Source organism: Cellulosimicrobium protaetiae (assembly GCF_009708005.2).
Taxonomy (GTDB): domain Bacteria; phylum Actinomycetota; class Actinomycetes; order Actinomycetales; family Cellulomonadaceae; genus Cellulosimicrobium; species Cellulosimicrobium protaetiae.
In genome coordinates, this window is sequence record NZ_CP052757.1 from 519,045 (window position 1) to 749,730 (window position 230,686).

Below are 230,686 nucleotides of genomic sequence, written 5' to 3' on the forward strand. Positions count from 1 at the left end.
CAAGCCCGCCGCCCAGACCGTCGACGGCGTCGCGGACTCCGCCGACCAGGCGCTCGCGGGCAACTTCCACCAGCTGAAGAAGCTCAAGGAGGCCAACCCCGGCCTCAAGATCCTCATCTCGCTCGGCGGCTGGACCTGGTCCGACAACTTCTCCGACGCCGTCTCCACCCCCGAGAACCGGCAGCGCCTCGTCGAGTCCTGCCTCGACGTGTACTTCCACGGCAACCTCCCCGTCGTCGAGGACGCGGAGAACGGCAGCAAGGGCGGTGCGGGCGTCGCCGCCGGCATCTTCGACGGCGTCGACCTCGACTGGGAGTGGCCCGGCGCGACCGGCGAGCACCCCACGCCGCGCCCCGAGGAGGACGCCGAGAACTTCGTCCAGTTCGCGCAGCTCCTGCGTGCCGAGCTCGACGAGCTCGGCACCGAGACCGGCGAGGAGTACCTGATCACCGGCTTCGCCCCGGCCAGCTGGGCCGCGCGCACCAACGGCGGCTGGCTCGACCCGCGCTTCGTCGACGCGCTCGACTTCATCAACGTGCAGGGCTACGACTACCACGGCCCCTGGAACACGACCAGCACCGGGCACCAGGGCAACCTGCACGTCTACGACGACCCGACCACGGGTCAGCCCGCCAACTGGGGCCTCGCCGCCGACGGCGTCCTCGGCGCCTACCACTCGGCCGGCTGGCCCAAGGACAAGCTCGTCCTCGGGCTCGCGGCGTACGGGTACGGCTGGACGAACGTCACCGACCCGACGCCCGGTGCCGCGGCGAACGGCTCCCTCCCGTTCACCTACTACTCCGACATCAAGGCCAAGGGCCTCACGGAGTACTACGACGAGGTCGCCGGGCAGGGCTACTTCTACGGCGACGGCGAGTGGTGGACCGCGGACACGCCGCGCTCCGTGACCGCCAAGGCCGAGTACCTCGCCACCAACGGCTACGGCGGCGGGTACTTCTGGGACCTCGCCGGCGACGACGACAACGAGCTCCTCGGCACCCTCAAGGGCACGTTCGAGACCGCCACGCCCGGACCGCTCGTGCCCGCCGACGCCGCGGCGCCCTGGTTCGCGACCGGCGTCTACACGAAGGGTGACGTCGTCTACCACGACGGCGTCGAGTACCGCGCCGCCTGGTGGACGCGCAACCAGGAGCCCGGGAACCCGAACGGCCCGTGGAAGGCCATCGGGGGCGCCGGCACCGCGCCCGCCGTCGAGGCACCGGCCTGCGGCGACGCCTGGGACGCCGATCGCGCGTACGGCGCCGGCGCCGTCGTCACCCGCGCGGGCGTGAGCTACACCGCGCAGTGGTGGACCCACGGATCCCGGCCCGGCACCGACGTCAACGGTGCCTGGGACGCAGGCCGGCCCTGCGTCTGACGCACCCCGCACGCACGTGAGGCCCCTGCCGGACGGCAGGGGCCTCACGCGTCACCGCTCGTCAGGAGAGCGCCGATCCTCGGCCCTCACCCTGCACTGCGCTCCAGGTCAGCGCTCGTCAGCGCTCGACCTCACCGGCGATGAAGGCCTCCAGCTGCGCACGCCCCTTCGTGTCCTCCATCTGGACCGGCGGGGACTTCATGAAGTACGTCGAGGCCGAGAGGATCGGGCCGCCGACGCCGCGGTCCTTCGCGATCTTCGCGGCGCGCACGGCGTCGATGATGATGCCGGCGGAGTTGGGGGAGTCCCAGACCTCGAGCTTGTACTCCAGGTTCAGCGGGACCTCGCCGAACGCGCGGCCCTCGAGGCGCACGTACGCCCACTTGCGGTCGTCGAGCCATGCGACGTAGTCCGACGGGCCGATGTGGACGTTGCGGTCCTCCTTCTTGCCGCCGAGCGGGCCCTCGAGGTTCGAGGTCACGGCCTGCGTCTTGGAGATCTTCTTGGACTCCAGACGCTCGCGCTCGAGCATGTTCTTGAAGTCCATGTTGCCGCCGACGTTGAGCTGGTACGTGCGGTCCAGCACGACGCCGCGGTCCTCGAAGAGCTTGGCGAGCACGCGGTGCGTGATCGTCGCGCCGACCTGCGACTTGATGTCGTCGCCCACGATCGGCACGCCGGCCTCCTCGAACTTCGCGGCCCACTCCGGGTCGGACGCGATGAAGACGGGCAGGGCGTTGACGAAGGCGACGCCCGCGTCGATCGCGGCCTGCGCGTAGAACTTCGCGGCAGCCTCGGAGCCGACGGGGAGGTAGCAGACGAGCACGTCGACCTGCGCCTCACGCAGCGCGGCGACGACGTCGACCGGCTCCGCGTCCGACTCCTCGATCGTCTGCGCGTAGTACTTGCCGATGCCGTCGAGCGTCGGGCCGCGCTGCACGGTCACGCCGAGCGGCGGGACGTCCGCGATCTTGATCGTGTTGTTCTCCGAGGCGTTGATGGCCTCCGAGAGGTCGAAGCCGACCTTCTTCGCGTCGACGTCGAACGCCGCCACGAACTCCAGGCTCGACACGTGGTAGTCGCCGAACTGCACGTGCATGAGGCCCGGGACGGTGGCGCTCGGGTCGGCGTCACGGTAGAAGTGCACGCCCTGGACGAGGGACGATGCGCAGTTGCCTACGCCGACGATGGCGACGCGGATGGAGGTCATCCTCGCTCCTTGGTGTTCGTTGTTCCAGGGTCCTCGGGACGCCTCGCGCCGTCGGGCTCCTGCTCGGATGGTTCCGCAGGATGCGGGGTGCTGCTGGTCCGCGCACGGGTGGTGCTCCGGGAGTGCCCGGAGCTCCGGTCGCGCTCGGTGGTGATGAGACCGTCGAGCCAGCGCACCTCGCGCTCGACCTGCTCGAGTCCGTGGCGCTGCAGCTCGAGCGTGTACTCGTCGAGCCGCTCGCGGGTGCGAGCCGCGGACTCCCTGACCGCCTCCAGCCTCTCGGTGAGCCGGGTGCGCCGGCCCTCGAGGATGCGGATGCGGGTCTCGGCGTCGGTCTGCGCGAAGAACGCGAACCGGACGTCGAAGCTCTCGTCCTCCCACGCGGCCGGCCCCGACGAGGCCAGCACGCTCTGGAGGTGCTCCTTGCCCTCGGCCGTCAGCTCGTAGACGATCCGCGCGCGCTTGCCCGAGAGGGCGGGCGCGAGCGTCGACTGCGCCGCGGACTGCTCCGTGCCGGTGATGAGCCCGCGGGCCACCAGCGACTTGAGGGCGGGGTACAGCGAGCCGTAGGACAGCACGCGGAACGACCCGAGCATGATGTTGAGCCGCTTGCGCAGCTCGTACCCGTGCAGGGGCGACTCCTTGAGGAGGCCGAGGATCGCGGTCTCGAGCACGGGCGTCTTGCTGCGCACGATCCCACCTCCTGACGCTCCTGCGGCGGTCCCGGGCGGGCTCGCTGTGGCTGATGGTCGACTCGATGTATCGAGTCGATACATCGACAGGTTAGGTCGTCTCGATGTGTCGTGCAATCTTCGGGGAGTGTCGCGCATCCCGCGACAGATGTGAAGGACCCGCGGAGGCGGCGGGACGCCGCGGCGAATCAATGGCGCACGATCGCGCTGTCACTGCGGCAGGCCCTTGTCCCGACAGGGCGACGCCCTATTGTTCAGGGTGGTCCGGCGTGTGCCGACCCCCAGCCCGACGACGTCCCGCACCCGAGGCGGCGACCCTCGGTCGGGCGGGCGGTCCGCTCGTGGCGGGCCACGAGCAGGTCCGCGGACGACGCGGTGCCGGCTTCCCGTAGCCCCCCAGAGGAAGGTAGACCGTGGCGCGATCCACGAGGACGAACGGACGGACGACCCCCCGCGGGCGCCGTCGGTTCTTCAACTACCCGCGCTCGCACGTCACGAGCTTCCGTCGCTGGCTGCCCTCGTGGCGCGTCGTCGTCGGGACCATGCTGACCGGCGTCGCGCTCGTCGCGGGCGTGCTCGTCGCCGCGTGGTACACGACCGACGTCCCGAGCTCGCTCCCCGGCGTCGACAAGCAGACCTCGACGGTCTACTGGGGCGACGGCGCGACGGAGATGGGCACGTTCGCCTCGGAGGACCGCACCCTCGTCGACTTCGCGACGCTGCCCGACTACGTGGGCAACGCCGTCGTGGCCTCGGAGGACCGCACGTTCTGGACGAACTCCGGGGTCGACGTCAAGGGCATCGGCCGAGCGCTGCTCAACAACCTTCAGGGTGGGGACCGCCAGGGGGCCTCGACGCTCACGCAGCAGTACGTCGAGCGCTACTACACGGACACGGTCACCGACTACGCCGGGAAATTCCGCGAGGTCATCCTCGCGCTCAAGATCACCCAGGCGCAGAAGAAGGAAGTCATCCTCGGCAACTACCTGAACACCATCTACTTCGGCCGCGGCGCCAACGGCATCCAGGCCGCCGCGCAGAAGTACTACGGGGTGAACGCCGCCGACCTCACGGTCTCGCAGTCCGCGATGATCGCGGGCATCATCCCGAACCCGACCTACTGGGACCCGGCCAACGACCTGGCCCAGGCGACGCACCGCTGGGACCGCACGCTCGACAACATGCTCGAGGACGGGCACATCGACAAGGCGCAGTTCGACGAGGCGATCGCCGCGGGCTTCCCGATGCCGGTCGAGTACGTGAAGTCCGACAAGCTCGCCGGCCCGACGGGCTACCTCCTCACGGAGGCGCGCGACGAGCTCGCCAGGCTCGGGATCGACGAGGAGGACCTCTTCACGGGCGGCTACCAGGTGACGACGACGATCGACCCGGCGATGCAGCAGGCGGCCGTCGCCACCGCCGACTCCTTGCCCCAGGAGGCCCGCGGGGACGACAACCCGGTCTCACCCAACCTCCGCGCCGCCATCGTGTCGATCGATCCCAACGACGGCTCGATCCGAGCCCTCTACGGCGGCGCCGACTATCTCAGCAAGCCGTTCAACGACGCGACCCAGGGCTCGGCCCAGGGCGGCTCGACGTTCAAGCCGTTCACGCTCGTCGCGGCGCTCGAGAACGGCCACACACTCGACGAGCGGTACGACGGCAACTCCCCGATGACGTTCGACGGTGCGAACGACGGCGGCGACTGGAAGGTCCGCAACTTCAGCGACCACAGCTGGGGCAACATCGACCTCGTCGAGGCGACCGCCCAGTCGGTCAACACCGTGTACGCCGAGCTCAACATCGAGACCGGCCCGGAGAAGACGGCCGAGGTCGCGACCCGGCTGGGCATCGAGGACGGCAAGGTCGCCCCCAACGCGTCCAACGTGCTCGGCACCGCGACGGTGACCCCGCTCGAGCTCACCAACGCGTACGCGACGATCGCGGCCGGCGGGCAGAAGGCGACCCCGCACATCATCGCGAAGGTCGTCGACTCGCGCGGCAACCTCAAGTACGAGGCTCCCGGTGCAGAAGACCGGACGCCGGAGTTCAGCACCGAGACCATGGCGGCGACGCAGTACGCGCTGTCCCAGGTCGTGGAGCAGGGATCGGGCGAGCCCGCCCAGGCGATCGGGCGACCCGCGGCCGGCAAGACCGGCACGTCGAACGAGAACAAGTCGGCCTGGTTCGCCGGCTTCACGCCGGGTCTCGCGACCGTCGTCGGCCTGTACCAGACCGGGCCGAACAACGAGCAGGAGCAGATCACGCCGTTCGGCAAGTGGGCCGACATGCGCAACCCCGAGATCACCGGTGGTTCGTGGCCCGTCGAGGCGTGGACGTCGTACATGCAGGCCGCCACGGCGAACCTGCCGGTCGGCGAGTTCCTGCAGTACACGCCCCCCAAGCCGCAGCCGACCGAGACCCCCACGGAGACCCCGTCGGAGACGCCGACGGAGGAGACGCCGACCGAGGAGCCCGTGGAGCCGGAGCAGCCGGAGAACGTCACGGTGCCGAGCGTCGTCGGGATGGAGAGCAGGGCCGCCCGCGCCCAGCTCGAGGCGGCGGGGCTCAAGGTGCAGATCACCGAGGAGTTCTCCGACCAGCAGCCGCGAGGTTTCGTCCTCAGCCAGTCGTCGATGGCCCAGGTGCCGCCGGGGTCGACGATCTCCCTCGTGGTCTCGAAGGGGCCGGACCCGGGCCAGCAGCCGACCGAAGAGCCCACCGACGAGCCGACCGACGGCCAGGATCCGGGTGGTGGCAACAATGGTGGCGGGGGGAACCCCGGTGGCGGGGGGAACCCCGGCGGGGGCTGATCCGCCGTCCGGCCGCAGATTTCCAGGGGCCCGCGCGAAGCGGGTACCCTGGGGAGCTGCCGTCCGCTCGTCGGGCGGCAGCAGCACGAATGCATGAACCCTCCTGTCACGGAGAGACCGTGACCGCGAAGACCAGAGGAGGTGGGTTATCCGCATGCGTCAGTACGAACTGATGATCATCCTCGACCCCGAGATCGAGGAGCGCACCGTCGCCCCGTCGCTCGACAAGTACCTGTCGGTCATCAAGACCGACGGCGGCTCCGTCGACAAGGTGGACATCTGGGGCCGTCGCCGCCTGGCGTACGACATCAACAAGAAGTCCGAGGGCATCTACGCGGTCGTCGACTTCACGTCGACCTCCGACACCGCCAAGGAGCTGGACCGTCAGCTCGGCCTCAACGAGGTCGTCCTGCGGACCAAGATCCTGCGCACGGACGCTCGCTGATCCTCCCCGCGTCCCCCGTTCGTCCGTCCCGCACCGGGATGCTGCACGCCGTAGCGCGTGTGGGCGCCGCGTGATGGGATGAGCGACGCGAGACCGTTACGAGCACGAACGCGACGATGCTGACGACACACGAAGGAGCTGGCCATGGCAGGTGACACCGTCATCACGGTGATCGGGAACCTCACGGGAGACCCGGAGCTGCGTTTCACCCCCTCGGGTGCGGCGGTGGCCAACTTCACGGTGGCGTCGACGCCGCGGACCTTCGACCGCCAGTCGAACGAGTGGAAGGACGGGGACACCCTGTTCATGCGCTGCTCGATCTGGCGCGAGGCCGCGGAGAACGTCGCGGAGTCGCTGACGAAGGGCATGCGCGTCATCGCGCAGGGCCGCCTCGTCCAGCGCTCGTACGAGACTCGCGAGGGGGAGAAGCGCACCGTCGTCGAGCTGCAGGTGGACGAGATCGGTCCTTCCCTGCGCTACGCCTCCGCGAAGGTCACCCGGGCCCAGCGCTCGGGTGGCGGTGGCGGCGGCTTCGGCGGCGGTGGCGGCTACGGAGGTGGCGCCAACTCCGGCGGTGCCTCCGGCGGCGGATTCAGCTCCGGCGGCGGTCAGCAGCAGAGCGACGACCCGTGGGCCTCGGCTGGTCCCGCGTCGTCCGGTGGTTCGTTCTCCGACGAGCCCCCGTTCTGATCGCCCGCCACTCCCAGAACACACACCCGTCCCCGCGGGTGCCGCGCCGCTCGTCGGCGCGGACCGCGCGCGGGGATCGCACCTTGTAGAGGAGCAACACCATGGCGAAGCCTGTGGTGCGCAAGCCCAAGAAGAAGTCCAACCCGCTGAAGTCGGCCAAGATCGAGTCGGTCGACTACAAGGACACCGCGCTGCTGCGCAAGTTCATCTCCGACCGCGGCAAGATCCGCGCGCGTCGCGTGACCGGCGTCTCCGTCCAGGAGCAGCGTCAGATCGCCCGTGCGGTGAAGAACGCGCGCGAGATGGCGCTGCTGCCGTACACGTCGACGGCTCGCTGAGCGGGAAGGGAGAGAACTCATGGCCAAGCTGATCCTGACCCACGAGGTCACCGGTCTCGGTGAGCCCGGCGACGTCGTCGAGGTGAAGGACGGGTACGCCCGTAACTTCCTCGTCCCGCGCAAGCTCGCCACGCCGTGGTCCAAGGGCGCCGAGTCCGAGATCACCGCGATCCGCAAGGCGCGCAAGGCTCGCGAGATCGCGTCGCTCGACGACGCGAAGGCGATCCGCGACTCGCTGCAGTCGAAGCCGGTCGTCGTCGAGGCGAAGGCCGGCGCTGCCGGTCGCCTCTTCGGTGCGGTGACGACGGCGGACATCGCGTCCGCCGTGACCGCTGCGGGCGCGTCGGTCGACAAGCGCAAGATCGAGATCGGTCAGCCGATCAAGGCGACGGGGGACTACACGGTCTCCGTCCGCCTCCACCCGGAGGTCTCCGCGACCCTCGCGGTGAAGGTCGTCGCTGCCTGATCTGCTGCTGAGCAGTCCTCGAAGGCCCGGTCCCTCCTCGGAGGGGCCGGGCCTTCGTGCTGGTCACGCCGTGCCGGTGACCATCCAGGCGCTGCCGCGGGCACGCAGGCCGGTGGTGACGGCGCGGGCCGCCATGAAGACCCCCGCGAACGCGAGCCACAGCCACGCGAGGCCCGCTGCGCCGTCGGGCGCCCAGTGCCGGACGGCGAGGGCGAACGGCACGTAGACGACGAGCGTGAGCATGCCCGCCCAGGCGAGGAAGCGACCGTCGCCGGCGCCGATGAGGACGCCGTCGAGCACGAACACCCACCCCGCCATGGGCATCAGGAGCCCGCACACGGCCATGCCGACGGCGACGGCGGCGCGCACGTCCGGGTCGGACGTGAAGAGCGGCGCGAACCACCAGCCGCCCGCGGCCATGACGAGGCCGATCGCCGCGCCCGCTGCGACCCCCCATTGGAGGGTGCGGCGCAGGACGGCGCGGACGCGCGGGACGTCGTCGGCCCCGAGCCCGTACCCGACGAGCGCCTGCGCGGCGATGGCGAGCGCGTCGAGCGCGAACGCGGCGAGGCCCCAGACGGAGTTCACGACCTGGTAGCCGGCCAGCGTGACCTCGCCGAGCCCGGTCGCGACGAACACGGTGAGGAGGATCGCGAGGCGCAGCGAGAGCGTGCGGACGAAGAGCGGGGCGCCCGCGCGCGCGTTCGACCAGATGCCGCCGGCGGCGGGGCGCAGGGACGCGCCGTGGCGGCGTGCGCCGCGCACGACCACGACGACGAGCACCGCGCCCATGGTGAGCTGGGCGACGGCCGTGCCGATGCCCGAACCGGCGATCCCCAGACCCGCGCCGTAGACGAGGACGACGTTGAGGACGGCGTTGAACGTCGCGCCGCCCGCAGCGACCCACAGGGGCGTCTTCGTGTCCTGCATGCCGCGCAGCACGCCTGTGGACGCGAGCACGAGGAGCATCCCGGGGAGGCCGAGGGCGGACCAGCGCAGGTAGACGACGGCGTGCTCGGCCACCTCGCCGGTCCCGCCCATCGCGCCGACGGCCCAGGGCGCGGTCGCCCACAGAGCGGCGGCGAGCAGGACGCCGAGCCCGACCGCGAGCCACAGCCCGTCGACGCCGGACTGGAGCGCCTCGCGCGTGTGCCCGGCGCCGATGCGGCGGGCGACCGCAGCCGTCGTCGCGTAGGCGAGGAAGACGCACAGCCCGACGAGCGTGACGAGGAGCGTCGAGGCGAGCGAGAGTCCCGCGAGCTGGGCGGTGCCGAGGTGGCCGACCACCGCGCTGTCCACGAGCACGAAGAGGGGCTCTGCGACGAGCGCGCCGAGGGCGGGGACGGCGAGCGCGAGGATCTCGCGGTCGAGCCGGGAGCGGGTGCGGCGACCTGTGGACGACGGCGCGGGGTCGGGTGGCGTCCGGGTGTCGCCGGAGTGGCCGGGCGGTGTCCGGCGTGTCGTCGGCGTGTCGTCGGACTTTCTTTCATCCACACCCCTGAGGGTAGTGACGAGGCTGGTCAGGGGCCGCTCACGCTGATGTACACAGGGAGATCGTGAGGTTGTCCACACCGTTTTCCACCGGGTGTGCACAGTGTGGGGGACTGTGTCCACAGGTTCGGGGGTGCCTGTCCACCGGGCGTGCACAGGGTCGTTTGCGGGGTGCGGGACCGCGATCTAGTGTCGCGGGGTCGTGCCTGTCGGAGGCGGGAGGCGCGGTCACCGGGACAGTCGTGTGGGTGGCCCGCTGTAGAACACGTGTACGACGAAGGTTTGTCCCGGTCGCGCGGCCCTCGGCGGGTCGTGACGGGCTCGGGGGAGCGAGGGGCGCATGTCGATCGAGGAGCTCGAGGAGAGCTACGGGGGACCGGGGCCGTCAGGTTTCGACCGGACGCCACCCCAGGACGTCGCGGCGGAGATGAGCGTGCTCGGCGGCATGCTGCTGTCCAAGGACGCCATCGCCGACGTCATCGAGCAGATCCGCGGCTCCGACTTCTACCGCCCCGCGCACGAGGTCGTCTACGAGTCGATCATCGACCTCTACGGCCGCGGCGAGCCCGCCGACGCCATCACCGTCGTCGCCGAGCTGACCAAGCGCGGCGAGCTGCAGCGCATCGGCGGCGCCCCGTACATCCACGACCTCATGGCCGGCGTCCCGACCGCCGCCAACGCCGGGTACTACGCGCGCATCGTGCGCGAGCGCGCCGTGCTCCGGCGCCTCGTCGAGGCCGGCACGCGCATCGTGCAGCTCGGCTACGCGACCGACGGCGGCGACGTCGACGAGATCGTCAACAACGCCCAGGCCGAGGTCTACGCCGTCACCGAGCGGCGCACGACCGAGGACTACCTCCCGCTCTCGGAGATCCTCGGCCCGACGTTCGACGAGATCGAGGCCGCGCAGGGCCGCGGCGAGGGCATGACCGGCGTCCCGACCGGCTACTCCGACTTCGACCGGCTCACCAACGGTCTGCACCCCGGCCAGATGATCGTCGTCGCGGCGCGACCGGCCATCGGCAAGGCCCTCGCGCTCGACACGCCGCTTCCCACGCCGTCGGGCTGGACGACGATGGGCGACGTCGCGGTCGGCGACCTGCTCGTCTCCGCGGACGGGACGCCCACACGCGTCGTCGGGGCGACCGAGGTCATGGTCGACCGCCCGTGCTACGAGGTCGAGCTCGACGACGGCACGGTGATCGTCGCGGACGCGCAGCACCAGTGGGTGACGTCGACCCGCTCGCAGCGACGCGCGGTGCGCGCCGGCGAGACGCCCGAGTCGTCCGTGCGCACGACCGAGGAGCTCGCCGCCACGGTCCGGACCGCGACGGCCGACCGGCGCGCGAACCACTCGATCGCCACCGCAGCGCCGCTCGACCTTCCGGATGCCGACCTCCCGATCCACCCGTACGCACTCGGCGTCTGGCTGGGCGACGGCAGCTCCCGACGCGCCGAGTTCACCTCGGCCGACCCTGAGATCGCGATGCGGATCGAAGGCCTCGGGTACGTCGCACAGCCGAAGGGGAGCGCGAAGGGTCGTGCGCGGGCGTACAACATGCTTCTCCCTGGGGCCGAGGCCCTGGGTCGAGCGTGCATCGTCTGCGGCACCGAGTTCGCGCCCAAGAGGGCGACGCTCTTGGCGTGCGGAAAGGTGTGCGCAGCGCGTTCGCGCGGTATGGAGCGGCCGGCGCCACCGACGTGCCCCGACTGCGGCAAGCCCGGCTGGGGCTTCCGCCGGTGCCAGGAGTGCCACACCGCGAACGGCACCATGAGCGGTCGGCTCCGGACGCTCGGTGTGCTGTCGAACAAGCACATCCCTGCGTCCTACCTGCGCGCGAGCGAGGCCCAGCGTCGAGACCTTCTGGCGGGTCTGCTCGACACCGACGGCACCGTCATGCCGCAGGGCAGCGTTCAGATCAGCCTGACGAGCGAGCGCCTCGCGCGCGAGACGCGTGAGCTCGTCCTGTCGCTCGGGTACCGCACGGGGTGGTCGACGAAGACCGTGAAGGGGCGGACCGAGGCGTCGTCGACGGCGTACACGATCACCTTCACGACCGAGGACGACGTCTTCTGGCTGGAGCGCAAGCGCCTCGTCCACAAGGAGCGTCGTCGCCCGGGCACCGCGCGGCTCACGTCACGGTTCGTCGTCGACGTCCGCCGGGTCGAGTCGGTGCCGGTGCGCTGCGTCGAGGTCGACCATCCCTCGCACCTGTATCTGGCGGGTCGCTCGATGGTGCCCACGCACAACTCCGTGCTCGGCATCAACGTGGCGACCCATGCCGCGGTGCATCACCAGATGGCGTCCGTCATCTTCTCCCTGGAGATGAGCCGTAACGAGATCACCATGCGTCTTCTTGCCGCCGAGGCACGGGTGCCGCTGACGCGGATGCGGTCCGGGAAGATGGACGAGCAGGACTGGCAGAAGCTCGCGTCGACGATGGGCAAGGTCGCGGAGGCACCGTTGTTCATCGACGACTCGCCCAACATGTCGCTCATGGAGATCCGGGCGAAGTGCCGCCGCCTCAAGCAGCGGCACGACCTCAAGCTCGTCGTGATCGACTACCTCCAGCTCATGAGCTCCGGGAAGCGCGTCGAGTCGCGCCAGCAGGAGGTCTCCGAGTTTTCGCGTGCGCTCAAGCTCCTCGCGAAGGAGCTCGAGGTCCCGGTCATCGCGATCTCACAGCTGAACCGTGGTCCGGAGCAGCGCGGGGACAAGAAACCACAAATGAGCGATCTTCGTGAAAGTGGATCTATCGAACAAGATGCTGACGTTGTGATTCTTTTGCATCGCGAGGATGCATACGAAAAAGAATCGCCGCGGGCGGGCGAGGCCGACCTCATTGTTGCGAAGCATAGAAATGGTCCGACCGACACGATCACCGTAGCGTTCCAGGGCCATTATCAGCGGTTCGCCGACATGCAGATGTAGCGAGTATTTGTTGCGCACCTTTAACGACTGTCGAACCGGTGCCGCTGCGACGCATGTGTCTGAGCAGTTCGCGTCGTGACGCCCGGTGCCGTTGGAACGCGCGACGGCGGCGTGAAGTGGCCGGTCTTCTGACTCGCTCAGCCGCACCCACAAAAGCGCTGGTGCGGCTTCGTAGGCTGAGGCGCTCAGAGACACGTTCTGGGGATGAGGGGCTCATGACCGACATCGTCGCGATCTCCGCACAGGTGGAGGCGGCCGTTCGTGCCGCCCTGGCGGAGGCGCTTCCTGCCGAGCTGGCGGGCGCCGACCCGGTGGTCCGCAGGTCCGCGCGGGCGGACTTCCAGGCGGACGGTGCGCTCGCCGTCGCGTCGAGGGTGGGTCGCCCGTCGCGTGACGTGGCCACGGAGGTTGTCCGCCAGATCAGTCGGCAGGCCGACGCGTTTCCTGTCGAGGTGTCGGGGCCGGGTTTCGTCAACGTCACGGTGCCGGACGGTGTGGTGTGGGCCGCGGTGGCCGCGCGCCTCGCGGACGCGCGGCTCGGCGTCGGGGCGTCGCGCCGGGGCGAGCGGGTGGTCGTGGACTACTCGGGCCCGAACGTGGCCAAGGAGATGCACGTCGGTCACCTGCGGTCGACGGTCATCGGCGACGCGCTCGTGCGGGTGCTGGGCCACCTGGGCGCGGAGGTGGTGCGGCAGAACCACGTCGGCGACTGGGGCACGCAGTTCGGCATGCTCATCCAGTACCTCGACGAGCATCCCGAGGCAGCGTGGCAGGGCCGGGGCGTCGGGACGATGTCGGCGCTCGACGCCCTGTACCGGGCGGCCCGCGCGGCGTTCGAGGCCGAACCCGGCTTCGCCGACCGGTCGCGCGCCCGCGTCGTCGCGCTCCAGGCGGGCGACGAGTCCACGGTGGCCGTCTGGAGTGCGCTGGTCCAGGAGTCGGAGGAGGCGTTCGCGCGGGTCTACGACCGCCTCGGCGTCCTGCTGGACGCCGGGGACCTCGACGGTGAGTCCCGGTACAACGCCGCGCTCCCCGGGATCGTGGCCGAGCTGTTCGCCGCGGGCATCGCGGTCCAGTCCGAGGGCGCTGTCGTCACCTTCACCGACGGTGTGAACGACCCCGACGGCGACCCGGTCCCGTTGATCGTGCGCAAGAAGGACGGCGGCTACGGCTACGCGGCGACGGATCTCGCGACGCTGCGCCTGCGCGTCGAGCACTACCGTGCCGACCGCATCCTCTACGTCGTGGACGCGCGCCAGGCGCTGCACTTCCGGATGGTGTTCGACACCGCCCGGCGTACCGGCTGGCTCCCCGACGGGGTGTCCGCCGAGCACGTCCCGTTCGGCACGGTCCTCGGTGCGGACGGGAAGCCGTTCAAGACCCGGTCTGGCGCGACCGTCCGCCTCGCCGACCTGCTCGACGACGCCGAGGCGGCCGCCCGCGCCGTGCTCCGGGAGAAGGGGGACGACTTCACCCCGGCCGAGCGGGACGCCGTCGTGCACGCGGCCGCGACGGCGGCGGTCAAGTACGCCGACCTGTCCACCACCCGGACCCGGGACTACGTGTTCGACGTCGACCGGATGGTCGCCTCGTCGGGGAACACGGGCGTGTATCTCCAGTACGCGCACGCGCGCGTGCGGTCCATCCTGCGCAAGGCGGGGTCACAGGGCGTCGACGACGCCGCACCCGCGCACCCCGCGGAGAAGGACCTGGTCCTGACGCTCGACGCGTTCGACGCGACCCTGCGCGACGTCGCGGCGACCCTGGAGCCGCACCGGCTCTGCGGGTACCTCTACGACGTCGCCACCGCGTTCACGCGGTTCTACGACCTCTGCCCCGTCCTCAAGGCCGAGGGCGCCGCGCGCGGCAACCGCCTCGCGCTGTGCGAGCTCACGAGCCGCACCCTGGCGACGGGCCTCGACCTCCTCGGGATCGCCGCGCCCGAGCGCCTCTGACCGCCCCGGCACGACGCCGTCGCGCGCCCCGCCGCGCGTCGTCCCGGTGCGTCGTCCCACTGGCCGCGAGCCTCGATGCCCGTGCCGTGACCCGTTGACCTGCTCCGGCACCGGGGCTACCCTCTGCGCCCCCGTTCGGAAAGTGCGCCCGAAATTTCGGGGATCACGACACGAAGGAGTGCCTGATGGATGCATCGACCACGCCCCACCGGAGCGATCCGCCCCGCCGCCGGGGAGCCGCGCTCGTCGCCGGCGGACTCGTCGGCGGGCTGGCGCTCGCGGCCGGTCTGGCCGCCCCCGCCGCGGCGGAGGGCGTCCCGGCGGCGAGCGTCCCCGCGAAGGCGACGCCCGGCGTCGGGCCGTCCGGCCTGACCGGCGCGCAGCGCGCGACGCTGGAGACGTACCTGGAGGACACGTACACCTCGCTGGCCGCCATGACGGACGAGGGGACCGGCCTACCCGCGGACAACATCGAGGGCGACCTGGACCCGGCGTCGAGCAGCGCGTACACGTCGCCGACGAACATCGGCGGCTGGCTCTGGTCCACCGTCGTGGCGCGCGACCTCGGCCTGGTGGACGACGCCGAGGCGCACGACCGCCTCGCGACGACGCTCGACACCGTCGCGTCGCTCGACCGGCACGACGCGAGCGGCATGTTCTACAACTGGTACGACCCCGCGACCGGCGACCGGGTCGAGACGTGGCCGGACGACGGGAACACGGTCCACCAGTTCCTCAGCTCGGTGGACAACGGCTGGCTGGCCGCGGGCCTGCGCGTCGTCGCGGAGGCCGAACCGAGCCTCGCCGAGGAGGCGCGCGCGATCTACGACGACATGCACTTCGGCGCGTTCTACAACCCGGAGGCGCGTCCGGACCTGGGCGTCGGGCTGCTGCGCGGCGGGTTCTGGGACGAGGAGCCGCCCGGCTGCTCGGTCGCGGGCGACTACCTCGGCACGGGGACCGACGTCTACTACACGTGCCACCACTACGACACGACCGTCTCCGAGACGCGCATCGCGACCTACCTCGGCATCGCCGAGGGCGAGGTGCCGCCGGAGGCCTACTACGCGAGCCACCGGACCTTCCCGGACACGTGCGACTGGTCGTGGCAGGAGCAGAAGCCGATCGGCGAGACGCGTGAGTACCTGGGCGTCCCGGTGTTCGAGGGCGCGTACCGGTACCGCGACCTCGCGGTCGTGCCGGGCTGGGGCGGCTCGATGTTCGAGGCGCTCATGCCGGACATGCTGGTGCCCGAGGCCGAGTGGGGCCCGACGTCGTGGGGTGTCAACCACCCGCTCGTCGTACGCGCGCACAAGGAGCACGGCCTCGACGAGGCGGGCTACGGGGCCTGGGGCTTCTCGCCCGCGAGCAACCCCTTCGGTGGGTACGCGGAGTACGGCGTCGACGCGATCGGGCTGCGCTCGGACGGCTACCTGTCCGACGGCGAGACCGACGTCGACCTCGGGATCGAGGGCTGCCGCGAGGCGACCAACCCCGCGCCGGAGTTCGGCGACGGCGTCGTGACGCCGCACGCGACGTTCCTCGGGCTCGCGTACGACACCGACGGCGTGCTCGACAACCTGGCCCACCTCGCCGACGACCTCGGCGCCTACGGGCCGGGCGGGTTCTACGACTCCGTCGCGGTGCGGTCGGGCACGGTCGCCGAGCGCTACCTGTCGCTCGACCAGGCGATGATCGTCGCCGCGATCGGCAACGTCCTCGACGACTCGCGCCTCAAGGACTACTTCGTCGACGACGAGCTCGAGCAGCGCCTGCGCCCCCTCATGGAGGCGGAGACCTTCTCGGCCACGGCCGACCTCACGCCCGGCGTCGGGGCCGACGTCCAGGTCCAGGCGCGCTGCCTGGGCCACCGGGCGGCCGTCGCGGTGCGGGCGACGAGCACGGGTGACGGACGCGCGGACGTCACGCTCGCCACGCCCTACGGGACGCGGTCGTTCGACGACGTCGCCCCGCACCGCAGCACCTACCAGTCGTTCGCGGCGCGCACGGCGGAGATCCCGTCCGGCACCGCGACGGTGACGGTCACGGCCGACGACGGGTCGACGACCCAGGAGCTGTCCTACCGCTACGCGGCTGTCTCCTGCGGCTGACCGGCCGACCGGTTGACCGGCTGTCTTCTCGCCGGTCGACCGGCACACGATGACGGGAGGGGCGCGGACCGCCTCCCTCCCGTCCGTCGTGGTCCGAGCGTGCGCCCGGTACGTGCGTCAGGACCGTGCGTCAGGGCCCGCGACCGCGCCGGGACCGCCTCACGAGCGCGGGGGAGCGGTGGACTCGCGGACGACGAGGCTCGTCGCGAGCTCGGTGCGCAGCGTGTGCCCGCTCGCGGTGCGGGCGCGGTGCACGAGCCCGACGGCCGAGGCACCCATCTCGACGAGCGGCTGGCGGACTGTGGTGAGCGGCGGGTCGGTCCACGCCGCGACGGGGAGGTCGTCGAACCCGACGAGCGAGACGTCGTCCGGCACCGACAGTCCGGCCTCGCGCAGCGCCCGCAGCGCGCCGAGCGCCGTGTCGTCGCTGCACGCGAAGATCGCGGTCGGTGGCTCGTCGAGGGTGAGGAGTCGCTGCGTCCCCTCGTAGCCCGCGGGGACGCCGTACGTGCTCAGGCAGACGAGGTCGTCGTCGACGGGGACGCCCGCCCGGATCATCGCGGCGCGGTAGCCGGCGAGCCGCGCGATCGCGTTGTCCTGCTCCGGGACGCCGGTGATCGTCGCGATGCGCCTGTGCCCGAGCGCCAGCAGGTGCGCCGTCGCCTCGAGCGCGCCCTGGAAGTTGGCGGCCCCCACGCTGAGCACGTCCTCCGGCGGGCGACGGCGCGGGTCGACGACGACGAGCGGCACCCCGGCGTCGGCGAGCGCGGCGCGCGCCTCGACGTCGGGCACGGCGACGACGCTCACGAGCCCGTCCGTACCCCGCGCCAGCGCGTGGCGGACCCACGCGCCGCAGTCGTCGGGGTCGAGCTCCACCGACAGCACGACGTCCAGGCCCAGGCGCCGCGCCTCGGCGACCGCGCCGCGCACGACCGCCTCGGACCACGGCCCCTCGAAGTCGACGATCCGGACGTCGACGAGCCCCGTCCGCTTCGCGGTGGGGGGCCGGATCGTGTAGCCGTGGCTCCGCAAGACCCCGGCGACGCGCTCGCGGGTCGTCGCCGCGACGTCGGGCCGTGCGTTGAGCACCTTCGACACGGTCGGCACGGACACCCCGGCCTCGGCCGCGACGACGGCGAGCGGGACGGTTCGTCCGCCGGGTGACGAGATGGTCATCCCCTCCTTCGTGACGTCCGGGCCGAGGCGGACGTCGACTGGCCGGGGCGGTCAGTCCACGTAAGCCGAGACTCTGGCCCGGACGGCGTCGGAGACCACGCCGGAGCCGCCGAGGACGACGACCCGGGCGGGGGTCAGCCGGTCGAGCTCCGCCGCGACGGACGCGGGGACGTCGTTCGGTGCGGTGAGCAGCACGGGTCCACCGCCCACTCCGGCCGCCGGCGCGCCGGCCAGGCTGTCGGGGAAGTTGAGCCCGTTCGCCACGTACACGACCGGCACGCCGGGGGTGAACGTCGCTCGTGAGACGGCGGCGGAGGTCGCGTACCGGTCGGGTCCGGACGCTCGGTCCACCCCACCCGACGTGAACCGACCCAGCTCCTGCTCGACGGCGGCAGAGACGGAGCCCTTGCCTCCCAGGATCACGATGCGTCCGGGCCGGAGGCGGTCGAGCTCCGTCGCGACCGTCGCGGGGACCGCGGCGGGGCTCACGAGGAGGACCGGTGCGCCGTCGGCTCCTGCCGCGGGTGCGCCGGCGAGCGCGTCGGGGAACGTCAGCCCGTTGGCGACGTACGCGACAGGCACGCCGGGGTCGAACGTCTCGTGGGAGATCGCGGCGGACGTCGCGAACCGGTCGGGTCCGGCGAGCCGGGTCACGCTCCCCGCCGTCAGCCCCCGGAGCTGGGCCAGCACCGTCTCGGGCACGACGCCGCCACCGCCGAGGGCGACGATCCGTGCCGGGCGCAGCCGCCGGAGCTCGTCGGCGACGGACGCGGGGACCGCGGTGGGCGAGACGAGCAGGACGGGTGCGGCGGACGCGACGGCTGCGGGTGCTCCGGACAGCGCGTCGGGGAAGGACAGCCCGTTCGCGACGTAGGCGACGGGGACGCCAGGGTCGAACGTCGCCGCCGAGATCGCGGCGGACGTCGCGTACCGGTCGGTGCCGGAGATCCGTTCGGCCCGGAGGGCGAAGCGGTGGTAGTGCTGCGAGGCGACCTCTTGGACGTGCGCGAGCCTGCGGTACGCGAGATCCCCGGGGCACTCGGTCTGGTGGGTGTCGCGATGGCCGAAGACACGGGGTAGCACGACCGACTGCCCCTGCTCGAACCGGCCCCCGGCGGTCTTGCTCGCCGCGGTGAACGTCCCGGTCCCGGCCGGGTCCACGCCGTACTGGGCGAGGCGGTAGCCGATGATCTTCGCGACGCCGTCGAGCTGCGCCGCCGGCGGGGTGACGTCCGTGAAGGTGCCGACCATCGCGACGCCGACCGTCCCGGTGTTGAACCCGCCGGTGTGCGCCCCGATGAGGGCCTTCTCGATGCTGCCGTCGGCGCCCTCGTAGATGTTCCCCCAGGTGTCGACGAGGAAGTTGTAGCCGATGTCGCACCAGCCGTTCCCGTCCTGGTGGTACGCCTGGTCGTTGCGGATGGCCTGCATCGCCTGCTCGATGCTGGAGTATCCGTTCGCGTTCACCGTGTGGTGGACGACGCCGCCCTTGAGCGTCGGTGCGGCGTCCCAGGTGCACCTCGCGGGCGCGGCGCCCCACTCCTCGCGCGTGATGATCACGGGACCTGCCGCGGCCGCGGCGCTCCGAGCGCGCGGCACGGCTCCGGCGGTGTCGGCGGTCGGCGAGGGTGCCGGTTCCGACGAGATCGTGGTGACCCGGACCCCGTCCGGGAGGGGCTCGGTCGTGCCGACGGCCGCGACCTGCACCGTGTCGGACTGGCCCAGGTAGACGACGGTCGTGGACTCGTCCCCGGTGGCGTCGCCACCGGTGTCCGGTCCGTCGGTCGCCCTGTGGACGTGCGTCCAGGGACCCCAGTTCCCGTCGGCGACCCGGGCCCGCACCTGGAGCTCCGGAACGTCCTGGTCCAGGTCCGCGGGCCAGGTCACGGCGGCGGACTGGAAGCCGCCCGCGACGGTCACCGTCCCGGTGGCGCCGATGTCGTCGGTCCGGAGGGTGGCGGGCGCCGTGCCGGCGTCCGGCAGGGCGGACGCCGCCGCGGGGAGCGGTGCCGACGGCCCGGACGCCTCGGGAGAGGGCGCGACGGACGAGGCGTGCGCGGCGGTGGGGCCGAGGGCGGCCGAGAGTGCGAGGAGCGGCACGACGCCGTACCCGAGGATCCTGCGGGGACGTGCCCGCCCTGTCCGGTGCTCCGTATCGGTCCTGGTCGGGGTCGTTGCACCAGACTGACGCACCACGGGCCGCCTCCTCGGGTTCGGGGTGTCGGGTCCACGCGGACGCCGGACGATGGCCGAACCTAGCCCAGATCCTTGCCCAGGGAAAGCACCGATTCGCGAGGTTCGCGAGTCGTCATGGGCGATGCGGTGCCGGGCACTCCTCGCGTGGTCGCGTGCCCGGCACCGCCTGTGTCGTCGGGGGCCTCCCGATCAGTCGTCGAGCGAGACGGTGCCGCGCGCGACGCCGCCGAGCCAGCCGAGGCTGGGCTTGGGCGTGCGCTCGAACGTCTCCGGGTCCCACGCGACGAGCCCGAAGGTCGGGGCGAACGAGCCCCACTCGTAGTTGTCGAGCAGCGACCAGTGGAGGTAGCCGAACAGCGGCAGCCCCGCCTCCATCTCGGCGTGCAGCGCGCGCAGGGCGTCGCGCGTGTAGTCGATGCGCCGCGCGTCGTCGGCCGTCGCGATGCCGTTCTCGGAGACCAGGACGGGCAGGCCGGTGATCTCGTACCCGAGGCGGGCGGCCTCCGCGATGGCGGCCGGGTAGTACTCCCACCCGGTGAGCGTCTTCTCGGAGTCCTCCGGGGCGGGCAGCGGGCCGTCCACCGTGATGCGCGTGCGCGTGTAGGCCTGGACGGCGATGAAGTCGTCGCCCTTCGCGGCTTCGAGGAAGACGGTCTCGCGCGGGTAGGCGTACTCGCGCAGGACCTCCTCGGCGCCGGGGTCGGCGAAGAACTGCTGCGGCGCGACGGGCCACCCGACGGGCACCCCGACGGTCCGGACGAGCTCGACGGCACGGCGGTGCGCGGCGATGAGGTGCTCGGTCGCGACGGGGTCGGGCGCGTGCATGGTGCCCGCCTGGAGCTGCTCGGCGCCCTTGGCGGCCGTGATCATCATCGCGAGGATGTTCGGCTCGTTGATGGTGAACACGTGCGACGCGCGGTCGAGCAGCGGCAGCACGTGCTCGACGTACCGCGCGAACCGCTCGACGGACCGCGGGTCGGTCCAGCCGCCGTCCTCCGCGAACCACCGCGGCGACGTGAAGTGGTGCAGCGTGATGAGCGGCGTGACGCCGTGCTCGAGGCAGCAGTCGACCATGCGGCGGTAGTGGTCGAGCTCGGCGCCCGAGAACCTGCCCTCGGAGGGCTCGATGCGCGCCCACTCGATCGAGAACCGGTACGAGGTGAGCCCGGACTCGGCCAGCAGCCGGATGTCCTCGGCGTACCGGTGGTAGGAGTCGGCGGCGTCGCCCGACGGCTCGGCGAGGGTCGAGGCCGGGTCGACCTCGCGCGCCCACCAGTCGCTGTTGACGTTGTTGCCCTCGATCTGGTGGGCCGCCGTCGAGGCGCCCCAGACGAAGGACTCGGGGAAGGTGATCGACACAGGCTCTCCTCGTCGGTCGCCGGTCACTTGATGCCGGTCATGGCGATGCCCTGCACGAAGTAGCGCTGCAGGAACAGGAACAGGATGAGGATCGGCGTCACGACGAGCACGGACCCGGCCATGAGCAGGCCGTAGTAGGTGCCGTTCGAGCCGACCGAGTACAGCGAGAGCGCGACCGGGAGGGTGTACATGTTCTCGGTCTGCGCGACGACCAGGGGCCACAGGAAGTTGTTCCACGACCCGAGGAACGTGAGGATGCTCAGCGTCGCGAGCGGCGGCCCGCACTGGGGCAGCACGATCCGGAAGAAGACCCGGAACTCGCCCGCGCCGTCGATCCGGGCGGCCTCGATGAGCGCGTCGGGGATGCCGAGCATGAACTGCCGCATGAGGAACACGCCCAGCGGTCCGGCCAGGAAGGGCAGGATGAGCGCGGGGTAGGTGTTGACGAGCCCCATGTTGGACACGAGCACGAACATCGGCACGAGCGTGACGACGCCCGGGACCATGAGCGTGAGCATGACCAGGGCGAACAGCACGCGCTTGCCGGGGAAGCTCATCTTCGCGAGGGCGTAGCCGACCATCGAGCAGAAGACGATGTTGCCGAGCACGACGGCGACGGCGACGACGATCGAGTTGGTGAAGTACTGCCCGTAGTTGAGCTGGGAGAGCCACCGCTCGTAGTTGTCGAGCGTGGGGTTCTGCGGCCACCACGTGATGGGGCGCTGGAGCAGCTCGCCCTGCGTCTTGAAGCTGCCGAGCGCCATCCAGATGAACGGCATGAGGGTCAGGAGCAGCCCGACGACGAGCGCCGTGTACGTGGCGCCGCGCGACCAGCGGATCGGGCGCCGCGCCCGACGGCGGGGCGCGCCCTCCGGCGTCGACGTCGCGGGGGTGGTCCGCGAGGACGTGACGGTCATGTCAATCCTCCTTCGACCGCAGCAGGCGGAACTGGACGGCGGCCAGCGCGGCGATCAGCGCGAACAGGACGTACGCGGCCGCGGAGGCGAACGCGTAGTTGCCGTACCCGAACTGGTTGTAGACGTAGTAGCTGATGGTCAGCGTGGAGTTGACCGGGCCGCCCTTGGTCATGACGAACGGCTCCTCGAACACCTGGAGGAAGCCGACGGACAGCAGCACCGCACCGAGCAGCAGCGTGGGGCGCATGAGCGGGACCGTGATGGAGCGGAACCGGCGCCACGAGCCGGCGCCGTCGACCTCGGCCGCCTCGTAGACGTCGCGCGGGATCGCCTGGAGGCCGGCCAGGAAGATGATCATGAGCGTGCCCATGTTGCGCCACGCCGCCATGACGATGATCGACGGCATCGCCGTCGCGCTGTCGTTGAGCCAGTCCGGGCCGTCGATGCCGACCCAGCCGAGCACGGTGTTGACGAGGCCGGAGTCCTGGAGGATGAAGCGCCACACGACGGCCACCGCGACGATCGACGTCACGACGGGCGTGTAGAAGCCGACGCGGAAGACGCTGCGGAACTTCTCGATGCCCGAGTTGAGCGCGACGGCGAGTGCGAGCCCGAGCACCATCGTCAGCGGGATGCCGACGAGGACGAAGTAGAAGGTGTTGAGCAGCGCCTTGCGGAACAGCTCGTCCTGGAAGACGCCGGTGAAGTTCTCGAGCCCGACGAAGTTCACCGCGAACGGCGTCTTGATGTCACGGATCGTGAGGTCCGAGAACGACATCCCGAACGACGCGAGCAGCGGCCCCAGCATGAAGACCGCGAAGACTGCGACGAACGGGAGAGCGAACAGCCAGGCGACGAGCGCTTGCCGTCGCCGGTGGACGGCGCCGGCCGTACGCCGGCGCCGTCCCTCGGTGGTGGTGGTCATGACTGACGGGCCCTGTTACCAGCCGAGCCCGAGCGTGTCGGCCTTGGCCTGGATCGCCTTGGCGGCGTCCTCGGACGTGACCTGACCGTTCGCGACCTTCTCGGCCTCGGTCTCGATCGTCGCGGAGAGCTCGTCCCAGCTCGGCACGGTCGGCGGGGCGATCGTGTTCTCGAGCTGCTCCTGGAGCACCTGGGTGCGCGGGTTGGACGTCAGGGGCTCGTAGTCCCACGCGGTGGTGAGGGCGGGCAGGTCGCTCGTCGCGTCGAACCAGGCCTGCTGCGTCTCGGGCTGGGCGAGCCAGCGCACGAGCTTCCAGGCGCCGTCGGCGTTCTTGGCCTCGGCGAAGACGCCGAGGTGGGCGCCGCCGATGTACGAGTCGTTGTTCGCGGAGCCCGCGGGCACCGGGACGGTGGCGACGTTCTGCTCGACCCAGTCCTCGCCCTGGAGGTCGGCGAGCACGTTGACCATCCACGGGCCGGAGATGAAGGCCGGGTCGGAGCCGTCGACGAACGCGCTGTTCTGCGAGTCGCCGTAGCCGGACAGCGGCGACAGCCCGTCGGTGAAGAAGGACGCGTAGTAGTCGAGCGCGTCGACCATCGCCTGGTTGTCGAGGTCGAACGCGTCGCCCGCCTCGTTGAGGACCGAGCCGCCGGCCTGCGAGTAGAACGGCAGGATGACCTGCGTGGAGTCCTCCGCGTCGCCCATCGGGAGCTGGAGGCCGTAGGTCGAGCCGTTCGCCTGCATCGCCTGCGCGAAGGAGGTGAGCTCCTCCCACGACGTGGGCGCCTCGACCCCGGCCGCCGTGGCCAGGTCGGAGCGGTAGTACAGGACGCGGGTCTCGACGTACCACGGCACGCCGTAGTCGACGCCGTCGGCGACGGTCGAGGCCGCGGCGCCCTCGACGAAGTCGGCGCTGTCGACGAGGCCGTCCGGGACGGGCGCGAGGCCGCCGGTGGCGACCATCGTCGGCATGAAGGACGAGCCGATCATGATCGCGTCGGGCACGGTGCCTGCCGCGACTGCGGTCTGGAACTTCGTCATGACGTCGGCCCACGGGATGGTGGTGACCTCGACGTTCGCGTCGGGGTTCTCCTCCGTGAAGCCCTGGACGAAGTCGGGCAGCTTCTCGCCCTCCTCACCCATCGCCCAGATCGTGATGTCACCCTCCGCGGGCGCGTCGTCCACCGTCGTGGTGGACCCGGCATCGGCCTCACCACCCGTGGACTCGTCGTCCGCGCGACCGCACGCGGTCAGGGCCAGGAGTCCGACGACGCCGATGGCGACCGCCTTGCGTCCGAGCTTCATGAGCATTCCTCTCCTCATCGAGCAGTCGGCTCGTCGTGCGAGCCACTGGTGAAACTACCTTAGCGTGCGCTCGGTTAGTATTTTCAAGCGGGGCGCCCAGGCCGTACCGTTGGCGCCGACAGACCTGGCGAAGGAGACGGTGATGAACGAGAGCGACTCCGCTGGTGGCGCCGCCACGACGGGGACGGCAGGGGGCTCGGGGAGCCGTGGGACGACGACCGCGGCCCGCGGCACGACGGCGGCCGGCCTGCCCGACCGGCGCATCGTCCGGGGCGAGCAGCGCCGCCGCGAGATCCTGCGCACCGCCGTCGAGGTGTTCGGCGAGCAGGGCTTCCGCGGCAGCTCGCTGCGCGAGATCGCGGCGCGCGTCGGCATCTCCGAGGCCGGGCTCCTGCACCACTTCGGCAGCAAGGCGGGCCTCCTGACCGCGACGCTCGAGGAGCGCGACCGGCGCGACCTCGTGCGGCGCACCGAGGACGAGGCCGCGGGCGCGGACCTCCTCACGACCATCCGCGACCAGGTCCGGCGCAACGCCGAGACGCCCGGGCTCGTGTCCCTGCATGTCGTCGTCGCGGCCGAGGCGACGGACGCCGCCCACCCGGCCCACGACGTCGTGCGCGACCGCTACCGCGCGCTGCGCCACCAGGACGACACGCGCTTCCAGGACGCCGTCGCGCGCGGCGAGCTGCGCCCGGAGGTCGACCCCCAGGCGATCGGCCAGCTCTTCTCCGCCGTCATGGACGGCCTCCAGCTCCAGTGGCTGCTGGACCCCGACAACGTCGACATGGTCGCCCTCTTCGACCAGTTCCTCGCGCTGCTGCGCCCCGAGGGCTCGACCCCCGCAGCGCCCGCGCACCGCACCACCGAGCAGGAGACCGCGTGACCCTCACCGCCAGCCCCGCAGGCACGACCACCCTCGCGGGCGCGACGCTCGCCTCGGGCGAGCTGACCGTCGAGCTCACGGGCGGCGGCGACGTACGCGCCGTCAGCACGGGCGGCCTGCTCGTCAACCAGTACCTGCCGGGCGAGCACGACCGCATGCCCGGTGGCGTCCTGCTGCGCGCGACCCGCGCGGACGGCGCGGTCGAGGTCGCGCGACTGACCGGGTCGGCGCCCGCGGTGACGTCGGTCGAGGTCGGCACCGACCGCGTCGTGTGGTCGGGCGAGGCGCTCGGGCTCGCCACGCGCGTCGCGCTGACGCTCGACGGGCGCACGCTCGTCTGGCGCGTCGACCTCACGGCGGGCGCGAGCACGCCGGCGGACACGCGCTACGACGTCGTGCACGCGCAGGACCTCGCGCTCGCGCCGCCCGCCGCCGCGCTGTCGAGCGAGCCGTACGTGTGCCAGTACCTCCTGCACCGCGCGATGGAGCACCCCGACGCGGGCACCGTGCTCGTCAGCCGGCAGACCATGTCGGCGCAGCCGCGCCTCCCGCTCGCCGTCGCGTTCCTCGTCGAGGGCGCGGTCGCGCACCTCACGGACTCGCTCCAGGTCTTCACGGCGCGGTCGCGGCGCGACGGCGTCCCGCACGGCCTGCTCGGGACCGTCGACTCCGCGGTGCTCCAGTACGAGTACGCGATGCCGACCCTCGTGTCCCGCCCCCTCGACCTGTCGGGCGGCGCGGCCCGCGTGCACGCGGTCACCGTCGTCGACCCCGACGCGCCCGGACCGCTCGCCGCGCACCTCGACGAGGTGGCCGGCTGGGCGGCGGCCGCGGTCGCCGCCGCCGCCGACGAGCGCTCGACCACCCCGCTGCCGCGGACCGCGTCCGTGCTGCGTGACGCCGAGCTCCTCGCGGGCGACGAGCTCGGCGAGGCCGACCTGCTCGCGGCCGTCGGGCTCGGCGCCGACGACGTGCTGCTGCCCGAGCGTGACGCCGACGGCACGCTGCTGTCGTTCTTCACCGCGACCGGGACGCACGTCGTCGACGCGCGCAAGGACACCGTCACCGAGCGCTCGCACGGGCACGTGCTCAAGGCGGGCGACGACGTGCTGCCCACGGACCACGTGCTCTCCACGACGGCGTTCGCGCCGGGTGTCTTCGCGTCGCACGTCGTCCTCGGCAACACCACGGCGAACCGGCTCGCGACGGTGCACCGGCACCACCTCAACCTGCTGCGGAGCAGCGGCCTGCGGGTGCTCGTCGACGACGGCCGCGGACCCCGGCTCCTCGGGCTGCCCTCCGCGCTCGTCCTCGACGTCGGCGGCGTCCGCTGGGTCTACGAGACGCCGCTCGGCCGCGTCGACGTGCGGACCGTCGCGCACGACCGCGAGAACCGCATCGACGTCGACGTGCGCTGCGAGCAGCCCCTCCACGTCACCGCGACGCTCGAGCTCGACGACGAGGCCGGCGGCTGGGTCGTCGAGCACGTCGCCCCGACGTCGGACGCCGGCGAGGCCGTCGTCGTGCACCCCGTCCCGGGCGGCGACGTCGACGCGCACTACCCCGACCTGCGGTACGTCGTGTCGTCGAGCGCGCCCGTCGTGCTCGACCCCGAGAGCTCCGCGGGCGCCCCCGCCGGGACCGCGCACCGCCTCACGAGCGCGACCGACACCGGCGCGCTCCGGCTCGCGATCACCGGCTCGCTGGACGGGGCCGACGCCGCGCTCGCGCTCGCCGGGTCGACCCACGACCCGCTCGCCGACCTCGACGCGACGCTCGCGGGCCACCTCGCGACCGTCCGCGGGGTCGTGCGCGGCCTGCGGTTCGCGCCCCACGCGGAGCTCGAGACGCAGGAGCTCGACCTCCTCGTGCCCTGGTACGCCCACGACGCCCTGATCCACTTCCTCGTCCCGCACGGGCTCGAGCAGTACTCGGGCGCGGCGTGGGGCACGCGCGACGTGTGCCAGGGACCGTTCGAGCTCGCGCTCGCGGGCGGTCGGTACGAGGTCGCGCGGGCGATCGTGCTGCGCGTCCTCGCGCACCAGCACACGTGGGGCGAGTTCCCGCAGTGGTTCATGTTCGACGCGTACGGCGAGCGCTACAACGACTCCTCGCACGGCGACGTCGTGGTCTGGCCGCTGTTCGCGCTCGCCCAGTACCTCGACGCGAGCGGCGACCTCGCGATGCTCGACGAGCCGGTCCCGTTCTGGGACCACGCGCACCGGCGCCCGGCCGCGTCCGGGCCCGACGCCGCGGCGACCGTGCGCGACCACGTCGCGCGGCTGCTCGACCACCTCGACCGCGACCGCCTGCCCGGTACGGCGCTGCCCGCGTACGGCGAGGGCGACTGGGACGACACGCTCCAGCCGGCCGACCCGCGGATGCGCACGGACCTCGCGTCGACCTGGACGTCCGCGCTGCTCGTGCAGGCCGCCGCGCTGCTCGCGCGCACCACGTCCGGCGGCGACCCCGCGCTCTCGGAGCGCGCCGGGGCCCTGGCCGCCGAGGTGCGTGCGGACCTGCGCGAGCGCGCGCTCGTCGACGGCGTCCTGGCCGGGTACGTGCGCCACGGGGCCGACGGCGACGAGCTCGTCATCCACCCGTCCGACACCGTGTCCGGGATGCGCTACCGCCTCATCCCCATGACGCAGTCGATCATCGCGGGCATCCTCACGCCGCAGGAGGCGGAGGACCACGAGCGCCTCGTGGTCGAGCACCTCCACTTCCCCGACGGCGTGCGCCTCATGGACCACCCCGCCGCGTTCGACGAGGGCGTCCCGCACACGTTCCTGCGGGCCGAGCAGGCGGCGAACGTCGGCCGCGAGATCGGCCTCATGTACGTGCACGCGCACATCCGCTACGTCGAGGCGCTCGCGGCCCTGGGCCGCGGCCGCGCGCTCGACGAGCTCCTGCGCATCAGCCCGGTCGACCTCGGCCGCCGCCTCGCGCACGCCGCGCCCCGGCAGCGCAACGCGTACTTCTCGTCGAGCGACGCCGACTTCCCGGACCGCCAGAGCTTCGCCCGCGACTTCGACCGGCTGCGCGACGGGAGCGTGGGAGTGCGCGGCGGGTGGCGCGTGTACTCGAGCGGCCCCGGGATCTACCTGCGCCAGCTGGTCCAGGGCGTGCTCGGGCTCACGGAGCAGCCCGGGACCCTCGTCGTCGACCCCGTGCTGCCCGCGACGGCCGACGGGCTCGCCGTCGACCTCGAGCTCGCCGGGCGGACGCGCCGCGTCGTCTACCGGGTCGCCGAGCCAGGCCAGGGCGTCCGGGTGCGCGCGGGGGCCGACCTCGGCGCCCTCGTCGAACTCTCCACGACTCCGCGGGTGGGCGACTACCGCGAGCGCGGCGTCGTCGTCGCGACGCGCGACCTCGGCGACGCAGGGCTCGTCGAGATCTCCGTGCCCGCAGGGTCGTAGGGCCCCGGACCCCGCCGTCCCGTACGGCTCCTCCCGCTGCTCCTGACCTCTCGTGGAGCTGCGCGAGGCGCCGCGCCGGGTCACGAGGCGCTAGCCTTCGGACCACGCCGCCGTCGGGACGGCGCCACCCGCGACGAAGGAACATGCCGTGAGCCAGCCTCCGTACCAGCAGCACCCGGGCGGCGACGCCCAGCAGCCCCCGCAGACCCCCGGGCCGTACGAGCAGGGCCAGCCGGCCTACGGGCAGCCGGCCGCCTCCGGGCACTACGGGGCGCAGGCGCCGTACGGGCAGGGCCAGCCCGCGTACGGCCAGCCCGCGCAGCCCGAGCAGCACCAGCCGGCCTACGGGCAGATGGCGCCGCAGGCTCCTCCCGTGGCGCCGTACCCGCCGCAGGGCCAGCAGCCCTACGGGGCGCCGAACCTGCCGCAGGGCCAGCAGCCGTACGGCGCGCCGTACGGGCAGCCCGGCTACGGCGGGCAGCCGGGCTACGGCGGGCAGCCGGGCTACGGCGCGTACGCCCCCGTCGGTCCGCAGCCGATGACCTGGCGCACGATCCTCGCGTACGTGTTCAGCCCGATCGCGGTGTTCTTCCTGCCGATCGTGTTCGGCGTGCTCGCGATCGTCTTCTCCGCGATCGCGGCCCGCCGGAACGAGAAGACGGCGAAGATCGCGCTCGCGGTCGCGATCGCGTGCACCGCCGTGGGCTTCATCCTGGGCGCGATCAGCGGCTACCAGGCGGCGAGCCAGTTCCTCTGACGGTCACCGGGCGGGCCGACCAGGACGCGCGCCCGGGTCAGCCCGCCTGGCGCGCCACGACCAGGTGGCGGGTCGAGCGCGCCACGAACGGGGTGGACGTCGTCCCGTCGTCGCGCGCGCCGGCCCGCAGCCGCGCGTCGAGGTCCTCGAGGACGCCGCGGTAGCGGTCGACCGAGAAGTCCGGGACCCACCACACGCACTTGCGCAGGAGCCAGACGACGGCCCCGACGTCGTGCAGCTCCATGCGGCACGTGGCCGTGCGGAGTTCGACGACGTCGAGGCCGGCGGCGTGCGCCTGCGCCGCCTCGTCCTCCGGGTCTCGGCCGGTGCGGGCCTCGGGCTGCGGCCCGAGGAACGCCTCGATGAGCTCGAACGCCGAGCCGGGGCCCACGTGCTGGGCGAGGTACGTGCCGCCCGGGCGCAGCACGCGGTGGATCTCGGACCATGCCGGCGCGACGGGATGCCGTGCGGTGACCAGGACGAACGACGCGTCGGCGACCGGGAGCGCGCCGTCGACCGGGACGACGACGCGCCCTCCCCACGGGGCCAGGCGCTCGCGCGCGCGAGCGGCGTTGGGCGCCCACGCCTCGGAGGCCACGAGCGTCGCGGGGGTGGGATCGCCCCGGTCCGCTGCGGCCCCGAGCGCCTCCGCCAGGACCTCTCCGCCACCGGTGTCGAGGTCGAGCGCGGCGTCCGCCTGCCCGAGGTGCTGCGACAGGAGGGACACGAAGCGCCACGGCGGGCGCTCCTCGGTGGCGCGGCCGTCGAGCCAGCCGAACCCCCAGCCGGTGACGTCCGCCTGCCCTGCCTCGGTGATCAGCTCGTCGAAGGGTCGCACGCGCTCCACTCTCACAGGCGTGACCGGCCGGCGTCGCGGCTCTTCAGGCGCAGTCGACGCCCGCGTACGGGGTCTCGACGACGGCGGGGCCGTGGCCGGTCGCTACGGTCAGCGTGGCCGTGCCCGGCTCGACGGACGCGGACCGCGTGCTGAACGACTGGTAGGCGTTGCGGCCTGCCGGGACGCCGGTGAACGAGCGCTCGCCCGCGGGCGTGCCGAGGGTGAGGTCGACGGGCTCCTCCCCGACGTTCAGCGCGCGCACCGCGACGTGAGCCGTCCCGGCCAGGCACCGCGCATCGACCTCGACGTGGACGGGCGGGAGCTCCCGGACCCGGACGTCGCGGTACGACACGACGTCCGGTGCCGAGCCGTGGGCCTGGAGCCCGACGTACCCGACGAGGCCGCGGGTGCTCGAGTCCGGGTCGAGCGGGCGGCCGGGGAACGGGACGCCGGGCAGGTTCTCGTACTCGTTGATGACGACCCCGTCGCGGATCACCGTGTAGTGCTGCCCGACGACGCGGACCTCCAGCTCGTTCCACGTGCCCTTCGCGGTGGGCATCGCACGGTCGAGGCCGATGTCCGCGAAGCCGTAGACCGACCCGGTCTTGCGGGGGTCGTTCGACCCGCCCTCGGGGGAGTCGTTGACCTGGATCTCGTGCCCGCAGTTGACCGCGATCCACGAGAGGTTGCCCGTCTCGTTGCCGTTGAACGTCGTCGGGCACCCCTCGACGGGTCCGGACAGGTCGGGGAAGCGCACCTGCACGCCGCTGTTGGCGCGCGCGTCCCCGGGCGCGTCGTCGCGGAACTGCACGACGAGCGAGAAGTCGCCGTACTGGCGCACCGGGTACCAGAGCGTGCCGAACCCGCCGCCCGCGCCCGCCCGGGAGCGGATCGTCCCGTCGTCGAGCAGGTCGAACCCGCCGTCGCCCGCGTACTCCCAGGCCTCGAACGACTCCGCGGTCCCGTCGAAGATCACGTCGTAGGTGTCGTCGGAGGCCGCGGTGGCGGCGGCCTCGGGCCCGGCGGCCTTCGGTGCGACGGACTCCGGTGCGACGGTCTCCGATACCGACGGCACGACGGCCGCGGCCGGCGCCGCCAGCACGACCCCGACGACGAGCGCGGTCGCCCCGGCGAGACGGGCGCGGTGCGCCCGGCGGCGGGCGGACGGACGGGTCGTGCTCGACATCGGAACTCCCTCGTTCGACGCTTGTCCCTCCACCTTCGCACGGATGCCCGGGGCTCTCCACGGCACGACCGCGCGCACGACCGCGCGCCCGCCTCGCGGCCGACTTCGGCGTGAGCCGCACCCCGCGCGTCAGACCGGTCCGGCCGTCCCGTCGTGCGAGGTGGCGGAGCGGGCAGGGATCTCGGCCGCCTTCTCCCACGAGCCGACGGTGCGCCCGTCGCTCGTCTCGAGCCGGAACGGTGCGAGCGGGAGGTTCCCGGCGCGGCGGCGGGCCCGGAGCACGTCCATCGCGTCGTCGTCGCTGCCCGCGCCGAACGGTTCGCCACGCCGGGCCCCGGTCGCCGTGACGACGCGGTAGCTGGTCAGGAGGTCGTCGTCGTGATGCACCTCGTCGGCGACCGCGGCGACCTCCTGGGCGACCTCGAGGTTCGGCAGCGCGACCCAGGTGCGTCCGGGCCCGTCGAGCGTCCAGGTGTCGGAACCCTCGCGGCGGATCACGTACTCGCGCGAGGCGTTGCGGGCGCGCCAGGTCCCGTCGTCTACGGCAGTCCAGGTGAGCATGTTCATGAGCTGGTGCGGGTCGGACGGCGTCCAGTCTCTCGTCGGTCGAGCAGTTCCCCCTGCCGTCGTCCTACGACCCACCCGCAGCGTACGCGCACCGCCCGCGGCGCGGGTCCACCTCGAGGAGGAGATCACGCATCGCGCGCGTCACACGGAGTCGGCCGTGCGACGGACCCCGCGCTACGCGCAGGGGACTCAGGTGGGCGGGGAGCGGTGAGGTCTCTCCCTCGGGTCAGCTCCCGGTTCTCTCCCGCGGGATCGGGGTCTGCCTCCGCGAGCCCTTGCTCTCGCGGCCGGGGTGAGCGCCGGGCATGCTCGAAGGTGACGGTTCGGTGACGGAATCTGCTCGACTCTGGACGCCCTCCCGCGTAACATGCTTCTATGTGACGGTAACGAGCAGGAAACGATCGTGATCTATCAATGGTGATGACAGATCCGGTCGTTCCTCCCGGGCCGTGTGCCTCACGCGGACCGGACCGATCGACCTCATGGCAACGAAGCGGAGGACAAGGACATGAAGGACGCGAACACGCGGCGCACGGCCTCGACGGCGAGCCGGCCGCTGCGCCTGGTGGCGCTCACGGCGGTCGCGGGGCTGGCGCTCTCGGCGTGCGGATTCGGCGGGCAGGGCGGCGGTGGCGGTGACGAGGGCGACGGCACGACCATCGACCTGCTCGTCCCGACGTACTCCGACCAGACGAAGTCGCTGTGGGAGACGGTCATCGCGGGCTTCGAGGAGGAGAACCCGGACGTCACGGTCAACCTCGAGGTCCAGTCCTGGGACAACATCAACGACGTGGTGCGCACCAAGGTGCAGTCGGACCAGGCGCCGGACATCCTCAACATCGACGCGTTCGCGGGCTTCGTCGAGGACGACCTGCTCTACCCGGCGGACGAGGTGCTCTCGCCCGACACGATCGCGGACTTCCAGGAGTCCTTCGTCGAGAACGCGTCGATGGACGGCACGCAGTACGGCCTGCCGCTCATCGCGTCGGCGCGCACCATGTTCTACAACAAGGACCTGTTCACGCAGGCCGGCCTCGACCCCGAGGCTCCGCCCGCCACGTGGGACGAGCTCAAGGACGCCGCGACGAAGATCTCGGCGCTCGGCGGGGGCACGTACGGCTACGGACTGCCCCTCGGCTCCGAGGAGGCGCAGGCCGAGACGGCGATCTGGTTCTTCGGCAACGGCGGCGGCTACGGCGACGCGTCCGAGATCACGGTCGACACCCCGGAGAACCTCGAGGCCACGCAGTTCTTCCAGAGCCTCGCCGTGGACGGCGTGACCCAGCCCGACGCGGGGGCGACCGACCGCACGCCGCTCATCGACGTGTTCATCCAGGGCAAGATCGGCATGATCGTGGGCCTTCCCCCGACGATCGGCCAGATCGCGGACAAGAACCCCGACCTGAACTACGGCACGGCGCCCGTCGCGACGAAGGACGGCTCGCCCGTGACGCTCGGCGTCGCCGACCACCTCATGGCGTTCAAGAACGACGGCGACAAGCAGGACGCGATCACGGCGTTCCTCGACTACTACTACTCGCCCGAGGTCTACGTGCCGTGGGTCGACGCCGAGGGCTTCATCCCGGTGACGAAGTCGGGCGGCGAGGAGCTCGCGACGAAGGAGTCGATCGCGCCGTTCCTCGAGCTGCTGCCCGACGCGCAGTTCTACCCGTCCACGAACCCGCAGTGGTCGGCCACGCAGGGGGCGATCCAGTCCCTCGTCGGGCAGGTCGCCCAGGGCAAGGACGCGCAGTCGGTCCTCACCGAGATCCAGGGCAAGGCCGACGAGTGACGCGTCGGTGACGACCGCCGGGCGGCGGGATCCCCACCCCGCCGCCCGGCGCGCCGTCGCCCTCGCACCGTCCACGACCTCACCCCGGCACCCTGAGGACCACACGATGACCACCGACACGACAGGCACCCAGGCCGGTGCCACGACGGCGAGCCCCGCGCCGCCGTCGGACCACCACGCCGCGCCACCGGGCGCGGACGACCGCTCCCGCCGCACCTGGCGCGGCACGCTCTCCGCCCTCCCGTGGATCGGGCCGAGCATCGCCCTCATCGCCCTGATCGTGCTGTTCCCCGCGGGCGTCATGATCTTCAACTCGACGCGCGACATCTCGCAGTCCGGGGTGGACCGGGGGAGCGCGGGTCTCGAGAACTACGCCGACGTCTTCGCGATCGACGCCCTGCCGCGCGTGCTGCTCAACACCGTCGTGTGGGTCGTCGTGGTCGTCGGGCTGACCGTCGTCATCTCGCTCGCGCTCGCGAACTTCCTCGACAAGCAGTTCCCGGGCCGCCAGCTCGTGCGCCTGGCCGTGATCGTGCCGTGGGCGGCGAGCGTCGTCATGACGACGACGGTCGTCTACTACGGCCTGCAGCCCAACTACGGGATCTTCAACCAGTTCCTCGCCGACATCGGCATCCTCGAGGTGGCCGACTACGGCTTCACGAAGAACGCGACGTCCGCCTTCCTCGTGGCGATCGTCGTCGCGGTGTTCGTGTCCCTCCCGTTCACGACGTACACGATCCTCGCCGGCCTCCAGGCCGTCCCGCACGAGGTCGTCGAGGCCGCGCGCATGGACGGCGCGTCGAGGTCGCGCACGTACTTCTCGGTGATCCTGCCGCAGCTCAAGCCCGCGCTGTCGGTGGCGGCGCTCATCAACATCATCAACGTCTTCAACTCGCTGCCGATCCTGCGGATCATGACCGGCTCCATCCCCGGCTACGACGCGGACACGACGACGACGCTCATCTTCAAGCTCATCCAGTCGGACCGTCGTGTCGACCTCGCGTCCGCGCTGTCCGTCGTGAACTTCGCGATCGTCATCCTCGTGATCGTCGCGTACATGCGGATCGTCAAGCCCATGAAGGGAGTGGACGAGTGAGCACCACGACGCAGCACGGTCCCGCCCCGGCGTCGACCCCGTCCGGCGCGCGCACCCCGCAGCCCCGCCGCAAGGCCTCGAAGTACCGCACGGGCGGCCCCGGCGCGCACGGCTCGATCACGGGCCGCGTGATCGCGGGGTTCCTGGTCGCGGCGATCTTCCTCGTCCCGTACCTCGTCATGCTGTTCGGCTCGCTGAAGAGCCGGCCCGAGATCCTCCAGATCCCGCCGACGTACCTGCCGAACGAGTGGCACTTCGACAACTACGTGTCGATGTGGTCGACGCCGGAGACGCCGCTGCCGCAGAACCTCGTCTCGACGATCGTCATCTCGGTCTTTGCGACGGTCCTCGTGCTCGTGGTCGCCGTCCCGGCGGCCTACTACACGGCCCGGTTCCGGTTCCCCGGCAGGCTCGCGTTCCTGTTCCTCGTGCTCGTCACGCAGATGCTCCAGCCGGCGGTGCTCGTCGCGGGTCTGTTCCGGCAGTTCCTCGCCTTCGGCATCGTCGACACGTGGCTCGCGATGATCCTCGTCAACGCGGCGTTCAACCTCGCGTTCGCGGTGTGGATCATGCACAGCTTCTTCGCGAGCGTGCCGAAGGAGGTCGACGAGGCCGCGCAGATCGACGGCGCGGGCCGGTGGACCGTCCTGTTCCGCATCAACCTGCCGCTCGTGTGGCCCGGCATCGTCACCGCGATCATCTTCACGTTCGTCGCGGCGTGGAACGAGTTCGCCGCGTCCCTCGTCATCCTCTCGACGGCAGGCAACCAGCCACTGTCGGTCGCTCTGACGAAGTTCATCGGGCAGTACGACTCCGCGTGGCAGTACGTGTTCGGGGTCTCGATCGTGGCGATCGTCCCCGTCATCATCCTCTTTGCGATCATCGAGAAGCGCCTCGTCGGAGGCCTGACCGCAGGGAGTATCAAATGACCACACACCTCACGGGCGACCTCGCGGACCAGCCCGGCCTCGCCGGTCTGAGCAAGTCCGTCCGCTGGGAGCGCATGCTCGCCCTCCTCGCCGACCGTCGCCGCCTGTCCGTGACGGAGGTGGCCGACGAGTTCGGCATCTCCGAGTCGACGGTGCGCCGCGACTTCGACCAGATGGCCGCGCGGCAGCTCGCGCACCGCACGCACGGCGGCGTCGTCGCGGCGTCCGTCGCGTACGGGCTGCCGCGCCGGTACAGCAAGCAGGTCGAGGACAAGCAGCGCGTCGCGGCGGCGGCGGCCGCCCTCGTCCTCGAGCGGTACACCGCGCCCGTCGTCGGCCTCAACGGCGGCACGACGACGACGCTGGTCGCCAAGGCGCTGGGTGAGCAGACGGAGGAGACGTCGGAGGACGCGCTCCAGCAGAGCGGCCACGCGCTGACGGTCGTGACGAGCGCGCTGAACATCGCGACGGAGCTCGTCCTGCGCCCGCAGGTCCGCACCGTCTGCCTCGGCGGCACGGCGCGCGCGCAGTCCTACGAGCTCACGGGCCCGGCCGCGATCCAGATGGCGCGCACGCTGTGGCTCGACGTCCTCGTCCTCGGGATGCTCGGCATCGACGCCGCCGCGGGCCTGACGTGCGGCGACCCCGACGAGGCCGGAGTGACGACGGCGCTCGTCGAGCGGTCCCGGTCGGTCGTCGCGGTCGGCACGTCGGACAAGGTCGGCACCCGCTCCTTCGCCCAGATCTGCGAGATCTCGCAGGTCACCACCCTCGTCACCGACAGCGGCGCCACCACCGACGTCCTCGACCCCCTCCGTGAGGCGGGCGTCGAGGTCGTCGTCGTGTAGCGGCGTCGGTCACGCGCGCCCGGCGCCCGCCGGACGCTGCATCGCAGAAAGGTACTGAGCACCATGACCACGACCCACGTCAGCGCGGAGATCGCGAGCCAGCCCGAGGTGTGGCGCCGGGCGGCCGAGCTCGCCGCCCGGAGCACCGACGTCCTCCCGCAGGCGGGTGAGCGCGTCGCCGTCGTGGGGTGCGGGACCTCGTGGTTCGTGGCGCAGGCGTACGCGGCCCGCCGCGAGGAGCTCGGGCTGGGCGAGACCGACGCGTTCGCGGGCAGCGAGTTCCCGACCGCGCGCCGCTACGACCGCGTCGTGGCCATCACGCGGTCGGGCACGACGACGGAGATCCTCCAGCTCCTCGAGACGTTCCGCGGCGAGCTGCGCACCCTCGTGCTCGTCGGCGACCCGACCTCCCCGGGCGCGACCGCCGCGGACGACGCGGTCGTCATGGAGTTCGCCGACGAGCAGTCGGTCGTGCAGACCCGGTTCGCGACCGCGGCCCTGAGCCTGCTGCGCGCCTCGCTCGGGGACGACGTCGAGAAGCTCGCGCTCGCCGCCGAGGAGGCCGTGACGTGGGAGGTTCCCGCCGAGCACCTCGACCGCTCGCAGTTCACCTTCCTCGGGCGGGGGTTCTCCGTCGGGCTCGCGAACGAGGCCGCGCTGAAGATGCGCGAGGCGTCGCTCGCGTGGGCCGAGTCGTACCCGGCCATGGACTACCGCCACGGCCCGATCAGCATCTCCGACGCCACGAGCGTCGTGTACCTCCTGGGCGCGGAGGTCCCCGGCCTCGTGGACGACGTCGAGCGCACCGGGGCGCTGGCCGTGCGGTTCGACGAGGACCCGCAGGTCACGCTCGTGCGGCTGCAGCGGCTCGCGGTCGCGAACGCGGAGCGCAAGGGCCTCGACCCGGACGCGCCGCGCAACCTCACGCGGTCGATCATCCTCGACGCACCGGCGTCGTGAGCGCGCGCACGACCCCGCCGGCCCCGTCCGCCGAGACGGTCGGCGGGCAGGGCGCGGGCCGCCCCGACGGCCCCGTCGTCGTCGCGCTCGACGTCGGCGGAACGGACATCAAGGCGGCGCTCGTCGACGCGGGCGGCGTGCTCCTCGAGCAGGTCACGCCGACGCGCGCCCAGGAGGGGCCCGAGGCGTCGTTCGCCGCGGTCCTCGCGGCGATCGCCGCCGTCCGGGAGCGCGTCCCCGCGGGCCGCGAGGTGGCCGCCGTCGGGCTCGCCGTGCCGGGGACCGTCGACGAGGAGCACGGGGTCGTGGTCAACGCCGAGAACCTCGACTGGGTCGACCTGCCGGTGCGGGCGCACGCGGAGGAGGCGACGGGGCTGCCCGTCGGGTTCGGGCACGACGTGCGGGCGGGCGGACTCGCCGAGTGGCGCCTCGGAGCGGGGCGCGGGGCGCACAACCACGCGTACGTGTCCGTCGGCACCGGCATCGCGGCGGCCGTCATCCTGCGCGGCGAGCCGTACGCGGCGCACGGCTGGGCCGGCGAGATCGGGCACGGGGGAGCGCGCGAGGGTGAGCCGTGCCCCTGCGGCGGGCGCGGTTGCGCCGAGACCTTCGCGTCGGCCGCGGGGATGGCGCGCGACTACCGCCGCCTCACCGGGGCGTCGGCGGACGACGTCCCGGGCGCGCGCGAGGTGCTCGCGCGGGCCGAGGCCGGGGACGACGTCGCGCGCGCCGTCTGGGAGCGCGGCGTCGACCGGCTCGGCGAGCTGGTCGCGGAGCTCGTGCGGTCGCTCGCGCTGCCCGTCGTCGTGGTGGGCGGCGGGCTCGTGCGCGCGGGCGACGCGCTGCTGCGGCCGCTCGACGCCGCCGTCCGCTCGTACCTCACCATCCACCCCGTGCCGCGCCTCGTCCCGGCGGAGCTGGGTTCCGCGGCGGGCGTCCACGGCGCCGCCCTGCTGGGCTGGGACGCCGCGCGCGCCGCCGGTCACGACGTGCCGCGGCAGCACGCGGTGTCGGCACCCGCCGTCGCCCCGGCCGCTCGCGCGCTCGTCACCGCGGACGGGGTCACCCCGTGACGGCCCGCGTCGTCGCGCTCACCCCGAACCCCGCGTGGGACGTCACGTACGGCGTCGACCGCCTCGTGCCCGGCGAGTCCCTGCGCGTGCGGACGGTCGTCGGCCGCGCGGGCGGCAAGGGCGTCAACGTCGCGCGCGTCGCCCGCGTGCTCGGGGCACCGAGCGTCGCGGTGTGCCCGCTCGGCGGCCCGCTCGCCGCACCCTTCGCCGCGGACCTCGACGCCGACGGTCAGCCGGCAGCCGTCGTGCCCGTGGCCGGCGCCGTGCGCCAGTCCGTCGCCGTGGTCCCCGCCCAGGCGGGGCCCGAGGACCGCGGGCACCCCACCGTGCTCAACGAGCCGGGGCCCGCGCTCGACGACGCGGAGTGGGCGGCGCTCGTCGCCGCGTGCGTCGCGCAGGTCCGGCCGCCCGCAGGCGTCGGGGTGCCCGACGTCGGCCCGGAGGCTCCGCCCGGAGCCGCGGCGTCGGCCGTGGTCGCCACGGTCTCGGGGTCGCTGCCGCCCGGCACGACGCGCGAGCGCGTCCTCGGGCTCGTCGGGGCGCTGCACGGCGCGGGCGCGCGCGTCCACGTCGACGTCTCGGGCCCCGGCCTGCTGTGGGCCGCCGACGCCGGGGCCGACCTGCTCAAGCCCAACCGGTCCGAGCTCGCGGAGGCGACCGGCGCGGACGACCTGGTCGACGGTGTCGCCGAGCTGTTCCGGCGCGGCGCGCGGGCCGTCGTCGTGACCGACGGCGAGCGCGGGCTCACCGCGTACGCGCCCGGCGCCGACACCGCGCGGCCCGTCGTGGTCGGCCGGGCACGCCTGGCCGAGCCCGTCGCCGGCAACCCCACCGGGGCCGGCGACGCGGCGATGGCCGCGCTCGCCGTCGACCCCGACCAGCCCTGGGCGCGACGCCTCGCGCTCGCCGCCGCGACGTCCGCCGCGGCCGTCCTGCAGCCCGTCGCGGGCGCCGTCGACCGCGCCGACGTCGACCGGCTGCACACCCACGTCCACACCGAACCGGAGACCTGAATGCCCCTCGTCACCACCGACCGCCTGCTCGACCCCGCCCGCGCCGAAGGGCGCGGCGTCGGCGCGTTCAACGTCATCCAGGTCGAGCACGCGGAGGCGTTCGTCGCGGCCGCGACCCGCGTCGGGTCCGGGGTCGTGCTGCAGATCAGCCAGAACGCCGCGCGCTGGCACGGCGCGCTCGAGCCGATCGCCGCCGCGACCCTCGCGATCGCGCGCGCCGCCGACGTGCCGGTCGTCGTGCACCTCGACCACGCGGAGGACCGCGACCTCGTCACCGAGGCGATCGGGCTCGGCTTCACGTCCGTCATGTACGACGGCTCCGCGCTCGACTACGACGACAACGTCGCCGCGACCGCCGCGGTCGTGGCCGAGGCGCACGCGCGTGGCGTGTTCGTCGAGGCCGAGCTCGGCAAGGTCGGGGGCAAGGACGGCGTGCACGCACCCGGCGTGCGCACCGACCCCGCCGAGGCCGTCGCGTTCGTCGAGGCGACGGGCGTCGACGCGCTCGCCGTCGCCGTCGGGTCCTCGCACGCCATGACCGACCGGACCGCCTCGCTCGACTTCGCGCGCATCGCCGAGCTGCGCGCCGCCGTGCCCGTGCCGCTCGTGCTGCACGGGTCGTCCGGCGTGCCCGACGCGGACCTCACGCGCGCCGTCGAGACCGGCATGACCAAGATCAACGTCTCGACCCATCTCAACAACACGCTCACGACGGCGCTGCGCGCCTACCTCGACGCGAACCCCACCGTCGTCGACCCGCGCAAGTACCTCGGCGCCGGCCGTGACGCGATGCGCGACGAGGTCGTGCGCCTCCTGGGAGTGCTCCGCGCACCCTGACCCGCCGAAACGGAACCCTGGTCCCCCGACGTAGAACCCCGGTCGGTCGAGGTAGAACCGTGGTTCTTGTGCCCGACGGCGTGTGGCTGGGTTGGGTGGGCGGGGTGGGTGGTGGTGCCGCGTCTACCATCCGCCGCTCGTTCCTCGCGGCTCCCGCCAGGCCCGCCACGACGCGGCACCACCACCCACCCCGCCCGGCGTCGTCTCGCCCTGGTCTGTGCGCACCACTGGTGACTGCCCGCGTCGTGGGGTTCGTCTCGTGTCTCGTGTCTCGTGTCTCGTGTCTCGTGTCTCGTTCTCGTTCTCGTTCTCGTTCTCCCTGTCGTTGTCGTGGTCCGGCAGGGCGTCGCAGCGGCAGTGCCCCGTTCGTGCGTCACCGTCGCGGGGTGAGCCTCGTGCAGGGCTGGGCTTGTGGTTGTCGCTCGTCCCGGCGGTCTGACGGGCCGTGACCGCATGCTCGGCGGGCGGCAGCCGCATGGTCGGGCGTGCGGCCCGTCCCGTACGGGCTGGGGTGTCTGGCGGTGAACTGGGTGGCCTGCCGGGTCGCAGGGCCGACCGCGGTGCTTCGGAGGCCTGCGCGGCCTGGGTGGCCAGATGGCTTCTTGGCGACCTGGCCGCGGCGGGTGAGCGAACGCCGTCGGGCACGGCCATGGTTCGACCTTGGCCGACCATGGTTCTACGTCGGCCGACCACGGTTCTATCTCGGGGGACCGGGGTTTTATCTCGGCCGACCACGGTTCTACTTCGGCGGACCAGGGTCCTCTCTCGGACGACCGGGGTTCCTCCCTCGCGCGACCAGGGTCCCTCGGGGCGGCAGGGGTGGTGGGCCCGCGCGCTGCCAGGTGGAAGAGAGCGCTGCGGGGGTGGGCGACCACGAGCTCAGGTGCGACGACGGCCGAGCGGTGGGGGTGGACTCGGATGCGAAGGGGCGTCAGAGCGGCGCTCCAAGAACCCACGGCCGAACGACCACGGTGACGGCGCCGCAGCCCCGAGCACCGAGACCACCCCCACCGCGGACCCGACCCCGCGGGCCTGAAGCCCGACCACGGTTCTATCTCGCGCGACCAGGGTTCTACCTCGGCCGACCACAGTTCTATCTCGGGCGACCGGGGTTCAATTTCGGCGAGACCTCTTGTGCTCCGGCGATCTGTGCGTGATGCTTGGTGCGTGATTCGACGAGGAATCACGCAGAATAATGCAGAGTCTGCCGGATCACTGACCAACGACCGCTCGTGCGCCGAACCCTCTGCGTCGAGCGACCCCGGGCGAGGGAGCTCTATGAAGCCAGTACGTCAGCGACACCCCGCGAGCCGCGCTCGCGGTCTGCACCCACGGGCCGCGGCGGCCGCGCTCGCCGCCGTCGCGCTCGTGGCCACCGGTCTCGTCGCGGTCCCCGCGGGCGCGGCGCCGACCGCCACCGAGACCACCGCCGCCACGACGGACGGGCCCACCCCGATCACGCCGAAGCCCGTCACGCCGGAGGTCCCGGTCGCGGCGAACGGCACGCCGATCGGGGCGATCACCGCCGTCGAGCAGGACGGGAACGTCGTCACGCTGCGCGCCGCGAACGGTGCGGCCCGCGTGACGTTTCTCGACGACGCGACGCTGCGCGTCGAGGCGGACCCGAGCGGGTCGTTCACCGACCCGGCGAACACGCCGCAGGGCGACCCGGCCCGGACGTCGAACATCGTCGTCGGGACGGACGAGTTCACCGGCGCGACGCCGACCGTCGAGGACGGCGACACGATCACGCTCGCGACGGACGCCGTGACGCTCACGGTCGACCGCGCGACGAGCCGCATGACGCTGACGCGCGCGGACGGCTCGGTCGTGTGGGAGGAGTCGGCGCCGATCACGTTCGGGTCGAACAGCGCGACCCAGCACCTCACGCCGAGCGCGGGGGAGCAGTTCCTCGGCGGCGGCATGCAGAACGGCCGCTCGATCCACACGGGCGCGACGATCAACATCGCGCGCTCGTACGACTGGGACGACGACGGCTACCCCAACGCCGTGCCGTACTACATGACGAGCGCGGGCTACGGCGTCCTGCGCAACACGTTCGCGCGCGGCACGTACGCCTTCACGCAGGACGCGACGACGACGCACGAGGAGCGTCGCTTCGACGCCTACTACTTCGTCGGGGACTACAAGCAGTCGCTCGACGGCTACACGCAGCTCACGGGCCGGCCGCACATGCCGCCGGTCTACGCGCTCGAGTACGGCGACGCGGACTGCTACAACCGCTCGTCCGAGACCTACAAGGCGCGCAACCCCAACTCGTGGAACGTCCCGGGCAAGCTCCGCACGCCGGACGCGCTCGAGGTCGCGCGCGACTTCGTCGAGCACGACATGCCGGGCGGCTGGATGCTCGTCAACGACGGCTACGGCTGCGAGTACGTCGAGCTCCCGGAGACGGTCGCCCAGATCGAGGCCGAGACCGGGATCAAGACCGGCCTGTGGACCGAGCGGTCCCTGACCAACCAGGCGTTCGAGGTCGGCGAGGCGGGCATCCGCCTGCGCAAGCTCGACGTCGCGTGGGTCGGCTCCGGCTACCGCATGGCGCTCACGGGCTGCGAGGCCGCGCACGACGGCATCGAGGCGAACTCGGACGCACGCGGCACCGCGCTCATGGTCGAGGGCTGGGCCGGCTCGCAGCGTTGCGGCATGCAGTGGACGGGCGACCACTCGGGCAACCTCGACGCGGTCCGCTGGCAGGTCCCCGCGCTCCTCAGCTCGGGCAACTCCGGCCAGGCGTTCACGACCGGTGACGTGGACGGCATCTTCGGGGGGTCTGCGGAGTCCTACGTCCGCGACCTGCAGTGGAAGGCGTTCGCGCCCGCGCTGTACTCGATGAGCGGCTGGGCGTCGGTCGACAAGCGCCCGTGGCTCTACGGCGAGGAGGCCACGGAGATCAACCGGAAGTACCTCCAGCTCCGCCAGAAGCTCATGCCGTACGTCTACACGCTGGCCGCGGAGTCGCACGCGTCGGGTACCCCGATGATGCGCTCGCTCGCGCTCGAGTACCCCGACGACCCGTACGCGTACGGCGCCGAGGCGAACTCCGAGTTCCTGCTCGGCGAGGACTTCCTCGTCGCGCCGGTGTACACCGACTCCGACGTGCGTGACGGGATCTACCTCCCCGAGGGCCAGTGGGTCGACTACTGGTCCGGCGCCCTGTACGACGGCGGTCGCGTCGTCGACGGCTACGCCGCGCCGCTCGACACGCTCCCGCTCTTCGTCCGCGCCGGGGCCGTCGTCCCGCAGGGCGAGGTCGCACGCAACGCGTCGCTCGTCGCCGAGGACTCGGCGATCACGCTCGACGTCTACCCGCAGGGCGAGAGCAGCTTCGAGCTCTACGAGGACGACGAGGTCACGCGGGCGTATGCCGACGGCGCGGCCTCGCGCCAGACGTTCTCGGTCACCGCTCCCGAGCAGGACGGCGGCGACGTCGTCGTGACGATCGGCGAGCGCGAGGGCGACTACGCGGGCAAGGCCGCCGCGCGGCCCTACGCCCTCGACGTCCACACCGGGTCGGCCCCTGACGCGGTGAGCGTCGGCGGCGCCGAGCTCGGCGAGGTCGCGGACGCGGCCGCGCTGGAGGCCGCCGAGAGCGGCTGGTTCTACGACGCCGACGCCCAGGGCGGCGTGGTGCGGGTCAAGATCGCCGCCGTCGGGTCCGATGCGACGGCGACGATCACGCTGACGGGCACGAGCGCCGTCGGCGGCGAGGACTCGGACGCGCAGCGCGCGCACGTGTCCGTCGCGGTCGACGACCAGGTGTTCCAGGGCGAGGAGACGACGGCGCGCGTCACGTTCCACAACACCGGCACGAAGGCGAAGGACGGCGTCGAGATCACGCCAGTCGTCCCCGAGGGTTGGACGGTCGTGAGCTCCGAGGGCACGACGGCGGCGTCGGTCGAGCCGGGCGGCTCGCTCACGGCGACGTTCGTCGTCTCCCCGGGCTCGGGGTCGGCGGCGGGCGCGCAGAGCGTCGGCGGCACGGCGACCTACCTCGACGCCGCGGGCGGCGAGCGCTCGATCACGGGCACGAGCCAGATCGACGTCGCGTACGGCAGCCTCGCGGCGGCGTTCAACCACGTGTCCATCACGTCGGTCGCGACCAAGGGCGCCGGCAACTTCGACGGCGGCGGTGCCTCCTTCTCGGAGGACGCGCTCGCGGCCGCCGGGGCGACGTGGGGCGAGCCGCTCACCGTCCAGCGCGGCGAGGACACGATCGAGTTCCGGTGGCCCGACTCCGAGCCGGGCGTGCCCAACTCGATGGCGCTCGACGGCCAGACCGTGGCGCTCGGCGGGAAGGGGACGCACCTCGCGTTCCTCGGCTCGTCGGCCACGGGCGCGGGCGTCACGCCCGAGGTGACGATCACGTACGCGGACGGGACGACGTCGAAGCAGACGTTCTACTTCCCGAACTGGCTCATCCAGGCGTCGGGCCCGCTCAAGGACTCGGTCGTCGCGGTGGCCAGCAAGGGCCGCAACAACGCCAACAACCCGGACGGGTACGAGTACCCGACGTACAGCTACCAGGTGTACGCGAACGTCGCGCCGCTCAACCCGACCAAGGAGCTGCGGTCCGTGACGTTCCCGACCGGGACAACCGCCAAGCTGTTCGACGTGCGGCCCGTGACGCTCGGTCTGCCCGACGCGCCGTCGGGCGACGTGTGGGTGTCCGACCTCGAGTGGACCTCCGCGACGAACGGCTACGGCGTCATCGGTATCGACGTGGCGAACAAGGACTCCGCGTCGTCGCCCGACCTGCCGCTCGTCATCAACACCACGCCCGAGCTGAAGAAGACGTACGACAAGGGCCTGGGCGTGCACGCGGCGTCGAAGATCACGTACTACCTGGGCGGCCAGTGCACGCGGTTCACCGCGGACACCGGTCTCGAGGACGGCTTCAACGGGTCGGTGATCTTCAAGGTGAACCTCGACGACGTGAACCGCTACCAGGGCTCGACGTTCCAGGCCGGATTCCCGACCGAGACCGTCGACCTCGACCTCACGGGGGCGCACTACATCGACCTCGTCGTCGACGCGCCCGGGTCGATCAACGGCGCCCACGGCGTCTGGGGCGACGCGCGGTTCGAGTGCGGCGGCGAGGAGCCGCAGGTCGCGTTCTCGGTCGAGGCGCAGCCGCGCACCATGGCCGGGAAGATCTACCTCGCGGTCCGCGTCGTCAACGACGAGGACGTGCCCGTCGACGTCACGGTCTCCACGCCGTACGGCGAGAAGACGTTCGCCGACGTGGCACCGGGCGCCAACGCCTACCAGTCCTTCGCGACCCGCCAGGTCGCGATCGACGCGGGCGAGGTCACCGTCTCGGTGACCAAGACCGTCGACGGCGAGGACGTCACGTCCGCGCAGACCGTCGGCTACGACGCGGCCGGGTAGCCGGCCGTCGCACCCGGGTTCGGCCGGGAGCACAACGCGGGGCGGGTCGTTGCCGGACGACCCGCCCCGCGCCGTGCCCGGCCGCACCGGTCCTGCCCGCGGCGGTCGAGGCCGGCCCGTCACCGGACTCCGCTACCCTGCACGAGCCGACCGCGACGAGAGGACCCGCCCGATGTCCCACCCCACCGAGCCGTACGAGCCGGTCGACGACCACACCGTCATGCGGCCGCCGCGTCGGTACGGGGAGGACGGCGGGTCGGGCTTCGGCGGGTCGGGCTCCCCGGGCTACGCGAGCCCGCACGCGCAGGCTCCGTACGACACCGACCCCTACGGCCGGGCGGCGGCCGCCCCCCAGGGGCCTGGCTACCCGGGCTCCGGCCGCCCCGGTCGGGACCCGCACGCGACGCTCCCGCCGACGGACACCGGCGCGACCTGGCCTCCTGCCGGCACGGCCCCCGGGTACCCGCCGCCCCCGCTGCCCGCGCCCTACGCGGGCGCGCAGGGCGCGCGGGGCCCGCACGCTCCGTACGGCACCCCGACGGCCCCGTACGCGACGCCGTCCGGCCCGCCGTCTGGCCCGCAGTACGGCGCACCGGACGACGCGACGGTCGTGCCGGGGCCGCCCGTACCGCCGTCGGACCCGTACGGCTTCTCCCCGTACGCGACGCCGCCCGGACGCGGCTCGCGCAAGTGGCTCGTGCCCGTCCTCGCGGGCGTCGGCGCGTTCGTCGTCGTCGCGGGCGGCCTCGGCGTGTGGCTCGCCGTGCGCGACGACGCCCCGCCCGCACCCGCGCCGACCACCGCGGAGCCCGCCCCCGCGACGGACGCGCCGGACGATCCGGTCGCGACCGACGAGCCGGAGGCGACCGAGGAGCCCGTCGACACGGACGTCACCGACGACGAGCCGTGGCTCGAGCAGCAGTACCGCGCGGGCGCGGAAATGGACCCGGAGTCGGGCCCCGCGCTCGCGCCGATGTCGTGGGACTACTTCTCCGACAACGACTACCTGGTCAACGAGGACCGCATCGCGCTCACGGCCCGCCGCGACTTCGCGTGCGACGACCTGCCCGCGATCCCCGCGATCGAGGCGCTCGCGGGGTCGTGCCAGGCCGGGTTCGAGGCCCGCGTCGTGTCCGACGACGGCCCGACCCTCGCGCTCGACGTCGTCCTGGTCGACGTCGGGTCGAAGGAGGAGGCGGAGCGCCTGGCGGCCGCCTTCAACGACGCACCGGAGGGCGATCCGCTCACCGACACCACGGGACCTGCCCACCCGACCCTCGCCGCCGCGGTGCCCCAGCCGGGGTTCGAGGGCACGTACGCGCTGCTCGACGACGGCGACTCGCCCGCGGTCATGGTCAGTACCGGGACCGTCGTCCTGATGTACCGGCTCGGGATCGACGACGGGCTGGAGCGTGACCAGATCCTGCCCGTCGCGCAGGCCGTCGGGTTCGTCGTCACGGACCACGAGCTCGCGAAGTCGTTCGGCGACAAGAAGTGGCTGGACACGAAGGCAGGCTGAGCGCGCCTCGACGATCAGGTCACGCACGGTCCGACGTGCGGCCTGCCCCGTCCTGACCGGTCGGGTGCAGGCCGTCGACGAGCACCGAGAGGAAGTAGGGCCAGCGCAGGGGGTCGCCGGTCGCGCAGGCGCCCTGGTAGGCGGCCGTCATGAGCCCGACGACGTCGCGGCCGGTGAGGTCCGCGCGGACCGCCCCGGCGTCCTGGGCGCGCCGGACGAGCAGGTCGGCGATCTGCTCCAGCCGCAGGCGGCGGTCGGTCAGTCCCGGGACCTGCTGCTCCGCGGCGGCCGCGACCTGGCAGAACGCGAGATCCCGCGCCTGGAGCTCGACTCCCGCGGCCACGAACTCGCGCAGCGCGGTGAGCGGGTCCGGCTCGGCGAGGAGGGTCTCCGCGCGGGCGGCGAGGTCGTCGATCAGCCCGGCGACGACGGTCACGACGAGCTCGTCCTTGGACGCGAAGTGCCGGAAGACGGTGCCCTTGGCCACGCCGGCGCGGTCGGCGATCGCGGCGACCGGGACGTCGAGCCCTGACTCGGCCAGCACGCTCCCCGCGGCACGGACCAGCGACTCGCGGTTGCGCACGGCGTCTGCCCGCACGTGGACCACCTCCTCGCCGACGACGGTACCACGCAACATGACCAGGTGGTCATCTTGCGTGGTACCGTCGAAGGTGACCACCTGGTCATCTTATTTCGACACGGAGGAGCGGGACATGGACATGACGGGAAGCAGGGCTCTGGTCGTCGGGGCGTCGTCCGGCATCGGGGCCGCGGTCGCGCGGACCCTCGCGGCCGCGGGGGCCGAGGTCGTCGCGGCGGGCCGCCGCCTCGACAGGCTCGAGCAGGTCGCGGCCGACGCGGCGCACCTGCGCGGAAGCGTCGGGGCGCTCGTCCTCGACGTCGCGGACGAGGCCTCCGCGCGTGCCGGGGTCGCCGAGGCGGCGGAACGGCTCGGCGGGCTCGACGTCGTGGTCAACAACGCCGGGGTCATGCTGAGCAGCCCGGTGCAGACAGCCGACCCCGCCGAGTGGGAGCGGATGACCCGCACCAACCTCCTCGGCACGCTCCACGTCTCGCACGCAGCGCTGCCGCACCTGCTCGCGAGCCGGGGCACCCTGGTGCAGACCTCGTCGACGTCGGGGCGGACGGCGTCCGCGGGCTCGGGGGTCTACGCCGCGACGAAGCACGGCGTCAACGCGTTCTCCGAGGCGCTGCGCCAGGAGGTCGCCGCCCAGGGCGTCCGGGTCGTCGTCGTCGAGCCCGGCATGGTGGACACCGAGCTCGCGAGCCACCTGACCGACCCCGCGATGCGCACCCTGGCCGCGCAGATCGCCGGAGAGATCCGGGTCCTGGACCCCCAGGACGTCGCCGACGCCGTGCTCTTCGCGGTGAGCCGTCCGGCGCACGTCTCCGTGAACGAGATCCTGCTGCGTCCCACGGCCCAGGTGCGCTGACGGCCCGGTCCGCGGGTGCTGGGTACGCTGAGGGCGGTGAGCGATCCCCGCGGGAAGAGGTCCGCATGAGAGCCAGGCCCGTGCCCCAGCCCGCGCTCGACCGCATGGTCCCGTTCGGCGGGCACCCCGTCGTGGTGGGCGTCGTCCCGGGCGGCGACCCGCTCGTGGTCCGGACGGCCGCGGCCTGGGCGAGCGCCGTCGGCTCCCGCGTCGTCGCCGCCTACGCCGACACCTCCCGCCACGTCGTGGCGGAGCACGCCGACGGCTCGGTGACGCACGCGTCGCTCGACCCCGACTCCGCCGACGACTCCTGGCAGGACGTCGAGGCGCGGCTCCGGGCCGAGATCGAGGAGACTCTGCGGGGTGCGGGCGTGGCGTGGGACCTGCGCTACCTCGCGGGACGCCCCGACCGGGCGCTGACGCACCTGGCGCGGGCCGTCGAGGCGGCGGTGATCGTCGTCGGGACGCGCGCGCCGGGGTCGACCGCCCACCTGCGCGAGCTCGTCGAGGGGTCCGTCGCCGCGCACCTCGCCCACCACCAGCACCGGCCTGTGCTCACGGTGCCGCTCGCGGTCGTCGACTGGAAGGAGCTCCGGACGCCGTGGGAGACGTGAGGCGCAGGACCCCCGTCCTCGCGCTCGCGGGCCTCGTCGCGCTCGGTGGAGCGGTCGGCACGACGGCGCGGGCGCTCCTCGAGCAGGCGTTCGTGCTCGTGCCCGGGTCGTGGCCGTGGACGACGTTCTGGATCAACCTCGCCGGGTCGTTCGTGCTCGGTGCGCTGCTGGAGACGTTGCTGCGCTCGGGCCCGGACGCCGGGTGGCGTCGCGGCGTCCGGCTCGGCTGCGGGACGGGTGTGCTCGGCGGGTTCACGACGTACTCGACGTTCGTCGTCGAGGTCGAGCGCCTGGCGAGCGGGGGGAGCGCGGCGCTCGGCGTGGCCTACGCCCTGGTGAGCGTCGCGCTCGGCGTCGCGGCGGCGGTGGCCGGGATCGCGCTCGCCGCGGCGGTCCGACGGCGGCTGGTCGCCCGGGGCGGCGGTGCCCGGTGACCGGGGTCCCGGAGCTGGCGCTCGTCGCGGTCGCGGGAGGGCTCGGCGCGGCGTCCCGGTTCCTGCTCGACACCCTCGTGGCGCGGCACAACCGCTGGTCGACGCCGCTCGGGACGGTCGTCGTCAACGTCACCGCGTGCTTCCTGCTGGGGCTGCTCACGGGCTGGGGCGTGACGCACCCGGGCCACGGGGACGTCGCGGCGGTGCTCGGCATCGGGTTCCTCGGGGGCTACTCGACGTTCTCGACCGCGTCGGTCGAGGGTGCGCGCCTCCTGCTCGCGGGCCGCGGCGCCGTCGCCCTGCTGCACGCGCTCGGGATGCTCGTCGTGTGCGTGGCGGCTGCGGTGACGGGGATCGCGCTCGGGAGCGCGTGACCGGCCCGTCGAACTGTGCAACCCCAGGGTTGCGCCCATCCGGAACTTGTGCAACTCTAAGGTTGCATCAACGTCGACCTTCCCCACGGAGAGGAAGCACCATGACCACCACCAACGAGCCGGCCGTCGTCGACCGCGAGTCGTACACCGTGTCCCGGACGGTGACCATCGACGCCCCGGCGGCACGCGTCTGGGCCGCGCTCACCCAGGAGGACCTCATCAGCGGCTGGTTCGGCCAGCGGACCGAGCTGCCCGACCTGCGCGTCGGCGGCGAGGGCGTGTTCAGCTGGCCGGACGAGCCCGACGTCCAGGTGCGGATCGAGGAGTACGACCCCACGACGACGTTCGCCTTCCGGTGGGGGACGCCGGTGGGGCAGGTCATGGACGAGTCCACCTCGACCGTCGCCCGCTTCACGCTCGAACCCCAGGGGTCGACGACCGTCCTGCGCGTCGTCGAGACCGGCTTCGACCTCGTCGCGGACCCCGACGGGCTCCTCGAGAGCCACCAGCAGGGCTGGACGGACGAGCTCGACGAGCTCGTCGCGCTCCTCGAGGGTGCGCTCGCGGTCGAGGGCGGTCGCGCGTGACCGCACCCGTGACGGAGCTCGCTCCCGTGTTCTCGGCCCTCGCGGACGACACCCGGTGGCGGATCCTCCAGGAGCTCGGCAGCGCGGACCTCTCGGCGTCCGCGCTCGCCGAGCGGCTGCCCGTGAGCCGTCAGGCCATCGCGAAGCACCTGCGCGTGCTCGCGGAGGTGGGCCTCGTCGAGTCCGTCCGGGTGGGCCGGGAGGTCCGCTACCGCGCCGTCGGCGCCCGGCTGGAGGAGACCGCGCGGGCGATCGAGGCCATCGGCGCGGCGTGGGACCGCCGTCTCGCGGCGATCAAGCGCATCGCGGAGTCGTAGCCGCGGTCGTCACGATCCCGGCGCGGGGCAGGCCTGGCTCGAGCGCGGTCGCGACGAGCCTCGGCGGAGCGCCGGGCCTGGCGGCGCGCTCTCACCGGGCGCCGAGGCCCGCCTCGTGCGCGAGGATCGCGGTCTGCGTCCGGTTCACGGTGCCCAGCTTCGTCATGGCGTGCGCCAGGTAGGCCTTGACCGTCGACTCGGCGAGATACAGCCGTCGGGCGATCTCGGCGTTGGAGAGCCCGTCCGCGAGCGCCCCGACCACCTCCCGCTCCTGGGGTGCGAGCGCGCCGAGGCGGCGCTGCGCGTCGGCGCGCCGGGCGGTTGCGTCGCCGCCCGCGGCGGCGAGCAGGTGCCGCGCGACGGCGGGGGAGAGGATCGCGTCGCCCGCGACCGCGGCGCGGATGCCGTGGTGCAGCTCTTCGGGCGTCGAGTCCTTGAGCAGGTAGCCGACGGCGCCGGCGCGCAGGGCGGGCAGCACGTACTCGTCGCTGAGGAAGCTCGTCAGCACGACGACGGCGGTCTCCGGGTGCTCGCGGTGGACCGCCACGAGCGCGTCCAGCCCGTCCATCACGGGCATCTGCATGTCGAGCAGGAGGGCGTCGGGGCGCAGCTCGCGGACGAGCTCGACCGCGCGGGCGCCGTCACCTCCCTCACCGACCACCTCGAGGTCCGGGGCGGTCCCGATCAGGCGCACGACCCCGGCGCGCAGGAGCGCCTCGTCGTCGACGACGACCACGCGGATCATGCCGTCCTCCTCGGGAGCGTCGCCCGCAGCCGGTAGCCGCCGGGGGGCGTGGGTCCGGACTCCAGGGTGCCGCCCAGGAGCTCGACCCGCTCGCGCAGGCCGACGAGGCCGAAGCCTCCGGTCGTGAGCCCGGTCGGCGGGGAGGTCGGCGGTGCGTTGTCGACCGTGACGCGCACGCCGCCCTCGACCGGCGACACCTCCACGGTGGTGGACGCCCCCGGGGCGTGCCGCACGGCGTTCGTCAGACCCTCGCTGACGACGCGTTCCACCGTCCGGTCCACGAGGTCCGGCGGAGACGACGACTGCGCCGAGATCTCGACCCGGACGGGCTGGCCGGCGGTGCGCGCCTCCTCGGCGAGGGCCGCGATCGCGGCGGGACCGGCCGAGCCGGTGCCGCGCGCGGACCCGCCCGTGCCCGGGGCAGGCTCGGGTGCGTCCGCCGTGAGCGCCGTGAGGACCTGCCGCATCTCGGCGAGCGCCGCACGGCCGCTCGTGCCGATCTCGTCCGCGAGACGACGGACGTCGGCGTCCTCCGTCGTCGTCGCGAGCACCTCCGCCTCGACGACGGCGTAGCTCACCCGGTGGGAGACGACGTCGTGCAGCTCGCGGGCGAGCCGGGCTCGCTCGGCCGCCCGCGCCGTCACCTCGGCGCTCGCCGCGGCCCGGCGGTCCGCCTCGGCGCGCGAGCGCTCGGCGCGACCCGCGACGTACGCGAACAGGATCATGAGCGTCGCCGCCCAGAGGGCCGACGGTCCCGAGCGCTCGGCCGTGAGCCGCCACGCCGGCCACGTCACGGCGACGACGCCGAGCACCGCGGCCCCGCTGGTGCGGGAGGACCGGACCTCGGTCCCCACGGTGTAGAGCGCGGCGAGGGTCGCGACAGCCGGGGAGACGAACGACAGCACGACGCACGCGCCCAGGACGGCGAGGGGGTACCGCCGCCGGGCGAGGAGCAGGGCCGACGCCGCGAGCTGGGCGGCGATCTCCGGCCCCGCCGACGCCCATCCCAGCCCGGACGACGCGCGCAGCATGACGAGGAGCGCCCCGGCGGCCCCGCTGGAGACCGCGACGAGGACGTCGGCCCGCGAGACCTGGACCCCCACGCCGCTCAGGCTAGCCACGGGAGGGCGACCGGGCCCGTCGGGCGGGCCGTGCGGAGTCGACTTTCGGAGGTACTCGTCGCCCCCGTTCGGGCGTGCCGGACGAGTGCCCCCGGGGCGGAACGTGGAGTCATCGGGAGACACCCGCCACGACAGCCAGAGGAGCTCCACCATGAAGGTTCTTCGTACCGCCACCACGACCGCCGTCTCCGCCGCCCTCGTGCTGGGGGCTCCGCTGGCCGCGTTCGCGAACGACGGCGAGTCCCCGGCCCCCGAGGCGACCGCCCCGGAGGCCGCCGCCACCGACGCCCCTGCCGAGGAGGCGGCCCCGGAGGCGACCTCCGAGGCGGCCCCGGCCCCCGAGGCGCCTGCCGCGCCGACGACGACCGAGACCCCGGAACCGGTCGACCCGGTCGTCGCCCCCGCTCCGGAGGAGCCGGCCCCCGAGGCCGTGGCGGAGCCCACCGCGCCCGCTCCCGAGACGGGCGACGTGAGCGACGAGCCCGTCGCGGAGCCCACGACCGACGTCGTGACCGCGGGCACCACCGCGGGCAGCGCAGAGGACGAGAACGCCGAGGCCGGCGAGCCGGCCGACGGCACGGCGGCCACGGACGTCCCGACCACCCTCGCCGCGGCGTCCGCCGCCGGTCTGCTCGGCGCGACGCAGGCCGCCTACCCCGACGCCGAGTACGAGCCGCACTGGCACGACGGCTACTACGAGGGGTTCCCCTGCGACTACTGGTACTTCCAGGAGCCGGCCGAGGGCGGCTCCGGCAAGGACTGGTCCGGGTGGTCCGGCCAGCCGCAGCTGCACATCCTGCACCACGAGCTCGTGGACGAGGACGGCACGACGCACATGGTCTACGACCGCGACATCGCCGGGTCGTGGTGGCACGCCTGGAACGGCGAGGTCGCCAAGGCGGACCCCGAGGGCATGCACTGGGGCGACACCGACGCCCAGCAGACGATCCTCGTCAACGGGTTCACGGGCGGCTCCGACATGACGGCCCGCGCCGCGAACGCCCGCGACCTGCTCGACCGCGCCGGGGTGCGGTCCGACGCCTCGGCCGTCGACGACACGACGGCGGAGTACACGGCGTACGAGGCGACGCAGTTCGCCGTCTGGTACTTCTCGACCGGGCACGACGTCATGGGGCTGTTCTTCGACGTCGACGACGCCGGGCACGTGACGCTGAGCGACTTCGCCCAGCAGCAGCTGGACGGCAGCTGGTCCTGGGGGCAGAGCGACCGTCGGGCGACCATGCAGACGGCGGCCTGGCTCATCGAGAAGGCGCTGACGGAGAACGTCGTCATGCCGCAGCCCGGGTTCGTCTCGAACGGGTTCGTCCGCAACGCCGACGGCTCGACCGACTACGGTTTCACCGCGTCGCTCGTCGGCGGCACCGGTGACGTGCACGTCGAGCTGCGCACGGCCGACGGGTCGGCGATGCCCGCCGGGGTCGTCCTCGTCGACGCGCAGGGCAGGGTCGTGAGCTCGGTGACCCCCGGCCAGAAGGTCTACGTCCGGGTCCCCGCGGGGACCGACGTGGCGAGCCTGCCCGCATTCCAGGTGTGGGGCTCGGCCGAGGGCACCACGAAGGGCAGCCCGAACTTCTACACCGGCCAGGACATGAACAGCTCGGTCTGGGACGACGCCAGCCAGTCGTGGATCCGTACGGGCCAGCAGCACTGGCTCATCGGCCTCGGGGGGCTCGACAGCGCGTCGGTGGCCTGGGACTGGATCGGCGTGACCCTCGCCGACGAGCCGGAGGACCCGACGGACCCGACGGACCCGACGGACCCGACGGACCCGACCGACCCGACCGACCCGACCGACCCGACGGATCCGGTCGAGCCGACCGACCCGAGGGACCCGGTCGAGCCGACCGACCCGACGGACCCGGTCGAGCCCATCGCTCCTGTCTACGTCGACGCAACGGGCAACGTCGCGACGACCGCGGCGTCGTCGTCCGACCCGGCGAACCTGGGCCTGACGGACGCGCAGCCGGTCGCCGAGGTCGAGCAGGCCGCTGCGCAGCGTGACGCGCTGGCCACGACGGGCACGGACGCGAGCATCCTGGCCGCGGGGGCGTTCATCGTCCTCGCGGGTACCGGGCTCGTCCTCGCCTCGCGGCGTCGTCGGTCCGCGGACGCGCGCTGACGATCCCACGACGCTCCGAGGCTTCGCCCGCCCGGCCCCCGCACCCACGGTGCGGGGGCCGGGCGTCGTCGTGCGCGCCGTCGGATCGTCTCGCGAGCGCGCCCTCCTGGGCCGAAAAGCCCGTGCTTCCCGCACCGGCCCCTGTGACGCTGGTGCGGTGGGCACTCCCGTACCGATCGACGTCGCGACCTGGCCGCGCCGCGAGCACTTCGAGCACTTCCTCCACGCGTCACCGTGCACGTACGCGATGACCGTCGAGCTGGACGTGACGGCGCTCGCGGCCGCGCTGACCGGGTCGTCCCGCAAGACGTACGTCGCGCAGGTCTGGGCGCTCGCGACGGTCGTGAACCGGCACGAGGAGTTCCGCCTGGTGCTCGACGACGCGGACGCACCGGGGGTCTGGCCGGTGGTGCACCCGTCGTTCACCGTGCTGAACCCGGAGCGCGAGACGTTCTCGGCCGTGTGGGCGCCGTACGACGCGGACTTCGGCGCGTTCCACGCCGCGGCGTCGGCGCTGCTCGCCGAGCACCGGTCCGCGACGACGTTCTTCCCGCAGGGCACACCCCCGCCCAACAGCTTCGACGTGTCGAGCCTGCCCTGGGCGTCGTTCACGGGCTTCACGCTCGCGATCCGCGACGGCTGGCGGCACCTCGCGCCGATCTTCACGCTGGGGCGGTACGTCGAACGGGACGGGCGCACGTTCCTCCCGCTCGCGGTCCAGGTGCACCACGCCGCGGCGGACGGGTTCCACGTGGCGCGCCTCGTGAACGAGCTCCAGGAGCTCGTCGACGACCCGTCCTGGCTCGACTGACGCGGACGTGCCCTCCCCGCGGCGGGCGCGCAGGCCGCTCAGGCGGCCTGGTCCGCGCCCCCGAGCACTCGGTCGAGCGCCGGGCGCGGGTCCGCGCCTGCCGGGAGGTCCTGGGCGATCGCGACGATCGCCTCCGCGAGCTCGCGCACCTTGACGTTGGCGAGGCTCGACGAGCGCCGCAGCGCCGCGAAGGCCGCGTCGGGGGTCACGCGGTACGCGAGCGCCACGATGCCCTTCGCCTGCTCGATCGCGGCGCGGGACTGCGCCCAGAGGCCGATCTGCTCGTTCGCCTGGGCACGCGCGCCCACGCCGACGACGCTCGTGACGTCGAGGACGACGCCGCGCGCGCCGGGGACCCCGCTCGGGTCCGCCCACGCCGCGTCCACGAGCACGACGACGGCGCGCTCCTCGCCGCGGGCGTCCTGCATGACCTGGACCTGGACGGGGGCCTCGCCCGACGCCGCGCTCGCGATGGCCGCGAGCGTCTGCTCGCGGTCCTTGCCCGTCGCGCGGTGGTGCCACAGGAGGAGCTCCGTCGTGGGGACGACCTCGCCCGGCGCGTAGCCGAACAGCTCGGTGAGGGCGTCCGACCACCACCACGTGTCCGTGCCGGGGTAGTACCGGAACTCACCGGCGGCGACCTCGCCGGGGGAGACCACCCACGTCGAGAGGACGGCGCTCCGGGCCGTACCGTTCACTGCTGCTCCTCGTGCCAGGCCTGGGCGACCGCGAGGCCGTGGCATGACCCCGTCGCCCCGCCGCACATGGTCCCGCAGCGCCGCCCCTGGTGACGAATCGCGTGGTCAGAGGCGCAGCAGGGACTTGATCGCGCGGCGCTCGTCCATCGCGGCGTACCCCGCGGCGGCGTCGTCGAGGGAGAGCTCGAGGTCGAACACCCGCGCGGGGTCGATGCGTCGGTCGAGGACGAGGTCCATCAGCTCGGGCAGGTACCGGCGGACCGGCGCCGGGCCGCCCGACCAGTGCACGTGCCGGTAGAACATGTCGACGACGGGGAGCTCGACGCCGTGCGGCAGCCCGACGACGCCGACGTGGCCCCCGGGACGGACCGCGCCGAGCGCCTGCGCCACCGAGCCCGGCGTGCCGACGGCCTCGACCACACCGTGCGCGCCGAGCCCGTCGGTGAGGTCCCGAACGCACGCGACACCCTCGTCACCACGCTCCGCGACGACCTCCGTCGCGCCGAACGCCCGCGCGAGCTCCTGACGGGGCGCGTGCCGGCTCATGGCGATGACCTGCTCGGCCCCGAGCTGCGCGGCGGCGAGGACCGCGAGCAGCCCGACGGCGCCGTCGCCGACCACGACGATCGATCTCCCCGGTCCCGCCTCGGCGGCGCGGGCGCCGAACCAGCCGGTGCCCAGCACGTCGGACGCAGTGAGCAACGCGGGCAGGAGGTCGTCGTCGGGGCGCTCGGGCGTCGCGACGAGCGTCCCGTCCGCGAGCGGGACGCGCAGCAGCTCGGCCTGGGCGCCGCGCACGGGCTCACGGTGGACGCACGACGTCTGGTAGCCGGCGAGGCAGATCGGGCACGTGTTGTCGGACGCGAAGAACGACCCGACGACGAGCTGCCCCGGGCGCACGGTCCGGACGTCGGAGCCCACCTCCTCGACCGTGCCGACGTACTCGTGCCCCATCGCGACGGGTCGCTCGACGGGGTTCAACCCCCGGTACGTCCACAGGTCCGACCCGCACACGCACGCCGCCTCGACGCGCACGATCGCGTCGGTCGGTGCGAGCAGGCGCGGGTCGTCGCGCTCCTCGACGCGGACGTCGTACGGGGCGTGGATGACGGTCGCGCGCACGGTGGCTCCCTCGACGGGGCGGACAGGACGCCGTCGAGCCTACGACCGTGCGCCGGCCGTCGCGGCCCCAGGGCGACCGGCCCGACCGGCCGGACGCGAGGTCCGACCACCGCCAGACGGGCGGAGCCGAGCCGACGAGCCTGGAGGCATGACCACCACCGCCACCACGGCGTCTGCCCGCCCCGTCCCGCTCGCAGACGGCGCTCAACCTCGGCGCGACGCGCGAGGTCGAGATCAACCTCCCGTCGGCGGCCCAGGTCGACGCCGTCGACCGCATCGCCCTGACGACCGGACGGAACCCGGTCTCGGAGCGCAAGGCCGCCGTGGGCTACCGGTACGAGCCGGAGAAGTTCGCGCGGGCCGGGCTGACGCCCGTCCCGTCGGAGACGGTCGCGCCGCCGCGGCGCCGCGCAGTGCCCCGTCGCCCTGGAGGCGCGGCTCGTGCACGCCCACCCGCTCGGGCGCGACGACGACGCGCGCTCCGGGTCGCTCGTCGCGTTCGAGGTGCGCGTGACGCGGGTGCACGTCCACGAGGAGGTCCGGATGCCCGGGACCGCCGACCGGGTCGACCCCGACCGGTGGCGTCCGCTGCCCATGAGCTTCCAGCGGTTCTACGGACTGGGGCCCGAGGTGCACCCGTCGCGCCTCGCGTCGATCGACGAGGACTGGTACCGCTGAGCGGGACGCGTGAAAGGTGCGCGAAATCTCGCTGACGGCCCGGCCGCGTCCGGCCTACGGTGCGTGGATGGGACGATCCACGCTCGTACGCCTCGCGCACTCCGACCACCCGATCGCGTCGCCGCTCAGCGACGCGCGCGTCGACGACCTGCTCCGCCGGGCGGTGGGAGGCCGGGCGAGCGTCCTCGACCTCGGGTGCGGCGACGGCACGTGGCTCCTGCGGGCGCTGCGGCAGCACCCGGGTCTGACGGCGGTCGGGGTGGACACGTCGGACGTCGGGTTCGAGCAGACGCTCGCCCAGGCCGCGGACGCGGGCGTCGCGGACCGGCTGACCCTGGTCCAGGGCGACGCGCGGGAGTACGCGGGCGACGCGCCGTTCGACGCCGTGCTCAGCGTGGGCGCGGCGTACGCGTTCGGGGGGCTCGCCCCGACGCTCGACGCCGCGCGCGGCCACCTCGCGGCCGACGGCCTCCTCCTGCTCGGCGACTGCTTCTGGCCCGCGCCCCCGACGCAGGCCGTGCTCGACGGGCTGGGCGGGGCGTCGGCGGACGAGTACCTCGACCTGCCCGGCACCGTCGACCTCGTGACGCGGCACGGCTGGGCGACGGTGCACGGGCACGTCAGCACGCAGGAGGAGTGGGACGACTACGAGTGGGCGTGGACGGGGGCGCCCGCCCGGTGGGCCGTCGAGAACCCGGACCACCCCGAGGCGCGCGAGGTGCTCGCCGAGGTCGAGAAGCACCGCGACGGCTGGCTCCACGGCTACCGCGGCGGCCTCGGGTTCGTCACCCTGCTCCTGCACCCGGGCCGTGCGGCCGTGGCGGGCGGCTGAGCGCGCCGCAGGGCAGGGCACGGCCCCCGGGCGGTCAGCGTCGTCCGAGGGCGCGCAGGACCGCGGCGACGTCGTCGGGCGCCTCCTCGGCCATGAAGTGCCCGGCCGTCGTCGTGAGGTGCTCGAGGTCCGGCGCCCAGCGGCGCCAGACGCCCGCGGCGTCGTACCCGAGCTGCGCGCCCCAGTCCTGCTGGACGACGGCGACCGGCATGGCGAGGCGGTCGCCGGCGTCGAGCGAGGCCTGGTCGTGCTCGACGTCGACCGTCGCCGTGGCGCGGTAGTCCGCGACGATCGAGTCGACGGCGTCGCGGCTCGCCGCCAGGTAGTGGGCGCGGACGTCGGCCGGGATCGCGGACGGGTCCTGGGCCCACGCGTCGAGGAAGTACCCGAAGAACGCGTCGGCGCTGCCGCGGATCATGTCCTCGGGCAGGCCCGGGGGCTGGGCCATGAGGTAGAGGTGGAACGCGACCGCGGCGTCCACGCCGTGCAGCACGTCCCACGTGTCGAGCGTGGGCACCACGTCGAGGATGCCGAGGTGGCTCACGCGGTCCGGGTGGTCGAGGGCGGCGCGGAACGCGACGAGCGCGCCGCGGTCGTGGCCGGCGAGCGTGAACCGGTCGACGCCGAGCGCGTCGGCGAGCGCGACGACGTCGTCGCCCATCGTGCGCTTGGCGTAGACGTCGGGCGTGGTCGCGGCGGGCTTCGCGCTGTCGCCGTAGCCGCGCAGGTCGGGCACGATCACGCGGTGGTCCTGCGCGAGGTCGGCCGCGACGTGGCGCCACATGTGGCGGGTCTGGGGGAAGCCGTGCAGCAGGACGACGGGCGTGCCCTCGCCCGCGGTCTCGACGCGCAGCGCGACGTCGGGCGCCACCTCGACGGTGCGGGTCTCGAAGCCGGGGATCTGCATGGGGTGGGGTTCCTCTCTCGGGTCGGGGCAGGCGCCCGGGTGGTGCCCGGGCGGCTCGTGACCCATCCTGCGACCGACCGATCAGCGTCCGATCAGTGCGGGCCGGCGCCGGGTCGCGCACGCGCCCCGGGACGCGGGTGCGGCGAGAATGGCGGGGTGGTGGAGCTGCGCGTCGAGGTGCTCGGGCCGGTCCGGGTGCTGCGCGACGGCGCGGAGGTCGACCCCGGCGGCCCGCGGCAGCGCGAGCTCCTGGCCCGGCTGGCGGCCGCGCGCGGTCGCCCGGTGTCGTTCGAGCGGCTCGCGGAGGACCTGTGGGACGACGAGGAGCACGACCCGCGGGACCGGCGCGGCGCCCTCGCGACCTTCGTCGGCGACCTGCGCCGCCGTCTGGAACCCGAGCGGCGCTCGCGCACACCGCCGCGCGTGCTCGTCACCGAGCACGGCGGGTACGCGCTCCGGCTCCCGGACGGCGCTCTCGACGCGGCACGGCTGGAGGCGGCCGTCGACCGGGCCGGGGTGCGGGCGGCGGGCGGTCCGGCGGCAGCCCTTCCCGACGGCGTGCCGGCGACGCCGGACGGGGGCGCGCCGTCGGGCACGACGCGCGCGCTCCAGGAGGCGGTTGCGGGGTGGCGCGGCGAGCCGTACGCCGACCTGCCCGGGCGCGGGTGGGTCCGGGCCGAGCGGCGGCGTCTCGCCGAGGCTTACGCACGCGCCGTCGAGCTGCTCGCCGAGGGGCTGCTCGCGGACGGCAGACCCGGCGAGGCGGTCGCCGCGCTCGACCCGCACGCCGCCGCGCACCCCTGGCGCGAGCGGGCGTGGGTGCTGCTCGCGCTCGCCCTGTACCGCGACGGTCGGCAGTCGGACGCGCTGGGCGTCGTGCGCCGCGCGCGCCGCCGGCTCGCCGACGAGCTCGGCCTCGACCCGGGCCCGGAGCTCGCGCGCCTCGAGCGCGACGTCCTCGACCAGGCGCCGTCTCTCGACGGGCCGACGCCGGGGCCGCGTCTCGCGGTGACCGCGCCGACCGGGTCGCGGGCGTCCTTGCGGTCCACCGTGGACGTCGCCCGCACGCTCGCGATCGCGGCGGGCGACCACCTCGCGACCGCGCAGCAGCAGCGGATCGCGGCGGCGCTCGCGGCGGAGGCGACGGGCGACCCGGTGCTCACCGCGCGGACGGTGACGGCGTACGACGTCCCGGCGGTCTGGACCCGGAGCGACGACCCGGCCTCGGCCGACGCGCTCGTCGGCGTCGCGCGGCGCACGCTGCGCCGCCTCGGCCCCGACGCGGCGCCGGTCCTGCGGGCGCGGCTGCTCGCCGTCGTCGGGATCGAGCACCGGGGGAGCCGCGACGCGTGGGCGTGGGCCGCGGCCGAGGACGCCGTGGGGATCGCGCGCGACGTCGGCGACCCGGGCACCCTCGCCCTCGCGCTCAACGCCCGGTTCCTCCAGTCGTTCCAACGCCCGGGCGCGGGCGCCGAGCGGGACCGGACGGGCACGGAGCTCGTCGCGCTGGCCGGGGCACACGACCTGCCGACGTTCGCGATCCTCGGCCACCTCGTCCGGATGCAGGCCGCGGCGGGAGCCGGGCGGTTCGGCGACGCCGACGCCCACGCCGCGGCGGCGGAGGACGTCGCCGCGGGGTACGAGTCGCCCGTGGTCCCGATGCTCACCGCCTGGTACCGGGCGATGCGCGACGCCGAGACCGCGCCGCCCGACGCGGCGGCACGCGCGTACCGGGCTGCCGACGACCTGCTGGCCGGGGTGCGCATGCCGGGCGTGCGCGACGGGCTGCTCCCGCTCGCGCTGGTCACGGTGCGCCTCCGGCACGGGCGGCCTCTCGACGGTCTCGGCGACACCGGGCCGTACGCGCCCTGGGTCGAGCCGTTGCTCGCGCTCGACGCGGGCGACCGCGGCGGTGCGGCCGAGCTCGCACGGGCGGCACCGGAGCCGCCCGCCGACCACCTGCGTGAGCTGCGCTGGGCGCTCGTCGCGGAGACCGCCGTCCGGCTCCGGGACGTAGGGCTCGCAGGGCGCGCCCGGCACGCGCTCGCTCGTGTGCCGGACGAGCTCGCCGGCGCGGGATCGGGGCTCGTCTCCGCCGGACCGGTGCGGGGGTGGCTCGACCGCCTCGACCGCCTCGACCGCCTCGACCGCCTCGACGGTCGCCGGGCGTAGGCCCTCGGGCGCCGGGGGTGCAGGGACCGCGACCTCAGGCCTCCGGGAGGAGGCCCGCCACGAGCGCGTCGATCACGTCGTCGACCGGGACGTCGGGGTCGACGGACGTCGTCAGCCGGTCGAGGAGGAGCCCGTCGATCGCGTAGTGGAACAGGGCGATCTCCCGGCGTCCCCCGGGCAGGCCCGCGGACCGGTTGAACTCGACGTCGGCCTCGAACCCCGCGCGCAGCCACGGCCCGAGCAGGGCGGCGAGCTCAGGGCGGCGCCCGGAGTCGAGCCGCAGCTCGAACAGGGCCCGGGTGACGTCGGAGTCCGCGGACAGCCGGCGCACGATGTCGCGGAGGTAGTCGGCGAAGAGCGCGCGGTCGGGCTGCTGCCCCGCGCGCCGGGCCAGGTCCTCCGGCGAGGGGGCGAGCCGTTCCCCGATGCGCTCGAAGAGCCCGGCGACGAGCGCGTCCCGGCTCCGGAAGTAGTTCGACGTCGTGCCCGTCGGGACCCCCGCCTCGTCGTCGACCGCGCGGTGCGTCAGGCCGCGCGATCCCTCGCGGGCGAGCACGGCGATGCCGGCGTCCGAGAGAGCGCTGCGGCGCGTGGTGTTCTTCGCCATGCGCCGAGGCTACCGGAACCACTGCACCTGTTGTAGTCTGCTTGCGACCACTTCACCTGTAGTTGTTGGAGGAACGATGCGAGAACTGACCTACTACGTCGCCGTCAGCCTCGACGGGTACATCGCCGGCCCGCACGGCGAGTTCGACACGTTCCTCGCCCAGGGGGACCACATGGAGCCGATCTGGGCGCGGTACCGCGGCACCGCGCCGACCGACCTGGCCGAGGCCGTGGGCTTCTCGGTGGCCGACGGTCCCTTCGACACGGTCCTCATGGGCTGGAACACCTACGCCGTCGGGCTCCCCGACCACCACCTCGCGAACCCCTACCGGCACCTGCGCCAGATCGTCTTCAGCCAGGCCCACGAGGCGCCCGCGGGGAGCGAGGGAGTGCACTTCACGGACGCCGACCCGGTCGAGACGGTCCGCGCGCTCAAGCGGGAGGACGGCAAGGGGATCTGGCTGTGCGGCGGGGGCGCGCTCGCCGCGACGCTGGCCGACGAGATCGACCGCCTCGCCCTGAAGGTCAACCCCGTGCTGCTCGGGGCCGGGATCCCGCTGTTCGCCGAGCGTGCGTACGCGCCCCGGTCGTGGCGACCGACCAGCACGCAGACCTTCGAGTCCGGCGTGACGTTCGCGGAGTACGTCCGGGCCTGAGGGGTGCCCGGGCCCCGGGGGCGTCGACTACACGTCCAGCGGACCTCGGACGACGGAGTCGCCCGAGTGCGCGGGGTCGCCGTCGAAGTGCTCCTCCGAGACGTCGACCACGGGGAACTGCGTGAGGTCGAGCCCGTCGGGCAGGTCGAACCGGCCCTCCGCGCCGTCGAGCACGCCGAGGCTCACGAGACCGCTGAGGTCCTCGGCCAGGAGCCACACCTCGCGGTAGGTGCCCTCGGGCACCGGGGCGTCGACCGTCACGACGACCTGGCGCCGCCCGTCGGGCTGCTCCTCGACGCGCGCGTCGCCGGTCGCGCCCTCCCAGTCGGGCAGCGGGTCGAGCGTCGCGCTCGCGACCGTCGTCTCGGGCGGCTCGACCTCGCGGCGCTCCCAGAGGATGCCGCCCACGCCGCCGACGACGAGCGCGGCGGCGGCCGCCGCCGCGACCGGGACCCAGACCCGTCGGCGCCGCGCCGCGAGCGGCACGACGACGGCCGTGCCGGTCGCGCCGGTCGTCAGGCCGAGCTCGGCCTGGACCCGCGACCACACCGCGGCGTCGGGCTCGACGAGGTCGTCGGGCGCGTCGGCGCCGTCGAACGCGTCGGCCACGCGCGCGAGCCGGGCGGCGCCGTCGGCGCACTCCGCGCAGGAGGCGAGGTGTGCGCGCGCGTCGTCGTCGAGCACGTCCTCGCCGAGCGCGAGGAGCGCGAGGGTCTCGTCATCGATGTGCTGCACCGTCCACCTCCAATCGGTCGCGCAGCCGGATCAGGCTCCGTCGTACGTGGCTCTTGACCGTACCCAGCGGGAGGCCGAGCTCCTCGGCGATCTGCACGTGGGTCAGGTCGCGGAAGAACGCGAGCTCGAGGATCGTCCGGCCGGGATCGCCGAGCCGCCGCAGCTCGTCGGAGAGGAGCACGCGGTCGGCGACGCGTCCGACGTCGGCGTCCTCGTCCACGGCGGGCCGGGGGTCCGTGGCGGCCGCCTGCTCGGACCGGCGCACCCGGGCGCGGGCCTCGTGCGCGTCGGCGACGGTGTGCCGCGTGATCCCGACGAGCCACGCGGGCAGCCGGGCCCGGTCGGGGTCGAACCGCGCCCTCCCGCGCCACGCCGCGACGAACACCTGCTGGGTCACGTCCTCCGCGTCGGCGCGCGTGCCGAGCGACCGCAGGGCCAGGGTGTGCACGAGCGCGGACCACCGCCGGTAGGCCTCCGCGAGGGCGGCCTCGTCGCCGTCCGCGAACGCACGGCCGAGGCGCCACAGGTCCGGGTCGGTCGTCCCGGTCTCGGTCACGTTCAGGGCGGGTCCTCGAGGGTCGGCGCCGACCGCCCGGGCGGCAGCGGCGAGCGGGTAGCAGCGATCGTAGCGCCGGGGCCGTCGCCCGCTCGCGGGGCGCCCCGTGAGCGCCGGCCGGGGAGGGGCGTCACCGGACGGGTGTCGCGGTCACGACGACGTTGTCCGAGTACGAGCGCCGGTCGCGGTCCCACGCGCCCCCGCACGTCACGAGCACGAGGCGGCGCTCGCCCGTGCGGTCGAAGAGCTCGTCGAGCGGGACGTCGGGCTTCGGGACGCTCCGCACGTCCGTCACTGTGTAGGTGTACGAGGCGCCCGTCGCGTCGACGACGTCGACGCGCGCTCCCGTCGTGATCTCCGCGAGCCGGGCGAACGGCCCGACGCCGTCGGGGTCGTCCACGTGGGCCGCGACGACCGTCGTGCCGGCGGGGCTCGCGGGTGCCGGGCCGAACCGGTACCACGCGGCGACGTCCCCGCTGCCCGGCAGGGCCATCCGCCCCTCGGGGTCGACGCCCGCCGGCTCGACGGGGAGGTCGACGTCGAGGTCGGCGACGACGACGCGAGTGGGCGCGGGCGGCGCGGGGGCGGGCACGTCCTGGGCCGGTCGGACCGGGACGTCCCGGGCGGGCCCGGACGTCCCTGCGGTCCCCGCCCCGTCCCGGTGGGGGACCGGGACGGGTGGGGCGTCGGCCGTCGGTCCGAGGAGTCCGTCGGCCGGCTCGTCGACGGACGGCGGGGAGCATCCGGCGACGACCGCTGCGGTGACGAGCACCGCCCCCAGGAGGGTCAGGAGCCGGTCCCGCGCACCCCGGGCGGGGCGCACGGGACCGGGGTTCGTGCGCTGCGTCATGCGTCCCGGTCGCTCCGGACGGGGTGCGTGGCGTGCGCGTGCTGCTCGCGCCACGCGCGCGCGAGCATGACGACCGCGGCGACGAGCAGCAGCCCGAACAGGGATGCGCCGAACGCGATCGCGACGCCCGTGGCGGTGCTGCTCGGGGCTTCGGCGGCGAGACCGGAGAGACCCGCGGGAACGCCGGACGGGGAGGAGTGGAGACCCTCGACCGTCTGCGTGGCGAGCGCGAGGTTGCCCGCCTCGAGGCTGCCCCAGGCGTAGGCGATCGTGTTGACTCCCTCGGCGACCGTCAGGTCTGCCGGCCCGAGCACCGGCTCGGTCGTGCCGGCGGCGGCGATCGAGGCAGACACCGTGCCGGCCGGGAGGTCGAGCACGGCCTCCTTCGGGTTCTCGAGCCCCGTGACGACCGCGGTGCCGCCCGCGAGCACGTCGACCGCGGGTGCCGCCGCGACGTGGCGGACGGTCAGCCTGCCCTGGCCCGCCGCCGTCGGCTCGGTCGAGTTGGTGAAGAGCGTCGCGGTCGGCTGGCCGCCCGCGTCGAGGTGGGCGACGGCGGTGTAGCTCGTCCCTGCCTCGAGCGGCAGGTCGACGGGGCCGATGACCGGGGCGCTCGTGTCGGTCGCGTCGGGCGCGGTGATCGCGACGCTGTACGACCCGGCCGGGAGGTCGAGCGGCCCGGCGAGGTCGCCCGGCTGGAAGTCGTCGAGCGTGAGCTCGTCGTTCACCCAGACGTCGACGGGGGTGTCGGGCACGCCGTGCAGGACGGACAGGGAGGCGCCGTCGGCGGTGGCGGCGTGGGCCGGGAGCGCGAGAGCTCCCACCCCGGCGAGGGTGGTGACGAGGGTGGCTGCGCCCGCGAGCGCGGCGCTGCGTCGTGCGGTGCGGTGCATGGTGTCCTCCGGTTGCGGGGGCCCGGTCGGGACCGGGCGCTCGGGCTGTTGACACCCCCTCTTCCGGCGCGGAGGCCCGCGCGGATGCAGCGTCTCGGCACGAGTTCTCGGACGGCCGCGGGCGCTCGGCAGACCGGTGTCGGGGCAGGGAACCGCGCCCGTCGGGCAGGTGAACTTCGCGGACGGGGTCTTGAGGCGGCCCTGTCCGGCACGTACCGTGGGCGCGGCGAGGCGGAGCAGCCTCGGCACGACCCCCCAAGGAGAGCTTTCGTGGCCAGACCATCTGCCGCGCGTCTTGACAGCGCTGTCGGACGACGCGGGGCCAGCCCGACGTCCGACCCCCACCCCCGACGAGGCGGTCGCAGCCGGCTCGTGGGTGCCCTCGCGGGCGCCCTCACCGCCGCGCTCGCGGTCGGCGTCCTGCCGCCCGCCGCCGCGGTCGCGGCCCCCGCGGCGAACGCCGCCGAGAGCGACCTCGCGTCGCTCGTCGACGTGTTCGTCGGCACCGAGGGCGACTACGGCAACGACATGCCGGCCGCGCAGGCGCCCAACGGCCTCGCGAAGGTGAACCCGCGCACCACGCCGGGCCGCAACAACACCGGGTACGACTACGCGCAGTCGAAGATCTCGGGCTTCACGCACACCAATCTCGACGGGGTGGGGGGCTCCGGCGGCGGCGGTGACATCCTCGTGGTCCCGACCGCCGGGTCGTACACGGCGCGGCCCGGCACGGGCACGTACGCGCACACCTTCTCGCACGACGACGAGCAGGCCGGCCCGGGGTTCTACTCCGTCGGGCTCGGCAACGTCGCCGGCAAGGACGGCGCCATCGCCGCCGCGCCGGGCACGATCGAGGCCGAGGTCGCGGCGACCACGCGCTCGGGCGTGCACCGCTACGCGTTCCCCGAGGGCTCGACGCCGAGCCTCGTCGTCGACCTCGAGACCAACAACACGAGCCGCCGGTCGTCCTCGGTGGAGGTCGAGACGCGTGCGGACGGCACCGTGGAGCTGTCCGGGCAGGTCACGGGCTACTTCTACAACGCCGCGTACACGCTGTACTACACCGCGCGCACGCTCCAGCCCGCGACGGTGCAGACCTGGGGCGACGACGACAAGCTCGTCGACGCCACGGCCCAGGACGGCGTCGACACCGGCGCGATCCTCACGTTCGACCCGGCCGACGCGGGGGACGTCGGCCTGCAGGTCACGCTGTCGCCGGTGAGCGTCGAGCAGGCGCGGGTCGACCAGCAGGTCGAGCTCGGCGAGCTGTCGTTCGACGAGATCCGTGACCGCACGCGCGCCGAGTGGAACGCGACGCTCGGGCGGGTCGCGATCGACGCGTCGACGGCGACCGACCCGACGGGCGAGCTCCAGAAGCTCTTCTACACGCACCTGTACCGCATGTTCGCGATGCCGATGAACGCGACGAGCACGTCGGGCACGTACCGCGGCGTCGACGGCGCGGTGCACGCCGCGCAGGGCTTCACGTACTACGACTCGTGGGCCACGTGGGACGACTTCCGCAAGTTCTCCGTCATCGCCTACATCGACCCGGCGCTGTACCGCGACATGGTGCAGTCGCTCGTCTACCTGTTCGCGGACGCCGAGGCGACCGGCACGGGCAGCGGCCTCGGCGGGTTCGTGCACTCCGTCCCGACGGTCCGCTGGGAGCGGTCGTCGGTCGTGGTCGCGGACGCGATCGCCAAGGGCTTCGACGGGTTCGACCGCCTCGACGAGGCGTACCCGGCGCTCAAGCGGCTCGTCGGCCAGTACAGCGCGGACGAGCTCCAGCGCGGCTACGTGGCGGGCAACCCCGGCGCGTCCGTCCAGCGCGGCTACGACCAGTACGGCCTGTCCGTGATCGCGGACGAGCTCGGCATGACGGACGAGGCGCAGACGATGCGCGAGCAGGCGTCGTGGCCGATCGAGAAGCTCACCAAGCCCGGTGCGTGGACCGCGGCGGACGGCACGCAGGTCGGCCTGCTCACCCCGCGGGCCGCCGACGGCTCGTGGCAGACCGCCGACTACGCGAAGTTCGAGGCCGCGAGCCTCTACCAGGGCACGCTCTGGCAGTACCACTGGTACGACGCGTACGACATGGACGCGCTCGTCGAGGCGATGGGCGGCACCGAGGCGGCGCGGCTCGCGATGCGCCACATGTTCGGCGAGCACGCACCGGACGACGGCAAGGCCATGCTCCACTCGAACGCCAACGAGATCGACCTGCAGGCGCCGTACCTCTTCAACTACACGGGCGAGCCGAGCCTCACGCAGAAGTGGACGCGCGCGATCTACACGAAGGAGACCTGGAACCGGTACATCGCGACCGGCTCCTCCAGCGCGGTCCCGAGCGGCGGCGGCGAGTTCACGCCCCCCGTGAAGACGAAGGTCTACCAGCTCGACCCGCGCGGCATGCTCCCCACGATGGACAACGACGCGGGCACGATGTCGACGATGTTCGTCGCCGCGGCCGTCGGGCTGTTCCCGGTGACCGCCGGGTCGTCCGAGTTCCAGATCGGGTCGCCGTTCTTCGACGCCACGACCATCACCTACGACGACGGCAGCGCCTTCACGGTGACGGCCGACGGCGTCTCCGAGGACGCGTTCTACGTCCAGTCCGCGACGCTCGACGGCGCGCCGTTCGGCAACACGTGGGTCGACTACCAGACCGTGATCGGGGGCGCTGACCTCGCGTTCCGCATGGGCGAGCAGCCGAGCGACTGGGGCACGGACACCGAGCCCGCGTTCTCGATGAGCACTGCCACCGACGAGCCCGCCGCGGGCCCGCGCGTCAGCGCCGACCCGACGACCGTGCAGACGGGCGACGGCGGCGCGCTCGACGCGACCGTGACGCTCACGCTCGACGGCGCGCGGTTCGCCGCGTCCGCCGGAACGGACCTCGTCGCGAGCGGGGCGGCGAGCGTCGTCGGGCTGCCCGACGGCGTCACGGCGGCCGTGACGGTCGCGTCGCCGACCGCGCTCACCGTCTCGCTGACGGGAACGGCGTCCGCTGACGCGCGCTTCTACGTCCACCTGGGCGACGGCGCGCTCGCCGACGGCGTCGCGGCGTCGTCGCTGCGCGGCCAGGGCGTCTCGGTGCTCTCCCCGCTGCGGCTGTCCGTGGCGTCCGCCGAGCGCGACGCGCTCGTCGGGCTCGTCGACGACGCGGTGCTCGTGCGCCACGGCAACTATTCCTCGGTGACGTTCGACCGCTTCTCCACCGCGCTGGCGCAGGCGCAGGAGGCGCTCGCGGACGAGGCCGCGACGAGCATCGCGCTGCGGTTCGCGGCCGACCGGCTCGGTGCCACGATCGACGCGCTCGACCTCACGGGCGGCGGCTACCGCACGCTCGAGGCCGAGCAGTCCGAGGCGTGGTCGGGCGGGGAGCTGAAGAACGAGGCGAACAGCTCGTCCGGCAACCTCGGCGGCGTGCGCTCCGGGTCGTGGGTGCAGTACCGCGACATGACCTTCGAGACCGCCGCCGGGGACACCCCGCCGCGCTTCCTCACGGTCCGGTACGACACGAGCTTCGCCCCGACGGACACGCCGAGCACCGTGCGCGTGCACGCGGGCGACGTGAGCGGCCCCGTGGTCGCGACCGTCGACCTGAAGGGCACGAGCGGCTGGGGCAAGTACACCGAGGTGACGGCGGAGCTCGGCGACGTGCAGGCGCTCGTCGACGCGAAGGCCGTCACGTTCGAGCTCCTCGCGCCGTCGGGCCGGAGCTGGGTCGGCAACTTCGACTGGTTCCGGTTCAGCGCCGAGGACCCGGCCGCCCCGGGCCAGCCGGGCGAGTCCCCGACGGTGACGGTCGAGGCCGAGGACTGGACCGCGAACTCCGGTCGCGGGCTCAAGAAGGAGTCCTCGACCTGGACGAGCGGGCCGGTGACGAACGTCGGCGGCACCGCGGACGGCGACTGGCTCGCCTACGGCGAGGTCGACCTGGGTGAGCTCCCGCTCGGCGAGCTGTCGGTCCACTACGTCCACAACTCGAACCGCTCCGGGCGGAACTCGGCGCTGTCGGTGTACCTCGACGCGTTCGACCCGGCGAACCCGGGCGATCCGTTCGCCACCGTGCCGCTGCCGACGACCGGGTCGAGCTGGACCTCGGACGGGACGGCGACCGTCGTCCTGCCCGAGACGGTGCAGGGGACGCACGAGGTGTTCGTGCGGCTGACGACCGAGGCGTACGCCGACCACCCGTACGTCGCGAACCTCGACAGCCTGACGTTCGCACCGGGCGGCCCGACGTCGGTCGTCGTCGAGTCCGAGGCGTGGACGTCGAACTCCGGCCGCGGGCTGAAGAACGAGAGCTCGACGTGGACGAGCGGACCGGTGACGAACGTGGGCGGCACCGCGGACGGCGACTGGCTCGCGTACGGCGAGATCGACCTCGGCTCCGCCGCGCTCGACCAGCTCTCCGTCCACTACGTGCACAACTCCAACCGGTCAGGTCGGAACTCGGCCCTGTCGGTGTACCTCGACGCGTTCGACCCGGCGAACCCGGGCGAGCCGTTCGTCAGCGTCCCGCTGGCCAGCACCGGGTCGAGCTGGACCACGGACGGGACCGCCGTCGTCGACCTGCCGAGCACGGTGCGTGGCAAGCACCAGGTGTGGGTGCGCCTCTCGACCGAGGCGTACGCCGACCACCCGTACGTCGCGAACCTCGACAGCATGCGGTTCTTCACCGACGCGTACGACGTCGAGGCACCGACGACCGACACCGCCGCGCTCGCCGCGTCCGTCGAGGACGCGGAGGCGTTCGAGGCGGAGATCGACCGGTACGGCCGGATCGACGCGGGCGTCTTCACGCGCGAGCTCGCGGCTGCGCGGTCGCTCCTCACCGTCGACGGCGCCGGTCAGGCGCAGGTCGACGAGCGGGCGCGCCGTCTCGGGCTGGCGACCGACCAGCTCGTGCCCGCCGAGCGTCGTCGGCTCGAGAACACCGTGACGAGCGCGGAGGCCCTGACCGACGAGGGGTACAGCCCGGAGTCGTGGCAGGCGTTCCGCACGGCGCTCGCCGCGGCGACCGAGACCCGGGACGACGCCGCGGCGTCGGACGAGGCGCTGCGCGACGCACGCCTCGCGCTCCAGGGGGCGATCGACGCCCTGGAGGAGCCGGCCGACGTCGAGCTCGTCGAGGTCACGCTCAGCCCGCGCTGCCTCGCCGGCAAGCCGTACGTCGCGGTCCGCGCGGTGAACGTCTCCGACGCCGCGGTGGACGTCGAGCTCGCCTCGGCGCTCGGGGCCAAGACGTTCACGAGCGTCGCGCCCGGGGCGAACGCCTACCAGTCGTTCGCGGCGCGCGGCGCGACCGGTGACCTCGTGGTCACCGTGACCGCCACCGGCCCGGACGGCGAGCAGACGGTCGAGCAGACGGTCACCGTGCCGACCTGCTGACCCGCACCCGACGTGCCCGCGTCACAGTCTCGCGCCGTGACGCGGGCACGGTCGTCTCTCGGGACGGGAGGGTTCGGGAGTGCGGGAGAATGCGCGGAGGTCGGCCCCGGTCGAGGGCCGGGACGGGGAGGCGTGCGATGGCGGTCGAGGCGCAGAGGCGTCTGGTGACGGTGCTGGCGCGGGAGCTGGCGGCGGCACAGACCGAGCCCTGGGACGAGCTGTCGTACCGCGCGTTCGTCGTGGCCGACCGGACGCAGGAGCACGTGTCGGTCGTCGGCGGATGGCCGCCGCCCCCCGCGCAGAAGCCGACCTCCCCGGCGTTCGCGGAGGCGCTCGCCGAGCTGCGGGCCGTCACCGCGCCGACCGGTCTGGGTGCCTGGTTCACGATCTCGCTGACGGTCCGCGCCGACGGCGAGGTCGACGCGTCGTACGACTTCGACACCGAACCCGGCTTCCTGCCCCCGGCCGGGCCCGCCGACTACGCCCGCGACCTGGAGCGGTTCCCGCGGTCGGTCGAGACGCAGCCGCCCTGGCTGCGCGAGCGGCTCTCGTGGGCGCGGCTCACGCCGGAGCAGAGGGCGCGCGCCGAGGCCGGGGTGGGTGCGCTCCAGCCGTACCCGCCGTTCGGCGGGAGCCGGCCGCTGTTCACCGTGACGGTGACGCCGGACGACGACGTCGTCGACGTCCTCGACCACGCGTCCGGCCGACGGGTGCTCGTCGACCGGGACGGCACCGTCCGGCTCGTCGCGCCGGACCCCTCGGCCCGCCCGCGCTGACCGCGCCCTACCGCGCGAGCGCGCGCACGGCGTCGATCGTGTCGGCCTCGGCGGCGGTCTTGTCGTCGCGGTAGCGCAGCACGCGCGCGAACCGGAGCGCGAGGCCGCCGGGATAGCGGGTGGAGCGCTGGAGCCCGTCGAACGCGATCTCGACGACCTGCTCGGGCCGCACGTGCACGACGTACCCGTCGTCAGAGGTCTCGAGCTCGCGGAACCGGCGGGTCTGCCACTCCAGCATCTCGTCCGTCATGCCCTTGAACGTCTTGCCGAGCATGACGAACCCGCCGTCGGGGTCGCGCGCGCCGAGCCAGATGTTCGAGAGCCACCCCCGGCGCCGGCCCGAGCCCTGCTCGACAGCGAGCACGACGAGGTCGAGCGTGTGCCGCGGCTTGACCTTGACCCAGCCCGCGCCGCGCCGCCCGGCCGCGTAGGGGGTGTCGAGCGACTTCACGACGACGCCCTCCTGCCCCTCGGCCACGGCGCCCTCGAAGAACGCGGCTGCGGCGTCGGCGTCGTCGGTGACGAGGCGCCGGACGGCGTGCGTCCCGGCCACATCGTCGAGCACCGCGAGCCGCTCGCGCAGCGGCTCGTCCAGCAGGTCGCGCCCGTCGACGTGCAGCACGTCGAAGAAGAACGGCGACAGCTCGAGCGAGGCCGCGAGCTCGGCCTCCTCGGCGGCGCTGCGCTCGCCCTGGGTCGCGGAGCGGGCGGCGGTCTCCTGGAACGGGCGCGGGACGCCGTCGGGCCCGACGACGAGCGCCTCGCCGTCGAGCACGAGGGTCCGGGCCGGGAGGGCCCGGGCCGCGGCGACGATCTCCGGGACGCGCTCGGTGATGTCGTCGAGCGAGCGCGTGAACACGCGCACGTCGTCCCCGTCGCGGTGCACCTGGATGCGGATCCCGTCGAGCTTCACGTCCACGGCCACGGCGGTGCCCGACGGCGGGTGGTCGCCCGCGTCGTCGTCGCTGCCCGTCGCCGGGCCGGCGCCCAGCTTCTCGAGCGCGGCGCCGACGTCGGGCGCGGACTGCGCGAGCATCGGCCGGACGGGCCGGCCGACCGTGAGCCGGAGCGTCGCGAGGGCCTCGGTCGCGGCCTCGGGGCTCCCGGCCGTGAGCGCGGCGCGCGCGACCGGTCCCGTCGCTCCCGCGAGCATGACCGCACGCCGCACCGCGTCGGCGGGTACCCCGGCGGCCTCAGCGACGGCGTCGACCACGACCGAGTCCAGCGCGCCCTGCCGCAGCTCGCCCGAGACGAGCCCCGCGAGGAGCGACTGCTCGCGCGCCGTCGCGGCACCGAACAGCGCGCTGGCCTCGGCCTGGCGGGCCGTCGCCGAGCCGGGGCCGGAGAGGTCGGCCATGCGCGCGAACGCCGCGTCGACGGTGGTCAGCGTGAGGCTCGGCTCCTCGGCCGGGGTGGGCAGGTCACGCAGCGACCGCCACCCGAGTCCCGTACGGCGCTGGCGCAGCTCGCCCGCGAGGTACGCGACGGCGATCTCGACCTCGTCGCGCCTGCCTCCGTCGCCGCCGTCGTCGGTGTCGTCAGCGGTGCCGACCGAGCCTGCGTCGTCCGCGACGCGGCGCAGCAGGTCCGCGATGGCCGCGCGCTTGGCGAGGCGCGAGCGCGTGGCGGCGACGGCGTCGGACGTGGCGGCGACCTCGGCGAGCAGCATGCTCCATCCTCACGCCGACCACCCACGTTCGCCCCCGCTCCCTCCGGTGCCGACCCGGGGTCTCGCGCGAGATCCTGCCCCGCACGGCGTCGAGCCCGGCGTTGCGTGGCACATCGGGTGGCCGGTTACGCGCAACCCCGGGCTCGGCGGCGACGTGTGGCCATGAACCCCGGGCTGGGGCCCGGCCGGGGCGGGCGGGCCGGTCAGCGGGCGGGTGCCACCACGACGTCGACCGTCCCGACCGACGGCAGTGCACGCCGCAGCGCCGTGTCGGCCGCGGCGGTGACCTGGTCGGCTGCGGCGACCGGCGTTTCGGGCGGCACGAGGACGCGCGCCTGGACGGCCAGGCGGTGGCCCGACCAGCGCAGCCGGACGTCGTCCACACCTTCCAGCCCGTCCACACCGTCGAGCGCGTGGCGCGCCCGGTCCGTGAGCTCCGGGTCGACGCCGTCGAGGAGCCGGCGCCCGACGTCGCGCGCGGTGCCCCACAGGAGCACGAGGATCGCGACGGTGATGAGCAGCCCGACGAGCGGGTCCGCGAGGGGGAGGCCCGCGAGGACGCCGAGCGCGCCGATCACGACCGCGAGCGAGGTGAAGCCGTCGGTGCGCGCGTGCACGCCGTCCGCGACGAGCGCGGCCGAGCCGATGCGGCGCCCGACGCGGATCCGGTACACGGCGACCGCCTCGTTGCCCGCGAAGCCGACGATCCCCGCCGCGATCACCCAGCCCAGGTTGTCCACAGGCTGGGGATCCGCGAGGCGCCGCACCGACTCGACGCCGGCCACGACCGCCGAGAGGGCGATCATCGCGACGATGAACAGGCCCGCGAGGTCCTCGGCCCGGCCGTAGCCGTGCGTGTACCGGCGCGTCGCCGCGCGGCGTCCGAGCACGAACGCGATCCACAGCGGCACGGCCGTGAGCGCGTCGGAGAGGTTGTGGACGGTGTCCGCGAGCAGGGCGACGGACCCGCTGACCGCGACGATGCCGAGCTGCGCGAGCGCCGTCGCGCCGAGCACGACGAGGGACACCTTGACCGCCCGGATGCCCTGGCCGCTCGCGACGAGCTCGTCGTCGATGGAGTCGGCCGCGTCGTGCGAGTGCGGCACGAACACCTCGTGCAGCCAGCCGCGCAGCCCGGGCGGGTGAGGATGGTCGTGGTCGTGGTCGTGGTCGTGACCGACCGCGGCCGGTCGGGTCGTGCTCACCGCTGCACCTCGGCGTCCGCGACGGCCCCGGGGGTGGGGGAGGACCCGTCGAGCACGTGCGCGTCGTCGGCGTGGTGCGCGGGGTGGTCGTCGACGGCGTGCTGCGCCTGGAACACCGCCTGGGTCACGAGAGTGCGCGCGTGCTCGTCGACGAGCGAGTAGAAGACGCGGTTGCCCTCCTGGCGGGCGCGGACGATGCGGCCCCACCGCAGCTTGGCGAGGTGCTGCGACACCGCCGTCGGGGACTTGCCGACGATCTCCGCGAGCGCGTTGACCGGCAGCTCGGTGTCGCGCAGGGCGAGGACGATCCGGACCCGTGTCGCGTCCGCGAGCAGCGAGAACACCTCCGCCGCGAGCTCGACGTACTGGCTGTCCACCCCGAATGTGCAAGCCTTCGCATCTTCACGCATACGCAGATACTAATGGAACCCGCACCGCCGGCCGCTGCCGAACCCGGGGTTTGTCTCATCGACGCCGCGAACCCGGCCATAGACCTGGGTTCGGCGACCTGGCGGGCGACAACCCCGGGCTCGGCGGTTCCCGTGGTGCGCGGGGATACATCCTTTTGTGAATACACGAGTTCCTGTACTGTCGAGCGCATGGTCGAGACGGTCACGCTCACCCACACCGCGGCGCTCGCGCGGCTGGGGCACGCCCTGTCGGACGAGACGCGCACGCGCGTCCTCCTCGCGCTGCGGGAGGCGCCCGCCTACCCGTCCGACCTCGCTGACGCGCTCGGCGTCTCGCGCCAGGTGATGTCGAACCAGCTCGCGTGCCTGCGCGGGTGCGGGCTCGTCGAGGCGATCCCCGACGGCCGTCGCACCTGGTACCGCCTGGCCGACCCCCACCTGGCCCCCGCCCTCGACGACCTGCTGCGGCTCGTCGTCCAGGTCGACCCCACGTGCTGCGGCCCCGACGGGTGCACGTGCTCATGACGTCGGTCCCGCTCGACCGCACGCGGCCCGGACCCGCTGCCCCGAACGCCGCGCGTCGTGACCTCCTCGAGCGCCGCGTGCGCTGGGTCGTCGCGGCGACGATCACCTGGAACGTCGTGGAGGCGGTGGTCGCGATCACCGCGGGCCGCGTCGCGTCGTCGGCCGCGCTCGTCGGGTTCGGGCTCGACTCGGTCGTCGAGGTCCTGTCCGCCGCCGCGGTGGCCTGGCAGTTCGCCGCGCCCGACCCGCACCGGCGCGAGCGGGCCGCGCTGCGCGTCATCGCGGTCTCGTTCTTCGGGCTCGCGGCCTTCGTGTCCGTCGACGCCGTCCGGTCGCTGCTCGGCGCGGCCGAGCCCGAGCACTCCGTCGTGGGCATCTGGCTCGCCGCCGTGAGCCTCGCCGTCATGCCGTTCCTGTCCTGGTTCGAGCGCCGCACGGGCCGCGAGCTCGGGTCGGCGTCCGCCGTCGCGGACTCGAGGCAGACGCTCCTGTGCACGTACCTGTCCGCGGTGCTGCTGGTCGGGCTCGTGCTCAACGCGACGCTCGGGTGGTCCTGGGCTGACCCGCTCGCCGCGCTCGTCATCGCGGCCGTCGCCGTCAAGGAGGGCGTGGAGGCGTGGCGCGGGGACGCGTGCTGCGTACCCGTCGCGGTACCGCACGACGCGCACGAGCCCCACAAGGTGCGCCCGGCACGGCCCGCCGGGCGCGCAGGTCAGTCGTGCGACTGCTGCTGACGCGCCCCTGACCGCGCCGCCGACCTCGCGGCGATCCGGGCCGCGACCCTCGGCACCAGCCAGGCCGCGCTGATCGCGAGCCCGACACCGACGAGGGTCTCGCCCACGCGCTCGACGAACCAGTGGGCCGACGGCGCGTCGTCGTGCACGAGGAGCAGGGACAGGACGAGCAGGGTCGAGAAGAAGGGGAGCACGTACCATCGGCTCCCCGCCGTGGCGGCCGCGCCCCCGATCGCGACGACGGCGACCGCGGCGAGCACGACGGGCGGCGGGGCCGTCGCCGCGACCGCGCACGCGAGCAGCGCCCCCGCGAGGACGGCCACCGCCCGCCCGACGCCCCGGTTGCGCAGGGCGTCCCAGCGCGGGCGGCTCACGAGCAGGGCCGCCGTCGGGGCCCAGCCCGGGTGGTCGATCCCGGCGGCGAACCCCAGGGCGGCCGCCGTCGCGCCCGCGAACCCGACCTGGAGCCCGTAGAGCGCCGCCGTGCCGGGTGAGGGCGGTGGGCGGTGGGATCGCGGCGGCGCTGGGGTCACTGGCCAGGCCAGCGACACGAGCCACGCGTACACCGACCCGGCGACCAGCAGCGCCGCGGCCTGCGCTCCGACCGCGGGCCCGTCGAGCGAGAGCCCCGCCCCCACGAGCGGGACGCCGAGGCCCAGAGCCAGGGGAGCGAGGCGCCGCTCGGGGACGGCCGTCGCTGTCGCGACGGCGACGCACAGCGCCAGGATCGTGAGGACGGCGAGCGGCGGCGTCCCGCCCACGAGGGAGCCGAGCAGGAGCGACACGCCGGCGACCGCGCCGACGAGGACGACGAGCGCGCGCCGCCGGCGCGGCCCCCGGAGCGGCAGCGCCGCGGCGGGGAGCACGCCCACGGCGACGACGAGCCCACGGGCCGGGTCGAGCGTCAGTGCCACGACCGCCGCGGGCGCCACGTACGCGAGGCCCAGGAGCACACGCGACCACGACCACGCGACGGGCGGCGGCTGCGGGGTCATGTTCGCTTTCTACCCGACGGCGGACCGGGGCGCCTGGGGCGCGCTCCGGCCGTACCCTGACCGCCGTGACGACCGAACCCTCTGCCGACGCCGCGGCTCCCCGCCGCCGTCGGCGTCGCCTGCCGTTGTGGCTCGTCGCGGCGGTGGTGGTCGTCGTGCTGCCCGCGACGGGGCTGCTCCCGGCCGCCGACGCACGCGACCTGCTCGCGCGCACCGGGCCCGTGCTGATCTTCCTCCTCGCCATCACCGTGGTCGCGGAGCTCTGCGCGGGCGCGGGGCTGTTCGACGCCGTCGCGGCCCGCGCGGCGCGGCTCGCCCGGGGCAGGCGGATCGCGCTGTGGGGGCTCGTCGTCCTCCTCGCGACGGCGAGCACGGTCGTGCTCTCGCTCGACACGACGGCGGTGCTCGTCACGCCGGTCGTGCTCGCCCTCGCGCGCCGCACGGGCACGCGGCCCCTGCCGCTCGCGCTCACGGTCCTCGCGCTCGCCAACACGGCGTCGCTGCTCCTGCCGGTCTCGAACCTCACGAACCTGCTCGCGTCGCACCGGTTCGGCGCCGGGTACGTCGGGGTGATGTGGGCGCCCGCGCTCGCGGTCCTGGCCGTGACCGTCGTCGTGCTGCTGGTGCTGCACGGCCGAGACCTGCGCGGGCGCTTCACCCTCGCGGGAGCGGGCCCGACGCCGCCCGACCGGTTGCTCCTGCGCGTCACCGCCGTGGTCGTCGCGCTCCTCGCGGTCGCGTTCACGGTCGAGCTCCCCGTCGCGCCGACGGCGCTCGCGGGTGCCGCGGTGCTCGCGCTCGCGACGTGGTGGCGGCGCGTGCGGCCCCTCGTGCCGGTGCGGGAGATGCTGCCGTGGCGGTCAGCGCTCGTCGTGGCGGCACTGTTCGTGCTCGTGGAGACCTGGCACGCGCACGGGCTCGGCGACCTCCTCGCCGCCGTCGCGGGCACGGGCGACGGGCCGGGCGACCTCGCGCAGCTGGCCGCGACCGGCGTCGTCGCCGCCAACCTGGTGAACAACCTGCCCGCGTTCCTCGCCTTGCTGCCCGCGGCGGGGGAGAGCGTCGACCGGCTCGCGACCCTCCTCGTCGCGGTGAACGCCGGGCCGCTGATCACGCCGTGGGCATCGCTCGCGACCGTGCTGTGGTGGCAGCAGTACCGCCGCCACGCGTTCGAGCACGGGCCGCCGCCCACGTGGCACGTGGTCCGCCAAGGTCTCGTGCTCGCACCCCTCGCCGTCGCGGCAGGGGTCGCGGCCGTCGCGCTCGGCTAGGTCGGGAACGCGCCCAGCTCGGCGAGCAACCTCATGGGCGCGTGGCCCGTGTTCTGTGCATGACGGCGACAGAGGGGTTGGTGGCACCGATCGGTGCGAGCGACGAGGTCGTCCTGCCTGTCGAGTCCGGCGTCAGGACCCAGCGGGACGCGGAGTTCACGGCCTTCATGGTCGACGCGCAGCCGGCGCTCTCTCGGACGGCGTGGCTGTTGTGCGGCGACGTGCATCGTGCGGAGGAGCTGGTGCAGCACGCGTTGGTGCGCACGTACGTGGCGTGGCCCCGGGCGCGCGATCGAGACCCGCTCGCCTCTGCGAGACGCGTGCTCGCCAACGCGCGCATCGATCACTGGCGCAAGCATCGCCGGGAGCACCTCACGGAGCCGCACGAGGTCCCGTCGAGGCAGGAGGCGTCGACCGAGGAGGGCAACGCCGAGCAAGACGCGCTCGCTCGGGCCCTGGTGCAGCTGAGCCCGCAGCGTCGACGTGTGGTGGTGCTGCGCTATTTGCTCGACCTGCCGGAGCGGCAGGTCGCCGACGAGCTGGGGTCGGGTCCCGTCACCTCAAGGGAGCCGACGGCGCGTCACGGCACGCGAGGGCCGCCGAGAGGGCAGCCGCAGTCGCCGGGAGCAGCGGGAGCCGCACGCGCGGGCTGGCGATGCGGCCCTCGGCGGCGAGGACGGCCTTGATCACCGCCGGGTTGGGTTCGGCGAACAGGGCGCGCGTGAGCGGGACCAGCGCGTCGTGCATCGTGCGGGCCTGTTCTGCCGGGCCGTGTCGCCAGGCGCTGACGAGCTCCGCGTAGGCGCACGGCGCCACGTTGGCGCTCGCGGTGATCGAGCCGCGGGCGCCGAGGGCGATGAGAGGCCCGATGTACAGGTCGTCGCCGGCCAGCACCGACACGTCGGACCGCAGGGCGCTGAGGAACGCGACCGTGGTGTCGTCGATCGAGCCCACCGTGTGCTTGAACCCGGCCACGCCGGGCAGGTCGGCGAGCCGGTGGAGCGTGTCGGTCGTCAGCGCGAGGCCCGTCCGGTACGGGACGTTGTAGACGACCAGCGGGACGGGGGACGCCGCGGCGAGGTGCCGGAAGTGCTCGACGACGCCCTCCTGGGAGGGGCGCGTGTAGGCGGGGACCGCCACGAGCGCCGCCGCCGCCCCGGGGTCGAGGTCGGCGATCAGGTCGACCGACGCGGTGGTGCTGCTCGTCCCCGTGCCCACGACGAGGTGTCGGTCGCGTGCCGCGCAGACCTCGGCGCAGACGTCGACCACCTGCCGTGCCTCGGCGAGCGTCAGCGTGGCCGGCTCTCCGGTCGTGCCCAGCGCGACTACGCCGGCCGCGCCGTCGTCGAGGACCGCTGCGGCGAGCGCCGCGAGCGCGTCGGGATCGAGCCGGTCGTCGTCCGTGAACGGCGTGACGAGGGGGACGTAGAGGCCGGAGAGCTCCATGGCGGCAACTCTCGGGCCGTAGCGACCGTCGGGTCCAGTTCAGGTTCGTACTGCATGTCGTAAGTTCTCCTTATGCTCGACGTCCGCAGGCTCCGGCTGCTCCGCGAGCTGTCGCACCGCGGGACCATCGCCGCCGTGGCCGAGGCGCTCACCTACACGCCCTCGGCCGTGTCGCAGCAGCTCTCCGCGCTCGAGCGCGACGTCGGGGTGCCTCTCCTGGAGCGGTCGGGACGCCGGGTCCGGCTCACCGCGGCCGCGGAGACGCTCGTCGAGCACACCGAGAAGATCCTCGAGATCCTCCGCGAAGCCGACGCCGACCTCGCGTCGGCCGACGCGACGCTCCGCGGGACGTTGCGCATCGGCGTCTTCCCGACGGCCGTGCCGACGTTGCTGACGCCCGCCGTCGTGCGCCTGAGCTCCGACCACCCGGGACTGCGCCTCCTGGTCTCCGAGCTCGACCCCGCGACGGTCCCCGACGCGCTGCGCGGGGACGCCGTCGACGTCGCCCTGGTCCAGGAGTACGACCACGTCCCGCTCACGGTCGGCCCGGGCATCGAGGCGGAACCGTTGATGGAGGAGACGGTCCACCTTGCTGCCCTGGACGCGGGGTCGATCGCCGACCGTCGCGATGCGCCCTGGATCGCCGGCACGCTCGGGACCCTGTGCCACACCCTGACCGTCCGGGCGTGCGAGGCGGCGGGTTACGCACCGGGCATCCGGCACCACGCCGACGACTTCGGCGCCGTCCTCGCCCTGGTCGCGGCCGGGCAGGGCGTCGCCCTGGTCCCGGACCTCGCGGCCGGGGGCGCCCCGGACGGCGTGGTCCTCACGCCCCTCGCGATCCGCCGCAGGACCTCCCTGGCCTACCGTCGCGGCGCCGGGACGCACCCGCAGGTCGCGGCCGCCCGGGAGGCGCTGCGCGCGGCGGCAGTGGCGGCCGGCCTCGCGCGCACCGACGCGTAGCCGCGACCGGTCGGTGCGTCGTCACCCCTCGTCGACGGCGCCCGGAGCGGGGACGTCGGCGAACACGTCGCCGGGGTTGCGCAGCAGGCCGAGGTGGGACAGCGGCCAGACCTTGACGAACGCCGTCCCGACGACGTTGCCCATCGGCACGAACCCGTCACCGGGTTTGCCCGTGTTGTAGCGCGAGTCTCCCGAGTTCTGCCGGTTGTCGCCCATGACGAACAGCATGTCCTCAGGTACGGTGGCGTCGAAGGCGAGCTCGCTCGGGTCGGAGCCGGGCTTGAGGTAGGTCTCGTCGATCGACACGCCGTTGACGCTCGCGCGCCCCTCCGCGTCGCAGCACACCACGTGGTCGCCCGGCGTGCCGATCACGCGCTTGATGAGGTGCTCACCGGTGTCCTGCGGCAGCAGACCGACGAACGTCAGCGCCGCGCGCACCGCCTCCGACACCGGGCTCTCGGCCTGCGGCACCGGCGGCGGCAACCAGCCGCCCGGGTCCTTGAACACCACGACGTCCCCTCGGTGCACGTCGAACGCGCCCGGCACGAGCCGGGACACCATCACCCGGTCACCCTCGACCAGGGTTTCCTCCATCGACGGGCTCGGGATGAAGAACGCCTGCACCAGGAACGTCTTGATGAGCAACGACAGCACCAGCGCGCTGACCACGATGATCGCCGTCTCGCGCAGCAGCGACGGTCGACGTGGGCTCTGCCTGGTCGGCGCGGCGTCGCCGTCGTCGCCCGCGCCGTGCGCCGTACGGGCATCGGTCTCCGTGTCGAGGGTCGAACCGGGGAGCGGATCGCGCAGCGTGGCGTCGTCGGGCACGGGCCCCACCCTGCCACGTCGGCGCGCACCCTTGACGCCCCGGATGTCCGTCTCGTAACGTCCGTACTGCACGACGCAAGAAGTTGACAGAAGTCCAGCACAAAGCAGTGCACACGCTGCAACTCTCGAATTCCGCCACGGGTCCGACCGGTGACCATCCCTGACGGGTCGTTCGTGGCACTCCCGGCCGACCGGTCTCGACCTGGGTCGATCCCGGTCCCGACGCTGAACCAGCCCTGACCCGACCCACCCGTGACGGTGGCGCGGCACCAGCACGGTCGCGCCCGCCGTCGGGCACCGCTGCCCGCGGGTGGACGAGCCCGCCCTGGCGGGAGAACGAGGACGTTCATGAGAACCCCCTGGAAGCACACGGTCGTGGCGGGCGCCGCGCTGGCGCTCGTGGCGCCGCTCGGCGTCGTCGCCGTTGCGCACGCCGCGGACGCCACCAACCTGGCGCTCGGCAAGCCGATCGCCGCGTCGTCGGTGACGCAGACGTACGTCGCGGGCAACGCCAACGACGGGAACGCCGGCTCCTACTGGGAGGGCGCGGGCGGCCAGTACCCGTCGCACCTCACCGTCGACCTCGGGGCGGAGGCCGACGTCGACCGGGTCGTCGTCACGCTGCCCCCGCCCTCCGTGTGGTCGTCGCGGACGCAGACGTTCAGCGTGCTCGGCCGCTCCGACGGCGAGACGGCGTTCCGGACGCTCAAGGCGTCGGCGGCGTACGGGTTCGACCCGGCGAGCGGCAACAAGGTCGAGATCCCGCTCGACGCCGAGGTCGACGAGGTGCGCCTCGCCTTCACGGCCAACACCGGCGCGGGCAACGGCCAGGTGTCCGAGCTCCAGGTGTGGGGCACGCCCACGGGCGGCACCGACCCCACGGACCCGACCGACCCGACGGACCCGACCGGCACCAACTACGCCAAGAACCGACCTGCGACGGCCTCGTCGGCCGAGTGGCAGTTCGTCGCCGGCAACGCGGTCGACGGCAGCGCGACGACCTACTGGGAGGGTGCGGGCGGGCAGTACCCGTCGACGCTCGACGTCGCGCTCGCCGCGCCCACGCAGCTCAGCAGCGTCCGCGTCCGACTCAACCCCGACGCCGCGTGGGGTCCGCGCACGCAGACGTTCTCCGTGTGGGGCCGCACCGGCACGGGCGCCTGGCAGGAGCTCAAGGCGTCCGCCGGGTACGCGTTCGCGCCGGGCAGCGGCAACCTCGTCGACGTCCCCGTGACGGGCACCGCCACCGACGTGCGCCTGCGCTTCACGGGCAACACCGGCGCGGGCAACGGCCAGGTCGCCGAGCTCGAGGTCTACGGCGCCCCGGCGCCGAACCCCAACCTCACCGTCACCGCGGTGACCGCGTCCCCGGCGTCGCCCACGGCGACGACCCCCGTGACGCTCACGGCGACGGTGAAGAACACGGGCGACCGCGCGTCGTCGGCCACGACGCTCGACGGGAAGCTCGGCGGGTCGACCGCGGGCTCGGCCGCCGTCGCCGCGCTCCAGCCCGGCGCGAGCGCGCAGGTCCAGGTCGCGGCGGGCACCCGGCCCGCGGGCGAGTACACGATGGGTGCGGTCGTCGACCCGGCGAACACCGTGGCCGAGCAGAACGAGACCGACAACGCGTTCACGGCGACGGCGAAGCTCGTCGTGGGCGAGGCGCCCGGTCCGGACCTCGAGGTCGTCTCCGTGTCGTCCAACCCGGCCAACCCGGCCGTCGGCTCGGCCGTGACGTTCTCGGTCCAGGTCCGCAACCGCGGCAACCAGCCGGTCGCGGCCGGTTCGGTGACGCGCGTCGTCGCCGGGTCCACCACGCTCAACGGCACGACGCCGGCCGTCGCCGCGGGCGCGACCGTCACCGTCACACCGAGCGGGACGTGGACCGCGACCAACGGCGGGGCCACCGTGACCGCGACGGCCGACGCGACGGGCGTCGTCGCCGAGACGAACGAGGGCAACAACACCGGCACGCTCGCCGTGACCGTCGGACGCGGCGCCGCCGTCCCGTACACGACGTACGAGGCGGAGGACGGCCAGTACACCGGCACGCTGCTCCAGACCGACGCGGTGCGCACGTTCGGGCACACGAACTTCGCGACCGAGTCGTCGGGCCGTGAGTCCGTGCGCCTGACCAGCGCGGGCCAGTACGTCCAGTTCACCTCGACCAACGCGACGAACTCGATCGTCGTGCGCAACTCGATCCCCGACGCCCCCGGCGGCGGGGGACAGGAGAAGACGATCAGCCTCTACGCGGACGGCCAGTTCGTGCAGAAGCTGACGCTCTCGTCCAAGCACGCCTGGCTCTACGGCACGACCGACCAGCCCGAGGGCCTGGTCAACACCCCGGGCGGCGACGCACGCCGCCTCTTCGACGAGTCGCACGCGCTGCTCGGCCGGTCGTTCCCCGCGGGCACGGTGTTCAAGCTCCAGCGCGACGCAGGCGACGACGCGGCGTTCTACGTCATCGACCTCGTCGAGCTGGAGCAGGTCGCCCCGCCGCTGGCGAAGCCCGCGGGGTGCACGTCGATCACCGAGTACGGCGCCGTGCCGAACGACGGGCTCGAGGACACGGCCGCCATCCAGGCCGCCGTCACCGCGAACCAGAACGGCGACATCGACTGCGTGTGGATCCCGGCGGGGCAGTGGCGCCAGGAGAAGAAGATCCTCACCGACGACCCGCTCAACCGCGGCATGCACAACCAGGTGGGCATCCGCGACGTGACGATCCGCGGTGCGGGCATGTGGCACTCGCAGCTCTACAGCCTCATCCCGCCGCACCTCGCCCCGGGCGTCATCAACCACCCGCACGAGGGCAACTTCGGGTTCGACATCGACGACAACACCCAGATCTCCGACCTCGCGATCTTCGGCTCCGGGACGATCCGCGGCAACAACGCCCAGGAGGAGGGCGGCGTCGGGCTCAACGGCCGCTTCGGCAAGAACACGAAGATCACCAACGTGTGGATCGAGCACGCGAACGTCGGCGTGTGGGTCGGGCGCGACTACTCCAACATCCCGGAGCTGTGGAACCCGGGCGACGGGCTGGTCTTCTCCGGCATGCGGATCCGGAACACCTACGCGGACGGCATCAACTTCAGCAACGGGACGCGCAACTCGACGGTGGTGAACTCGACGTTCCGCAACACCGGCGACGACGCGCTCGCCGTCTGGGCCAACCCGTACGTCAAGGACCGGGCCGTGGACATCGGCCACTCCAACACGTTCCGCAACAACACCGTCCAGCTCCCGTGGCGTGCCAACGGCATCGCGATCTACGGCGGCTACGACAACTCGATCGAGAACAACCTCGTCTACGACACCATGAACTACCCCGGCATCATGCTGGCGACCGACCACGACCCCCTGCCGTTCTCGGGGACGACGCTCATCGCCAACAACGGGCTCTACCGCACCGGCGGGGCGTTCTGGAACGAGGACCAGGAGTTCGGCGCGATCACGATCTTCCCGCAGACGCACGACATCGTCGGCGTCACCATCCGCGACACCGACATCGTCGACTCCACGTACGACGGCATCCAGTTCAAGAACGGTGGCGGGAACATGCCGGACGTGAAGATCACGAACGTGCGGATCGACCAGTCCAACAACGGTTCCGGCATCCTCGCGATGGGCGGCGCCCGCGGCAACGCGATCCTCTCGAACGTGACCGTCACGAACTCGCGCGACGGCGACGTCGCGAAGGAGCCCGGCTCGCAGTTCACGTTCACGGGCCAGTAGCAGGCACGCCTCGGCCCGCCCTCGCGGCGCCGAACACGACGTGGGGGTCGCTATCCGCCGGATAGCGGCCCCCAGGTCGTTCTCGGGGGCGGGGAACGTCGTGCTCGACGGCGGGCCGCCGGCTCTGGCCGTCAGCCACGGTCACACCGGGGTCACCAGGTGCCGGGGATGTGCCGTCTTCCACGACGTCCTGGTCCGGCACAGACTCGGAGCATGACGCACCAGACGCACGAGTTCGACGACCTCCGGGCCGAGTTCGACGCCACCGTCGGGCGGACCGTCTACGCGACCATGGTCACGGTGGACGCGCAGAACCGGCCGCGCACCCGTGCCCTCATCCCCGTGTGGGAGGTGGTCGACGGCGCCCCGCTGGGCTGGCTCGCGACGTACCGCACGCCGCGGAAGGCCGCACCGGCCCCGCACCGGAACGGCGAGCCTGGTGCTGTGGGGTATCCGATGGGCGAGGGCGTGCAGGTCGCGGACTCATCGCACCCGGGCTCGCGTGCGGTCGGCGTGTCGATGTGCGTGCCCGACTCATCCATGTTCGGGTGGAACGGATGACTTCGCGATCGATGACGACACGAGCTGTCCGCGCCGCCACCTCCTCGCTGGCGGCGATCCTCCTTCTCGGCGGCCTCCCCGCTGTCGCGGCCGCGGGCCCGGGAGGTGACTCACCCTCCTCGGCCGGGGGCGCGCCGTCGGGCGTGGCGGCCACGGGCCCGACGGCGGTCGGCCAGGTCGACGCGCCCGTGCCGCAGATCGCGTGGGGGCCGTGCGAGGGCGACGGCGTCGAGGCGTTCGAGTGCGCGAGCGTCGAGGTCCCGACCGACTACGACAACCCGCAGGGCCGGACGACGACGATCGGTCTGACGCGGCTGCCCGCGACCGACGCGGACGCACGTATCGGGAGCCTCTTCACCAACTTCGGGGGACCGGGAGGCCCGGGCGTCGAGACGCTGCACCTGCTCGGCGGTTCGCTGTTCGACGACGACGTGCTCGCCCGGTTCGACGTCGTCGGGTTCGACCCGCGCGCCGTGGGGACGTCCGACCCCGCGACGTGCTTCCGCGACGCCGAGCGCGAGAGCGCGTTCCTGGCAGGCCTCCCCGCATTCCCGGTCGACGACCGCGAGGAGATCCGCTACCTCGGGCAGATGGCCGCGTTCGGGGCGTCCTGCACGGTCTTCTCGGGCGACCGCATCGCGCACTCGTCGACGGCGAACGTCGCGCGCGACATGGACCTGCTGCGCCAGGCCGTGGGGGACGAGCAGCTCAGCTATGTCGGCTACTCGTACGGCACCGTGCTCGGCGCGACGTACGCCGCGCTGTTCCCCGACCGCGTCCGCGCGATGGTGCTCGACGGCACGATGGACGTCGACGCGTGGTCCGGGGTCGGGTCGCGCGAGCTCGTCGGGGCGCGCATCGGCCAGGCCGCGGGGGCGACGGAGACGTTCGACGAGTTCGCACGGCTGTGCGGCGAGGCCGGGCAGACGGGCTGCGCGCTCGCGTCGCTCGGCGACCCGGCCGAGGTCGTCGAGGCCACGTACGCCGCGCTGCGCGAGGCGCCGGTCGACGTGCCGATGCCGGACGGGACGTCGGTGCCGATCGGCTACCCGGACACGGTCGCGCTCGTCTTCCAGTACCTCTACGAGCCAGTCGCGTGGGGCGACCTGGACCTGACGCTCGCGTCGCTCGCGGTGCTGAGCGGCGCCGTCGAGCCGCCGCCCGCCCCCGAGCAGCAGCCGCGCGCGACGAGCACGCTGCCGTCGCTCGGCGAGCTCCTGCGCCGTGCCGGGTTCGCCGAGGACTACGCCTCGGTGGGCGGTGCGCTCGCGAGCCTGTGCGTCGACACGACGACGCCCGGCCGCCCGTGGGAGTACCCCGCCAAGGTCGACGCGCTCGACGCGCAGTACCCGCACTTCGGCCGCTTCCGCGGGTGGGTGGGCGTGCAGTGCGAGTTCGTCCCGGTCGAGGACCGCGACGCGTTCACCGGGCCGTGGGACCAGACGACGGACGCGCCCGTCCTCGTGGTCGGCACCCGGTTCGACCCGGCGACGCCCTACGGGTTCACGCAGCCGTACGCCGACCGCTGGCCGGACGCGCGCGTGCTCACGGTCGAGGGCTGGGGCCACACGATCATCGGCAAGAGCGCGTGCGCCGACGCCGCGGTCGCGCGCTACCTGGTGGACCTCGACGCGACCGACGGCGCGACGTGCGCGCAGGACGTCGTGCCGTTCCAGGGCCCGTCCGTGCCGCTCGGAGAGGCGATGCGACTCCCGGTGACGTGACCTGATGCGCGGCTCCTCGGTGGCGTCGTCGGACGCTCCCGAGGAGCTGCCCTCAGCGGGACGGCAGCCGGTCGGCGACGGGTTCGGGAGCCGACGGGGCGGCGTCCTCCACGAAGCGCGGGCGGCACGCGAACCAGCCGCCGACCACGCCGGGGACGGCGGTCGCGGCGAGCACGAGGAGCGGGACGGACCACGACCCGGTCGCCTCGCGCAGCAGGCCGAGGCCGATCGGGCCGAGGCACGCGAGCGCGTACCCGATCCCCTGGACGAAGCCCGAGACTGCCGAGGCGGACTGCGGCGTCCTGGTCCGCCGGTTGATGAGGGTCATGCACAGGGGGAACGTGCTCACCCCGATCCCGAGCGCGCACATCCACAGCACGGTGCCGTCGAGCGGGGACAGGAGCAGGCCGAGGTACCCGGCCACGAGGACGACCGCGCACACGACGACCACGACGAACGGGTTCGCCATCCGCGTGGCCAGGTGCGGCACGACCAGCGCGGCGGCCATGCCCCAGGCGGAGTAGAGGGCGACCATGGTGCCGCCGAGCGCGGCGCTGCCGCCCGCGTCGGTGAGGACGGCCGGGACCCAGGGGATGATCCCGTAGTTGGACCACGAGATCGCCGCGAAGAGGACCACGAGACCCCAGACGGTCGACGACCGGCCGATCCGCGGCCTCGTCCCGGACGCGGCGGTGGCGGCGGGCGCGTGGTGGTCGGCGGGGAGCCGGGTCGCCAGGACGAGCCAGACGACGGCGGCCAGCGCCGCGGGGCCGGCCCAGATCCCGACGGAGAACCGCCAGGTCGTCGCCTCGGCGACCGGGACGGCCAGGAGCGGGGCGACGAACTGCCCGGTCTGCATGAGGATCAGGTAGAGCGACGTCCACAGCGCGATCCGGTCGGGGAACCAGGCCTTCACCAGGGGGACGATCACGACGTTCGCGGCTCCGATCCCGGCGAGGGCGAGCACGGTCGACGCCACGAGCAGCGTGGTCGTGGGCGAGAGCGCCCGCAGCACGAGCGAGAGCGCGGTCAGGCCCAGCGCCACCGCCGCGGTGCGCTCGAGCCCGAACCGCCTCGTCACCACCGGGGCCAGGAACCCGAAGAGACCGAACGACACCGCGGGCACGGTGCCGAGCAGCCCGGCCACCGCCACGCCGTAGCCGAGGTCCGCGCCGATGGTCTCCAGGAGCGGGGTGAACCCTGTGACGGCCGTCCGGAGGTTGACCGCCGTCAGCGCGACGGCGAGACCGGCCCAGAGGGCCTGACGGCCGCGGTCCACGGGGACGCGCGAGGGGGAGAGGGTCGCCACGCTAAACTCCGGTGTCAGGTCGGCCGATGATGGGATCATGGGATGAATCGAGAGCAGTCTGGCACGCGAGAGCCGATGCGTCGAGTAGGGCTCATCGACCAGGCGGCGGCACGCTTCCGCGAGGAGGTGATCTCCGGGCGCTGGCCGGTCGGCGAGCGGATCCCGACCGAGGTCGCACTCGTCTCGGAGTTCGGCATCGGGCGCAACACGGTCCGCGAGGCCCTCCAGTCGCTGGTGCACGCCGGCCTGCTGCGCCGCGAGCAGGGCCGCGGCACGTTCGTCATCTCCCGCTCCGAGCTGACCGGCACGCTCGAACGCCAGCTCGCCGGCGGCAGCCGCCGCCACTACCTCGAGCTGCGCCTCGCCCTCGACAGCACCGCGGCCGCGCTCGCCGCCGCGAGCCGCACGGACGCCGACGTCGCGCTGCTGCGCGAGCTGCGCGACCGCCGAGAGGCGGCGTGGTCCGACGACCCCGACGCGCGCGCGAGCGCCGACCTCGACCTGCACCGCGCGATCGTGGAGGCGACGCACAACCCGCTGTACGTGACGCTGTACTCGAGCATGCTCGACGTCTTCGCCGTCCACATGCGCGACGACGAGAGCGGGGACGTGGACGCGGCGCACCGCCGCCACCACGAGCTCGTCGAGGCGATCGCCGACGCCGACGCCGACCGTGCCGCCGCGTCGGTGGCCGCCATCATGGACCCGTTCCTGCGCTGAACGGCGACGTGGCCGATCCGCGCTCGCAGCCGGCCGGCGGTCAGCCTGCGGTCGATCCAGGCGGAGTGCCCGCGGTCAGTCCAGGCAGAACTCGTTGCCCTCGACGTCCTGCATGACGATGCACGACTCGTTCTCCTCGTCCGCGACCATCACGCGCACGCACGTCGCGCCGAGCGCGAGGAGCCGGTCGCGCTCTGCCACGAGCGTCGCGAGGCGCTCGGCACCCACGAGCCCGGTGCCGACGCGGACGTCGAGGTGCACCCGGTTCTTGACGACCTTGCCCTCGGGGACGCGCTGGAAGAACAGCCGCGGGCCGACGCCGGTCGGGTCGCTGCACGCGAACCATGCGTCCCGCTGCTCGGGCGGGAGCGCGGCGTTCGCGTCGTCCCAGGTGTCGAACCCGTCCGGGGGCGACGGCGGGACGTAGCCGAGCACCTCGCACCAGAACCGGGCGACACGCTCCGGCTGTGCGCAGTCGAACGTGACCTGGACATGCCTGACCGTCGTCGTCATCCCGCCACCCTAGGCGTGCGGGTGCTCCCGCTCGGAGGGCATTTCCGGCTCCGTCGCGTCCGCCACCGTCGCGTCCGCCACCGCCGCGGTCGGTGTCGCGGGGAACGTGCGTCGCGCGACGAGGACCACCACGAGCGCGGCGGCGACGATCCCCGCCCCGACGAACGGGACGACGTCGAGCCCGGACCGTGCGAGCACGAGCGCGCCGAGCGCGGCGCCCCCGCCGATGCCGACGTTCGACGTCGCGTTGACGAGTGCCCCGGTGAGGTCCGGCGACGCGCCGTGCGCGCGGATGGCCGCGGCCTGGAACACCGGCGCGACCGCGCCGAACCCCGCGCTCCACACCCCGATCGCGACGAGCACCCCGACGGTCGCGGGGAACGCCAGTCCCACCGCGAGCATGCCCGCCACGACGGCGACCAGCGTGACGACCGTCGTCCGGCGCGGCCGGTGGTCGAGGCGTGCGGCGGCGAACGCCGTGCCGACGAGCCCGAGCGCCCCGAGCACGAGGAGCGCCGGGCCGAGCGCCGACTCCTGCAGGCCCGCGCCCAGGAGCAGGAGCGACACGAACGTGTAGACCGTGTACTGGCCCAGGTACACGAGGGAGTTGGTGGTCGTGGCCACCGCGAGCGCGGAGCGCCGGCTCGCGCTCGTCGCGTCCGACGGCGGAGCGCCGCCCCCCGGCACGGGCGGCAGCAGGAACGCGATGAGCACGGTGGCGAGCGCGCACGCTCCCGCGAGGACGCCGAACGCGGGACGCCAGCCGATCGCGGTGCCGAGCGTCGTCGTGAGCGGGACGCCGAGCACGAACCCGACGGCCGCGCCCGCGGTGACGAGCGAGAGCGCGCGCCCCGTGAGGTGCGGCAGCACGAGTCGCGACGCGTACCCGATGCTCACGGAGAAGAACACCGCGTGCGACGCGCCGCCCAGGGCCCGCGCCGCCGCGACGACAGCGAACGTCGGCGCGACGGCGACGAGCACGTTGCTCACGGTGTAGAGCCCGAGCGTCGTCAGGAGCAGGCCCTTGCGCGGGAGCCGGGCCGTCCCGAGCGTCAGCGGCACGGCGAGCGCCGCGACCATGACCGCGTACGCCGTCACGAGCAGCCCTGCGACGGACTCCGTGACGTCCAGGTCCGCGCTGAGGAGGGGCAGCAGCCCGACGGGCACGAGCTCGGTCGTGATCGCCACGAACGTCGCGAGGCCCAGGGCGACGATGCCGCCCATCGCCTCGCGGATCGTGCCGGGTCGGAAGGGGGCGGTCATGCGTCCGTCTCGGCCTGCAGGGGAGCGGGGTGGTCGAGGGCGACAGCGCGCAGCATGCTCCCACCCTAGGAGGACGGCGCCGCCGCAGGCTGGGCCACGGCCTGCTCGGCGGCGCGGCTGACCTGCTCCCACGCGGCCCAGGTCTCGAGGCGCTGGGCCGTGACGTGCTGAGCGACGTCGTAGACCATGCTGCCCAGGAGCAGGCGCAGCGGCGGGTCGTCGCTGTCGACGAGCGTGAGCATCGCCTCGGCGGCGAGCCGCGGGTCGCTGTCCACGGACCCGTCGGCCCACTGGCGCTCGAGCTCGGCGCGCAGGGGCGCGTACGGCTCGGCCGGGGTGGTCGAGGCCATGCTCGTGTACAGGTCGGTCCAGTAGCCGCCGGGCTGCACGACGGTGACCTTCACGCCGAACGACGCGGCCTCCGCCGCGAGGGCCTCGCTCATGCCCTCGAGCGCGAACTTGCTCGCGCTGTACAGCCCCGTGCTGGGGAAGCCGCCGAGCGCGGCGATGCTCGAGACCTGCAGCAGGTGCCCGGAGCCCTGCGTGCGCAGGTGCGGCAGCACGGCCTGGCTGACCCAGAGGACGCCGAAGAAGTTGACCTCGAGCTGGGCGCGGGCCTCGGCCTCGGTGAACTCCTCGACCATGCCCATCGACAGGGTGCCGGCGTTGTTCACGACGACGTCGAGCCGGCCGAAGCGCTCGACGGCGGCCGCCACCGCGGCGTCGACCGCGCCCTTGTCGGTGACGTCCAGCGTCAGCGCGAGGACGCGGTCGTGGTGCCGGGCGTCGAACGCGTCGGCGCTCGCGGTCCGAGCGGCGGCGACGACCTGGTCGCCGCGCTCGAGCGCGGCGACGGCGAGCGCGTGCCCCAGGCCGCGGCTCGCGCCGGTGATGAACCACGTGCGGGGAGAGGGGGAGGCGTGGCGCAAGGTGTGTGCTCCTCTGGTGAGACGAGACGTTGCGTCTCGTTGTGAGGACGAACGTAGAGCATGTCCGCGCCGCTGGCAATACGCAACGTCTCGTCTCGGGACGGACTAGGCTGAGCGCATGTCGACCCCCGACCCCGCGCGCCGCAACGAGACCTCACGCCGCGCCGTCCTGGTGGCCACGCTCGACCTCCTTCAAGAGGTGCCCTACGCGCGACTGAGCATCGAGGGCATCGCGACGCGCGCCGGCGTCGGCAAGCAGACGATCTACCGCTGGTGGCCCTCGAAGGCCGCCGTCCTGTTCGACGCGTTCCTCCTCCTCAGCGAGGCGGGGGAGGGCGAGGCGCCGATGCTCCCCGACACCGGAGACCTCCGGGCCGACCTCACCGCCGTCCTCCGGGCGACCGTCGCCGAGCTGAACGACCCCCGTCTCGCCGAGCCGATGCGCGCGCTCGCCACCGAGGTCGCGCACGACGAGGCGCTCGCCGCGGCGTACCACGAGCGCCTCGACGCCCCGCTCCGCGAGGCGAAGCGCGCGCGGCTGCGCAGCGCGCAGGAGGCCGGCGAGCTGTCGGCCGACCTCGACCTCGACGTCGCGGCCGACATCATCTGGGGTCCCGTGCTGAACCGGTGGCTCCAGCGCAGCTGCCCCCTCAACGACGAGTACGTCGACGCGCTCGTCGACACCGCGCTCCGCGGGATGCAGCGGCGCGCCGAGGCGTCCTGACGCCGTGCGCGTGGAACCGGTGACCGAGGACGTCCTCGTGGACCGGGTCGTGGACCTCGTCCTCGGGCTCCCCCGCGGCGGCGCACCGGGGCCCGACGGCGCGGTGCGGCTCCTCGTCGACGGTCACCCGTCGACGCACCCCGAGGCGCTCGCGGACCTGCTCGTCGCCCCGCTGCGTGCGGCCGGACGACCGGTCGTGCGGGTGCGCGTCCGGGACTTCTGGCGCCCCGCGTCGCTGCGGCTCGAGCACGGGCGGGAGGACCCGGACGCGCTGCTCGACGCGTGGATCGACGTGGCAGGGCTCAACCGCGAGGTCCTCGACGCCGTCGGCCCGGGCGGGTCCGGGCGCTACGTGCCGAGCCTGCGCGACCCCGCGACGAGCCGGTCCACGCGCGCGGCGTACGTCGACGCGGAGCCAGGGCTCGTCGTCGTGCTCGACGGCGCGCTCGCCCTCGGCCGCGGGCTCGCCGTCGACCTCGCCGTCCACCTGGCGCTGCGCGCTCCGACGCTCGCGCGCCGCACCGCGCCCGAGGACGCCTGGACGCTCGACGCGTACGCGCGCTACGAGCGAGAGGTGCGCCCCGCGGAGGTCGCCGACGTCGTCGCCCGGGTCGACGACGCGCGGCACCCCGCGCTCGTGATGCGCTGACACCCCTGCGCGAGGACCGCACGCTCACGACCGTCGGCAGGGCGGCGCGCGCTCAGCGCGGCAGGTGCGTCTCGACGAGGTCGACGATCGCCGGGTCGTCGGGCAGCGTGCGGGGGCGGAAGCGGTGCACCTCGCCGCCGGGCACGACGACGAACTTCTCGAAGTTCCACGTGACGCGACCGGCCTTGCCCTCGGCGTCCTCGGCCTTCTTCAGCTCCTGGTACAGCGGGTGGGCGTGGCGGCCGTTGACGCGCACGCGGTCGACCACCGGGAACGTCACGCCGTACGTGAGCGAGCAGAACTCCTGGATCGCCTCGTTCGTGCCGAGCTCCTGGAGGAACTGGTTGCTCGGGAACCCGATGACGGTGAACCCGCGGTCGCGGTACTTCTCCTGCATCGCCTCGAGCGTCGCGTACTGCGGCGCGAGACCGCACCGCGACGCGACGTTCACGACGAGCACGACGTCGTCCGAGTGCTCGCGCAGGGTGTGCGTCGTCCCGTCCATGGCGTCGAACGGGATGTCGTACAGGCTCATGCGGGGATCTCCTGACGGTCGGACGGAGGTGGCTCGCCTCCCATCCTGCACCCGACGGCGCCCGAGATGTGAAGATGTCGGGTCGACGTCGCGCCCGCGGTCGCCGCGGAGCACCCGGCCCACAAGACTCGCCTCATGGCCACCCCGGACCTGGACGACCCCACCACGGACGGCACGTCGCGCCTCGGGCGCGCGGTCGTCGGCGTGGTCGTGGGGATCGCGATCTTCGCGTTCGTGGGGGTCGTGGGGTACTTCCTCTTCGTGTCGTACGCGATGCAGCAGTGGGCGGACTCGTACGACTCCCCGCAGCCCCAGGTCACGGCGACGGCCGAGGACACGACCGCCGTCGGGACGGAGACCGGGCTCGACGCGTCCAACGAGGCGTACCGGCAGCGGGCGGGCACGCCCGAGAGCGACGCCGAGGCCGCGCTCTCGGTCCCCGCGGTCCAGGCTGCGCTCGACCCCGTCGCGGACGGGACCGCGGTCGACGGCGACGAGGTCTGGGACGCTCTCGTCGCCGCGGGCTTCGAGCACGTGCAGACCTCCGACCGGACGGCGAGCGGAGAGGTCTCGCCGGTCGTGGGCGTGGGCGTGTCCGTCCCCGGCGGCTGCGTGTACGGGGCGGTCGCGCCCGACGCCGTCACGCTCGACGCGGGCGGACCGATCGCCGACGGCGGGTGCCTGGAGATGCCGTCGCACTGACGCCCTCACGGATGCCCCGCGGTTGCGGGGCCCTGACGTCCGAGACCGACTGACGGTGGGTCGATCTCGCGGCCTGCGGGTCGACCTGGGTACGGTCAGCGGGGCGGGCGACGTGGCCCGCGCGGCTGACGGAGGACGAGACATGCGGATCGAGGGCACGGTCGCCCTGGTGACGGGAGGGGCCTCGGGCCTCGGGCGCGCGACGGCGGAGGGCCTGGTCGCGGCGGGCGCGCAGGTGGTCCTGGCGGACCTCGCGTCGTCCGACGGCTTCGTGGTCGCCGACGCGCTCGGTGACGCCGCACGGTTCGTCCCCACGGACGTGACGAGCGAGGACGACGTCGCGCGCGCGCTCGACGCGGCGGACGACCTCGGCGGCGCGCGCGTCGTCGTGAGCTGCGCCGGGATCGTGCACGCGCAGCGCGTGATCGGGAAGTCCGGCGTGCACGCCCTGGACGCGTTCCGGCGCGTCGTGGACGTCAATCTCGTGGGGACGTTCAACGTCGTCCGCCTCGCGGCGGAGCGCATGCTCGCGCTCGATCCCCTCGGTCCGGACGGGCCCGACCCCGAGGGGGAGGAGCGCGGCGTCGTGGTGCAGACCGCGTCCGTCGCGGCGTTCGACGGGCAGGTCGGGCAGGCCGCCTACGCGGCCTCGAAGGCGGGCGTCGCGGGCCTCACGCTGCCGCTCGCGCGCGACCTCGCGCAGCACCGGATCCGCGTCATGACCATCGCGCCGGGCATCTTCCGCACCCCGATGATGGCGTCGCTGCCCGAGGCCGCGCAGGAGTCGCTCGGCGCCCAGGTGCCGCACCCGAGCAGGCTCGGGCGGCCGGAGGAGTACGCGCACCTGGTGCGCGCGATCGTCGAGAACCCGATGCTGAACGGCGAGGTGGTCCGCCTCGACGGCGCGATCCGGATGGCGCCGCGCTGACCGCGTCACCCCGACGCGCCGCACGGACCGCGGGCGGCCGCCCGCACGAGAGGAGAGGACGATGCCGCCGTACACGACGGCGACCGACTTCCGCGCCGACCTGCTCGCGCGCGCCACCGCGGCCCAGCGCCGCGCCTACACGCGGTACTTCCCCGGCGACGACACGCTCGCCGGCGTGCGCATGGGAGACGTGTTCACGCTCGCGAAGAGCGCGCTCGAGATGCCCGTCGACCAGATCGAGCTGCTGCTCGAGGACCGCGTCCACGAGGTCCGCGCCGGAGGCTGCTCGATCATGGGCAAGTCGGCGACGGCTCGCCGCGTGACCGTCGAGCGGCACGCGGAGCTCGTCGAGCTGTTCCTGCGCCGCCACGACCGGATCGACACGTGGGACCTCGTGGACCTCACCGCGTACCAGGTGCTCGGGTCGTGGCTCCTCGACCGGCCGCGCGACGTCCTCGACGACCTCGCGCGCGCCCCGGACTGGCCGCGGCGTCGCTCCGCGATCGTCGCGACGGCCGCGTTCCTGCGGCGCGGGCAGGTCGACGACACGTTCCGGCTCTCGGAGGTGCTCGTCGACGACCCGGAGCACTACGTGCAGAAGGGCGTCGGGTGGATGCTGCGCCACGCGGGCGACGTCGAGCCCGAGCGGCTGCGCGCGTTCCTCGAGGAGCACGCCGCGACGATGCCGCGCGACGTGCTGCGTGCCGCGGTGGAGAAGCTGCCGCCCGCCGAGCGCAAGGAGTGGCTCGCGCGCTGACCCCGGCCGGTCGGGCGGGGGCGGGTCGCGAGCCTGGTCGCGGCCCCGGTCGCGGGGTCGGGGCGACGGCGCGACGCTGGGACGGCGGGCGTGCTCGCGTCCCGCGGACCGGAGGGACGGCGGCATGCATGCCGGACGACGTGAGCGACGTGAGTGACGCGGAGCACCGCGCGACCTTTGCGGGGATCCTGCGCGCGTGGGGCGACGCGCTCGTCGCGAACGACCCCGCCGCGATCGACGCGTTCGTCGAGCCCGGCTGGGTGCTCGTCGGCACGGACGGGAACGCGCAGGAGCGCGACGGCTTCCTCGCGGTCGTCGCGTCGGGCGAGCTCGTGCACACGGAGATGTCGTCCGAGCTCGTCGCGGCGAGCGTGCACGACGACGTCGCCGTCACCCTCGCGCGCGGCGTCTCCGCGGGCACGTGGCGGGGGACGCCGTTCCGTGACGTGGAGTGGTCGGTCGACACGTTCGTCCGGCGCAGGGCCGCCTGGCGCTGCGTCCACACGGCGATCGTCCCGGCCGTCGTCGACTGACGGCGCGGGGAAGCGCCGCCGACCAGGGCGTGGCGAGGTTCGGGGCCTCGTGCGACGGCGTACCGTGGTCGAGCACGGAGGCGCCACGACAAGGTGGCGAGAATCTCCATAGTTCCGCTCCTGCGTGAAAATTTGTGCCAGAATGGCTGCGTGAGCAGCAGCACGCCCGGCTCCGCGTGGGTCGTCGGGCTCGACGTCGGGGGCTCGGGGAGCCGCCTCGTCGCGCGACGTCTCGACGACCTCCGATCGCCCGGCGCACCGCCGAGCGCGCGGGACGTCGCCCTCACCGGCCGACCGGTCGCGATCGGACCGACCGGGAGCGACGCGGCGGACGTGGTCCGCGACCTCCTCGCACGGCTCCGGACCGAGTTTCCGTCCGTGGCGCACGACGGCGTCGCCGCTGCCACGGTCGGCGCGACCGGCCTCGCGTCCCTCGTCCGCGACCCCGCCGAGCTCCACACCGCCCTCCGCACCGGCCTCCCCACCCCCGCCCCCACCCCCGGTCCTGCCGCCGAACACGACATGAGGGTCGTTCCGGGCGGGATGACGACCTCCAGGACGGGTTCGACGGCGGGCGATGTCATGCTCGGCGACGGCACGTCGCGCAGGGGCGGCCTGCGGACGGCGGTCGCGGCCGACGCGTTGACCGCGCACCTGGGAGCGCTGGGCGGGCGGCCGGGTGCCGTCGTCGCGGTCGGGACCGGGGCGATCGCGCTCGGCACGGACCTGCGCGACGTGTGGCACCGCGTCGACGGCTGGGGCCACCTGCTCGGAGACCTGGGCTCCGGGTCGTGGATCGGGGCGCAGGGTCTGCGCGCCGCGGTCGCCGCGCACGACGGCCGCGACAACGGCGGTTCGACGGCGCTGCTCGCCGCGGCGACGGAGCGGTTCGGCCCCGTGCCGACCTGGCCCGGGCAGCTCTACACGCGTCCCGACCGGGCCCAGGTGCTCGCGTCGTTCACGCCTGACGTCGCAGCGGCGGCCCACGACGGCGACTCCGTCGCCCGGCAGGTCCTTGCTGGCGCGGGCACCCACCTCGCGACGACGCTCGCCGCGGCGCTGGTCGACGGCGTCCCGCCCCTGGCCGCCGCGACCGGCGGCGTGCTGGGGATCGGCCCGCTGCTCACCGACGCCTTCCGCGCGCGCCTCTCCGTGCTGCGCCCGGACGTCGAGCTCGTCGGCCCGGCCGGCACCCCGCTCGACGGCGCGCTGCACCTGGCCGCGCGCCTCGCGACCGACCCGGGCTCCGTCGTCGGGCACGAGCCGTGGCTCACGCTCGGCAGCCCGGCCGCGCCGGCCCCGCCTCACGACCCGACCGACTCGCAGCACCCGACCGACCCGCCCGTCCCGACCACCACCGAGGAGGACTGAATGGCCGCCGACGGTCTCGTCCGCATCCGCCAGTCCCTGCCGAACCTGCGCCCCGCCGAGGCGCGCATCGCCGAGGCCGTGCTCGCCGACCCGGCGGCCGTCGTCGGCAAGACGATCACCGAGCTCGCGGCGCTCGTCGGGACGTCGCAGGCGACGGTCGTGCGGTTCTGCCGCGCGGTCGGGTACGCGGGGTACCCGGAGTTCCGGATCGACCTCGCGCAGGCGACGAGCCGCCGCGCGGTCGAGCAGGAGCGCGCGAACGTCGCCCACGGCGAGATCGACCCCGACGACACGCTGCAGGACGTCGTCACGAAGATCGCGTTCCACGAGGCGCGGACCATCGAGGAGACGGCACGCATGCTCGACCTCGACGCGCTCGAGCGGGTCGCGGACGCCGTGGCGCGGGCGCCGCGCATCGACCTGTTCGGCGTGGGGTCGAGCGGGCTCACGGCGCAGGACCTCGCGCAGAAGCTCCAGCGGATCGGGCTGCTGTGCTTCGCGTCGACCGACCCGCACGTCCAGCTCCAGTCCGCCGCGCTGCTCGGGCCGGGGGCGGTCGCCGTCGGCGTGTCGCACAGCGGCCTCACGGTCGAGACGAACGACGCGCTCCGCATCGCGCACGACCGCGGCGCGACGACGGTGGCGGTCACGAACTTCCCCGAGTCGCCGCTCGTCGCGCACGCCGACATCGTGCTCACGACGACGGCGCGTGAGACCCAGTTCCGGTCCGGTGCGCTGTCGAGCCGCATCGCGCAGCTCGCGCTCGTGGACTTCCTCTTCGTGCGCGTCGCGCAGCGACGCTTCGACAGCACGACGGAGAACCTGCGCGCGACGTACGAGGCGGTGCAGCCCCACCGCCTCGGCTACGACCGCAAGGCCCGCCCGTGAGCGTGCGCCGTCGCGCCGAGACCGGAGGATCCGCCCCTGGGCCGCGCGAATCCCGGGCGGATGTCCGCGTCTCGGCGGGCGACGGGCCCGGGTTCGAGCTCAGGACCGACCTGCTGACGCGGGTCGCGCAGGCGCACGACGCGTCGCACTACCTGCTGCGGCCCGAGGTCGTCGTGCGCGCGCACGACCGGGACGGCGTCGTCGGGGCGATGCGTGAGGCGACGCGCCGCGGTCTGCCCGTCACGTTCCGCTCGGGCGGGACGAGCCTGTCCGGCCAGGCGTCGGGCGCCGGCGTGCTCGTCGACACGCGCACGCGCTTCACGCGCGTCGAGGTTCTCGACGGCGGGGCCCGCGTCCGGTGCGAGCCCGGCGCGACGCTGCGGCTCGTCAACGCGCACCTGCTGCGGCACGGGCGTCGGCTCGGGCCGGACCCGGCGAGCGAGATCGCGTGCACGATCGGCGGGGTCGTGGCGAACAACTCCTCGGGCATGACGTCGGGCACGGAGCGCACCGCGTACCGGACCGTCGAGGCGATGACGGTCGTGCTCGCGAGCGGGACCGTCGTCGACACGGGCGCGCCCGATGCCGACGCGCGGCTGCGCGCGGCCGAGCCGGAGCTGCACCGCGGCCTCGCGGCGCTGCGCGACCGGGTGCGTGGCAGCGCGACGATGCGCGCCGAGATCGAGCGCCAGTTCTCGACGAAGAACACCATGGGCTACTCGGTCAACGCGTTCCTCGACCACGACGACCCGGTGAAGATCCTCGAGCACCTGCTGATCGGCAGCGAGGGCACGCTCGGCTGGGTCGCGGACGTCACGTTCCGGACCGTCCCGCTGCTCGCGCACGCCGCGACGACCCTCCTCGTGCTCGACTCGCTGGAGCACGCGACGGACGCGCTCGTCCCGCTCGTCGCGTCGGGCGCCGAGGCGATCGAGCTGCTCGACGCGGCGTCCCTGCGGGTCGCCGCCGCGGACCCGGCGGCGGACGCGTCCATGCGCACCCTCGCGCGCGGGGACGGCATCCGGAACCAGACCGCGCTCCTCGTGGAGTACCGCGCGGCGACCGAGGACGGGCTCGCGCCGTTCCAGGACGCGGCGCGCGACGTCGTCGGCTCGCTCGCCGGGTCGCTCGCCGTGCCCGCGACGGTCACGACCGACCCGGCGACGCGCGGGCGGCTGTGGCACGTGCGCAAGGGCCTGTACACGGCGGTCGCGGGCGCGCGCCCCGCGGGCAGCACGGCGCTCCTGGAGGACGTCGCGGTCCCCGTCACCGACCTCACCGCGACCGTCCGCGACCTGGGAGCACTCTTCGCACGCCGCGGCTACGGCGACGCCGTGACGTTCGGGCACGCCAAGGACGGCAACCTGCACTTCATGATCACGCCGCGGCTCGGCGACCGTGCCGAGCTCGACCGGTACGAGGCGTTCTCCGACGACCTCGTCGACCTCGTGCTCGGGCACGGCGGCACGCTCAAGGCCGAGCACGGCACCGGGCGCATCATGGCGCCGTTCGTGCGCCGCCAGTACGGCGACGATCTCTACGCCGTCATGCGCGAGGTCAAGCGCCTGTTCGACCCACGCGGGCTGCTCAACCCGGGCGTCCTTCTCACCGACGACGACCACGAGCACCTGCGAAACCTCAAGGTCGAGGCGTCCGCGGGCGGGGAGGACGCGCCGCTCGTCGACCGCTGCGTCGAGTGCGGGTACTGCGAGCCCGGGTGCCCGTCGCGCACCGTCACGACGACCCCGCGCCAGCGCATCGCGCTCCTCAAGGAGATCGCCGCCGCGCCGCCTGCCGAGCGGCGCGAGCTCGAGCGGCAGTACAGCTACCAGGGCGTCGAGACGTGCGCGGCCGACTCGCTGTGCGTCGAGGCGTGCCCCGTCGGGATCGACACGGGCCTCGTCATGAAGGGCCACCGCGCACGCTCGCAGCCACGGGTCGTGCAGCGCGGGGGAGCGGCGGTCGCCGAGCACTGGGGGCCTGTGGTCACCGGGCTGCGGGGCGCGCTCCGGGTGGTCCAGGCGCTCCCGACGCCGCTCGTCCACGTCGCGTCGCAGGTCGCGCGCGGGGTGGTCGGGGCCGACGTCGTGCCGCGCGTCGACGCGGACCTCCCCGGCCCGGGCGCGCGCCGCGACCCGCGGGGCGTACCGGGCGCCGACGCCACGGGCGCCGCGGACGGGTCGGTGCGCGCGGTGCTGTTCGCGTCGTGCATGGGCGAGCTGTTCGCGCCCGCGGCCGGTGGCCCGACCCGGAGCGCGAGCGGCGGGGCGACCGGGGGCGCGAGCGCGGACGCCGGGGCGAACCGGCCCGTCGGCGCCGAGGCGGCGTTCCGCGCGCTGTGCGAGCGGGCGGGCGTCGGGCTCGCGGTCCCCGAGGGGATCGGCGGGCTGTGCTGCGGCACCCCGTGGTCGTCCAAGGGGCTGCCCGACGGCGCGGCGGCCATGGCGCGGAAGGTCGTGGACGCGCTGTGGGTCGCCACGCGTGAGGGCGAGCTGCCTGTCGTGTGCGACGCGTCGAGCTGCACGCACGGCCTCGTCGAGACCGCCCGCCATCTGGTCGGCGCGGGAGACCGCGCCGTGGAGGAGCCGGCTTCCGGCGCTCCTGGCGCGCCCGGCGTGCCTGGTTCGCTGGGGGAGCCGGACCCCGACGCCGTGGCCCGCGAGCGCTTCGCACGCCTCCGGATCGTCGACGCCGTGACGTTCGTGCGCACCGACGTGCTCCCCGGCCTCGCCGCGCGGGGCGTCGATGTCGAGAAGGCGGGGAACGTCGTCGTGCACCCCACGTGCGCGACCGTGCACCTGGGCGCCGTGGACGACCTGCGGGCCGTGGCCGAGGCGACGGCCGAGCGTGCGACGGTGCCCGCCGCCTGGGGCTGCTGCGGCTTCGCCGGCGACCGCGGGATGCTGCACCCCGAGCTCACCGCCGGTGCGACCCGCGCCGAGGCAGCCGAGGTCGCGGCCGACGCCTCCGCGCTCCCGGGCGGCACGTACGACGCCTACGTGTCGAACAACCGCACGTGCGAGATGGGCATGTCCCGCGCGACGGGCCAGGACTACGTCCACGTCCTCGAGCTCCTCGAAGCAGCAACCCGCCCGACCCCGACCCCCGCCCCGGCGACCGCAAGGTAGGGCCGCAGTCCACCGAGGGAGAACCGCAGTCCCGCCGAAGTAGTACCCCGGTCGGCCGAGGTAGAACCCCGGTCACGCGAGGTAGAACCCTGGTCACGCGAGGTAGAACCGCCGTCCGCTGAGATAGAACCGCGGTCGCTGCCTGACGACGACGGGCGGTCGGCCCGGAGTCGGTCGGTCACCGACCGGCGTGGTCGTGCCCGACGGCGGTCGGTCACCTGCCGGTGCTGGAGTCGCTTCCGCGCCAGGTGACCGCGGCGCATCCCTGGGGACCGGCCCGGCACGGGCCCCGGCGCGCCCTGGACCCGACACATGGATGAGGCCACTACCGGCGAGGCCAGGCGAGGCGAGGCGAGGCGAGGACGAGCCTGGCTCCGCGGGCAGTCACCCGGGCTGGCAGAGACCAGGGTGAGACGACGCCGGGCGGGGTGGGTGGTGGTGCCGCGTCGTGGCGGGCCTGGCGGGAGCCGCGAGGAACGAGCGGCGGATGGTAGACGCGGCACCACCACCCACCCCGCCCACCCAGGGCGACCAGACCGCCGTCGGACAAGAGAACCAAGGTTCTACCTCGCTCGACCACGGTGCTACTTCGGCCGACCAGGGTTCTATCTCGCGTGACCAGAGTTCTACTTCGGCGGACTGCGGTTCTATCTCGTGCGACCAGGGTTCTACCTCGGACTGGCCGGGCTCCAGCCTTGGGAGCGTGACCACGATTTCGCCGTCTTCCTGCGCCCCGTCCGTCTATCGACGAACTTTCAACTTTTGATTGACACCCGACAGAAGCCTCGTAGGATGACGACCGAGTGGTAGGTGAATCTTCACCGTCTCTCGCACAACTTGGCCTGCCCGTGCGCGCCCCGGTGCGCGCGGCGGGACTCTCCTCCCGCACGACGACGTGCAGGGGGACCGCGCTCGACGACGAGACGAGGAGGACCACGGACAGGGGGCGTGCAGCCCTCTCACCTGCAGACACACACAGACCGGGCCACCCGATACCCGTCGTTGGCGCGACGGGGGTGACCCGGTCCGGATGACCCCTCACAGGCGACTGAACCTCACAGGAGTGGCATCAGATGAAGGATATCGACCGGCGCACGCGCCCGGGCAGACGTGTGACCGCGGCACTCGCCGCGGGCGCGCTCGCGCTCACGGGCCTCGGCGCCACGATCGCTCCCGCCGTCGCGCACGACGGCATCGACCACGGCACGGAACCGGGCGCGGAGGCCGCGCTCGACTGGTCCAACTACGAGCGGGTCCTGCTCACGAAGGACGTGGGCGAGCCCATCGACCTCGCGGTCCTGCCGGACTCGCGCGTGCTCCACACGGCCCGCAACGGCGACGTCCGGCTCACGGACCCGGCCACGGGCGTGACGCGCGTGATCACCACGCTCGACGTCTACGCGAACTCGGAGGACGGCCTCCAGGGCGTCGCGCTCGACCCGGACTTCGAGGAGAACGGCTGGGTCTACCTCGTCTACGCGCCGCGCGACGCGGACGGCGACGGCGTCGCGGACACCCCGACGGGCAACGCGCCCAACTCGCTCCCGGCGGGCGAGGACGAGAGCTACTGGGACCGGTGGGTGGGCGTGAACCGCCTGTCGCGGTTCCAGTGGACGGGCGACACGATCGACCTGTCCACCGAGCAGGTCGTCCTCGACGTCGAGGTCCAGCGCGGGCAGTGCTGCCACGTCGGTGCGGACATCGACTTCGACGGTGACGGCAACCTCTACCTGACGACGGGCGACAACACGCCCGCGAGCACCCCGGGCGCGAACGGGTTCGCCCCGAACAACGACGCGCCCGGCATGAACCCGGGTTTCGACTCGCGCCGCGGCGCGGGGAGCACGAACGACCTGCGCGGCAAGATCCTGCGGATCCACGTCGAGGAGGACGGCTCGTACACGATCCCCGAGGGGAACCTGTTCGCGCCGGGGACCGAGGGCACGCGCCCGGAGATCTTCGTCATGGGCGTGCGCAACCCGTTCCGCTTCGAGGTCGACCCCGAGACGAACTCGCTCTCCTGGGGCGACTACGGCCCGGACGCGACCAAGGCCGTGGCCGAGGCGAACGTCCGCGGTCCCATGGGCCTCGTCGAGTGGAACGTCGTCTCCCTCGACGACCCGCAGAACGCCGGGTGGCCGTACTTCACGGGCGACAACTTCGCCTATGACGAGTGGGACTTCGAGACGGCGACCCCGGGCGGGCTCTTCGACGCGGAGAACCTGCAGAACAACTCCCGGTGGAACACGGGCCTGGTCGACCTGCCGGCACCGCGCCCGGCCACCCTGTACTACGGCGACAACCCGGGCGACCAGCCGTGGGACGAGCTCGTGAACTTCGGCACCGGCTCGGGCCAGGCCCCCATGGGCGGCCCCGTCTACCACTACGACGCCGACAACCCGTCGACCACGAAGCTCCCGGCCTACTGGGACGGCAAGGCGTTCATGGGCGAGTTCTCGCAGGACTACGTCGCGGCGCTCACGGTCGACTGGGAGACCTTCGAGGTCACGCACATCGAGGACTTCCTGCCGAACTCGGCGCTCGCCGCGGCCGGTCAGCCGCCGCACGACAACCCGATGGACCTCGAGATCGGCCCGGACGGCTCGATGTACGCGCTGGACTACGGCGACGGGTTCTTCCGCGCCAACCCCGACGCGGGTCTCTACCGCATCGACTACGTCGAGGGGAACAAGTCCCCGCAGGCGGCGTTCTCCGCCACGCCGTACTCGTCGTCCGAGGCGCCGCTCGAGGTCTCGTTCGACGCGTCCGCCTCGACGGACCCCGAGGGCGACGCGCTCACCTACGAGTGGGACGTCGACGGCGACGGGACGTTCGACGCCACCGGGGTCCGGGCCACCCACACCTACACCGAGATCGGTGCCTACACCGCGCGGCTGCGCGTCACGGACGAGAGCGGCCGTCGGGGTCTCACCTCGCGCACGATCTCGGTCGGCAACCAGGCCCCCGAGGTCACGATCGAGGCCCCCGGCGACGGGTCGTTCTTCGACTGGGGCCAGGCCGTGCCGTACCGCGTCACGACCACCGACGCCGAGGACGACGCGAGCGGTGGCGAGGCTCCGACCCCGCACCTCACCGCGGACGACCAGATCGGCGACTGGCTCGCCGACGCGGTCGGTCACGAGATCCTGGTCGACACGCTCGGCATCGACGCGGAGACGCTCGGCGGGGCGTCGGGCATCACGCTCGCGCAGCTCGTCGCGCTCTCCGAGGGCTTCGTGACCCAGGCGATGGTCGACGCCGTCCTCGCGGCCTACGCCGCGGCGTTCGAGGACCCGTCGGCGGGCTCGGGCACCGTGTGCTCGCGCGTCGGGTGGACGTACGGTCTCGGTCACGACGAGCACGCGCACCCCGAGTCGACGGGCACGGGCTGCACGGGCGCGTGGCGGACCGATCCCAACTCGCCCGAGCACGGTCCCGGCGCGCTGCTCTACGGGGCGGTCGTCGTCACGTACACCGACGGCGGCCACAACGGCCTGCCGCCGGCCCAGGGCGAGGCCACGCTGCGCCTCAACCCGAAGGAGCAGCAGGCCGAGCACGCGATCGGTCGCGAGGGCGTCGTCGTCTACGCCGACGAGGGCGCGAGCGGCGGCAACGCCGTCCGCGGCCTCGGCAGCGGCGACTTCCTGCGCTACGAGCCGGTGAACTTCGCCGGCATCGACGGCGCGGTCGTCCGGGCGAGCGGGGGTGGCGAGGTGCAGCTCCGCTGGGGCGCGGCCGACGCGGAGCCCTTCGCCACGGCGACGGTCCCGGGCGGTGCGGGCTGGAAGGACGTCGAGATCACGTTCGACGCTCCCGAGGGCTCGGGCACGCTGTTCGTGACGTCGGCCGACGAGCTCGCCGTCGACGCGATCACCATGGTGGGCGACGGCGTCGCGGACGTCACCGCGCCGACGGTCGAGCACACGCTCGCCCCCGAGGCGCCCACGGGCGTCGGCGGCGTGTTCAACGAGCCGGTCCGCTTCTCCGTGCAGGCCGCGGACGACGGCGCCCTCGCGAGCGTGCAGTACTCGCGCGACGCCGGGACGACGTGGACCAACCTCGCGGCGAACCAGCAGTACGGCGTGACGTTCTCCGAGAACGGCACGTACGACCTGCTGTACCGCGCGACCGACACGGGCGGCAACGTCTCCGCGTCCGGCGAGGTGTCGTTCACGATCGACCTCGACGCGCCGGACGCGCCGACGGTCGACTCGGCCACGAAGGTCGTCGTCGGGTCCGCCCGCGTGACGTTCGGGGCACCGGGCGAGGCCGTGGTGACGGTCACGGGCGAGGGCGGCACGCCGTCGGGCGAGGTCGTGCTCACCTCGGGCGACACCGAGGTCGGGCGCGGGACCCTCACCGAGGGCACCGCGACGATCGCGATCGACCCGTCGCTCGCCGTCGGGACGCACACCCTGAAGGCCACCTACGGGGCCGACACGGTGTTCACGGCGTCGTCCGGGACCGTGCGCCTCACGGTCGCGCAGGCGGGGTCGACGACGACGGGCAGCGTCGCGCCGAACCCGGTGAAGCCCGCGGTCGCGGCCAAGGCGACGCTCCACGTGGAGTCCGCGACCGGCGTCGTGCCCACGGGCGACGTCCAGGTGACGGTGCGCCGCAACAACGTCACCGTCGCCTCGCTCACGGGGACGCTCGACGAGGCGGGGAACGTCGTCGTGACGCTCCCGAAGCTCCCGCAGACCGGCACCTACCAGGTGCAGGCCCGCTACCAGGGTTCGGCCGGGGTCGCCCCCAGCACGCTGAACCTCACACTCACGGTCCGCAGCTGACCGTCCACCGGTGGCCCGGGCCGAGCGCCCGGGCCACCGGCTCCCCAGACGTCCCCGGGAGCGGTCCCGGGGCGGCTCACCTCGAAGGAGAGACATGAGTTCACACCACCACCCGACGGTCTCGGCGAAGCCGATGAGCCGTCGGAACCTGCTCAAGGCGCTCGCGGCGTCGTCGGTCGCCGTGGGCGTGGGGGCCGCCCTCGGGCCGTCGGCCGCGAACGCGCTCGGGGGCGCGCTCCCGGCGGCGGTCGCGCCGTCGGGCGGGCGCAACCGGCTCGTGCCGGTCAACCGGATCGGGATCCAGCTCTACACGGTGCGCGACAAGGTCAGCTCGCTCGGGTTCCGTGCCGTGTTCGAGGAGCTCGCCGAGATCGGCTACTCGGAGATCGAGTTCGCCGGCTACACGCAGGGCAGCGTCGGCGCGATCACGGTCCCCGAGATCCGCCAGCTCCTCGACGACAACGGACTGCGCGCCGTCGGTTCGCACGTCAACCTCAACCCGGGCAACATCGACGCCCAGATCGAGACCGCGCTCGCGCTCGGCATGCCCCACCTGGGTCAGGGCGGGCCGATCGCGGGCGGGTACGGCGGACCCATCACGAAGGGCCAGTGGCTCGAGGCCTGCGAGACCTGGAACCAGATGGGGGAGAAGGCGAGGGCCGCCGGGCTCAAGCTCTACTCCCACAACCACGCCCAGGAGTGGGCGTTCACGACCGACGACCCGAACCAGCGCGTCTACGACCTGCTCTGGGACAACCTCGACCCCGAGCTCGTCTTCTTCGAGATGGACGTCTACTGGGCGTACGTCGGGCGCCACCTCTACCCGGGCTTCGAGCCGATCGACTACGTCACGCGCGACCCCCGTCGGTTCCCGATCCTGCACCTCAAGGACGGCAAGGCCAACGAGGCCAGCGGGAACGGCTACGACATCATCGAGTTCGGCGCCGGGAGCATCCCCTACCAGGCGTTCCTCTCCCAGCTGCGCGACCGCGGGCAGCGGTTCGGGCTGTACGAGCAGGACAACGCGGCGTCCGTGGCCGAGCCCGGAAACGCGCTCAACTCTTTGGGCAACGCCCGCCGCAGCTACGCCGAGATCTCCTCGCTCCGCGGCTGACGCGGACCGACCACACACCTGACAAGGAGCATCACATGAAGTGGAAGTGGAAGGTCCCGGCCGCCGCGCTGCTCGCGGTGGCCACGGCCACGGCGGTCGCGCCCGCGGCGCAGGCCGCCGACGTCGACTGCACCGGCGACCTCGGCGACCAGACGATCAGCGGCGACCTCGTCGTCCCCGGCGGCGCGGACTGCGTGCTCGGCGGCGCGACGATCGAGGGCGACGTGATCGTCGACCCCGGCGGCTGGCTCGACGCGACGTCCGTGACCGTGGGCGGCGACGTCGTCGCCACCGACGCGTACGGCGTCCTGCTCGACGGCGCGAGCGTCGCGGGCGACGTGAGCGCCTACTCGGCGGGCACCCGCGGCGGGTTCCTGTACCTCAACGACCTCACGGTCGGCGGGTCCGTCGCGGCGGGCGGCATCGACGTCGAGATCTCCGACTCGACGATCACCGGGTCGCTGCTCACGCAGGCGGCGAGCTACGTCGACCTGCTGCGCACGTCGGTGCACGGCGACGCGACCCTCGACGGCTCCGCGTACGGCGTGACCGTCGCGGGTGCGGTGGTCTCCGGCACGCTCACCGTGAGCAACGGTGCGCGCGACCTGCTGGTCGGCGCGACGGCGGACGGCGAGGCCGACGAGTGGGGCAACGCGGTCGCGGGCGACCTCGTGCTCAGCGGGAACTCCGGCAACCTGCGCGTCGCGGGCACCGCCGTCCAGGGCACGGTCCGCCTCGCGGGCAACGACCCCGCCGCCGTCTTCGGCCCCGGGAACACCGCCGGCGCCGTCGACGGCGAGCACACGGGCGAGGAGCCCGGCGCGGCGCCCGAGGGCGACCAGGCCGTGGCCGTCACCGTCCCGCAGCAGTCCGGCGGGGAGCTCACGTGGTCGCTCGAGGGCTCCTCCAGCCTCGTCGACCTCGGCGTGGCGACCGAGGAGCTGAGCTACTACCAGGCGCAGGGTCAGCTCGTCCCGGTGCGCGTGCAGGACACGCGCGCGGGCGACCCGGCGTGGTCGGTCACCGGCCAGGTGTCCGACTTCGTCGCGGGCGGCCAGACCGTCGACGGCAAGCACCTCGGCTGGACGCCGGGCGTCCTCGAGAACGGGGGCGACGCGATCGGCGGCGACCACGTCGCGTCCGGGTTCGACGAGGGCGAGGGCCTCAAGCAGGCTCGTACCCTCGCGCGGGCGGACGAGGGCCACGCGCGCGGCGCGTCGGTGATCGGGGCGGAGCTCGACCTCAAGCTCCCGCTCGACACCCCGCGCGGTACGTACACCGCGACGATCACCCTCACCGCCCTCGGGTGATCCACCGAGAGTGACTCACCGAGGGTGACCGCACCGCCCCTCCCGTCCCCCGGGAAGGGCGACCGGTCGGCCGCCACGCACGGCGTGGCGGCCGACCGGGCCCGCGGCCACGGTCACCGCTACGGTCGGCGAACCACGGTCGACCGACCCCACCGATCTGCACCGACGAAGGACCGAGCGCATGACCCACCGACGCACCCGCCCCGCCGCGGCACCCCGCGTGCCCCGCGTCCTCGGCGCGCTGAGCGCGCCCCTGCTCGCGGTCGCCCTGGTGGCCGCGCCTGCTCTCCCGGCGTCGTCGGTCCCCGCGGCGCCCGCGGCGGTCGAGGAGGCTGCCGGGCCCGTCGTCGGGACCGGCCCCCTCCCCGCCGACGTCGCCCCGGCGCCCGAACCCGAGCAGACCGTGCAGTGGGGCGTCCGTCCCGGCGACACGGCCCACGGGATCGACCGGCCGAACTTCGCCTACTCGCTCCCGCCCGGCGGCTCGCTCACCGACTCGATCCTCGTGTCCAACCACGGCGACGCCCCCCTGACCCTCGGCGTCTACGCCGCCGACGGGTACCTCACCGACGACGGCACGCTCGACCTCCTGCCCGCGGGGGAGGAGTCGACGGCGCTCGGGTCCTGGATCGCGCTCGACGGCGCCGAGGTCGAGATCGCCCCGCAGGAGCAGGCCGAGGTCCCGTTCACCCTCGCCGTCCCCGACGACGCCACCCCCGGCGACTACGCCGCGGGCGTGGTCTCGTCGCTCGTCGTCGTCGCGGACGACGGCGTGACGACCGACCGGCGCCTCGGCTCGCGCGTGCACCTGCGCGTCCAGGGCGACCTCGCGCCGGCGCTCGCGGTCGACGACGTGCACCTCGCCTACGACGGCACCCTCAACCCGTTCGCGCCCGGGAGCGCGACCGTCACGTTCACCGTGACGAACGAGGGCAACACGCGCGTCGCGCCGAGCGCCGCGGTCCGTGTGGCCGGGCCGTTCGGGCTCGGCGCGACCGCGGCGACCGACGTCGAGGTGCCCGAGCTCCTCCCCGGGTCCTCGATCGAGCGCACCGTCGAGATCGACCGCGTGTGGCCGCTCGTCCGCGAGACCGCGACCCTGACCGTCGGCGGCGAGGTCGTCCCGCTGCCCGGGACCGTGCCCGACCCGGAGGTCGTGGTCCGGGGCGTCACGGCGTCGGCCGTCGCCTGGGCCGTCCCGTGGGTCGCGTCCGGCCTCCTCGCGCTCGTCGTCCTGCTCGTCGTGTGGCGGGTGCGAGCCCGGCGACGTGCGCGTGCCGCTCAGCAGCGCGCGGTGGACGCCGCCGTCGCCGCGGCGCTCGCGGAGCGCGCCGTCGTCCCGGCCTCGGCGGAAGGCCGTGCTTCGACGGACCTCGGGTCGCCGTCCGCACCGCGGGACTGACCTCTCACCTCAGGACCGGGCTCCGGATGGTGGCCCGGCGTCGCGGACGAACGCCCGCAGCGCCGCGAGCACCGCGGGCGCGTCGTCGCCCCCGAGGAACCCGTGGCTCGCTCCGGGGACCTCGACGAGCTCGCACGGCACGCCGTCGCGCGCGCACGACGCGGCGAGGGTGCGGACCTCGGGCAGGAGCGAGTCCTGCTCCCCGACGGCGACGAACGTCGGGGGCAGACCCGTCGCGTCGAGGTCGAGGCGGGGGGCGTCCGCGAGCCGGTCGACGCGCGCCCACGCCCGGAACGACGCCGCGGAGAGCGCGGCGTCGGGTCCGCCCGGCCGGGTCGTGTCGAACGACCCGAGCGTGAGGTCGAGGTTCGGGTTGGTCAGGGCCAGCCACGCCGGGGCGAGCGGTGTGTCGTGGGCCCGGCGCGCGGTCGCGACGGCGACCGCTCCGCCCGCCGAGTCGCCGAACAGGGCCGTCCGTCCGACCCCCTCGCGGGCGAGATGGCGCAGCGCCGCCAGCGTGTCCGTGACGGCGTCGTCGAGCGACGACTCGGGGGCGAGCCGGTAGTCGACCGCGACCACCCGTGCGCCGAGCGCGGCGGCGATGCGCCGGCACGGGTCGTCCTGGAGCTCGAGGTCGCCGAACAGCCCGTACCCGCCGTGCAGGAACACGACCGCCGCCGAAGGGTCGTAGCCCGTGGGGGCGTACGACCGCACCGCGCGCCCGTCGACCCACGAGTCCGCGACCGTGCCGGCGAAGGGTCGGCGCGGTCGGGCGAGAGCACGCTCGCGCGCACCGCGCCGGAGCCGCGACACCTCGGCGGGGTCCAGGTCGTCGCCCATGGACCCAGGGTCGCCCACGGCGGGGGCTGCCGTCCACGGGTGACGGCTCCGAACGCGCCGCACGCCTGGCGCACGCCGCACCGGGCTGCTCGTCGTCCCGGTTCGGGCCGGTCCGCGCGGCGCTCGTCAGTCGGCGCCGGCCGTCGGCCTCGCGGGCCGGACGGCACCCGCGACCGCGAGGCTCAGCACCGTGGCGGCGCAGATGACGAGGAGCGCGTGCCGCGCCCCCACGCCGTCCACGAGGAGACCGAGCAGCGGCGGCGCGGTGAGCATGGCGACCGTCGAGAACGACGTCGCGACGGCGACGCGCGGCGCGGCGTGCGCGGGGTCGTCGGACGCCGCGGCGATCGCGACCGGGTTGGCGAGCGCCGCCCCGCAGCCCCACAGCACGATCCCGACCCACGCGAGCGGCAGGCTCGGCGCGAGGCCGAAGGCGAGGAGCCCGACGAGCGCGGAGACGCCCGACGCGCGCAGCACCGCGACCCGACCGAACCGGTCGATGAGACCCGTCCCGGCGAACCGGAACACCGTCATCGCGCCGACGAACGTGCCGTAGGCCACGGCGCCGAGCGCCTCGCGCACCTCGAACCCGTCGACGACCGCGATCGAGAGCCAGTTGCCCGCCGACCCCTCGGACAGCGACGACGCGAGCAGCACGAGCCCGATGAGCAGCGTGCGCGGCTCGCGCCAGGCCGCGAGCGCGGCCCGCACCCCGGCCCCCCGCCGCGGTGCCGGTGCGGCCGCGGACGGTGCGCCGTCGTCGCCCGGATCGGTGGCGCCCGGCCGCGGGGTGGCTCCCGACCGCGGGGGCAAGACCGCGCCGTCGGGCCCGACGCGGTCGGGGGCGAGAGCGGTCGCGGGGGCGATGAGCGCGGCACGGACGGCGGTGACCGCGAGCGTGACGACGACGATCTGCGCCGTGATGCCGACGTGCGCCCAGGAGAACGCGGCGGCGACGAGCGCGCCCGCGGCCGCCCCGATCGAGAACGCGGCGTGGAAGTGGGGCAGGATCGCCCGCCCGACGTGCTGCTCGACGGACGCCGCGCAGATGTTGATGGGCACGTTGGTGAGCGCGCCGCAGGCGCCGTTGAGGAACGCGCCGACCGCGAAGAGGGTGACGCCGCCGGTCCCGGTGCCGAGCGCGACGAGCCCGAACCCGACGACGTTCCCCGCGGTCGCGACGACGAGGGTCGTGCGGCTGCCGAAGCGCGCGACGACCGCGCCCGCGCAGATCACCGACACGAGCGACCCGATGCCGCCGACGACGAGCAGCAGGCCGAGCTGGCTCGCGCTGATGCCGAGCGCCTCCCGGACCGACGGGAGCCTGCTCATCCAGGACGCCCCGATGATCCCGAACAGCCCGAACTGCACCATGAGCGCCCATCGGGCGCGCGAGACGACGGCGCGGTCCGTCAGGGCGCGCTCGGAGGAAACTGATGGGGTTGTTGACACTTGCCGCAGTCTACGGAGCGGCCACCCTGACGAGCCCGGGCGCGGTCAGAGGCGGACGGTCCCCGCGATGCACGTGACGCTCGCGCCGCCGACCCAGACCGTCCCGGACCCGTCGCGCTCGACGTGCACGCGACCGGCCCGGCCGAGCGCCGTGCCCTGGGCGGCGACGTAGCGGTCCGGGAGGCGACCGTCGCGCGTGAGCCACTGCCCGACGACGGCGTTGAGGCTCCCGGTGACCGGGTCCTCCGGGATGCCCATGGCGAGCGCGAACCCGCGGACCTCGACCGCCGCGCCGTCGGGGCCGCCGTCGTCGCCGTACAGCCCGGCGACGCCGACGGACAGGTCGGGGTGCTCCACGCGCAGGCGCGACCAGTCGGGCGCGAGGCGGGCGACGCGGTCCGCGGAGTCGAGCAGCACGACGCGCCAGCCCGGACCGTTGTCGAGCACACGGTGGTCGAGCACGGCGGTGTCGGGGACGCCCAGCGCGGCGACGATCGCCGCGAGGTCGTCGGCCGGGACGGGCTCGTCCGCGAGCAGGTCGGGTGCGGCGAACGCCAGCCGGCCGGGCTCTGCGGGCTCCGCCTGAGGCGCGTCCGGCCCGACGGCGGCGCTCGCCTCGTGCCGGATCGTCACCAGGCCGACGCCGCACTCCTGGACGACGACGCCGCCCGCCCGGGGCGTGCCGCCCGCCTCGAGCCACGCGTGGCACGAGCCGAGCGTCGGGTGGCCGGCGAAGGGGAGCTCGCCGGCGGGGGTGAAGATCCGGAGCCGGTAGTCGGCGCCGGCAGCCTGCCCGGCCGCGGTGGGCGGGAGGAGGAATGTCGTCTCCGAGAGGTTCGTCCAGCGGGCGAACGCGGCCATCTGCTCGTCCGTGAGGCCGTCGCCGTCGAGCACGACCGCGACGGGGTTGCCGAGGGTCGGGGTGTCCGTGAACACGTCGACCTGCGCGAACGGCCGGGACGCGGTGCGGTCGGTGATCTCGCCGTGGCGTGCGCTCATGGGCCCGAGCGTACGTCGCCGCTGGTCCTGGCACTTCTGCCGATGAGCAATCGGAAGTTGTAGACACGTCGATAGAACGAGGGCTAGCCTGTCCAGCGTTGTCATCGACGGGGCTGGTGGGGGTTACGCTCCGTGGACTCGAAGTCCGACCGAGTAAGGAGCAACGATGCTCGAACGCACAAGCCTGCCGGCAGCCCGCCGGATCAGGTACCGACGCGGCGCGGCCGCCCTCACCCTCGGCGCCGTGGTCGTCGCGGGCTGGGCCGTCCCCGCCGCGGCCGACCTCCCCGAGCAGGAGCCCGGCGTCACGCTGCGGACCTTCCAGCTCGCGCAGAACCCCGGCGCGGTCTGCACCCTGAAGTCCGGCCAGACCCCCAACGTCGACAAGCTCATGCCGACCATCGACTGGTCGACGGCGGAGCAGTTCGGCGCTGAGGACAACTTCATCTCCCAGGTCAGCGCCAACCTAACCGTCCCTGCCGACGGCCAGTACCAGTTCCGCGTCACCAACGACGACGGCGCGCTGGTCTACGTCGACGGCCAGCTCGTCGTCGAGAACGACGGCCCGAACGACTCGACCTCCGTCGAGGGCAGCGCGACCCTCACCGCGGGCGTGCACGACCTGCGGGTCGACTACTACGAGGGCGGCGACAAGCAGAGGCTCACGCTCGCCTGGAAGACGCCCGGCAGCTCGACGTTCGAGGTCATCCCGACGTCGGCGCTCAGCACCGAGGCAGGCGTCGTGCGCGTGACCGCGCCCGGCTACAAGTACTGCGAGGGCGCCACCGACACGGCCGGCGACGGCCTGCGCCTCGACGCGGTCAACCCCAACTACGACCTCGTCGACCTGCGCCCCGAGGGCTTCGAGCCCAAGGTCTCGGGCCTGGCGTTCACGCCGGACGAGAAGCTCGCCGTCGTGACGACGGGCGAGGTCAGCTCCGGCGGCTGGCGGCCCGACCCGGTGTCCGGCGAGGTCTACTTCCTCGACGGCGTCACCACGGCGGACGGCCCCGAGGACGTCACGGCGACGCTCGTCGCGGACGAGCTGCTCAACCCGATGGGCATCGAGGTCGTCGAGGACTCGATCTTCGTCTCGGAGCGGTACCAGCTCACGCAGCTCACCGACCCCGACGGCGACGGGTTCTACGACCAGCACACGAAGATCGCGGAGTGGCCCGACGGCGGCAACTTCCACGAGTTCGCGTTCGGCCTGATCCACGACGAGGACTACTTCTACGTCAACCTCTCCGTGGCCATCAACAACGGCGGCGCGACGACGAACCCGCAGCCCGCGGCCAACCGCGGCACGTCGATCAAGATCGACCGCGAGACGGGCGAGGTCTCCTACGTCGCCGGCGGCCTCCGCACGCCGAACGGCATCGGCTTCGGCCCGGAGGGCGAGATCTTCGCGACGGACAACCAGGGCGCCTGGCTCCCGTCGAACAAGCTGATCCACATCCAGCAGGACAACTTCTACAACCACTACACGAACCCGGCCGGGCCGTTCGACGCGAACCCCGTCGCCCCGCCGGCCGTGTGGCTCCCGCAGAACGAGATCGCCAACTCGCCGGGCAACCCGGTCCTCGTCCAGGACGGTGAGTTCGCCGGCCAGATGCTGCTCGGCGACGTCACGTACGGCGGCATCCAGCGCGCGTTCCTCGAGAAGGTCGACGGCGAGTTCCAGGGTGCGGTCTTCCGCCACACCGCGGGCCTCGAGGTCGGTGCCAACCGCACCATCTACGGCCCCGACGGCGCGATCTACGTCGGTGGTACCGGCGAGGGCGGCAACTGGGGCGAGTCCGGCAAGCTCCGGTTCGGCCTCCAGAAGCTCGTCCCGGTGAACGAGGACTCCTTCGACATGAAGGAGATGCGCGTGGTCGAGGGCGGCTTCGAGATCGAGTACACCGACCCGGTGTCCGACGAGGTCGTGGAGAAGCTCGCCGACGCCTACCAGGTCAAGCAGTGGCGCTACGTGCCGACGCAGCAGTACGGCGGCCCGAAGGTCGACGAGGAGCCCCTCTTCGTCACGGACGCCACGGTGTCCGAGGACCGCACGACCGTCACGCTGCAGATCGACGGCCTCAAGCCCGGCCACGTCGTCTACATCCGCTCGCCGCGTCCGTTCGCCTCCGCCGAGGGCACCGAGCTCCTCAGCACCGAGGCCTGGTACACGCTCAACTCGCTGCCCGGCTACGTCGCCCCGGCCGACCGCGGCTGGTACGAGGCGGAGCTGGCGCAGCCGCTCGGCAGCTCGAGCATCGGTTCGGACCACAGCAACTACTCGGGCTCCGGCTTCGCCGCGGGCATGACGAACGTCGGCGCCGGCCGCACGTTCTCCGTGACCGTCCCCGAGGCGGGCACCTACCCGGTCAACGTGCGCTACGCCAACGGCATCCACCCGTACACGGAGCTGCGTGCCAAGAACGTCTCGCTGCACGTCAACGGCGCGGACCTCGGCCAGTGGAACTTCCCCACGACGGGAAGCTGGAAGGACTGGGGCGTGCAGACGCGCGACCTCGAGCTCCAGGCCGGCACGAACACCATCACGCTCGCGTACGAGACCGGCGACGAGGGCAACATCAACATCGACGTCCTGTCGCTCGGCGAGAACCCGGACATCTGCAGCCCGGGTGAGGTCGAGGACGGCTACACCGCGATCTACGACGGCACCCTCGCGAGCCTCCAGGAGGGCTGGCGCATGGCCGGTCCGGGTGGCTTCGGCCGCCAGGACGACTGCTCGATCCGCGGTGCGGGTGGCATGGGCCTGCTCTGGTACGACCAGGAGCTCGGTGACAGCTACAGCCTGAAGCTCGACTGGAAGCTCACGAAGGACGACAACGGCGGCGTGTTCGTCGGGTTCCCGAACCCGGGCGACGACCCGTGGGTGGCCGTCAACAAGGGCTACGAGATCCAGATCGACGCGACGGACGCCGACGACCGCACCACCGGCGCGGTCTACACGTTCCAGGGCGCCGACGAGGCAGCCCGCGACGCCGCCCTCAAGCCGGTCGGTCAGTGGAACGCGTACGACATCCGGGTCGAGGGAGACCGCATCCGCATCTACCTCAACGACGTGCTCGTCAACGACTTCACGAGCACCGACCCCGCGCGACTGGTGAACAGCTTCATCGGGATCCAGAACCACGGCAACGGCGAGATGGTCGGCTACCGGAACATCCGGTTCAAGGAGCTGACCGACGAGCCGGTCGAGGAGCTCGCGATCTCGACGACGGTCCAGACCCGCTGCATGGCGGGCAAGGTCTACGTCGCGGTCCGTGCCACGAACGACGACACGGTGCCGGCCGACATCACGCTGACGACGCCGTTCGGGACGAAGACGGTGGCCGGCGTCCAGCCGGGTGCGTCCGCGTACCAGTCGTTCGCGTCGCGCTCGACCTCGGTCGAGGCGGGCACCGCCCAGGTGTCCGCGACGGGCGGCGACCTGACGTTCCAGGGGGACGTCGCGTACGACGCCGCGTCGTGCGGCTGAGCTGAGAACCCGGGGCGGGCGGCGTGAGCCGTCCGCCCCGGGACGGGACGGGCGGGGGCGGCAGCACGAGCCGACCCCGCCCGTCCCGTCTCACCCCCTGTCTCCACCTCGGTGACCCGAGGTGCGCCCCTCGCACGGGCGGAGCGTGGTCCGACGGCGCTCCCACCCTCGCGTAGGGTGCTCACCCCACGTCCTCGCTCCCGTGGGGCCGTCTCCCGCACGACTCCTCGTGCACGACCTCCCGTACGACTCCCGCGAGACGTTCCTCGACGAGTCCTGACGAGTGGAGCCACGCCCATGGCGCTCGGACGCCTCCTGCACCGGACCGGACGGTTCGCCGCGCGCCGCCGCGGCGTCGTCCTCGGCGTCTGGGCGGTCCTTCTCGTCCTCGGCGCGGTGCTCGGCGGAGCCGTCTTCGACAAGACGACCGACGTCGAGCCCGCGCCGCCCGGCAGCGCGTCGGCCCTCGCGGCCGAGCGCCTCGACGAGCTCGAGCCCGAGGGCGAGACCGTCGTCGCCGTCCTGTCCGGGCGCGACTACTTCTCCACGGACCTGATCGCCCAGGCCAGCGACGTGCTGCACGGCGTCCGCGCGATGCCGGGCGTCGTCGAGGTGTTCGACGCCTACACCGGCGGTGGCCTCATCGCCGACGACGGCCAGGGCTCGCTCGTGATCGTCGAGCTCGACCCCGCGCTGTCGGACGACGAGGCGCTCGCCCTCGCGCACCAGGTCTCCGACGCGCTCCACACCATCGACACCCCCGAGGTCCTCGTCGGCGGTGCCCTGCTCGCGGAGGAGGCGTTCGTCGACCAGGCGATCACCGACGCCGCGGTGGGGGAGGGCGTCGCGATCGCGGTGCTGCTCGTCGTGCTCGTGATCGTCCTCGGCGGCCTGCGCGCGGGCCTGGTCCCGCTGCTGTCCGCGCTCGCGGCGATCGCGGTCGCGCTCCTCGTGCTCAGCGGGCTGCTGGGCGTCGTCCCCGTCAACGAGTTCGCCGTGAACGTCGTGACGCTGCTCGGCCTCGGCCTCACGGTGGACTACTCCCTGCTCGTGCTCGCGCGCTTCCGCGAGGAACGCGCCGAGCACCCGGGTCTCCCGCTCGACGAGCTGGTCGGGCGCACGCTCGCCACCGCCGGGCGCGCCGTGCTCGCGTCGGGGCTCGCCGTCGCGATCGCCCTGACCGGCCTGCTCCTGCTCGGCGACTCGCTGCTCTCCGGCATGGCCGTCGGGGGCGCGATCGTCGTGCTCGTCGCGACCGCCGCGGGGCTCACGCTCGTGCCCGCGCTCGTCGCGACGTGGCACCGCGCCATCCCCGCCCCGGGCGTGCGGACGTGGTCCCACCCGTGGACCGGGCGCGGCGGCGCCGGCACGCTCGGCCGCCTCGCCCGCACCGCCCAGCGCCACGCCGTGCTCGTCACGCTCGGCGCGACGGCCCTCCTGCTCGCGCTCGCCGCACCGCTCGGCTCGATGACGCTCGGCAGCTCCGAGGTCCACTCCCTGCCCGCCGACGCCGAGGCGCGCCTCGCCGCCGACGCGTCCACGTCGCGCTTCGCCGACCTCGGCGTCACCCCGATCACCGTCCTCGTCGAGGCACCCCGCGGCGACGAGGCCGCCTCCGCCTACCTCGACCAGGTCGCGGCCCTGCCCGGCGTCGAGGACGCCATGCAGGACACCGACTACCCGTCCGAGGTCCTCGTCGTCGACGTCACGCCCGACGTCGGCGAGGGCGGCGACGCTACCGGCGCCGCGGCCCAGGACCTGCTGCACGCGATCCGAGCGATCGACACCGCAGGCCTCGACGTGCACGTCGCCGGCCCGGCCGCCGAGGTCGTCGACACCCAGGAGCACCTCGCGCAGCGCCTCCCGCTCGCCGCGGGCGTCGTCGTGCTCGCGACGTTCGCGCTCCTCTTCCTGCTCACCGGCTCGCTCGTCGTGCCGCTCAAGGCGCTCGTGCTCAACCTGCTCACGCTCGCCGCGACGCTCGGCGTGCTCGTCTCGGTGTTCCAGCACGGCGTCGGCGCGTCGCTGCTCGGGTTCGAGCCGTGGGGCGCGCTCGACGTCACGACGCCGCTGCTCATCGGCATGCTCGTGTTCGGCCTGTCGACCGACTACGAGGTGTTCCTCCTCGCGCGCACCGCCGAGGAGTGGCGCGCCCGCACCCCCGGCGAGGACCCGCGCGCCGCGAACGACCGGGCCGTGCTCCGCGGTATCACCGCGACCGGCCCGGTCGTCACGACAGCGGCCGTCGCCATCGGCATCGTGTTCCTCGGCTTCGCGGCGGGGCAGCTCGTCGCGATGAAGGAGGTCGGCGTCGGCATGGCCGTCGCCGTGCTGCTCGACGTGACCGTCGTGCGGGGGCTCCTGCTCCCCGCGACGATGACGCTGCTGGGGCGGTGGAACTGGTGGCCTTCGTGGCGATCGGCCCGTCCGGAGCCGACCACGGGCGAGACGGAGCCGGGCAGGGCATCCGTCCGGGCGACGGCGGAGCGGGGGCGGGGCGGGTCGACCATCCGCCGCTCGTCCCTCGCGGCTCCCGCCAGCCCCGCCACGACCCGCCCCACCCCCGCTCCGCCGTCGCCCTCCGCTTCGGCCGCACCGTCCGCTCCACCGAGGTAGAACCTTGGTCTCAACCGGTCATCGCAACATCGGGTTGGTCAGGTTGGTGAGAGTAGCGCGGCGAGCTTCTCGGCGGGGGTGGCCCAGCCGAGGGTTTGGCGGGGTCGGGTGTTGAGGGCGTCTGCGACGTCTTCGAGGTCGGATGCGGGGTGCACGGACAGGTCGGTGCCTTTGGGGTAGTACTGGCGTAGGAGCCCGTTGGTGTTCTCGTTGCTGCCGCGCTGCCAGGGTGCGTGCGGGTCGCAGAAGAACAGGTCGATGGGATCGGTGAATCCGATGTCGATGCCGACGTTCGGTGTCATCTCTCGGCCCCGGTCCCAGGTGAGGGTGCGTCGTAGGTGCTCGGGCAGGGCCCGGATCTTGGTCCGCATCGCTTCTGCGACCTGCTCGGCGGCGTAGCCGTGCGGCAGGTGCAGCAGCATCACGAACCGGGTGCTGCGCTCGACCAGGGTCCCGATCGCGGACTTGTTGCCGGCACCGATGATCAGATCGCCCTCCCAGTGGCCCGGCACGGCGCGGTCGGCGATCTCGGCCGGGCGTTCGCTGATCAGGACATCGGGCGGTAGCAGGCGTTGCCCCTGACGCTTGGTGCGGGCCTGGGCCCGAGGGCGGCGGCGGGCGCGTCCGGTCCGCAGCGCGGTGTGCAGCTCGGCGCGCAGCCCGCCACGGCCCTGGACATACAACGCCTGATAGATCGCCTCGTGACTGATCCGCATCGACTCATCATCGGGGAAGTCGACCGGGAGGCGGTTCGCGATCTGCTGCGGGCTCCACACCCGTGCGCGGCGGCTGTCCGGTCGCACGGTGCCGTCCAGCCGGTCGCAGACATAGCCCGCCAGGCGCGGGTCGAGCGCGAGCTTGCGCCGATCCTGTTTGGGACGCGCGGCCTGCCGGTCGCGGTGGGCCTGCGCGACCGAGGGCACATACCGACCATCGCTCGCCCGCCGGCCCGGGTTGGTCAACTCACGCCAGATCGTCGAGCGTGGACGGCCCAGCCGCCGCCCGATCGCCGCGTACGAATGACCCTCGGCACGCAGCAACGCCATCCGCTCGCGTTCTTCGAACGACACGAACCGGCCCGTGGGCGCGGCGAGATCGATATCAGGCACCCCGCCAGACTCAGCGATCCAGGCCTGCACCGTGCGGGTCGACACGCCCACCCCCGCGGCCGCCGCGACCACAGGCACGCCATCGACGAACGCCCGCCAGAACTCCCGCCGCCACTGCCGCGGCACCGACACCCCACCACGCACCATCCGAAAACACCCCTCGAATCAGGATGTTGCGATGACCAGTTGAGACCGCCAACCCTGGTCTGCCGAAGTAGAACCGTGGTTCACCGAGAGAGAACCGTGGTCGGCCGAGGGAGGACCGTGGTCGGCCGAGGGAGAACGCTGGTCAGGCGTCGCGCATGACCTCGGTGACGAAGCGGGCGGAGCGCTCGCGGAGGCCGTCGACGCGGAGCTCGATGAAGAGGTCGCGCATCGACTGGTCGTCGCCGATCTCGGTGCGGGTCGGGGTGCGGCGCACGTTCTGCGAGCACAGGAAGTGCGTGCAGATGAGGGTGCCGACGGTGTTGCCGCGGCGCCCGGCGGCGCCGGCGCGTCGGGCGACGTAGAGGCTGACGTCGTCCGTCACGACGACGTCCTCGCACCACGCGCACACGGCGCGCTTGCGCATGCCGCCCGTCTTGGCGTCGGTGGAGCGCAGCAGGACGCCGCGCGGCTCGCCGTCGACCTCGACGACGGCGTACGCGAGCAGCGGCGCCTTGCGGTCGCGCCACCCGAGGTAGTCGAGGCGGTCCCAGTCGAGCGTGTCGAGGTCGGGGAGGGTCGCCTGCGCGGCCTCGCGCTTGGAGGCGTTGACGAACGACGCGCGGATCTGCTTCTCGGTCAGAGGGTTCATGGGTTCAGGGCTTCCGTGTCGGTACGGTCCCACCCTGCCCGACGGCGTCCCGCGGCGCAGGCGGTCGGCCCAGGACGACGCAGGGTCGCCCCGGCCGCACGACGGCGCCACTCTGTCGAGTCGAGGTGGGGAGAACGGCATGCCCGCAACCGCCGTCGCCAAGACCTGCTGAGCGCGGGTCATCTGTCGTCGGGGAAATGACGACGAATGCCCAGCGCTCGACGGGGCGGGGCGCCGGGTCGGCGTCCCGCTGAAGGGCTCAGCGGGTGACGGTGCGGGAGGGGAGGGCGCCCGAGCAGGCCGCCATGGCCACCTCGCAGCCTGCGGTGCCGTGCATCCGCGTCTCCTCGTCCCGTGCGGTGCGCCGTCTGGCGCGACCTGATCCGTGGTCGTGCCCGTCCGGCACGACGAACGGCTGCCCTCGGCAACCGTCACCCTCGATGGTGCGCCTCGCAGGGTGCCGTCGTCAACGTGATTCCCCTCGCGCGGCGCCCGACGGTGCCTTCGGGGCCCGGTGACTCTGCACCCGCGGCGCGGTCGGGGAGGGGCCCGGCGATCTCGCACCCGGGTGACCTCCGGCGTCGGGAAAGGGACGAAAGACGCCGAGAGGTGCTCCCTGCGGGCGCGAGACTCGGAGGCTCCGCCACCTGCCACCGGGAGGAACCCCGTGTCCGTCGCTCCGTCGTCGCCGTCCGAGACCGTCGCGCCCGCGGGGGAGCGCCTGGTGTCCGTGGAGGTGGTGACGCCGTCCGGGGTCTTCTGGTCCGGTGACGCGCGCAGCGTCACGGTCCCGTCCGTGTCCGGGACGCTCGGCATCCTGCCCCGGCACCAACCCGTCGCGGCGTCGCTCAAGGCCGGGCGGGTGCGGTTGCGGACCCCCGACCATCCCACGGCCGAGATCCGCATCGGGGGCGGGTTCCTCGTGGTCGACGACGACGACGTGACGGTCCTCGCCGACGACGCGGCCTGGGTGCCCGCCCGGTAGAGGGCTACGCGGGGGCGGGAGCTGTCCCGAGCTGCACCACGACGACGCGGTGCCCGTCGGGGTCGGTGACGTGCGCGTAGCGGTCCCCGGTCTCGGCGTCGGCGTCGGGACCGACGAACGGTGCGACGCCGATCGCGGCGAGGCGGGCGAGCGTCGCGTCGAGGTCGTCGACGTAGAGCACGAGGTTCGGCAGGCCGTGGCGGGTGAGGGGCGTGGCGCCGTCCGGCAGGGGCACGAGCCACAGCCCGGGCTCGTCGACGCGGCCGGGACCCACGTGGAGCAGCGGGAACCCGTCGGTCTCGCCACGGAACAGCGTGCCGAACCCGAACCCGTCCGCCCAGAACGCGGCGCTCGCGTCGAGGTCGCGGCACAGGAGCACGGTGCGACCGATCGTCGTCGTCATGGGCACCGAGCCTAGGTGGCCGAGGCGCTCCGGGGGAGGCGAGACTCAATCTGGTACAGTAGTACCAGAGTTGCGCTACCGCGACTCTGCGGACGAGGGAGCAGTACCCGCACCGACAAGACTGACTCAGAGAGGTTCTTGTCATGGCTTGGCTCGTCCTGGTCCTCTCGGGCCTGCTCGAGGCGGTGTGGGCCACCGCGCTCGGAGCGTCGGACAACTTCCGGAAGTGGCGCCCGACGGTCGTCTTCTTCGTCGCCCTCGCGCTGAGCATGGTCGGGCTCGCGTGGGCGATGACCTCCCTCCCCACCGGTACCGCCTACGCGGTGTGGGTCGGGATCGGCGCGACGCTCACCGTCGTGTGGGGATTCGTCACCGGCAAGGAGCGCGCGACGATGGCCCGGGTGGGCCTCCTCGTGCTGCTCGTCGGGTCCGTCATCGGCCTCAAGGCGGTGAGCTGACCATGCCGTGGATCATCCTTCTGGTCAGCGCCGTCTTCGAGGCGGTCTGGGCGACCGCGCTCGGCGCGTCCGACGGCCTGTCCGTCCTGGTGCCGTCGCTCGTGTTCTTCGTGGCGCTCGCGCTGAGCATGATCGGGCTGGGCTGGGCGACGCGGCACATCCCCATCGGCACCGCCTACGCGGTGTGGGTCGGCGTCGGCGCCGCGCTCACGGTCACCTACGCGATCCTCACCGGCGACGAGTCGGTCAGCGTCGGCAAGGTGGTCTTCATCGTGGGGATCATCGCCGCGGTGGTCGGGCTCAAGCTCGTGCCGTCCGGCAAGGACGTTCCCGAACCCGACGCCGGACGCACGACCGTCGAGCGCGGGTAGCCCGTCGCGCCGCGCCTCCTCCCGGGGAGGCGCGGCCGCCCGGGCGCACTCCCGCCGTCGGGCATACCGTGGCCCCATGACGACCGACGGCGGCATCCGCAGGACGATCAGCGACCTCGTGGCGCAGGAGCACGAGCTGCGCGACCGCCTCTCGCGGGGCGAGGCCGACGCGCACGAGGAGCGCGAGCGGCTGCGCGCGATCGAGGTCGAGCTCGACCAGTGCTGGGACCTTCTGCGCCAGCGCGACGCGGCACGCGAGTTCGGCAGCGACCCGGATGCGGCGACGGTGCGCGACCCCGGTACCGTGGAGGGGTACCTGGACTGACGTGGTGGGCCGACGGCGCGCCACGCCTCCCCCCAGCCCGCACCGAAGGAGCCCTTGTGAGCACGCAGGACACCCATCAGATCCCGACCGGCACCGAGGGCCGGGACGTCGCCGACCGCGCGGGCGCCGTCGCCCGGTTCGTCGTCGCGTTCGTGCTGTTCGTGGGCGGACTCGTGCTCATGGGCTCGGGCATGTCCGGGGTCGACGGCGGTGTGTGGCTCTTCGTCGGCGGCCTCGCCGCGTCGACGCTCGCGTTCGCGCTCCCGATGTCGGGCGCCACGGAGCGCTGACCGCGAGCCAGTGACCCTTGCGCCGAGGTAGAGGCGTGGTCGCGACCACGCCTCTACCTCGGCGGGAGCAAGGTCAGGCGAGGGTCGCGCGCACGGCCTTCGTCGCGGCGACGAGGTGCTCGAGCGACGGCACGGTCTCCTCGTAGCGGCGGGTCTTGAGCCCGCAGTCCGGGTTGACCCAGACGACGCGCGGATCGATCGACTTCACCGCGAGCTCCAGCAGCTCGGTGACCTCCTCCGTGGAGGGCACGCGCGGGCTGTGGATGTCGTAGACGCCCGGCCCGATGCCGCGCGAGTACCCGGCGTCACGCAGCTCCGGCACGATCTCCATGCGCGAGCGCGCCGCCTCGACCGACGTCACGTCGGCGTCGAGGCCGTCGATCGCGCCGATGACCTCGCCGAACTCCGAGTAGCACAGGTGCGTGTGGATCTGCGTCGCCGCCTCCACGCCCGACGTCGCGAGCCGGAACGAGCCGACCGACCAGTCGAGGTACGCCGGCTGGTCGTCGCGCCGCAGCGGCAGGAGCTCGCGCAGCGCGGGCTCGTCGACCTGCACGATCCCGATGCCCGCGGCCTCCAGGTCCGCGATCTCGTCGCGCAGCGCGAGGCCCACCTGGTTCGCGGTGTCGCCGAGCGGCTGGTCGTCGCGCACGAACGACCACGCAAGGATCGTGACCGGCCCGGTGAGCATGCCCTTGACGGGCTTCTCGGTGAGCGACGCCGTGTACGACGACCACTCGACCGTGATGGGCTCCGGGCGCGTGACGTCGCCCCACAGGATCGGCGGGCGCACGCAGCGCGACCCGTACGACTGGACCCAGCCGTTCGCCGTGACCGCGAACCCGTCGAGGTGCTCCGCGAAGTACTGCACCATGTCGTTGCGCTCGGGCTCGCCGTGCACGAGCACGTCGAGGCCCAGCTCTTCCTGGATCGCGACGACGCGCGCGATCTCCTCACGCATCGCGGTCGTGTAGTCCGCGTCCGACAGCTCGCCCTTCGTCCACAGCGCGCGGGCGCGGCGGATCTCCGGCGTCTGCGGGAACGACCCGATCGTCGTCGTGGGGAGCGGCGGCAGGTTCAGGCGCTCCTGCTGCGCGGCCGCACGCTGGGCGTAGTCGCCGCGCGCGAAGTCCGCGTCGGTCAGCGCGGCCGCGCGCTCGCGCACCGCGGGCACGACGACGCCGCTCGCCTCCGCGCGCGACGCCACCGCCGCGCGGGACGCCTCGATCTCCGCCGCGACGGCGTCGCGACCCTCCGTGAGCGCGCGCGCGAGCGTCGCGACCTCGCCGACCTTCTGGTCGGCGAACGCGAGCCAGTCGCGCAGGCGCGGGTCGAGCGTCGTGCCCGACGCGGTGCCGGGCGCGGCGAGCGTCTCGTCCTCGACGTCGTGCGGCACGTGCAGCAGCGACGTCGACGTGCCGACCGAGACCGCGCCGGCACCCAGTCCCTCGACGGCGTCGACGACGTCGAGCTTCGCCGCGAGGTCCGCGCGCCACACGTTGTGCCCGTCGATCACGCCCGCGACGAGCGTCTTGCCGGCGAGGCCGGGGACGCCGCCGTCGGCGGCCGTGGGGACGGCGCCCTTGACGAGGTCGATCGCGATGGCGTCCACGTCGGTGCCCGCGAGGAGCGCAAGCCCGTCCCGGGCGGCCCCTCCGGCGGTCTCGGCACCGGCCTGGAGCGCGCCGAACGGCGCGGCGACGAGGATCGCGGGCCGCGCGTCCTGCGCCGAACCCGGGGTCGCGGCCGGGTCCGCGGACGAGTCCGGCGAAGACCCCGGGTTCGGCACGGGGCGGAGGTCGGTCGCGAGGGCGCGGTACGCCGACTCCACCGCGGCGGCGAGGTCGGCGAACGGCACGTCGACCGAGTCGGTGACGAGGATCGGCTCGTCGAGCTGCACCCACGGGGCGCCGGCGGCGGCGAGCGCGCGCAGCAGGTCGGCGTAGGCGGCGACGACGTCGTCGAGCCGGTCGAGCGGCGAGTAGCCCGCGGGGGCGTCGTCAGCCGCCTTGGAGAGCGCGAGGAACGTCACCGGCCCGACGACGACGGGCCGCGTCACGACGCCGGCCTCCTTCGCCTCGACGAACTCGCGCACGACGCGGTCGTCGACGAACCGGATCGGGGTGTCCGGGCCGATCTCGGGGACCAGGTAGTGGTAGTTCGTGTCGAACCACTTGGTCATCTCGAGCGGGGCGTCGTCACCCTGACCCCGTGCCACGGTGAAGTAGCCGGCGAGGTCGAGGCGTCCCGCCTCGTCCGGCCCGGTGCCGAGGAGCGACGCGAACCGCGACGGGACCGCCCCGAGGGAGGCGGCGACGTCGAGCACCTGGTCGTAGAAGGAGAACGAGCCGGGGACCGAGGCGTCGTCGGCGCCGAGACCGAGGTCGACGAGCCGGCGGACGGTCGCGAGGCGCAGCTCGCGGGCCGTCGCCTCGAGCTCGTCGACGCTCGTGCGCCCGGCCCAGAACGCCTCGACGGCCTTCTTGAGCTCGCGGCGGCGCCCGATGCGCGGGTAGCCGAGCACGGTGCCGGCGGGGAAACCGACCGGATTCTGGGTAGGGGAGGGTACGGAAGTGGCCATGATCGAAACCTCTTGCTGGTCCGGAGGACCGGTCAGACGGGCGTGCCGTGCGTGGCGGCGCTCGTCGTGGGCAGGGAGGTGCCGGTGACCCACGGCCCGCTGGCCAGGTCCGGGACGAGCGGGGCGGCGGCAGCGCTGGCGCTGCCCCCGGTCCCGCCCGACCCGCCGCCGAGGTGGACACCCTCGAGCAGGTCAAGAGCGGCGCGGTGCTTGTTGAACGTGTACACGTGCAGACCGGGCGTGCCCGCGTCGAGGACGCGCTGCGCGAGGTCCACGGTGTACGCGATCCCGTAGGCGTGCTGCGCCTCCGGGTCGGGCAGGGCGTCGAGCGCGTCCAGCAGGTGCTGGGGCGCGCGCACGCCCGTGAGCTCCTCGACGCGACGGAGCCGCGCGGGCTCCGTCGTGGGCAGCAGCCCGGCGAGGATGGGGATCGTCACGCCGGCCGCACGGGCCTCGGCGACGAAGTCGGTGTACGACGACGCGTCGTAGAAGAGCTGCGTGATCGCGAAGCTCGCGCCGGCCTGCTGCTTCTGCCACAGGCGGCGCACCTCCTGGCTCCGCGTGGTGCCGGCGGCGGGGTTGCCGTCGCAGAACGTCGCGACGGCGATCGTCAGCGGGCGGGCGGCGCCCCGCAGGGCGGCGGCAGGGTCGGCCGCGCAGCGCGACGCCTCGACCTCGCGCAGCAGCGCGACGAGCTCGGTCGACGACCGCACGCCGTCGGGCGCGGGCTGCCAGTCCGGCTGGTCGCGCGGCGGGTCGCCCCGCAGCGCGAGGAAGCTCCGCACGCCCTCGTCGAGGAAGTCGTTGATGACCTCCTCGACGTCCTCGCGCGACGCCCCGACGCACGTGAGGTGCGCGATCGGCAGCACAGGCGTGCCCTGGAGCAGGCGGCCGACGACCTGGCGCGCGGTCGCGCGGTCGGTGCCCGCGGCGCCGTACGTCACGGACACGAAGTCGGGGTGCGTCGCGACGAGCCGGCGTGCCGTCTCCCAGAACTTGGGCGCCGCGTCCGGGCGGCGCGGGGGCATGAGCTCGAACGAGACCGTCGGCCGTGCCGCCCCGCCGTGGGCCTGCCCGACGGCGTCCGCGACGCTCACGACGTCGCTCCGACCGGGGTGGGTGCGTGCGCGACCGCCGTCGGGCACGGGCTGCCCGGACGGTGCGCGAAGGATGCCTCTGAGACCATTAGTCGCTCCATCGACCCTGGCGTTAGCACCTTTGTCCTCGGGAGGCTTCCGTCGGCGGGTTGCTGCGGTGTCGTCGAGCCAGGACTCTCGACCGCTCTGGATGGTTGACCCGATCCTACGACCCATCCGGCATGCGGTCGAGGGTGACCGCCAGGTGAGATGTCCCGGCTCCACGACGAGATCGGCGCGCGCTGGATCTGACCAGTTCAGGGCTCCTGCGCTACAGATTTCAGGCCTTCTACGCTACAGATTTCAGGTCCCACACCGTCGTCAACGGCGCCGGAGCTCCGGCACGTGCAGGCGCCGCAGGAACCGGTCGGTGCGCAGCGGTGGTCCGTGGCGGTCGCGCAGGGACACGACGACGACGGTCGCCGTCGCGAGCGGGATGGTCCAGGCGGCGGGCTGGGCGAGCAGGGCGCGCACGACGCCGGGGACGCCGTCGACCGCCTCCCCGGCCGGGCCGGTCCCGTAGCCCGCGGCGACGAGCGCGGACGAGGCGAGCAGCGCCGTCGCGCACAGGACGGACCCGACGACCATCCCCGCGACCGCGCCGCGCGCGGTGAGGCGGCGCCACCACACGCCGAGCAGGATCACCGGCGAGAGGGCGGACGCGGCGAAGACGAACACCGTCCCGACGCTCGTCACGAGGCCCTGCGGGATGGTGACGAGCGCGAACGCCAGCGGGATGAGCGTGCACGCGACCGCCGACCAGCGGAAGGACCGCACGGTCCCGCCGAACAGGTCCTGGCTCACGACGCCCGCGAGCGCCACGACGAGCCCCGACGACGTGCCGAGGAACGCGGCGAAAGCACCCGCCACGACGAGCGCGGCGAGGAGCTCGCCACCGATCCCGGGCACGAGGCGGGTCGGCAGCGTGAGGACGACGGTGTCGGCGACGCCGGGCTCCGCGAGGTCGGGTGCGACGACCCGGGCGACGAGCCCGAGCGTGCTGGACACCATGTAGAACACGCTGATCATCACGAGCACGACGACGGTCGTGCGGCGGGCGGAGCCGCCGTCGGGCGAGGTGTAGAAGCGCACGAGGACGTGCGGCAGGCCGGTGGTCCCGAGCAGCAGCGCGAGCAGGAGCGACACGGTCGCGTACGCGTCGAGGCCGCCGGGACCGGCGTCGTGCGGGAAGACCGCCGCGGGGTCGAAGGTCACGGTGGCGCCACCCGGCTCGAACGCGCCGCCCAGCGCCATGAGCACGAACACGAGGGGCAGCGCGAGCGCGGTGAGCTTGACCCAGAACTGGAACGCCTGGACGAACGTGATGGAGCGCATGCCGCCGGCCGCGACGACCGCGCTCACGACGACCGCGATCCCGACCGACCCGACCCACGGCGGGACGGGCGCGACGCTCGTGATGACGAGCGCCGCGCCGTGGAGCTGCGGCACGACGTAGAGCCACCCGATGACGAGCACGAGCACGCTCGTCACGCGGCGCGCGACGACGGAGTCGAGCCGGGCGTGGACGAAGTCGGGGATCGTGTACGCGCCGCTGCGGCGCAGCGGGCCGGCGACGAACAGCAGGACGAGCAGGTACCCGGCCGCGTACCCGACGGGGAACCAGAACGCCTCGGCACCCGAGAGCAGCACGAGGCCCGAGAGGCCGAGGAACGTGCCGGCGGACAGGTACTCGCCGCTGATCGCGGACGCGTTCCACACCGGACGGACGGTGCGCGACGCGACGAAGAAGTCGCTCGTGGTGCGCGAGATGCGCAGGCCGTAGAACCCGATGAGGCCGGTCGCGAGCAGGAGCAGCCCGATCGCGACGAGGGGCAGCGCGCTCACGAGCCACCGCCCTCGTCCGGGCCGCCGGACCCTTCGGCGAGCGCGCGGTACCGGCGCTCGTTGCGGGCGGCCGTGACCGCGAACACGACCGCGAACGCGAGGATCACCGGGTAGAAGCCGTAGGCGTGCACGAGCCACGGCAGGGGGACGCCGAGGACCACGACCGCGTCCAGCGCGGGCACGGCGCTCATCGTCACGGTGAGCAGCGCGACGACCGCGAGGAACGAGACCACGCACGCGAGCCCGAGCCGGAGCTGGGCCCGCACGAGGCCGCGCGTGTAGGGAGCCGCGGCGTCGTCCGGCTCCTCGGGACGCCCCGCGGTGGCCGTGGACGTGCCCGACGACGGTGCGCCCGCCGGGACGTCGGGCACGGGACCGGCGGCGGGCAGGGGATCGGTCGACCGGACGCGCACCCGTCCGGGTCGGCGCGGGCCGGGTGCCGCCCCCCGGTCCGAGGGAGGCGCCTCGGGGTGCGGCCCTCGCGCGAGGGCACCTTCGTCGCCGGGCGGGTCCGACGCGGCGTCAGGAGCACTCACGACGGACCCCGGTGCGGGCCGAGCAGCGCCTCGCGCACCGCCGGGACCATGCGGCGGCTCACCGGGACCTCGTGCCCCGCGACGACGAGCGCGGGTTGCGTGCCGCCGAACCGTGCCGCGGTCACGGCGGCCCGGTCCACGAGGTACGACCGGTGCACGCGCAGGAACCCGGCGGACGCCCAGCGCTCCTCCAGGTCGGAGAGCGGCTCGCGCACGAGGAACTGCTCGGAGTCCGTCACGAGCCGCGAGTAGTCGCCCTGCGCCTGGACCCAGCGCACCGCGCTGCGCCGCACGAGGCGCGTCGTCGTCCCGACCGTCACGACGAGCGTCTCGTCCTCGGGCACGCGAGCGCGGCCCGTCCCGCGCGACGACCCGGGGGACGCGGCGCTCGCGGCAGGCGTGCCCGTGCCGTCGTGTCCGCCGCCCGGCCCGGCGCCCGGCCCGCCGCTGGGTCCTCCGCCCGGTCCTCCGCCCGGTCCTCCGCCCGGTCCTCCGCCCGGTCCGGCGGCGCGCCCGGCACGGTCCGTGACGCGTTCCACGACCCGGTCCACGGCGCGCGTCAGACGCTCGCGGCGCACGGGCTTGAGCACGTAGTCGACGGCCTCGACGTCGAACGCCTCGAGGGCACGCGCCTCGTCGGCGGTGACGAACACGACCGCGGGCCGGTCGGCGAAGCGTGAGAGGGCGCGCGCGAGGTCGAGCCCCGTGAGCCCGGGCATGTGGATGTCGAGGAACGCGGCGTCGACCCGGCGGGAGGAGAGCTCGACCAGCGCCTCGGAGCCGGTCGCGACCCCGAGCACGGTCCGCACACGCGCGTCGCGCCGCAGCAGCGCGACGAGCTCGTCGAGCACGGGACGCTCGTCGTCGGCGACGAGCACGTCGAGCCCGACGGCGCTCGGCCCCTCCGCGGGCGCGTCGCCGAGGCCCGCCGGCTGGTCCGCGACCCGTCCCGGGGTCGGGTCGGGGGTCGGGTCGGTGCCCGTCACGGCACGCTCACCTCCGTCTCGTGCAGGGGCTGGGACCGCGGCACGCGCAGCCGCACGAGCGTGCCCGAGCCGGGCGCGGTCTCGATGTCGAGCGCGTGGTCGTCACCGTAGAGCTGGCGGACGCGACGGTCGACGTTGCGCAGGCCCACGTGCTCGTTCCCGCGCGACGTGAGGAGCTCGCGCACGACGCCCGGCTCCATGCCGACGCCGTCGTCCTCGACCGTGATCTCCGTCTGGGTGCCCTCGTCGCGCGCGGTGATGACGATCGTCCCGCCCCGCTCCTTCGGCTCCAGGCCGTGCCGCACCGCGTTCTCGACGAGCGGCTGCACCGACAGGAACGGGATGACGGTCGTCAGCGACTCCGGAGCGATCTGCAGGGTCACGGCGAGGCGCTCGCCGAACCGGGCACGCTCGAGCTCGACGTAGGAGTGGATGGAGCGGAGCTCGTCGGCGAGGGTCGTGAAGTCGCCGCGGCCGCGGAACGAGTAGCGCGTGAAGTCGGCGAAGTCGAGCACGAGGTCGCGTGCCCGCTCGGGGTCGGTGCTGATGAACGACGCGATGGCGCCGAGCGCGTTGTAGACGAAGTGCGGGCTGATCTGGGCGCGGAGCGCGCGCAGCTCGGCCTCGGCGAGCGCGGTGCGTGACGCCTCGAGCTCGGCGAGCTCGAGCTGCGCCGCGCACCACTGCGCGACCTCCCCGGTCGCGCGCACCAGCGGCGGCCGCACGGTGCCCGCGAACGCGACGACGACGCCGGCGACGCGCCCGCCGGCCACGACCGGGGCGCCGACGGCGTCCGCGACGTCCCCGCCTTCGCCCGCGTCGCGGCTCTCGACGTGGCGTCGACCGGTCGCGAGCACGCGCTCGGCGACGCGGCGCGCGTCGGGTTCGAGCGTGGAGCCGCCGTCGAGCGCGACCGCTCCTTCGGCCGTGACGACGGCGAGCGCGTCGGCGCCGAGGAGCTGGCGCAGCGAGCGGGCCGCACGCCCCACGTCGTCGCCGTCGAGCCCGTCCCGCAGGTGGGTCGCCGCCCGCGAGGCGAGGTGCAGGGTCCGGAACGTCGCGCGGTCGGAGTCGCTCCCGAGCTCGCGAGACCCGCGCGCGAGCCGCCAGGCGAGCACGAGGCCGAGGGTGAGCAGCACGCCCACGACGAGACCGGCGACGGCGCCGGCGAACACGGGCCCGGACATGCAGCGATCGTAGCGAGCGCGGCACCGACCACCCGTACGGGCGAAGTAAGGTAAGGCATCCCTGTTCTCGACGAAGGAACCTCTGTGCCGAACTCCGCGCCCCTGCCGCCCCTGCGCCGTCGCCGCCGCGCCGCGCTCGCCGCCGCCGTCGTGCTCGCCACGACCGCGCTCGCCGCGTGCTCGTCGGGCGGCACCGACCCGGCCGACGCCGAGCCCTCCGCCGAGGAGACCGCGTCGACGGGCTACACGGTCGAGCACGCGCGCGGTACCGCCGAGCTCGACGCCGCACCGCAGCGCGTCGTGACGCTCGAGCCGGTCGAGACGGACACCGCCGTCGCGCTCGGCGTCGTCCCGGTCGGTGCCGCCGTGCTCAGCGTCGAGGCGGGCGTCCCCGCCTACCTGGGCGAGGCCGCGCAGGAGACCGAGGTCGTCGGCACCGTGCCCGAGCCCAGCCTCGAGGCGATCGCCGCCCTGGAGCCCGACCTCATCCTCGGCACCGAGTCGCGGCACACGGACCTCTACGACCAGCTCGCCGCGATCGCCCCCACCGTGTTCATGGCGACGCAGACCGACCCGTGGCAGGAGAACGTCCTGCTCGTCGGCCGTGCGCTCGGGCGGGAGCCCGACGCGCAGGCGTTGCTCGACGGCTACGACGAGCGGTGCGCGCAGATCCAGGAGGACTACGACGTCACCGGGACGGCGCAGCTCCTGCGCCCGCGCGACGGCATCGTGTCCGCGTACGGGCCGTCGTCGTTCGCCGGGAGCACGCTCGAGTGCGTCGGCTTCACGACCCCGGAGCAGGACTGGGGCCCGGACATCTCCGTCGACCTCTCGCCCGAGCGCATCACGGAGGCCGCGGCCGACCTCGTCGTCGTCACCGCGGCAGACCCCGACGACCCGTCGGCGGTCCCGGCCGAGATCACGCTCAACGCCGCGTCGTTCCCGGACGTGCGCGTCGTCGACCAGTCGTACTGGATCAGCGGGGTCGGCCCGCTCGGCGGCCAGGCCGTGCTCGACGACGTCGAGTCGTTCCTGCAGGACCGTGCCGGCTCCTGACGGGGCGGCCGGGCCCTCGGCGACCGCCGGGAGCCCGGCCGGGTGCCGGTTCCACCGGTCGCCCAACGTGCTCTTCCCGACGACGGTGGCGCGCGTGCACGACGTCGGCCCGCGCCTCGTGCGGGTGACGCTCGCCGGGCCCGACCTGGCCGGGTGCGCCGACGTCGGGCTCGACCAGCGCGTGAAGATCCTGCTCCCGGGGCCGGGCGCCGACCGCCTCGGGCGCAGCGCGCGCCTCGCGGACGAGAGCACGTGGCGCCGCGAGTGGTCCGCGCTCGACGACGACGTGCGCCCCGCCATGCGCTCGTACACGCCCGTGGCCGTGCGGCCGGAGGTCGCCGAGGTCGACCTCGATCTGTACCTGCACGAGCCCGCGGGCCCGGCGAGCGCCTGGGCGCGGCGGGCGGCGGTCGGGGACCGCGTCCTGCTGTCCGCGCCGCACGCGCGGTTCGGCGTGACCGACCACGGCACGCAGTGGGACCCGGGGCCCGCCGTCGGGCACGTGCTCCTCGTCGCCGACGAGACCTCTGCGCCCGCGGTGCGCGGCATCCTCGCGAGCCTCGGCACCGGCGTCCGGGCGCACGTGCTCGTCGAGGCCGACGACCCGGCGGACGCCCCGATCGGGGTCGTGCCCGCGACCGTGCGCGTCGAGCACGTGCCCCGCGGACGACGCCGCGGTGCCGAGCGCGCGGTGCTGGGCGCCGTCCGCGGCTGGGTCGCGGAGCACGGCCGGTCAGCGGCCTCTGCGGGCGACGGCTTCTACGCGTGGTGCGCGACGGAGAGCGCCACCGTCGCGCGCGTCCGGGCCGAGCTCGTGGCGGCGGGCGTGGCACGGTCGCGCGTGCACGCGCAGGGCTACTGGCACGACCGCGCCCGGCCGGGCGCGGCGGTCAGACGAGGAGCGCGACCATGACGACGAACGCGACCAGGAAGAACAGCAGCGCCCCGAGCCCGACGAGCAGGCCCAGCGCGACCGGGTGCGCCTGACGCCACGGCACGAGGCGCGGGTCCATCCCGCGCAGCTGCGCGGGCGTGACCGGCTGGTGGACGGGGTTGAGCGGGACGCCGCGGTGCGCGAGGTCGAGCGCGACGGCCGAGAGCTGGTCGCGGTCCCACATCTGCCCGACGAGCAGGGCCAGGCGCTTGGTCGGGCCCACGACGATGAGGTGGTGCGTCGGCGTCATGCCCCCGAACCCCATGCTGTCGACCGTGACGACGCGCTCGATCTCGGCCACCGTGAACCGCCGCGGCCGGCCCCAGCCCTGGACCGCCACGGACCCGTCACCGAACGTGACGCGGGAGCGGTCGGTGAACCGGCGCGCGAGCACGTACGTCAGCGGGATCATCGCGAGCACGACGCAGGCGTAGCCCAGCGCGAGGCCGAGGTTGCGCGTGCTGATCCCCACGGAGACCGCCGTGAGCCCGAGGATCGGCACGAGGATCGCGACGAACGTGAGGTTGGCGCGCACCACGCGGCGCTTGGCGTCGTCGTCCAGGGTCAGTTCCGTCACGGGCGGCATCGTCCCACGGCACCCCGCCCTCGCGTCGGCGCCCACCCGGACGGTGCTGGGTTCGCCCACCGGACGACACGATCGAGACATGACCCGACGACGTCCCCTGCGCAGGACGACGGCCCTCCCGGTGCTCGCCGTGGCGCTCCTCGTCTCTGCTACCTGCTGGCCTCGTCGCCGTCGGGCTCGGCGGAGTCGATCAGCGTCAGCCACGCGTTCAGCTCTGCGACCGCCTGCCCGAGCGTCAGGGGCAGACGAGCGTCGGCGGCTGCGCGCTCGCAGTCCGCCGACCAGTGCTGGTGGGCGACCACCTCGCACGGCCACGTGCGTACGGCGCGCCCGAGAGTCCGGTCGTCGCGTGCCCGCGCGTCGAAGATGTCCACGACGGCGGCGCGTACGGCCGCGGTGTCCGCACCGATCTCGTGGAGCTCGCGCAGCAGCAACAGGTCCACGACGTCGCGGGCCCGGTCGTTGACGACGTTCCGTGGGTCGTGAGGGTCCGAGCACGCGTGGATCTTCTGCGCGACCTGGTACCGCAGGGCCAGGCCGACGAGGGCCTCGGGATCGGGAAGGCCGACGTAGGCGAGCGGTGGTGGTGTGAACGGCTCTGGCGCCAGGCCGGCTCCGCCCTCGTCGGGGGCGATCTCAACCTGGATCTTGCGCCACGTCTTGCCCCGTATCTCCAGGACGATGTCGAAGCGCCGTGGCTTGATCACGCACGTGGGGGTCTCGATGACGTCGACTGCCGTGCGGCGAAGCGACAGCGGCCCCCATGGCTCGTCCAGGACGTCGTCGAGCTTGTGGATGAAGGCGTCGATGTCGCCGCGGACGAGACCGTCGACGTCCTTGGTGGCGCGCGTGGAGGCAGCCGGAAGGCGGTGCTGGAGCAGGGTGCCGCCCTTGAGCAGGAAGTGTGGCTGTCCGTCGACGTCCAGAGCGCGCTGAAGAACGGCGACGACGACGGTCGAGGCGATGAGCCAGCCCAGACGTCCGCCGTAGGACCCGACTTTCTGCTCGGTCTGGTTGATCCAGCTGCTGAGCATGCTCGACGACGCGGGCGCCTTGGCCCTGGGCTTGAGCTCGGCGAGAGCGCGCGGCAGGTCAGGGGGCTGCGTCACGGTCTTCGAGTCTCCTTCTGAGGCGTTCGCCCTCGTCGGCGGTGATGCGCCCGCTCGCGCGCGCGTCGCGCAGCGCTTGGCGCAGCAGATAGGTCGGGGTCCCGGTCTCGATGCACTGCTGGATCGCGGTCGCGGGCTTGACGGTCGGGATCTGCTCGAACCAGCCGATCTGGCGAGGATCAAGGTCCTGATGGTGGACTTCGATCCCCTGCCCGCCCCCGCGGCGGATGCGTCGGCGCGTGGGCACGGTGACGTGAATCCGGTCGGGGTTGACGTCGCTGAGCTCGTACAAGGACAGAGCGGTCTCGTGGGACAGGGCTGCGTTCTCCACGCCGGTCCACAGCACGGCCAGGTGGAGGTTGTCGTACTCGGAGGCGGGCACGACGGGCATGCGATAGACGCCGTGGGCGACCTTCTCCAGTGCGCCACGAGCGATGAGCATGCGCAGTGCGTTCGGGCTGTGCCCGTCGCGTAGCGCGTCGGCACGTGTGATGAAGCCATGACGCTCGAACGCGTCCTCGAGGAGGCGTTCGCGGGTGTGTGCCATGTCAAAAGTGTCTCGGAAACGAGATAGTTTTGACGCGATGCTCCGTGCGCCTCGCTGCGTCGACCCGCTTCCTCGCAGTGCGCGCGGTGAGGGGGACCGCCGCGGGCCCCCGTGACGTCGCCGGCGCGTGAGAGTCCCGGGCGACGGTGTGCCGCTCGCAGCCTTCCGCTCAGGAGCCGCGGAACAGGCGCTTGCGCGACCGCGGGTCGCCGGGGGAGCCGGCGGGTAGGTCGTAGGCGCTCGTCCACACCGGGACGTCGTCGGGAGGAAGCGCCCGGGCGCGGACCGCGGCCTCGTGCAGGTTCCGCGCGACGGCACCGAAGCTCTCGCGGCAGGAGAGCTGGCCTTCGACGAGGGAGAGCGTGACGACGGTGCGGCGCGCGGCGCTGTCGGGCTGGACCGTCGCGACGGCCCGCCCGTGGGAGAAGAAGGCCGCCGCGCGCGGGGTGACGAGGCGGAGCACGTCGAGGTCGTCGAGGAAGAAAGCACGGACCGCGCTCCCGACCTCCCACAACGACGCGCCCTCGCGGTGCGCGACGTCGGACGCCCGACGCTTCCAGCGCAGCGCGTCGAACGCGGCGGCCACCCACCTCGCCGCCGTCTCGGGGTCGGTGGCGGGCACGAGGGTGCAAGCGGAGAAGGTCCCCCGCGGCGGGTCGAGCGTGATGGGGACGGGAGGGCGAGCCACGTCCGTCACCGTAGCCCGTCCGGGTCGGCTCTCTCGCCGAGGCCGGCGAGCGTCCGGAGCAGGACGTCGTGACCGGCCCGTGCGGCCCCGGGCAGCCAGGCGGCGAAGACGGCGCCGAACGCGAGCGGGATGAGTGCGACGAGCCACGCGACCCCGCTCTGGTAGACGGCGCCGAGCGTCGCGAGCCCGCCCGCCGCGGCGAGCCAGGTCGCGACCATGACGAGGTCCAACTCGCTCGGCGTGACCGCCCCACGTACCCGGACGCCGTCGGGCTCTTCCGTGAGGCGGGCCCGCAGCACGCTGTGACCGGTCGCGTGCACACCGTTGACCCAGCGGCGCGCGACGAGCACGTCGCCGCGCACGCGGACCCGGACCTCCTGCCCGCGCCGGGGCAGCTCCGCGGCGCGCTGCCGGACGTCGGCGGTCGAGACCCGCGGCAGGAGCAGGTCGACGCGGAGGCGGAGCACGGCGACGAGCCTAGGCCGTCAGCAGCAGCGCGAGCCCGGGTTGGCGTCCTGCTCGGCGTGGCGCATGCGCCAGAACTCGCGCTCGGTCATCACGATCCCGCCGGGGTGCACCGCGCGCTGGTGCGCGGCGTAGGTGGCGTACGCGTCGTCGCCCATGACCTGCCGCACGTACCACCGCACCGACGCGACGCCGTCGCGCACCCGACGCGCGACGGCGGACGCGCGGCCGCGAGGCCCCGCCGCGACGGTCGTGCCGACCGTCGTGGCGGGACCCTGCGGGGACTCGTGCCGCACCGTCACCGGTGCCCCGTCGCGACGGGTCGCTTCTCGGGCGGGAGGGCCGCCCACTCCTTCTCGATCTCCTTCTCGGCCTTCGTGGCGAACACGTCGGCCGGGGCGAAGCGGCGCGAGGCCACGGGCGGGTCCTCGTGGTTCTCCCCGCCGCCGGTGCGCAGCGCCTTCGCGGTGACGAGGACCGACGCGACGATGACGACGATCGCGAGGACGACGAACACGATCGACAGCGTGCCCTGGACGAACGTGTTGCGGACGACCGCCTCCATCGCCTCGACCGAGCCGGCCGTGCCGAACGACGTCTCGCCCGCGGCGAGCGCGTCCTTGAAGGCGTTGTGGTTGGCCCAGTACCCGACCGCGGGGACGGGGGAGAAGATCTTCTCGATCGACGCCCAGATCGTGATGACCGCGGTGAACGCGAGCGGCGCCGCGACGATCCACAGCCAGCGCTGGTAGCTGCGGCCACGCTTGGCGACGATCGCCAGCACGACGGCGAGCGCGATGGCCGCGAGGAGCTGGTTCGCGATGCCGAACAGCGGGAAGAACGTGTTGATGCCGCCGAGCGGGTCGGTCACGCCGAGGTAGAGGATCGATCCCCACCCGGCGACCATGATCGCGGTGCACAACCACACCCCGGGCCGCCACGTCACGTCCCGGAACTTCGGCGCCACGTTGCCGATCGTGTCCTGGAGCATGAAGCGCGCGACGCGCGTGCCGGCGTCGACGGCGGTGAGGATGAACAGCGCCTCGAACATGATCGCGAAGTGGTACCAGAAGCCCATCATCGCGGTGCCGCCGACGAGCTGCTGCATGATGTGCGCGAGGCCCAGGGCGAGCGTCGGGGCGCCGCCCGTGCGGGACACGATCGATGGTTCTCCGACCGCCGCGGCGGTGGACGTGAGCATGTCCGGCGTGAGGTTCACGCCCATGAGGCCGAGCCCGTTGACGAACGCCACGGCGCCCTCGACGGTGCCGCCGGTCGCGGCGGCCGACGAGTTCATCGCGAAGTAGATGCCGCGGTCGATCGAGATCGCGGCGACGAGCGCCATGATCGCGACGAACGACTCCATGAGCATGCCGCCGTAGCCGATGAAGCGCGTCTGGCGCTCCTTCTCGACGAGCTTGGGCGTGGTGCCCGACGCGATGAGCGCGTGGAACCCGGACAACGCGCCGCACGCGATGGTGACGAAGAGGAACGGGAAGAGCGCGCCGGACACGACCGGGCCCGTCTCGCCGCTCGCGAACTCGCTGATCGCGGGCACCGTGATCTCGGGCCGCACGACGATCACCGCGACGGCGAGGACGACGATGACGCCGACCTTCATGAACGTCGACAGGTAGTCGCGCGGGGCGAGCAGGAGCCACACGGGCAGGACGGCGGCGACGAAGCCGTAGACGATCACGCCGACCGCGATGGTCGTGCGGTCGAGGTGGAACAGCTCGGCGCCCCACGACGTGTCCGCGATCCAGCCGCCCGCGACGATCGCGGCCATCAGCAGGACGAACCCGATGATCGAGACCTCGGTGATCTTCCCCGGGCGGATGTAGCGCAGGTAGACGCCCATGAAGAGCGCGATCGGGATGGTCATCGAGACGGAGAACACGCCCCACGGGCTCTCGCCGAGCGCGTTGACGACCACCAGCGCGAGGATCGCGACGATGATGATCATGATGAGCAGCGACGCGACGATCGCGGCGGTGCCGCCCACGCGCCCGAGCTCCTGGCGCGCCATCTGGCCGATGGTCCGCCCGCCGCGGCGCATGGAGAAGAACAGGACGAGGTAGTCCTGGACGGCGCCCGCGAGCACGACGCCCACGATGATCCAGATCGTGCCGGGCAGGTAGCCCATCTGCGCGGCGAGCACCGGGCCGACGAGCGGGCCGGCGCCGGCGATCGCGGCGAAGTGGTGGCCGAACAGCACGCGGCGGTCGGTCGGGACGTAGTCCTTGCCGTCCTCGCGCACCTCGGCCGGGGTGGCACGGCGGTCGTCGGGGCGCGTGATGTAGCGCTCGATGACCTTCGAGTAGAAGCGGTACCCGATGAGGTAGGTGCAGACGGCCGCGAACACGAACCAGATCGCGTTGACGGTCTCGCCGCGGACGACCGCGAGCATGACCCAGGCGATGCCGCCGAGCAGCGAGATCGCGGCCCACAGGGCGATCTTCTGCGGCGTCCAGCGGGTCCGGGTCTCCGCTCCGGGGACGGAGTCGGGCACTGCGGTGGGGGGCAGCGACGGGTCCGGCACGATCTCCGGCTCGTCGGGGGCGGCGTTCCGCGCCGCGCGGGTGTCTGTCGTCATCGAGCCTCTCCAGGGTCGCGTCGTTGCGTCCGACCACGGAAGGCTAGGGAGCCCGCGAGGGGGTGATCCAGGTCACGTCGACCGGCGGTCGAGGTGTGCGACGAACGGTGGCCCGCGTGCGACGAACGGCGGTCGCCGCGCGCCCCCACGAGCCGGGCGATACGTTCGATCCGTCCCCAGCCGGAGGTGCCCGTACCGATGCCGTCCCCCGCGTCACCCCGCACGTCGCTGCGCATGTCGAGGTCCGCCGCGGCGCTCGCGGCGGTCGTCGCGCTCGTGCTCGCCCTCGGCACCCTGCTCGCGCTCGCCGCGGTCGGAGCCCTGCCTGCCTCCGCGCAGGTCGAGACCGGGCGGCTCTCGCTCTTCAAGCGCATCGAGAACCTCGACACCGGCTCGTCGGAGGGGCGGCGCGAGCTGTGGACGATGCACGCGCGCAACGTCGAGACCGGTGCGGTCATCGAGGGTGACGGGCTCAACGGCGTCCAGTCGCTCGAGGTCCCGGCGGGCACGTACCGGATCTGGGAGACGGGCGGCGTCGCGGGCTTCCGGTTCCAGAACTGGAACTGCGGCGGGGAGGACATCCTCGACCCCACGCCCGACGTCGTCGTGCCGCCCGGCGGCACGCTCACGTGCACGGTGGACAACGAGGCGATCTCCCCGACGCTCACGCTCGTCAAGGCGGTGGTCGGGGGCACGGCGTCGCCCGAGGACTGGACGCTGCGCGCGCAGGGGCCGTCGTCGATCGCCGGGCCGTCCGGGTCCGACGCGGTGACGGACCAGGCCGTCCGCATCGGGCAGTACACCCTCTCCGAGGAGGGCGGGCCAGCCGGCTACCGCGACGACGGCTGGGTGTGCGAGGGCGCGGAGGTCGTCGGCAGCACCGTGACGATCGACCTCGCCGACTCGGTGACGTGCGTCGTCACCAACGTCGCGCCGGTGGTGCCGACCGTGCCGACCCTGACGCTCGTCAAGGAGGTCGTCGGCGGACCGGCGGTGGCCGGGGACTGGACGCTCACGGCGGAGAACGGCACGACGACCGTCACCGGGACCACGGGGGACGCGGCGGTCACCGCGGCCGAGGTGAGCCCCGGGAGGTACACCCTCTCCGAGGACGGCCCGGCCGGGTACGACGGCGCGTGGTCGTGCACGGGCGCGACGTCGGGCGACGGCTCGGACGGCGCCGTGACCGTCGCGGAGGGCGACGACGTCGTGTGCACCGCGACGAACACCTGGGCCGGCGCGACGCTCACGCTGACGAAGGAGCTCGAGGGCGAGCTGTTCGCCCAGCCCTCGCACTGGACGCTCAGCGCGACCGGCGAGCCGACGCCCGGCGACGTGGTGACGGTCAGCGGCCCCTCGGGCTCCCCGGCCGTGACGGACGCGTTCGTCCCCGCCGGCGACTACACGCTGAGCGAGGACGGGTGGAGCGGCTTCGAGGCAGGGCCGTGGGAGTGCACGGGCGCCACGGTCGAGGGCGACGTCGTGAGCATCGGCGAGGGCGCCGTCGTCGGCTGCACGATCACCAACACCGCGCTGCCCTCGCTCCTCACGCTCGTCAAGGTGGTCGACGGCGGCCCGGCCGCACCAGAGGACTGGACCCTCTCGGCCACGGGTCCCCAGGCCGACGGCGGGACCGGGACGATCTCGGGGCCCTCGGGCAGCGTCGCGGTGACGCAGGTCGACGTCGGGGAGGGCGTGCACACGCTCGCCGAGTCGGGCGGGCCGCCCGGGTACGAGTCGGAGGGGTGGGCGTGCGAGGGAGCGCTGGTCCAGGACGGCCCGAGCGTCGTGATCGGTGCCGACGAGGACGTCGTGTGCACCGTGACGAACACCTACGTCGAGTCGACCCTCACGCTCGTCAAGGTCGTCGCCGGCGGGTCGGCGGACCCCGCCGCGTGGACGCTCAGCGCGACCGACGCGGCGGGCGAGACGGTGGCGGAGGGCGCTGCGGGCGGCGCCGAGGTCACCGACGTCCCGCTGCCGCCGGGCGCCTACGACCTCGCCGAGTCGGGCGGCTACGGCGGCTACGTGTCGGAGGGATGGACGTGCGGGCCCGCGCCGGTCGAGGGGTCCACGGTGACGCTCGGCCCCGGCGACGACGTCACGTGCGTCGTGACGAACCGCGCCGAGCTGCCGCACCTCACGCTCGTCAAGGAGCTCGACGACCGCGGCTACACCGGCGACGTCGTCGCGACCGACTGGACCCTGACCGCCACGGGCGAGGGGCGTGAGATCGCGGGTGTCACGGGCTCCGCCGACGTCTCGCACGTCGGCGTCGGGCCGGGGCGCTACGTGCTGGGCGAGTCCGGCGGCCCCGACGGATGGACCGCGCTGCGTTGGGTATGCGACGAGGCGCGCGTCGTGCAGACGCCCGGTTCCGGCGGCGCGCTCGTGTCGACGGTCGTCGTCGAGCCGGGCGACGACGTGACGTGCACGGTCACCAACCACTGGCTCGCCGGCACGCTGACGCTCCACAAGGAGGTGGTCGACGACGCCGCGCCCGCCGACGACTGGCAGCTCACCGCCGCGGGGCCCACGGCGATCTCCGGCTTCGACGGGAGCGAGGACGTCACGCTCGTCCCGGTGGCGGCCGGGACGTACGACCTCACCGAGTCGGGCAGTGACTGGGACTACACCCAGGAGGGGTGGGTGTGCGACGGCGGCACGCTCGTCGACGTGGACACCGTGCGGGTCGACGACGGCGCGGACGTCGACTGCACCGTCGTGAACACGGTCCTCGTCCCGCCGAACCCCACCCCGACCCCGACCGACCCGACGGCGCCACCCACCGACGGGCCGACGTCGGACGTCCCGGAGCCGGACGGCACGTCGACCCCGGGAGCGACGCCCGGCAACGACCTCGCCGCGACCGGGACCGACGTCGTCGTGCTGCTCGCGGCGGCCCTCGTGGCGCTCGTCGTGGGCGGGACGCTGCTCGGGGTCCGGCGCCGGCGCGGCTGACCGGGATGCCGCAGCATGCCGCGGCTCGCCGCGCGGCGCCCGCCCCGCCGGGCTACTGTCCTGCCGTGGCCGACGAGGGCGAGCGGGTCCAGCAGACCGAGCAGACCGGGCGGGTCGAGCGGACCGAGCCGGCTGAGACGGCGCAGCACGGCGAGCACGCGCGGCGGTCGTGGCGCGAGACCGTGACCGTGGTGCTGCTCGCGGTGACGGCCGTCCTCACGGCGTGGAGCGGGTTCGAGGCGAGCAAGTGGGGCGGCGAGATGTCGATCGCCTTCTCGCGCGCGTCGACCCAGCGCATCGAGGCGTCGACGGAGCGCGCGCACGCCGACACCGCCCGGTCCATCGACCTCCAGGTGTTCAGCCTGTGGCTCGAGGCGTACGCGACCGGGGACACGGAGCTCGAGGAGTTCACACGCGCGCGCTTCACGCCCCACTTCCAGCCCGCGTTCGACGAGTGGCTCGCGTCGCGCCCCCTGCAGAACCCCGACGCCGCCCCGAGCCCGTTCGCGCTCGACGCCTACGTCCCGCCGGGCGCGGTCGAGGCGGTCGAGGCCGACGAGCGGGCCGACGCCCTCTTCGCGCAGGCGCTCGTCAACAACCAGCGGGGCGACAACTACACGCTGACCACCGTGCTCTTCGCGCTCGTGCTGTTCTTCGGCGCGTTCGCGGGCCGGTTCCGCTCGGAGCGCGCCTCCTGGGCCATGGTCGGGCTCGCGTGCGTGGTCCTCGTGGTCGGCATCGTCTTCCTGGCGACCTTTCCCAAGATCGTCTGACGCCGCGGTCCCCAGGCGCCCGCGGGCCTCGTAGCCTGGGGCGATGCAGACCTTGACGACGCCTCGGCTCACCCTCCGCCCGTGGCAGCCCGACGACGCCGACGCCATCCTCGACATCTACTCGCGCTGGGACGTCATGCGGTACATCGGCGTGACGCCGCGCGTCCTGGAGCACCGCGACGAGGCGCTGGAGCGGGTCGAGCGCTGGGCCGCCGCCGACGACGGTACGCACGGGGTGTGGGCCGTCGTCCCGCGCGAGGGCGAGGGCACGGGCCTGCCCGACGGCGCGCCCGTGGGGACCATCCTGCTCAAGCTCATCCCGGCGTCCGGCACGGGCGACCCGTTGCAGCCGTCGGCCGACACGGAGATCGGGTGGCACTTCCACCCCGACGTGTGGGGCCGCGGGTACGCGACGGAGGCGGCGGCCGCGGTGCTCGCGCACGCGTTCGAGCGCGGGCTCGACCGCGTCGTCGCGGTGACGCACGCCGACAACGCGGCGTCGCAGGCGGTGTGCCGACGGATCGGCATGACCCACCGCGGCACGACCGACGCGTACTACGACACGACGTGCGAGCTGTTCGACGTGACCGCGCCCTGACGGAGCACCCCGTCAGGGCACCCGCGTGAGGCGCCGGACCGCGCCGAGGACGTCGACGTCGTCGTGCGGCTCGGTGTCGAGCGCGCGGTGGATGGTCATGCCCTCGATGAACGCGTCGAGCACGCGGCACGTCGCGGGGTCGAAGTGCCGGCCGAGCGCGTCGCGGCTGCGGCGCATCCACGCGTTCGTCAGCGTCCGGAAGGCCGGATCGCGCGCCGCGAGCGTGTAGAGCTCGTGCGAGAGGACGAGGTCGCGCTGGGTCGCGAACACGTCGTGCGTGATGAGCGTCGTGACCGCCTGCACGGCCTCCTCGGGCGTGCGTGCGTCGCTCATGCGGCGCTCGAACTGGGCCGCGGCGTCGCGCGTGAACCGGCCGAACGCCTCGCGCAGCAGCTCGTCCATCCCGGCGAAGTGGTACGTCATCGACCCGAGCGGGACGTCGGCCGCCGCCGCCACGCGCCGGTGCGACGTCCCGGCGACGCCGTGCTCGGCGATGACGTCGAGGCACGCGTCGACGATGCGGTCGCGCCGCTCGGGGTCGTGGCGACGGGCGCGGGGTGCCGACGCGGTCGGTGCGGCGGACGCGGTCATGGGTCAGATGTTCTCGCGGATCACGCGCGCCGGGTTGCCCACGGCCACGACGTTCGCGGGCAGGTCGCGCGTGACGACGGAGCCCGCGCCCACGACCGTGTTGTCGCCGATCGTCACCCCGGGGCACACGATCACGCCGCCGCCGAGCCACACGTTGTCGCCGAGCGTGATGGGCTCGGCCGCCTCGAGCTTGTCGCGTCGCGGCTGCGGGTCGACGGGGTGGGTCGGGGTGAGGAGCTGGACGTTCGGCCCGATGAGGCAGTCGTCGCCGACCGTGATCGCCGCGACGTCGAGCGCGGTGAGCCCGGAGTTCACGAACGTGCGCGCGCCGAGGTGCACGTTGCTGCCGAAGTCGACCGCGAGCGGGGGCTTGACCGACGCGCCCTCGCCGAGCGACCCGAGGAGGTCGGTGAGGATCTCGTGCGCCGCGTCGTCGTCGCCGTCGAGCACCGCCCGGTGGTACGCGTCGACGAGGCGCATGCCCCGGTGGACGCCGCGCGCGATCTCCGGGTCGTCGGCGACGTACAGGTCGCCCGCGGCCATGCGCTCGTAGCTCGTGCGGTCGTCGCCGGCGAAGTAGTCGGTGGTCATGCGGTGGCCTCCTCGGGGGCGGTGGTCGTGCGGCGGTCCGGGTCATCATGCCGGTCCGGGGCGTGGGGACGGTCGTGGTCGACGGCGTCGGGCCGGGCCGCCGGGCGACGACGCGGGGCGAGCACGCCCGCCAGGAGCACGACGACGACGCCCGCGAGCGGCAGGACGAGCAGCCCGGCGCGCAGGCTCGCGGCATCGGCGACGAGACCGACGATCGGCGGCGACAGGAGGAACCCGAGGCGCATGAGCCACGACACGAGCGTGAGGCCGGTGCCCGCGCGCAGGCCCGGGAGCTCGTCGGCCTGCTGCATCGCGGCGGGGACGAGGGTCGCGACGCCGAACCCGGCGGCGGCGAACCCGGCGATCGTGCCCGGGACGGACGGGAACGCGAGCGCGAGCCCCGTGCCGAGCGCGACGAGCACGCCCCCGGTCCGGGCGACGGCGCGCTGCCCGAACCGGTCGACGAGCCGGTCGCCCACGAGGCGGCCGACGAACTGGGCGCCGACGAGCGCGACGAACCCGGCCGCGGCGATCGTCGCCGGTGCGCCGAGCGACCCGGAGAGGTAGACCGCCGCCCACGTGCTGCCCGCGTCCTCGACCAGGGTGCCCGCGACGGCGACGAGCACGAGGGCGGCAAGGACGGCGGCCGTGCGGGCGCGGGACGTGCGCGCCGCGGCTGCGTCGGTGCCGGCTCCCGAGAGGCCGGTGCCGGCGGGGGCGCCGGGCGAGGCGCTCGCTCCGGCTTCGGCGGTGGCGCCGTCGGGCACGTCGCCGTCCAGCCCGGGCAGGCACGAGCGCAGGGCCACGAGCGCGACGACCGAGAAGAGCGCGCCCGTGACGGCGAGGTGCGTGCCCAGCGGCAGGTCGAGGGCGATCGCCGCGGCGGCCATGCTGCCCCCGATGACGGCGCCCACCGACCAGAGCGCGTGGAACCCGTTGATGATCGAGCGTCCGTAGAGACGCTGGACGCGCAGGCCGTGGGCGTTCTGCGCGACATCGGTGAAGGAGTCCATCGCTCCCGCGACGAAGAGCGCGAGCACGAGCAGGGGGAGCGCGGGTGCGAGGCCGGCGAGCAGGATGCCGGCGGCGGTGAGCACGGTGCCCGCGACCGCGACGCGCGCCGAGCCGAACCGGCGCACGAGCGCCGCCGCGGCGAGACCGGCGGTGATCGCCCCCGCGGGGAAGGCGGCGACGGCGAGACCGTACGCGGCGTTGCCGAGGTCGAGGCCCGCCTTGATCTCGGGGTAGCGCGGCACGAGGTTCGCGAGCAGGGCGCCGTTCGTCAGGAACAGCGCGGCGACGGCGACCCGGGCGCGACGGACGTCGGGAGCGGGTCGCGCGAGCACGGTGGACGACATGCGGACGATCGTACACACGATGCGTACGCTCGTACACATTGGCGCTGCGTCCGCCCGGGGCGCGTCATCCCGCCCGCCGAACCCGGGGATGTCGCCAGGACTCGACGCCTGATCAGCCCACGACCCCGGGTTCGCCGCGGGCCGCCGTGACCGTCCCGCGCGCGGGGGGCGGGTCAGGTGCCGGGCGTCGCGTGGACGAACCGGACCAGCTCGTCCGCCATGGCTGCGGGCTCCCACGAGTGGTCGGCGCCCTCGACCTCCCGGAGCTCGCCGTGGGGTACGGCGGCGACGACCTTCTTCGCAGAGACGGGCATCACGGGGAACGTCGTCGTCCCGTAGGTCGCGAGCACCGGGACGTCGACGCTCGCGAGCGAGCCGTCCTCGAGCGCGGCGGTCGCCCACACGAGCGACCGCCCGTCGGCGCGCTGGCTGCGCGACCCGCGCGCGAGCTGCTCGAAGTCGGGGGAGCGGCGCATGTCCTCGAGCCACTCGGGCGGCATGTCCATCATGAACTGCTCGGTCGCACCGACGACGTCGCCCGCGTCGAGCCGGCGCTCGAACTCGTCGATCCACTCCGTCGTCGTGGCCAGGTCGTCGCCGAGCGGCGCCTCCCACAGCACGAGCCCCGTGACGGGCAGGCCCGCGTGCGCGGCCGCGAGCGAGATCGCGCACCCCGACGAGTGCCCGCACAGCACCGCGCCGCGCCCGGTCCCGCCGTCGGCCACGGAGATCGCCGCCGCGACGGCCGTGAGCTCGCGCTCGAGGTCGAGCACGCCGTCGGCCGGGCTGTCGCCGCGGCCGAGGCGGTCGAACACGACGGTCGTCACGCCGTGCTCGGAGACGCGTTCGGCCGTCTCGGTCGTCACCGGGTCGATCGCGCGGTACGGCCCCGCTCCCGCGACGAACACGAGGCCCGGGCCCTCGCCGCGGAGGTCGTAGGCGACGGTGTCGCCCCGGCTGGTGGTGACGTGGCCCGTGGTGACGTGGTCGGTCATGGCTGCTCCTCCGGTTCGGTGCGGCGGCCGACGAAGGGCCTCCACGGGTGACGACCGACGGGACGCCCGGGACTCATCGACACGCTCGACGAGGCGGCGCCGCGGGCAGCACCTAGGCTGGCGGGCATGGACACCGAGGAACGCCTGGCCGTCTTCATCGACTACGAGAACCTCGCGCTGGGCGCGCGCGAGCACCTGGGCGGCATGACGTTCGACTTCGGCCCCATCGCGGACGCGCTCGCCGTCCGTGGGCGCGTGGTCGTGCGGCGCGCGTACGCCGACTGGTCGTACTTCGACGAGGACCGCCGCTCGCTCACGCGGCACCAGGTCGAGCTCATCGAGATGCCGCAGCGCATGGGCGCGTCCCGCAAGAACGCGGCCGACATCAAGATGGTCGTCGACGCGATCGAGATGGCGTTCGAGCGCGACTACATCTCGACGTTCGTCATGTGCACCGGGGACAGTGACTTCTCACCGCTCGTCCACAAGCTGCGCGAGCTCAACAAGCGGGTCATCGGGGTCGGCGTCGAGAAGTCGACGTCCCGGCTGCTGCCGCCCGCGTGCGACGAGTTCCTCTTCTACGACCGGCTCGAGGGCGTCGACGTCCCCGACGAGCCCGAGCCGCGCAGCATGCGCGGCGGGCGTGCCTCCGGGGGCGCCGGGGCGTCGTCGGGCAACGGGAAGCCGAAGCGGGCCGGCGGGCGCACGTCCGGGCGCCGCAAGGCGACCGAGATCGCGGAGCCGGAGGCCGAGACGCCCGCGGCCGCCGCGCTCGCCGAGCTGGGCGAGGCCGTCGGGCGCACGACGCGGCGCGGTGAGCCCGTCGTGACGGAGAGCGACGAGGTGGACGAGACGACGACGCCGGTCGCCGAGCCTCGGGAGGCGGCCGAGGCACCGGCGGCCGTCGCGCCCGAGGCCGACGACGACGCGCCGTCCGGCGAGGACCTCCCCATGGAGGTGCGCGTCGCGCAGACGCTCGCCGACCTCGAGGCGTCGACGAGCGGCGCGGTCACCGCGTCCGTGCTCAAGCGCACGCTGCTGCGCAAGGACCCGACGTTCAGCGAGGCGGACTACGGGTTCCGCAACTTCGGCGAGTTCCTGCGGTTCCTCGCCGACCGGAGCTTCGTGGAGCTCGCGCCCGGGCCGGCGACGGGCGACCCCGAGGTGTCCCTGCCCGCGCAGGGTGACACCGACCAGGCCTTCGCCCTCGTGCGCGAGGTCGTGCAGGAGGAGGGCGGCTCGACCGTCCTGTCCGGGCTGAAGAACGCGATCCGCAAGAAGCGCCCCGACTTCAGCGAGAAGGCGCTCGGGTACCGCGGGTTCCTGCAGTTCTGCAAGGCGGCCCAGGCCGCCGGCGCCGTCGACCTGGCCTGGGACGACGACGCCGACGACTACCGCGTGTCGGTCGCCTAGCGCCCGACGAAGGCGAGCAGCGCCTCGTTGACCTCGGCCGCGTGCGTCACGAGGAGGCCGTGGGGCGCGCCCTCGACCTCGACGTACTCGGCGTCGGGGACCAGCTCGCGGAAGCGGCGCCCGGTCGCGTCGATCGGGAGGATGTTGTCCTTCGTGCCGTGGAGGATCAGCGTCGGCTTGCCGGCCGCGCGGACGGCCTCGACGTCGGCCCGGAAGTCCTCGATCCACGTGGGCACGACGGCGTACGCGGCGACGGGAGCGGATCCGATGGCGGTGATCCAGCTCGCGCGCACGGTGTCCTCGCTGATGCGCGTCCCGAGGTTCTCGTCGAGGTTGTAGAAGTTCTTGTAGAAGTCGGTGTACCAGGCGTACCGGTCGGCGCGGGCGGCCTCGACGATCCCGTCGAACACGGACTGCGGGACGCCCTCGGGGTTGTCGTCGCGCTGGACGAGGAACGGCTCGAGCGACGCGAGGAACGCGAGCTTGGCGACGCGCTCGTGCCCGTGGTTGTGGACGTAGCGGGCGAGCTCGCCCGTGCCCATGGAGAACCCGACGAGGATCACGTCGCGCAGGTCGAGCGTCTCGAGGACGGTGTTCAGGTCGGCCGCGAACGTGTCGTAGTCGTACCCGCTGCCGACCTTGCTCGACGCGCCGAACCCGCGGCGGTCGTAGGTGATCACGCGGTGACCGGCGTCGATCAGCTCGCGCTTCTGGAGCTCCCAGCTGTGCCCGTCGAGGGGGTAGCCGTGGATGAGGACGACCGGCTGCCCGGCGCCCTGGTCCTCGTAGTAGAGCTCGATGTCGGTGGAGTTCTCCTGCCCGACGGTGATGTACCCCATGGTCGTGCTCCCTTCGTGGAGCGGGGAGAACGGTCGTTCTCTCCGTTGGTCGCTACACTAGAGAACGATGGTTCTCCCCGCAAGTGGTGCCACGTGAACAGGAGATGACGATGCTCGACGACGCGAGCGCACGCACGCTGGTGGTGGCCGCCGCCGACCGGCTGTTCTACGCCCGCGGCGTCCAGTCCGTGGGGATGGACGCGGTCCGCACGGAGGCCGGGGTGTCGCTCAAGCGCATCTACGCGCTGTTCCCGTCCAAGGGCGACCTCGTCGTCGCCGTGCTGCGGCACCGCACGGAGCAGTGGGACGAGGGGATCGCCCGCGCGGCGGCCGGTGCCACCGCCCCGCGCGACCGGCTGCTCGCCGTGTTCGACTTCCTCGACGCCTGGTTCCGCGAGGACGGGTTCCGCGGGTGCGCGTTCATCAACTCGTTCGGCGAGCTCGGCGCGACCTCCCCGGCGGTCGCCGAGGCCGTGCGCGAGCACAAGGAGTCGTTCCAGCGGTACGCGCGCGGCGTCGTGCGCGAGGCCGGGCTGCCCGACGACGTCGCGCTCCAGGTCGTGCTGCTCGCCGAGGGCGCGCAGACGACGGCGGCCATCACGCAGGACGTCGACGTCGCGCGCCAGGCGCGCCGGGCGGCCGAGGCGATCCTCGACGCGGCGGTCCCGGCGTCGGCCTGACGCCTCCCGCCTCTCGCGCCGTCCGTCGTCGGCGCTGCTCCCGCCCCGACTGGTGCGTGGGCAGAAGTGGGAGCGATCCCACGACACGCCGAGAGAGCGCTTGCTCGGCGTCGTCCCGCCACCGTAGGTTCACGGACGGAGGGCCGAGGAACGGGCCCCCGCCCGGTGCAGAGTCGCGCCGAGAGCACGTCGCGCACCGTGGCGAGACGCAGGCGGCCCCGCCGCCGGACTGGAGGATCGATGGACCTCGCACGTCAGCGCTCCCTGCCCACCCTGCCCAGCGCCCTACCCGGAACCCGGGCGCGCACGGCCGCCCGACGCCGCCGGGCCGCGGGCGCCGTCGTCGCGGCGCTCACCGCGGCCGCGGCGGCGCTCGCCGTGACCGTCCCGGTGACGTCGGCCGCCGCCGCGCCGGGCGACATCGTCTGGTCGGACGAGTTCGACGGCGCCGCCGGCTCGGCCCCGAGCTCTGCCCGCTGGAACCATGAGACCGGGGCCGGCGGCTGGGGCAACGCCGAGCTCCAGAACTACACGACGTCGCGCGCGAACTCGGCGCTCGACGGCCAGGGCCACCTCGTCATCACCGCGCGCCGCGAGGCCGACGGGTCGTACACGTCGGCGCGCATGACGACCCAGGGGAAGTACCAGCCGCAGTACGGGCGCGTCGAGGCACGCATCCAGATCCCGCGCGGCCAGGGCATCTGGCCGGCGTTCTGGATGCTCGGAGGAAACCTCCCCGGGGTGGGCTGGCCGACGTCGGGCGAGATCGACGTCATGGAGAACGTCGGCTTCGAGCCGCACCGCGTGCACGGCACGGTGCACGGACCAGGGTACTCGGGCGGCGCCGGCATCACGGGCATGTACCAGCACCCCCAGGGCTGGTCGTTCGCGGACGACTTCCACACGTTCGCGGTCGACTGGAAGCCGGGCGAGATCACGTGGTTCGTCGACGGCCAGCAGTTCCACCGCGTGACGCGCGCGAGCGTCGGCGCGAACGCGTGGGTGTTCGACCAGCCGTTCTTCCTCATCCTCAACGTCGCGGTCGGCGGGCAGTGGCCCGGCTACCCGGACGGCACGACCTCGTTCCCCCAGCAGATGAAGGTCGACTACGTCCGGGTCTACGACAACGGCGCCGGCACCTCCAACCCGAACCCGGGCGGCGGCCTTCCCACCGGGACCGGGACGATCCGGATCGCGAACGGGTACTGCCTCGACGTCCCGTGGGGCCAGACGCACGACGGCAACCGCGTGCAGATCGTCCCGTGCAACGGCAACGTCGCGCAGTCGTGGACGCGGGGGAGCGACGGGACGGTCCGGGCGCTCGGCAAGTGCCTCGACGTGAGCGGCAGCGGCACGGCGAACGGGACGGCGGTCCAGCTCTGGACGTGCAACGGCACGGGTGCGCAGAGGTGGGCCTACGACGCGTCGGCGAAGACGCTGCGCAACCCGCAGTCCGGCCGGTGCCTCGACGCCGAGGGCGGCAACCCGCTCCGCGAGGGCCAGCGGTTCGTGGTCTGGGACTGCCACGGCGCGCCGAACCAGCAGTGGACGTTCTGACCCGTCGCCCGCGCGCCTGACCGACCGGGCGGGCGACGCACGCACGGTCGAGCGGGGCACCCCGGGCGCCTCACCCGGCCGTGCGCGCGTCCCCCGGGGGATCGTCGCCGCCGTCGGGCACCGGGTCCTGCGGGCCGAGGCGGCTCGCGACCATCGGCAGGACGATCACCGACACGACGCCCGCCCCGACGAGCGCGGCGCCGACCCGGGTCGTCATCGCGTCCTCCGCGACGGCGATCTCGGTGATCGCGACGAGCAGAGGCAGGGCCGTCGCCGAGTAGAGCGCGGTCTGCACGCGCTCGACCCGGGGCAGCTCGCGCCGGAACCACAGCAGGACCGGCCCGCCCCGGACGACGAGCATGAGCACGAGCAGCAGGAGCGGGAGCAGCGGCGACGCGACGATCGAGTCGACGTCGAGCCCCATCCCCGAGCTGACGAAGAACACCGGGACGAACACGCCCCACGCGACGACGTCGAGCTTCTTCTCCAGGCTCTCCATGTCGCCCGGTGCCCACCGGCGCAGCACCATGCCGCCCACGAACGCCCCGAGCACGGCGTCGAACCCCAGGCCCGCGGCGAGCGCGAGCAGGGTGACCAGCAGGAGCACGGTCAGTCGCAGCGTGCTCTGCCCCGTCCCGTGCTCCGACGCCCGCAGGACGACGTCCCCGCCGGGGAAGCGGAACCGGCTCGGGAGGGACGCGAGCCCGATCGCCGCCACCGCGAACAGGACGAGCAGGATCGCCGCGGCGCCGGTCTCGCGGGTGCCGAGGAGCAGCGCCATCGCGACGATCGGCCCGAGCTCGCCCACGGCGCCCACGACCAGCACGGTCCGCCCGAGCCGCGTGCCGAGCTGGCCGCCCTCACGCAGGATCGGCAGGACGACGCCGAGCGCCGTCGTCGTGAGGGCGATCGCCCCCGCGGCGACGGTGTGCACCGACTCGCGGTCCACCCAGGCGGCGACGAGAACCCCGGCCACGACGAGCGACGTGAGCCAGGCCGCGCCCGCCCGCCGACCGCTGCGCTCCCGCAGCACGCTCGGCTCGAGCTCGTACCCCGCGAGGAGGAAGAGGAACCCCATCCCGAGGTCGGACAGCAGCGTCACGTCGTCCGGGCCTGCGAGGTCGAGCGCGGCGGGCCCGATGAGCACCCCGCCCAGCAGGAGGATCACGACCTGCGGCACGCGCGACCGCGCGGGCATGAGGAACGCGAGGACCGGGGCGAGGAGGGCGACGACGAACACCGGGACGAGCGGGGCGTACACGTTCACGAGCGGGTCTCCGGGGGTCGACGGGCGGCGGGTCCCAGGATCCCGCAGCGCCCCCGGTCGCGCGCGGCGGGCGCTGCTTGACGCCGTCGTCACGGTTGACGGTCCGCGGCACCCCGGCCTACGGTCGGCGCAGCCGCGGGAGTCGCGGCACCTGGATCGGCAGACAGGACCACTGAGCCGGCGCACCGTGGCGCCGGAGCCGCGCCCCGGTGAGCGACGAGCCACCAGGAGGCACCATGACCAGTCCCGCAGCCGGCACCCGTACCTGGGTCCGCAACCCGCTCGGCGTGTTCACCGCCGACGACTCCCCGGACGCGCCCGACGCGCGCGGCGGCGTCGTCGTCGAGGACGGGGTGATCGCCGAGGTCGTCGCGGCGGGCGGGCAGCCGTCCGCCCCGGTCGACACGACGTTCGACGCGTCGCAGCACGTGCTCACGCCGGGCCTGATCAACACGCACCACCACTTCTACCAGACGCTCACGCGCGCCTGGGGGCCGGTCGCCGACGCCCCGCTCTTCCCCTGGCTCCAGCGCCTCTACCCGGTGTGGGCGCGCCTGACCCCGCGGGACCACGAGCTCGCGACGACGGTCGCGCTCGCCGAGCTGCTGCTCTCCGGCTGCACGACGGCGGCCGACCACCACTACGTCTTCCCGGCCGGTCTCGACGACGCGATCGACCTCCAGGTCGCGGCGGTCCAGCGGCTCGGGATGCGCGCGACCCTCACGCGCGGGTCCATGACGCTCGGCCAGGACGACGGCGGCCTGCCGCCCCAGTCGGTCGTGCAGAGCCTGGACGTGATCCTCGCCGACTCGCAGCGCCTCGTGGAGCGCTACCACGAGCGGGGCGCCGGGGCGCAGGTCCAGATCGCGCTCGCGCCGTGCTCGCCGTTCTCGGTGACGACCGACGCGATGCGCGAGAGCGCGGCGCTCGCGGAGGACCTCGACGTCCGCCTGCACACGCACCTCGCCGAGACGATCGACGAGGAGGACTTCTGCCGCGAGCGCTTCGGGATGCGCACCGTCGACTACCTCGAGTCGGTCGGCTGGCTCACGGACCGCGCGTGGCTCGGCCACGGCATCCACTTCGACGACGAGGAGGTGCGCCGCCTCGGGGCCGCGGGCACCGGCGTCGCGCACTGCCCGACGTCGAACATGCGCCTCGCGTCCGGGATCGCCCGGGCCGTGGAGCTCGAGGACGCGGGCGCGCCCGTCGGGCTCGGGGTCGACGGCTCGGCGTCGAACGACGCGTCGACGATGATCCTCGAGGCACGCCAGGCGCTCTACCTCCAGCGCCTCAAGTACGGCGCCGACATCCCCGTGACCCGCGCGCTCGGCTGGGGCACGCGCGGGTCGGCGCGCGTCCTGGGCCGGGACGACGTCGGCGTGCTCGCGGTGGGCAAGCAGGCGGACCTCGCGCTGTGGCGCCTCGACGAGCTGCGCTTCTCCGGCTCGCACGACCCGGTCGCGGCGCTCCTGCTGTGCGGGGCCGACCGCGCGGACCGCGTCATGGTCGGCGGCGAGTGGCGCGTGGTCGACGGCGCGATCCCGGGTCTCGACCTCGACGCCCTGGTGGCCGAGCACTCGGCCGCGGCCCGCCGCCTCGTCGCGGGCTGACGCGCGCCGGCGGGGACGGCCCGGCCACCGACCGGGGCGTCCCCGCCGCGCTCAGAGCTCGCGGTAGTAGTGGACGACGGGGAGGGCGGTGAACCCGCTCGACTCGTACAGGGCGCGCGCGGCCTCGTGGCCCGGGTCGCCGCCGGTCCAGACGTTGGCGTACGCGCACCCGGCGTCGCGCAGGAGCTCCAGCGCGGCGTCCACGAGGAGCCGCCCGATGCCCTCGCCCTGCGCGTCGGGGTCGGCGGCGATGATCTCGAGGTCGCCGGCGCGGGCTCCCTCGGCAGGGGGCTCGCCGATCACCGCGGTGGCGAACCCGACGACCTGGCCGGCCCGCTCCGCGACGACCGTCGTCGCGGGGTGCTTCTCGCACGCAGCGCGCACCTCCGCCTCCTGGCTGCGCCGCCAGTCGGGGTAGGCGAGCCCGTAGAGGCGCTCGCCGAGGAGGTCGCGCCACGAGGCGAAGGCGTCCTCCCACGCGCGCAGCGACAGGTCGGCGACGGCGTCGAGGTCCGTGGGGCGGTAGGGGCGGAGCGTGGTGGTCACCGCTGGAGGCTACGGAGTGCTGCAGGGGGGAGCCATCCGATTACCCCGGCGCGGTCCTCAGGCCACGGTGATGATCGTCTTCCCCGCGGTGCGGGCCGTAGGGTTGAACGCGTCGACGGCCTCGGCGAGGGGCCGGACGGTGCCGATGCGGGTGCGCAGCCGTCCCGCCCGGACGCGCGCCGCGAGCTCCACGAGCTGGGCGCGGTCGGCCTCGACGACGAAGAACACCGACCGACCGTCGTCGGGCTGGCGCGCGGGCGGGGCGGCGATGGTGACGAGCGTGCCACCGGGCCGGACGAGGTCGGTGGAGCGGTCGCCGACCTCCCCGCCGATGACGTCGAAGACCAGGTCCACCGGGCCGACGGAGGTGAGGTCGTCGGCCTCGAGGTCGAGGAACTCGTGCGCCCCGTGGTCGAGCGCGACGGCCCGGTCCGCGGTACGCCCCGTCCCCACGACGTGCGCCCCGGCCTCCCGGGCGAGCTGCGCGACGACGGAGCCGACGCCGCCGGCCGCGCCGTGCACCAGGACGCTCTGTCCGGCCTCGAGGCGTCCGTGCTCGAAGAGGCCCTGCCAGGCCGTCAGGCCTGAGATCGGGAGGCTCGCGGCCGTGACGAAGTCGACGTCGGCGGGCAGCGGGGCGAGGTTGCGCGCCTCGACGGCGACGAGCTCGGCGAGCGTGCCGTCGCGGGTCCAGTCCGCGAGCCCGAACACGCGCTGGCCGACCGTGAGGCCGGTCGTGCCGTAGCCGAGGGCGGTGACGACCCCGGCGAGCTCGTGACCGGGGATGCTGGGGGTGCGGTCGTGCCCGGCGCGGTCGGTCCAGGTGCCGGGCCACGTCAGCTCTCCCGGGGTGAACCCGGACGCGTGGACGCGGACGACGACGTCGTTCTCCGAGGCGTGCGGCTCCGGCCGCTCGGTGAGCGTCATCCCGGCGGTCCCGGCGTCGGGGTCGGTCACGGTGATGGCCTGCATGAAGGTCCTCCTGTTCGACGGTTCTCGTCACATGGACGACGCAGCCCCTCGCTCCGTCAGGTCTGCCGCCACAGGCGGAGCTTCTCCGGGTTCCATTGGACGAGGACCTCGTGCACCGTCCCCGCCCGGGCGACGAGCTCGACGACCCCGTTGGTCGCTCCGTCGCGGTCGAACGTGAGGACCGGATGGTCCCCGCCTCGGTCGACCACCAGCGTCGTCGGGTCCTGGCGCGCCAGCACGCCGATCACGAACCGCGCGACCTTGTCCGCTCCCCGCACGGGTCGCAGGGCGGCGCGGGCGAGGCCGCCGCCGTCGGACCGGAGCGTCACGTCGGGGTGCAGCAGCCGCACCAGCGCGCTGACGTCGCCCGTGACCGCGGCGTGCTGGAACGCCGCGGTGAGCGCGCGGCTCGGCACGCCGAGCGGACGGCCCTCGTCACGGACCCGGGCGCGCGCGGACGACGCGAGCTGCCGAACGGCTCCGGGCGAGCGGTCGAGCACGTCGGCGACGTCGGCGACCGGGAACGCGAAGACGTCGCGCAGCACGAAGGCGACCCGTTCCGACGGCGTCATCGACTCCATCACGGTCAGCAGCGCCATGCTCACGGAGTCGGACCGCACGGCGTGCTCCCCGGGATCGTCCTCCGCGGCCGGGCGGAGGCTGTAGCGCTCGTCCGGCACCGGCTCGGGCAGCCAAGGGCCGACGTACAGGTCGTGCCGTCGGGACGCGCTCTTCAGGACGTCCAGGCACACCCGGCTGGTCGTCGTGGCGAACCACCCGGCCGGGCGGGCGACGGCCTCGCGCGCCGCGTCGTCGAGCCGGTACCAGCGGACGAACGCCTCCTGGACCGCGTCCTCGGCGTCCGCGACCGTCCCGAGCATCCGGAAGGCCAGCCCCACCAGGCGCCCGCGGTCCACGCCCGGGACCGGCGACTGCTGCGCCATGCCACCACCCGTCCTGAGCGTCGAGGCCTCGACCGGCGCGCCGACCGGCTCACCCGCCCGAACCTACTCCGTCCGGTGCGCGCGTCGCGGGCCGCGCAGCCGGGCCTGCCCGTCCGCCGCCGACCGGTCCGTCGTCCCAGGCCACGTGCGAGTTGCCGGGAGGGACTTGACACACGTCACACTTGGCGTTCGAATAGTGGAAGTAGTTTTCCGCCAAGCGGAACGATAGCTGACGAGGAGGTCCGCTATGAACGCGCGAGCCACAAGGGCCACGGACGGCGCCGAACGTCGTCCGGTACGCCCCGAGGACGAGCGGCTGCCCATCGGGTCGACGTTCGGGTACGGGTTCCAGCACGTGCTCACGATGTACGGCGGCATCATCGCCCCGCCCCTCATCGTGGGCGGCGCCGCCGGGCTGACCGGGGCCGAGATCGGGACGCTCGTCGCGGCGTCCCTCTTCATGGGCGGCCTCGCGACGATCCTGCAGACGCTCGGCATCCCCTTCTTCGGGTCGCAGCTCCCGCTCGTGCAGGGCGTGTCGTTCGCGGGCGTGTCGACCATGGTCGCGATCGTCAACGGCGGGGGAGGGATCCCGGGGGTGCTGGGCGCGGTGCTCGTCGCGTCGGCGGTCGGCCTGCTCATCACGCCGTTCTTCGCGCAGATCATCCGGTTCTTCCCCCCGGTCGTCACGGGCGTCGTCATCACGACGATCGGCCTGACGCTCATGCCCGTCGCCGCGAACTGGGCGATGGGCGGCAACGCGAGCGCGCCCGACTACGGCTCGGTGAGCAACATCGGCCTCGCCGCGCTGACGTTCGCGATCGTCATCCTGCTGTCGAAGGTCGGCAGCGGCACGATCTCGCGCCTGTCCATCCTCATCGCGATCGTCGTCGGCACCCTCATCGCCCTCGCGCTCGGCAAGGCGGACTTCTCCGGCGTCGGCGACGGCCCCGTGGCCGCGTTCCCGTCGTTCCTCGGCTTCGGCGCCCCGACGTTCGAGATCGCCGCGATCATCTCGATGCTCATCGTCATCCTCGTGACGCTCACGGAGACGACGGCGGACATCATCGCGGTGGGCGAGATCGTCGACACCAAGGTGGACCGCAAGCGCATCGCGAACGGCCTGCGCGCCGACATGGCGTCGTCCGTCGTCTCGCCGCTCTTCGGGTCGTTCACGCAGTCGGCGTTCGCGCAGAACGTCGGGCTCGTGGCCATCACGGGAGTGAAGTCGCGGTTCGTCGTCGCGGCGGGCGGCGCGATCCTCGTGGTCCTCGGCCTGCTGCCGGTCCTGGGCCGCGTCGTGGCCGCGGTCCCGACGCCGGTCCTCGGCGGCGCGGGCGTCGTGCTGTTCGGCTCGGTCGCCGCGTCGGGCATCCGCACGCTCGCGAAGGTCGACTACTCCCGGCCGATGAACCTCATCATCGTGGCGGCGTCGATCTCGTTCGGCATGATCCCCATCGCCAAGCCCGACTTCTACGACCAGTTCCCCACGTGGTTCGGCATCATCTTCCACTCGGGCATCAGCTCCGCCGCGGTCATGGCGATCCTGCTCAACCTGCTCTTCAACCACGTCAAGCTCGGCAACCCGCCCGACCCGTCCGTGTTCGCCGCGGGCGCCGAGCACGGCGCGAGCGCGGTGGACGAGGACGACCTCGACGACCTCGACGACGACGGCGTCCTCAACGGCTCGACGCGCCGCCCCGTGGCCGGCGACGCTGCCGCTCCCGAGCCGGTGACCCCGGCCGACCCGAGCGACGGCCAGGACCGCGACGGCCAGGACCGCGACGGCCAGGACCGCGACGGTCGACAGGCCGACGGCAGCACCGCTGCCGCACCCCGGCCCGCCCCGCCCGCCGAGGCGCCCGGCGGCGAGAGCGCCGCGCCGCGGCACCACGCCGCCGCACCGCTCCCGCGGACCGCTACCCCGTAGGCGCAGGCACCGCGTCGCCAAGGCACAGCGTCGTGCCCGACGCCGCCCCGTACTCGTGCGACCCCCTCGCGCCGGGTGCGGGGCGCCGTCGTACCCGGAGCGACCGCCGAGGCGGAGCGCCCGCCGGGTCGCCGCGTCCCGGGCCGGGCGTCCCCGGACGAGGCAGTCGGCGGAGGACGGCGACGGGCCCGTGTAGCGTCGTGGGTCGGCGTCGAGCACGGCGACCGGGACCCGACCGCAGGACCGCACCATGAGCACCCCCATGCCCGAACCCTCGGCACCGACCGGGAACGCCTCCCTCTCGCCGCGACCGTCGACCGACCACGACGCCGGGTCCGCGGCCTCCGCCGACCGCCTCGGGACCGGGCTGCGGACGCGGCACCTGACGATGATGGGGCTCGGCTCCGCGATCGGGGCGGGCCTGTTCCTCGGCTCGGGCGTCGGGATCGCGACCGCCGGTCCCGCCGTGCTCGTGTCGTACGCGATCGCGGGCGTCGTCGTCATCCTCGTCATGCGGATGCTCGCCGAGATGGCGAGCGCGCGGCCCGCGAGCGGGTCGTTCTCCGTGTACGCGGAGGAGGCGCTCGGCCCGTGGGCCGGGTTCCTGCTGGGCTGGCTCTACTGGTTCATGCTCGTCATGGTGCTCGGCGCGGAGATCACCGGTGCCGCGCGGATCGTCACCGGCTGGTACCCGGACCTGCCGCAGTGGGGCGTGGCGCTCGCCGTGGTGGTCGTGTTCGCGGTGATCAACCTGTGGGGCGTGCGGCAGTTCGGCGAGCTCGAGTTCTGGTTCGCGTTCGTCAAGGTCGCGGCGATCGTCGGGTTCCTCGTCGTCGGCGTCCTGCTCGTCCTCGGGCTGCTCCCGGGGACCGACCCCGTCGGCACGTCGAACCTCCTGGGTCACGGCGGCTTCGCGCCCGAGGGCTGGGGCGGGATCGCCGCGGGGCTGCTCGTCGTCGTCTTCGCGTTCGGCGGCATCGAGATCGTCACGATCGCGGCGGCGGAGGCGCGCGAGCCGCGCACCGCCGTCGCGCGCGCGACCCGCAGCATCGTGTGGCGGATCCTCGTGTTCTACCTGGGCTCGGTCGCGATCATGGTGCTCGTGCTGCCGTGGGACTCGCCGCTGCTCGCCCAGAGCCCGTTCGTCGCGGTCCTCGACCTCGCCGGGCTCCAGGGTGCCGCGCGGGTCATGGAGGTGGTCGTGGTGATCGCGCTGCTGTCGGCGTTCAACGCGAACGTCTACGGCACGTCGCGCATGGCGTACTCGCTCGCCGGCCGCGGCGACGGGCCGCGGGCGCTGCGGCGCGTGTCGCGCCGCGACGTGCCGTGGGTCTCCGTGCTCGTCTCGGTGTTCTTCGCGCTCGTCGCCGTGGGGCTCAACTGGCTCCTTCCCGAGGCGCTGCTCGGCATCCTGCTCAACGCCGTGGGTGCGGCGCTGCTGGTCGTGTGGGTGCTCGTGGCCGTGTCGCAGCTCCGGCTGCGTCGCCGGATCGAGGAGCAGGCGCGGGCGTCGGGCGAGCCGATGACGCTGCGCATGTGGGGCTTCCCTTGGCTCACGTGGGCCGTGCTCGTGGGCCTCGCCGCCCTGGCGGTCCTCATGCTCACCGACGACGCCGCGCGCGCCCAGCTCCTGTCCACCGCCGGCCTCGTGGTCGCGATCCTGGCCCTCTACGCGGTCACGCGCGGCGGCCGCGCACGCCGCGTCGCGAGTGCGGGGGCACGCGAGGACGCGTGAACCGGAGGTGACGCCGGGTGACCTGCGGGGACACCGGCGTCGAACGGCGCGTGCACGGACGTGCGCCGACCACGGTGCACAATGAACGGATGACCTACCGCGTCCTGAGGCTCATCCTGTCGCTGCTCGCCTACGTGCTGCTGCGGCCACAGGTGACGGGACGCAACAACATCCCCCGCAACGGGGCGGTCATCCTCGCGAGCAACCACCTGTCGTTCATCGACTCGCTCCTCATCCCGATCGTCGCGCCGCGGCACGTCACGTTCCTCGCCAAGGCCGAGTACTTCACCGGCCGCGGGCTCAAGGGCCGCCTGTCGCGCTGGTTCTTCACGACGATCGGCATGATCCCCGTCCAGCGCGACGACCCGCGCGCGGGCCAGCGCTCGCTCGAGGACGCGCTCGAGGTGCTGCAGCGCGGCGGCGCGTTCGGCATCTACCCCGAGGGCACGCGCTCGCGCGACGGCAAGCTCCACGCGGGCCGCACCGGCGTGGCGTGGCTCGCGCTCGCGGGCCACGCCCCGGTCGTCCCGGTCGCCGTGCGCGGCACGGACAAGGTCCAGCCCGTCGGCAAGCGGATCCCGCGCCTGCACCGCGTCGAGGTGCACTTCGGCACGCCCATCGACCCGCAGCGCCAGATCACGGCCGGCACCAAGCCGGCCCAGGCGCGGCGCGAGCTCACGGACGAGGTCATGGCGTCGATCCACCGCATGAGCGGTCAGGAGCTCGCGGCCTGACCGCCCGCCCGGTTCAGCCCCCGATCGAGCTCAGCCCGAACGCCGTCGCGAAGCCCAGCACCGTGACGAGACCGGTGACCGGGCCGCCGAACTCCGTCGCCTCGGGGATCATCGTGTCGACGAGCATGGTGAGCAGCGCCCCCGCCGCGAACGCCTGCGTGATCGCCACGACCGCGGGCGACGCGCCGTCGAGCGCGACGTAGCCGATCCCGGCGGCGAGCGCCGAGACCAGGGTCGTCGACCCCCACAGCATCCAGATCCGCGAGGGCTTCGTGCCCGCCTTGAGCAGTCCCGACGTCGCGGACATCGCCTCGGGCAGGTTCGAGACGAACACGGCGGCGAGCATCGCGACGCTCACGCCGCCGCCGCCGATGAGGGTCGCGCCGAGCACGACCGACTCGGGGATGCCGTCCAGCACCGTGCCGAGCGCGATCGCGGCGCCGCCCGTCCCGCCCGCGGCCTGGACGGACTCCGCCTGCACGCCGGTGGACCGCTTGCGGCCCTCGCCGCCCATCCGGTCGATGATCCGGTCGCCGACGAAGAACGTCAGGGCACCGCCCGCGAGGCCCGCGAGCAGCACGAGACCGCTCGCGCGCGTGGACGCGTCCTCCACGAGGTCGTACGCGACCGCGCTGATGAGCACGCCCGACCCGAACGCCATGACGAGCCCGACGAGCCGTTGGCCCGGCGGCCGCCAGAAGACCAGCGCGGCACCCAGGAGCAGCGACGACGCCCCGACGAGACCCCACCAGAACCCGAGCATGCGCCCATTGGACCAGCGGCCGGTCGGGACCGCGCGCGGACGGGCCGGGGGCCGTGCGGTTCCCCCGGTGGGGGGAGGCGCGCCCTGCCCGGTCCCGCGAGACTGGAGCCATGACGCCCGACGACGCCCGCCCGACCCGTGCGGCGACCGCGCCGGGGCGGGGCGCGTGGGAGCGGGCGGTCGCCCCGCTGCGCAGCGCCGCGACCGTGCGGGCCGGGGTGTACCTCGTGGTCGGGGGCGTGGTCGCGGGCGCGTACGTGACGCTGGTCGCGGGGTTCGTGCAGATGTTCGCCTCGCTGCAGACGCCGCGCGTCGCGATCCTCGTCCTCGCCCTCGTCTCGGCCGTGATCGTGAGCGCCCCGCCGTTCCTCGCCCCGGTCCGGGCGCTCGAGATCGCGGCGGTGCGGACGTTCCTCGACGTCGACGTGCCCCAGCCGGCGCCGGGCGCCGCACCGCCGGGCGCGGCCACGCGCTGGCGCGCCGCCGCCTGGTACGGGCTGCACCTCGCGCTCGGCGCCGCGGTGCTCGTCGTGGTGCTGTTCCTCGTCCCGGTCGCGACGCAGCTCGTGCTCTCCGCGACGGGCGTCGAGCCGGTGCTCCTCACGGACTGGCGTCCGTGGGAGGCGCTGCCCGCGTGGACGTGGCTGGTCACCGCCGTCCTCGCTCTGCTCGCGGTCCCGTACGCGGTCGCGCTCGCGCGCGCGGTGCTGCGCCAGGCCGCTCTGCCGCTGCTCGGGCCCGACCAGACGGAGCGCATCGCGGAGCTCGAGGCGGCGGCCGACCGCGCCGCCGAGCGGGGGCGGCTCGCGCGCGAGCTGCACGACTCGGTCGGTCACGCGCTGACCGTCACGACGCTCCAGGCCGCCGCAGCCGCGCGCCTCCTCGACACCGACCCCGGCGCCGCACGGGACGCGCTCGCCGCGATCGAGGAGACGGGGCGCACCGCCATGGCGGACCTCGACCACGTCCTCGGCGTGCTCCGCGCCGAGGCGGCGCCCACCGCGCCGGCGGAGGCGTCGGCGGACGGGGGTGGCTCGCGCTCGCCCGTCCGGAGCCCGGTACGCACGCTCGCCGACCTCGACGCCCTGCTCGACGACGCGCGCCGCACCGGCGCGGACGTCCGGCGCACGGGCGCCGAGGTGCGGCCCGACGTCCCGCGCGCGGTCTCGCGGGAGGCGTACCGCGTCGTGCAGGAGGCGCTCACGAACGCGCTCCGCCACGCCCCGGGCGAGCCGGTCGCCGTCGGGGTGGCGGCGGGAACCGGTGGCGCGCTGGTCGTCGAGGTGCGCAACCCCCTGGGCACGGTCGCACGGCGCCCGGGGCCCGAAGGTCCGGGCCGCGAGCGCCGCGGCCTCGCGGGCATGCGGGAGCGGGCCCACCTGCTGCGCGGGGAGGTCTCGGCGGGTCCCGCGCCCGACGGCGGCACCTGGGTCGTGCGCGCGACGTTCCCGCTGGCAGGATCGGGCGGATGAGCGACGGGACGACGCGCGTGGTGATCGTGGACGACGAGCCCCTGGTGCGTGCGGGGCTGCGCGTCATCCTCGGCACGGAGCCCGATCTCGAGGTCGTCGGCGAGGCGGGCGACGGTGCGGAGGTGCCGGGCGTCGTCGCGCGGGCGCGCCCCGACGTCGTGCTCATGGACGTGCGCATGCCGCGCGTCGACGGGATCGCGGCGACGCGCGCCCTCCTCGCGCGCGACGACGCGCCGCGGGTGCTCGTTCTCACGACGTTCGAGAACGACGACCACGTGCTCGACGCGCTGCGTGCGGGCGCGCACGGGTTCCTGCTCAAGCGCGCGCGGCCCGAGGAGGTCGCGCAGGCGGTGCGGGTCGTGGCGCGGGGCGAGTCGCTCCTGTTCCCCGACGCCGTGCGCCGCCTCGCGACGGCGCGACCGCCCGCGGGCGACGAGCTGCGCGCCGCGCACCTCACCGAGCGTGAGGGCGAGGTGCTGCGGCTCGTCGCACAAGGGCTGTCGAACGCGGAGATCGCGGGCGAGCTCTACCTCGGCGTCGAGACGGTGCGCACGCACGTCGGCAACGTGCTCGCCAAGCTCGGCGTGCGCGACCGCACGCAGGCCGTCGTGCGCGCCTACGAGTCGGGTTTCGTCCGCGCCGGCTGACAGGCCGGCTGACAGGCCGGCTGAAGGCCGGCTGACGGGCGGGCGGCACGTAGCGCTGCGGGTGCCCCGGCCCGGTGCGACGATCGCGACATGGACCTCTCCGCGCTCACCCGCCCCGCACCGCCCGTCCCGCCCGTCGCGACGCTCGCCCGCGTCGCCCTCGGGCTCGCCCTGGTGGGGGCCGGCGTCAGCCACCTCACGGTCGCACGGGAGGAGTTCCAGGCCCAGGTGCCGGCCTGGTTCCCGGTCGACGAGGACGTGACGGTCCTCGCCTCGGGTGCCGTCGAGATCGCCCTCGGCGGGTCGCTCGTCGTGCTGTCCCGGTGGCGGGTCGCGGTCGGCCTGCTGGCCGCGGCGTTCTTCGTCGTGATCTTCCCCGGCAACGTCGGCCAGTGGCTCGAGGGCAAGGACGGGTTCGGCCTCGACACCGACGCCAAGCGGTTCGGCCGGCTCTTCTTCCAGCCGGTGCTCGTCGCCTGGGCGCTGTGGTCGACGGGCGCGCTCCGGGCGCTGCGTCGAGCGCGCCCGCAGGTCTGACCTCTCCGCCGGGCCCGGTCGGCCGGAGGACGCGGTCACCCGCGCGGGGGAGCGAGGTCGTCGTGCCGGGGGATCCGCCGCCGGGCGGCGTCCGGGAGCGTCGAGGCATGAGCATCCCGACACCGCACCCGTCCCTGTCCGATCCCCCGGCGGCCGCCCCGCCCGCGCCGTCGGGCCCCGTCCGCGGACCCTCCGCCCGCACCGGCGGACCGTCCAGCCCCGGCGGACCGCCCGCCCGCCCTGAGCACCCGTCCCGGGGGCGCTGGATCGCCCCGACGGCGGCTGCGTGGTGGGCCCTCGGCGGCGTCGTCGCGCTCGTCGTCACCCTCACCGGTGGCACGCTCGCGGTGGGCGACGCGAACGACCTGTCGTTCGGCGCCCTGAGCGGCGTGGCGGGCGAGACGCTCACGCCGTGGGTCGCGGTCCTCGCGCTCGTCGGCGCGGCGACCGCGCTGCGGGCGTGGCTCGGGGCACGGCACGGGCCGGTCGCCCGGGCCGACCGCGCACTCACCGTCGCGGCGACCGCGGTCGTCTCGGCCGGGGTCCTCGCCCTCACCGACGCGTCGATCCTGGCGCGCCTCGGGTACCTGCCGGTCACGCTCGTCATGGCGCCGTTCGACCCCGTGATCCGGGCGGCGTTCGAGGACTTCCTCGGCGCTGGTCCGCTCACGCAGCTCGCGCTCCTGGTCGGCGGCGCCCTGCTCGTCGCCTCGACGTGGCGGTTCGTGCGCCGCGGGGTCGGTGCGTGCGCGTCGTGCGGGCGCCACCACGACGGCCACGACCCGGCCTGGACGACACCGGCCGCCGCGGCACGCTGGGGTCGGGTCGCCGCGCTCGTCGCCGCCGCGGTCCCCGCCTCCTACGCGGTGACGCGCATCGCGTGGGTCCTCGGCATCCCGCTCGGCTTCTCGTCGGAGAACGTCGCCGACCTCGCCGGGGAGGACGGCCTGGTCGCGGCGCTCGGGCTGGGCGGCTTCGCGCTCGTCGGCGCGGTGCTCACGCTCGGCCTGTTCCAGCGCTGGGGCGAGGTCTTCCCCCGCTGGATGATCGGGCTCGCGGGCCGTCGTGTCCCGGTGTCGATGGCGGTCGTCCCCGCGACGATCGTGGCGGTCGCGGTGCTCCCCGCGGGGCTCTCGCTCATCGTGATCGGGCTCGGCGAGAGCCATCTGGCCCTGACCGCGGACTCGTGGGGCGCCGTCGGGCCGACGTTCCTGTGGCCCGTGTGGTCCCTCGCCCTCGGCGCCGCGACCTACGCCTACTGGCTCCGCCGCCGCGGCACGTGCCGCACCTGCGGCCGCGGGTGACGGTCCGGCCGACGGCCCGGTGAGGCGGTGCGGGTCTACCAACTGCCGCTCGTTCCTCGCGGCTCCCGCCAGACCCGCCACGACCCGCCCCACCTCACCGGACCGTCGGCCGTGCGTCGTGTCGGCCGAGCGTCGGCTACTGGGGCTCGACCGGGCCGTCCTGGCCCGCGACGAGGTCGCCGCAGCTCGTCTCCTGGGCGGTCGTGACGACCGGGTCGTCCGCGGCGGCGTCCTGCGCGACCGTCTCCTCCGCGCCGTTCGTCGCGGTCTTCGCGTCCGTGTCGAGTTCGACGAAGGTGCGGGACACGGTGAAGGACGTGCCGTCGTCGGACACGGCGTCCAGGCCCGCGAGGTGCAGCTCCTCGTCGACCTCCGTGCAGCCGACGCCCGTGCCGAACCCGGTGAAGCCCTTGTCGAACGTGTACTGCTCGCCCTGGGCGTTCTGCGTCGGGGTGACGGCGCAGTCGGCGACGGAGAACAGGAGGACCTCGCGGCCCGTGTCGACGAGCGCGATCGGCGCCGTGGCGTCACCCGCGGCGACGACCTGGACGATCGCGCTCGCGGGCTGCGGGCTCGCGGACTCCACCGGCGCTGAGAAGGTCGCGCCGGAGGCCGTCGTGATCCCGAACGCGCGGTCCGCGCCGCCGGTCAGCCACGCGGTGTCCGGGCGGCCGTCGCCGTCCACGTCGACGATCTCGTGCGTGCCCGCCCCCGCGGGGACGCCGTCGCCCGCCGCCGGGCAGCCCTCGGCGGCGGGCGTCGACGTCTCGCCGGTCGGGGAACCGTCGTCGGTCGGGGAGGGGCTCGCGGGGTCCGTCACGGACGGGGTCTCCGCCGCGGGCGCGTCGTCCGTCGGGCGGTTGACGAGCCACACGACGACACCGATCACCAGCACCGCGACGACCGTGAGCACGATCCACGGCCAGGTGCGACGCGGCTGCTCGGGCTCGGGTGTGGGGAAGGCGGGATCCGGCGTCGTCATCCCCTCAGGCAATCACCTGCGACGGCGCGCGGCATCCCGGCGTGCCGTGCGCGTCACGGGGTCGCGTCGGCCGTCCAACGGTCCCAGTCGGCCGCGTCGTCCGCCTCGCACTGCCACCTCAGGTCGTCGTCGTCCCGGGTGAGGCCGCGCGCCGCGTCGAGCGCGCGGCGTTCCTGGGGGCACGCGGCGACGACGAAGTGACCCTGGCTGGCCCACAGGTCGTTCGCCGCGTAGTCGTCGGCGAAGACCTGGACGGCGACGTCGTCCGCGGACGGCTCGCTGCTGCGCGTCGCCGCCGTCCGGGAGCCGGCCGCCGCGTCCCAGACCGTCGCGCACGCGGCCGGGTCGGGGTCGGTGTCGCAGCCGCCGTACGCCACGTTCCGGCCGTACGTGTCGCGCAGGAAGACCCCGCGCACGGCGGGGGCGGCGAGGTCGGTCCGCGCGTCCGCGACCCGCATCGCGAAGACGCCGCCCCACGACCCGGCGGCGAGCGGCGACACGGGCAGGTCGAGGGTGGCGCGGGCCTCGCCCTCGGGACCGCGCAGGGTCTCGCGGGCCACGACGGTCACGACCTTCGGGTCCTCGACCTCCTCCTGGTCGAGCACGAGCCCGACGGCGAGCTGGTCGTCGCCGCCCGGCCCGGTCACGAGGGCGAGGTCTCCTCGGGACGCGACCACCGGGCCGCCCGACAGGTCCGCACCGGCCAGCAGCGTCTCGAGGTCGGAGTCGTCGCCGGCCCAGACCTGGAGCGGGAGGTCGACGGCGCCCGGCTCGACGGTGACGAAGAACCGCGACCCGGGCTCCCACGTCGGCAGGCCCAGGTCGACGACGACCCCGCCGCCCGCCCGGTCGTGGACGCGCGGGTCCGTGGCGGCCGTGACGCCCGGGGCGATCTCGGCCACCCCTGCCGCGCCGGAGCTGCCCCCCGCGGCCGGAGGCGCCGCGTCGACCCCCGCGCGGGGCGACAAGGGCCCCGCGAGCAGCCCGACCGCCGCCGCGCAGCCCGCGGTCGCGGAGAGCGTCGCCGTCCGGCGACGGCGCTGGGCACGCCGCGAGGACGTCAGGACGCGGTGGGGGTCGAGCGTCGAGCGCAGGCCGTCGGGCGCGACGGCGGTCCGCAGGGCGGCGGCGAACGCCGCGTCGTCGTGGTCGGTCACGATCGGTCTCCTTCGGTGGAAGAGGGTGACGAGCCGGTACGGGCGTCCGTCCCGGCGGGATCGGGGGCGTCGGCGAGGGTGGTGCGCAGCCGCGCGAGCGCGCGGGAGGCGGTGGACTTCACGGTCCCGACGGGGATGCCGAGCTCGTGCGACACCTCCGCCTCGGACAGGTCGAGCAGGTGCCGCAGCACGACGACGCGGCGCTGCCGCAGCGGGAGCGTGAGGAGAGCCCGCACGACGGCGTCGCGGTCGTGGACCCGGCCCGTCGCGTCGGGCGCATGGCGGCGCCCGTCGTGGTCGATCCCGGTGAGCACCTCGTGGCGCGTGCGCCGCCACGTGTCGACGCGCAGGTTCGCGAGGATCGTGCGGGCGTACGCGAGCGGGTCACCCCGCCGGGCCCGACGCCACGAGCGCCACGTGCGCTCGAACGTCTGCTGCACGAGCTCCTCGGCGCGGTGGTGGTTCCCGGAGAGGAGGTACGCGAGCCGGTGGAGCGGGTCCTTCGCGGTCTCCACGAACGCCACGAACTCCTCCGCGTGGCCTGCGTCGGTGACCACGTGCAGGTCACGCTCGGCCCAGCCGCCCGGCGACGGTGGGTCGTCTGTCGTCATGAAGGTGGACTCCGTCGAGATCGTCACGCCCTCAGCACGCAGCGGGAGACCGAAAGGTTCCTTACGTGACCGGGCGAATCGCGAACGCCGGCGGTCGGCCGAGGACCGGTCGGGTCGTCGCGGCGGCGCCCCACCGTGCCCGGCAGCGGCTCAGCGGCGCAGGACCCGGGCGAGCGAGCGGGTGAGCGCGGCGCCGTCGGGGCCGTGCGCCGTCGGGACGCCGCGCACGTGACCGGGCAGGCTGCCGGGCGACGGCAGCGGGGAGCCGTGGGCGAGGACCTGCTGCGCGGGCGTCAGCTCGCGGATCGCGACGGCCGCGACGTGATCCGGGTGCAGGCGCGCGGCGCGCGCGTAGATCTCCGGGTCGTGCTGGCCGTCGTCGCCCACGAGCAGCCAGTCGACGTCGGGCAGCTCGCGGAACAGGCGGTCGAGCGAGGTGTTCTTGTGCTCCTGGCCGCTGCGGAACCAGCCGGTGTTCGTCGGGCCCCAGTCGGTGAGCAGGAGCGGGCCGGGCGGGAAGCCGTTGCGCCGCAGGAACCGGCGCAGGTTCGCGGCGGTGTTCCACGCGCCCGTCGACAGGTAGACGAACGGGGTGCCGGGGCGCGACGCCGCGATCCCGCGGTACAGCGCGGCCATACCCGGCACGGGGACGCGCGTGCTGGAGTGCCGGACGAACGTGTTCCACGCCGCGATGAGGGGACGCGGGACGGCCGTCACCATGGCGGTGTCGTCGATGTCGGAGACGACGCCGAGCCGTCGGCCCTCGGCCACGACGAGGACGCGGCCCGTCGCGACCGCGCCCGACGACGGGCGGAACGTCACGTCGTGCCAGCCCGGCGCGAGACCGACCTCGATCGTCGCGTCGAGGTAGCCGCTGCGGTCGGAGACGAGGTCGACGGTCGCGTCGCCGACGTGGACGCGGACCTCCTCGCGCGGGGCCGGGGCGGTGAAGAAGTACCGCCAGCCGCGCCGGTCGGCGGACTCGCGCTCGTGCACCGCCGGGTCGAAGGTGGGGCTCGAGAGCAGCACGCGCGCCAGGACCCGCACACGGCGCGGGGTGCCGTACCCGGCGAACGGCTCCACCCGGGGTCGCCAGCCGCGCGCCTTCTGGAACCGGGAGACGACGGCGCGCCACCGGTCCTCGATCCGGGCCGCCCGGTGGGGTCGCTGGGTCACGGCGTGCTCGGTCGGGGTCGAGGACATGAGGGCGCGGCGGTCTCCGGTCGACGTCGGGGGCTGGTGCCCACTGTTTCACACACCGGTGGCCTCGCACTGCCGGGACGCGGCCTCGTCCGCACGTGTCCGTCGCGAGCGCTGTCGCGTCAGACCTTCGACTTGCGGTACCCGGCCGCGACCGCGGCTGCCTCGGTGGTAAAGCACTCCTCCGGGTTCGTGTCGGCGTAGGACCGCCCACCGGGAACGTGGTAGATCCACTCGCCGGAGGAGGAGTGGTTGCCCTTGATCGGGGCCCAGGACGGGCAGTTCCGGATGTCCACCGGAGGTGTCCGCTGCGGGTAGACGACCGCGGCGGTGGCGGAGGACGTGGCCGACGCGGACACGTACCCGGACCTCGCACCCGTGACACGCACCGAGATGCGCTTGCCGTGCTGTCCTGCGGTCAAGGTCAGCGTGGAGGCGGTCGCTCCCGAGATCGCGGCGCCGTTCGCGAGCCACTGGTAGGAGAACGAGGTCCCGGCGGTCCACGAGCCCGGCCGGGCGGTCAGCGTGGAACCCACGACGACGGAGCCCGCGATGGTCGGCGCCGACGAGGAAAGGCATCCGAGGTTCGCCGCCGCAGCGTCGCTGACCGCACCGGCGCCGCCCATCACGACCCGCTTCGACGCGCCGAGCGAGGCGACGGCGCTGCGGATCGTCTCGGGAGTGCAGGCGCGTGAGGTGACGTACAGCGGGGCGGCGAGTCGGCCGGCAAGGGCAGCGCCGGCGAGGGCGTCGGGAAAGTCGGTGCCGGTCGCGAGGAACATCGTCGTCGTCGACCCGGGCGGGAAGTATGCCTGGTTGACGAGCGCCGCGGTGTCGTACCGAGATGCTCCGCCGTAGCGGGAGACGGCGATCCCGTCGGCACGGAGCTGGTCCGCGATGCCCCCGCTGACGGCTCCGGACCCTCCGGCGATCGCGACGCTCGTCACGCCGAGCCGGTGCAGCGTGCTGAGCGTCGCAGGACTGACGCGGGGCTGGAGACCGTCGACCAGGATCACCGGGGCCTGGCGCGCTCCTGCCGCTCCTGTCGCGGCGAGCGCGTCCGGGAAGGACCGTCCGGTCGCGATGATGGCGTGCGCCGAGGTCGGGAACGTCGCGTCGACGATACCCAGGCCGGTCTCGTAGCGGGACGCCCCGCCCAGCCGGGTGGTCGGGGCGATGCCGCGGAGCGTCGCGAGCACCGTGTCGCTCACCGCACCGCGACCACCGACGACGTAGATCTTCTTCGGCGCGAGCCGCACGATCTCGTTCTGGACCGCCGCGGGTAGCGATCCGGGCGTCGTCAGCAGGAGGGGGCCGCCGACCCGCGCGGCCGCTGACGCGGCAGACAGCGCGTCGGGGAAGTTCGACCCGGTCGCCACGAACACGGCCGGTACCCCGGCGGCGTACCGCTTCGACGCCTGGAGAGCGGTCTCGTACCGTGTGGAACCGGAGAGGCGGGTCGTCCCGTCGGCGAAGGGGGCGATCACGGTCTGCCCCGGGTCCACCGGGACGTTCGGGACCGCGGTGATCATGGTGTCGGGGAGCGTCACTGCCTGCGCGCCGCAGCCACCGGAAAGTGCGGACGTGAGCGCGTCCTTCTCCTGCTGGTCTACGGTGAGCGACCACCGGTACTTCACCAAGGCCCACGCGGTGACGTACTCGCAGCGGTTCCCGACGTCGGTGGGCTGCCACTCCGCCGGGTCGTGGTCCGACTTCGCCTGGTTCGACGCGCCCGAGACGGCTGCGAGCGCGTACGGGACGTCGAGGTCGTTCGCGAACGCCCGCCTCTGTTCGTCCGTCCACGCGGAAGCGCCGGATCGCCAGGCCTCGGCGAGCGCGACGACGTGGTCGACCTGCAGGTCCTCGATGCTCGTCGTCGTGAAGCCGTCATAGACCGACACCCACGAGCCGCCGGTCAGCGTGCACGAGCCGGAGACGGCCGGTGGGGTCACAGCCTCGGCGACGAGCACCTCGTAGCGGGTGTTGCAGCCGTCACCGTCGGCGTCGATCCAGTGCTCGAACCTTTCGCGGTCATACGCCGGGGAGGTTGTCTCAGCGGCGACCGCGATCAGACCGGGCAGGTCTGCGGCCGTGACTGTCGAGGCGACGACGGGCTGGACTCCGACGAACGTCGACGCGACGAGAGAGAGCGCGGCAACGAGGCCGACGCGCGCAGGGGTACGCATGATGTGTGCACTTCTTTCCAGGACCCCCGCTGCTACTGCTCAGGACTCTACTTGGACCGCTGGACGAGGCTGTCAGTGCGAGCGGGTGAACTCTTCGACCCGACCCGACCCGGGATACGCGGCTCGGGTCGGCGAACGAAGGCCGACAGGGACGGCCGATGAGTTCCGGGGCCGTCGGCGGTCCACCCCGCGTCCGACGAGCCTCGACAGGAGAACCCCATGACCGAGACGCCCGCCCCGACCGCCGACCACGGCGACCTGCTCGCCGCCTTCAGCTCGCCCGACGCGCCACGGGTGCCGTGGTCCGCCGTCCGGGAGGCGCTCGAGCGCGCGGGGGTGTCCTGGGTGTCGACGGTCCGGCCCGACGGTCGGCCCCACGTCACGCCGCTCCTCACGGTGACCGCCGACGGCGCGCTGTACTTCTGCACGGGCCGCGACGAGCGCAAGGCGCGCAATCTCGCGGCGAACGCGCACGTCGTCCTGACGACGGGGGCCAACCGGTACGAGGAGGGGATGGACGTCGTGGTGGAGGGCGACGCGGTGCGTGTCACCGACGACGCGATGCTGCACCGCCTCGCGGAGCGGTGGCGCTGCAAGTACGACTGGCACTTCGAGGTGCGCGACGGCGCGTTCTGGGACACGGCGGACGGCGGCGGGGAGGCGTACGTGTTCGCCGTGCGGCCCGACGTCGTCTTCGCGTACGCGCGCGGCGCCGAGCACACGGCGATGCGGTGGCGGTTCGGCGCCGACGCGCCGTCGACCGGCCTGGGCGCGGCGCGCGCGCCGCAGCCCGCCCCGTGAGGCGGGCTGCGGCGTCGGGCAGGGTGATGCTCAGTTGCGCGTGATGGTGAAGGTCGACGTCGTGTTCTCGATGTCCCGGAAGTTGCCCGAGAACGTGAGGTTGGTGAACGTCGCCGTGCCGACGGCCGGGCCCTGGCCGGCCTCCGGCATCGGGTTGGCCCAGATGCCGTAGCCCGACTTGGCGTCGTACCGGTCGCCGCTCTTCTTCGCCCCCGTGATGGTCACGTTGGTGAAGGTCGGGTTCTGGAACGTGTTCTGCGGCTGCCCGCCCACGTAGTTCGTCTGGAACATGATCCCGGAGTACGTCGGGTCGATGACGTCGAGGTTGTTCACCTGGATGTTCCCGAACGCCTTGGACGCCGAGAACATCCACACGGCCCCGAACATCTGGTCCCCCCAGAAGTGCCCGCCGGAGCGCACGACCGTGAGCCCGTCGAACACCGTCGGCGCCGGGCCGAAGCCCTCCATCGGGTACCCGAAGTCGAGCGAGCTGATCGTGACGCCCGAGTAGACGAGGGTGTCCGCGATGTAGATGTTGCGGAACGTGTTGTCCTGGCCGCCGTAGACCGCGAGGCCCGCCGCGCGCCACGTGTTGGTCGACGTGAGGTTCTCGAACACGTTGCCGCGCTGCCCGCTGCCGCCGTTGTCGGTGGCCGCGAAGAGCGCGAACGAGTCGTCGCCGGTGCCGCGCGCCTGGTTGTTGTGCACGTGGTTGTTCGCGCTGCCGTTGGTCATGTTGATCGCGTCCGCGAACGTGTTGCGGATGCGCGAGTTCGTGACCTCGGAGTCGTCCATGTTGGACGCCCAGAACATGCAGATCATGTGCTCGACCCAGATGTTGTCGATCGTCATGTTCTTCACGTTGGCGAAGTCGAACACCTTGCCCGGGCCGTCGATGCGCGACGTGTAGTTCCCGAAGTACGCGAAGTCGCGGAACGTCGAGCCGTTCGCGCTCGCCTCGGCACGGAAGCCGACGTCGGTGTTCTCCTGGCCCTGCGGCGCGAAGAACCGCGTGAACCACGGCCCGGCGCCGACGACGTCGACCCCCTTGCCGTACACCTGGAACTTGCTCGACGTCTGGTAGTCGCCCGCCGGGAGGTAGACGCCCTTGAGCGTGCCCGTGGCGTCCATGCGGACCTTGTCGAGCGCGGCCTGGACGTCCTGGTGCGTGAAGCCCGCGGGCTGCGTGTACTGCGCGGGGTTCGGGTTCGCCTGCGGCGTCGCGAGCTCGAGGTCGACGAAGTCGATCGCGTACTGGCTCGTGTTGCCCGCCGTCTTCTGGAGGCGGATCTTCGATCCTGCCGGGACGGTCGTGCCGAGCAGCGTGCTCGCCTCGTCGTAGACGTGGCGCGGCGCGCCCTGGCCCGGCTGGTTGCCCGGGTTGGTCTCGTTGCCGTAGAGCCACGCGTAGCGCGAGGTGAGGTCGATGTTCTTGAGGAACTGGCCGTCGACGTAGATCGCGAGGGTCGCGTTCGTCCCGCCACCGCCCGCCGAGTCGGGGATGGAGAAGCGGGTCAGCAGGGTGTTCGTCGGGGCCTTGGTGGTCCACTCGACGTACGCGCCGGTCTGGTTGAGCGTCACCGCGCGGCGGCCCGACGCCTCGCCCGCGAGGTCGCCGACGACGCGGTTGGGCGCCAGCACGGTCGCGCCGCCGCCCGTGACGCCGTCCTCCGCCTCGTACGTGTCGAACGGCAGGTTGGCGCCGCGCCCGACGAAGAGCGGTCGGGTGGCGGTGTTGTTGGCCTGCTTCGCGGAGACCTCGGTCGAGTCCGGCGCGGCGACGACCTTCACGTCGTAGTTGCCGTTCGCGGCGGTCCACGTGCCGAGGTTGACGCTCGCGCTGCTCGCGCCCGCGGCGATCGCGCCGCTCGCGGAGCCGGTGAGGGTGCGCACGAAGGCGCCCGTCGCCTTGTTCGTCACGGTGACGGTGAGGCCGTGCGCGGCCGTCGACGTCGCGACGTTGCCCTGGTTCGCGATCGTCGCCGAGAACGTCACCGTGCTGCCCGCGGCGGGGTTGCTCGGCGACCACGTGAGGGTCGGGACGAGGTCCGAGCTCGGGACGGCGGTGACGACGAGCGGGGTCGGGTTCGCGTACCCGTTGTTGCCCTCGTTCTGCTCGGCGACCGTGCCGCCCGCGTCGGCGACCGCGCCGATCGTGTAGCTGCCGGCCGAGCGGGCGCCGACGTCCGCGGTGACGGTGGCCTGGGCGCCCGCCGCGAGGCCGCCGACCGGCTTGGTCGCGACCGTCTGGCCGTTCAGCGTGAACGCGACGTCGGTCGCGGCGGACGCCTGCGTGCCGATGTTCTTGACGACCGCCGACAGCGTGATCGCCTGCGACTCCAGCGGCGACGCGGGGGTCGCGGTGACGCTCGTGACGACGAGGTCCGGGTTGGGCGCGGCGGTGCCGAACACCTGGAGCTCGGCGACCTGGCCGTTGCCGGAGCCGGTGTTGCCGGTGAACCTCAGGCGCACGTCCTTGGCCGTGCCGGTGACGGGGACAGTCACCGTGTTCCCCGACGTCGGGGAGAACTGGTAGCCCGCCGACGGCTTGAGCGTCTGCCACGCGCCGGTCGCGGTCGCGCGACCTTGGACCTCGAAGGTCTGGGTGCGCGGGCCCCACGCCGACGCCGGCGGGAGCTTGACGACGACGTTCGTGAGCTGCGTCGCGGCGTCCAGGGAGACCGTGAGCGTGCTCGGGTACTGGCCGCCCGCGCCCTCCCAGTAGGTCGACGTGCTGTCGTCGTTCGCGTTCTTCGCCACGAACTGCCACTCCGTCGACGACCCCTCGATCGGCTTGTTCAGCGCGAGGTTGGTGCCGGTCGGAGGCTCCGGGTTGCCAGGGCCTCCCGGGTCGGTGCTGCCGGCCGTGCCGCGCACCTCGAGCTCGGAGAGCTGGCCCGCGGGCCAACCCGTGTTCGCCGTGATCTGCACGCGCACGTAGCGGGCGGACGTGTCCGGGACGTCGATGGTCACGGTGTTCCCCGACGCGGGGTTGAACGCGTACGCCTGTGACGCCTTGATCGTGGAGAAGCTCGACCCGTCGGTGCTCGACTGCACGCTGAGGGTCTGGCTGCGCGTCTCCCAGCCCGTGGGCAGCTTGAGCACGAGGTCCTCGACCGTGGCGGCCGCGCCGAGGTCGACCTGCGCCCACTGGGGGAACGTGCTGTTGGTCGACTCCCAGTAGGTGCCCTGGTTGCCGTCGGTGAGGTTGCCGGACAGGTACGGCGAGTTGTTGCTGCTCGCCGCCGTCGACTTCCCGGCGGACAGCACCGTGGGCGCCGCCGTCGCGGTGGTCGTCAGGCCGAGCGGGACGAGCAGGGCCGCTGCCCCCGCCGTCGCGGCGAGGAGGCGGAGCCGGCGCTGCGGCGCGCCGGCGGCTGTGCGGTTCGACGTGCTGGGTCGATGTCTCATCGATGTCCTCGATCTCCCGTCGTCGTCGACGGGCGTCAGGCCGCGCCGAGCGCGACCCCGCGCCGGACCGGACGCCCGGGTCGGAGGACGGGCCGCGGCGCACGTCCGGCCGGGACCGGATGGCTCGGGTCAGTACCTTCGAGAATTGCGGACCCGCTGTGCCGCACCGCACAACGGAGTGTTGATTTCTTGCATCAACACGCAAGAACGCTACTGCCGGGTGAAGTTGGCGTCAAGAGATGCCGCAAGCACCCGATACGCCCGGATACCGCCGAGATAGAACCCTGGTCGCGCGAGGTAGAACCCTGGTAGCCCGAGATAGAACCCTGGTTCTTGTGCGCGACGGCGGTCTGGTCACCTGGGGTGGGCGGGGCGGGTGGTGGTGCCGCGTCTACCATCCGCCGCTCGTTCCTCGCGGCTCCCGCCAGGCCCGCCACGACGCGGCACCACCACCCACCCCGACCCGGCTCCGTCTCGCCCTGGTCGTCGCGCACCCCGGGCGACAGTCCGCGGTGGACGACCTGGTGCTGCGAGGGGCGGGCTCGGGGCCGGTAGGGTCCGCGCATGGGAATCGGGCCGATCTACCCGCTGCTGATCCTGCTCTACGTCGCCGTGATCGCGACCGTCGCCGTCCTGGTGATCTGGGCGTTGATCCTCACGATCCGGCTGCTGCGCAGCGTGCTCGCGGAGCGCGACGCCCGAGCCCGCGCGGGCTGGACGCCGCCGCCTGCGTAGGACCTCGGCCGCCCTTCAGTCGCCCGCGGGCCCGAAGCGCTCGGTCTTGACCCGAGCCGGGTCGTGGCCGAGCGAGACGAGCTGTCGTGCCACGGCCTCGACGAACCCCGTCGGCCCGCACACGAAGCACGCGGGCTCGATCTCGGCGGGCCACCCCCACGCGGCGAGGTCGCGGCGTTCGAGGCGACCGGGTCCGCGCATCGCGCCGAGCGGGGCGGAGCGGGTGAACACGACCTGGGTGTCGAGGCCGTCGTGCGCGGCGGCGAGCCGGTCGAGGTCGTCGACGTACAGCCGGTCCTCGGGGCGGCGCACCGAGTAGACGAGCCGGAACGGCGTGCGGTCGCCCGCGTCGCGTCGCGTGCGGAGCATCGCCATGAGCGGGACGAGCCCCGACCCGCCCGCGGCGAGGAGCACCGGGGTCCCGGCGTCGTGCTCCGGCGACCACACGAACCACCCACCGATCGGTCCGCGCAGCTCGATCGGGTCGCCGACCGTGAACACGTCGGTGAGGTAGGTCGAGACCTCCCCGCCGGGGACGCGCTGGACGGTGACCTCCACCCGTGCGGGGGAGCCGCCGTCGGGATCGACGCCGTCGCGCACCCCGGTGGGCGACGCGCCCGGGGAGGGGGCGTCGTCGGGCAGGGACGCGCGCGTCGCCGCGCTGCCGATCGAGTAGCTGCGCTCGGCGGTGTAGCCGTCGGGGGCGGTGAGCCGCAGGTCCACGTGCTGTCCCGCCAGGTGCCCGGGCCACGCGGGGACCTCGAGCACGAGCGTCCGGGCGGACGGGCTCTCCTCCCACGCGTCGACGAGCGTCGCGACCTGCCAGCGCGACGGCGTCGCGTACCGGGCGCCGAGGCGGACCGGCGCCTCAGTCACCCTGGTACCTCTGCTCCCGCCACGGGTCGCCGAGGTCGTGGTAGCCCAGTCGCTCCCAGAACCCCTGACGGTCCATGGGCATGAGCGTGATGCTGTTGACCCACTTGGCCGACTTCCAGAAGTACAGGTGCGGGACGAGCAGCCGCGCCGGGCCGCCGTGCACGGGGTGCAGGGGTGCGCCGTCGAACGTGTGCACGACCCACGCCTTGCCGCCCAGCAGCTCCGCGACCGGGAGATTCGTCGTGTAGCCGCCGTAGCAGCCGATCATCGCGAAGTCGGCGGTCGACTCGACGTCGGCGAGGAGCGTGTCGAGCGAGACGCCGCGCCACGACGTCCCGAACTTGGACCAGCGGGTCACGCAGTGGATGTCGACGGTCGGTTCGTCCTGGGGGAGCGCCATGAGGTCCGCCCACGACCACGCGTGCGTCGTGCCGGTCTCGGTGGTGACGTCGAGCCGCCAGGTCGCGGTGTCGACGCGCGGTGTGGGCCCCGCCGAGAGCACCGGGAACCCGGTCTCGACGTACTGGCCCGGCGGGAGCGCCACGCCTTGCGGGCGCGGCCGGCCGTGGAAGCCGGGGGTGAGTGTGCTCATGGCCCACGGTAGGCGCGGTGCCCGACGGCGCGCCAGGGCTCAGGCGTCCGTGCCCCCGGTGGGTGGTGCGGCGACGAGCCGCACGACGGCGTCGCGCAGCCAGGCGCGGTAGCGCTCGGCGGACCAGCCCGCGCCCGCGACGAAGTGCGTCCAGCCCTCGGGGGCGAGGAGGTAGGACAGCGCCTCTGCCGCCTCGTCCCGGGCGGAGCAGGGGCGGAATCCGTGCGCGGCGAGCACGTCGACGCTCGCCCGCAGGTCGGCGCGGCGGCGTTCGAGGAGCGCGTCGAGCTCCGCGGCGACGGCCTCGTCGGAGCGTGCAGCCGACGTGAACGCGGACCACAGGCCCGCGACCCGCTCGTTCGCCGCCGCGACGAGCGCGACGAGGCCGTCGAGGAACGCCTCGGGATCGGACGCCTCCGCCACCGCCTGGCCGTCTGGTCGTGCCGCGAGGGACTCCTTGCCCTCCGAGCCCGCGAAGGTGACTTCGAACGCGGCGAGCAGCAGCGCCCGCTTAGGACCGTGCGCCTTGACCGTCTCGAGCGAGACGCCCGCGCGCTCGGCGACGCGCGCGAGGGTCGTGCGTTCGTAGCCGTGCTCGGCGAGCTCCTCGGCGGCCGCACGCACGACGCGCTCGCGCGTCCGGGCGGCCTGCTCGGCGCGGAGGTCGGAGGTGTAGACGCGAGGCACCACTATTGACTACCCCTTAGAGGTGATGAATACTCCAGACGGTTGCTCGATCTTCTCACACGCCGTCTCCCCCCATCGGCGTCACCGCGCAGACGGCCCGGTCCTGCGCCTTCCCGTCCCACCGGCGCGACCCGCGCCGCCACGAGAGAGGCACCACCGATGGCCGCCGTCCTGCTCTGCTCCACCCCCGTGCACGCCCACGTCACCCCGCTGCTCGCCGTCACCCGCGCGCTCGTCTCCCGCGGGCACGACGTCCGGTTCCTCACCGGTGCTCGCTTCGCCGCCGCCGTCGAGGACGCCGGGGCCGAGCACCTCCCGCTCCCTGCCGAGGCCGACTTCGACGACCGCGACCTCGCCGCGGCGTTCCCCGGTCGCGCGGGGCGTACCGGGCTCGACGCGATCCGGCACGACATGCTGGAGATCTTCGTCGGGCCCGGCGCCGCGCAGCACCGGGCGGTGCTCGACGCCCTCGCCGAGCGCCCGACCGACGTCGTGCTCGTCGAACCGCTGTTCCTCGGCGCGATGGCCCTCGTCGCGGTGCCCGCCGAGCACCGCCCGCCCGTGCTCGCGCTCGGGATCTTCCCGCTCGGCCTCAAGAGCGACCGGACCGCGCCGTTCGGTCTCGGGGTCCTCCCCGCGCGAGGACCGCTCGGCGTGCTGCGCAACCGCGCGCTGCACCGGTTCGTGGAGGGGGTCGCGTTCGCCGCACCGCAGCGCGCCGCGCAGGACATGGTCCGCGCGGCGGGCCGGGAGCCGAGCAGCACCTTCTTCCTCGGCTGGCCCGCGGACGCGGACGCCGTCGTGCAGCTCACCGTCCCCGAGCTCGAGTACCCGCGGCCCGACGTCGCGACGCCGGTCCGGTTCGTCGGCCCGCCGCGCCCCGCCCCGGGAGGCGGCGACCTCCCGGAGTGGTGGGGCGACCTCGGCACCCGCCGACCGGTCGTGCACGTCACGCAGGGGACCGTCGCGAACGAGGATCCGACCCAGCTCCTCGTCCCCACGCTGCGCGCGCTCGCCGACGAGGACGTGCTCGTCGTCGCGGCGACGGGTGGGCGGCCGGTCGCGTCGCTCGGGGCGCTCCCGGCGAACGCGCGCGCGGCCGAGTACCTCCCGTACGACGCGCTGCTCCCGCGCACGTCCGTCCTCGTCACCAACGGCGGCTACGGCGGCGTGCACCACGCGCTGCGGCACGGCGTCCCCGTGGTCGTCGCGGGCAAGACCGAGGACAAGGCGGAGGTCGCCGCGCGCGTCGCGTGGACCGGCGCCGGCGTGCGGCTGCGGACGAGCACCCCGCGGCCCGGCCAGGTGCGGCGCGCGGTCCGTCGTCTGCTCGCCGACCCGTCGTACGCGCGGGCCAGCGCACGCCTCGGCGAGCGCATCGCCGCCTCGCCGGGCGAGGACGGCGTCGTCGACGTCGTCGAGGAGGTCGTCGCCGCGCGCGAGGCGTCCCGCGCCGTCCGCTGACCGAGGGCAGGCTCGGGAGATTCCCCGACCCGAGCAGGGCGCGGAGCGTCACGAGTGGTGACGGCAGACCACGGTGAGTCGAAGCCGGGCGGGGTGGGTGGTGGCACCACCGCCCACCCGACCACCCAAGGCGACCATGCGTCGTCGGGCACAAGAACCAGGGTTCTACTTCGGCCGACCACGGTTCTACTTCGCGGGACCACGGTTCTCCTTCGGCGCGGTCAGCACTCGACGACGTTGACCGCGAGGCCGCCCGTCGAGGTCTCCTTGTACTTGGTCGACATGTCGACGCCGGTCTGGCGCATCGTCTCGATGACGGTGTCGAGCGAGACGACGTGCGAGCCGTCACCCTGGAGCGCGAGCCGCGCCGCGGAGACGGCGGTGCACGCGGCGATGGCGTTGCGCTCGATGCACGGCACCTGGACGAGGCCGCCGACGGGGTCGCACGTGAGCCCGAGGTTGTGCTCCATCGCGATCTCGGCGGCGTTCTCGACCTGGGCCGGGGTTCCGCCGAGCACGGCGCAGATCGCGCCCGCGGCCATCGAGCACGCCGAGCCGACCTCGCCCTGGCAGCCCGCCTCCGCGCCGGAGATCGACGCGTTGCGCTTGTAGAGCGCGCCGATCGCCGCGGCGGTGAGGAGGTACGTGCGCATGGCCCGACGTCGGCGCGCCGGGTCCGCCGCGACGTCCGGGTGGGTGCGCAGGAAGTGGCGCCCGACCGCGGGGATGATGCCGGCGGCGCCGTTCGTCGGGGCGGTCACGACGCGGCGCCCGTCGGCGTTCTCCTCGTTGACGGCCATCGCGAAGGCCTGGAGCCACTCGATCGTCGTGTCGGCGCCGCGCTCGTCGGCGAGCTCGAGGCGCTCGCGCTGCGCGCGTGCCCGACGGCGGACCCTGAGCCGCCCGGGCAGCACACCGTCGCGCTCCAGCCCGGCGTCGACGCACGCGCTCATCGTGTCCCAGATCCGGTCGACACCCGCCTCGACCTCGGCCGCGGGGCGCAGGGCGGACTCGTTCGCCCACGCGACCGCGGCGATCGAGGTGCGCTCGCGCTCGCACAGCGCGAGGAGCTCGGCGGCGTTGGCGAAGGGGAACGGGACGCCGTCGGGCTCGGTGCTCGGGTCGATCGCCTCGCCCGCGAGCTCGGCGCCGAGCTGCGCGGCCTCGTTCGCGGCGGCGTCCGCGAGCTCGGCAGCGGTGAGGACGAAGCCACCGCCGACCGAGTAGTAGTCCTCCTCGGCGAGCGTCGTGCCGTCCGCGTCGAGAGCGGTGAAGCGCATCCCGTTGGGGTGGCCGGGCATCCGGGTCAGGGGAGCGAGGCGCACGTCCTCGCTCGCCATGGTGATGCGGTGCCGGCCGAGCAGCGCGACGGGCGCGCCGTCGCCGAGCTTCTCCCACGAGCCGGGGACCCGGGCCGGGTCGCACGTCTCGGGGTCGAGGCCGAGCAGGCCCGCGACGACCGCGTCGGGCGTCCCGTGGCCGACGCCCGTCGCCCCGAGCGACCCGCACAGGGCGACCCGCAGGCCTGCGACCCCACCGAGCGCGCCACGGTCCTCCAGCGTCGCGACGAACGCCTTCGCGGCCCGCATCGGTCCGACGGTGTGCGAGCTCGACGGACCCACGCCGACGGAGAAGAGGTCGAGGACCGACACGTACGCGCTCATGGGGACCATGGTCGCACCTCGTCCCACGATGCGAGCGACTTTTGCTATAGCGAGTGGCCCAGGTCGCGCGTCCGGCCCCGCGCGTTCAGGACGACCGGGCACGTCGCGAGGTGGTCGTCGACGAGCCCGCACGCCTGCATCGCCGCGTACGCCGTCGTCGGCCCGACGAACCGGAACCCGTGCTTCTTGAGCGCCTTCGACAGCGCGGTCGACTCGGGCGTGAGCCCGGGGACGTCGCCCCACGTCGCGGGGCGCTCGCGGCGGGGCGGCGGCGCGAACGACCAGATCAGCTCGTCGAGCGTGCGCCCGCTCTTCTGGAGCGCCAGCAGGGCGCGCGCGTTGTCGATCGTCGCCGTGATCTTCTGCCGGTTGCGGATGATGCGCGCGTCGCCGAGCAGGCGCTCGACGTCGGGCTCGCCGAACGCGGCGACGACCGCCGGGTCGAACCCCGCGAACACCTCGCGGAACGCCGGGCGCTTGCGCAGCACGGTGATCCAGGACAGGCCCGACTGGAACCCCTCGAGCACGAGCCGCTCGAACAGCGCCGTGTCCCCGTGCACCGGGACCGCCCACTCGGTGTCGTGGTACTCCTCGTAGAGCGGGTCGCCGTCGCCGAAGCACCGGGCGCCGGGGCGCGGGGCGACGGGCGCGTCGTCGGGCGCCGCGAGCGGCGCGGTCGGGGTCGTGTCGGTCGTCATGGGTCCCACTCTGCCGCGGTCCGCCGACACGCGTCGTGACGGACGGCGCCGCCCGGGACGGGGCGCTCCGACGGCGACCTGTGGTCGGCCGAGGATCGGCGGGAGCGCGCGTTCGTGCCATGACGTCGCCGGGTCCGGCGCATCTTGCCAACACCTCGCATCGCGGGGTTCTGCTTGTTTCTGCTTGTTTGGACCAATCTATTGACAGACTCTTCCACTACGAGTGGACTGGACCACCGGAGCGGGTTTGTGCTCGCCCCGAACGAACGGCACGTCATCAGCAGCGGGAGCGGCGCGCGGCGTCCGGTCCCGGACCAACGGAGGTCCCATGCAGCACGCGTCCGCACGTCGTCCCTCTCCTCCCCGAGCAGGCTCCGGCCCGGGACACCGCGCCCGTCGACCACGCGACGCGGCGACGGCCGCCGCCGCGGTCGTGGCTCTCGCCGCGACCTCCGGTGCGGTCGCGGCCGCGCCGGCCGGTGCGGAGGAGACCACCAACCAGGCCCCGCTCGTCGTGCCGACGCTGCGCGAGTGGACGGGCGGGACCGGGGAGTTCCACCTCGCCGACGGCACGCGCGTGGTCGTGCCCGACGAGCTGGTGGACCTCGGCGACCAGCTCGCGGGAGAGATCCTCGAGCTCACGGCGCACGACGTCTCCGTCGCCGTCGACGGGACTCCCCGGCCCGGTGACCTCGTCCTCGTCCTCGACCCGGCGTTCGAGCACGAGCCCGGCGGCGAGCGGTTCGCCGAGGAGGGCTACGCGCTGGACGTCGACCCGGACGTCCTGACCGTCACCGCGCCCAGCCGCACCGGTGTCTACTACGGCACCCGCTCCGTCCTGCAGGTCCTCGTCCAGGACGACGCCCGCTCGGCGGTCCCGGTCGGCGAGAGCCTCGACTGGCCCGACTACGAGACGCGCGGGTTCATGCTCGACGTCGGTCGGCGCTTCTTCACCCCGGAGTTCGTGCGCGACTACATCGCCATGATGGGGTGGTTCAAGCTCAACGAGTTCCAGATCCACCTCATGGACAACGAGATCAGCCCGGCGGGCGGCGACTGGTCGGCCGCGTACGACGGGTTCCGTCTCGCGAGCGACGACCCCGCCTTCGCGGGCCTCGCGTCCGAGGACGGCGCGTACGACCGCGCCGACTGGCAGTCGTTCGAGGACGCCGCCGCGTCGCACGGGGTGCAGATCGTCCCGGAGATCGAAGGCCCCGCGCACGCGCGGTCCGTCATCCGGTGGAAGCCGGAGGTCGGTCTGAACGGCGGCAACTCCGACCATCTCGACCTGGCGAAGCCCGAGACGACGGCCACGATGAAGGCGATCTACGACGAGTTCGTCCCGTGGTTCGAGGGGTCGGACGTGCACATGGGCGTCGACGAGTACTTCGCGTCCCCGACCCTGTTCCGCGACTACTTCAACACCATGGCCGCGCACCTGCGCGACCTCGGCAAGCACCCGCGTGCTTGGGGCAGCTTCACCCAGATGCAGGGTGACGCGCAGGGGTACGACCGCGACGTCACGATCAACACGTGGAACAACGGCTGGTACTCGGGGGCCTCCGCGGTCGCCGACGGCTACGACTTCGTCAACACCAACGACGGCACGCACTACGTGGTCCCGTTCGCGGACTATTACCACGGCAACGGGCTCGACGACCAGTGGATCTACGAGTCGTGGCTGCCGCACATGGCGGGCAACGTCTCGGTCGCCCCGGGCGCACCGCGGGGTGCGATGTTCGCCGTGTGGAACGACCTCGTGCACGCCGACTACACCGAGCAGGACGTGCACGGGCTGGTCGAGCTGTCCTTCCCCGCGATGGCGCAGAAGACCTGGGCGGCCCGCACGCCGGGGCTGCCGTTCTCCGGGTTCTCCGCGCTCACTCGCACGTTGGGGATCGGGCCCGGGATCGACGTGGTCGAGTTCACGCGGGGCGCCCAGCGTCCGGGCGAGCTGAGCCACGGGGCGGACGTCGCGGCGTCGTCCGCGGACGACGGGCACGGCGCCGAGCACCTCACGGACGGGCAGACGGCGACGCGCTGGACCACGTCCTCGACGGATCCGGCGACGCTCACGGTCGACCTCGGGGCGCCGCAGCGCGTGGGCGCGGTGGAGGTCGAGTGGACGAGGGCGCACGCGGCCTCGTACTACGTCGAGACCTCGGTCGACGGCACGACCTGGACGCGCGTGGCACGCCACACCGTCGACGGGCCCGGCGACGACCGTGTCGACCTCCCGGGCGGCGAGGCGCGCTGGGTGCGGCTGGCCGCCGTCGTGCCGGCGACCGACCGGGGGCTCGGGGCGTGGCGTCTCTCGGTCCTCGGGCGCCCGGACCTCGCGCGCGGTGGCGCGGTGACCGCCTCGGGCACCGAGTCGGGCACGGCGTTCGTGCCGGCGAACGCCGTCGACGGCGACCCGAGCACCCGCTGGTCCGCCGACTACTCCGCCCAGCCGTGGATCGCGGTCGACCTCGGCGCGGAGCGCACGGTCGACGAGCTCACGTTGCGCTGGGAGGCGGCGTCCGCGACCGCGTACCGCGTCGACACCTCGCTCGACGGGGCGACCTGGACGACGGCGGCGAGCCGCACTGGGCTCGCGGCAGAGGCGCGGACGGACGTCGTCACCGTCGACCCCACCGTCGCGCGCCACGTGCGCGTCACGGTCACGGGCAAGGCGATGACGCCGTACCTCTCCCTCTACGACCTCGAGGTCCGGGGTGCCGCCGGGGGCGTCGAGGTCGACGCGGAGGCGGCGGTGCGCTGCATGGCCGGCAAGGCGTACGTCGCGGTCGTGGTGCGCCCCACCGTGACGTCGGACGTCGAGATCACCACGCCCGTGGGTGCGCGCTCGTTCTCCGGGATCGGCGAGGGGCGCGCCGCGTACGCGGTCTTCGCGACACGGTCCACCTCCGTCGAGGCGGGGTCGGCGCACGTGTCCGTCACCGATGCGGGAGGCGGGTTCGCGACGGCCGAGGTCGAGTACGCCGCGGCGAGCTGCTGACCGCTCTCGCGGCACGCGCCCGGCGACCACGGGCACCGGACCCCGGGCGCCGCTCCCGAGCTCGATGCGGGAGCGGTGCCCGGGGTCAGGTGTCGGTAGCGGGCAACGCGAGGTCGGCGATCGCGCGCAGGGCGTCGAGGTGGGAGCGCAGGGCCTCGGCGCCGGCGCCCGTCAGGCGGACCCACGTGCGCGCGCGGCGGCCCGACCGCTCCTTGGAGATCTCGACGTAGCCGGCCGCCTCCAGGACGGTGAGCTGCTTGGACAGCGTCGGGTCGGAGAGCTCGATGGTGTCGCGCAGGGTCTTGAAGTCCGCCTTCTCGACGCCGGACAGCGCCGCGACGACAGACAGGCGAACGGGTGAGTGGATCACCTCGTCGAGCGTGTGCCGCGGGTGGTGCTCGAGGCGGTTGCCCGCGGCGCCCGCGCGCTCGGTGGTCATGCGGTCGCCGCCGCCGCCTCGCGCGGCGCGGGGAGCCACGCCGCGAGGAGGAGGGGGGCGGTGCTGAGCAGGGCGGCGGGGAGCCAGAACGCGACGTCCCCCGCGAACCGGTCGAGCCCGACGAAGAGCGTCACGCCGTAGACGGCGGCCCACCCGCCGGCACCGAGGAACAGGCGGCGGCGCGTGCCGGCGGCCATGCTGCCCTGGCGCGCGGCCCACGTGACGCCCGCCGTGACGATCACGGCCCAGGCGCTCATGCCGACCACGAACCCGACCTGTCCGCCGAGGCCCAGGGTGAGCACGAGGCCGACGCTCGCCGCGGCCCAGCCCGTGAGGTAGAGGCGGACCCAGCGCCAGCCCCGGGTCCGCGTCGAGGCGGCGAGCCGGGCGGCGTGCGCGAGGGCGGAGGAGGCCTCGGCCGGGCTGGGGGCGGGACGGGTGGTCGCGTCGTCGGTGTTCATGGATGCCATCGAAGCATCTACTTTCCAACATGGCAAGTAAATGTCGTGGGGAGATGTGCCGATGGTCGGGCGTCACCGGTCCAGGGCACACTGTTCTCGGCCGGATGCGCTCGCGGGTGCATCGGCTCCGCCGTCCCGCCCGCGCCACCCGAGGAGCACCCATGTCCGACGCCCTGGCCGCGCTCGCTGCCGCCGTCGCGGCGGCACCGTCGAGCGCCCCGCTGCGCGTGCACTACGCGAGCCTCCTGCTCGCCGCCGGGCGCCCCGTCGAGGCGCTCGAGCAGGCGAGCACCGCGCTGCGGATCGACCCCGCCGACGGCGAGGCGCTGCGCCTCGTCCAGGACTCGGCCGTCGCCGCGGCGACGGCTTCCCGGCCGGCGACCGGTACCGGAGCACCGGGCGGCGAGGCCGACCCGGCGGGACGTCCCACACCCGGCGGCCCGGCGACGCACCCCGCGGGCGGTCCCCCCGCCGTGCCTCACGGCACCTCCTTGCACGCGCCGACCTCCGCCCCGGGGGGCCTCGACGACGGGATCATCACGGGCGTCCCGTCCGACGTGACCGTCCCGCGAGCGCCCGGCGCGCGGACGCCCGGCGACCCGGCCACCGGGGTCCCCGCCGCACCGGCCGACCCCGGGTCCCCGACGACACCCACGGCGCCGTCGGGCATCGACTGGGACCGGCTGGAGCACGAGGTGGGCATCCACGTCCCGGCGCCGTTCGTCGAGACCTCACCGGGGCAGGGGCCGACCGTCCCGCCCGCCGGGCCGGGCACCCCACCCCGCGAGGACGCCGCCACGGCCCCGCCCGCACCGGGTGACCGGCCGTTCCTCGTCCCCGCGCGCGACGACGCCCCCGACGACGGGTCCGGGCTGCTCGAGGTCTCGCGCGAGACGGTGACGCTCGCGGACGTCGGCGGCCTGGAGCCGGTGAAGCAGCGCATCCGCGAGGCGTTCCTGGAGCCGATGCGCAACCAGGCCATCGCCAAGGCGTTCGGCAAGTCGCTGCGCGGCGGGCTCCTGCTCTACGGCCCGCCCGGGACCGGCAAGACGTACATGGCGCGGGCCGTCGCGGGCGAGCTCGGCGCGCGCTTCCTCACGGTGACGCTCGCGGACATCCTCGACAAGTACATCGGGGAGAGCGAGCAGAACCTGCACGCCCTGTTCCAGCGGGCGCGCCAGCTCGCCCCCGCGGTGCTGTTCCTCGACGAGGTCGACGCGATCGGCGGCAAGCGCGCGCAGTACTCCGGGTCCTCGGGCATGCGGACCGTGGTCAACCAGCTCCTGCAGGAGATGGACGGCATCGGCTCCGACAACGACGGGCTGTTCGTCCTCGGCGCCACGAACCACCCGTGGGACGTCGACACGGCGCTCCTGCGCCCGGGTCGGTTCGACCGCGTCGTGCTCGTGCTGCCCCCCGACGAGCCCGCGCGCGAGGCGATCCTGCGCCACCACCTCGCCGGCCGCCCGGTCGCGGGGATCGACCTGCGCGCGATCGTCGCGCGGACCGACGGCTTCTCGGGCGCCGACCTCGAGCACCTCGCCGCGACGGCCGCGGAGAAGGCGATGATGGACTCCATCGCGACCGGGCAGGTGCGCCCGATCACCATGGCCGACCTGCACGCCGCGCTCGCCGACGTCCGGCCGTCGACGACGGCGTGGCTCCAGTCCGCACGCAACGTCGTCACGTTCGCGAACAACGACGGCCGCTACGACGACCTCGCCGCGTACCTGCGTGCGCGGCGCATGCTCTGAGGACGCCGTGAGCACCACGACCGACCCGCGCGCCGTCGTCTCGCGCGTGGAGATGCTCGTCCAGATGGGGCGCCCCGAGCGTGCGCTCGACGAGATCGACGACGCGCTCGCGAGCGTGCCCGACGACCCGCGGCTGCTCGTCGCCGCCGCCTGGGTACGGCTGCGCCTCCAGCGGTCCGCCGAGGCGGTCCCGCTGCTGGAGCAGGTCGTCGGGGCCCAGCCCGCGGCCGACGGCGCCCTGCACCTCCTGTCGATCGCGCGCCAGAACACGGGCGACGTCCCGGGCGCGCGGGACGCCGCGGCGCGGGCGCTCGAGCTCGACCCCGACGACGCGCGGTACCACCTCCAGCTCGCCGACACCCACCTGTCGGGCAGGGTCCGCGGGGCGGACCGGACGCTGGCGCGCGAGCGGATCGCCTCGGCGCTCGAGCTCGCGCCCGAGGACCCGGGCCGCCTCGCCCAGGCCGCGCGGCTGTGGTCGCGCCTCGGGGACGACGACCGGGCGCGTGCGCTCGTGCGCCAGGGGCTCGCCGTCGCGCCGGAGCACGAGGACCTGCTCTACCTCGACGCCGCGCTCGCGCTCGACGCGGGCCGCAGCGCGAAGGGGTACAGCGGGGTCCTCGCGACGAACCCCGAGCACGCCGAGGCCGGCTACCTGCTGCACCTCGGCGTGTGGCAGCAGGTGCTGCGCCTCGTCGAGATGCCGGTGCTGCTGATCGGGGCGGTCGCCCTGGTCGTCACGTTCTCGATGGGCGACGCCTACGTCGGCTCGGTGCCGGTGTGGGGGATCGTCGTCCTGCTGTGGACGTTCGTCACGGCCGTGCGCGTCCTGCCGGTCCTGCTCCAGGTGCCGCGCGGCCTGCTGCGGCGCACGCTGCGCCAGACGCCGTTGCGCGGCGGGACGGTCGTCGCGGTCGCGCTCGGCTGGGCCGGGGTCGTCGCCGGGCTGGCGCTGCTCTACGTCGTGCGGGACGCCGTCGCGGTGCGCTGGGTCCTGGTGGTCCTGGGCGTCGTGCTCGTCGTCGCGTGCGTGACGTCCGCGACCCTGCACGCGGCGATGCTCGTGCAGGGGCGCGACCTGGGGTACCTCCCGCCCGGCGCGACGGGGGCCGCGCGGATCGCCGCCCTGCGAGGAGCTCTGCGCGGTGCCGCGACGCGGCGCACGGTCGTCCTGGGGATCGTCGCGACCGTGGTCGCGGCGATCGGACCGGGGGCGCTCGCGCGCGAGGACGCCCGGTCGGTCGCGGCGCTCGCCGCGGTGGCCTTCGTGCTCCCGACGGTGGTCGGGCTGTGGGTCGCGTGGCGGATCGCGGCGCGGCAGCGTGCGGCGTCCGACGACCGCCGGCCGGTGGGCACGGGGGCGGCGGTGCGCGCGGGCCTGGGCGGCGCGGTCCTCGTCGTCACGACGGCGCTCCTCGTCCTCGCAGGCGGTGCGGCGCTCGCCGCGCTCCCCGTCGCCCCGAACGAGCACGACGCCGACGGGCGCTACGTCCAGGAGCCGAAGGCGCCGCGCGACCCGGACTCGGACGTGCAGGAGTGCACGGGGCGGCCCGTCACGCGCCTCGCCTGCATCCAGGAGAACAACCGCATCCGGCAGGAGGAGATGCTCGACCGGATGGAGGACATGGACGTCCCGAGCATCGACGTCCCGACGTTCGACGTCCCGACGTTCGACGTGCCGGACCTGTCGGACCTGCCGACCCTCCCCGACGTCCAGGTGCCCGACGCCCCGGTCCAGCCGACCCCCTGACCAGGCGGCACCCGCCCGCGGACCCAGGTCGGGCCCCTGGTCACCCGTCGCCGGCGGACCTCCGGGCGGCGGAGCGCTTGGCGACGAACGACTCGATCCCGTCGAGGAGGATGTCGAGCCCGAACCCGATGTCGCTCTCCCAGTCGTCGGGCCGGGGCGTGCTGGGCGTCCACGCGGCGAGCGCCCCGGTGAGCGCGGGATACGTCTGCGGGTCGGCGAGCCGGGTGAGGACGAGCTCGTAGTCGGCGTACGGGTTCGCCGCGGCGATCGCGCCCTCGTCGAGGTCCGCCTCGGGGGTGTCGGAGGGGAGGCCCTGTGCCGCGCGGACGGCCTCGGCCGCCGCGCGCCGGGTCTCGACCTGGACGCGGCCCTCGCCGAGCACGTGCTGCGCGAGGAGGCCCACGATCTGCAGCTTCTCGTCCACGGTGAGGTCGAGCGGCGCGAGGATCGCGAACGCGCGGTCGATCCACCGCAGGCGATGGGGGCCGACCTGCGCCGTCGTCAGCGGGAGGTCGAGGTACCACGGCCGGGCGAGGACGCCCTGGATCTGCGCACGCGTCCAGGCGGCGAGCCCGGCGCGCCAGTCGGCCTCGTCGTGCGCCGGCATCTCGAGCACGTCCGCGGCGGCGTCGGCCATGAGGGCCAGCAGCTCGTCCTTGCTCTCGACGTAGCGGTAGAGCGCCATGGACGAGTACCCGAGCGACTCGGCGACGCGCGCCATGGAGACCGCGGGCAGGCCCTCGGCGTCGGCGAGGTCGACGGCGGCGCGCACCACCTGCTCGATGCTCAGCGCGGGCTTGGGGCCGCGGCGCGGGGGAGTGCCGCGTCCCCACAGCCGCGCGACCACGGGCGGCAGCGCGGTCTCCTCGGCGGCTCCGGCGGTGCTCCGGGCGTCGGTGGGGTCGGTCGGGGTCATCTGGTCATCCTCCCGCGGGCCTTGACCGCTCGCGAAACCGTGTCTACCGTACACAGAACAGTCGATCACATAAACAGTTTCATCTCAACGCTGTTCTCATCGTCTCCGGGAGGCCCCATGTCCGCACCCGACGTGCTCGTGCGCGCAACGGGCCTGCGCAAGAGCTACGGCTCCGCGCGGCGGCCCGTGCGCGTGCTCGACGGTGTCGACCTCACGCTGCACCGCGGCGAGGTCCTCGCCCTCCTCGGCCCCAACGGGGCCGGGAAGACCACGACCGTCCGCATCCTCGCCACGCTCCTGCGTCCCGACGGCGGCACGGCGACCGTCGCGGGCCACGACGTGGTGCGCGACGCCGCACGCGTGCGCGAGGTCGTCAGCCTCACCGGCCAGTACGCGGCCGTCGACGAGAAGCAGTCGGGGCGCGAGAACCTCGCGATGATGGGCCGCCTCGCGCACCTGCCCCGCCGGGCCGCGCGTGCGCGCGTCGACGCCCTGCTGGACGCGTTCGACCTCGCCGCCGCCGCCGACCGCCGGGTCGGCACCTACTCCGGCGGCATGCGGCGCCGGCTCGACCTCGCGGCCGGGCTCCTCACCCGCCCGCAGGTCATGTTCCTCGACGAGCCGACGACGGGCCTCGACCCGCGCAGCCGCCAGACGATGTGGGACGTGATCCGCGGCGTCGTCGCCGACGGCACGAGCCTCTTCCTCACGACGCAGTACCTCGAGGAGGCGGACCAGCTCGCCGACCGCGTCGCGCTGATCGACGACGGCCGCGTCGTCGCGGAGGGCTCCCCGGCCGACCTCAAGCGCCGCGTCGGCGACGCGAGCGTCGAGCTCACCTTCGCGTCGCCCGAGGACTCGGCACGGGTCGGGGCCGCCCTCGCCGGGATGACCTCGGCGCCCACCGGAAGCACCTCCGGACGCACTACCGCCCCCGGTCCCGACCACGCGGACCGTGGCCGCACGACGACGCTCCGCGTCCCGACCGACGGGTCGGTCGAGCACGTGCGCGACGTCCTCGCCGCGGTGGCCGCGACCGGCGTCGAGCCGCTGCGCTGGGAGGTACGCGAGCCGACGCTCGACGACGTGTTCCTCACGCTCACCGGCCACGCCGCCCGCACACGGGACCGCGGCGCCGAGCCCGTCCCCGCCGACCACGAGGAGGCCGCAGCATGACCACGCAGACCGCCGCTGCGTCGTCGGGCACGACGACGGCACGGCTCCCCGCGCCGGAGCCCCGGCCGGGCCGGCACGTGCTCGCCGACGCGGGCACGATGATCGCCCGGTCGCTGCGGCTCGTGCGCCGCGAGCCGGACGAGCTGATCCTCGCGCTCGTGCTGCCCGTGATGCTCATGATCCTGTTCGTGTACGTGTTCGGCGGCGCGATGGCGGTCGGCACGGACTACGTCACGTACGCGACACCGGGGATCATCCTGCTCTGCGCGGGCTACGGGGCGTCGAACACGGCGATCGCCGTCGAGCAGGACATGTCCGGCGGCATCATGGACCGCTTCCGGTCGATGCCTGTCGCGAGCTGGACGGTGCTCGTGGGTCACGTCGTGGCGAGCGTCGTGAAGAACCTCGTGACGACGGCCGTCGTGCTGGGCGTCGCGTTCCTCATCGGGTTCCGGCCCGACGCGAACGCGCTCGAGTGGCTCGGCGCCGTCGGGGTCGTCGCCGCGTACGTGCTCGCGATCACGAGCGTCGCCGCCTTCGTGGGCGTGCTCGTGCGCTCGCCCGCCGCGGCCGGGGGGTTCAGCTTCTTCATGCTGTTCCTGCCCTACGTGTCGAGCGCGTTCGTGCCGCCGGGAACCATGCCGTCGTGGCTGCGCGGCTTCGCGGAGCACCAGCCCGTCACGCCGGTGATCGAGACGATCCGCGGTCTTCTCGTCGGCACGGGCTCGACGGGTGCGCCGGTGACGGACCTGGGCGCGACGGCGGCCCTCGCGCTCGCGTGGTGCGCGGGGCTGGTGCTGGTGTTCCTCGGCGGCGCGGCGTGGGTGTTCGCCCGGCGGCGTCGTGGATAGGTCGACGAGAGACGGGAGAGTGGTCGGGATGATCGAGGTCAGGCGGGGCGACGAGCTCGGCGAAGGCTTCCGGAGGCGGGTCACGGAGGTGCTCGTGCAGGGGTTCGCGGAGGACTTCGCGTACTTCTCGAAGGACCCGCGCGTGCTGGCGGACGCGTTCGAGCACATGGTGCTCCTCGACCGGTTCTACGTCGCGCTCGTGGACGGCGAGCCCGCCGCGGTCGCCTCGGTGACGGAGGGCTCCCAGGAGTGCTTCGCGCCGGAGCGGCGCCCGTTCCAGGCCGCGCTCGGCCGGGTCCACGGCGCGATCAGCCACCGGATCGTCCGGAGCCAGTTCCTCGGCGCGTACGACGGCGCCCGGCCGGGCCTCGCGGAGGTCGGGTTCGTCACGACCGCGCCCGAGCACCAGGGGCAGGGTGTGGGCACCGCGCTGATGCGCCGACTCATGGAACTGCCGTACGACGAGCTCGTGCTGCGCGACATCAAGGACACGAACGCCCCGGCGCTCGGGCTCTACCGCAAGCTCGGGTTCACGGAGACCGGGCGCCGCCCGGTGCGCTTCGCCGGACGGGCGGGGTTCTCGGCGTACGTCACCATGAGCCGCACCCGGGATGTCGCGACATGACCACGGCCGGGTGCTGTGCCCGTCGGTCGGCCTACCCGGCGCGAGGCGGCGCCGGGGTGCTCGCCGGGCGCCGTGGTGGGTAGCGCATGCGTCGGCCCGCGGTGCCCGCGGCGCGCCGCCCGGCGAGCGGGACGACGGCCTGGACGGCCAGGCTGGACACCAGCGCGATCGAGAACGCCGCGGCGACGCCGACCCGGTCCACGAGGAGCGCGACGAGGAGGCAGAACACCGCGAACCCGGTGAGCCCGGCGAGCAAGCCGCGCAGCAGGCGGACGGTCTCGGCCGACCCGCGCTGCGCGAGCGCGAAGGCAGCGACCACGCTCGACGCGATCGGGAACGGCGCCAGCACGCCCGTCATCGCCGGTCCGAGCGCACCCGACGCGGTGGTGACGGCGAGGACGAGCGCCGCCGTCGCCGCGGCACGGGCGGGAAGGTCCCACCAGGGCGACGGGTCGGTCGACGGCGGAGGACCCGGCGCGTCGGGCGGCATGACCCGGGACGCGCCCCAGAACGTCGCGAGCGCTACCACGAACGCGATCCCCGCGGGCAGCGTCAGCCGGGTGAGGGCGACGTCCGCCGCGAGGCACGCGGCCCAGGACGCCGCGAGCGCACCGACCCATCCGGTTCGGCGTGAGCACCACGCGAACACCACCGCGAACAGGGCGAGCGACGTGAGGCCGAGCAGCGCGGACGACGCCGCGGCGGCGCCGAACGCGGTGCCGTGGTCGAGGGTGGTGATGAGCAGGATCGGCCCGGCCACGACGGGCAGCCCGACGAGCACCCCCGTGAGCCGGGCTCCCCAGCGCCGCCCGACGAGCGTGGACGCGACCACCAGGGCGGGCGCCAGCGCGAGCTTGAGGAGCAGCGTCACGCGGTCACGGTAGCCCGTGCCGGTCCGGTGGCTCGCGTCGGGTCCGCGCCGTGCGATCGACCCGGGCCCGCGGTCGGCGCGCACGAAGAAGGGCGGCGGTCCCGGAGTCCTGTCCTCCGGGACCGCCGCCCGCGAGGGCGGCACCGTCGACGTGAAGCCGCCCCCGAGCCGAGGGCCGGGCGGTGAGGAGGGGCCGCCCGGCCGTGTGCGACGGTCGGTCAGACCGCCGCGAGCCGACGACGCAGACCGAGCCCGACGCCCGCGACGCCCGCGAGCACGGACCCGCCGACGAGAGCCGACATGCCGAGCGACACCCGTCCGACGGGGCTGTTCTCGACGCTGTCCTTGAGCTCCGTCGTGCCGTCGGAGAGGGTCACCGAACCGTCGGAGAGCGTGGCCGCGCCCTCCGCGATGCGGGTGCTGCCGTCGTGCAGGTCCGACGCGCCGTCGGCGAGCGTCGTCGTGCCGGTGTGCAGCGTCGTCGACCCCTCGGCGAGGGCGGCGCTGCCCGCCGCGAGGGTCGTCGCGCCGGTCGAGAGCGTCGTCAGCCCGTTCTGGAGCCGCAGCGTCCCGTCCTCGAGGCGCGTGGTGCCCGCGAACAGGTCGCCCGCGCCCGTGCGCAGCCGCACCGTCCCCGCCGAGAGGTCCGAGGCCCCGGTGGCGGCCCGGGCGGTCCCGGCCTGGAGCTCCGCGGCGCCGGCCGCGAGCTGCGCCGTGCCCGCCCGGAGGTCGTCGGCCCCGGCAGCGGCCCGGGTGGTCCCGGCGTGCAGCTCGGCAGCGCCCCGCGCGAGGGTCGAGGTCCCGGCGGCGAGCTCCGACGTCTTGGCGGCGATCGTGGCGTTGCCGTCGCGGACCGTGCCCGCACCGGCCGACGCGCTGAGCGTGCCCTGGGCGACGCTCGCGGTGCCCGTGGCGACCGCGGCCGCTCCCGTGCTCAGCGTGCTCGCCCCCGACTCGAGGTCGGTGGCGCCCGTCGCGAGCCGTCCGAGACCGCCCGTGAGCTCCGAGGCGCCGGACGCGAGGTCCTGCGAGCCTGCGGCCAGCGTGCCCGCGCCCCCCGCGACCTGCTCGGCACCCGCCGAGAGCGCCGACGCGCCGTCGCGCGCGGACGCGGCCCCGTCGGCGGCGGCACGGGCACCGGTCGCGACCGCGCCGAGACCGTCGCGCAGGGCGACGGCACCGGCCGCGGCCCCCTGCTCACCGGCGAGGCCCGCGCTGAGCCCGTGGAGCCCGTCGGCGAGCGCACGGGAACCGTCGTCCGCACGCGCGGCGCCCGCGGAGAGCTGCGCGGCTCCCTGCGCGAGGCCCTCGAGCTGCGCCTTGAGCACCGGGTCGGTCGTGGTGGCCGCGAGCCCGGCGAGACCGGTGGCGAGGTTCGAGGCGCCCTGGCGCACCTCGCCGGTCCCCTCGGTGAGGGTGGCGGCGCCCTGGGACAGGGAGGCAGCGCCGTCACGGACCGTGACGAGGCCCGAGGCGAGGCGGTCCGAGGCGTCGCGCAACGACGCCGTGCCGTCGGCGACCGCCGAGGTCCCCCCGGCGACCTGCGCGGTGCCGGCGGCCAGGGTCCTGGCGCCCGTGGCCACGTCCTGGGAGCCCGTGGCGAGCGTCCCGGCACCGGCCTTGAGCCGTTCCGCACCGGCGGAGAGCCCGCTCGCCCCGGCGGTGGCGTCGGAGACGCCGGTGGAGAGCCGGGCGGCCCCGGCCGACAACGAGCCGGCACCCGCCGACACCTGACCGGCCCCGGCGGCGGCCGCCTCGGCGCCGGTGGCGAGCCGGGACACGCCGTCGGCGAGGTCGCGGGCCCCGGTGTAGAGGGTCTGGGCGCCCGCCGAGATCTGGGCGGCGCCGCTCGCGGCGTCGGCGTTGCCGGCGGCGAGCCGGGTGGCTCCGGCGTCGAGGTCGCGGTTCCCCGTGGCGAGGCGCGCGGCGCCGTCGGCGGCGTCGGCGTTCCCGGCGGCGAGCCGGGTGGCTCCGGCGTCGAGGTCGCGGTTCCCCGTGGCGAGGCGTGCGGCGCCGCTGGCGGCGTCGCCCGTGCCCGCGGCGAGCCGGGCCGTGCCGGCGTTCAGCTCGTCCGCGCCGGCGGCGAGCTCGGTCGCTCCGTCGAGCGCGGTGGTGCCGCCCGTGGCGAGCTGGGTCGCGCCGTCGGACACCTTCGTCGCCCCGGCCGCGAGCTCGCCCGCACCGTCCTCCAGGTCGCCGGCCCCGTCGGCGAGGCGCTGCGCGCCGGCCTGGGCCTCGGAGGTGCCGTCGGCGAGCGTCGCGGCGCCGTCGGAGAGCTGCGCGGCGCCGTCGTCGAGGCGGGTCGCGCCGTCGGCGACCTTGCCGTTGTACACGAGCAGGAACGCGATCAGGCCGGCCACCGCGAGGGCGAGCACGGCGAGCGCGACGGACGTGAGGACCGTGTGGGTGCGCGACGGTCGGGGGGAGGCGTGCTGCGTCATCGGTCGTCCTTCCTCGCGCCCGGCGTCGTCGCGGGGCGGTCGGCAAGAGGGGAGAGGAGCGGGCGCCCGTCGCGGGGAGAGCGGCGGGACCACGCCCGCCGACGTTGGCGGGACGTGGAGTAGCAGGTAAATCCCGAAAGACGCTAGCAACCGCCGGGACAGGGGGGACAGCGAGTACTAGGTACTTTCGCCGTCACAATTCGGTCACGGGGCCGAAGTATCAGGTACTCCGGTCCGGAACCGGTCGCCCGGAGCAACGGGCGCCGTGCTCGGGCCGTCGTCGGCTCTCGCGGGCGGCCGCGCAGTGTTCACCCGACGGCCACCCGACGGCCCGGGTCCGGTCGCCGTCCCGCCACCGCGGGCCACCACCCTCTGCTCGACCCTCGTCGAAGGAGAGACATGTCAGCCATCCCTGAGCGGGCACCCGAGCAGGCCACGACGCGCACGTCCGCGCGCACCCCCGCCCGTCGCTCGCGCCTCGCCGCGCTCGTCGCCACGGGCGCGACGCTCACCCTCGGCCTCGGCGCGCTCCCCGCGCTGGCCGCGGTTCCCGCGCACCCGTCGTCGGGCCCGACGGCGCCGCTCGCCCGCGCGACGGCAGGCGCGTGGACGCCGCCCGCCGCGGACGAGACGTTCCACCGCCTCGCCACGTACCCGGTCTTCGAGAACCGCCCGGCCGGCGAGGACGCCGCCGCCGAGACGGTCGCCGAGATCTCGGCGGTGAGCGAGGACGGGCGCACGGTCGTCCACACGGACGCGCTCGCGCGCCGCATCGGCTTCCTCGACATCACGGACCCGGGCGCAACGAAGGGCCTGGGCACGCTGAGCCTCGCCGAGCTCGGCTCGGAGCACGACGAGCCGACGTCGGTCGCGATCGTCGGCGGGTACGTGCTCGTCGTCGTGGACACCTCGGTGAGCTTCACCGAGCCGAGCGGACGCCTCGACGTCGTCGACCTCGCGACGCGCGAGCGCGTGCGGTCGCTCGACCTCGGGGGCCAGCCCGACTCGATCGCCGTCACGCCCGACGGCACGCACGCCGTCGTCGCGATCGAGAACCAGCGCGACGAGGAGGCCACGCCCGAGGGTGGCGACGAGGGCGACCTCCCGCAGCTTCCCGGCGGCTTCCTCCAGGTCCTCGACCTGCCGGGCGACGACCCGGCCGCCTGGTCGACCCGCGCCGTCTCCTTCCTCGACGAGGCGGGCGCGCCGCTGCCCGTCGTCGAGGCGGCCGGGCTCGACACCCCGCAGGACCCCGAGCCCGAGTACGTCGCCGTCAACCCGGCGGGGACGAAGGTCGCGGTGACGCTCCAGGAGAACAACGGCGTCGCCGTCGTCGACATCGCCACGGGCGAGGTCGAGACCGTCTTCTCCGCGGGCGCCGTCGGTGTGTCCGGGATCGACGTGAAGAAGGACGGCGTGATCGACCAGACCGGGTCGATCCCCACCACCGCGCGCGAGCCCGACGCGATCGGCTGGCTCGACGACGCGCACGTCGCGACCGCGAACGAGGGCGACTGGAAGGGTGGGTCGCGCGGCTGGTCGGTCTTCGACGCCGCGTCGGGCGAGGTCGTGTGGGACGCAGGCGCGGAGGTCGAGCGCCTCGCCGTCCGCGTCGGCCTGCACACGGAGGACCGCGCGGCCAAGAAGGGCGTCGAGCCCGAGGGCCTGACGGTCGCGACGCTCGGCGGGACGCGCTACGCGTTCGTCGGCTCCGAGCGGTCCAACTTCGTGGCGGTGTACGACGTCTCCGACGCGACCGCGCCGTCGTTCGTCCAGGTGCTCGCGACGACCAACGGTCCCGAGGGCCTGCTCGTCGTGCCGGAGCGCGACCTGCTCGTCGTGTCGAGCGAGGAGGACGACGCCGGTGCGGGCGTGCGGTCGGCCGTCACCGTGTTCGGGCGCGGCGCGCAGTGGGCCGACGGCGCCGGGTCGCCGCAGTTCCCGAGCGTCGTCTCCGCGGACGCGACCGAGAGCACGCAGGCAGGCGCCCCGATCGGCTGGGGCGCGCTCGGCGCCCTGACCGCCGACCCGGCCGATCCCCAGCGCCTGTGGACGGCGACCGACGCCGCGTACTCCACGACGCAGCTCCTGTCGCTCGACGTGAGCGGCTACGGCGCGGGCGCCCCGGCCGTGATCGACCGGACCGTGACGCTCACGCGCGACGGCGCCCCGGTGGGCCTCGACGTCGAGGGCGTCGCCGCGCGTGCCGACGGCGGGTTCTGGCTCGGCGTCGAGGGTGCGAAGGGTGCGGAGAACGCGATCGTGCGCGTCGACGCCGCGGGCGCGGTCGTCGAGTCGGTCGCGCTGCCCGAGGCGGTCGCCGCGGGCCTCGGCAAGCAGGGCATCGAGGGCGTCGCGGTCGCTCCGGCCTCGACGGCCGACGGGGCTGCGGGCGGGTCCGCGGGCGAGCAGGTGTGGGTCGCGCTCCAGCGCGGGCTCACGACCGACGACGGCGGCACGGCGGGCACCGCGCGCCTCGGCCGCTACGACGTCGCGACGGGCACGTGGGACTGGTTCGCGTACCCGCTCGAGCAGACCACGACCGACGGCGACTGGATGGGCCTCAGCGAGGTGACCGTCGTCGACCACGACACCCTCGCCGTGATCGAGCGCGACAAGCTCAACGGCCCCGCCGCCGCGGTGAAGCGGGTCTACGCGGTCGACGTGCCGGACGTCGCCGTCGGGGCCGCGTCGACGACCCCGGTCGCGGTGACCAAGACGCTCGCGCACGACGTCCTGCCCGACCTGCGCGCCACGAACGGCTGGACGCAGGAGAAGCTCGAGGGCCTCACGGTCGCCGGCGACGGCACGGTCTGGGCGATCACCGACAACGACGGCCTCGCCGACGCCACGGGCGAGACGGTGCTCCTGAGCCTCGGCGCCGCGACCGACGTGTTCGACGGGCACCTCGACGGCGAGAACCCGGGCGGCCCGGGCGAGCCCGGCGAGACGCCCGGCGCGGGCGAGCAGCCGCCGTCGACGCCGCTGCACACGGTCGGCGCCGACGACCTGACCGACGCGAACCACGGCGGCGTCACGCTCTCCCCGGCGCGGGTCCGCGCGGGAGAGCAGGTCACCGCGACGGCCGAGGGCTTCGCGCCCGGCGAGTGGGTCTCCGCGACCCTCTTCTCGACGCCCGCCGGTCTCGGCATGTTCCGGGCCGACGCGTCGGGCACGCTCACCGCGACCGTGACGATCCCCGCCGACGTCGCGGTGGGCGAGCACCGCTTCGCGATCGTCGGTCAGGTGGACGGGCGCGTCCTGTGGACGGAGCTCGACGTGCTCGCCGCGGACGGCACGCCCAGCGGGTCGGACGGCGAGGAGCCGGGTCGGCCGGACGGGCTCGCCACGACGGGTGCGCACGTCGGTGCGCTCGTGGGCCTCGCGATCGTGCTGGTCGCGGGCGGTGTGACGATCGTCGTCGCCCGGCGCCGCATGCGCGGCCTCCCGGGCTGACGGTCGCGCACCACGCCGAACCCGGGGATGCCGACGGTCTCGAGCCCGAGACCGCCCACGACCCCGGGTTCGGCGCCGTGAGGCCCGCGCTCAGTCGCGGTCGTTGGGCATGAGGGCCCAGAGGATCAGGTAGGCGATGATCTGCGGGCCGGGGAGCAGGATCGAGACCGCGGCGACGATGCGCACGACGGTCGGGTCCCACCCGAACCGGCGGGCGATCCCCGCGCACACGCCCGCGATCATCCGGCCGTGGCGCGGCCGGGACAGCGTCGGCCTGAAAGTGGCTGCAGAGGCGTCAGAGGTGCTCATACCTCGACGGTAGGAGCATGCCCGGCGCGCCGGTATCGGGATGTCCCCCGAACCGACCCTGATCCTCGGGCGGCCGACCCTGACCCTGGCTCGGCTCCAGAGGGCCTGGCTCAGCTCCCGAGGGCCCGGCTCAGCTCCTGAGAGCGGCCTCGAACGCCGCCAGGGCGCGGGGCGACGCGAGCGCGAACGTCACGGCGGCGACGCCGTCGCCCGGGTCGACGCCCGGACGCGCTCCGGACCACCCGCGCACGGCCTCGACCGCGACCCGCGCGACGTCGTCGACGTCCCAGCCGTAGGCGCCCGCGCTGATCGCGGGGAAGGCGACGGTCGTCGCGCCGAGTCCGGCCGCGACGTCGAGCGAGCGCGTGAAGCACGACGCGAGCAGCGCGGGGTCGGTCTGGCCGCGGTGGCGGTTCGGCCCGACCGTGTGGACGACCCAGCGGGCGGGGAGGTCGTAGGCGCCGGTCGCGACGGCGTCGCCGACGGGCAGCCCGTCGGGGAGGGTCGTGCGACGGAGCCGCCGGCACTCCTCCAGGAGCCGCGGCCCGGCGGCGGCGTGGATGGCGCCGTCGACGCCCCCTCCGCCCAGCAGCGTCGAGTTCGCGGCGTTGACGATCGCGTCGACGGCGAGCGTCGTGATGTCGGCGATCCGGGCAGATATATCCACAGGTCCATCGTGCCCCCGCCCGACGCCGACCACGCCCTCACGCGCGCGAGCACGACCTGAGGGACGGAAAGGGCGTGAAAACGTCCTTCAGGTCGTTCTCGGCGGCGGGTCAGTCGCGCGAGACGACGACGCTCGCGCTGTGGCCGCCGAAGCCGAACGCGTTCACCAGCGCATGGCGGGCCGTGGTCTCGCCGGCCGTGCCTCGCACGACGTCGAGGTCGATCGCCGGGTCCAGCGCGTCGAGGTTGAGGGTGGGCGGCACGCGGCCGTCGCGCACGGCGAGCAGCGCGACGAGGATGCCCAGCGCACCGGAGGCGCCGAGCAGGTGGCCCGTCGCGCCCTTGGTGCTCGTCACGGGCGGGGGCGTGCCGAGCGCCGCGCGGAGGGCGTCCGACTCGTTGACGTCGCCCACCGGGGTCGACGTCGCGTGCGCGTGGACGAGGCCGACGTCGCCGGGGGAGAGGCCGGCGGAGCGCAGGGCCATCCCGATCGTCCGCGCCTGGTTCTCGGGGTCGCCGCCGACGATGTCGAACGCGTCCGAGGTCAGCGCGGAACCGGCGACGACGCCGTGCACCGTCGCGCCCCGAGCCCGCGCGTGCTCCTCGCTCTCCAGGACGAGGAGCGTCGCACCCTCGCCCATGACGAAGCCGTCGCGGTGCACGTCGAACGGGCGCGACGCGCGCTCGGGCTCGTCGTTGCGGGTCGACATGGCCCGCGCCGCGGCGAACGCCGCGAGGGAGAACGGTCGGACGCCGGCCTCCACGCCCCCGCACACGACGACGTCCGCCGACCCGGCGAGGATCATCTCGCGGCCCATCGTGATCGCCTCGGAACCCGCGGCGCACGCGCTGATCGGCGCCCGTGCACCGGCCTGGGCGCCGAGGTCGATGGAGAGCCACGCCGCGGGCCCGTTGGCCATGAGCATGGTCACCGTGTGCGGGGAGACGCGCCGGTGCCCCTGCTCGTCGAGCACGCGGGACTGGTCGAGCGTCGTCGCGATCCCGCCGTTCGCCGACCCGACCACGACCGCGAGGCGCGTCGGGTCGACGTCGGGCGACCCCGCCGACGACCAGGCCTCGCGGCCGGCGACGAGCGTGAGCTGCTCGGCCCGGTCGGTGCGCCGGGCCTCGCGGACCGTGAGGCCCTCCGCGAACGCGTCGTCCACCCGAGCCGCGATGCGCACGGGAAGGTCGGCCGCCCAGTCCTCCTTGATGGTGTCCACACCGGTCGCGCCGAGGAGCAGCGCCTCCCAGGTGTCAGGGGCGGTGAGCCCGACCGGGGTCACCGCCCCGTAACCGGTGACGACGGCGCGTGTCATGGTGTCCCCCTACTGCGGGCGTCGCCTCGTCGGACGACGGAAGTGGTCGATGACCCCCATCTCAAGACATCCGTATGGGGTTTGTCTTGTCCGACAGTGTGACGGTGCGCACGCTGTCACTCACTGGGAGTGCAGCGAGGGGCCGGTCGTCGGGGGACGACGACGCCCGCGGGCCACGGACGGGCGCACGGGGGTGTGCGGTGCGACCCGGCGGCGGATCACACGAACAGGCGGGACAGGAGCAGGGCCGTCGGGACCGAGACGATCGCCATGACGAGCGTCGGCAGGATGAACGAGTGGTTCACGACGTACCGGCCGATGCGCGTCGACCCCGTCTGGTCGATCTCCACCGCGGCGAGCTGCGACCCGTTCGCCGGGAGCGTCATGACGCCGCCCATCGCGGGCAGGTAGGCGGCGAGCGTCGCCGTCGGCAGCCCGAGGCTCATGCCCAGCGGGATCATCGTGTTGACCGCCGCGGACTGGCTCGTCGTGGCCGCAGCGACGAGGAACAGGCCGATCGCGAGGAACCACGGCGCCGACTGCGCGGCGTCCGTGAGCCCGCCGATCACCGTGTCCTCGTTCGCGAAGATGAAGGTGTTGGCGAGCCACGCGATGCCCAGCAGGGCGATGATCGCGGTGAGCCCGGACTTGATGAGCGGGGCGTCGAGCACCTCGGTCGGCTTCACGCGGCCCACGAGCATGACGACGAGCGCGACCGCCAGCATCACCATGGTGAGGAGCGTCGTCAGCGACAGCTTCACCGTCTCCCCGTCCACGGTCCACGACGGCAGGAGGTCGTCGAACGCGCCGAGCAGGACGACGAGCAGGACGCCGAGGAAGAACACGCCTGCCGCCCGCTTGGCGCGCGGCTGGACGGTCTTCACCTCGCCGGTCGTCGACGTCGGCGGCTTCACCCGGCCCTCGGCCAGGCGGCGCTGGTACTCCGGGTCCTTGTCGAGGTCGTGGCCCACCCGGGACTGCACGACCGCGGCGACGATCGTGCCGAGCAGCACCGCCGGGAGGGTGATGACGAGGATCTCGCCGAGGGACAGGGCGTCGTCCCGGTTGCCCGTCAGCCCGACGAACGCCGCCATCGCTGCTGCCACCGGGCTCGCCGCGAGCGCGAACCCGGACACCGCGACGGACGTCGCGAGCGGGCGTTCCGGCCGGATCCCCCGCTCGTAGGACACCTCGTAGATCACGGGCAGCAGCGGGAAGATGATGTTCCCCGTGCCGGAGCCGGCGCAGAACACGAACGTCATGAGCGGGGCGAGGAAGTTCACCATGCTCGGGCGCGAGCGGATCACCTTCTCCGCCAGGACGACGAGATAGTCGATGCCGCCTGCCGACTGCATCGCGGAGGCCGCCGTGATGACGGCCAGGATGACGAGGATCGCCTCCCACGGGATGTCGCCCGGCTGCTCCCGGAAGACGAAGACGAGGACGACGACGCCGACCGCGCCCCACAGACCGAGGCCGACTCCGCCCATCCGGACGCCCAGGTAGATCGCTGCGACGACGACGAGCGCCTCCAGCACGAGGACGAGAGTGTCCACGGCGGTCCCTTCCCCTGCTCTCGTGGGCCCGACGGCCCCGTGGTCCGCGCCGGGCGCTCCGCCGCGGCGGGCGGGCTCAGCCCTGCGCGAGCGCCTGGAGCAGGAGCGCCTGCGCGAGCGCCATGTGCTCGATCTCGCTCGGGTCGACGGACTCGTCCGGCCCGTGGATCGCCGCGTGCTGCGCGTCCTGCGGGCCGACGAGCACGAAGTCCGCCTGCGGCGCGACCGACCGCAGCGTGTCGAGGAGCGGGATGGACCCGCCCGACCCGACCGTCTCGACCGGGCGGCCGTACGACGTCGCGAGGGCCTCGCGCATGAGGCCGAACGCGCGCCCGTCGGTCGGCTGCGAGAACGGCGGGGACTTCTTGTCCTCCGTGACCGTCACCCGCGCGTTCCCGGGGACGTGGGCCTTGAGGTGGGCGATCAGCGCGTCCATGGCGTCCTGCGGGTCCTGGCCCGGCGGGATGCGCATCGCGACGACGGCCTTGGCGCGCGGCTGGAGCACGTTCGACGCCTCGGCCGTGCTCGTGACGTCCATGCCGAGGACGCTCACGGTCGGCCGCGCCCACAGCCGGGACGCGATCCGGCCCGTCCCCACGAGGTCGACGCCGTCGAGCACCCCGGCGTTCGAGCGCAGCATCTCCTCGGTGTAGTCGGCGCCCTCCCACTCGCCCGACGCGACCCCCTCGACCGCGCACGCGCCGTCGTCGTCCACGAGCGTGGCGAGCGCCCGGACCAGCGCCATGAGCGCGTCGGGTGCCGCGCCGCCGAACAGGCCGGAGTGGACGGGCGCCGCCAGGGTCTCGACCTCGATGACCGCCTTCACGTGCCCGCGCAGGCCGACGCTGAGCACCGGTTCCCCGACGACGAGGTTCCCCATGTCCGCGACGACCATGACGTCGGCCTGGAAGTCGGCCGGGTGCGCCTCCACGTGCGCCTCCAGGTGCGAGACCGTCTCCTCCTCACCCTCGACCACGAGCCGGACCCCGACCGGCGGCTTCCCGTCGAACGCGGCGAGCGTCGCGAGATGGATCGCCACGCCGCCCTTGTCGTCCGCCGCGCCGCGGCCGTGCAGCCGCCCGTCGACCCACGTCGGCTGCCACGGGTCGGTCGCCCACTGCTGCGACGCCGGCACGGGCTGGACGTCGTAGTGCGCGTACAGCAGCACGGTGGGCCTGCCGGGCGGTGCCGGGATGTCCGCCGTCACCGCGGGGTAGCCGCCGTCCACCGGCGTCACGCGCGCCTCGACGCCGTAGCGGCCGAACGCGTCCACGACCCGCTGCGCGGCCGCGTGCACCGGCTCCGACGGGAAGCCGGGGAACGCGCACGACGGGATCGCGACGAGCGCCTCCAGCTCGGCGAGCACCTCCGGCATCAGCCCCGCGACCTTCGGTCGCAGCGCGGAGTCGTCGAGGTGGACGGGCGGGGTGGTCGAGGCCGCGCCCGGGGCGCCGTCGCCGGTCAGGTCGGTCATGATCCAGACGGTAGACCTGACCAGGGGCGACGGCACGGTGAACGGGGCGCGGGTACGGTCGCCCGGGAGGTGGTGCACGTGCCGGACCCACGCGGTGCCGCCCGGTCGCTCGCCGGGGCCGTGGCCGTCGTCGTGCTGCTCGGGGCGTGCGCGACGGCACCCGACGGCGGGCCGGAGACGCGACCGGCGACGGGTCCGGTGCCCGGGCCCTCTGCACCGGCGCTCCCGCCGGTGGACGGGACGCTGGACTACCAGCTCGGAGGGCCCTCCGAGACGGTCGATACCGGCTCCGGCCCGGTCACGCCGGACGTCGTCGTGCGCGACGCAGGCGCCGCGCCGCTGCCGGGCGCGTACTCGGTCTGCTACGTGAACGGGTTCCAGACCCAGCCCGACGCCGCCGCCCTGTGGGCCGACCACGAGGACCTGCTGCTCCACGACGCCGCCGGAGAGCCCGTCGTCGACCCCGACTGGCCGGACGAGCACGTCCTCGACCCGTCCACCGCCGTGCAGCGCGAGGGGATCCTCGCGATCCTCGGCCCCGTGGTGTCGGGCTGCGCGGACGACGGGTTCGACGCCGTCGAGATCGACAACCTCGACACGTGGACACGGTTCGACGCGATCGACGAGGACGGCGCCCACGCGCTCGCGCGCACGTACGTCGGCCTCGCGCACGACGCCGGGCTCGCGGTCGCGCAGAAGAACGCGGCGGAGATCGCGGGGGTCGCGCGCGATGACCTCGGCTTCGACTTCGCCGTCACCGAGGAGTGCGCGGTCTTCGACGAGTGCTCCGCCTACACCGACGTCTACGGCGACCACGTGCTCCAGGTCGAGTACCCCGACGCTCTCGGCGCCGCGGGCCTCACCTTCGACGACGTCTGCGCCCGGGACGACCGCGCCCCGCTCACCGTCCTGCGCGACCGCGACCTCGTCACCCCCGACGACCCCGGCTACGTCTACGTGACGTGCTGACCACGATGGCGAGGAGTGTGGGCCAGCAGCGCCGAGTGCGAGCAGCAGCCGCGTGGTAGCGGTGGCCCCGGCACTCTGGTGCACTGTCCGGTGTGAGCGCACAGACTCCTGCCGGGGCGGCTCTCCGGGAACTCGTTCCAGAGCTGATGGCCGGGTACGACGACATCGTGTGGGAGTTCGACGACGAATCCGACGGCCTCTGCGTCGTCATGAGCCCGGTCGGAGCGCCTGAGCGTGTCGCGCGGGTGCTCGTCCACCGCGGCGAGGAGGTCTTCGCGCTGCAGTTCGGCTCCCACGTAGGAGTGACGTTCGAGTATGAGCCGGACGAGAAGCCGGACGAGCTCCGCGATCGGCTCGCCACCGCGGTTGCCACGGTCCGCGGACCCAGTCGCCTCGTCCTGACCTTTGCCGGCTCGACGCAGACACGGAGCGAGCTCGTGCTCGCACCCGATTCGCCCGACGAGCACAGCGACGGCGTCTGGATGGAGCGGCAGACCGCCGAGATTCTCTGGCGTGTGCGACGGCGCCGACTTCGGCGAGAGGTGCGTGACTTTCCCAGGCTCTAGCGTGCCCGCCGGTCTGCTCAGCGAGGCCACGCCAGCGATCGAGCCGTCACCAACCGTCGGGGGTGAGCAGCTTGCGGATCCGCTTCTCGCTCACCGGGCCGTCGGTGCCGAGCTGTTGCGCGAACAGCGACACGCGCAGTTCCTCGACCAGCCACCGGACCTCGGCCAGGTCCGCCGCGCGGACGGGGTCGGCCGGGCCCTGCGCGTAGGCGGCGCGGGCGCGCTGGTAGGCCTCCTCGACGTCGTGCACGCGCCACGCGAGCTCGGCGTCGCGGTGCGGGTTGCCCTGCGCCTTCTCCAGCCGGTATGACGCCGCGCGCAGGTAGCGCGTCAGGTGCGGCAGGCGGCGGGGCGGGGTCTGGGAGACGAAGCCGTCGTGGACCAGGTCCGCGGCCTGGTCGCGCAGGTCCGTGAGCGTGTTGAGCAGCGCGAGGCTGTTCGACGCGCGGATCTCCGCGTCGAGGTTCCGCGACGCCGTGAGCGCGGCGACGACGTGCCCGACCACCTGGTGCACGTGCTCCTCCAGGTGCGACCGGACGAACGTGCGCGCGGCCGCGTAGGCCTCGGCGTCGCGGATCGTCGCGGCGTCCGGCTGCTTCCCGTACGGCCCGCTGCCCCCGCTCGTCAGCGCGATCACCGCGGCGAGCTGCAGGTCGGCGACGAGCGCGTCCGTGTTCCGGTACGGGCTGGCCGCCAGCGTGAGCGACTGCGTCCCGTTCCACCGGCTCGTGATGCGCCCCGTCTGGAGCGCCGTCTCGGACAGCAGCAGACGCCGCACCCCCCGCGCGTGCTCGCGCGCCTGCGCATTCGGGTCGGCCAGCACGCGCAGCGCGACCGTGGGCTTCCCCTTCGCGTCCTGCTCCTCGACGACCGCGGGGTACCCCCGCACGACCACCCCACCCCCGAGGTCCGTCGACACCGTCGCCGGGAGTCGGCCGTCGCTCAGGTCGTCGGGCCAGGTGGTCAGGTTCGCGCGTTCGGTCACCAGGGCGGCCGTGGTCGCGTCCGCGGTGGGGGTGGCGTCGGTGCTCGGAGCTGCCGCGCCGTCGCCGCGGTCGTTCGGGCGCGGGTTCACGAGCGCGGCTTGACGCTCTGTCGCATCCGACGCCGCCCCCACCGCTCGTCCGGCTGCTCGCCCTGGTGAGCCGGTCGCCCCCGGCGACCGTGCGCCGTCGGGCGACGAGCCCTGGCTGCGGGAAGGTGAGCCCTCCGCCGCCGAACCCGACCCAGAGACCGACGCACCCGACCCCGGAACCGCTCCCGAAGCCGCCTCGCGAAGAGCAGCACCCACCGCGCCCTTGACCGCCGCGCGGACCGCGGCCTGGTTCTGGGCGGCGAGACGGCGCTGGAGCGCGAGGAGGTCCTTCGACTCGTCGAGGACGACGGACCCGCCGCGGCCGCGGGGGTCCTCGACGCGGAACGTCATGCGCAGGTGCGCCGGGAGGCGCGCCTCCTGCTCGGGGCTCCACGCGTCGTCGGGGATGACGACGTCGCGCAGGGCGCGGACGGCGCGCGTGAACGCGACGTGGAACGGCTCGGCCATGTCGCCCGCGCGGGCCATGTCCTCCCACGCGGGCGTGTGCGCGCGCAGCCAGGCGACGACCTCGCGCGCGACGTCCGGCGCGGGCACGAGCTGGACGCGGACCGGCTTGGGCAGCGAGCGGATCGTCGCCGTGGCGAGCTCGTCGAGCAGGCCGGGCACCATCCAGTCGAACCCGTCGGGGACGACGCGGTTGAGGACCGAGATCGGGACGTGCGCGGTGACGCCGTCGGCCTCGGTCCCGGGCTGGAACTGGTACGTGAGCGGGAGGGTGAGCTCGCCCTGGGGCCAGGTCTCGGGGAACTGGGAGGTGTCGATCTGCTCGGCGTCGGGCACGAGCTGTTCGAGCGTGAAGGTGAGCAGGTCGGGGTCGCTGCGGCGCGCACCCTTCCACCAGCGGTCGAAGTGCGCGGCGGACACGACGTCGTCGGGCACGCGCTCGTCGTAGAAGGCGAACAGTGCGTCGTCGTCGATGACCAGACCGCGCTGGCGCGAGCGCGCCTCGAGCTCCTCGGCCTCCTCGAGGAGGCGGCGGTTCTCGTGGAAGAACTGGTGGTGCGTCGTCCACTCGCCCTGCACGAGTGCGTGCCGCACGAACATCTCGCGTGCGGCCTCGGGGTCGACCTTCGCGTACAGGACCTTGCGGTCCGCGACGATGGGGACGCCGTACAGCAGCACCTTCTCGGTCGCGATCGCCGCGCCGCGCTTGGTCGACCAGTGCGGCTCGGAGTACGTGCGCCGCGCGAGGTCGCCCGCGAGGTCCTCGGCCCACTCGGGCTGGATCCGGGCGACGTCGCGCGCCCACAGCCGCGACGTCTCGACGAGCTCGCCCGCCATGATCCACGCCGGCGGCTTCTTGCTCAGCGGCGACCCGGGGAAGATCGCGAACCGGGCGCCGCGCGCGCCGGTGTACTCGTTGCGGGCCTGCTTCTGCGCGCGCCGTAGCGCCTTGGCCCGCGCCTCGCCCTTGAGGTGCGCGACCGACGACGCCTTCACGTCGCCCGTGTCCTGCATCCCGATCTGCGACAGCAGGCCGGACAGCAGCGCACGATGGATCGTGTCGCCGTCCCAGGCCCGCTTGTACGGGGCGCTCGGGTCGGCTGTCGTGGTCGGGTCCGCGGTGGGGGCGGCGTCGGTGCTCGGAGCTGCCGCGCCGTCGCCCTGGTCATTCGGCCGTGAGTTCACGAGCGCGGCTTGACGCTCTGTCGCATCCGCCGCCGCCCCCACCGCTCGTCCTGCCGGTCGCCCGGGCGTCGACACCGCGTCGCCCGCGGTAGCCGACCCGTGACGCGCGCGGGGGCGGTACGACATGTCGATGCCGAGGGGCTTGGACATCTCGCGGAGCTGGGCGACGACGTCCTGCCACTCGCGGATGCGCAGGAAGTTGAGGTACTCGGCCTTGCAGAGACGGCGGAAGGCCGACGACGAGAGCTCGTGCTGCTGCTCGCGGACGTACTCCCAGACGTTGAGGTACGTGAGGAAGTCGGAGTGCGGGTCGGTGAAGCGCGCGTGCGCCTGGTCGGCCTGTGCGCGGACCTCGGCGGGGCGCTCGCGCGGGTCCTGGATCGACATGACGGCGGCGATGATCGCGACCTCGCGCGCGACGCCGAGCTTCGACCCCTCCCAGATCATGCGGGCGAGGCGCGGGTCCATGGGGAGCTGCGCGAGTACCCGTCCGACCTCGGTGAGGCGCGTGACGCCGTCGGACGAGGCGAGGGCGCCGAGCTCGGTGAGGAGCTGGACGCCGTCGCGCACGGCGCGCGTGTCCGGGGGCTCGACGAACGGGAATCGGGCGACCTCGTCGGGGGTCTCGACGACGCCGACGGAGATCATCTGGAGCAGCACGGACGCGAGCGACGTGCGCAGGATCTCGGGCTCGGTGAACTCGGGCCGGGAGTCGAAGTCGTCCTCGGAGTAGAGCCGGATCGCGATGCCGTCGGCGACGCGGCCCGAGCGGCCGGAGCGCTGGTTGGCGCTCGCCTGCGACACGGGCTCGATGGGGAGCCGCTGGACCTTCGTCGCCTTGGAGTACCGCGAGATGCGCGCGGTGCCCGGGTCGACGACGTAGTGGATGCCCGGCACGGTCAGCGAGGTCTCGGCGACGTTCGTCGCGAGCACGATGCGCCGCGAGGAGTGCGCCTGGAACACGCGGTGCTGCTCGGCCGACGACAGCCGCGCGTACAGCGGCAGGATCTCGACGCGCTGCGGGTGCTTCGGGTCGGTGACGCGGTCCTTGAGGTGACCGGTGAGCGCGTCGGCGGCGTCGTGGATCTCGCGCTCGCCGGACAGGAACACGAGGATGTCGCCCGGTCCCTCGCGCATGAGCTCGTCGCACGCGTCGACGATGCCGGTCACGAGGTCCTTCTCCTCGGCGCCGGCGCGACCCTTCGCCTTTCCGGACCCGGGGTCGACGTCGGGGGACAGCGGCCGGTACCGGATCTCGACCGGGTAGGTGCGGCCGGACACCTCGACGACGGGCGCGGCGTCGGGCAGCGCGTCGATCACGTAGTCCGGCGCGCCGCCCAGCGCGGCCAGGTGCGCGGGGGAGAAGTGGTGCGCGAAGCGCTCGGAGTCGATCGTCGCCGACGTGATGATCAGCTTGAGGTCGGGGCGGCGCGGCAGGAGCCGCGCGAGGTAGCCGAGCAGGAAGTCGATGTTGAGGGATCGCTCGTGCGCCTCGTCCACGATGATCGTGTCGTACGCGAGGAGCTCCGGGTCGCGCTGGATCTGCGCGAGCAGGATCCCGTCGGTCATGACCTTGACGAGCGTGTCCGCGCTCGACGTGTCCGTGAACCGCACCTGGTACCCGACGACCCCGCCGAGCTCCGTGCCGAGCTCCTCCGCGATGCGCTCCGCGACCGTGCGGGCCGCGATGCGCCGGGGCTGCGTGTGCCCGACCTGCCCCGTGCGGCCACGGCCGAGCTCGAGCGCGATCTTGGGGAGCTGCGTCGTCTTCCCGGAGCCCGTCTCGCCCGCGACGATGACGACCTGGTGGTCGCGGATCGCGGCGGCGATGTCCGCGCGCCGCGCGCTGACGGGGAGCTGCTCGGGGTACGTGATCGGCGGGACCGTCACGGCCTCGCGTGCCTGCGCGGCCCGCTCGAGCTGCGCGCGGCTCACCTGCCGCACACCCGACGTCACGCGGTCGCCTCGGCCGCGCGGTGTCGTCGCCGCGGCGCTCGTCGTCGTGCCCGACGTCGCCCGGTCGCCCTGGGCGCGTCCCCGGCGGTTCCCGCGGCGGTTCCCACGGCGCGGCCGCGCCGTGCGCGGGGTCCCCTCGGCGGCGCCGTCCCGCTGGGGAGGGCGCACGTCAGGCGGGTTCGCTGCGGGCTCGGTACTCACGACGGTCCATTCTCTCAAGCCGCCGCAACCTCATTGCGCCCGAGGGCGGGACGACCCTGGCGGACAGTGCTGTCATTTTGCTAGCATGGCTCTCGGAGGTGGTCGAGATGGCGACGCTGACGATCCGAGGGCTCGACGACGACGTGCGCGAACGGCTGCGCGCCCGGGCCGCAGAGCACGGCCGGTCCATGGAGGCGGAGATCCGCGCGATCCTCACGTCTGCGGTGACGGCACCGAGCGGGTTGGAACGCGGGCTCGGCACCTTCATCCACAGCTCGTTCGCCGACGCCGGGCTGACGGTCGAGCTCGACCTGCCCCCGCGCTCGGAGCACGGACGCGCCGTCGACTTCTCCGACGAGCCGGGCGGGTCGGACCGCGAGGTCGCGGACGCGTGATCGTCCTCGACACGAACGTGGTGTCCGAGGCGATTCGCCCGGTACCCGAGGCGCGCGTGCTCCGCTGGCTCGACGCGCAGGCTCCGGAGGCGTTGTGGATCACGGCCGTCACCGTCGGCGAGATCGTCCACGGCGTGGCCCGGCTCCCCGAGGGGCGGCGCCGGGACCGCCTCGCCGCGCTCATCGAGGAGCACGTCACCACGACCTTCTCGGACCGGGTGCTCGCGTACGACGCCGACGCCGCGCGCGTCGGTGGCACCCTCCTCGCGCTCCGCGAGCGAGCGGGGCGGCCTATGAGCATGGCCGACGCACAGATCGGCGCGATCTGCCGCGTGCACGGCGCGACGCTCGCGACGCGCAACGTCCGCGATTTCATCGGCACCGGCGTGGCCGTCGTCGACCCGTGGGGCACCGGGCCGTCCTGACCGGGCGCGCTCAGCCGAGCGCGCGGCGCATCACGACGCGCGGCACGCCGCCGCTGACGCCCGTGGTCGGGGCAGCACGCACGAACCCCGCCTTCTCGAACAGCGCGACGGTGCCGACGTACCCGGAGATCACGTCGACGCGCTCGCCGCCCGCGTCGACGGGGTAGCCCTCGACCGCGGGCGCGCCGTGCGCGGCGGCGTGCTCGACCGCGCCGGCGAGCAGGTCGTGCATCAGCCCCCGGCGCCGGTACCCGGCCCGGACGACGAAGCACACCGCGCTCCACGCGTCGAGGTCGTCGACGAACGGGATGGTCCGGGCGTTCATCAGCCGCCGGTAGGTGCTGCGCGGCGCGACCGAGCACCAGCCCGCGACCTCGCCGTCGACGTACGCGAGCACGCCCGGCCCGGGGTCGCTCTCGCACAGGCCGGCCATGAACGCGGGGCGGTCCTCGGCGCTGACGCGGCTGTCGCGGTAGGACATGCACCAGCACCCGCGCACCCCTGCCTTCCGCGGGCCCACCACGGTGGCGAAGTCGTCGTAGCGCCCGACGGCGGAGCGCACCTCCACGTCCATCCCGCCCACGCTAGGCGCGCCCACCCGCGGGCGAGCGCCGCCGTCGGGCCTCACGCCGGGGGTGGGGCGGGTGCAGACCGCCCCGACGAGTCAGTCGGGCGTCGCGCGGGCGTACCGGGCGGTGAGGGTGCGGACGTGGTCGACGAGAGCCTGCGGCTCCGTCACGTGGAAGTCGAGGCCGAGCATGCCGACCCACACCGCGACGACCTCGACGCTGTCGCCGCCGGTGACGAGGACGCAGCGGTCGTCGCCGAGCGGCTCGACGGTGCCGACCGTCGGGTTGATGCGCCGCAGCACCTCCTCGGCGGGCGCGTCGACGACGACCCGGGCGTGCACGGCCCACCCCGTGCGCGCGACCTCCCGCACGACGAACTCGGTCATGTCGCCGGGGAAGTCCACCGGCGTGAAGCGTCGCCCGCCGGGGACCCGCAGCACGAGCCAGTCGACGCGGTACGGAGCCCACGCGCCGGTCGCCGGGTCGCGCGCGACGAGGAACCAGCGGCGCTGCCACGCGACGAGGCGGTGCGGCTCGAGATCGATCGGCTCGTCCTGGTAGAAGCAGCGCAGGCCCTGGTGGTCGCGCACGGCGTCGGCGAGGGCGGTCAGCGTGTCCGGGTCGACGACCGGGTCCTCGACGTTCGAGTCGGTGTTCGCCGGCCCGGCGGCGCTCGCGGACCGCAGCGCGACGAGTCGGCGGCGCAGCCTCTCGGGCATGACCTGTTCGAGCTTGGCGAGCGCGGACGCCCCGGACTCCTCGAAGCCCGCGGTGCCGGTCGCGGCTCGCAGCCCGACGGCGACCGCGACGGCCTCGGCGTCGTCGAGCAGGAGCGGGGGGAGCCGCGCGCCGGCGCCCAGCCGGTACCGACCGCCCGGGCCGCGCACGGCGTCCACGGGGTAGCCGAGCTCGCGCAGCCGGGCGACGTCGTTGCGGACGGTGCGGTCCGTGACGTCGAGGCGCGCGGCGAGCTCGGCGCCCGACCAGTCGGGCCGCGACTGGAGCAGGCCGAGCAGCGTGAGCATGCGGGCCGAGGTGGAGGCCACGAGGTCTCCCCGAGGGTCGTCGGAAGAAGATCAGAACCCGGTCAGAATAACGGAAACAACTGTTCCTGAACCCTCCCTAGAGTCGGTACCAGAGCAGGGCACGAGGCCCCGCCCGACCGAGGAGGCAATCATGAGCAGCACGACCCTCGAGCACCGCCCGTTCTCCGTCGCCGTCCCGCAGGCCGACCTCGACGACCTGCGCGAGCGCCTCGAGCGGACCCGCTTCGCGCCGGCCGCACCCGGCGACTCCTGGGACTACGGCACGCCCGAGTTCTACCTGCGCGACATGGTCGGACGCTGGACGGCGTTCGACTGGCGCGCCGTCGAGGACCGGGTGAACGCCTACCCGGGCTTCCGTACCGAGATCGAGGGCCAGCCGATCCACTACCTGCACGTGCGGTCGCAGCACGAGGACGCGACCCCGCTCCTTCTCGCGCACACGTACCCCGGGTCGTTCCTCGACTTCCTCGACATGATCGACCCGCTCGTCGACCCCGTCGCGCACGGCGGCCGGCCCGAGGACGCGTTCCACCTCGTCATCCCGTCCATGCCGGGCTTCGGGTTCTCCACGCCCGTCGTCGGCGACGCCGACTGGACGATGGCGCGCGTCGCCCGCGCCTACGACACGCTCATGCGCGACCTCGGCTACGCGTCCTACGGGACCCACGGCAGCGACGGCGGCGCGCTGGTCTCGCGCGAGCTCGCGATCCTCGACCCGGAGGGGTTCCGTGGCGCCCACGTGCTCCAGCTCTTCTCCTTCCCGTCCGGTGCGCCGGGCGAGATGGACGGCTTCGGGGAGAAGGAGTTCGCGGCGCTCGGCCACCTCCAGTGGTTCCAGTCCGTGGGCGCCTACAACACGATGAACGCGTCCCGGCCGCAGACCATGGCCGCGGGTCTCGCCGACTCGCCCGTCGCCGTCCTCGCGTACCACGAGCTGTTCGAGAGCTTCGGCAACGGGACGAGCCTCGTGAGCGCCGACCAGGTGCTCGCCCAGGCGACGCTCTACTGGCTGACCAACTCCTACGCGACCGCCGCGCGGTACCACTACGCGGAGCAGCGCTCCGGCGCCGAGCCGGTCGTGAGCCAGGGCCGCATCGGCGTGGCCGTCTTCGCCGACGACTTCCAGACGATCCGCGCCTTCGCCGAGCGCGACAACGCCCGGATCGAGCACTGGTCCGAGTTCCCCCGCGGCGGCCACTACGCGTCGCTCGAGGTCCCCCTGGACGTCGTGGCCGACCTCCGGGAGTTCTTCGCCTGACATGCCTCCCACGTCGAGAACGGCGTGACGCGCCCTCGACCACGACGTCGCTGTCGTCATCGGCCGGATGACGACAGCGGCGTCGTGCTCGGCGCAGAATGGGGCGGTGTTCGACCGACCCGTGACCCGACTCGATCTCGTCCCGCGCCGCGTCCGCGTGCACGCCGTGCAGAAGACGTCCGGCGCGCTGCGGCGCATCACGTTCCGCGACGCCGTCCCGCTCGTGCCCGACGGCGACCGGCCGGTCGGCCCAGACACCGACGGGCCGGGCGAGACCTCGCTCGCGACGCTGCGCGCCCCGGGCCCGGACGACCACGTCAAGGTCTTCCTGCCCGACCCGGCGACCGGGCTCCTCCACGCTCCGACGCTGACCGCTGACGGCGCGCTCCAGCGCCCGACCGGTGTGGTCTCCATCTCGCGCGAACTGACGGTCCGGGCGACGCGGACCGTCGATGGTGTCGCCGAGGTCGACGTCGACTGGGTGCTGCACGGCGGCGCCGACCCGGGCGCGCCGCCCACCGGGGACGGTGGGCCCGCCTCGGCGTGGGCAGCGCGCGCGACCGAGGGCGACGAGGTCGTGCTCGCGGGCCCGACGACGAGCCGCGCCGTGCCGGACGGCGTCGCGCGGCTGCTGCTCGTCGGGGACGAGGCCGGGCTGCCCGCGCTCGCGTGCTGGGTCGACGCCGTCGGGCCGGACGTGCCGGTGACGGCGATCGTCGAGGTCGGCGACGACGTGGACGAGGCCTTCGTCGAGGACGAGCTCGGGCGCGCGACGGTCGAGATCCTCTACCGCACCGACGGGCCGGGTCAGCTCGCCGAGGCGGTGCGCGCCCTGGGCCCGCTCGACGCCGGCGAGCTCGTGTTCGGCGCCGGCGAGGCGACCGACCTCGCACAGGTGCGCCGCGACCTGCGGCGGGGCGGCGCACGTCCCGACCAGCTCGCCCTCCACGGCTACTGGCGCCGCGGCGTCGTCAACCTCGACCCCGACGCACCCCTGGACCCGACCGACCCCGACTGAGCGGGGGCCCGGTGCGTGCGCGCCCGGGGACCGGGTCAGTCGCCGTGGAGCACGTCCACGTCGAGCCCGCGGCCGGCGACGTCGAGCCGCGCGTCGTTCGTCCACAGGGCCGTGCACCCGTGCACCTGCGCGGCGGCGAGGTGGAGCGCGTCGGGCGTGCGGAGCGACGAGGCGGCGCAGAGACGCGCGGCGCGTTCGAAGACGGCGGCGTCGAGCGGAACGTCCGCGCGCCGGTCGTCTGCCCGCGGCGTAACGGGCTGCGGACGGACCGGTGGGACGGGAGGGTAGGGCCATGACCCGTCTCCTGGTCCTCGGCGGCTCCGACTTCGTGGGGCGCGCCGTCGTCGACGACGCGCTCGCCCGCGGCTGGGACGTCACCGTCCTCAACCGCGGCAGCACCCCCGTGCCCGACGGCGTCCGGCAGCTCGTCGGGGACCGCACCCGGGCGGACGGCCTGGACGCCCTGCGCGCGCCGGGTGCGCACGACGCGTGGGACGCCGTCGTGGACACGTGGTCGTGGGCGCCCGCCGCGGTGCGCGACGCGGCCCGGCTGCTCGCGGACCGGATCCCCGACGACGGCCGGTACGTCTACGTGTCCTCGCGCTCGGTCTACCCGTTCCCGCCCGCGCGCGGTGCCGACGAGTCCGCGGCGCTCGTCGACGGCGACCCCGACGACACGACCCACGACGACTACGCCCGTGCCAAGCGGGGCGCGGAGATCGCCGCGGTGGAGGCGCTCGGCGACCGCGCGATCCTGCTGCGCGCCGGGCTGATCCTCGGCCCGCGCGAGAACGTCGGCCGCCTGCCGTGGTGGCTGCGGCGCGTCGTGCGGGGCGGGCCGGTGCTCGCGCCCGGGCCGGCGGACCTCCCGTTGCAGTACGTCGACGCGCGCGACCTCGCGGCGTTCGCGCTCGACGTCTCGACGAACCCGGCGCGCGCGTCCGGGCCGGTCGACGTCGTCAGCGCCCCGGGCCACACGACCATGGGCGGGCTGCTCGCCGCGTGCGTCGCCGTGACGGCCGACGACGCCGCCGCGGCCGGGAACCCGCCCGCCGAGCTCGTGTGGGTCGAGCCGGAGGTCGTGCTCGCCGCCGGGATCGAGCCGTGGAGCCAGCTCCCGGTGTGGCTCCCGCCCGGCGAGCTGCACGACGCGCTGCACGGGTCGGACACGTCGCTCGCGTACGAGCTCGGGCTCCGCCCCCGGGACGTGCGCGAGACCGTGCGCGACACCTGGACGTGGCTCCGCGCGCTCGACGCCGCGGGCGAGGCGACGCCGCAGCGCGCGGACCGCCCCGCCGTCGGGCTCCCGCCGGACCTCGAGGCCGCAGCGCTCGCCGCAGCCGCCACCGGCTGACCCGCCGATCTCACAGCCGACCCGCCGACCGCCAACCCGCGACCGCCGCCGAACACGACCTCACCCGCTGTCGATGAGGGCCGGTATGAGCCGGATTACGGCCCTCATGTCGTGTTCGACGCGGGGTTGGGCGGGGCGGGCTGGGCGGGGGCGCGGGGGGCTCAGCTTTCCGCGAGGAGCTCGCGGACGCGCGGGATGACCTGCGTGCCGTAGAGCTCGATGCTGCGGAGCATGGCCGAGTGGGGGAGCGTGCCGGTCGAGTACTTGAGGTCGAACCGGCCCGCACCGAGGAGTCGGACCGTGCGGGCGATCTTGCGCGCGACCGTCTCGGGCGAGCCGACGTAGAGCGACCCGTCGCGCACGTCGTGGGCGAAGCGCCCGCGGTGGTACGCGGGCCAGCCGCGCTCGCGGCCGATGCGGTTGTTCATCGCCGCGAAGTGCTCGTAGACCTCCTCCTGAGCCTGCTCGTCCGTGTCGGCGACGTGGCCCGGCGAGTGCACGCCGACCGGCAGCACCGGGTTGCCGAGCTCCTCGACGGCACGGTGGTAGAGGTCCACGTAGGGACGGAACCGCTCGGGCTCCCCGCCGATGATCGCGAGCATGAGGCCGAGCCCGTGCCGCGCGGTCCGCACGACCGACTCGGGCGACCCGCCCACGCCGACCCAGGTCCGCAGCCGCCCGCTCTCCGTCTTGGGCCAGACCTCTTGGTCGGCGAGCCCGGCGCGCGTCGTGCCCGACCACGTGACCGGACCCTCGTCGAGCAGGTGGACGAACAGGTCGAGCTTCTCCTCGAACAGCACCTCGTAGTCCGCGAGGTCGTAGCCGAACAGCGGGAACGACTCGATGAACGACCCGCGCCCGAGGATCACCTCCGCCCGCCCGTCGGACAGCGCGTCGAGCGTCGAGAACCGCTCGAACACGCGCACCGGGTCGTCCGAGCTGAGCACGGTCACCGCGGACCCGAGCCGGATGCGCGACGTCCGCGTCGCGATCCCCGCGAGCACGACCTCCGGCGCGCTGATCGCGAAGTCCGCGCGGTGGTGCTCCCCGACACCGAAGAAGTCGACCCCGACCTGGTCCGCGAGGACCGCCTCCTCGACGACGTCGCGGATCGTGCGCGCCCCGCTGAGCAGCGCACCGTCCGGGCCTGCGGTCACGTCGCCGAACGTGTCGAGGCCGAGCTCGACCGTCGTGGGGTCCGACGGCGGCCCTGCGGTCGTGCCCTCGGGTCCGGCGGGGGTCGGGGGAGTCGTGTCGGTCATCGTCTGCTCCTGCGGTCGGTCGACCGTCGGCGGACCGGTGCTCTCACCGGCGGCGCGGTCGTGCGCCGTCTCAACCGTGCCCGGCCGTGGGATCTTCCGCGACCGGTCCGGGCGGGCCAGGGGGACGGGGCCCGCAGCGGCCCGTGGGTCGCACGGGTCACGACGACGGCCGCCGCCCCGGCAGGGGCAGCGGCCGTCTCAGCGTCACACCGCCGGGCGGCGCGACGACGTCAGTAGGTCGAGACCGACGCGGAGAACGCGCCCGCGGCGATCGCGATGATGACGAACAGCAGGTACAGCCCGAGGAAGATCGAGCTGAGGATGACGCCCCACTTCGCGAGCTGGTTGTCGAAGCCGGCTGCCTTGCTCTTGTTGCGCGCGATGATGCTGAAGATGAGGCCGAGGAGCGGGCCGATGAACGCGAAGACGAAGCCGACGATGCCCAGGGTCTTGCCCGGGTCCTCGATCGGGGCGGCGTAGCCGGCGGGTGCCTGCGGGGCGGCGGGGTACTGCTGGGTCATGGTCGTTCTGCTTTCTGGTGGGGCCGACGATGTCGAGTCCGGACGGGGCGCGGGCGATACCGCCCGCGCGACTGCGGGCCTCATTGTGGGGCATGCCGTCTGTGTCTGAACAGGGGGAGTTCTCCCCGATGTCCGTGAAAAGACGACAAAAGGTACAGGGGTGACTTCCTACCCGTCGGTCGGGTCGCTCGGGGCGTAGAGACGCACCGCGCCGGGCCGCATCGTGAGACGGACGACGACCGGACCGGCACCCCCGACCCCGTCGAGCGACAGCGTCTCGCCGTCGTGCGCGAGCACCACCGGAGGCGACGCCTCCGCCTCGGGCGACGCCCCGTCGTCGGGCACCGGACGGTCGTCCGGACCGACCACCGCGCCCCGCGCCGGGAACCGGAGCTCGAGCGAGGGGACCGCCGTCGCGTCGACGACGAGGTGCCGTCGCACGCCCGGGACCCGGCGCGCGAGGCGCGTCCCCGTGTCGCCCGCTGCGACCTCGACGAACGTGCGCAGCCGGCTCGCTCGCCGCTCGGCCCGCGCCGTGCGGACGTCGAGCACCCCGTCGTCGAGCCGCCGCCGCTCGACCGGGGCGAGGCTCTGCGGGTAGTAGCGGTTGACCCCGGCGAAGAGCGACCAGTACTCGCCCTCGTTCCCGTCGACCTCCATCCGCACGCGGTGGGCCCGACGCAGCACCCGCGCCGCGGCCAGGACCGCCGCCGGCCACCTGCCGAGGCGGTGCTCGTGCTTCTCGCGCTCCGTGACCAGTTCCGGGTAGACCCCCGCCGAGAAGGTGTTGAGCACGGTCCTCGGCGGCCCGTCCTGCCCGTCGACCTCGAGGTCCGCGACGTCGATCGTCACGCCCGAGCCCGTGCGCACGGCCGCGATCGTGGCGCCCATCGAGGTGAGGTCGGCGGCCCGTGCGAAGTGGTTCAGGGTGCCCCCAGGGAAGACGGCGAGCGGCAGGTCGTGCGCGCGGGCCGCCGCCGCGGCGGTGGAGACGGTCCCGTCGCCGCCGCTGATCCCGAGCGCCCGGGCGCCCCGCCCGGCAGCCTCGTCGAAGAGGTGCCGGAGGTCGTCGCCCTCACCGAGCACGTGCACCTCGGCACGCGGCAGATCCGCCCGCAGTGCGGCGACGGGGTCCTCCTTGAGCAGACGGCCCGATCCCGCCGCCGGGTTGACGACGACGAACAGCCCCACGCCGTCGTCGAGCGCCGGGACGACGGCGGGCGGCCCGGCGGGCACGTCCGGGCCCCGCTCGGCGCGATCGGGCACGAGGGCCCGGCCGGCGAGCGCCACACCCGCTCCGAGCGCGGCGCCCGCGGCGACGTCGGAGAACCAGTGCGAGCCGGTGTGGAGCCGCGAGTACACGACCGCGCCCGCCAGCGGGGCGAGGGCGAGGCCCAGCGTGGGCCACTCGATCGCGACGCCCGTGACGAACGCTGCTGCCGAGGCCGAGTGGCCGGACGGGAACGACGGCGACGTCGGTGGGTCGGCGAGCCGTCGCCACAGGGGCAGCGGCTCGAGCGACGGGCGCTCGCCGCCGAACACGGTCTTGCCGACGACGTTCGCCAGGAGGCTCGAGACGAGCAGCGAGCCGTAGCCGCGCAGCGCCGCCTCCCGTCCGCGCCGGCCCGTCGTGGCGATCCCCAGGGCCGTCCCGACCCACAGGACGCTGTGGTCGGCCGCCGCGGACAGCCGTGAGAGCGCGGCGTCCGCGCGGGGGCCGAGCGCTCGACGGTTGGTCCAGTCGTTGATCGCGCGGTCGAGCCGGGCGACGCCGGGGAACGCCTCGTGCGGCTTGACGATCCCGGTGACTCGAGGCATCTGGCCATCGTAGGAAGCGTCGTCACGGAGGGCGCGTCGGCAGCCGAACTCCGCGAGATCGGCCTCACCGTCGTGGAGCCGACCCTCGAGGGCGGTCTCGGGAGAGCGGGGTGGGGTCAGACCCCGGCGCGGGTCGTCTCGCCGCGGAGGACGTCGATGTGCGCCTGCAGGCGCTCGAGCGCGACGGCGACGCCCTCACCGGCGTCGTGCGCGAGGTCGGTCACGTGGCGGAGGTGGGCGGACGCCGCGTCGAGGGCGACCTGCGCGTCGGCCAGAGCGACGGCGGCCCGGCCGTCCGCGGCCTCGTCGCCGTCGGTCGCGCGGTCGAGCGCGGAGCGGGCCTCGTCGGTCGCGGCCTGGACGGACTCGACGGCGTCGAGCACGTCGTTGCGGAGCACCGGGGGGAGTGCGGGGAGCTGGTCGTGGACGCGGTCGAGGTCGTCACCGATGGTCTCGGTCTGCACCTGCGCGTCGGCGATGAGCTGCTGCACCTCGGCCGCGGTGGCCGTCGTACCGAGCGGGAGCATCATGGCGAGGGCGAGCAGGCTCGCTGCGGCGAACCGGGCGGACGTCCTGGTCCGCTGCGGCCCGCACTGGTCGCTCGTCCTCGCTGACATGCCCCCAAGTCTGGTGGGTGTTCCTGAGAAGCACCAGGGAATCGGGCCCGAGTTCATGGAGATTTCGCACACAGCGCACGTGGGCGACGTGTCCGACCCTTCGCTCAGACCCGGACGCGGCGACGACGTCGTGCCGCGGCGACGCGGGAACCGATCAGGCCGTGGCGCGGGCTGAACAGGTACGCGAGCGCGAACGCGATGCCGAGCGCGACGACGACCGTGCCACCCGAGGCCGTGTCGAGGTAGTAGCTCACGTAGATGCCCACGACCCCGCACACCGCCGCGACGAGCGGCGAGATCCACAGCATGCGGGAGAACCGGTCGGTGAGCAGGTAGGCCGTCGCGCCGGGAGTGATGAGCAGCGCGACGACGAGCACGACGCCGACCGCCTGGAGCGCGACGACGACGGTCAGCGCGAGCAGGCCGAGCAGCAGCGCACCGAGCCGCCGCGGCGACAGCCCGATCGCGTGCGCGTGCGTCGGGTCGAACGCGTAGAGCGTGAGGTCGCGCCGCTTGAGGACGACGACCGCCAGCGTCACCGCGCCGAGGACCAGCACCTGCACCAGGTCCGCGCGCGACACCCCGAGGAGGTTGCCGAACAGGATGTGGTTGAGGTCCGTCTGGCTCGGCGTCACGGAGATGAGCACGAGGCCCAGCGCGAACAGCGTGGTGAACACGACCCCGATCGCGGCGTCCTCCTTGACGCGTGACGTGTCCCGGACCGCGCCGATGAGCAGGACGGCGAGCAGCCCGAACACGAGCGCCCCGAGCGCGAACGGCGCTCCCACCACGTACGCGAGCACGACGCCGGGCAGCACGGCGTGCGAGACGGCGTCGCCCATGAGCGACCAGCCGACGAGCACGAGCCAGCACGACAGCACGCCGCACACGATCCCCGCGGTGACCGTGACCGCGAGGGCCGTGCGCAGGAACTCGAACGACAGCGGCTCGGTGAGCACGGCGAGGAGGTCGGTCACGGGGCCACCTCCACGCCGAACGCGAGCGCGAGGTTCTCGGGCCGCAGGACCTCCTCGGGCGTCGAGTGCAGCAGGACGCGCTGCTGGAGCAGCACAGCCTCGTCCGCGAGGGCGGGCAGGGCGTGCAGGTCGTGGGTCGAGACGAGCACGGTCGCACCACCGGCGGCGAGCTCGCGCAGCAGCGCGGTGATCGTCGCCTCGGTGCGCTTGTCGACGCCCGCGAACGGCTCGTCGAGCAGCAGGATCGTGGCCCCCTGCGCGAGCCCGCGCGCGACGAACGCGCGCTTGCGCTGCCCGCCCGAGAGCGCGCCGATCTGCCGGTCGGCGAGGTCCGTCAGCTCGACGCGCTCGAGCGCGTGCGCGACCGCCTCGCGGTCGGCGGGGCGTGTGCGCCGCGTGAACCCCTGGTAGCCGTAGCGCCCGGTCATGACGACGTCGCGCACGCTCAGCGGGAACGCCCAGTCGACGTCCTCGCTCTGCGGCACGTACCCCACGGCCTGGGCGCGCCGGGCGCGCGCGGGCGGTGCGCCGTCGACCAGCACGGTGCCGCGGTCCGGGCGGACCATGCCCATGACCGCCTTGAACAGCGTCGACTTCCCCGAGCCGTTCATCCCGACCAGCCCGCACACGGTCCCCGGTCCGTGCGCCGACCCCAGGGCGAGGGTCGCGCCGTCGAGCGCGAGGACGTCGCCGTAGTGGACGGTGAGGTCGCGCACGTCGATCGCGGGCGTGCCCGACGGCGCGCGCTCGCCCGCGCTCACGCGTCGCCCTCGGTCGCGCCGGTGAGGCCCGCCACGATCGTGTCGACGTCGTGCCGGAGGAGGTCGAGGTACGTCGGCACGGGGCCGTCGGGCTCGGAGAGCGAGTCGACGTAGAGCGTGCCGCCGAACGCCGCACCGGACTCCAGCGCGACCTGGCGCATCGCCTTGTCCGAGACGGTGGACTCGCAGAACACCGCCGGGACGTCGTTCTCCTCGACGAACTCGATGGTGCCCGCGACGGACTGCGGTGTCGCCTGCTGCTCGGCGTTGACGGCCCACAGGTACTGCTCGGTGAGGCCGGCGTCACGGGCGAGGTAGGAGAACGCGCCCTCGCACGAGACGAGCGCGCGGTGGTTCTCGGGAAGGGTGTCGAGCGCGGTCGTCAGCTCGTCGTGGACGGTCGCGAGCTCGGCCGAGTACGCCGCGGCGTTCGCCGCGTAGTCGTCGGCGTGCGCCGGGTCGAGCTCGGCGAACGCGTCGGCCATGTTCTGCGCGTAGAGCTGTCCGTTCACGGGCGACATCCACGCGTGCGGGTTGTCCTCGCCCTGGTACTCCTCGGCGGTGTCGTCGCCGAGCGCGATCGGCTCCACGCCCTCGCTCACGACGACGTGCGGCACGTCCAGCCCGTCGACGAACCGCCCGAACCACGCCTCGAGCCCCATGCCGTTGTCGAGGATCAGGTCCGCGTCCGCCGCCCTGCGGAGGTCTCCCGGCGTCGGCTCGTAACCGTGGATCTCTGCCCCGACCTTCGTGATCGACTCGACCCGGAGGTGCTCGCCCGCGACGTTCTGCGCCATGTCCGCGAGCACGGTGAACGTCGTGAGCACGACCGGCCGCCCGTCGTCGACGGTGGTCTCGCCGCCCGCGTCCGTCCCGGCGGAGCACCCGGCGAGCGTCAGCGCGACGACGCCCGCCGCGACGGTCAGGAGCGGCGCCCGGGCATGCATTCCGGCATCCGGGAATCAAAGTTCGGCACACCGAAGAATCTAGTCCGGACGCCCTCCTCGCGCAACGCCCCGAGGCACCCCCCGGGTCCGCCGAGGTAGAACCCTGGTCCCGCGAGATTGAACCGTGGTCGCGCGAGATAGAACCTCGGTCCGCTGAGGTAGAACCGTGGTTGTGCGAGATCGAACCGTGGTCATGCCCGACGGCGGACCGTGGTACCTGTCGAAAGGCGCGAGGCTGTGTCGATCGGATGGGCGACGCGGGGTGGTTCAGCGGGGCGGCCGATCCCGCGCGGCTGGGACGCCGCGGAACGGACGACGCGGGGGTCAGCACGGGTGGGCGAAGACCAGGGCGAGACGACGCCGGGCGGGGTGGGTGGTGGTGCCGCGTCGTGGCGGGCCTGGCGGGAGCCGCGAGGAACGAGCGGCGGATGGTAGACGCGGCACCACCACCCACCCCGACCACCCAACGCGACCACACGCCGTCGGGCACGACCACGGTTCTACTTCGGCGGACCGAGGTTCTATCTCGCGGGACCAGGGTTCTACCTCGGCGGACCGGGGGGCTGCTTCGGGGGAACGGGGTGCTCCCTCGCGCCGAGGCGGCGGCTCACCTCGGTGGCGGCGCGGCCGACGGCGGCGGCGAGCTCGGCGCGTCGGGCGGGCGGGGCGTCGTCAGCCCAGAACGTGAGGGCGATGCCGGCCACCGGGAGGCCGGTGTGGTCCACCGCCGCGTGGGCGACGGACGCGAGTCCGGGGGTGACCTCGCCGTCCTCCTCGGCCCAGCCGCGCTGTCGGACGCCGCGCAGGACCTCGCGCAGCGCGCCCAGGGACTGCGGCCCGACGCCGGTCCGGTCGGCGAACGCGGCGGCGCTGGGGAAGAGGGCGCGGACCTGGGCGGCGGGCAGGCCCGCGAGGACCGCACGCCCGCTCGCGGTGAGGTGGGCGGGGAGGCGGACGTCGACGTCGGTCACGAGCGTGGGGCGGCGCGGTGCGCGCTGCTCGACGAGGTAGAGGACCTCGCGCCCGTTGAGGACGGCGAGGTGGGCGCTCTCTCCCGTCGACTCGACGAGGCGTGCGACGACGGGTCGCGCGAGGCGGGCGAGCGGTGCCTGCCGCGCGTAGGCGGAGCCGAGCGCGAGGGACGCCGTCCCGAGCCCGTAGCGGTGCTCCTCCGGCAGGTGGGTCACGAACCCCTCGTCCACGAGGACGGACAGCAGGTGGTAGACGGTCGACCGGGGGAGCCCGAGGCCCTGCGCGACGGCGGCCGCGGGCGACGGGCCGGCCTGGGCGGCGAGGTAGGTGAGCACGCGGACGGCCTGGCGCGCG

Annotated in this window: 192 protein-coding genes, 2 pseudogenes and 2 riboswitches (2 of these 196 only partly in view); of the genes and pseudogenes, 98 read left to right on the plus strand and 96 right to left on the minus strand. The window is 74.0% G+C overall.

All coding sequences use genetic code 11. The features are described from left to right. A protein-coding gene (locus tag FIC82_RS20950) for a glycosyl hydrolase family 18 protein (protein WP_154797401.1) crosses the window boundary here: on the plus strand, positions 1–1,378 show its 3' portion. Its footprint begins 341 nt before the window's first position; the window shows 1,378 of its 1,719 coding nt (coding positions 342–1,719); the start codon falls outside the window, past its left edge; the stop codon is at positions 1,376–1,378. 118 nt (positions 1,379–1,496) lie between these two features. Here FIC82_RS20950 and FIC82_RS02295 read toward each other — a convergent pair whose 3' ends face one another. Further along, the gene (locus FIC82_RS02295) at positions 1,497–2,588 is read right to left on the minus strand and encodes an inositol-3-phosphate synthase (RefSeq protein WP_154797402.1); all 1,092 of its coding nucleotides are present in this window, start codon (positions 2,586–2,588) and stop codon (positions 1,497–1,499) included. Then, a complete protein-coding gene (locus tag FIC82_RS02300) occupies positions 2,585–3,280 on the minus strand; it encodes a PadR family transcriptional regulator (protein ID WP_168731418.1) in 696 nt (231 codons plus the stop codon). The genes FIC82_RS02295 and FIC82_RS02300 overlap by 4 nt, the downstream gene beginning before the upstream one ends. Positions 3,281–3,693: 413 nt before the next feature. On the opposite strand from FIC82_RS02300, the gene FIC82_RS02305 reads away from it, so the two are divergent. The 5 genes from FIC82_RS02305 to rplI all read left to right on the plus strand — a co-directional run bounded on the left by FIC82_RS02305 (position 3,694) and on the right by rplI (position 8,032). After that, positions 3,694–6,093: a penicillin-binding protein gene (locus FIC82_RS02305; RefSeq protein WP_154797404.1), complete on the plus strand. Its 2,400-nt coding sequence runs from the start codon at positions 3,694–3,696 to the stop codon at positions 6,091–6,093. A 154-nt stretch (positions 6,094–6,247) separates the two neighbouring features. Beyond that, positions 6,248–6,538, plus strand: a complete 291-nt coding sequence (gene rpsF / locus FIC82_RS02310; protein ID WP_009863694.1) for a 30S ribosomal protein S6 — start codon at positions 6,248–6,250, stop codon at positions 6,536–6,538. A gap of 144 nt (positions 6,539–6,682) precedes the next feature. After that, positions 6,683–7,228, plus strand: coding sequence for a single-stranded DNA-binding protein (locus tag FIC82_RS02315; RefSeq protein WP_154797405.1), 546 nt, complete (start codon positions 6,683–6,685; stop codon positions 7,226–7,228). A gap of 101 nt (positions 7,229–7,329) precedes the next feature. Beyond that, entirely contained in the window at positions 7,330–7,566 is a 237-nt protein-coding gene (gene rpsR / locus FIC82_RS02320; RefSeq protein ID WP_021481584.1) for a 30S ribosomal protein S18, read from the plus strand. A 19-nt stretch (positions 7,567–7,585) separates the two neighbouring features. Further along, complete coding sequence (gene rplI, locus FIC82_RS02325; protein WP_087470405.1) at positions 7,586–8,032, plus strand: 50S ribosomal protein L9; 447 nt, start codon at positions 7,586–7,588, stop codon at positions 8,030–8,032. A gap of 63 nt (positions 8,033–8,095) precedes the next feature. On the opposite strand, the gene FIC82_RS02330 is transcribed toward rplI, so the two are convergent. Beyond that, positions 8,096–9,391 carry an MATE family efflux transporter gene (locus FIC82_RS02330; RefSeq protein ID WP_253691726.1) on the minus strand — a complete coding sequence of 432 codons (1,296 nt, stop codon included), beginning with the start codon at positions 9,389–9,391 and terminating at the stop codon, positions 8,096–8,098. 472 nt (positions 9,392–9,863) lie between these two features. Here FIC82_RS02330 and dnaB point away from each other — a divergent pair, with 472 nt between their 5' ends. The 3 genes from dnaB to FIC82_RS02345 all read left to right on the plus strand — a co-directional run bounded on the left by dnaB (position 9,864) and on the right by FIC82_RS02345 (position 16,521). Then, the gene (gene dnaB, locus FIC82_RS02335; protein ID WP_154797406.1) at positions 9,864–12,455 is read left to right on the plus strand and encodes a replicative DNA helicase; all 2,592 of its coding nucleotides are present in this window, start codon (positions 9,864–9,866) and stop codon (positions 12,453–12,455) included. A gap of 215 nt (positions 12,456–12,670) precedes the next feature. Next, entirely contained in the window at positions 12,671–14,410 is a 1,740-nt protein-coding gene (gene argS, locus FIC82_RS02340) for an arginine--tRNA ligase (protein WP_154797407.1), read from the plus strand. A 185-nt stretch (positions 14,411–14,595) separates the two neighbouring features. Next, the gene (locus FIC82_RS02345; protein WP_154797408.1) at positions 14,596–16,521 is read left to right on the plus strand and encodes a glucoamylase family protein; all 1,926 of its coding nucleotides are present in this window, start codon (positions 14,596–14,598) and stop codon (positions 16,519–16,521) included. A gap of 159 nt (positions 16,522–16,680) precedes the next feature. Here FIC82_RS02345 and FIC82_RS02350 read toward each other — a convergent pair whose 3' ends face one another. From FIC82_RS02350 to FIC82_RS02375, 6 genes are all read right to left on the minus strand, one after another. Continuing rightward, positions 16,681–17,697 (minus strand): LacI family DNA-binding transcriptional regulator, encoded by a 1,017-nt coding sequence (locus tag FIC82_RS02350; protein WP_154797409.1) that lies wholly within the window; start codon positions 17,695–17,697, stop codon positions 16,681–16,683. Between the two features lie 51 nt (positions 17,698–17,748). Then, positions 17,749–19,797, minus strand: coding sequence for a cell wall-binding repeat-containing protein (locus FIC82_RS02355; RefSeq protein ID WP_154797410.1), 2,049 nt, complete (start codon positions 19,795–19,797; stop codon positions 17,749–17,751). Between the two features lie 285 nt (positions 19,798–20,082). Beyond that, positions 20,083–21,252 carry a glycoside hydrolase family 1 protein gene (locus FIC82_RS02360; protein ID WP_336240256.1) on the minus strand — a complete coding sequence of 390 codons (1,170 nt, stop codon included), beginning with the start codon at positions 21,250–21,252 and terminating at the stop codon, positions 20,083–20,085. Positions 21,253–21,275: 23 nt separating this feature from the next. Beyond that, positions 21,276–22,169, minus strand: coding sequence for a carbohydrate ABC transporter permease (locus FIC82_RS02365; protein WP_154797411.1), 894 nt, complete (start codon positions 22,167–22,169; stop codon positions 21,276–21,278). 1 nt (position 22,170) lies between these two features. Then, a complete protein-coding gene (locus FIC82_RS02370) occupies positions 22,171–23,094 on the minus strand; it encodes a carbohydrate ABC transporter permease (RefSeq protein ID WP_047230920.1) in 924 nt (307 codons plus the stop codon). 15 nt (positions 23,095–23,109) lie between these two features. Further along, entirely contained in the window at positions 23,110–24,399 is a 1,290-nt protein-coding gene (locus tag FIC82_RS02375) for an extracellular solute-binding protein (RefSeq protein WP_168731420.1), read from the minus strand. 142 nt (positions 24,400–24,541) lie between these two features. On the opposite strand from FIC82_RS02375, the gene FIC82_RS02380 reads away from it, so the two are divergent. From FIC82_RS02380 to FIC82_RS20755, 3 genes are all read left to right on the plus strand, one after another. Then, complete coding sequence (locus FIC82_RS02380; RefSeq protein ID WP_154797413.1) at positions 24,542–25,282, plus strand: TetR/AcrR family transcriptional regulator; 741 nt, start codon at positions 24,542–24,544, stop codon at positions 25,280–25,282. Beyond that, complete coding sequence (locus FIC82_RS02385) at positions 25,279–28,701, plus strand: GH36-type glycosyl hydrolase domain-containing protein (protein ID WP_154797414.1); 3,423 nt, start codon at positions 25,279–25,281, stop codon at positions 28,699–28,701. The genes FIC82_RS02380 and FIC82_RS02385 overlap by 4 nt, the downstream gene beginning before the upstream one ends. Before the next feature lie 148 nt (positions 28,702–28,849). Then, positions 28,850–29,458: a hypothetical protein gene (locus FIC82_RS20755; RefSeq protein ID WP_154797415.1), complete on the plus strand. Its 609-nt coding sequence runs from the start codon at positions 28,850–28,852 to the stop codon at positions 29,456–29,458. Between the two features lie 37 nt (positions 29,459–29,495). Here the strand turns inward: FIC82_RS20755 and FIC82_RS02395 are convergent, their stop codons facing one another. From FIC82_RS02395 to FIC82_RS02405, 3 genes are all read right to left on the minus strand, one after another. Continuing rightward, positions 29,496–30,296, minus strand: a complete 801-nt coding sequence (locus FIC82_RS02395) for a class I SAM-dependent methyltransferase (RefSeq protein WP_168731421.1) — start codon at positions 30,294–30,296, stop codon at positions 29,496–29,498. A 43-nt stretch (positions 30,297–30,339) separates the two neighbouring features. Then, the gene (locus FIC82_RS20955) at positions 30,340–31,482 is read right to left on the minus strand and encodes a 3-keto-disaccharide hydrolase (protein WP_253691356.1); all 1,143 of its coding nucleotides are present in this window, start codon (positions 31,480–31,482) and stop codon (positions 30,340–30,342) included. A gap of 129 nt (positions 31,483–31,611) precedes the next feature. Continuing rightward, complete coding sequence (locus FIC82_RS02405) at positions 31,612–32,043, minus strand: hypothetical protein (RefSeq protein WP_154797416.1); 432 nt, start codon at positions 32,041–32,043, stop codon at positions 31,612–31,614. Between the two features lie 514 nt (positions 32,044–32,557). Between FIC82_RS02405 and FIC82_RS02410 the strand changes: the two genes are divergently transcribed. The 10 genes from FIC82_RS02410 to FIC82_RS02455 all read left to right on the plus strand — a co-directional run bounded on the left by FIC82_RS02410 (position 32,558) and on the right by FIC82_RS02455 (position 47,525). Then, the gene (locus tag FIC82_RS02410) at positions 32,558–33,841 is read left to right on the plus strand and encodes an extracellular solute-binding protein (protein ID WP_154797417.1); all 1,284 of its coding nucleotides are present in this window, start codon (positions 32,558–32,560) and stop codon (positions 33,839–33,841) included. Between the two features lie 106 nt (positions 33,842–33,947). Then, complete coding sequence (locus FIC82_RS02415) at positions 33,948–34,937, plus strand: carbohydrate ABC transporter permease (RefSeq protein WP_154797418.1); 990 nt, start codon at positions 33,948–33,950, stop codon at positions 34,935–34,937. Further along, positions 34,934–35,866 carry a carbohydrate ABC transporter permease gene (locus tag FIC82_RS02420; RefSeq protein ID WP_253691358.1) on the plus strand — a complete coding sequence of 311 codons (933 nt, stop codon included), beginning with the start codon at positions 34,934–34,936 and terminating at the stop codon, positions 35,864–35,866. The genes FIC82_RS02415 and FIC82_RS02420 overlap by 4 nt, the downstream gene beginning before the upstream one ends. Then, a complete protein-coding gene (locus tag FIC82_RS02425; protein WP_154797419.1) occupies positions 35,863–36,714 on the plus strand; it encodes a DeoR/GlpR family DNA-binding transcription regulator in 852 nt (283 codons plus the stop codon). The genes FIC82_RS02420 and FIC82_RS02425 overlap by 4 nt, the downstream gene beginning before the upstream one ends. A 63-nt stretch (positions 36,715–36,777) precedes the next feature. Continuing rightward, positions 36,778–37,674 (plus strand): SIS domain-containing protein, encoded by an 897-nt coding sequence (locus FIC82_RS02430; protein ID WP_154797420.1) that lies wholly within the window; start codon positions 36,778–36,780, stop codon positions 37,672–37,674. Further along, positions 37,671–38,747: an ROK family protein gene (locus tag FIC82_RS02435; RefSeq protein WP_168731422.1), complete on the plus strand. Its 1,077-nt coding sequence runs from the start codon at positions 37,671–37,673 to the stop codon at positions 38,745–38,747. Before FIC82_RS02430 ends, FIC82_RS02435 begins: the two co-directional genes overlap by 4 nt. Then, positions 38,744–39,760 (plus strand): 1-phosphofructokinase family hexose kinase, encoded by a 1,017-nt coding sequence (locus FIC82_RS02440; protein ID WP_168731423.1) that lies wholly within the window; start codon positions 38,744–38,746, stop codon positions 39,758–39,760. Before FIC82_RS02435 ends, FIC82_RS02440 begins: the two co-directional genes overlap by 4 nt. After that, positions 39,761–40,597 (plus strand): class II fructose-bisphosphate aldolase, encoded by an 837-nt coding sequence (locus FIC82_RS02445; RefSeq protein ID WP_154797421.1) that lies wholly within the window; start codon positions 39,761–39,763, stop codon positions 40,595–40,597. A gap of 1,278 nt (positions 40,598–41,875) precedes the next feature. Then, entirely contained in the window at positions 41,876–46,006 is a 4,131-nt protein-coding gene (locus FIC82_RS02450; protein WP_154797422.1) for an NPCBM/NEW2 domain-containing protein, read from the plus strand. A gap of 172 nt (positions 46,007–46,178) precedes the next feature. After that, on the plus strand, positions 46,179–47,525 hold the full coding sequence (locus FIC82_RS02455) for a hypothetical protein (RefSeq protein ID WP_154797423.1): 1,347 nt from the start codon (positions 46,179–46,181) through the stop codon (positions 47,523–47,525). Positions 47,526–47,544: 19 nt separating this feature from the next. On the opposite strand, the gene FIC82_RS02460 is transcribed toward FIC82_RS02455, so the two are convergent. Then, the gene (locus FIC82_RS02460; RefSeq protein WP_154797424.1) at positions 47,545–48,162 is read right to left on the minus strand and encodes a TetR/AcrR family transcriptional regulator; all 618 of its coding nucleotides are present in this window, start codon (positions 48,160–48,162) and stop codon (positions 47,545–47,547) included. Positions 48,163–48,196: 34 nt separating this feature from the next. On the opposite strand from FIC82_RS02460, the gene FIC82_RS02465 reads away from it, so the two are divergent. The 6 genes from FIC82_RS02465 (at position 48,197) to FIC82_RS02490 (ending at position 51,305) form a co-directional block, all read left to right on the plus strand. Further along, positions 48,197–48,979, plus strand: coding sequence for an SDR family NAD(P)-dependent oxidoreductase (locus tag FIC82_RS02465; protein ID WP_253691360.1), 783 nt, complete (start codon positions 48,197–48,199; stop codon positions 48,977–48,979). A gap of 65 nt (positions 48,980–49,044) precedes the next feature. After that, a complete protein-coding gene (locus tag FIC82_RS02470; RefSeq protein ID WP_154797426.1) occupies positions 49,045–49,593 on the plus strand; it encodes a universal stress protein in 549 nt (182 codons plus the stop codon). After that, positions 49,590–50,027 carry a FluC/FEX family fluoride channel gene (locus FIC82_RS02475; protein ID WP_168731424.1) on the plus strand — a complete coding sequence of 146 codons (438 nt, stop codon included), beginning with the start codon at positions 49,590–49,592 and terminating at the stop codon, positions 50,025–50,027. The genes FIC82_RS02470 and FIC82_RS02475 overlap by 4 nt, the downstream gene beginning before the upstream one ends. Further along, positions 50,024–50,401, plus strand: a complete 378-nt coding sequence (locus FIC82_RS02480) for a fluoride efflux transporter FluC (RefSeq protein ID WP_168731425.1) — start codon at positions 50,024–50,026, stop codon at positions 50,399–50,401. The genes FIC82_RS02475 and FIC82_RS02480 overlap by 4 nt, the downstream gene beginning before the upstream one ends. A gap of 101 nt (positions 50,402–50,502) precedes the next feature. After that, positions 50,503–50,988: an SRPBCC domain-containing protein gene (locus FIC82_RS02485; RefSeq protein ID WP_154797427.1), complete on the plus strand. Its 486-nt coding sequence runs from the start codon at positions 50,503–50,505 to the stop codon at positions 50,986–50,988. Then, positions 50,985–51,305 (plus strand): ArsR/SmtB family transcription factor, encoded by a 321-nt coding sequence (locus tag FIC82_RS02490; RefSeq protein ID WP_168731426.1) that lies wholly within the window; start codon positions 50,985–50,987, stop codon positions 51,303–51,305. Before FIC82_RS02485 ends, FIC82_RS02490 begins: the two co-directional genes overlap by 4 nt. Before the next feature lie 91 nt (positions 51,306–51,396). Here the strand turns inward: FIC82_RS02490 and FIC82_RS02495 are convergent, their stop codons facing one another. Continuing rightward, positions 51,397–52,050: a response regulator gene (locus FIC82_RS02495; protein ID WP_154797428.1), complete on the minus strand. Its 654-nt coding sequence runs from the start codon at positions 52,048–52,050 to the stop codon at positions 51,397–51,399. Then, positions 52,047–53,153 (minus strand): sensor histidine kinase, encoded by a 1,107-nt coding sequence (locus tag FIC82_RS02500; RefSeq protein WP_168731427.1) that lies wholly within the window; start codon positions 53,151–53,153, stop codon positions 52,047–52,049. Before FIC82_RS02500 ends, FIC82_RS02495 begins: the two co-directional genes overlap by 4 nt. A 169-nt stretch (positions 53,154–53,322) precedes the next feature. Between FIC82_RS02500 and FIC82_RS20760 the strand changes: the two genes are divergently transcribed. Together FIC82_RS20760 and FIC82_RS02510 are read left to right on the plus strand one after the other, a co-directional pair. Then, positions 53,323–55,311, plus strand: coding sequence for a Cys-Gln thioester bond-forming surface protein (locus FIC82_RS20760; protein WP_154797430.1), 1,989 nt, complete (start codon positions 53,323–53,325; stop codon positions 55,309–55,311). A 157-nt stretch (positions 55,312–55,468) separates the two neighbouring features. Further along, the gene (locus FIC82_RS02510; RefSeq protein WP_168731428.1) at positions 55,469–56,122 is read left to right on the plus strand and encodes a CatA-like O-acetyltransferase; all 654 of its coding nucleotides are present in this window, start codon (positions 55,469–55,471) and stop codon (positions 56,120–56,122) included. A gap of 38 nt (positions 56,123–56,160) precedes the next feature. On the opposite strand, the gene FIC82_RS02515 is transcribed toward FIC82_RS02510, so the two are convergent. Together FIC82_RS02515 and FIC82_RS02520 are read right to left on the minus strand one after the other, a co-directional pair. Then, complete coding sequence (locus FIC82_RS02515; protein WP_168731429.1) at positions 56,161–56,820, minus strand: ANTAR domain-containing protein; 660 nt, start codon at positions 56,818–56,820, stop codon at positions 56,161–56,163. Between the two features lie 105 nt (positions 56,821–56,925). Further along, positions 56,926–57,942 carry a zinc-binding dehydrogenase gene (locus FIC82_RS02520; protein WP_168731430.1) on the minus strand — a complete coding sequence of 339 codons (1,017 nt, stop codon included), beginning with the start codon at positions 57,940–57,942 and terminating at the stop codon, positions 56,926–56,928. Positions 57,943–58,383: 441 nt separating this feature from the next. On the opposite strand from FIC82_RS02520, the gene FIC82_RS20765 reads away from it, so the two are divergent. Both FIC82_RS20765 and FIC82_RS02530 read left to right on the plus strand, forming a co-directional pair. After that, positions 58,384–58,620 (plus strand): hypothetical protein, encoded by a 237-nt coding sequence (locus tag FIC82_RS20765; protein WP_216609962.1) that lies wholly within the window; start codon positions 58,384–58,386, stop codon positions 58,618–58,620. 67 nt (positions 58,621–58,687) lie between these two features. Beyond that, the gene (locus FIC82_RS02530) at positions 58,688–59,452 is read left to right on the plus strand and encodes an SAM-dependent methyltransferase (RefSeq protein WP_154797432.1); all 765 of its coding nucleotides are present in this window, start codon (positions 58,688–58,690) and stop codon (positions 59,450–59,452) included. A gap of 34 nt (positions 59,453–59,486) precedes the next feature. Here the strand turns inward: FIC82_RS02530 and FIC82_RS02535 are convergent, their stop codons facing one another. Next, positions 59,487–60,359 (minus strand): alpha/beta fold hydrolase, encoded by an 873-nt coding sequence (locus FIC82_RS02535; RefSeq protein WP_154797433.1) that lies wholly within the window; start codon positions 60,357–60,359, stop codon positions 59,487–59,489. Positions 60,360–60,515: 156 nt separating this feature from the next. Here FIC82_RS02535 and FIC82_RS02540 point away from each other — a divergent pair, with 156 nt between their 5' ends. Then, positions 60,516–62,531 (plus strand): BTAD domain-containing putative transcriptional regulator, encoded by a 2,016-nt coding sequence (locus FIC82_RS02540; RefSeq protein ID WP_216609963.1) that lies wholly within the window; start codon positions 60,516–60,518, stop codon positions 62,529–62,531. A 34-nt stretch (positions 62,532–62,565) separates the two neighbouring features. On the opposite strand, the gene FIC82_RS02545 is transcribed toward FIC82_RS02540, so the two are convergent. Continuing rightward, positions 62,566–63,138, minus strand: a complete 573-nt coding sequence (locus tag FIC82_RS02545) for a TetR/AcrR family transcriptional regulator (RefSeq protein ID WP_154797434.1) — start codon at positions 63,136–63,138, stop codon at positions 62,566–62,568. A 76-nt stretch (positions 63,139–63,214) separates the two neighbouring features. On the opposite strand from FIC82_RS02545, the gene FIC82_RS02550 reads away from it, so the two are divergent. Beyond that, on the plus strand, positions 63,215–63,793 hold the full coding sequence (locus FIC82_RS02550; RefSeq protein ID WP_154797435.1) for a dihydrofolate reductase family protein: 579 nt from the start codon (positions 63,215–63,217) through the stop codon (positions 63,791–63,793). Positions 63,794–63,820: 27 nt separating this feature from the next. Here FIC82_RS02550 and FIC82_RS02555 read toward each other — a convergent pair whose 3' ends face one another. The 4 genes from FIC82_RS02555 to FIC82_RS02570 form a co-directional block, all read right to left on the minus strand. Continuing rightward, a complete protein-coding gene (locus FIC82_RS02555) occupies positions 63,821–64,528 on the minus strand; it encodes an anti-sigma factor (RefSeq protein ID WP_168731431.1) in 708 nt (235 codons plus the stop codon). Then, positions 64,512–65,084 (minus strand): RNA polymerase sigma factor, encoded by a 573-nt coding sequence (locus FIC82_RS02560; RefSeq protein WP_216609964.1) that lies wholly within the window; start codon positions 65,082–65,084, stop codon positions 64,512–64,514. Before FIC82_RS02560 ends, FIC82_RS02555 begins: the two co-directional genes overlap by 17 nt. A gap of 130 nt (positions 65,085–65,214) precedes the next feature. Then, entirely contained in the window at positions 65,215–65,934 is a 720-nt protein-coding gene (locus FIC82_RS02565; RefSeq protein ID WP_154797437.1) for a class F sortase, read from the minus strand. Further along, positions 65,931–66,827, minus strand: a complete 897-nt coding sequence (locus FIC82_RS02570) for a DUF4397 domain-containing protein (RefSeq protein ID WP_154797438.1) — start codon at positions 66,825–66,827, stop codon at positions 65,931–65,933. The genes FIC82_RS02565 and FIC82_RS02570 overlap by 4 nt, the downstream gene beginning before the upstream one ends. A gap of 372 nt (positions 66,828–67,199) precedes the next feature. Here FIC82_RS02570 and FIC82_RS02575 point away from each other — a divergent pair, with 372 nt between their 5' ends. Both FIC82_RS02575 and FIC82_RS02580 read left to right on the plus strand, forming a co-directional pair. Beyond that, the gene (locus FIC82_RS02575) at positions 67,200–72,227 is read left to right on the plus strand and encodes a glycoside hydrolase domain-containing protein (protein WP_154797439.1); all 5,028 of its coding nucleotides are present in this window, start codon (positions 67,200–67,202) and stop codon (positions 72,225–72,227) included. A gap of 164 nt (positions 72,228–72,391) precedes the next feature. Further along, positions 72,392–73,003 (plus strand): hypothetical protein, encoded by a 612-nt coding sequence (locus FIC82_RS02580; RefSeq protein ID WP_154797440.1) that lies wholly within the window; start codon positions 72,392–72,394, stop codon positions 73,001–73,003. Between the two features lie 7 nt (positions 73,004–73,010). Here FIC82_RS02580 and FIC82_RS02585 read toward each other — a convergent pair whose 3' ends face one another. The 3 genes from FIC82_RS02585 to FIC82_RS02595 form a co-directional block, all read right to left on the minus strand. Continuing rightward, on the minus strand, positions 73,011–74,672 hold the full coding sequence (locus FIC82_RS02585; protein ID WP_154797441.1) for an ATP-dependent DNA ligase: 1,662 nt from the start codon (positions 74,670–74,672) through the stop codon (positions 73,011–73,013). Positions 74,673–74,875: 203 nt separating this feature from the next. Further along, a complete protein-coding gene (locus tag FIC82_RS02590) occupies positions 74,876–75,877 on the minus strand; it encodes a cation diffusion facilitator family transporter (protein WP_168731432.1) in 1,002 nt (333 codons plus the stop codon). Then, the gene (locus tag FIC82_RS02595; RefSeq protein WP_154797442.1) at positions 75,874–76,287 is read right to left on the minus strand and encodes an ArsR/SmtB family transcription factor; all 414 of its coding nucleotides are present in this window, start codon (positions 76,285–76,287) and stop codon (positions 75,874–75,876) included. The genes FIC82_RS02590 and FIC82_RS02595 overlap by 4 nt, the downstream gene beginning before the upstream one ends. 189 nt (positions 76,288–76,476) lie before the next feature. On the opposite strand from FIC82_RS02595, the gene FIC82_RS02600 reads away from it, so the two are divergent. Together FIC82_RS02600 and FIC82_RS02605 are read left to right on the plus strand one after the other, a co-directional pair. After that, a complete protein-coding gene (locus FIC82_RS02600; RefSeq protein ID WP_047230949.1) occupies positions 76,477–76,812 on the plus strand; it encodes an ArsR/SmtB family transcription factor in 336 nt (111 codons plus the stop codon). Continuing rightward, positions 76,809–77,546 (plus strand): cation efflux transmembrane domain-containing protein, encoded by a 738-nt coding sequence (locus FIC82_RS02605; RefSeq protein ID WP_154799762.1) that lies wholly within the window; start codon positions 76,809–76,811, stop codon positions 77,544–77,546. Before FIC82_RS02600 ends, FIC82_RS02605 begins: the two co-directional genes overlap by 4 nt. Here FIC82_RS02605 and FIC82_RS02610 read toward each other — a convergent pair. After that, entirely contained in the window at positions 77,525–78,541 is a 1,017-nt protein-coding gene (locus FIC82_RS02610; RefSeq protein ID WP_154797443.1) for an FUSC family protein, read from the minus strand. The genes FIC82_RS02605 and FIC82_RS02610 overlap by 22 nt on opposite strands. Before the next feature lie 65 nt (positions 78,542–78,606). On the opposite strand from FIC82_RS02610, the gene FIC82_RS02615 reads away from it, so the two are divergent. Continuing rightward, on the plus strand, positions 78,607–79,812 hold the full coding sequence (locus FIC82_RS02615) for an SLC13 family permease (protein WP_168731433.1): 1,206 nt from the start codon (positions 78,607–78,609) through the stop codon (positions 79,810–79,812). A 167-nt stretch (positions 79,813–79,979) separates the two neighbouring features. Further along, positions 79,980–80,345, plus strand: a pseudogene (locus FIC82_RS20960) (sigma factor); the annotation flags it as partial. Positions 80,346–80,367: 22 nt separating this feature from the next. Here FIC82_RS20960 and dapA read toward each other — a convergent pair. Next, positions 80,368–81,258 carry a 4-hydroxy-tetrahydrodipicolinate synthase gene (dapA, locus tag FIC82_RS20965; protein ID WP_154797444.1) on the minus strand — a complete coding sequence of 297 codons (891 nt, stop codon included), beginning with the start codon at positions 81,256–81,258 and terminating at the stop codon, positions 80,368–80,370. A 72-nt stretch (positions 81,259–81,330) separates the two neighbouring features. Between dapA and FIC82_RS02630 the strand changes: the two genes are divergently transcribed. Further along, positions 81,331–82,221 (plus strand): LysR family transcriptional regulator, encoded by an 891-nt coding sequence (locus FIC82_RS02630; protein WP_154797445.1) that lies wholly within the window; start codon positions 81,331–81,333, stop codon positions 82,219–82,221. Positions 82,222–82,242: 21 nt separating this feature from the next. Here FIC82_RS02630 and lepB read toward each other — a convergent pair whose 3' ends face one another. Beyond that, positions 82,243–83,049, minus strand: coding sequence for a signal peptidase I (gene lepB, locus FIC82_RS02635; protein WP_253691363.1), 807 nt, complete (start codon positions 83,047–83,049; stop codon positions 82,243–82,245). Between the two features lie 348 nt (positions 83,050–83,397). Here lepB and FIC82_RS02640 point away from each other — a divergent pair, with 348 nt between their 5' ends. From FIC82_RS02640 to FIC82_RS02650, 3 genes are all read left to right on the plus strand, one after another. Further along, a complete protein-coding gene (locus FIC82_RS02640; protein ID WP_154797446.1) occupies positions 83,398–86,790 on the plus strand; it encodes a CARDB domain-containing protein in 3,393 nt (1,130 codons plus the stop codon). Positions 86,791–87,003: 213 nt separating this feature from the next. Then, positions 87,004–87,351, plus strand: a complete 348-nt coding sequence (locus FIC82_RS20770; protein ID WP_216609966.1) for a pyridoxamine 5'-phosphate oxidase family protein — start codon at positions 87,004–87,006, stop codon at positions 87,349–87,351. A gap of 11 nt (positions 87,352–87,362) precedes the next feature. Next, positions 87,363–89,075, plus strand: a complete 1,713-nt coding sequence (locus FIC82_RS02650) for an alpha/beta hydrolase (protein WP_154797447.1) — start codon at positions 87,363–87,365, stop codon at positions 89,073–89,075. Between the two features lie 52 nt (positions 89,076–89,127). On the opposite strand, the gene FIC82_RS02655 is transcribed toward FIC82_RS02650, so the two are convergent. Continuing rightward, positions 89,128–90,384 carry an MFS transporter gene (locus tag FIC82_RS02655; RefSeq protein WP_168731434.1) on the minus strand — a complete coding sequence of 419 codons (1,257 nt, stop codon included), beginning with the start codon at positions 90,382–90,384 and terminating at the stop codon, positions 89,128–89,130. Between the two features lie 75 nt (positions 90,385–90,459). Between FIC82_RS02655 and FIC82_RS02660 the strand changes: the two genes are divergently transcribed. Beyond that, positions 90,460–91,104 (plus strand): FadR/GntR family transcriptional regulator, encoded by a 645-nt coding sequence (locus tag FIC82_RS02660; RefSeq protein WP_216609967.1) that lies wholly within the window; start codon positions 90,460–90,462, stop codon positions 91,102–91,104. Positions 91,105–91,179: 75 nt separating this feature from the next. Here the strand turns inward: FIC82_RS02660 and FIC82_RS02665 are convergent, their stop codons facing one another. From FIC82_RS02665 to FIC82_RS02675, 3 genes are all read right to left on the minus strand, one after another. Further along, the gene (locus FIC82_RS02665; RefSeq protein WP_154797450.1) at positions 91,180–91,617 is read right to left on the minus strand and encodes a VOC family protein; all 438 of its coding nucleotides are present in this window, start codon (positions 91,615–91,617) and stop codon (positions 91,180–91,182) included. A 9-nt stretch (positions 91,618–91,626) separates the two neighbouring features. After that, positions 91,627–92,880: an MFS transporter gene (locus FIC82_RS02670; RefSeq protein WP_154797451.1), complete on the minus strand. Its 1,254-nt coding sequence runs from the start codon at positions 92,878–92,880 to the stop codon at positions 91,627–91,629. Positions 92,881–92,945: 65 nt separating this feature from the next. Beyond that, positions 92,946–93,809, minus strand: a complete 864-nt coding sequence (locus FIC82_RS02675) for an SDR family NAD(P)-dependent oxidoreductase (RefSeq protein WP_154797452.1) — start codon at positions 93,807–93,809, stop codon at positions 92,946–92,948. A gap of 118 nt (positions 93,810–93,927) precedes the next feature. On the opposite strand from FIC82_RS02675, the gene FIC82_RS02680 reads away from it, so the two are divergent. Both FIC82_RS02680 and FIC82_RS02685 read left to right on the plus strand, forming a co-directional pair. Beyond that, the gene (locus FIC82_RS02680) at positions 93,928–94,533 is read left to right on the plus strand and encodes a TetR/AcrR family transcriptional regulator (RefSeq protein WP_154797453.1); all 606 of its coding nucleotides are present in this window, start codon (positions 93,928–93,930) and stop codon (positions 94,531–94,533) included. Positions 94,534–94,543: 10 nt separating this feature from the next. Next, positions 94,544–95,182: a nucleoside/nucleotide kinase family protein gene (locus FIC82_RS02685; protein ID WP_336240264.1), complete on the plus strand. Its 639-nt coding sequence runs from the start codon at positions 94,544–94,546 to the stop codon at positions 95,180–95,182. A gap of 52 nt (positions 95,183–95,234) precedes the next feature. Here the strand turns inward: FIC82_RS02685 and FIC82_RS02690 are convergent, their stop codons facing one another. Then, positions 95,235–95,717, minus strand: coding sequence for a glutathione peroxidase (locus FIC82_RS02690; RefSeq protein WP_154797454.1), 483 nt, complete (start codon positions 95,715–95,717; stop codon positions 95,235–95,237). Positions 95,718–95,852: 135 nt separating this feature from the next. On the opposite strand from FIC82_RS02690, the gene FIC82_RS02695 reads away from it, so the two are divergent. The 11 genes from FIC82_RS02695 (at position 95,853) to FIC82_RS02755 (ending at position 112,640) form a co-directional block, all read left to right on the plus strand. After that, entirely contained in the window at positions 95,853–96,419 is a 567-nt protein-coding gene (locus tag FIC82_RS02695) for a DUF6993 domain-containing protein (RefSeq protein ID WP_154797455.1), read from the plus strand. Positions 96,420–96,561: 142 nt separating this feature from the next. Next, positions 96,562–97,347 carry a 3-hydroxyacyl-CoA dehydrogenase gene (locus FIC82_RS02700; RefSeq protein ID WP_154797456.1) on the plus strand — a complete coding sequence of 262 codons (786 nt, stop codon included), beginning with the start codon at positions 96,562–96,564 and terminating at the stop codon, positions 97,345–97,347. A 61-nt stretch (positions 97,348–97,408) separates the two neighbouring features. Continuing rightward, on the plus strand, positions 97,409–98,104 hold the full coding sequence (locus FIC82_RS02705) for a DNA alkylation repair protein (protein WP_154797457.1): 696 nt from the start codon (positions 97,409–97,411) through the stop codon (positions 98,102–98,104). Positions 98,105–98,244: 140 nt separating this feature from the next. Continuing rightward, entirely contained in the window at positions 98,245–98,637 is a 393-nt protein-coding gene (locus FIC82_RS02710) for a nuclear transport factor 2 family protein (protein WP_168731436.1), read from the plus strand. Between the two features lie 150 nt (positions 98,638–98,787). After that, positions 98,788–100,008 carry an N-acetylglucosamine kinase gene (locus tag FIC82_RS02715; protein ID WP_216609968.1) on the plus strand — a complete coding sequence of 407 codons (1,221 nt, stop codon included), beginning with the start codon at positions 98,788–98,790 and terminating at the stop codon, positions 100,006–100,008. Next, positions 100,009–100,896 (plus strand): MurR/RpiR family transcriptional regulator, encoded by an 888-nt coding sequence (locus FIC82_RS02720; protein WP_154797459.1) that lies wholly within the window; start codon positions 100,009–100,011, stop codon positions 100,894–100,896. Further along, positions 100,893–104,024, plus strand: coding sequence for an FAD-binding and (Fe-S)-binding domain-containing protein (locus FIC82_RS02725; protein ID WP_253691365.1), 3,132 nt, complete (start codon positions 100,893–100,895; stop codon positions 104,022–104,024). The genes FIC82_RS02720 and FIC82_RS02725 overlap by 4 nt, the downstream gene beginning before the upstream one ends. Before the next feature lie 1,073 nt (positions 104,025–105,097). Next, positions 105,098–108,814 (plus strand): PQQ-dependent sugar dehydrogenase, encoded by a 3,717-nt coding sequence (locus FIC82_RS20970; RefSeq protein ID WP_253691367.1) that lies wholly within the window; start codon positions 105,098–105,100, stop codon positions 108,812–108,814. 94 nt (positions 108,815–108,908) lie between these two features. Continuing rightward, positions 108,909–109,928: a TIM barrel protein gene (locus FIC82_RS02745; protein ID WP_253691369.1), complete on the plus strand. Its 1,020-nt coding sequence runs from the start codon at positions 108,909–108,911 to the stop codon at positions 109,926–109,928. Positions 109,929–109,963: 35 nt separating this feature from the next. Next, the gene (locus FIC82_RS02750; RefSeq protein WP_154797460.1) at positions 109,964–111,238 is read left to right on the plus strand and encodes a hypothetical protein; all 1,275 of its coding nucleotides are present in this window, start codon (positions 109,964–109,966) and stop codon (positions 111,236–111,238) included. A gap of 181 nt (positions 111,239–111,419) precedes the next feature. Further along, positions 111,420–112,640, plus strand: coding sequence for a DUF916 domain-containing protein (locus FIC82_RS02755; RefSeq protein ID WP_154797461.1), 1,221 nt, complete (start codon positions 111,420–111,422; stop codon positions 112,638–112,640). Positions 112,641–112,649: 9 nt separating this feature from the next. Here FIC82_RS02755 and FIC82_RS02760 read toward each other — a convergent pair whose 3' ends face one another. The 3 genes from FIC82_RS02760 to FIC82_RS02770 all read right to left on the minus strand — a co-directional run bounded on the left by FIC82_RS02760 (position 112,650) and on the right by FIC82_RS02770 (position 115,931). After that, on the minus strand, positions 112,650–113,480 hold the full coding sequence (locus FIC82_RS02760) for an alpha/beta hydrolase (RefSeq protein WP_154797462.1): 831 nt from the start codon (positions 113,478–113,480) through the stop codon (positions 112,650–112,652). A 126-nt stretch (positions 113,481–113,606) separates the two neighbouring features. Continuing rightward, entirely contained in the window at positions 113,607–114,854 is a 1,248-nt protein-coding gene (locus FIC82_RS02765) for an MFS transporter (RefSeq protein WP_171445688.1), read from the minus strand. A 123-nt stretch (positions 114,855–114,977) separates the two neighbouring features. After that, positions 114,978–115,931: a PhzF family phenazine biosynthesis protein gene (locus FIC82_RS02770; protein ID WP_154797464.1), complete on the minus strand. Its 954-nt coding sequence runs from the start codon at positions 115,929–115,931 to the stop codon at positions 114,978–114,980. 166 nt (positions 115,932–116,097) lie between these two features. On the opposite strand from FIC82_RS02770, the gene FIC82_RS02775 reads away from it, so the two are divergent. Both FIC82_RS02775 and FIC82_RS02780 read left to right on the plus strand, forming a co-directional pair. Then, positions 116,098–119,421: a 3-keto-alpha-glucoside-1,2-lyase-like domain-containing protein gene (locus tag FIC82_RS02775; protein WP_154797465.1), complete on the plus strand. Its 3,324-nt coding sequence runs from the start codon at positions 116,098–116,100 to the stop codon at positions 119,419–119,421. A 297-nt stretch (positions 119,422–119,718) separates the two neighbouring features. Beyond that, positions 119,719–122,037: an MMPL family transporter gene (locus FIC82_RS02780; protein WP_154797466.1), complete on the plus strand. Its 2,319-nt coding sequence runs from the start codon at positions 119,719–119,721 to the stop codon at positions 122,035–122,037. A gap of 38 nt (positions 122,038–122,075) precedes the next feature. On the opposite strand, the gene FIC82_RS02785 is transcribed toward FIC82_RS02780, so the two are convergent. Together FIC82_RS02785 and FIC82_RS02790 are read right to left on the minus strand one after the other, a co-directional pair. Then, on the minus strand, positions 122,076–123,293 hold the full coding sequence (locus tag FIC82_RS02785; protein WP_154797467.1) for an IS30 family transposase: 1,218 nt from the start codon (positions 123,291–123,293) through the stop codon (positions 122,076–122,078). Between the two features lie 142 nt (positions 123,294–123,435). Next, the gene (locus tag FIC82_RS02790; RefSeq protein WP_154797468.1) at positions 123,436–123,942 is read right to left on the minus strand and encodes an FBP domain-containing protein; all 507 of its coding nucleotides are present in this window, start codon (positions 123,940–123,942) and stop codon (positions 123,436–123,438) included. Positions 123,943–124,609: 667 nt separating this feature from the next. Between FIC82_RS02790 and atpC the strand changes: the two genes are divergently transcribed. After that, positions 124,610–124,927 carry an ATP synthase F1 subunit epsilon gene (gene atpC, locus FIC82_RS02795; protein ID WP_168731437.1) on the plus strand — a complete coding sequence of 106 codons (318 nt, stop codon included), beginning with the start codon at positions 124,610–124,612 and terminating at the stop codon, positions 124,925–124,927. 4 nt (positions 124,928–124,931) lie between these two features. Here atpC and FIC82_RS02800 read toward each other — a convergent pair whose 3' ends face one another. Continuing rightward, positions 124,932–125,330 (minus strand): VOC family protein, encoded by a 399-nt coding sequence (locus FIC82_RS02800; protein WP_154797470.1) that lies wholly within the window; start codon positions 125,328–125,330, stop codon positions 124,932–124,934. A 64-nt stretch (positions 125,331–125,394) separates the two neighbouring features. Then, a riboswitch (guanidine-III (ykkC-III) riboswitch) is annotated at positions 125,395–125,461 on the plus strand. 12 nt (positions 125,462–125,473) lie between these two features. Between FIC82_RS02800 and FIC82_RS02805 the strand changes: the two genes are divergently transcribed. The 4 genes from FIC82_RS02805 to FIC82_RS02820 all read left to right on the plus strand — a co-directional run bounded on the left by FIC82_RS02805 (position 125,474) and on the right by FIC82_RS02820 (position 126,774). Further along, positions 125,474–125,788: a DMT family transporter gene (locus FIC82_RS02805; RefSeq protein ID WP_154797471.1), complete on the plus strand. Its 315-nt coding sequence runs from the start codon at positions 125,474–125,476 to the stop codon at positions 125,786–125,788. A gap of 2 nt (positions 125,789–125,790) precedes the next feature. Beyond that, on the plus strand, positions 125,791–126,159 hold the full coding sequence (locus FIC82_RS02810) for a DMT family transporter (RefSeq protein ID WP_154797472.1): 369 nt from the start codon (positions 125,791–125,793) through the stop codon (positions 126,157–126,159). Positions 126,160–126,235: 76 nt separating this feature from the next. Then, on the plus strand, positions 126,236–126,484 hold the full coding sequence (locus tag FIC82_RS02815) for a DUF2630 family protein (protein ID WP_154797473.1): 249 nt from the start codon (positions 126,236–126,238) through the stop codon (positions 126,482–126,484). Between the two features lie 56 nt (positions 126,485–126,540). Beyond that, a complete protein-coding gene (locus FIC82_RS02820) occupies positions 126,541–126,774 on the plus strand; it encodes a hypothetical protein (RefSeq protein ID WP_154797474.1) in 234 nt (77 codons plus the stop codon). Between the two features lie 73 nt (positions 126,775–126,847). Here FIC82_RS02820 and metE read toward each other — a convergent pair whose 3' ends face one another. From metE to FIC82_RS02850, 6 genes are all read right to left on the minus strand, one after another. After that, a complete protein-coding gene (metE, locus tag FIC82_RS02825; protein ID WP_154797475.1) occupies positions 126,848–129,355 on the minus strand; it encodes a 5-methyltetrahydropteroyltriglutamate--homocysteine S-methyltransferase in 2,508 nt (835 codons plus the stop codon). Positions 129,356–129,387: 32 nt separating this feature from the next. Beyond that, a complete protein-coding gene (locus tag FIC82_RS02830; RefSeq protein ID WP_256390408.1) occupies positions 129,388–130,452 on the minus strand; it encodes a methylenetetrahydrofolate reductase in 1,065 nt (354 codons plus the stop codon). 94 nt (positions 130,453–130,546) lie between these two features. Further along, positions 130,547–130,649, minus strand: a riboswitch (SAM riboswitch). Between the two features lie 163 nt (positions 130,650–130,812). Next, positions 130,813–132,336, minus strand: a complete 1,524-nt coding sequence (locus tag FIC82_RS02835; RefSeq protein WP_168731438.1) for a sodium/solute symporter — start codon at positions 132,334–132,336, stop codon at positions 130,813–130,815. Beyond that, positions 132,333–132,707: a heavy metal transporter gene (locus FIC82_RS02840; protein WP_154797476.1), complete on the minus strand. Its 375-nt coding sequence runs from the start codon at positions 132,705–132,707 to the stop codon at positions 132,333–132,335. Before FIC82_RS02840 ends, FIC82_RS02835 begins: the two co-directional genes overlap by 4 nt. Before the next feature lie 161 nt (positions 132,708–132,868). Further along, positions 132,869–133,858, minus strand: coding sequence for a LytR/AlgR family response regulator transcription factor (locus FIC82_RS20975; RefSeq protein ID WP_168731439.1), 990 nt, complete (start codon positions 133,856–133,858; stop codon positions 132,869–132,871). Continuing rightward, positions 133,855–135,045: a sensor histidine kinase gene (locus tag FIC82_RS02850; protein WP_154797477.1), complete on the minus strand. Its 1,191-nt coding sequence runs from the start codon at positions 135,043–135,045 to the stop codon at positions 133,855–133,857. The genes FIC82_RS20975 and FIC82_RS02850 overlap by 4 nt, the downstream gene beginning before the upstream one ends. An 84-nt stretch (positions 135,046–135,129) precedes the next feature. Between FIC82_RS02850 and FIC82_RS02855 the strand changes: the two genes are divergently transcribed. Continuing rightward, positions 135,130–136,101: an ABC transporter substrate-binding protein gene (locus FIC82_RS02855; RefSeq protein ID WP_253691371.1), complete on the plus strand. Its 972-nt coding sequence runs from the start codon at positions 135,130–135,132 to the stop codon at positions 136,099–136,101. 94 nt (positions 136,102–136,195) lie between these two features. Beyond that, on the plus strand, positions 136,196–137,014 hold the full coding sequence (locus tag FIC82_RS02860) for a siderophore-interacting protein (protein ID WP_216609969.1): 819 nt from the start codon (positions 136,196–136,198) through the stop codon (positions 137,012–137,014). On the opposite strand, the gene FIC82_RS02865 is transcribed toward FIC82_RS02860, so the two are convergent. The 7 genes from FIC82_RS02865 to FIC82_RS02895 all read right to left on the minus strand — a co-directional run bounded on the left by FIC82_RS02865 (position 136,992) and on the right by FIC82_RS02895 (position 143,026). After that, entirely contained in the window at positions 136,992–137,612 is a 621-nt protein-coding gene (locus FIC82_RS02865; protein ID WP_154797478.1) for a hypothetical protein, read from the minus strand. The genes FIC82_RS02860 and FIC82_RS02865 overlap by 23 nt on opposite strands. Positions 137,613–137,770: 158 nt before the next feature. After that, positions 137,771–138,730: a nucleotidyl transferase AbiEii/AbiGii toxin family protein gene (locus FIC82_RS02870; RefSeq protein WP_154797479.1), complete on the minus strand. Its 960-nt coding sequence runs from the start codon at positions 138,728–138,730 to the stop codon at positions 137,771–137,773. Next, entirely contained in the window at positions 138,714–139,277 is a 564-nt protein-coding gene (locus FIC82_RS02875) for a type IV toxin-antitoxin system AbiEi family antitoxin domain-containing protein (RefSeq protein WP_154797480.1), read from the minus strand. Before FIC82_RS02875 ends, FIC82_RS02870 begins: the two co-directional genes overlap by 17 nt. Before the next feature lie 169 nt (positions 139,278–139,446). Next, the gene (locus tag FIC82_RS02880; RefSeq protein ID WP_154797481.1) at positions 139,447–139,965 is read right to left on the minus strand and encodes a hypothetical protein; all 519 of its coding nucleotides are present in this window, start codon (positions 139,963–139,965) and stop codon (positions 139,447–139,449) included. 5 nt (positions 139,966–139,970) lie between these two features. Further along, entirely contained in the window at positions 139,971–140,432 is a 462-nt protein-coding gene (locus FIC82_RS02885) for a hypothetical protein (RefSeq protein ID WP_154797482.1), read from the minus strand. 18 nt (positions 140,433–140,450) lie between these two features. Next, a complete protein-coding gene (locus tag FIC82_RS21280) occupies positions 140,451–140,732 on the minus strand; it encodes a YbdD/YjiX family protein (RefSeq protein WP_336240272.1) in 282 nt (93 codons plus the stop codon). Next, the gene (locus tag FIC82_RS02895) at positions 140,729–143,026 is read right to left on the minus strand and encodes a carbon starvation CstA family protein (protein ID WP_154797483.1); all 2,298 of its coding nucleotides are present in this window, start codon (positions 143,024–143,026) and stop codon (positions 140,729–140,731) included. Before FIC82_RS02895 ends, FIC82_RS21280 begins: the two co-directional genes overlap by 4 nt. Positions 143,027–143,260: 234 nt before the next feature. Between FIC82_RS02895 and FIC82_RS02900 the strand changes: the two genes are divergently transcribed. From FIC82_RS02900 to FIC82_RS02910, 3 genes are all read left to right on the plus strand, one after another. Next, a complete protein-coding gene (locus FIC82_RS02900; protein ID WP_154797484.1) occupies positions 143,261–145,987 on the plus strand; it encodes a hypothetical protein in 2,727 nt (908 codons plus the stop codon). Positions 145,988–146,052: 65 nt separating this feature from the next. Continuing rightward, positions 146,053–146,760, plus strand: a complete 708-nt coding sequence (locus tag FIC82_RS02905; RefSeq protein WP_253691373.1) for a hypothetical protein — start codon at positions 146,053–146,055, stop codon at positions 146,758–146,760. A 43-nt stretch (positions 146,761–146,803) separates the two neighbouring features. Beyond that, positions 146,804–147,358 (plus strand): GNAT family N-acetyltransferase, encoded by a 555-nt coding sequence (locus FIC82_RS02910; RefSeq protein ID WP_154797485.1) that lies wholly within the window; start codon positions 146,804–146,806, stop codon positions 147,356–147,358. A gap of 12 nt (positions 147,359–147,370) precedes the next feature. On the opposite strand, the gene FIC82_RS02915 is transcribed toward FIC82_RS02910, so the two are convergent. The 4 genes from FIC82_RS02915 to FIC82_RS02930 all read right to left on the minus strand — a co-directional run bounded on the left by FIC82_RS02915 (position 147,371) and on the right by FIC82_RS02930 (position 150,893). Then, the gene (locus FIC82_RS02915) at positions 147,371–147,949 is read right to left on the minus strand and encodes a TetR/AcrR family transcriptional regulator (RefSeq protein WP_154797486.1); all 579 of its coding nucleotides are present in this window, start codon (positions 147,947–147,949) and stop codon (positions 147,371–147,373) included. Positions 147,950–147,952: 3 nt separating this feature from the next. Then, a complete protein-coding gene (locus FIC82_RS02920; RefSeq protein ID WP_154797487.1) occupies positions 147,953–148,540 on the minus strand; it encodes a sugar O-acetyltransferase in 588 nt (195 codons plus the stop codon). Then, positions 148,537–149,898, minus strand: coding sequence for an MFS transporter (locus FIC82_RS02925; RefSeq protein WP_154797488.1), 1,362 nt, complete (start codon positions 149,896–149,898; stop codon positions 148,537–148,539). The genes FIC82_RS02920 and FIC82_RS02925 overlap by 4 nt, the downstream gene beginning before the upstream one ends. 173 nt (positions 149,899–150,071) lie before the next feature. Continuing rightward, complete coding sequence (locus FIC82_RS02930; RefSeq protein WP_154797489.1) at positions 150,072–150,893, minus strand: alpha/beta fold hydrolase; 822 nt, start codon at positions 150,891–150,893, stop codon at positions 150,072–150,074. A 126-nt stretch (positions 150,894–151,019) separates the two neighbouring features. On the opposite strand from FIC82_RS02930, the gene FIC82_RS02935 reads away from it, so the two are divergent. Next, a complete protein-coding gene (locus FIC82_RS02935; protein ID WP_154797490.1) occupies positions 151,020–152,306 on the plus strand; it encodes an NYN domain-containing protein in 1,287 nt (428 codons plus the stop codon). Here the strand turns inward: FIC82_RS02935 and FIC82_RS02940 are convergent. Further along, complete coding sequence (locus tag FIC82_RS02940; protein WP_154797491.1) at positions 152,303–153,145, minus strand: alpha/beta fold hydrolase; 843 nt, start codon at positions 153,143–153,145, stop codon at positions 152,303–152,305. The genes FIC82_RS02935 and FIC82_RS02940 overlap by 4 nt on opposite strands. A 110-nt stretch (positions 153,146–153,255) precedes the next feature. On the opposite strand from FIC82_RS02940, the gene FIC82_RS02945 reads away from it, so the two are divergent. After that, entirely contained in the window at positions 153,256–153,825 is a 570-nt protein-coding gene (locus FIC82_RS02945) for a TetR/AcrR family transcriptional regulator (protein WP_216609970.1), read from the plus strand. A gap of 240 nt (positions 153,826–154,065) precedes the next feature. After that, entirely contained in the window at positions 154,066–155,382 is a 1,317-nt protein-coding gene (locus FIC82_RS02950; RefSeq protein ID WP_154797493.1) for a glycoside hydrolase family 16 protein, read from the plus strand. A 70-nt stretch (positions 155,383–155,452) separates the two neighbouring features. Here the strand turns inward: FIC82_RS02950 and FIC82_RS02955 are convergent, their stop codons facing one another. Next, positions 155,453–156,649, minus strand: a complete 1,197-nt coding sequence (locus FIC82_RS02955) for a cation:proton antiporter (protein ID WP_216609971.1) — start codon at positions 156,647–156,649, stop codon at positions 155,453–155,455. 236 nt (positions 156,650–156,885) lie between these two features. On the opposite strand from FIC82_RS02955, the gene FIC82_RS02960 reads away from it, so the two are divergent. Beyond that, complete coding sequence (locus FIC82_RS02960) at positions 156,886–158,262, plus strand: 8-oxoguanine deaminase (RefSeq protein ID WP_154797494.1); 1,377 nt, start codon at positions 156,886–156,888, stop codon at positions 158,260–158,262. Between the two features lie 51 nt (positions 158,263–158,313). Here FIC82_RS02960 and FIC82_RS02965 read toward each other — a convergent pair whose 3' ends face one another. Genes FIC82_RS02965 through FIC82_RS02975 form a run of 3 tightly spaced genes read right to left on the minus strand, consistent with a single transcriptional unit; the run spans position 158,314 to position 160,724 of the window. Continuing rightward, positions 158,314–158,808: a GNAT family N-acetyltransferase gene (locus FIC82_RS02965; RefSeq protein WP_168731442.1), complete on the minus strand. Its 495-nt coding sequence runs from the start codon at positions 158,806–158,808 to the stop codon at positions 158,314–158,316. 57 nt (positions 158,809–158,865) lie between these two features. Continuing rightward, on the minus strand, positions 158,866–159,780 hold the full coding sequence (locus FIC82_RS02970; protein ID WP_154797495.1) for an NADP-dependent oxidoreductase: 915 nt from the start codon (positions 159,778–159,780) through the stop codon (positions 158,866–158,868). Between the two features lie 56 nt (positions 159,781–159,836). After that, the gene (locus FIC82_RS02975; RefSeq protein WP_154797496.1) at positions 159,837–160,724 is read right to left on the minus strand and encodes a sigma-70 family RNA polymerase sigma factor; all 888 of its coding nucleotides are present in this window, start codon (positions 160,722–160,724) and stop codon (positions 159,837–159,839) included. A 247-nt stretch (positions 160,725–160,971) separates the two neighbouring features. Here FIC82_RS02975 and FIC82_RS02980 point away from each other — a divergent pair, with 247 nt between their 5' ends. The 3 genes from FIC82_RS02980 to FIC82_RS02990 all read left to right on the plus strand — a co-directional run bounded on the left by FIC82_RS02980 (position 160,972) and on the right by FIC82_RS02990 (position 165,123). Beyond that, positions 160,972–162,654, plus strand: a complete 1,683-nt coding sequence (locus FIC82_RS02980; RefSeq protein ID WP_253691375.1) for a nucleobase:cation symporter-2 family protein — start codon at positions 160,972–160,974, stop codon at positions 162,652–162,654. Between the two features lie 250 nt (positions 162,655–162,904). Next, complete coding sequence (locus FIC82_RS02985) at positions 162,905–164,389, plus strand: amino acid permease (protein ID WP_154797497.1); 1,485 nt, start codon at positions 162,905–162,907, stop codon at positions 164,387–164,389. Positions 164,390–164,478: 89 nt separating this feature from the next. Further along, a complete protein-coding gene (locus FIC82_RS02990; protein WP_154797498.1) occupies positions 164,479–165,123 on the plus strand; it encodes a lysophospholipid acyltransferase family protein in 645 nt (214 codons plus the stop codon). A 13-nt stretch (positions 165,124–165,136) separates the two neighbouring features. Here the strand turns inward: FIC82_RS02990 and FIC82_RS02995 are convergent, their stop codons facing one another. Next, entirely contained in the window at positions 165,137–165,886 is a 750-nt protein-coding gene (locus FIC82_RS02995; RefSeq protein WP_154797499.1) for a ZIP family metal transporter, read from the minus strand. Between the two features lie 110 nt (positions 165,887–165,996). On the opposite strand from FIC82_RS02995, the gene FIC82_RS03000 reads away from it, so the two are divergent. The 4 genes from FIC82_RS03000 (at position 165,997) to FIC82_RS03015 (ending at position 169,846) form a co-directional block, all read left to right on the plus strand. After that, entirely contained in the window at positions 165,997–167,358 is a 1,362-nt protein-coding gene (locus FIC82_RS03000; RefSeq protein WP_154797500.1) for a sensor histidine kinase, read from the plus strand. Then, entirely contained in the window at positions 167,355–168,005 is a 651-nt protein-coding gene (locus FIC82_RS03005) for a response regulator (RefSeq protein WP_154797501.1), read from the plus strand. The genes FIC82_RS03000 and FIC82_RS03005 overlap by 4 nt, the downstream gene beginning before the upstream one ends. Before the next feature lie 90 nt (positions 168,006–168,095). Then, a complete protein-coding gene (locus tag FIC82_RS03010; protein WP_154797502.1) occupies positions 168,096–168,542 on the plus strand; it encodes a DoxX family protein in 447 nt (148 codons plus the stop codon). 107 nt (positions 168,543–168,649) lie between these two features. Beyond that, entirely contained in the window at positions 168,650–169,846 is a 1,197-nt protein-coding gene (locus FIC82_RS03015; protein ID WP_216609972.1) for a hypothetical protein, read from the plus strand. A gap of 136 nt (positions 169,847–169,982) precedes the next feature. Here the strand turns inward: FIC82_RS03015 and FIC82_RS03020 are convergent, their stop codons facing one another. The 5 genes from FIC82_RS03020 to FIC82_RS03040 form a co-directional block, all read right to left on the minus strand. Next, the gene (locus FIC82_RS03020; protein WP_154797503.1) at positions 169,983–170,828 is read right to left on the minus strand and encodes a hypothetical protein; all 846 of its coding nucleotides are present in this window, start codon (positions 170,826–170,828) and stop codon (positions 169,983–169,985) included. A gap of 53 nt (positions 170,829–170,881) precedes the next feature. Further along, positions 170,882–171,985 (minus strand): hypothetical protein, encoded by a 1,104-nt coding sequence (locus FIC82_RS03025; RefSeq protein ID WP_154797504.1) that lies wholly within the window; start codon positions 171,983–171,985, stop codon positions 170,882–170,884. Next, complete coding sequence (locus FIC82_RS03030) at positions 171,982–172,623, minus strand: SigE family RNA polymerase sigma factor (RefSeq protein WP_253691377.1); 642 nt, start codon at positions 172,621–172,623, stop codon at positions 171,982–171,984. Before FIC82_RS03030 ends, FIC82_RS03025 begins: the two co-directional genes overlap by 4 nt. 123 nt (positions 172,624–172,746) lie before the next feature. Then, positions 172,747–173,772, minus strand: a complete 1,026-nt coding sequence (locus FIC82_RS03035) for an App1 family protein (RefSeq protein WP_253691379.1) — start codon at positions 173,770–173,772, stop codon at positions 172,747–172,749. Positions 173,773–173,918: 146 nt separating this feature from the next. Then, a complete protein-coding gene (locus FIC82_RS03040) occupies positions 173,919–175,982 on the minus strand; it encodes a cell wall-binding repeat-containing protein (RefSeq protein ID WP_154797506.1) in 2,064 nt (687 codons plus the stop codon). A 219-nt stretch (positions 175,983–176,201) separates the two neighbouring features. Between FIC82_RS03040 and FIC82_RS03045 the strand changes: the two genes are divergently transcribed. Next, positions 176,202–176,783: a pyridoxamine 5'-phosphate oxidase family protein gene (locus FIC82_RS03045; RefSeq protein ID WP_154797507.1), complete on the plus strand. Its 582-nt coding sequence runs from the start codon at positions 176,202–176,204 to the stop codon at positions 176,781–176,783. Positions 176,784–176,813: 30 nt separating this feature from the next. Here the strand turns inward: FIC82_RS03045 and FIC82_RS03050 are convergent, their stop codons facing one another. Beyond that, on the minus strand, positions 176,814–180,194 hold the full coding sequence (locus tag FIC82_RS03050; RefSeq protein ID WP_154797508.1) for a discoidin domain-containing protein: 3,381 nt from the start codon (positions 180,192–180,194) through the stop codon (positions 176,814–176,816). 564 nt (positions 180,195–180,758) lie between these two features. On the opposite strand from FIC82_RS03050, the gene FIC82_RS03055 reads away from it, so the two are divergent. After that, positions 180,759–180,929, plus strand: coding sequence for a hypothetical protein (locus FIC82_RS03055; RefSeq protein ID WP_154797509.1), 171 nt, complete (start codon positions 180,759–180,761; stop codon positions 180,927–180,929). Positions 180,930–180,944: 15 nt separating this feature from the next. Here the strand turns inward: FIC82_RS03055 and FIC82_RS03060 are convergent, their stop codons facing one another. From FIC82_RS03060 to FIC82_RS03070, 3 genes are read right to left on the minus strand one after another with little or no spacing between them, the layout of a single operon-like run. After that, entirely contained in the window at positions 180,945–181,805 is an 861-nt protein-coding gene (locus FIC82_RS03060; protein ID WP_253691381.1) for a ferredoxin reductase, read from the minus strand. Next, positions 181,798–182,397 carry a sulfite oxidase-like oxidoreductase gene (locus FIC82_RS03065; protein WP_047231004.1) on the minus strand — a complete coding sequence of 200 codons (600 nt, stop codon included), beginning with the start codon at positions 182,395–182,397 and terminating at the stop codon, positions 181,798–181,800. The genes FIC82_RS03060 and FIC82_RS03065 overlap by 8 nt, the downstream gene beginning before the upstream one ends. A gap of 39 nt (positions 182,398–182,436) precedes the next feature. After that, complete coding sequence (locus tag FIC82_RS03070) at positions 182,437–183,084, minus strand: TetR/AcrR family transcriptional regulator (protein WP_253691385.1); 648 nt, start codon at positions 183,082–183,084, stop codon at positions 182,437–182,439. A 159-nt stretch (positions 183,085–183,243) separates the two neighbouring features. On the opposite strand from FIC82_RS03070, the gene FIC82_RS03075 reads away from it, so the two are divergent. Beyond that, positions 183,244–184,548, plus strand: a complete 1,305-nt coding sequence (locus FIC82_RS03075; protein ID WP_154797510.1) for a glycosyltransferase — start codon at positions 183,244–183,246, stop codon at positions 184,546–184,548. Positions 184,549–184,769: 221 nt separating this feature from the next. Here FIC82_RS03075 and FIC82_RS03080 read toward each other — a convergent pair whose 3' ends face one another. Then, the gene (locus FIC82_RS03080; RefSeq protein WP_154797511.1) at positions 184,770–186,212 is read right to left on the minus strand and encodes an L-serine ammonia-lyase; all 1,443 of its coding nucleotides are present in this window, start codon (positions 186,210–186,212) and stop codon (positions 184,770–184,772) included. A 44-nt stretch (positions 186,213–186,256) separates the two neighbouring features. Continuing rightward, a complete protein-coding gene (locus FIC82_RS03085; RefSeq protein WP_154797512.1) occupies positions 186,257–186,910 on the minus strand; it encodes a DNA-3-methyladenine glycosylase I in 654 nt (217 codons plus the stop codon). A gap of 433 nt (positions 186,911–187,343) precedes the next feature. Between FIC82_RS03085 and FIC82_RS03090 the strand changes: the two genes are divergently transcribed. Then, positions 187,344–189,911, plus strand: a complete 2,568-nt coding sequence (locus FIC82_RS03090) for a discoidin domain-containing protein (RefSeq protein ID WP_168731443.1) — start codon at positions 187,344–187,346, stop codon at positions 189,909–189,911. Between the two features lie 85 nt (positions 189,912–189,996). Here FIC82_RS03090 and FIC82_RS03095 read toward each other — a convergent pair whose 3' ends face one another. Beyond that, the gene (locus FIC82_RS03095; RefSeq protein WP_154797514.1) at positions 189,997–190,350 is read right to left on the minus strand and encodes a winged helix-turn-helix domain-containing protein; all 354 of its coding nucleotides are present in this window, start codon (positions 190,348–190,350) and stop codon (positions 189,997–189,999) included. Continuing rightward, on the minus strand, positions 190,347–190,811 hold the full coding sequence (locus tag FIC82_RS03100) for a hypothetical protein (RefSeq protein WP_154797515.1): 465 nt from the start codon (positions 190,809–190,811) through the stop codon (positions 190,347–190,349). The genes FIC82_RS03095 and FIC82_RS03100 overlap by 4 nt, the downstream gene beginning before the upstream one ends. A gap of 161 nt (positions 190,812–190,972) precedes the next feature. Between FIC82_RS03100 and FIC82_RS03105 the strand changes: the two genes are divergently transcribed. Further along, complete coding sequence (locus FIC82_RS03105) at positions 190,973–192,565, plus strand: ATP-binding protein (RefSeq protein WP_154797516.1); 1,593 nt, start codon at positions 190,973–190,975, stop codon at positions 192,563–192,565. A 7-nt stretch (positions 192,566–192,572) separates the two neighbouring features. Next, positions 192,573–194,315, plus strand: coding sequence for a tetratricopeptide repeat protein (locus FIC82_RS03110; RefSeq protein WP_154797517.1), 1,743 nt, complete (start codon positions 192,573–192,575; stop codon positions 194,313–194,315). 40 nt (positions 194,316–194,355) lie between these two features. On the opposite strand, the gene FIC82_RS03115 is transcribed toward FIC82_RS03110, so the two are convergent. Next, a complete protein-coding gene (locus tag FIC82_RS03115; protein WP_154797518.1) occupies positions 194,356–195,231 on the minus strand; it encodes a TetR/AcrR family transcriptional regulator in 876 nt (291 codons plus the stop codon). Positions 195,232–195,348: 117 nt separating this feature from the next. Here FIC82_RS03115 and FIC82_RS03120 point away from each other — a divergent pair, with 117 nt between their 5' ends. The 3 genes from FIC82_RS03120 to FIC82_RS03130 are packed head-to-tail and all read left to right on the plus strand — an operon-like array spanning position 195,349 to position 197,883. Continuing rightward, positions 195,349–196,407 (plus strand): ATP-binding cassette domain-containing protein, encoded by a 1,059-nt coding sequence (locus FIC82_RS03120; protein ID WP_154797519.1) that lies wholly within the window; start codon positions 195,349–195,351, stop codon positions 196,405–196,407. Then, complete coding sequence (locus FIC82_RS03125; RefSeq protein ID WP_154797520.1) at positions 196,404–197,258, plus strand: ABC transporter permease; 855 nt, start codon at positions 196,404–196,406, stop codon at positions 197,256–197,258. The genes FIC82_RS03120 and FIC82_RS03125 overlap by 4 nt, the downstream gene beginning before the upstream one ends. A gap of 28 nt (positions 197,259–197,286) precedes the next feature. Then, positions 197,287–197,883 (plus strand): GNAT family N-acetyltransferase, encoded by a 597-nt coding sequence (locus tag FIC82_RS03130; protein ID WP_154797521.1) that lies wholly within the window; start codon positions 197,287–197,289, stop codon positions 197,881–197,883. 31 nt (positions 197,884–197,914) lie between these two features. On the opposite strand, the gene FIC82_RS03135 is transcribed toward FIC82_RS03130, so the two are convergent. Both FIC82_RS03135 and FIC82_RS03140 read right to left on the minus strand, forming a co-directional pair. Further along, entirely contained in the window at positions 197,915–198,754 is an 840-nt protein-coding gene (locus FIC82_RS03135; RefSeq protein WP_216609973.1) for a hypothetical protein, read from the minus strand. Positions 198,755–198,972: 218 nt separating this feature from the next. Continuing rightward, on the minus strand, positions 198,973–201,195 hold the full coding sequence (locus FIC82_RS03140; RefSeq protein WP_154797522.1) for a beta strand repeat-containing protein: 2,223 nt from the start codon (positions 201,193–201,195) through the stop codon (positions 198,973–198,975). 399 nt (positions 201,196–201,594) lie between these two features. Here FIC82_RS03140 and FIC82_RS03145 point away from each other — a divergent pair, with 399 nt between their 5' ends. Next, positions 201,595–204,651 carry an esterase-like activity of phytase family protein gene (locus tag FIC82_RS03145; RefSeq protein ID WP_154797523.1) on the plus strand — a complete coding sequence of 1,019 codons (3,057 nt, stop codon included), beginning with the start codon at positions 201,595–201,597 and terminating at the stop codon, positions 204,649–204,651. A gap of 90 nt (positions 204,652–204,741) precedes the next feature. On the opposite strand, the gene FIC82_RS03150 is transcribed toward FIC82_RS03145, so the two are convergent. The 5 genes from FIC82_RS03150 to FIC82_RS03170 form a co-directional block, all read right to left on the minus strand. After that, positions 204,742–204,960, minus strand: a complete 219-nt coding sequence (locus FIC82_RS03150; RefSeq protein WP_154797524.1) for a PspC domain-containing protein — start codon at positions 204,958–204,960, stop codon at positions 204,742–204,744. A 130-nt stretch (positions 204,961–205,090) separates the two neighbouring features. Further along, on the minus strand, positions 205,091–205,627 hold the full coding sequence (locus FIC82_RS03155; RefSeq protein ID WP_168731444.1) for an O-acetyl-ADP-ribose deacetylase: 537 nt from the start codon (positions 205,625–205,627) through the stop codon (positions 205,091–205,093). Positions 205,628–205,736: 109 nt separating this feature from the next. Then, positions 205,737–206,945 (minus strand): beta-ketoacyl-[acyl-carrier-protein] synthase family protein, encoded by a 1,209-nt coding sequence (locus tag FIC82_RS03160; protein ID WP_154797525.1) that lies wholly within the window; start codon positions 206,943–206,945, stop codon positions 205,737–205,739. Positions 206,946–207,163: 218 nt separating this feature from the next. Then, complete coding sequence (locus FIC82_RS03165) at positions 207,164–208,501, minus strand: anaerobic C4-dicarboxylate transporter family protein (RefSeq protein WP_154797526.1); 1,338 nt, start codon at positions 208,499–208,501, stop codon at positions 207,164–207,166. A gap of 76 nt (positions 208,502–208,577) precedes the next feature. Beyond that, positions 208,578–209,975: a M20/M25/M40 family metallo-hydrolase gene (locus FIC82_RS03170; RefSeq protein WP_154797527.1), complete on the minus strand. Its 1,398-nt coding sequence runs from the start codon at positions 209,973–209,975 to the stop codon at positions 208,578–208,580. A 78-nt stretch (positions 209,976–210,053) separates the two neighbouring features. On the opposite strand from FIC82_RS03170, the gene FIC82_RS03175 reads away from it, so the two are divergent. After that, on the plus strand, positions 210,054–210,944 hold the full coding sequence (locus FIC82_RS03175; RefSeq protein ID WP_168731445.1) for an endo alpha-1,4 polygalactosaminidase: 891 nt from the start codon (positions 210,054–210,056) through the stop codon (positions 210,942–210,944). 92 nt (positions 210,945–211,036) lie between these two features. Then, positions 211,037–211,510, plus strand: a complete 474-nt coding sequence (locus FIC82_RS03180; protein WP_154797528.1) for a hypothetical protein — start codon at positions 211,037–211,039, stop codon at positions 211,508–211,510. Positions 211,511–211,556: 46 nt separating this feature from the next. Here the strand turns inward: FIC82_RS03180 and hrpA are convergent, their stop codons facing one another. After that, a complete protein-coding gene (gene hrpA / locus FIC82_RS03185) occupies positions 211,557–216,191 on the minus strand; it encodes an ATP-dependent RNA helicase HrpA (protein WP_418884341.1) in 4,635 nt (1,544 codons plus the stop codon). A 308-nt stretch (positions 216,192–216,499) separates the two neighbouring features. Between hrpA and FIC82_RS03190 the strand changes: the two genes are divergently transcribed. After that, positions 216,500–216,787, plus strand: coding sequence for a FitA-like ribbon-helix-helix domain-containing protein (locus FIC82_RS03190; RefSeq protein WP_154797530.1), 288 nt, complete (start codon positions 216,500–216,502; stop codon positions 216,785–216,787). Then, on the plus strand, positions 216,784–217,212 hold the full coding sequence (locus tag FIC82_RS03195; RefSeq protein ID WP_168731446.1) for a type II toxin-antitoxin system VapC family toxin: 429 nt from the start codon (positions 216,784–216,786) through the stop codon (positions 217,210–217,212). Before FIC82_RS03190 ends, FIC82_RS03195 begins: the two co-directional genes overlap by 4 nt. A 10-nt stretch (positions 217,213–217,222) precedes the next feature. On the opposite strand, the gene FIC82_RS03200 is transcribed toward FIC82_RS03195, so the two are convergent. Further along, positions 217,223–217,786 carry a GNAT family N-acetyltransferase gene (locus tag FIC82_RS03200; protein ID WP_154797531.1) on the minus strand — a complete coding sequence of 188 codons (564 nt, stop codon included), beginning with the start codon at positions 217,784–217,786 and terminating at the stop codon, positions 217,223–217,225. Between the two features lie 90 nt (positions 217,787–217,876). Beyond that, positions 217,877–218,827, minus strand: coding sequence for a helix-turn-helix transcriptional regulator (locus FIC82_RS03205; RefSeq protein ID WP_168731447.1), 951 nt, complete (start codon positions 218,825–218,827; stop codon positions 217,877–217,879). A 130-nt stretch (positions 218,828–218,957) separates the two neighbouring features. Here FIC82_RS03205 and FIC82_RS03210 point away from each other — a divergent pair, with 130 nt between their 5' ends. Together FIC82_RS03210 and FIC82_RS03215 are read left to right on the plus strand one after the other, a co-directional pair. After that, positions 218,958–220,085: an epoxide hydrolase family protein gene (locus tag FIC82_RS03210; RefSeq protein WP_154797532.1), complete on the plus strand. Its 1,128-nt coding sequence runs from the start codon at positions 218,958–218,960 to the stop codon at positions 220,083–220,085. 106 nt (positions 220,086–220,191) lie between these two features. Beyond that, positions 220,192–221,103, plus strand: a complete 912-nt coding sequence (locus tag FIC82_RS03215) for a siderophore-interacting protein (protein ID WP_168731448.1) — start codon at positions 220,192–220,194, stop codon at positions 221,101–221,103. A gap of 35 nt (positions 221,104–221,138) precedes the next feature. Here FIC82_RS03215 and FIC82_RS21320 read toward each other — a convergent pair. Beyond that, a pseudogene (locus FIC82_RS21320) lies at positions 221,139–221,312 on the minus strand (type II toxin-antitoxin system VapC family toxin); the annotation flags it as partial. 83 nt (positions 221,313–221,395) lie between these two features. Between FIC82_RS21320 and FIC82_RS03225 the strand changes: the two are divergent. After that, positions 221,396–222,457: an NAD-dependent epimerase/dehydratase family protein gene (locus tag FIC82_RS03225; RefSeq protein ID WP_154797534.1), complete on the plus strand. Its 1,062-nt coding sequence runs from the start codon at positions 221,396–221,398 to the stop codon at positions 222,455–222,457. 161 nt (positions 222,458–222,618) lie between these two features. Here FIC82_RS03225 and FIC82_RS03230 read toward each other — a convergent pair whose 3' ends face one another. The 8 genes from FIC82_RS03230 to FIC82_RS03265 all read right to left on the minus strand — a co-directional run. Further along, positions 222,619–223,719, minus strand: a complete 1,101-nt coding sequence (locus tag FIC82_RS03230; RefSeq protein ID WP_154797535.1) for an LLM class flavin-dependent oxidoreductase — start codon at positions 223,717–223,719, stop codon at positions 222,619–222,621. A gap of 230 nt (positions 223,720–223,949) precedes the next feature. Beyond that, entirely contained in the window at positions 223,950–224,240 is a 291-nt protein-coding gene (locus FIC82_RS03235) for a DUF4190 domain-containing protein (protein WP_154797536.1), read from the minus strand. A 168-nt stretch (positions 224,241–224,408) separates the two neighbouring features. Next, a complete protein-coding gene (locus FIC82_RS03240) occupies positions 224,409–226,058 on the minus strand; it encodes a bifunctional phosphatase PAP2/diacylglycerol kinase family protein (RefSeq protein WP_154797537.1) in 1,650 nt (549 codons plus the stop codon). 116 nt (positions 226,059–226,174) lie between these two features. Beyond that, on the minus strand, positions 226,175–226,675 hold the full coding sequence (locus FIC82_RS03245; RefSeq protein WP_154797538.1) for a hypothetical protein: 501 nt from the start codon (positions 226,673–226,675) through the stop codon (positions 226,175–226,177). 104 nt (positions 226,676–226,779) lie between these two features. Beyond that, complete coding sequence (locus FIC82_RS03250; protein ID WP_253691387.1) at positions 226,780–227,652, minus strand: metal ABC transporter permease; 873 nt, start codon at positions 227,650–227,652, stop codon at positions 226,780–226,782. After that, positions 227,649–228,413: a metal ABC transporter ATP-binding protein gene (locus tag FIC82_RS03255; RefSeq protein ID WP_168731449.1), complete on the minus strand. Its 765-nt coding sequence runs from the start codon at positions 228,411–228,413 to the stop codon at positions 227,649–227,651. Before FIC82_RS03255 ends, FIC82_RS03250 begins: the two co-directional genes overlap by 4 nt. Further along, positions 228,410–229,360, minus strand: coding sequence for a metal ABC transporter substrate-binding protein (locus FIC82_RS03260; protein ID WP_154797539.1), 951 nt, complete (start codon positions 229,358–229,360; stop codon positions 228,410–228,412). Before FIC82_RS03260 ends, FIC82_RS03255 begins: the two co-directional genes overlap by 4 nt. 542 nt (positions 229,361–229,902) lie before the next feature. Then, on the minus strand, positions 229,903–230,686 hold the 3' portion of the coding sequence (locus tag FIC82_RS03265; protein ID WP_154797540.1) for an IclR family transcriptional regulator. Its footprint extends 20 nt past the window's final position; only the last 784 of its 804 coding nucleotides appear in the window; the start codon falls outside the window, past its right edge; its stop codon occupies positions 229,903–229,905.

Bases quoted from the DNA above. Each gene is read 5' to 3' on its own strand.
- FIC82_RS02295 (WP_154797402.1), bottom strand. From the start codon at position 2,588: ATGACCTCCATCCGCGTCGCCATCGTCGGCGTAGGCAACTGCGCATCG.
- rpsF (WP_009863694.1), top strand. From the start codon at position 6,248: ATGCGTCAGTACGAACTGATGATCATCCTCGACCCCGAGATCGAGGAG.
- FIC82_RS02315 (WP_154797405.1), top strand. From the start codon at position 6,683: ATGGCAGGTGACACCGTCATCACGGTGATCGGGAACCTCACGGGAGAC.
- rpsR (WP_021481584.1), top strand. From the start codon at position 7,330: ATGGCGAAGCCTGTGGTGCGCAAGCCCAAGAAGAAGTCCAACCCGCTG.
- rplI (WP_087470405.1), top strand. From the start codon at position 7,586: ATGGCCAAGCTGATCCTGACCCACGAGGTCACCGGTCTCGGTGAGCCC.
- dnaB (WP_154797406.1), top strand. From the start codon at position 9,864: ATGTCGATCGAGGAGCTCGAGGAGAGCTACGGGGGACCGGGGCCGTCA.
- argS (WP_154797407.1), top strand. From the start codon at position 12,671: ATGACCGACATCGTCGCGATCTCCGCACAGGTGGAGGCGGCCGTTCGT.
- FIC82_RS02345 (WP_154797408.1), top strand. From the start codon at position 14,596: ATGGATGCATCGACCACGCCCCACCGGAGCGATCCGCCCCGCCGCCGG.
- FIC82_RS02350 (WP_154797409.1), bottom strand. From the start codon at position 17,697: ATGACCATCTCGTCACCCGGCGGACGAACCGTCCCGCTCGCCGTCGTC.
- FIC82_RS02365 (WP_154797411.1), bottom strand. From the start codon at position 22,169: ATGACCGTCACGTCCTCGCGGACCACCCCCGCGACGTCGACGCCGGAG.
- FIC82_RS02370 (WP_047230920.1), bottom strand. From the start codon at position 23,094: ATGACCACCACCACCGAGGGACGGCGCCGGCGTACGGCCGGCGCCGTC.
- FIC82_RS02375 (WP_168731420.1), bottom strand. From the start codon at position 24,399: ATGAAGCTCGGACGCAAGGCGGTCGCCATCGGCGTCGTCGGACTCCTG.
- FIC82_RS02380 (WP_154797413.1), top strand. From the start codon at position 24,542: ATGAACGAGAGCGACTCCGCTGGTGGCGCCGCCACGACGGGGACGGCA.
- FIC82_RS20955 (WP_253691356.1), bottom strand. From the start codon at position 31,482: ATGTCGAGCACGACCCGTCCGTCCGCCCGCCGCCGGGCGCACCGCGCC.
- FIC82_RS02405 (WP_154797416.1), bottom strand. From the start codon at position 32,043: ATGCTCACCTGGACTGCCGTAGACGACGGGACCTGGCGCGCCCGCAAC.
- FIC82_RS02410 (WP_154797417.1), top strand. From the start codon at position 32,558: ATGAAGGACGCGAACACGCGGCGCACGGCCTCGACGGCGAGCCGGCCG.
- FIC82_RS02415 (WP_154797418.1), top strand. From the start codon at position 33,948: ATGACCACCGACACGACAGGCACCCAGGCCGGTGCCACGACGGCGAGC.
- FIC82_RS02425 (WP_154797419.1), top strand. From the start codon at position 35,863: ATGACCACACACCTCACGGGCGACCTCGCGGACCAGCCCGGCCTCGCC.
- FIC82_RS02430 (WP_154797420.1), top strand. From the start codon at position 36,778: ATGACCACGACCCACGTCAGCGCGGAGATCGCGAGCCAGCCCGAGGTG.
- FIC82_RS02445 (WP_154797421.1), top strand. From the start codon at position 39,761: ATGCCCCTCGTCACCACCGACCGCCTGCTCGACCCCGCCCGCGCCGAA.
- FIC82_RS02450 (WP_154797422.1), top strand. From the start codon at position 41,876: ATGAAGCCAGTACGTCAGCGACACCCCGCGAGCCGCGCTCGCGGTCTG.
- FIC82_RS02455 (WP_154797423.1), top strand. From the start codon at position 46,179: ATGTCCCACCCCACCGAGCCGTACGAGCCGGTCGACGACCACACCGTC.
- FIC82_RS02460 (WP_154797424.1), bottom strand. From the start codon at position 48,162: ATGTTGCGTGGTACCGTCGTCGGCGAGGAGGTGGTCCACGTGCGGGCA.
- FIC82_RS02470 (WP_154797426.1), top strand. From the start codon at position 49,045: ATGAGAGCCAGGCCCGTGCCCCAGCCCGCGCTCGACCGCATGGTCCCG.
- FIC82_RS02485 (WP_154797427.1), top strand. From the start codon at position 50,503: ATGACCACCACCAACGAGCCGGCCGTCGTCGACCGCGAGTCGTACACC.
- FIC82_RS02495 (WP_154797428.1), bottom strand. From the start codon at position 52,050: ATGATCCGCGTGGTCGTCGTCGACGACGAGGCGCTCCTGCGCGCCGGG.
- FIC82_RS20760 (WP_154797430.1), top strand. From the start codon at position 53,323: ATGAAGGTTCTTCGTACCGCCACCACGACCGCCGTCTCCGCCGCCCTC.
- FIC82_RS02530 (WP_154797432.1), top strand. From the start codon at position 58,688: ATGGGACGATCCACGCTCGTACGCCTCGCGCACTCCGACCACCCGATC.
- FIC82_RS02535 (WP_154797433.1), bottom strand. From the start codon at position 60,359: ATGCAGATCCCCGGCTTCGAGACCCGCACCGTCGAGGTGGCGCCCGAC.
- FIC82_RS02545 (WP_154797434.1), bottom strand. From the start codon at position 63,138: ATGGCGAAGAACACCACGCGCCGCAGCGCTCTCTCGGACGCCGGCATC.
- FIC82_RS02550 (WP_154797435.1), top strand. From the start codon at position 63,215: ATGCGAGAACTGACCTACTACGTCGCCGTCAGCCTCGACGGGTACATC.
- FIC82_RS02565 (WP_154797437.1), bottom strand. From the start codon at position 65,934: ATGACGCAGCGCACGAACCCCGGTCCCGTGCGCCCCGCCCGGGGTGCG.
- FIC82_RS02570 (WP_154797438.1), bottom strand. From the start codon at position 66,827: ATGCACCGCACCGCACGACGCAGCGCCGCGCTCGCGGGCGCAGCCACC.
- FIC82_RS02585 (WP_154797441.1), bottom strand. From the start codon at position 74,672: ATGCTGCTCGCCGAGGTCGCCGCCACGTCCGACGCCGTCGCCGCCACG.
- FIC82_RS02595 (WP_154797442.1), bottom strand. From the start codon at position 76,287: ATGCGTGAAGATGCGAAGGCTTGCACATTCGGGGTGGACAGCCAGTAC.
- FIC82_RS02600 (WP_047230949.1), top strand. From the start codon at position 76,477: ATGGTCGAGACGGTCACGCTCACCCACACCGCGGCGCTCGCGCGGCTG.
- FIC82_RS02605 (WP_154799762.1), top strand. From the start codon at position 76,809: ATGACGTCGGTCCCGCTCGACCGCACGCGGCCCGGACCCGCTGCCCCG.
- FIC82_RS02610 (WP_154797443.1), bottom strand. From the start codon at position 78,541: ATGACCCCGCAGCCGCCGCCCGTCGCGTGGTCGTGGTCGCGTGTGCTC.
- dapA (WP_154797444.1), bottom strand. From the start codon at position 81,258: ATGGAGCTCTCCGGCCTCTACGTCCCCCTCGTCACGCCGTTCACGGAC.
- FIC82_RS02630 (WP_154797445.1), top strand. From the start codon at position 81,331: ATGCTCGACGTCCGCAGGCTCCGGCTGCTCCGCGAGCTGTCGCACCGC.
- FIC82_RS02640 (WP_154797446.1), top strand. From the start codon at position 83,398: ATGAGAACCCCCTGGAAGCACACGGTCGTGGCGGGCGCCGCGCTGGCG.
- FIC82_RS20770 (WP_216609966.1), top strand. From the start codon at position 87,004: ATGACGCACCAGACGCACGAGTTCGACGACCTCCGGGCCGAGTTCGAC.
- FIC82_RS02650 (WP_154797447.1), top strand. From the start codon at position 87,363: ATGACGACACGAGCTGTCCGCGCCGCCACCTCCTCGCTGGCGGCGATC.
- FIC82_RS02660 (WP_216609967.1), top strand. From the start codon at position 90,460: ATGCGTCGAGTAGGGCTCATCGACCAGGCGGCGGCACGCTTCCGCGAG.
- FIC82_RS02665 (WP_154797450.1), bottom strand. From the start codon at position 91,617: ATGACGACGACGGTCAGGCATGTCCAGGTCACGTTCGACTGCGCACAG.
- FIC82_RS02670 (WP_154797451.1), bottom strand. From the start codon at position 92,880: ATGACCGCCCCCTTCCGACCCGGCACGATCCGCGAGGCGATGGGCGGC.
- FIC82_RS02680 (WP_154797453.1), top strand. From the start codon at position 93,928: ATGTCGACCCCCGACCCCGCGCGCCGCAACGAGACCTCACGCCGCGCC.
- FIC82_RS02690 (WP_154797454.1), bottom strand. From the start codon at position 95,717: ATGAGCCTGTACGACATCCCGTTCGACGCCATGGACGGGACGACGCAC.
- FIC82_RS02695 (WP_154797455.1), top strand. From the start codon at position 95,853: ATGGCCACCCCGGACCTGGACGACCCCACCACGGACGGCACGTCGCGC.
- FIC82_RS02700 (WP_154797456.1), top strand. From the start codon at position 96,562: ATGCGGATCGAGGGCACGGTCGCCCTGGTGACGGGAGGGGCCTCGGGC.
- FIC82_RS02705 (WP_154797457.1), top strand. From the start codon at position 97,409: ATGCCGCCGTACACGACGGCGACCGACTTCCGCGCCGACCTGCTCGCG.
- FIC82_RS02720 (WP_154797459.1), top strand. From the start codon at position 100,009: ATGGCCGCCGACGGTCTCGTCCGCATCCGCCAGTCCCTGCCGAACCTG.
- FIC82_RS20970 (WP_253691367.1), top strand. From the start codon at position 105,098: ATGAAGGATATCGACCGGCGCACGCGCCCGGGCAGACGTGTGACCGCG.
- FIC82_RS02745 (WP_253691369.1), top strand. From the start codon at position 108,909: ATGAGTTCACACCACCACCCGACGGTCTCGGCGAAGCCGATGAGCCGT.
- FIC82_RS02750 (WP_154797460.1), top strand. From the start codon at position 109,964: ATGAAGTGGAAGTGGAAGGTCCCGGCCGCCGCGCTGCTCGCGGTGGCC.
- FIC82_RS02755 (WP_154797461.1), top strand. From the start codon at position 111,420: ATGACCCACCGACGCACCCGCCCCGCCGCGGCACCCCGCGTGCCCCGC.
- FIC82_RS02760 (WP_154797462.1), bottom strand. From the start codon at position 113,480: ATGGGCGACGACCTGGACCCCGCCGAGGTGTCGCGGCTCCGGCGCGGT.
- FIC82_RS02765 (WP_171445688.1), bottom strand. From the start codon at position 114,854: ATGGTGCAGTTCGGGCTGTTCGGGATCATCGGGGCGTCCTGGATGAGC.
- FIC82_RS02770 (WP_154797464.1), bottom strand. From the start codon at position 115,931: ATGAGCGCACGCCACGGCGAGATCACCGACCGCACCGCGTCCCGGCCG.
- FIC82_RS02775 (WP_154797465.1), top strand. From the start codon at position 116,098: ATGCTCGAACGCACAAGCCTGCCGGCAGCCCGCCGGATCAGGTACCGA.
- FIC82_RS02780 (WP_154797466.1), top strand. From the start codon at position 119,719: ATGGCGCTCGGACGCCTCCTGCACCGGACCGGACGGTTCGCCGCGCGC.
- FIC82_RS02785 (WP_154797467.1), bottom strand. From the start codon at position 123,293: ATGGTGCGTGGTGGGGTGTCGGTGCCGCGGCAGTGGCGGCGGGAGTTC.
- FIC82_RS02790 (WP_154797468.1), bottom strand. From the start codon at position 123,942: ATGAACCCTCTGACCGAGAAGCAGATCCGCGCGTCGTTCGTCAACGCC.
- FIC82_RS02800 (WP_154797470.1), bottom strand. From the start codon at position 125,330: ATGACGACGACGATCGGTCGCACCGTGCTCCTGTGCCGCGACCTCGAC.
- FIC82_RS02805 (WP_154797471.1), top strand. From the start codon at position 125,474: ATGGCTTGGCTCGTCCTGGTCCTCTCGGGCCTGCTCGAGGCGGTGTGG.
- FIC82_RS02810 (WP_154797472.1), top strand. From the start codon at position 125,791: ATGCCGTGGATCATCCTTCTGGTCAGCGCCGTCTTCGAGGCGGTCTGG.
- FIC82_RS02815 (WP_154797473.1), top strand. From the start codon at position 126,236: ATGACGACCGACGGCGGCATCCGCAGGACGATCAGCGACCTCGTGGCG.
- metE (WP_154797475.1), bottom strand. From the start codon at position 129,355: ATGGCCACTTCCGTACCCTCCCCTACCCAGAATCCGGTCGGTTTCCCC.
- FIC82_RS02850 (WP_154797477.1), bottom strand. From the start codon at position 135,045: ATGTCCGGGCCCGTGTTCGCCGGCGCCGTCGCCGGTCTCGTCGTGGGC.
- FIC82_RS02875 (WP_154797480.1), bottom strand. From the start codon at position 139,277: ATGGCACACACCCGCGAACGCCTCCTCGAGGACGCGTTCGAGCGTCAT.
- FIC82_RS02895 (WP_154797483.1), bottom strand. From the start codon at position 143,026: ATGACGACAGACACCCGCGCGGCGCGGAACGCCGCCCCCGACGAGCCG.
- FIC82_RS02900 (WP_154797484.1), top strand. From the start codon at position 143,261: ATGTCGAGGTCCGCCGCGGCGCTCGCGGCGGTCGTCGCGCTCGTGCTC.
- FIC82_RS02910 (WP_154797485.1), top strand. From the start codon at position 146,804: ATGCAGACCTTGACGACGCCTCGGCTCACCCTCCGCCCGTGGCAGCCC.
- FIC82_RS02915 (WP_154797486.1), bottom strand. From the start codon at position 147,949: ATGACCGCGTCCGCCGCACCGACCGCGTCGGCACCCCGCGCCCGTCGC.
- FIC82_RS02920 (WP_154797487.1), bottom strand. From the start codon at position 148,540: ATGACCACCGACTACTTCGCCGGCGACGACCGCACGAGCTACGAGCGC.
- FIC82_RS02925 (WP_154797488.1), bottom strand. From the start codon at position 149,898: ATGTCGTCCACCGTGCTCGCGCGACCCGCTCCCGACGTCCGTCGCGCC.
- FIC82_RS02930 (WP_154797489.1), bottom strand. From the start codon at position 150,893: ATGACCGACCACGTCACCACGGGCCACGTCACCACCAGCCGGGGCGAC.
- FIC82_RS02935 (WP_154797490.1), top strand. From the start codon at position 151,020: ATGGACACCGAGGAACGCCTGGCCGTCTTCATCGACTACGAGAACCTC.
- FIC82_RS02940 (WP_154797491.1), bottom strand. From the start codon at position 153,145: ATGGGGTACATCACCGTCGGGCAGGAGAACTCCACCGACATCGAGCTC.
- FIC82_RS02945 (WP_216609970.1), top strand. From the start codon at position 153,256: ATGCTCGACGACGCGAGCGCACGCACGCTGGTGGTGGCCGCCGCCGAC.
- FIC82_RS02950 (WP_154797493.1), top strand. From the start codon at position 154,066: ATGGACCTCGCACGTCAGCGCTCCCTGCCCACCCTGCCCAGCGCCCTA.
- FIC82_RS02960 (WP_154797494.1), top strand. From the start codon at position 156,886: ATGACCAGTCCCGCAGCCGGCACCCGTACCTGGGTCCGCAACCCGCTC.
- FIC82_RS02970 (WP_154797495.1), bottom strand. From the start codon at position 159,780: ATGCAGGCCATCACCGTGACCGACCCCGACGCCGGGACCGCCGGGATG.
- FIC82_RS02975 (WP_154797496.1), bottom strand. From the start codon at position 160,724: ATGGCGCAGCAGTCGCCGGTCCCGGGCGTGGACCGCGGGCGCCTGGTG.
- FIC82_RS02980 (WP_253691375.1), top strand. From the start codon at position 160,972: ATGAACGCGCGAGCCACAAGGGCCACGGACGGCGCCGAACGTCGTCCG.
- FIC82_RS02985 (WP_154797497.1), top strand. From the start codon at position 162,905: ATGAGCACCCCCATGCCCGAACCCTCGGCACCGACCGGGAACGCCTCC.
- FIC82_RS02990 (WP_154797498.1), top strand. From the start codon at position 164,479: ATGACCTACCGCGTCCTGAGGCTCATCCTGTCGCTGCTCGCCTACGTG.
- FIC82_RS02995 (WP_154797499.1), bottom strand. From the start codon at position 165,886: ATGCTCGGGTTCTGGTGGGGTCTCGTCGGGGCGTCGTCGCTGCTCCTG.
- FIC82_RS03000 (WP_154797500.1), top strand. From the start codon at position 165,997: ATGACGCCCGACGACGCCCGCCCGACCCGTGCGGCGACCGCGCCGGGG.
- FIC82_RS03005 (WP_154797501.1), top strand. From the start codon at position 167,355: ATGAGCGACGGGACGACGCGCGTGGTGATCGTGGACGACGAGCCCCTG.
- FIC82_RS03010 (WP_154797502.1), top strand. From the start codon at position 168,096: ATGGACCTCTCCGCGCTCACCCGCCCCGCACCGCCCGTCCCGCCCGTC.
- FIC82_RS03015 (WP_216609972.1), top strand. From the start codon at position 168,650: ATGAGCATCCCGACACCGCACCCGTCCCTGTCCGATCCCCCGGCGGCC.
- FIC82_RS03020 (WP_154797503.1), bottom strand. From the start codon at position 170,828: ATGACGACGCCGGATCCCGCCTTCCCCACACCCGAGCCCGAGCAGCCG.
- FIC82_RS03040 (WP_154797506.1), bottom strand. From the start codon at position 175,982: ATGCGTACCCCTGCGCGCGTCGGCCTCGTTGCCGCGCTCTCTCTCGTC.
- FIC82_RS03045 (WP_154797507.1), top strand. From the start codon at position 176,202: ATGACCGAGACGCCCGCCCCGACCGCCGACCACGGCGACCTGCTCGCC.
- FIC82_RS03050 (WP_154797508.1), bottom strand. From the start codon at position 180,194: ATGAGACATCGACCCAGCACGTCGAACCGCACAGCCGCCGGCGCGCCG.
- FIC82_RS03055 (WP_154797509.1), top strand. From the start codon at position 180,759: ATGGGAATCGGGCCGATCTACCCGCTGCTGATCCTGCTCTACGTCGCC.
- FIC82_RS03065 (WP_047231004.1), bottom strand. From the start codon at position 182,397: ATGAGCACACTCACCCCCGGCTTCCACGGCCGGCCGCGCCCGCAAGGC.
- FIC82_RS03075 (WP_154797510.1), top strand. From the start codon at position 183,244: ATGGCCGCCGTCCTGCTCTGCTCCACCCCCGTGCACGCCCACGTCACC.
- FIC82_RS03080 (WP_154797511.1), bottom strand. From the start codon at position 186,212: ATGAGCGCGTACGTGTCGGTCCTCGACCTCTTCTCCGTCGGCGTGGGT.
- FIC82_RS03085 (WP_154797512.1), bottom strand. From the start codon at position 186,910: ATGACGACCGACACGACCCCGACCGCGCCGCTCGCGGCGCCCGACGAC.
- FIC82_RS03095 (WP_154797514.1), bottom strand. From the start codon at position 190,350: ATGACCACCGAGCGCGCGGGCGCCGCGGGCAACCGCCTCGAGCACCAC.
- FIC82_RS03100 (WP_154797515.1), bottom strand. From the start codon at position 190,811: ATGAACACCGACGACGCGACCACCCGTCCCGCCCCCAGCCCGGCCGAG.
- FIC82_RS03105 (WP_154797516.1), top strand. From the start codon at position 190,973: ATGTCCGACGCCCTGGCCGCGCTCGCTGCCGCCGTCGCGGCGGCACCG.
- FIC82_RS03115 (WP_154797518.1), bottom strand. From the start codon at position 195,231: ATGACCCCGACCGACCCCACCGACGCCCGGAGCACCGCCGGAGCCGCC.
- FIC82_RS03120 (WP_154797519.1), top strand. From the start codon at position 195,349: ATGTCCGCACCCGACGTGCTCGTGCGCGCAACGGGCCTGCGCAAGAGC.
- FIC82_RS03125 (WP_154797520.1), top strand. From the start codon at position 196,404: ATGACCACGCAGACCGCCGCTGCGTCGTCGGGCACGACGACGGCACGG.
- FIC82_RS03130 (WP_154797521.1), top strand. From the start codon at position 197,287: ATGATCGAGGTCAGGCGGGGCGACGAGCTCGGCGAAGGCTTCCGGAGG.
- FIC82_RS03140 (WP_154797522.1), bottom strand. From the start codon at position 201,195: ATGACGCAGCACGCCTCCCCCCGACCGTCGCGCACCCACACGGTCCTC.
- FIC82_RS03145 (WP_154797523.1), top strand. From the start codon at position 201,595: ATGTCAGCCATCCCTGAGCGGGCACCCGAGCAGGCCACGACGCGCACG.
- FIC82_RS03150 (WP_154797524.1), bottom strand. From the start codon at position 204,960: ATGAGCACCTCTGACGCCTCTGCAGCCACTTTCAGGCCGACGCTGTCC.
- FIC82_RS03160 (WP_154797525.1), bottom strand. From the start codon at position 206,945: ATGACACGCGCCGTCGTCACCGGTTACGGGGCGGTGACCCCGGTCGGG.
- FIC82_RS03170 (WP_154797527.1), bottom strand. From the start codon at position 209,975: ATGACCGACCTGACCGGCGACGGCGCCCCGGGCGCGGCCTCGACCACC.
- FIC82_RS03190 (WP_154797530.1), top strand. From the start codon at position 216,500: ATGGCGACGCTGACGATCCGAGGGCTCGACGACGACGTGCGCGAACGG.
- FIC82_RS03200 (WP_154797531.1), bottom strand. From the start codon at position 217,786: ATGGACGTGGAGGTGCGCTCCGCCGTCGGGCGCTACGACGACTTCGCC.
- FIC82_RS03210 (WP_154797532.1), top strand. From the start codon at position 218,958: ATGAGCAGCACGACCCTCGAGCACCGCCCGTTCTCCGTCGCCGTCCCG.
- FIC82_RS03225 (WP_154797534.1), top strand. From the start codon at position 221,396: ATGACCCGTCTCCTGGTCCTCGGCGGCTCCGACTTCGTGGGGCGCGCC.
- FIC82_RS03230 (WP_154797535.1), bottom strand. From the start codon at position 223,719: ATGACCGACACGACTCCCCCGACCCCCGCCGGACCCGAGGGCACGACC.
- FIC82_RS03235 (WP_154797536.1), bottom strand. From the start codon at position 224,240: ATGACCCAGCAGTACCCCGCCGCCCCGCAGGCACCCGCCGGCTACGCC.
- FIC82_RS03240 (WP_154797537.1), bottom strand. From the start codon at position 226,058: ATGCCTCGAGTCACCGGGATCGTCAAGCCGCACGAGGCGTTCCCCGGC.
- FIC82_RS03245 (WP_154797538.1), bottom strand. From the start codon at position 226,675: ATGTCAGCGAGGACGAGCGACCAGTGCGGGCCGCAGCGGACCAGGACG.
- FIC82_RS03260 (WP_154797539.1), bottom strand. From the start codon at position 229,360: ATGCATGCCCGGGCGCCGCTCCTGACCGTCGCGGCGGGCGTCGTCGCG.